A 226,208-nucleotide genomic window follows, 5' to 3' on the forward strand; every position below is an offset into this window, starting at 1 on the left:
CGCGCGCCGTCGAGGCGGATGCGCGCCGCGGCCAACTCCGCCAGCAGCCGCTGCTCGGCGATCGCGACCTGCTCGGCCTCGGCTTCCAAAGCGTCGGGGTCGGTGTCGCCGGCCGCCACCGGCTCCACGTCGAGGTGCTGGGCCCGCTCGCTGGCGATGCGCACCGTGGCGGCCACCCGTTCGGCCAGCGCGGACAGCGCGAACCAGGTGTGCTGCACCGATTCGGCGCGCCCGGAGAGCTCGCCGACGGCGGTCTCGTGCGCGGTGAGCTCCTCGGACGCGACGGCCAGCCGCGCGGAGGCCTCGTCGTGCTCGCGCCGCATGGCGGCCTCGGCCTCGAAGATGGCCTCGCGCTCGCCCTTGCGGTTGACCAGGTCGTCGGCGGCCAGCCGCAGCCGCGCGTCACGCAGGTCGGCCTGGATCGTCTGGGCGCGGCGGGCCACCTCGGCCTGGCGGCCCAACGGTTTGAGCTGGCGGCGCAGCTCGGTGGTCAGGTCGGTGAGCCGGGCGAGGTTCGCCGACATCGCGTCGAGCTTGCGGAGGGCCTTCTCCTTGCGCTTGCGGTGCTTGAGCACGCCCGCGGCTTCTTCGATGAACGCGCGACGGTCCTCGGGCCGCGACTGCAGGATCTCGTCGAGCTTGCCCTGCCCGACGATGACGTGCATCTCCCGGCCGATCCCGGAGTCGCTCAGCAGTTCCTGAACGTCCATCAAACGGCAACTGCTGCCGTTGATTTCGTATTCGCTGGCACCGTCGCGGAACATCCGCCGGGTGATCGAGACCTCGGAGTACTCGATGGGCAGCGCGTTGTCGGAGTTGTCGATGGTCACGGTGACCTCGGCGCGGCCCAGCGGGGCGCGCGACGAGGTCCCGGCGAAGATGACGTCCTCCATCTTCCCGCCGCGCAGCGTCTTGGCGCCCTGCTCGCCCATGACCCAGGCCAGCGCGTCGACGACGTTGGACTTGCCCGAACCGTTGGGCCCGACCACCGCGGTGATGCCCGGCTCGAAACGCAGAGTCGTCGGCGAGGCAAAGGACTTGAAGCCCTTCAGCGTCAGACTCTTGAGGTACACGGCGAGCCAGACTACCGCTCAAACCATCCCGGGCAGGCTCACCGAGGGGTGTCGGCCGGCCCGAAATCTGCCGGCGGCGTCGCGGCGCGACGCACTGGTCACAGTGGTCACATCAGCCACGAGAAGCAGGCGCCGTCACCGCTCGACGAACCCCTCGAAACGCTCCTGGGGCTGCGACCAGTCGGCGACGACCTTGTCGACGCGTCCGGGCTGGGCGGGCCAGGACGCGCCGCCCCGCAGCAGCTCCAGCAGCTTCTCGCCGGCCTCCCGCGGCCCCTGGGCGACCACCAGCACGCGGCCGTCGGCCTGGTTGGCGGCGTAGCCGGTGAGGCCCAGCTCCAGCGCCCGGCACCGCGTCCACCACCGGAAACCCACCCCCTGGACGTTCCCGTGCACCCAGGCGGTGAGCCGGGCGTCAGGATCCGACATCGCTCACCTCGAAGTTGACGGTGGTGCCGGACTGCAAGGTGCGCCCGACCGTGCAGACCTGGTCGATGGCCCGGTTGACCACGACGCGCAGGCGCTCCTTCTCGTCCTCGGCCAACCCCGACAGATCCAGCTCCAGCGTCTCCTCGAGCAGCGGATAGCGTTCCCGCTCGCGGTCGGCCGCGCCGGAGACCCTGATGACCGCCTTGTAGTCGTCGCCCAGCCGGCGGGCCAGCGGCATATCGCTGGACATCCCGCTGCAGGCCGCGAGCGCGATCTTGAGCAGCTCGCCGGGAGTGAACACGCCGTCGACGTCCTCGGAGCCGACGAGCACCTGCGCTCCCCGCGAGCTGTATCCCGTGTAGCGGCGAGTTCCGGTGCGTTCCACCCATAGTTCGGCCATGGCTCATTTCTACCGGGCGGCCCCGCCGTGACGCGCGGGCATACTGTTTGGCATGGCCACCGTCGTCGCGTTCCACGCGCACCCCGACGACGAGGTGGTCCTCACCGGCGGCACGCTTGCGCGCGCGTCCGCGGCCGGGCATCGCGTCGTCGTGGTCACGGCGACCGACGGGCGGGTGCACAACGAGGACGGCAACCGGCTGGGCGAATTGCGGTCGAGCGCAAGCATTCTCGGGGCCCAGCGGGTGGAGTGCCTCGGCTACGCCGACAGCGGCTACGGCCCGCTGTTCTACCCGGATCCGCCCGGGCGCACCCGATTCGGGCGGGCGGACCTCGACGAGGCGGCGGGGCGGCTGGCCGCCATCCTTCGCGATGAGCACGCCGATCTGCTGCTCAGCTACCAGCCCAACGGCGGCTACGGCCACCGCGATCATGTGCAGGTGCACCACGTCGGCAAGCGAGCCGCCGAGCTCGCCGCGATTCCCCGGGTGCTCGAGGTGACGATGCCCCGCGAAATGCTGCTTCGCGTCAGCGGCGGCTTCCCGGACCGTACGAACGTGACATCGTCCGGGGCGCGTATGCCCCGCGCGCGACCATCACCCACCGGGTCAACGTGTTCCGCTTCGCCCGCCAGAAGCGGGACGCTTTTGCCGCGCACCGTTCCCAGATCGGCAGTTCGGGCCTGGGCGCGCGCCTGTTCGGGCTCCTGATGCGGTTGCCGCCCCAGGTGTTCGGCGCGCTGTTCAGCCACGAGTGGTTTGTGGATCCGGCACTGCCCACGGGGACGCTGCGCCGTGACATCTTCGAGTGATGCACCTATTGCGTCGTCGAGTGTGAACGCGGGGCGTCCGGTGTGAAAGCCGGTCACCCACCCTCGGCGTGTCGCAACCGTGTGGTCACCGTCAAAGCCAAGTCTTCACACTCAAACACGCGGGCGCGGTTGGCATTTCGGGCAATAGAACGACGAGCGGTTCATGAACTTCTCCCTGCGCATCACCGCGCCGCAGCGGCGGCAGCCCTGGCCTTCCCGGCCGTAGGCGTCCAGTGAGCGGTCGAAGTATCCGGATTCGCCATTGACGTTGACGTACAGCGAATCGAACGAGGTCCCGCCCTTGGCCAGCGCGTCACGCATCACGTCGGCGGCCGCGTCGAGCACGGCGGTCAACTGCTTGCGAGTCAGCGCGTCGGCGATCCGCGCCCCGTGCACCTTGGCCCGCCACAGCGCCTCGTCGGCGTAGATGTTGCCGATGCCCGACACCACCTGCTGGTCGAGCAGCTGGCGCTTGATTTCGGAGTGCTTGCGCCGCAAGACTTTTACGACGGCGTCGGCGTCGAACCGGGGGTCCAGCGGGTCGCGCGCCAGGTGCGCGACGGGTTCGGGCACCACGCTGCCGTCCACCTCGACCAGGTCGGCGAGCATCCACCCGCCGAAGGTGCGCTGATCGGCGAAGCTCAGCACGGTCCCGTCGTCGAGCAGGGCGGAGATCCGGACGTGGTCGGCGCGCGGCACCGCGCCGAGCAGCATCTGCCCGCTCATGCCGAGGTGCACGACGAGCGCCGCGTCGCTGTCGAGCAACAGCCACAGGTACTTACCGCGCCGGTCGGTGCCGGTGATCCGGTCGTTGAGGAGCCGGGCGGTCAGGTCCGCGGCCCCCGCCTCGTGGCGTCGGACCGCGCGCGGGTGGTGCACCCGGACGGCCGTGATCGTCTTGCCCACCACATGGGCGTGCAGGCCGCGGCGCACCACCTCGACTTCGGGCAGTTCGGGCATCGATTCAGCTGCCGGGAACGGTGTCCAGCGCTTCCAGCGCTTTCCAGGTCGCCGCCGCGGCCTTCTGTTCGGCTTCCTTCTTGGAGCGGCCCACGCCCGAGCCGTATTCGGTGTCCGCCACCACGACCACGGCGGTGAATTCCTTGTCGTGGTCCGGGCCGGTGGAGGTGACGACGTAGGACGGCGCGCCCATGCTGCGGGCAGCGGTCAGCTCCTGCAGGCTGGTCTTCCAGTCCAGCCCGGCCCCCAGCGTCGGCGCGGCGTCCAGCAGCGGCCCGAACAACCGCAGGATCACTTCGCGCGCCACGCCGATCCCGTGCTCGAGGTAGATCGCACCCAGCAGCGATTCCATGCCGTCGGCCAGGATGCTCGACTTGTCCGCCCCGCCCGTGTTCGCCTCCCCGCGCCCCAGCAGCAGGTGCACCCCGAGGCCCCCCTCGCAGAGCTTTCGCCCGACGTCGGCCAGCGCCTGGGTGTTGACGACGCTGGCCCGCAGCTTGGCCAGGTCCCCCTCGCTGCGATCGGGATGGCGGTGGTAGAGCTCGTCGGTGATGGTCAGGCCCAGCACGGCGTCGCCGAGAAACTCCAGCCGCTCGTTGGTCGGCAGCCCGCCGTGCTCGTAGGCGTAGCTGCGATGCGTCAGCGCCAAGGACAGCAGTTCGTCGGGCAGCTCAACCCCGAGGGCGTCGAGCAGAGCCTGCCGTGAGCTCACCGCTCACCCCGCGATTCGTCCACCTCGGGGTCGAACATGCCCGCCAGCTTGGCCCAGCGCGGGTCGATGCGGTCGTGCTGATGGCCCGGCTCGGCGGCCAGCGGCACCCCGCATTCGGGGCACAGCCCCGGGCAATCCGGCGTGCACACCGGCGAGAACGGGAGTTCGAGCCCCACCGCGTCGACGATGGACTGCTCGAGGTCGATGGTGTCGTCGACGATGTGGCCGACCTCGTCCTCCTCGGTGGTCGCCTCCGTGGTGCTGTCCGGGTAGGCGAACAGTTCGGTCAACCGCACCTGCACAGTCCCGTCGAGCGGGGTCAGGCACCGCGCGCATTCGCCGGCGGTGGGCGCGGTCACCGTCCCGGTCACCAAAACGCCCTCGGACACCGACTGGACCTGCAGGTCCAGTTCCAGGGGGGCGCCGGCCTCGATCGCGATCATGTCCAGCCCGATGCGCGCCGGGCTGGGCACGGTGTTGCGCACGGTCACCATCGCGCCGGGCCGCCGCCCGAGCCGGGTGATGTCGAACGTCATCGGCCCAGATAGCCGAGGCGCACCGCCGCGCGTCGATGAGGTGGTGTGCTGGCGCGTCATATCGGAAATCCTACGGCGCCCGCCGCACAATTCCAGGGCTCGCCCGCCCGCTGGCCGGGCAACGAAACGCTAGCGCACGGCGTAGTCGTGCGTCCCGGCCGCCGTCCGCAGTTGGTGGCGGCCGCGACCCACCGACCGCAGGGTGCCGTTGAGGAATTCCTCGAACTCGGCGAGCTTGTTGTCGACGTAGATGTCGCATTCGCCCCGCAGCCGGTCGGCCTCGGCGTGCGCCGAATCGATGAGCCGGGTGGCCTCGGCGTTGGCCGCCTCGACCACGCTGTTCTGCGACACCAGGCGCTGCTGTTCCTTGATGCCCTCTTGCACGGCCTTCTCGTAGGAGATGTTGCCGTTTTCGAGCAGCCGGTCGGCCTCGGCCTGGGCGCGCCCGACGCTGGCCTCGTAGTCGCGTTTGGCCGCGGTGGCGATGCGCATCGACTCCTCGCGGGCCTCGCCGACCATGCGCTCGCTGTGCTGGCGGGCTTCGCTCACCATCCGGTCGGCCTGCGCCTTCGCGTCCGACAGCAGCCGGTCGGCCTCCGCGCGGGCGTGGTTGAGCATGGACTCCGACTCGGTGGTCGCCGACTCGACCATGGACTCGGAATGCGTCTTGGCGTCGGACAGCATGGAATCGCGCGCGTCCAGCACGTCCTGGGCGTCGTCCAGCTCGCCCGGAATCGCGTCCTTGATGTCGTCGATCAGCTCCAGCACGTCGCCGCGGGGCACCACGCAGCCGGCCGTCATCGGGACGCCGCGGGCTTCCTCGACGATGGCGCTCAATTCATCCAGCGCTTCAAACACTCGATACACGGCCGTACCCTCCTGGCGTCTGCAAAACTGTTGTTACCAGTGTGCCTGGTGTTGTCTCTGTGACAGCGGTGGCGACACCGGTGTGTCGGGTATTTGCCCGTTCCCGGTGTTCTAAACGCCCCGGCGCGCCGGTGCCGGCGTGGGCGTGGTGAGTGAGTTTCATGCGAAAGCGCCCGTTCACGCTGTTTTCGCGGCGGCGACGGCCGCGCGCGGTGGTTCGTCCATATTCATCGCCGGACCGCGCCGCTGCGGCCTTTGCCCCGGTGTGGGTTTTGCGTCGACGCGCCCGGACCCGGCTATTTGCCAGCGATTCTAGGGTCCGGGGAACCGCCGGACGATCGGGCCCTGCGCCCTTATACCCCCAAGGGGTATAGTCCGATGCGTCGGAACAGACTCACCTCGCGCCGGCGGCTCACCGCAGGAGGTTTCAGTGATGACGGTGCTATCGGCGATCGGGCACGCCCTGACGCTCGCGGGTTCGATGACATGGGAAATCCTGTGGGCGCTGATCGTCGGCTTCACCCTCTCGGCGGTGGTGCAGGCCGTCGTGCGGCGCTCGACGATCGTGGCGCTGATGGGCGATGACCGCCCGCGCACCTTGGCGGTGTCCGCCGCGCTGGGGGCGGCCTCGTCGTCGTGCTCGTATGCCGCGGTGGCCCTGGCGCGATCGCTGTTCCGCAAGGGCGCCGACTTCACCGCCGCGATGGCGTTCGAGATCGGTTCGACCAACCTCGTGGCGGAGTTGGGCATCATCCTGGCGCTGCTGATGGGCTGGCAGTTCACCGCCGCCGAATTCGTCGGCGGCCCGCTGATGATCGTGGTGCTCGCCGCCTTGTTCCGGCTGTTCGTGCGCTCGCGGCTCGTCGACGCGGCCCGCGATCAGGCCGCAAAGGGAATCGCCGGATCGATGGAAGGCCATGCCGCCATGGACATGTCGGTCAAAGGAGAAGGCTCGTTCTGGCGGCGCCTGTTCTCCCCGGCCGGCTTCACCTCGGTCTCGCACGTGTTCGTGATGGAGTGGCTGGCGATCCTGCGCGACCTTATCCTGGGCCTGTTGATCGCGGGGGCCGTCGCGGCGTGGGTTCCCGAGAAGTTCTGGCAGAGCTTCTTTTTGGTGGATCACCCTGTCTGGTCGGCGCTGTGGGGTCCGCTCGTGGGCCCCGTCGTGGCGATCGTGTCCTTCGTGTGCTCGATCGGCAACGTCCCGCTGGCCGCGGTGTTGTGGAACGGGGGGATCAGCTTCGGGGGCGTCATCGCGTTCATCTACGCCGACCTGTTGATCCTCCCGATCCTGAACATCTACCGCAAGTACTACGGCACCAAGATGATGCTGACCCTGCTGGGCACCTTCTACGCCGCGATGGTGGCCGCCGGATACCTGGTCGAATTGATCTTCGGCACAACGCATCTCATCCCAGCGCAACGCAACGCGACCGTGCTGGAGGCCTCGATCTCGTGGAACTACACGACCTTGCTCAACATCGCCTTCGGCGTGCTCGCGATCGTCCTCGTCGCCCGGTTCATCACGTCCGGGGGCCTGCCGATGCTGCGTATGATGGGCGGCTCCCCCGACGCCGACCGCTCCGGCCACGCGCATTGATCCGCGTCACGGTTGCGGCAACTGCACATCGAGCACGGTGCACCGGCCCTCGTCGGCCTCGGCGAGCGCCCACCCGATGGCCTCGCGCATCTCCGCCGGCGTGGTCACGCTGCGTCCGCTTCCCCCGCACGCGCGCGCCAGGGCGGCGTAGTCGGTGTCCGGCGTGAGCCGGGTCTCGGGAAAGTCGTTCTCCCGCATCGATATTCCCTGCCGGTAGAGCTCCATCACCGGCAGCTTCGAGGCCAGGTACGAGTGGTTGTTCAAGACCACCGTCACGAACGGCGCGTCATGGCGATGCGCCGACCACAACGCGGCCGTGGGCACCCCGAAGTTGAACGAACCGTCACCGCAGATCGCGACGACGGGCGCCTGCGGCCTGGCCAGTTTGACCCCTAAGGCCCCGCCGAGCGCCCAGCCCAACGCCGGTGCGCCCGTGTCGAAGACCTGCCCCGGCGGCCGCTGGACCTGCCGGGCCACGGCGGGCCGGTTGGTCACCGCCTCCTGGACCACCACGGCGTCGTGCGGCAGCGCGGCGCCCAGCGCGGCCAGCATCGCGTCGGGCGCATCGGCCGGCCGGTCGGACGCGGCCCGCCGCGCCGCCGCCCGGCGGCGTTGCGCGACATCGGATTCGGCCGCCCGCCGCCGCGCGCTCCACTTCTCGCGCAGCTCGTCGGTGGCCAGCCGCAGCAGGGTCTGCTCGAGCAGCACCAGCGTCACCCGCGTGTCGGCGGTCAGCGCGATCTCGACCGGATAGGACCACAGCGGCATGCCGGCCTTGACGGGGTCCGCGTCGATCTGCACCACGCGGGCATCCGCGGGCGGGGCCAGCTGTGCGGGCACCCAGGGCACTTCGGAGTCCAGCAGCAGCACGGTGTCGGCGGTTTCCAGCGGGCCCGCGTCGCCCACCACGTGCAGGGGGTGCCCGAGCGGCAGGTTGGCGCGGTCGCCCTGGTCGATCACCGGCGCACCGAGCAGCTCGGCGATGCGGGCCAACACGACCGCGGCCCCGGGTTCCGCCGCGGTCCGGCAGGCGACGATGACGACCCGCTGCCCGGCGACCAGGATCCCGGCCAGCCGGCCCAGGGCCCCGGGGTCCGGGCCGGGCGGTATGGCCGGCGGCAGCCGGCGTGGCAACGCACGGCTGCCGGGCTCCATCAGGGCTTCTCGCGGCAGCATGACGTAGGCGGGTCCGGACGGGCTGGACTGGGCGACCTGGAATGCCCGCCGGACGATCGGGGCCAGCTCTCGCCCGCGGGGAACCTCCATGTGCCATTTGGCGTAGTTGCGCACGACGGCCGGCTGGTCGAGTTGCTCCTGCTGCCAATGGATGTAGGCGTCGCGGTGGCCGCGGACCTCCGGCGCCCAACTGTAGGGGGTGCGCCCGGCGAACATCACCACCGGAGTCCCGTTGCGCTGGGCGTTGTGCAGCTGACAGCCCAGGTTCAGCGTCCCGGCATCGACGTGCACCATGACGGCCTGCGGACGGCCGCTGGCCATGTGGTGGCCGATGGCCGCCGCCAACGCGACGCTCTCGTGGACACACAGCACCGCCCGCGGGCTCGGCGCGCCGGCCGTGCGCGCCGCCGCCAGCGCTTCCTGGATCGGGGCGGAGTCGGTTCCGGGGTTGATGAAGAAGTGCGCGACTCCCTCGTCGGCGAGCAGGGCGATCAGGTTGGTCGCGGCCTCGGGAACGTCGAAAAGATTGTCTACCGTCATGGCTGCCGTTCTCCTTTGACGTCGGCGACCGCGCGAACCCCCCCTTTTCTCGGATCAGATCTTCAAGATACGTTCCGCCGTGGCGTAATTGACCCGTTCCGCTCGCTGGGCGTGGCGTTGCGCGCTCGGGGCCATCGGGTACCCCCGCAGCGGCTGGATACTCCACACCGTGGTCGGCACGTCAAGGATGTTGCTGCCCAACGACTTCGCGTTGACTGGCGAGACTCAGTGCAGGTGGAAGGCTTTTCGCAGGGTGAATCGCGGGCGGTCGAGCACCGGCGGAGATCGACGGCCGAAACTTGTCGGTGGTAGTTGCGATGATGTCGTCATGTCTTCGATCGCATCTGCTGAGGCCGTGGTGGTGACTGCGAGCGACCGTCTTGAGGTGTTGTTCGAGGAGTTGGCGGAGTTGAGCGGTCAGCGCAATGCGATTGATGGGCGCATCGTGCAGATCGTGGCCGAGATCGATCGCGACCAATTGTGGGGCGTGACCGGGGCGCGCTCGGTGCCGGCGTTGGTGGCCTGGAAGCTGGGCTGTTCGTCGGGCAACGCCCATATGATCGCTGCCATCGCTGGCCGGCTGACCGAGTTTCCCCGGTGTGCTGCGGGTATGCGCGAGGGTCGGCTGTCGGCCGATCAGGTCGGGGTGATCGCCGCCCACGCGGGCCCGGGATCCGATGAGCATTACGCCCAGCTGGCCGCGGTCGCCACGGTCAGGGCTTGTCAAGATAACTGTGTAAGGTGTTGCAGCCGTTTATCTTTGGGTCATAGTGGGAGTCGGTCGGGGAATTGGATGGCGAAGGTGTTCAGTGCTTCGGTCCAGCGGTAGGTGCCTGGTCCGTGTGTTGATCCTCGTTTCTGGTTGATGTTGCGGATGGCCAAATACAGCAGCTTCATTGCTGCGGCGTCTGAGGGGAACGAGCCGCGGGCCTTGGTGACTTTGCGCAGCTGGTAGTTCAGCGATTCGATGGCGTTGGTGGTGTAGATGATCTTGCGGATCTCGACCGGGAATGCCAGGAAAGGCACGAACTCAGCCCAGGCCCGATCCCAGACAGCGATGGCTCCGGGGGATTTGGTGCGCCACTGGGCGCGGAACTCCTCGAGGGCCAGTTTGGCGGCCTCTTCGGTGGGTGCGGTGTAGATCGGACGCAGCGCGGTGGCCATCTTGCGGCGGTCGGCGTAGGAGGCATAACGCATCGAGGAGCGCAGCAGATGCACCACGCAGGTCTGGATCACCGCGGCCGGCCAGACCGCTGCGATCGATTCGGGCAGGCCGGCCAACCCGTCGCAACACACGAACAGCGCATCGCGGCACCCGCGATTGCGCAGTTCGGTGAGCACCCCGTGCCAGAATTTGGCGCCCTCGCTCTGCTGGATCCAGATGCCCAGGACCTGCTTGATTCCCTCGACATCGACGCCGATGACCACGTGGGCGGCCTTGTTGGCCACCACGCCGCCGTCGCGGATCTTGATGCGGATCGCGTCGATATACAAGATCGGATACACCGGATCGACCGGCCGGGATTGCCAGGCGGCGATCTCCTCGGTGACCACGTCGGTGACCCGCGAAATCGTGGCCGCCGACACGCGGGCGCCATAGACCTCGCCGAGGTGCTCGGTGATATCGCGCGTCGACATGCCCCGGGCATACAGCGACAAGATCATGTCCTCAACCTGGCCCAGGCGGCGTTTGCGCTTGGGCACGATCGCCGGGCTAAACGTGGCGTTGCGGTCACGGGGCACTTCCAGCTCGACCGGCCCGGCCGTGGTCAACACGGTTTTGCGGCCATGGCCGTTACGGGAATTGCCCGAGCCATGCCCTGCCGGATCGCCGTGCTCATAGCCCAGGTGATCGGCGATTTCGACGTCCAAAGCGCGTTCGAGCACCGCCTTGGTCATCTGCGCGAGCAACCCCTCGGGGCCATCAATCGGGGTGCCAGACGCTTCAGCGTCGGCCAACAAGGCATCGACTGCCGCCGGCGGCAACAACTCGGCCAACTGGGCGGCAGCATCATCTCTTGACGAATCAGATTGCGGCAATGGAACTCTCCTGTCCGGTGGTCAGCCACCACCATTCAGGCCGAACCCCTTACACAGTCAATAAGACACGCCCCACGGTCAACCAGTTGCGTACCGCGGTCAAGCTCGAACCGCGACCCCAACCAGGACCCCGCCCCGAGCCTGAGCGTGCGCTCACCACGACCACCACCGAGGCGGGCAGCTGTTATCGGATCACCCTGGGCCACCATGATGCGGCGAAATTCGATGCGGCGTTGGCGTCTCATCGTGATGCGCTGATCGCCGAGTGGAAACACGACCACGACAATGGCCAGGGCGCCGGGGATCAGCGGCCCCCGATGCCAACGACTATCGACGCGTTTATGCGCCTGATCGAAGCGGGCTGGGACGCCGAGGCCACCCGCCGCCCCCATGGGCAGCACACCACCGTGGTGGCACACCTTGACATCGAGCGCAGCGTTGCCGCGCTGCATCTGGGTCCACTGCTCTCTGAGGCCGAACGCCAATACCTGACCTGTGATGCCACCTGTGAGGTCTGGTTCGAACGCCACGGCGAACCCATCGGCGCCGCCCGGACCACCCGGGTGATCAGCCGGCGGCTTCGCCGCGCCCTTGAGCACCGCGACCACATGTGCGCGATCCCAGGGTGTGGCGCCACCCGCGGCCTGCACGCCCACCACATCCGGCACTGGGAAGACGGCGGCCCCACCGAGTTGTCCAACCTGGTCCTGGTCTGCCCCTACCACCACCGGCTACATCACCGGGGCGAGATCACCATCAGCGGACCCGCCCACGCACTCGTCGTCACCGACGACGACGGCCAAATCCTGAGCCCAGGATCGCTGGCACGCCCACCAACCCAACCCCCACCCGCTGTCCCACCATGCCCCGGACCTACCGGCGAACGCGCCGACTGGTGGTGGTATGACCCCTTCCAACCCCAACCACCACCGACAACCAATTAGGCTGGGCGGCGCCGGCCGGCCATTCGTCCAAACCCGACGCTCTTGGAATCCGTAGCCGCTGCGCTGCCGCGTACGTATACCCCAGCCGACTGACCAAAACCATTGCAGGCGAACGCTTTACACGATAGATCGACCCGGTTCAGGACCGAGCGGAGCGCTTTTCGCGCAAGCGACGGTTGACCGCTTCGGGCAGCAGCTCCGACACGTCGCCACCGAGCATGGCGACCTCCTTGGCCAACGACGACGACACGAACGAATACCGGGGCGCGGTCGCGACGAAAAAGGTGTCGACACCAGCGACGTGCTTGTTCATCTGTGCCATTTGCAGCTCGTATTCGAAGTCGGTGCCGGTGCGCAGCCCCTTCACGATGGCGGTCATCCCCCGCGACCGCACGAAATCGACCACCAGGCCCTGCCCGGCCTCCACCCGCAGATTGGGCAGGTGCGTCGTCGATTCGTTGATCATCGCGATCCGCTCGTCGAGGTCGAACATGCCCTTCTTGGCGGGATTGGTCAGGATCGCCACCACCACCTCGTCGAACTGAGCCGACGCGCGCTCGAAGACATCGATGTGGCCCAACGTCACCGGGTCAAACGAGCCCGGGCATACCGCGCCGCTCATAGCGCGCGCCGACGACGATGCAGAGCGAAGCGCTGAGCAGGAGCGCCGCTCATGGCACGCGCCGGCGACGATGCAGAGCTAGCGATGAGGAGGAGCGGCGCCATGGCACGCGCCGGCGACGATGCAGAGCAAGCGATGAGGAGGAGCGGCGCCATGGCGCGCGCCGAGACGATGCAGAGCGAAGCGATGAGGAGGAGCGGCGCCATGGCACGCGCCGGCGACGATGCAGAGCTAGCGATGAGGAGGAGCGGCGCCATGGCAATTGACGGTACACGCCCGCTCATACCCGCTCGGCGAGCTCCAAACGGGTGTCGCCGTAAACGCGTTGCGGCCACACCGACCAGCCGGCCGGCCAGCGCAGCGGCGCGCCGCCGGCCGCGCGCTCGACGACCGCGACGGCGCCCTCGCGCACCCACCCGTGCGCGATCAGCGCCGCCAGCACGGCCTCGACCTCGGCGGCGGCGACGTCGTACGGCGGGTCGGCCAGGACGAGGTCGACGGGAGAGGCGGTCCCGGCCGACAGCACGGCCGCCACCGCGCCCCGGCGCAGCGTCGCGCCCGGCAGCCCCAGGGTGTCGATGTTGCGCGCGATGACCGACGCGGTGCGCGGGTCGGACTCCACGAAGAGCGCGCTGGCGGCGCCGCGGGAGAGCGCCTCCAATCCCAGGGCGCCCGAGCCGGCGTAGAGGTCCAAAACCGCCAGGCCGCGCAGCTCGCGGCGCGCGGTCAGGATGTTGAACAGCGACTCGCGGACCCGGTCGGTAGTGGGCCGCGTGCCCCGCGGCGGGACCGCGATGCGCCGGCCCCCGGCCACGCCGCCGATGATCCGGGTCACGTCCAGATTCCTACAGCAGCGTCGACCAATAGTCCCAGAACCGCGCCATGCACAGCAGAAACACCGCGGTGAACCACAGCGCGGCGATCGACCATCGCCATTGGTACACCACCCACGCCGGGCCGGCTTGGCGGGCCTGCAGCGCAGGGCGATACGCGATCGAGGCGACCACCACCAGCAGCGACATGGTGACCGCCCACACCACCATGCAGTACGGGCACAACGCGCCGATGCGATACAGGCTCTGGAAGATCAGCCAGTGCACGAACATCGCACCGGCCAGCACCCCGGCCGTCAGTCCCAGCCAATACCATTGGGGCAGAACAACTTTCGTCAACGCCAGCAGTCCGGTGACGATCACCACGGTGAAGGCCACCAGGCCGAGCAACGGATTGGGGAACCCCAGCAGCGACGCCTGCGGCGTCATCATCACCGAGCCGCACGACAGGATCGGGTTGATGTTGCAGGACGGCACGTACGACGGGTCGAGCAGGATGTCGATCTTCTCGACCGTCAGCGTCATCGACGCCACCAGGCCGATCGCCCCGGCGATCAGCAGCCACCACGCGCTGGGCGCCGGCACCGGGGCCGGGGTGGGATCCGCGCTGGGATCGGCCGATTCGGTCGACACCGCGCCGGTCACATGGCGGCCGGCGCGACCGCGCCGTCGATGCCCGGGATGTTGCCCACGATCTCTTTGATCTTGCTGACCAGCGCGTCGGGCGTCGACGGGTCGTAGTCCTCGCCGTTGATCTTGATCGTCGGCGTGGCCTTGATCTGTGCGGCCGCGGCCTCGCCGGTGACCTTGTCGAGGTACTTGCCGCTGTTGATGCAGTCGGGCACCTTGCCCACGACGCCGGCCTCACGGGCGAGTTCGATCAACCGCGCGTTGTCCGGGAAGCTCTTGCCGGTTTCGCTGGGCTGAATGTCGGTGGTGAACAGCGCGGTATGGAAACGGCGGAAGGCGTCGAGGGATTCGTCGGCGACGCAGCGGGCCGCGTTGGCCGCGCGCGACGAATAGTTGTGGTTCCGCGAGCTGTCCAGGATCGACACCATGGAGTAATCGGCCGCGATGGCCCCGACGTCGATGAGCCGCGACACCGTCGGGCCGAAGGTGCGTTCGAAGTTGCCGCAGGCCGGGCACAGGAAGTCCTCGTAGAACGTCACCACGGCCTTGGGGTTGTTGGTGCCGGGCTGGGTGACCAGCTTGCTCGACGTCACCCGCACCGTGTCGCCCGCGCCGGTGGCGGCGGGCTTCTTGTGGTTCGACGTCACGATGTAGAAGACGAGGACGACCGCGAAGATCACGACGAACGCGGTACCGCCGATCTGGACGAGCCGGCCGGACTTACCGCCGGAGGCCGACTTCATGTCGAATCGTGGGGGGCGTTTGGGTTTGTCGGCCACAGGTTCCCTGATCTTTCGGTAGGCGAGTTGTCGGTCTGCCGACAAAGCGATCGGACAAGGCGCCTCTAGATTACCGGCGCGGGCCGCCGGGCGACTCAGACCCGGCTGAGGTGTGCGCGCAGCGCCGAGATCAGCTCGCTGGTCGCGACCATGCTGTCGCCGCCCAGCTGGAACATGTTGACGAAGCCGTGGGTCAGCGAGCCCAGGTAACGCAGGTCGACGGCCGTCCCGGCGGCCCGCAGCGCCTCGGCGTAGGCCTCGCCCTCGTCGCGCAGCGGGTCGAAGCCCGCAACCGCGATCAGCGCCGGCGCCAGCCCGGCCAGCGATTCGGCCAGGGCCGGCGAGACGCGCGGATCCGTGCGGTCCAGCTCCGAACGGCGCAGGTACTGGGACTCGAACCAGTCGATGTCGCGTTTGGTCAGCAGGAAGCCGCGCGAGAAAAAGCTCAGAGACCGGGTCTTCGCGGTGAAGTCGGTCCGCGGATAGATCAGCCACTGCAACACCGGCGCGGGGCCGCCCTCGTCGCGCGCCAGTTGGCTGACGACGGCGGCGAGGTTGCCCCCGGCACTGTCGCCGCCGACCGCGATACGGCCGGGGGCGGCGCCCAGCTCGCCGGCGTGCTCGTATGCCCACGTGAACGCCGCGTACGCGTCCTCGATCGCGGCCGGCGCCGGGTGCTCGGGGGCCAGCCGGTAGTCGATCGACAACACGTGGACGCCCGCGTCACGGCAGGTCAGCCGGCACAGCGCGTCGTGGGTGTCCAGGTCACCGATCGACCAGCCGCCGCCGTGGTAGAAGACCAGCAACGGGGCCGCCGCGCCGTCGGCCGGACGATAGTGCCGCGCGCCGATGTCCCCGGCCGGGCCGGGCAGCGACAACTCGGTGACCTCGACGTGGATCTGCGGACCGGGGAAGCCCACGGTCGAGTCGTGCATCTGCGCCCGGGACGCCGCCGGGTCGTCGCCGACGACCAGCCCGTCGATGCCGACGGCGCGCAGGCCTGACAACATCAGCTGCAAGGTCGGATCGAGGGTGTTGCCGTCGATGATGACCGATCGGCCGCGAACCAGCCCTCGTCGCACCGCGGTCGGGATCCACGGGATGACCTTGACCCCGGCGCTGGTGACGGCGCCCTGGATGCGACTGGCCAAGGGCACCGACGCGCGCTGCGCTGCGGTGTGCACGTCTGGCGCGGCAGACAGAGGCTTGGTCATGGGCAACCCCCTTTTTCAAACAACGTGGCACCGCTTGACGACGAAAGTGAATTCACCCCTGAGCGGCCGCCGATTCCGGTGTGCCGCGCGACCAACTGTACGTGGTGGCGCACCGGGTACCGGAGACCGCGGATGGACACCTGCCCAGGTGTTGATTAGGTTGCATTTGCTCCCTCGGTAATATCGTGATCCCCAAGCCGATGAAGCCTTCACGGATTGCGAGCAACTTCGACGTGTTCGATTTCGAACGCAGCGCCTCGAACTCGGCGCCGAACGCCGTTGATCTTCTCGCGCGATGGCGGAACCCGGCTCGGTGCACAATCTCGGACCATTAATTTCACAGGCAGGTGAATGAATTGACTGGCGAGTCGGGCTCCGCCGCACCCTCAATTGCTCTCAACGACGAAAACACGATGCCGGCCCTGGGCCTGGGCGTCGCGGAATTGTCGGACGACGAGACCGAACGCGCGGTATCGGCGGCGCTGGAAATCGGTTGCCGGCTCATCGACACCGCCGCGGCCTACGGCAACGAGGCCGCCGTCGGGCGCGCCATCGCCGCCTCCGGGATTCCGCGCGCCGAGCTGTTCGTGACCACCAAGCTGGCCACCTCCGATCAGGGTTTCAAGGGGGCGATGGACGCCTGCACCGCCAGCCTGGAACGGCTGGGCCTGGATTACGTCGACCTGTACCTGATTCACTGGCCGGCCCCGTCGCTGGGCAACTACGTGAACTCCTTCGGCGGAATGATCCAGTCCCGCGGGGACGGGCAGGCCCGCTCGATCGGCGTCTCCAACTTCACCGAGGAACACCTGACGACGGTCATCGACCTCACGTTCGTCACCCCCGCGGTCAACCAGATCGAGCTGCACCCGCTGCTCAACCAGGAGGCGTTGCGCAAGACCAACGCCGAGCACAACGTCGTCACCCAGTCCTACACGCCGCTGGCGCTGGGCAAGCTGATCGACAACCCGACCGTGAGCTCGATCGCCGGCGAATACGGCAAGACCGCCTCGCAGGTGCTGCTGCGGTGGAACCTGCAGCTGGGCAACGCGGTCGTCTTCCGCTCGGCCAAGGAAGAGCACATCGCGACCAACATGGACGTGTTCGATTTCGAGTTGGCCGCCGAGCACATGGATGCGATCAACGGGCTCAACGACGGCACCCGGCTGCGCCCGGACCCCGACACCTACGAGGGTTCATAAGCGACGGCTACCCCGCGGGGCAACTCGCGGCGGCCTGACGCAAAACACCGGTCGACGCCGCATCCACCGGCAGCGCATAGCCGCGCAGCACGGCGATGAATTGCATGGCGTACTGGCAGGCGAACGCCCCGTTGGGCGGCATCCATTGGCCCGGTGGCGAATCGCCCTTGTCCTGATTGGCCGGCCCGTCGACGGCCAGCAGGTTGGCCGGATCGTTGGCGAAGCGCAGCCGCTCGGGCGCCGGCCAGCCGTACGCGCCCATGTCCCAGGCGTACGCGAGCGGCACGATGTGGTCGATCTGCACCGATTCGCCGACCTTGGGGCCGCGCGCAAAGGCGATCGTCTTGTTGGTGTACGGGTCGTGCAGCGTGCCGGTGGCCACGGCGTCCGGGCACCGCTTGATCGACACGTACGTCTTGTCGACGAGATCGCGGTTGAGGATGTCGTCGCGGGTGTCGCACCCGTTGTGCCCCAACGGCGCGTCGTTGTCGTCATCCCAGGCGTCGCCGAACGCCGCCCGCAGGTAGTCGTAGCGGTGCAGCCGCACCGGCACGACCGCGATGCCCGCGAACACGTCGACGCCGGGCAGCACCGTCGGAACATCCGCGCGCGCAGCGTATTCCGCGGAGTGCCGGGAGGCCGAGGTCCCGACCGTCTGGTAGGCCACCACCACCGCGAGCGCGGCCGCCGCGGCCAACCACAACAGCACCTTGCGGTTCAACTCTTGTCCAGGTATTCGATGCGGTCGGTGTCGGTGAATCGCGCCGCCAGCACGGCCAATCCGGGATCGGAGGGGTCCTCGGAATAGGTTCGGACGCAGAATTCCCGCGCCGCCTCGATGTACTCCAGGTGGTCGGCCAGGGACAGCAGCCGCAGCGTGATCGCCCGGCCGGACTGGTTGCGGCCCAAGACATCTCCCTCGCGGCGCTCCTTGAGGTCCAGGTCGGCCAGGGCGAAGCCATCCAGCGTCCCGGCCACCGCGCGCAGCCGCCGGCCGGCCGGCGAGTCGGGCGCGGACCAGCTGGCGAACAGGCACAGGCTCGGGTGCCGGCCGCGGCCGATCCGGCCGCGCAGCTGATGCAACTGGCTGATCCCGAACCGGTCGGCGTCCATCACCAGCATCACGGTGGCGTTGGGGACGTCGACGCCGACCTCGATGACGGTGGTGCACACCAGCACATCGATCTCGCCGGCGCGGAAGGCCGCCATCACCGCGTCCTTCTCGTCGCCGGACAGCCGCCCATGCATCAGCCCCAGCCGCAGGTGCGCCAGCTCGCCGGAACGCAGTCGGGCGTAGAGGCCTTCGGCGGTCTCGGGGGCCTTGGCGTTCTGCTCCTGCGCGCCCGGATCGTCGTCCTCGTCGATGCGGGGCGCCACCACGTAGGCCTGCCGGCCGGCGGCGACCTCTTCGCTGATGCGCTGCCAGGCGCGGCCGAGCCAGGTGGGCTTGTCCTTGACGAAGATGACGTTGCTGGTAATCGGCTGGCGTCCACGCGGAAGTTCGCGCAGCGTCGACGTTTCCAGGTCCCCGTAGACGGTGAGCGCGACGGTGCGCGGGATCGGCGTCGCCGTCATCACCAGCAGGTGCGGGGTGACACCGGGACGGGCCTTGGCCCGCAACTGATCTCGCTGCTCGACCCCGAAGCGGTGCTGCTCGTCGACCACCACCATGCCCAGGTTGTCGAACTCCACCGCGTCCTGCAGCAGCGCGTGGGTGCCGACGACGATGCCCACCTCGCCGCGGGCGATCTCGGACCGGATCTGCTTCTTCTGCGCGGCGGTCATGGAACCGCTGAGCAACGCCACCCGGGTGGCCCGATCGGCACCGCCCAGCTGGCCCGCCATCGCCAGCGGGCCGAGCACGTCGCGGATGGATCGAAGGTGTTGCGCGGCAAGCACTTCCGTCGGGGCTAGCAGCGCGCACTGATAACCGGCGTCCACCATCTGCAGCATCGCCAGCACCGACACGATCGTCTTACCCGAGCCCACCTCCCCCTGCAGCAGGCGGTTCAGCGGGCGGTTGGACGCCAGCCCCTCGGACAGCACGCCGAGCACCTCACGCTGCCCCGCGGTCAGCTCGAAAGGCAACCGCCCCAACAGTTCCGCGGCCAAACCGTCCGAACGCGGCGGCGCCGGGGGCCCCGATTCCGAAAGCTCGCCGTGCCGGCGGGCCACCAGGGCCCACTGCAGCCCGACGGCCTCGTCGAAGGTCAGCCGCTCGCGCGCCCGCTGACGGCGGGGCTCGCTTTCGGCGAGGTGGATGTCGCGCAACGCCTGATCCTCGGAGACCAGGCCGAATTTCGCGCGCAGGTCCTCGGGCAGGGGATCGGGCACCGGGTCGAGGACGTCGAGCACTTGGCGGACGGTGGCGAAGATGGTCCAGCTCTGCAGCTTGGCGCTGGCCGCATAGATCGGGAAGAAGTGGCGCTGATACGCGTCCGCGATGTCTTCGCCGGTGGTGGCGTGCGAGGCGTTGGCGATGCTCTTGAGGGACACGGTGCCGCGGTTCTTCCCGTCCGGCGTGTCGAGGAGGAGAAACGCGGGATGGGTGAGCTGCATGACGTTCCTGAAGAACCCGACCTCGCCGGAGAGCATCACCTTGGTGCCGGTGGTGAGGTCCTTTTTGATGTAGTTCGCGTTGAAGAACGTGGCGGTCACCTTGTTGCGCCCGGAGCCGAGCGTGATGCGGTGGCAGACCTTCTTCGGCGTCTTCTTCATCGGGAACGTCTCGGTGTCGGTGATCGTGTCGACGATGGTGATGTGTTCACCGGCGGGCGGCCGTTCGTCGTCGGCGTCCCAGCGGCTGGCGCCCTCGGTGTAGCTGCGGGGGTAGTGGCGCAGCAGGTCGTTGACGGTCCGGATGCCGAACACCTCGTCGAGGAGCTCCACGACCTTCCCGCCGACGGCGTAGTCCAGCCGGTCGGACAGCGACACCATCGCTACTCGACCCCGATCAGCAGCGCGTCACCGTGGTGGCCGGTGCGGTAGGTGACCAGTTCGGTCCCCGGGTGGTGGTCGTGCATGTGCTCTTCCAGGATGTCGCCGACGGCGCCGACGTCCCCATCGGTCTCGATGCCGGCGCCCAGCAGCACGGTCACCAGGTCGCCGCCGGAGGCCAGCAGGAGGTCGAGCAGGCCGATCGCCGCCCCGACGGCGTCGGCGGCCACGATCAGCACCTCGTCGCCCGCGATGCCCAGGCCGTCGCCGGGATGGCAGCGGCCCGCCCAGGTCAACGCGCTCTCGGTGGCGATGCGCACCGATCCGTGCCGCGCGGCGCCGGCCGCGCGGGCCATGGTGTACCCGTCGTCGACGGCCTGCCTGCCGGTCTCGTGCACGGCCAGCGCGGCCAGCCCCTGCACCATCGACCCGGTCGGGATCGGCACCACGTCGATCCCCCAGCCGATGGCCGCCGTGCACCCGGCGACCAGCTCCTCGGCGGCCACATAGCCGTTGGGCAGCACCATCACCTGCGCGGCGCCGGTGTCGACGACGGCGCGCATCAGCTGGTGCGCGCTGATGTTGGTCGTGGGATCGTGCGCCGCGGGGTCGCGTTGCAGCACGCAGGCGCCTTCCCCGGCGAACAGCTCGGCGGCGCCGTCGCCGTCGACGACGGCCAGCACCGCCCGTTCCCGCGTCCAGCCGCCCGCGGGCAACCCGGGGGCCCCGGAGCTCAGGGCCGAGATGACGATGCGGCTGAGTCGTCCGGCCGTCAGTCCCGCCTCGACGGCGGCGCCGGCGTCGTCGGTGTGCACGTGCACGGAATAGGTGCGTTGCGCGGACGACGGCGCCGACGCGATGCCCACCGAATCGCCCAGGTCCTCCAGCCGGTCCCGCAGCGCGTCCGCCGCCGCGGGCTCGCAGCCGTCCAGCCGGTACATCACCTCGAATTGGGGCGCCGGGCGCGGCGCGGGGGCTTCGGTGCGCTGCGCCCGCGGCGCGAGCTCGTAGACCGCCCGGGCGGGCGCCTGCCCCGTGATGGTGGTCCGCAACGCGTCCAGCAGGACCAGCAGGCCCCGCCCGCCGGCGTCCACGGCTCCGGCGTCGGCGAGCACGTCGAGCTGCTCGGGGGTCTTTTCCAGGGCGACCACCGCCGCGTCCCCGGCGGCGATGACCGCCGGCGCGAGCCCGTCCCCGGCGCGCGCGCACTGCTGCACGGCGGTCGCGGCGGCCCGTAGCACCGAGACGATGGTCCCCGGGACTTCCTCGCCGCCCATCGAGGTGATGACCAGCTCCACGCCGCGCTGCAGCGCATCGCCCAGCACGACGGCGTCGATGTGGGGCAGGTCGCCGCCGGCGTCGCTCGCGGCGGTGGCGGTGACGTCGGCGAGGCCGCGCAGGATCTGCGACAGGATCACCCCGGAGTTGCCACGGGCGCCGTTCAGCGCGCCGGCCGACAGCGCGGCCGCGGCCCGGGCGGCGCACCCCGAGCCGCCCTGCGCGTTCAGTTCCGCCAGGGCCGAACGCATGGTGAACAGCATGTTCGCGCCGGTGTCGGAGTCGGCGACGGGAAAGACGTTGAGTCGATTGATCTCGTCGATGTGGGTGATCAGGTCGCTGACGGCGGTGTGCGCCCAGTCTCGCAGGGTCATCGCGTCCAGGAGACGTAGCTGCGACGTATCAGCAGTGCCCAGTTGACCCACCTCCTCCGCACCTGTCTCCCGGTGGGCGCCAGCGTAGCCCGGCGACGCAGCCGCTGCGCTCAGTTGCTCCGCGCCGTTGAGGAAGATCGAGCGGCCGGCCGGCAGCGGCAGAGCTTAATAGCCCTGCCGGATACCGGGATTGGCCTGCCCCACCAGCGCGCGCTGATTGCTGCCGTCGCGGCTGACGCCGTAGCGGCTCATCTGATAGTTCATCGACGCGCATGCGGCCGCCACCGGATCCCACGCCGAGTTCGACGTCCCGGGCTGGTGGAAGGCCGCGAAGGTATCCGGCATTACCTGCCACGGGCCGCGCGTGGCGTGCAGCGGGCCACCGTCGAGCTGAGAAGGCCCGTAGGCGTTGCTGTCTGACAGGTTGATCGCACCCGAATGAAATTGCGATTCGTGGTCGGCGATGGTCATCATGCCCTCGATCCAGTGACCACGGGCCGACGCCTCGGTGACGCCGATCCGGGTCAGTGCCTCCTCGAGATAGCCGCGGATCGCGTCGGGTCCGTCCGGCCACACTCCCCGACCGTCGAAAGCGACCTGCCGCAGCTGGATTCCGCCGCGCACCGCGGCCGCCTCTTGCACCGCGGGACGGGGCGGACGGGGCTGCCACCACCACGTCGCATCGGCTGGAGCGGGGCCCGATGCTCTCGGGCCCGGTCCGCCCTGCCCGATGCCGTCCTGCCCGCCCACAGCGGTCGGGCAGTTGACCGACGTACTCCCTATGGCGACGCTGCCCAGCGCCGCCACCACCAGATAGGCCGCCGCCACCCGGCGCAACCTCAACACCAACCGTCGTACGCCCGCCGGTGAGCCCCGCCCGCTTTCGACGTCGGCTGGACCGGCGGCGTTTTCGGCGCGCGCAACCACCCCGCGCACTCCCCTCAAGCCTGCCGATATTCGCTTCCCAGCCTCATCCGCAGCTCCGCGCGGGCCGGCACCACCGGGAAGAAGACTTCAGCCAATCAGCGCGCCGTCCGCACCTGATATAGGCAGCGACCGCACCGACCATCGGCGGCGACGCCATCCTAGCGGCGCCGCGTCCGAGCAGCCCGGATTCGCGCCGGTACTGTGATCGACTCGGTGTTTACCGCCCAAGGGGTCGCGGCGCACACCTGACCCCGGCATGGCCCGGGCCGCCCGTCGACGTTTTGGTGGTTACCACGACAATCGGTATTCTGATTGGGCCCGGTGAGGCCGGGCTGTCCCGGCCGGATTGCCGGACCCCCGAGATTTTGAGGAGCTTGAACAATGGCCGCTGTGTGCGACATCTGCGGGAAAGGCCCCGGCTTCGGCAAGTCGGTGTCGCACTCCCACCGCCGCACCAGCCGCCGGTGGGACCCCAACGTCCAGACCGTGCACGTCGCCCGTCCGGGCGGTAACAAGCAGCGCCTCAATGTCTGCACGTCCTGCATCAAGGCCGGCAAGGTCGTCAGGGGCTAGTTCCCCCTACATGACGACGTGGCCGGCGTCGACCGGGATCGACACCCCGGTCACGTAGCGCGACCGCGGCCCGGCCAGCCACAGCACCGCCTCGGTGACGTCCCGCGCCTCGACCAACGGCACGCCGGGCAGCAGCATCTGCGAGACGGCCGGGTTCGGGTTCTCCGTCATCCGGTTCACCACGAAGTCGTTGAGAATCATCGGCGTCGCGACACCGCTGGGGTGCACCGAGTTGACCCGAATCTTGTGCGGCGCATACGCATTGGCCGCCGAGCGCATCAGACCCACGACACCGTGCTTGGACGCCGCGTAGGCGAACATCGCGGCGCTGCCGTCACCGCCACGTCCGGTCAGGCCCTGCGACGAACTGACCAGCACGACCGAGCCGCCGACGCCCTTGCGCACGATCGAGGGGACCGTCGCCAGCATGGTGTGCCACACACCCTTGAGGTTGGTGTCGACGATCGTGTTGAACACCGGTTCGGCGTCGGGCTCGGTGACGCCGATCGCCACCACCCCGGCGTTGGCGATGACGACGTCGACCTCGCCGAGCTCGTCGATGCCCGCCTGCACGCCGGCCCGCAGACCCGCAAGGTCGCGCACGTCGGCGATCACCGGAACCGCTTTGCGGCCCGCCGACCCGACCAGCTGGACCGTTTCGGCCAGCTCTGCCTCGGTGCCCAACGCGTAGGGAATGGCCTCGAGGTCGGCGCAGATGTCGACGGCGATGATGTCGGCGCCCTGCTCAGCCAGCGCGACGGCGTGGCTGCGGCCCTGGCCGCGCGCGGCGCCGGTCACGACGGCGACGACGTTGTCGAATTCACCCATGCTCAGATCTCCAGTTTCGTGCCGGTCTCGCGCTCGGCGAAGGCCACCAGCCGCGCGGCCGTGTCGTAGTCGCACGCCAGTTGCGTGCGGCCGATGAGCACCGGCCCACCGCGCAGCCCGAACCTGCCGCTGACCCCGACGTAGCTGCCGGGCGGAATCGGCTCGCTGATGCAGTACAGCGTCGGCGCCGCGCCCTCGTCGATGTCGTTGGCCAACCGGTCGGCCACCGCCTTGACCCCCTTGTGGGCCAGCGACATCAGCGGCGAGTCGCCCAGGTTGGACAGGTTCGAGGCCACCCAACCGGGGTGGGTGAGCTGCGTGACGAGCGGCGATGCGGCCGCGCGCAGCCTGCGGTCCAGCTCGAGCCCCCACAGCATCACGGCGAGCTTGGACTGCGCGTAGGCGCCCAACCTCGTCCACTTGTGGCGGCGCAGGTGCAGGTCGTCGAGGTGCAGCGTCGCCGACCGGTGGGCGTCGGAGCCGACGTTGATGATCTGCGAACGCACCTTGGGCAGCAGCAGGTTCGTCAGCGCGAACGGCCCGAGCAGGTTGGTGCCCAGCGTCATCTCGAATCCGTCGACCGTCTCGGTGCGGCGGTCGGTGAGCGCGCCGGCGTTGTTGATCAGGATGTCCACCGGCTCGTCGATCAGGCCGGCGAAGGCCCGCACCGACGACAGGTCGGCGAGGTCGAGCTTGAGCACCGACGTCGCACCGCCGCCGTTCGCGGAGATTTCGGCAGCGCGTTGCTCGCCGAGTTCGGTGTTGCGCACGGCCAGGATCACGTGCGCGCCGGCGTGGGCGAGCGCGCGCGAGGTGCCCAGCCCCACCCCGTTGGTCGCTCCGGTCACGATCACGCGCTTGCCGGTCAGGTTGCCGAGCCTGCTCGGCGTCCACGGTAAGGTCACGGCGACTAAGAGTAATCGTCGGTTCTATGTAAGTTGGACCGGACGGACTTTCCCGAGGCGGTTCGACATGAGTGACAGCGCCACCGAGATCACCAATCTCATCTACACCTATGCGCAGCTGCTCGACGGCGGCGACCTGGACGGGGTGGCCCGCCTCTTCGAGCACGGCCGCATCTGCGGCGTCGAGGACGGCCCGCCGGAAACGGTGTTCGCCGGCTCGGCGCGGGTCCGCGAGATGTACGAAATGGCCACGCGCATCTACGAAGACGGCACCCCGAAGACCAAACACAACACCACCAACGTCCAGCTGTACATCGACGAGGCTCAGGGCACCGCGACGAGCACGTCCTACTACTGCGTCACCCAGGCCACCCCCGACCTGCCGCTGCAGGTCATCGTGACCGGGCACTACAAGGACACCTTTCACCGGGTGGACGGCGCCTGGTGTTTCGACAGCCGCACCATGTTCGTCGACCAGGTCGGCGACGTCAGCCACCACCTGAAGTTCTGAGCCTCGTGCCATCCCCCAGCGTCTTCGAGCCGGCCGCCGTCCTGGCCGACGCGCAACGCAAGGAAGGGCTCACCGACTGGGGCCCGGGCGAATTCGAAGAGCCGCTGACCGTCCTGCTGCGCGACTATGCGCGCGCCGACCTCAACGCGATCGGCGCCCACATCCTGCGCTCGGGCATCGTGCACAGCCTGCGGATGCGGCTGCGCACCCAGGAGTGGATCCGCCGCCATCCGGAGATTCTCGACGAGCGGGTGGCCGCGCCGATCGTCGTCGTCGGGATGATGCGCAGCGGGACCACGCTGTTGCAGCGCCTGCTGGCGGCCGATCCGCGCTTCGTCTGCGCGTACGGGTGGGAGGTCGTCGAGGTCGCGCCGCGGTTGAACCGTCCGTTCACCGGGGTGGATCCGCGCATCGCCATCAGCCAAGCGCGCGAGGCGAAATCGCGCGAACTGGCGCCGGAGTTGTTCTCCATCCACCCGATGTACGCCACCGAAGCCGAGGAGGAGATCGTCTTTTTGGCGGACGCCTTCTTGTCACACGTCCCCGAGTCGGGCGCCCACCTGCCCCACTACCGAACCTGGCTCGACGACCAGGACTTCTCCCCCGCCTATGGCTACCTGCACCGCATGCTGCAGTTCCTGCAATGGCAAAAAAGCCAACGCGGGCTGGCCGGTCAACGGTGGGTGCTCAAATCGCCGGCGCACCTGGGGTATTTGGGCCTGCTGCGCGCCCAGTTCCCCGACCTGCACGTCGTGCACATGCACCGCCATCCTCGCACCACGATCGCGTCGGGGGCCAGTCTGAACGCCACGCTGCACGCGATGCACGCCGACGTCGTCGACGCCCACCGGGTCGGCGCGCAATGGCTGGCACGGATGGGCTGGACCAACGACCGTGCGATGACGACCCGCGACGGCTGGTCCGACGACGGTGAGCGCGTCACCGACATCGGGTTCGACGATGCGGTGGCCGACCCGATCGGGCAGGTGGCCCGCGTCTAGGACGCGATCGGGCTGCCGCTGACGGCCGAGGCCGAGGACGCGATGCGGCGCTGGCTGCGTGAGCGCCCGCGCGAGGCGGCGCGCCCGCCCTACGGCCTGGAGAACTACGGTCTGCTTCCCGAGCAGGTCGACGAGCGATTCACGTTGTACAACAAGCGATTTGCACGATATATCGGAGGAACAGCGCATGCCTGAAGACCCGGTCGCGACGGCATCCCAGCACGAACAGGAACTGGCGGCGCTCGAGCTGATCGAGCATCCCACCGTCAAGGCCGCGTACCGGACCGTTGCCGAAACCTGGCTGGGCCGCGCCAAGGCGTCCGACGCGATGCGCGAGCGGTTCGACGGCGCGTTCGCCGAGGTGATGTTCTCGGCGGCGATGTGGTCGTCCAACCAGGACAAGCTGCGCCCCAAGGTCAGCTGCATCACCCGGCTGGCCCACCCCGTAAACGGCCGCCGGATCCCCGGATCGCGGTGGGGCATCGACAATCCCGACAGCGTGTACCGGGTGATCCCCATCTCCGGGGACGAGCGCTACGAGATCCACGGCCGGGTCGGCGAACACCGGATGACCGAGAACTACTTCACCCTCTGGGATGCGAACATGGGCACCGTCGACGTGCTCAACGGCCGCACCATGCGGGTCGATTCCGACGGCAGCTTCACCATCACCGTCGACTCCGAACCCGCCAACGGCCGGCCCAATCACGTGCGGAGCACCCCGGCGGCACACGAGTTCTACATTCGAGACGTACTGCTGGACTGGGGCCGCGACGACCCCAATCACCTTGAGGTGCAACGGCTTGGCGCCCCGGCGTCAACACCGGCACGCACCCTTGACGAGCAGGCCGAGGCCACCGCCGCCATGATGGATTACTTCGCGAACTTCACCGGCAAGCTCAGCCACGGCGTGTACAAGATGCCGGCCAACCAGTTCAACCTGGCCTGGTCGGCCGACAAGATCGGCGCCATGCGCAACCAGGTGTACGTGATGGGCCGCTTCGATCTCGGCCCCGACGAGGCGTTCGTCGTCGACCTGAATGACGGTGGCGCCGAATACTTCACCGTCCCGCTCAGCAACGTTTGGGGCACCACGCTCGAGCTCGTCGACCGCACCGGCAGCCTCAACAAGGCGCAGTCGGTCCCCAACCAGGACGGCGCCTACACCTACGTGATCTCCCCCGTCGACCCCGGCGTGGCCAACTGGATCGACTCCGACGGCCTGCGCGAGGCCATCCTGACCCTGCGCATGGCGGAGTTCGGCGAAAACGGTCCCCGCGAAGACCTCGGGGCCCGCGGTCGCGTCGTCAAGCTGGACCGGCTCGACGCCGAGGTGCCACACCTGGCGCGGGTGAGCCCGCAGCAGCGGGCCGCCCAGCTCGCCGAGCGCCGCAAGGGATATCTGCGCCGCCTACCGGAAGGGACGATTTAGCGATGGCTCGCTGGCTGATCACGGGATGCTCCACCGGCTTCGGACGCGAAATCGCCCGCGCCGCACTGGAAGCCGGCCACAGCGTGGTGGTGACGGCGCGGCGCGCCGAGGCGGTGCAGGACCTCGCCGACGAGTTCGGCGACCGGGCGCTGGCCGTCGCGCTCGACGTGACCGACACCGGCCAGGTCGCGGCCGCGGTGGCGGCGGCCGACGAGGCCTTCGGCGGAATCGATGTGCTGGTCAACAACGCCGGACACGGCTACCTGTCCGCGGTGGAAGAGGGTGAGGACGCCGAGGTCCGAAAGCTGTTCGACGTGAACTACTTCGGCGCCGTCGACATGATCAAGGCGGTGCTGCCGGCCATGCGCGCCCGCGGATCGGGCCACATCATCAACATCTCCTCGATGACCGGCCTGGTGGCCAACCCGCCCAACGCCTACTATTCGTCGACCAAGTTCGCGCTGGAGGCGGTCACCGAGGCGCTCGCCACCGAGGTCCGCCCCCTGGGCATCAAGGTGACCGCCGTCGAACCCGGCGCGTTCCGCACCGATTGGGCGACAAGGTCGATGAAGGAATCCGGGGCGCCGATCACCGATTACGCCGACGTGGCGGCGCGCAAGGACCTGATCAAGCAGTTCGCCGATCACCTGCCCGGCGACCCGCGCAAGGTGGCCGAGGCGGTGCTGATGCTCGCCAAGCTCGACGACCCGCCGCTGCGGTTGCTGCTGGGCCGCGACGTGCTCAAGGCCATGCGGGACAAGATCGCCGCGTTGTCGGCGTCGATCGACGAATGGGAAGCCGTCACCAAGGACGTCAACTTCCCGGCGTCGTGACGCCGAGCCGTCAATCCCGCACGACCAGGACCGTCTTGCCGGCGCGGCCGCCCCGCTCCCGGCTTTCGAACGCCTCCCGGCCCTCGTCGAGCGGGAACGTCTGGGCGATCGCGACGTGCAACCGGTCGCTGTCGACGAGCGCGGCGAGCTCGGCGAGCTGATCCCGATTCGGTGTGACGATGAAGAAGGTTGCGCTGACGCCGAATTCGTCGGCCCGGCCGTCCGGCGGCGGTGCCGACAACGTCACCAGCCGGCCGCCGCGGCGCAGCACGCCGTAGGACCTTTCCAGCGTCTGCCCGCCGACGGTGTCGACGACGACGTCGTAGGCGGCGCCGGCCTCGTCAAATGCCTCGGTGCGTGTGTCGATCACCCGCTGCGCGCCGCAGCCGCGAAGAAGATTCGCGGTGTCGCTGCGCACGGTCGCGGTCACCCGCGCACCCAGCAGGGCGGCCAACTGAACGGTCAACAGGCCCACCCCGCCGGCGCCTCCGTGCACCAGCACGCTCTCCTTTGGCTGCACCGCGGCGTGATCGACCAGTGCCTGCAGCGCGGTCAGGCCGGCCAGCGGGAGCGCGGCGGCGACGACGTGGGAGACCGTCGACGGTTTGGCGGCCAGATCGGCCGCGGGCACGGCGACGAAATCGGCGGCCGCGCCGTCGCGGTCGAACGCGATCAGTCCGTAGACCTCGTCGCCGGGCACGAAATCCGTGACGTCGTCGGCCACCGCGGACACCACACCGGAGACCTCGTGGGACGGGATGACGGGGGTTCGGCTGACGCCGTCGCGGGTCCACGTCTCCTCCCATGTCAGCTCGTCGAAGGTGATGGCGGCCGCGTGCACGGCCACCAAGGCTTCCCCGGCGGCCGCCACCGGCACGGGCGCCCGCTCGATCACCAGCTGCTCCGGTCCGCCGCGCCGGTTCGCCCGTAGCGCGGTCATCTCCTTCAGGGCAGCCGCCAATCGATCGCGTCCGCGCCCATTCCGGCCAGCAGTTCGTTGGCACGGCTGAACGGGCGGGAGCCGAAGAACCCCCGCGACGCCGACAGCGGCGAGGGATGCGGTGACTCGATGGCCACGCAATTGCCCTGGGCGAGAATCGGTTTGAGCGTCGAGGCGTCGCGGCCCCACAGGATCGCCACCAGCGGCAGCGAGCGCGCGGTCAGCGCCCGGATGGCGCATTCGGTCACCGCTTCCCAGCCCTTGCCCCGATGCGACGCCGGATTGCTGGGTCGCACGGTGAGCACCCTGTTCAACAGCAGCACACCGCGCTGCGCCCAGGGCGTCAGGTCACCGCACGAGGGCGGGGGGTGGCCCAGGTCGGTCGTGTACTCCTGAAAGATGTTGGCCAGGCTGCGCGGCAGCGGCCGCACCTCGGGGGCCACCGAAAAGCTCAGCCCCACAGCGTGTCCGGGCGTCGGGTAGGGGTCCTGCCCCACGATCAGCACCCGGACCTGGTCGAACGGATAGGTGAAGGCGCGCAACACATTCGGGCCGGCGGGCAGATACCTGCGCCCGGCCGCGATCTCGTCCCGCAGGAACTGCCCCATCTGGGCGACCTGCCCGGCCACGGGTTGCAGCGCGTTCGCCCAGCCCGGCTCGACCAATTCGCTCAGCGGGCGCGCCGTCATCGTCGGCCCTTCGCGATCGGGTAAACGGTCACCGCGTCACCCTAGTACGACTGCCAGCCGGCGTGGCTGCTCCACTCCTGATCGTCGACGAGCACCCGGGCCGGCCCGTCGAGAACCCGCCCGATGATGCGCCATCCGGCCGGCGCGGGTCCGGCGAAACATGCCGCCAGGGCGTGGTCTTCGCCGCCCCCCAGCACCCACGGCCAGGGATCGGCGCCTGCGGCGGCGGCCGCCGCGGCGAGCGCGTCGCGGTCGGCGGCCAGCGCCGCCGTGGACAGGTCGATGCCCACCCCCGACGCGTCGGCCACATGCCGCAGGTCGGCGATCAGGCCGTCGGAGACGTCGATCATCGCCTGCGCCCCCCCGGCGGCGGCGACCGCACCCTGACCGTACGGCGGCTCGGGCACCACATGCCGGCGCCGCAGCTCCTCGAAGCCGCCGATACCGGTGTGCCACAAGGCGAATCCCGCGGCCGAACGGCCCAGGTCGCCGGCGACGGCGACCAGCGAACCCGGCGTTGCGCCCGATCGCCGCACCGGCTCGCGGCCGCCGAGATCGCCGAGCACCGTCACCGAGATCACCCACTGCGGGCAGCTGACCAGGTCGCCGCCGGCGATGCCGGCCCCGACCCGTTGCGCCTCGTCCCACATCCCGTCGACGAGCGCGTCCACCGCGGCCGCCGGCGTCTCACCGGGCGCGCCGAAGGCGACGACGAACGCCGTGGGCCGCGCGCCCATCGCCTCGATGTCCGCGGCGTTCTGGGCGATCGCCTTGCGGCCGATGTCGTGCGGCGTCGACCAGTCCAGCCGGAAATGCCGGTCCTGCACCAGCATGTCGGTCGACACCACGACGCGGCCATCGCCGGCCGCCACCAGCGCCGCGTCGTCACCCGGCCCGAGCACCACAGCGGCGGGCTGGCGGCGACCGGCCACCAGGCGGTCGATCACGGCGAATTCGCCGAGTTGCCGCAGCGTCGATTCGTCCCGCACGCCACCCACGATAATTGGCCATCGGGGTGAGCTGAGGCGATAGTGATGTGGGGACAGGAGGTGGCCGCGGTGGCAACCGAATCGGACGCCGACGGCGGGCCGCCGCGCGCGGTGATCATCGTCGCGGTAGCGCTGGCCGTCACGACCATCGGGGTGATCCTGGCGATCGCGGCCACCCGTGAGGCGCCCCCGCAGCCGGTCGCCGTCGCGGGCGTCCCGGCGCCGCAGGCCGACAGCCCCGCGTGCCGGGCGCTGATGGACGCGCTGCCGCAGCGCCTGGGTGACTACCAGCGGGCGGCGCTCGAGCAGCCGGCGCCGGTAGGCGCGGCGGCATGGCGCTCCGGGCGGGGCGCCGACCCCGTCGTGCTGCGCTGCGGCCTGGACCGCCCGGGCGAGTTCGTCGTCGGCTCCCCGATCCAGGTGGTCGACCGGGTGCAGTGGTTCCAGGTGCGCTCCGACCAGCAATCCGCCGGTGACGCCGGCAGATCCACCTGGTACGCGGTGGATCGCGGTGTCTACGTGGCGCTCACGCTGCCCACCGGGTCGGGCCCGGCGCCGATCCAGCGCCTGTCGGAGGTGATCGCGCAGCGCATCCCGGCCGGGCCCATCAGCCCCGGGCCGGCGCGCTAGCTAGCGCTCGTCGGGCCAGGCTGATCGCCGCTCGCTGCGTCCGATACTCCCGTAACAACGCTTCGGTCGGTGCCGAAGACGGCACAGCAGCGTCAGGCGTTACTGGTCCAGATCAGAACGTCGTTTACTCCATCGTTGTAGACGACACCGTTGGGCGGTGCGCCTGTCACGTCGAAGTAGAGCTTGCCGTTCGATTGGTCGCCCTGGACGAGGGTATCCGGGCTCAGACCATCCGGGACCGGCACCGTGTTGACTAGCCGGTACGTCGTGCCGTCGGCCGCACGAGCGTTGAAGTCGGCAACCACAGGTGTGGAATCGCCTTTAAGTGACTTCGCAGTGACGCTCGCCTGGTACAGCTTGCCCTGCGGCGCGTAACCCGGAATCACCGTGTTGGTGGGCTTGAGGTTGCTTACCGTGTAGGCAATGAGCGTTTGATCATTGCCGAGTTGCTCTGTGGCACCGAACGGTTGGATGTTCGGCCCTGCTGCCGATGCTGTTGCTGCAGGGAAGACGGTCGCGGCCGCAACTACGGCGCCACCAACAGCTGTCTTCACAATTGTCGAGGAGAACCTCATGTCTGCTAGCTCCTTTCTGCTCTCAGATGTCCAGGCGACGACTGTTTCCTTCACAGAGCACCGCCAAAATCTGGGTCTACCCGTGCATTACGGGCCCAAACTGCTTTTAAGCTGCGAGGCGGTGTTGGTTGTTCGCCCGTGCCGAGGGCCCAATTGATGAGAGTCCACCGAGACGGTCGATTCCAGCTCACCATTGACAGCGGCGGTCGCTAACGAGCTCTTCAGCATTCGCTCCCGAGTGCCATCTGTGGCGTACGGCCACGCCGTTTCGACACCGTCTGCGCGCTGGGACCGCGGCAGATCACGCCACGTCTTGTCGGAGGGCGAACCCATTGAAAGCGATTGCTCTACGCATCATTCAACAGAACAGTGAAAATCTGCCGTCACCCCGACAGCATCGCCTCAAATCCGCCACCCATATTGGAGGCACACCATAGCCTCATGGTGGCGACAGGGCCGCACTTGCGGCCGCTAGCTAGCGCAGGCCCACCCCGCGGGCCAGCGCCGTCTCGACCATCGTCGCCAGCAGGGTCGGGTAGTCCACGCCGCTGGCCGCCCACATCCGCGGGTACATCGAGATCGTGGTGAACCCCGGCATCGTGTTGATCTCGTTGAGCACCGGCCCGTCCTCGGTGAGGAAGAAATCCACCCGCGCCAGCCCCTGACAGTCGATGGCCTTGAAGGCGCGGATCGCCAATTGGCGTACCGTGTCGGCGATTTCGTCGTCGACCTTTGCGGGCACGTCCAATTCGGCCGCGTCGTCAAGGTATTTGGTGGCGAAGTCGTAGAACGAATCCTCGCGGCCCCGCACACCGGCCACCCGGATCTCGCCCAGCGCGCTGGCTTCGACTGTGCCGTCCGGCATTTCGAGCACACCGCACTCCAGCTCACGGCCGACGATCGCGGCCTCGACGATGACTTTGGGATCGTGGCGGCGCGCCGCGGCGACGGCGGCGTCCAGCTGGTCCCAGCTCGCTACCCGGCTCACACCGATCGAGGAACCTCCCCGGGCGGGTTTGACGAACACCGGCAGCCCCAGCCGTTGGCACTCCTCGGGCCGCAGCCGCGCGCGCGAGGGGCGCAGCACCGCGTAGTCGCCGACCGGCAATCCCTCGGCGGCGAACAGCTTCTTGGTGAACTCCTTGTCCATGCCGGCGGCGCTGGCCAGCACACCGGCCCCCACATACGGCACGCCGGCGAGTTCGAGCAGACCCTGGATGGTGCCGTCCTCGCCGTAGGGGCCGTGCAGCACGGGGAACACCACGTCAACCGACGCCAACACCTCACCGGCGCCGGGCGGCAGGGAGACCAATTGGCCGCCGCGCCGCGGATCGGCCGGCAGCGCCAGTTCGGTCCCCGACTCGGCGGTGACTTCGGGCAGCCGCCGGTCGGTGATCGCCAACGCGGCCGGGTCGCCGTCGGTGAGCACCCAGGAACCTTCCGGGGTGATGCCGATCGCGACCACCTCGAAACGCTCGGGGTCGAGGTTGCGCAGAATGCTGCCCGCCGAGACGCACGAGATGGCGTGCTCGTTGCTGCGCCCCCCGAAGACGACGGCCACGCGCGCCCGCTCGCCGCCCCCCGAGCCGGGGTGCGGCGTCGACCGATCGCTGGCATTCACAATCTCAAGAGGCTACCGGGTAGGTGGGGTCTCACTCGGGCTTGGTGCGGCGGCCCAGCAGCAGCGCCATCGCCTCGTCGACCGACAGCCCCTTGTGGCAGACCCGGTGCACGGCGTCGGTGAGCGGCATTTCGACGTCGTAACTGGCCGCCAGCGCCAGCACCGACTCGCAGGACGTCACACCCTCGACGACGTGCCCGTCGCCGCCGCCGGGCGTGCCGGAAAGAATCGACTCGACGGTTGCTCCGCGGCCGAGCCGTTCACCGAACGACCGGTTGCGCGAATGCGGGGAGCTGCACGTGGCCACCAGGTCGCCCACGCCGGCGAGCCCGGCCAGCGTCGCGCCCTTGGCGCCCAGCGCGATCCCCAGCCGCATGATCTCGGCCAGGCCCCGGGTGATGATCGCCGCCGCGGTGTTTTCGCCGAGCCCCACGCCGGCGGCCATCCCGCAGGCGAGCGCGATCACGTTCTTGCACGCCCCGCCGATCTCGGTGCCCACCACATCACTGTTGGTGTAAGGGCGAAAGTATCCGCTGTTCAGCATGCGCTGCAGGGCGACGGCCCGGCCCGAGTCGCCGCAGGCGACCACGGTCGCGGCCGGCTGGCATCCGGCGATCTCGCTGGCCAGGTTCGGCCCCGAGATCACCGCGACGTGAGCGGGGTCGACGCCGGTCACCGCGACGATCACCTGGCTCATCCGCATCAGGGTGCCCAGCTCGATGCCCTTGGCCAGGCTGACCAGGGTCGCGCCGTCGCGCAGCAGCGGCGTCCAGCGCTCGAGGTTGCTCCGCATCGTCTGCGCCGGCACGCCGAGCAGCACCGTGGACGCATTTTGGAGCGCCTCGGCGGCGTCGGCGGTGGCGCGGATGCCCGGCGGCAGCGACGTGCCGGGCAGATAGTCCGGGTTCGATCGGGTGGCGTTGATCCGCTCGGCGAGCTCGGGCCTGCGGGCCCACAACGTGACCTGTGTTTCCGGCCCGCCCGCCTCGACGAGCACCTTCGCCAGCGCCGTGCCCCACGCCCCGGCGCCCATGACCGTGACGGCGCCGGTCGAACCGGCATGCGTGCTGGTCATGTGTCACCCCCTGTCGTGGTCGGCGTTGCTCATGCGGCACGTGTAGCCGCTACACCCTAGATCAGCGCCGGACCGGGCGTCACGCGCGCCAGCGTGTCCCGCGCGCCGGGGCCATGACGCCGGCGCGCGGGGCCGCGCTGGCAGGATGACATCTCATGAGCGGCATACGAGCCGACGGCGCGGGCGATGTCGCGTTGATCATCGCCGTCAAGAGGCTGGCCGCGGCCAAGACCAGACTGGCGCCGGTTTTCTCGGCGCGCACCCGCGAGAGCGTGGTGCTGGCGATGTTGATGGACACCCTGACCGCCGCGGGACGCGTGGAATCGCTGGGCTCGATCACCGTCATCACCCCCGACGACGCGGCGGCCGCGGCGGCCGCCGAGCTGGGTGCCGACGTGCTGGTCGACCCGACGCCCGAGGGCCACCCCGATCCCCTGAACAACGCGATCGCCACCGCGGCGCGCGCGGTGGCAACTTCGTTCTCCAATGTCGTTGCGCTGCAAGGCGATTTGCCGGCGCTGCAGACCCAGGAGCTGGCCGAGGCCGTCGCCGCAGCGCGCCAGCACCGGCGCAGCTTCGTCGCCGACCGGCTGGCCACCGGAACGGCGGCGCTCTTCGCGTTCGGGGGTCCGCTCGATCCCCGGTTCGGTTCCGATTCCTCGGCGCGGCACCGCAGTTCGGGTGCGATCGAGCTGACCGGCGCGTGGCCCGGCCTGCGCTGTGACGTCGACACTCCGACCGACCTCGCTGCCGCCCGCCGCCTGGGGGTGGGCGCCGCGACCGCCCGCGCCATCGCCGCGCACTGATTTGCCTCACGAGCGGTCGATGTCCGGAAAGCGAACGTCGGCCTAACGGCGAATGGATTCCGTGCGCGCTGGCCCCGATGAGTGACGCCCTCGCGATCACCACTGGTGTCGATGAGTGGTGACCCGCTTCGCCCGGCCACGGCCGCGCTCGCGATCACCACTGGCAGCACCCGCGCGTGATGAGCGATGATCGCAGGGTGACTGAAATCGAAGCTGAGGCGCGACCCGACGAGAATTTGTGGCATTCAGGCGACTCGGCCGTGGCGGCGCCCCCGGCTGCGACGCCCACCGCGATGACCGATCTGCCCGACGAGCGTTACCTCAACCGGGAACTGAGCTGGCTGGACTTCAACGCCCGCGTGCTGGCGCTGGCCGACGACAATTCGTTGCCGCTGCTGGAACGGGCGAAATTCCTGGCGATCTTCGCCTCCAACCTCGACGAGTTCTACATGGTGCGGGTCGCCGGCCTCAAGCGCCGCGACGAGATGGGCCTGTCGGTGCGCTCCGCCGACGGTCTGACGCCGCGCAAGCAGCTCGCCCTCATCGGGGAGCAGACCCAGCGGATCGCCACCCGGCACGCGCGGGTGTTCCTCGATTCGGTGCGGCCGGCGCTGGCGGAGGAAGGCATCCACATCGTCACGTGGGCCGACCTCGATCAGGCCGAACGCGACGAACTCTCGGCCTATTTCACCGAACAAGTCTTTCCCGTCCTGACGCCGCTGGCCGTCGACCCCGCGCACCCGTTCCCCTTCGTCAGCGGGCTGAGCCTGAATCTGGCGGTCATGGTCCGCCAGCCCGAGGATGGCGGCCAGCACTTCGCGCGAGTCAAGGTGCCCAACAACGTCGATCGCTTCGTCGAACTCGCCGCCCCCGCCTCAGGCCGGGACAGCGCCGCGGGCGAAGCCCGCTCCATCGTGCGCTATCTGCCGCTGGAGGAACTGATCGCGGCCTTCCTTCCTCTTCTCTTCCCCGGCATGGAAATCGTGGAGCACCACGCCTTCCGCATCACACGCAACGCCGACATGGAGGTCGAAGAAGACCGCGACGAAGACCTGCTGCAGGCCCTCGAACGCGAACTGGCGCGCCGGCGGTTCGGCCCGCCGGTGCGACTCGAGATCGCCGACGACATGACCGAGGGCATGCTGGAATTGCTGCTGCGCGAACTCGATGTGCATCCCGGCGACGTCATCGAAGTCCCCGGCCTTTTGGATCTTTCGTCGCTGTGGCAGATCTACGACCTGGACCGCCCGGCGCTCAAGGACCCCGCGTTCGTCCCCGACACGCATCCGGCCTTCGCCGATCGCGAATCCCCCAAGAGCATCTTCGCGACGCTGCGCGAGGGCGACGTGCTGGTGCATCACCCGTATGACTCGTTCTCCACCAGCGTGCAGCGATTCATCCAGCAGGCCGCCGCCGACCCCAATGTGCTGGCGATCAAACAGACGTTGTACCGCACCTCCGGTGATTCGCCGATCGTTCGCGCGCTGATCGAAGCGGCCGAGGCCGGAAAGCAGGCGGTGGCACTGGTCGAGATCAAAGCGCGCTTCGACGAACAGGCCAACATTCGCTGGGCGCGCGCACTCGAACAGGCGGGCGTGCACGTGGTTTACGGACTCGTCGGGCTCAAGACGCACTGCAAGACCTGCTTGGTGGTGCGTCGCGAAGGCTCGGCGATCCGGCGGTATTGCCACATCGGAACGGGCAACTACAACAGCAAGACCGCCCGTCTCTATGAGGATGTCGGCCTGCTGACCGCGGCCCCCGACATCGGCGCCGACCTCACCGACTTGTTCAATTCGCTTACCGGCTATTCGCGTAAGGTCTCCTACCGCAATCTGCTGGTGGCGCCGCACGGAATTCGCACCGGGATCATCGAGCGCGTCGAGCGTGAGATCGCGGCGCACCGCGAACGCGGGGACGGGCGAATCCGTCTCAAGATGAATGCGCTGGTGGACGAACAGGTCATCGATGCGCTGTACCGGGCGTCGCAGGCCGGCGTGCGGGTCGAGGTGGTGGTGCGTGGCATCTGCGCGCTGCGCCCGGGTGCACAGGGCTACTCCGAAAACATCGTTGTGCGCTCCATTCTCGGGCGTTTCCTCGAGCACTCGCGGATCATCCATTTCCGCAACATCAACGAATTCTGGATCGGCAGCGCCGATATGATGCACCGCAACCTCGATCGCCGGGTGGAGGTGCTGGCTCATGTCAAGGACCCCAAGCTCACCGCGCAGCTGGATGAATTGTTCGAGTCCGCACTGGATCCGTCCACGCGCTGCTGGGAACTCGGGTCCGACGGGCAGTGGACCGCGTCGCCGCAAGAGGGCCATACGGTGCGCGACCACCAAGTATCGTTGATGGAGCGGCATCGCAGTCCCTAGACCTGTGCGGTGATTTCGGAGTTGTTCCCGGGCCGCAGCGTGATTGAACGTGCGACTCTGACCGAATTGACCTGCAGGAGTTGAGGTGCCGCCTTCGAGCTCGTCTAGCGACCGGCGCTCTGGAAGCCGAATCGTCCAAGCCGCCGGCGCGGTCCTGTGGCGGCCGGGCGATGCCGACACCGCCGACCACGATGTCGAGATCGCCGTCATCCACCGCCCCCGCTATGACGATTGGTCACTGCCCAAAGGCAAAGTGGACCCCGGCGAGACCGCGCCCGTGGCGGCGGTGCGGGAGGTGTACGAGGAGACCGGCCAACACGCCGTCCTGGGCAGGCGGCTCAACGCGGTGAGCTATCCGATCGACGCGGGCGTCAAAAAAGTCTCCTACTGGTCGGCGCGCGCCGTGGGCGGCGAGTTCGTTCCCAGCGACGAGGTCGACCGGTTGCTCTGGTTGCCGGCGGCCGAAGCCATGCGGAAACTCGACTACGCCCAGGACCGAAAAGTGTTGCGCCACTTCAACAAAAAGCCGGCGGACACCCACACCGTGCTGGTGGTCCGGCACGCGACCGCGGGACGCAAGTCACGCTTCTCCGGCGATGACACCAAGCGGCCGCTGGACAAACGGGGGCGCGCGCAGGCCAAGGCGCTGGTTCCCCAGCTGCTCGCCTTCGGTGCGTCGCGGGTGTATGCGGCCGACCGGGTCCGCTGTCATCAGACCGTGGAACCACTCGCCGAGGAGCTCGGCTCGACCGTGCACAACGAGCCCGCCCTCACCGAAGAGGCCTACGCCAAGAACGCCAAACGCGGCCGCCACCGGATGCTGGACATCGCCGGCGAGCACGGCACACCGGTTGTCTGCACGCAGGGCAAGGTGATTCCGGACCTGATCGCGTGGTGGTGTGCCCGCGATGGGGTGCGGCCGGACAAATCGCGCAATCACAAGGGCAGCACCTGGGTGCTGTCGTTGTCGGGCGGCCGGCTGGTCGCCGCCGATCACCTCGGCGGTGCGCTGGCCGCCAACGTGCGCGCCTAGCGACAGAGCGACGGCCAACCGCAGCTCGATGGCGGCGGCCCGCGGCGCCCGGCTGCGCCGCGCTTGCGGCCGCCGCTAGCACACGAATACCCTCCGGGGCACCGCTGCCGCCGAAGGGTATTCGTGTCTAGAACGTGCTCTGCCTACCGGCGGCCGCGACGCGCGGTCGTCTTCTTGGCGGGAGCCTTGCGGGCGGTCGACTTGCTCGCGGCCTTCTTGGCCGGAGCCTTGGTCGCGGCCTTGCGGGCCGGCGCCTTCTTGGCCGCAGTCTTCTTGGCCGGAGCCTTGGTCGCGGCCTTGCGGGCCGGAGCCTTCTTCACTGCGGCCTTTTTGGCCGGAGCCTTCTTCACTGCGGCCTTCTTGGCGGGAGCCTTCTTGGCCGCGGCCTTCTTGGCGGGAGCCTTCTTGGCCGCAGCCTTCTTGGCGGGAGCCTTCTTGGCCGCGGTCTTCTTGGCCGCGCCCGTGCCACCTACCACACCGCGCTTGACGGCCGGGCCGTCCGACGGGAGACGCTGTGCGCCAGACACAACCGCTTTGAATTGGGCACCGGGACGGAACGCGGGGACGGAAGTCGGCTTCACCTTCACCGTCTCACCGGTACGCGGGTTGCGAGCCACGCGCGCTGCGCGGCGCCGCTGTTCGAACACACCGAACCCGGTAATGGTGACGCTGTCGCCCTTGTGTACCGCACGCACAATGGTGTCGACAACGTTCTCGACCGCTGCGGTCGCCTGCCGACGGTCCGTGTTCAATTTCTGTGTGAGCACATCAATGAGCTCTGCCTTATTCATCAATCCCTCCGACACTAGTGGTCCTCGATTTTGAACCGACTAGTGGACACGGTAAACCCTCACCCAGCAAATTTCCAAGAGCCACGCGCAATTTCACGGCAAGGCGTACGGCGTTTTCGCAATCCGGTTGCCGCCCTTGACCGGTGGGAGATCGTAAAATCGGCCCGGTTTAGTTAGCCGATCGAGCAGAAATTCGGCTCCGTCCGACCGTTCAGAAGGTGGACAGAGTGCGAGGTTTCCAGTCCGGATAGGCCGCCTCGAAAGACTTGATTTCATCGAGTTTCCGCAGCGTAAGGGCTATATCGTCGAGACCTTCGAGTAGCCGCCACGCGGTGTGGTCGTCAATCTTGAACGGCAGCACCGTCGTTCCCGCGGTGATATTTCGATCTTGAAGATTGGCAGTGATTTCCAAGCCGGGGCTCTGCTCGATCAGCTTCCAGAGCAGCTCCACCCCGTCTTGAGAAACTTCGGCCGCCAGCAGCCCCGCCTTGCCGGCGTTGCCCCGGAAAATGTCACCGAATCGAGACGAGATGACCACTCGGAACCCGTAGTCCATCAGCGCCCACACCGCGTGCTCGCGCGACGAGCCCGTCCCGAAATCGGGTCCTGCGACCAGGACCGACCCCCGATCAAAGGGGCTGAGGTTGAGCACGAATGACGGATCCGACCTCCAGCTCGCGAACAAGCCGTCCTCGAAACCGGTTCTGGTTACACGCTTCAAATACACCGCCGGAATGATCTGATCGGTGTCGACGTTGGAGCGCCGCAGCGGCACACCGATACCGGTGTGGGTGTGAAAAGCTTCCATGCTCATCCCTTCAGACGTCGGATACGTCAGCTCAAATCGGCCGGAGCGGACAATGTGCCCCGAACTGCTGTCGCCGCGGCAACGGCCGGAGACACCAAATGCGTGCGGCCGCCTTTACCCTGGCGCCCTTCGAAGTTGCGGTTGGACGTCGCCGCGCACCGCTCGCCCGGCGCCAACTGGTCCGGATTCATCCCCAGGCACATCGAGCAGCCCGCCTGCCGCCATTCGGCACCGGCGGCGGTGAAAACCTCGCCCAGCCCTTCGTCTTCGGCCTGCGCGCGCACCCGCATCGACCCCGGCACGACGAGCATCCGCACCCCCGGGGCGATTTTGCGCCCGCGCAAAATGTCGGCCACGGCCCGCAGATCTTCGATACGACCGTTGGTACAAGAGCCCACGAACACCGCGTCGACGGCGATGTCACGCATCGGGGTACCCGGTCGAAGGTCCATGTATGCCAACGCTTTCTCAGCGGCCTGGCGATCGCCGTCGTCGGCCATCAGTTCGGGGTCGGGCACGGCGGCGGCCAGCGGCACGCCCTGGCCGGGGTTTGTGCCCCACGTCACGAACGGGCTCAGCGACTCCGCATCGAGGTAGACCTCGGTGTCGAATTCGGCGCCCGGGTCGGTGTGCAGCTGCTGCCAATAACGCATGGCCGCATCCCATTGCGCGCCTTTCGGGGCGTGCGGGCGGTCACGCAGGAATTCGTAGGTGGTGGCGTCGGGAGCCACCATTCCCGCCCGGGCGCCGGCTTCGATGCTCATGTTGCAGACGGTCATCCGGCCTTCCATCGACAGGGATTCGATGGCGCTGCCGCGGTATTCGATGACATGCCCCTGCCCGCCGCCGGTGCCGATCTTGGCGATCAGGGCGAGGATGATGTCCTTGGCCGTCACGCCGGGGGGCAATTTCCCGTCGACATTGACCGCCATCGTCTTGAACGGCCGCAGCGGCAACGTCTGGGTCGCCAGCACGTGCTCGACCTCCGAGGTGCCAATTCCCATGGCCAGCGCGCCGAATGCGCCGTGGGTCGAGGTGTGACTGTCCCCACAGGCGATCGTCATGCCCGGCTGGGTGAGGCCCAGTTGTGGCCCCACGACATGCACGATGCCCTGCTCGAGGTTGCCCATCGGATATAGCCGCACACCGAATTCGGCACAATTTCGCCGTAATGTCTCGACCTGCGTGCGGGACACCGGGTCGGCGATCGGCTTGTCGATGTCGATGGTCGGCACGTTGTGATCCTCGGTGGCCAGCGTCAAATCGGGGCGGCGCACCGGCCGGCCGGCCAGGCGCAGGCCGTCGAAAGCCTGCGGGCTGGTGACCTCGTGCACCAGGTGCAGATCGATGTAGATCAGGTCGGGGGCCCCCTGCCCCGAGGCGCCCCCCGAGACCACAACATGGTCGTCCCAGACCTTTTCGGCCAGCGTGCGCGGCTTGGCGGCCGCCCCTGCGTCGCTCCCCATATCGAACTCGCCTCAATTCACGTCATCCGCGGCTCGCCGATCAGTCGGGCTGTGATCTCAGAATGCGAGACGCTAGTATCTTCTTGTGAGACAGCATAGCGGTATCGGCGTCCTGGACAAAGCCGTGGGTGTCCTGCACACCGTCGCCCAATCCCCCTGCGGATTGGCCGAACTGTGTGAGCGGACCGGGCTGCCCCGGGCCACGGCCTATCGGTTGGCGGCGGCCCTGGAAGTCCATCGCCTGTTGGCGCGCGACGACGAAGGGCGCTGGCGGCTGGGCCCGGCCGTCACCGAACTCGCCGCGCACGTCAACGATCCGCTGCTGGCCGCCAGCAGCGCGGTGCTGCCCCTGTTGCGCGAGACCACCGGCGAAAGCGTGCAGCTGTACCGGCGTGAGGGCACCGACCGGGTCTGTGTGGCCGCCCTGGAACCCGCTGCGGGCCTTCGCGATACGGTTCCGGTCGGGGCGCGACTGCCCATGACGGCGGGGTCGGGCGCCAAAGTGCTGCTGGCGCATAGCGACGCGGCCACCCAGAAGGCGGTGCTGACGACGGCCAAATTCACCGAACGAACGCTGGCCGAGGTGCGCCGGCGTGGCTGGGCCCAGAGCGTGGCCGAGCGCGAGCCCGGGGTGGCCAGCGTGTCCGCCCCGGTGCGCGACGGCCGCGGCACCGTCGTCGCCGCCATCTCGGTGTCGGGCCCCATCGATCGGATCGGCCGGCGTCCGGGCGCGCGTTGGGCCGCCGATCTGCTGTCCGCCGCCGATGCGATGGCCCGCCGGCTCTAGTTGTCAGGTCCTTCCGCGAGCGCCGCGGCGGGCCTGACAGACTGACCGGCATGGGAACCAATCAGCGCGCGAGCATCGTCATGTCGGAAGACGAGATCGCCGATTTCGTCGTCAAGAGCCGCACCGGAACGCTGGCCACCGTCGGCCCCGACGGCCAGCCTCACCTGACCGCCATGTGGTACGCCGTGGTCGACGGCGAGATCTGGCTGGAGACCAAGGCGAAGTCGCAGAAGGCCGTCAACCTCAAGCGGGACCCGCGGGTGAGCTTTTTGATCGAGGACGGCCACACCTACGACACGCTTCGCGGGGTGTCCTTCGAGGGCGTCGCGGAGATCGTGGACGACCCCGACGTCTCACACCGGGTGGGGGTCAGCGTCTGGGAGCGCTACACCGGCCCTTACACCGACGACATGAAGCCGTTCGTCGAGCAGATGATGAACAAGCGGGTCTGTGTTCGCATCGTGGCCCGCCGGGCTCGCTCGTGGGATCACCGCAAACTGGGCCTGGCGCCGATGCCGGTGGGTGGATCGACCGCGCCGGCCGTCCTGGGGAACGACCAGTAACTGCGGTTTTAGTTTGTAGCCCCGATGGGATTCGAACCCACGCTACCGCCGTGAGAGGGCGGCGTCCTAGGCCGCTAGACGACGGGGCCAGAAACGATCCGAGCAGTCAGCATAGCTCACCGCGCTAAGCCCACCTAATCGCTTGACACGGTGCGGATTTTGCTGGGGTACCAGGACTCGAACCTAGAATGGCTGAACCAGAATCAGCTGTGTTGCCAATTACACCATACCCCATTGGCTGCCTAAAACTGCTGGTCAGCGCCGATTGCGGGCCTTTACAAGCTCTTTGGGGACCGCCGCTGCCAGTCGTTGTCGGCTTTGGTAAACCGCAGTGCAGACTACCAAAGTCTCGCGGGGCAGTCCGCACGCGTGGTCTGGGTCTCTCCTAACCGATCGTCGCGCGCGCCGCGCGCAGCCGCCGCACGCTGCGGTCGCGGCCCAGCAGCTCGAGCGACTCGAACAGCGGCGGGCTGACCGTCGTCCCGGTGGCGCCCACCCGGATCGGGCCAAACGCCTTGCGCGGTTTGAGGCCCAGCTCGTCGATGAGCGCCGCCTTGAGCGCGGCCTCGATCTGGGGCGTCGTCCAGTCCGCGACGCCGTCCAGCGCGCCCAGCGCCGCATCGAGCACGGCGGCCGAGTCCGGCCCCAGCTCCTTGGCGGCGGCCTTGGGATCGATCGCGTACTCGTCGTCGTTGAGGAACTTCAACAGGTCCCAGGCGTCACCGAGCACCACGATCCGGGTCTGCACCAGGTCGGCGGCCGCGGCGAAGCCGGCGTCGTCGAGCTCGAGGCGATGACCGTGGACGCCGAAGTAATCACGCAGCCTGGCGGTGAAGTCTTCGACAGTGAGCATCCGGATGTGCTCGGCGTTGAGCGCGTCGGCCTTTTTCTGGTCGAAGCGGGCCGGATTGGAGTTGACGTCGACGACGTCGAACGCGGCCACCATCTCATCGAGACTGAACACGTCGTGGTCGTCGGCGATGGCCCAGCCCAGCAACGCCAGGTAATTGAGCAGCCCTTCGGGGATGAAGCCGCGGTCGCGGTGCGCGAACAGGTTCGACTGCGGGTCGCGCTTGGACAGCTTTTTGGTGCCCTCCCCCAATACCGTTGGCAGGTGCGCGAACTGCGGGGTGCGCTCGGCGACGCCGATGCGGATCAGCGCCTGATACAGCGCGAGCTGGCGCGGTGTCGACGGCAGCAGGTCCTCGCCGCGCAGCACGTGGGTGATCTTCATCAGCGCGTCGTCACACGGATTGACCAAGGTGTACAACGGATCTCCGTTGGCGCGGGTCAGCGCGAAGTCGGGCACCGACCCGGCCGCGAAGGTGGTGGTTCCGCGCACCAGGTCGTCCCAGGCGAGGTCGCCGTCGGGCATCCGCAGCCGCACCACCGGCTGACGGCCCTCGGCGAGGAATGCCGCGCGCTGCGAGTCGGTCAGCTGCCGGTCGAAATTGTCGTAGCCCAGCTTGGGATTACGGCCCGCGGCGAGGTGACGCGCCTCGACCTCCTCCGGCGTCGAAAAGGCGTAGTAGGCCTCTCCCGCCTCGACCAGCTTGGCCACCACGTCGCGGTAGATTTCGCCGCGCAGCGATTGGCGGTATGGGCCGTAGGGGCCGCCCACTTCGGGCCCCTCGTCCCAGTCCAGGCCGAGCCAGCGCAGCGCGTCCAGCAGCGCCAGATAGCTTTCCTCACTGTCGCGTTGGGCGTCGGTGTCCTCGATGCGAAAGACGAAGGTGCCCCCGGTGTGTCGGGCGTAGGCCCAGTTGAACAGCGCCGTGCGGACCATGCCGACGTGCGGGGTGCCGGTGGGCGACGGGCAGAATCGGACGCGTACGTTCGCGGGTGCAGTCACGATTTTCCTTTGCGGAGCACGGGATTGGTCAGGGTGCCGATGCCCTCGATGGTGATGGAGACGGTGTCGCCGTCCTCGATGGGGCCGACGCCCGCCGGGGTTCCGGTGAGGATGATGTCGCCGGGCAGCAAGGTCATCACCGCCGAGATCCACTCGACGATGGAGCCGATGTCGTGGATCAGCAGCGACGTGCGGCTGTGTTGCTTGACCTCGCCGTTGACCTCGGTGCGCAATTCGAGATCGCCCGGGTCCAGCGGCTTGAGGTCGGTGACGATCCACGGCCCGACCGGGCAGAAGGTGTCGTGGCCTTTGGCCCTCGTCCATTGGCCGTCGGCTTTTTGTTGATCGCGCGCCGACACGTCGTTGCCGATGGTGTAGCCGAGGATGTTGTCCGAGGCCTGGGCGGCCGAGACGTCCTTGCAGGGCCGGCCGATGACCACGGCCAGCTCGCCCTCAAAGTGCACCGGTGATGCGTTGGCCGGCAGGCGAATCGGTACGTTGGGCCCGATGATGGCGGTGTTCGGCTTGAGGAATATCACCGGCTCGGCCGGCGCGGGGCCGGTCATGTCCTTCATCTCGGCGATGTGATCGGTGTAGTTCTTGCCGACACAGACCACCTTGCTGGCGAGTATCGGGGCGAGCAGCCGGACGTCGGCGAGCGGCCATGACCGGCCGGTGAAGTTCGGCGTGCCGAATGGATGCTCGGCGATCTCGCGGGCGATCATCTCGGCGGGGTCGTCGAGTTCGCCTTCGATGCTGACGAAGGCGACACCGTCGGGGCTGGCGATTCGACCAAGGCGCATTCGGTTGAGCCTAGTGAGGGTCGCGAGCGCGGCGAAGCCGGGCGTGGCGGGCCGTCACCATCCGGCCCAGTGAGGGTCGCGAGCGCGGCGTAGCCGGGCGTGGCGGGCCGTCACCATCCGACCTAGTCTGGCGACGATTCGGGCCGGGACGGCCCGAGGAGGAGCCGGACGATCCCGCCTAGCCAGGGTCGCGAGCGCGGCGAAGCCGGGCGTGGCGGGCCAGGCGATGACCAGCAACGGCACACGTCCTGCGGCCAAATTTCCCGGTGGTATGCAAGCATGGGGAATGCAGACCGACTCGACCGATACGCCCGAAATCGGCGCGGGCGCGCGCTGGTCGATCATGGTCGTTTCGCTGCTGGCGACGGCGAGTTCGTTCCTCTTCATCAACGGCGTCGCATTTTTAATCCCGTCGCTGCGAGTGCGCGGAGTCCGGCTGGACGAAGCCGCCCTCCTTGCCTCGATGCCGAGCTGGGGCATGGTGGTGACGCTGGTGTTGTGGGGCTATGTGCTCGACCGGGTGGGCGAACGGGTGGTGATGGCCACGGGCTCGGCGCTGACCGCGGCGGCGGCCTACGCCGCGGCGTCCGCGCATTCGTTGGTGCTGATGTCGGTGTATCTGTTTCTCGGCGGCATGGCCGCCGCCAGTTGCAACACGGCGGGCGGGCGGCTGGTGTCCGCCTGGTTCCCGCCGCAGCAACGCGGCCTGGCCATGGGCATCCGCCAGACCGCGCAACCCCTGGGAATCGCCTTGGGCGCGATGGTAATTCCCGAGCTCGCCGAACACGGACCGCAGCACGGCCTCAGGTTCGCCGCCCTGGCATGCGCGGTCGGGGCGATAGCGAGCGTGATCGGAATCGTCGACCCGCCCCGGAAACCGCGCGCGAGCGCGAGCCATCAGGAACTCGCCAGTCCCTATCGAAAGTCGTTGACGCTGTGGCGGATTCACGCTGTGGCGGGCCTGATGATGATGCCGCAAACGGTGACGGTGACGTTCATGCTGGTGTGGCTGATCAGGAACCTGCACTGGTCGGTTACGGCCGCGGGCGGGTTGGTCACCCTCTCGCAGCTCTTGGGCGCGCTCGGCCGGGTTGCCGTGGGCCGCCTGTCCGATCGGGTCGGGTCGCGGATGCGTCCCGTGCGCTACATCGCGGCGGTCGCGGTGTTGGCGCTCCTCTTGCTGGCGTGGGCCGACTACATGAATTCGCGGTGGCAGGCGGGGCTCATGGTGGTCATCGCGGTGATCTCCGTGCTCGACAACGGGCTGGAGGCCACTGCCATCACCGAATTCGCCGGCCCGTATTGGAGCGGCCGCGCCCTGGGCATTCAAAACACCACCCAGCGCATGATGGCGGCGGCCGGACCCCCGCTGTTCGGTGCCTTGATCTCGGCCGCGAAATATCCACCGGCGTGGCTCTTGTGCGCCTTGTTCCCGTTGGCGGCGGTGCCGCTGGTGCCGACGCGGTTGCTGCCGCCCGGTTTGGAGACCAGGGCCCGGCGGCAAACCGTCCGTCGCGTTCGTTGGTGGCGGGCCATCCGTTCCCACGCAATGCCGAATAGACCGGAGCGACGTTTGCCGCAACGATCCGGTGAGAACTATTAATAGGTGCAGACGACACCGACGCGCCGATGGGTGATGCTGGGGACCGGACTGATCGCGACGTTGAGCGCGACGGTCTTCATCAACGGCATCGCCTTTCTGATCCCCGCCCTCAACGACGTACGCGGCATCAATCTGGCCGAGGCGGCGCTGCTCTCGGCGATGCCCAGCTTCGGCATGGTGGTCACGCTGATCGCCTGGGGCTACATACTCGACATCGTCGGCGAGCGGATCGTGCTCACGGCGGGCTTGGCGCTCACCGCGGCGGCGGCGCTCATCGCTGCGGCGGTGCCGGAATCCATGCTGACGGAAGGGATCGCCCTGTTCGGTGGCGGCATGGCCGCGGCGAGCGCCAACACCGCCAGCGGCCGCCTGGTTACGGGGTGGTTCCCGCCGCAGCAGCGGGGCCTGGCGATGGGGATTCGACAGACCGCGCAACCGTTGGGAATCGCGTTGGCCGCCTTGGTACTTCCCGAGCTCGGCGAACGCAACATCTCGGTCGCGCTGTTGTTCCCCGCGGCGGTGTGCGCGGTGTCCGCGGTGCTGTGCGCCGTGTGGGTGCGCGATCCCGCACGCCCCGAACGGTCGACGGCCGACAAGGCCGAATTGGCCAGCCCGTACCGCGGCACGACGGTGCTGTGGCGCATTCACTTCGCGTCGGCGCTGCTCATGGTGCCCCAAACCGTGGTCTTGACGTTCATGCTCGTCTGGTTGATGAAAAACCAGCATTGGTCGATCGCGACGGCCGGCGTCTTGGTGAGCTTCTCGCAGCTGTTGAGCGCGCTGGGTCGCATCGCCGTCGGCAGATGGTCCGACCGCCTGGGATCGCGAATGCGCCCGATCCGCATCATCGCGATGGCGGCCGCCGTGGTGATGGTCTTGCTGGCGATCGCCGATCATGCACACTCGGCGATGGCGGTGACGCTGATGGTCGCCGCGTCGGTGATCACCGTGCTCGACAACGGTTTGGCGTTCACCGCCATTCCGGAAGTGGCCGGCCGATTTTGGAGCGGGCGCGCCATGGGCGCGCAGAACACCACCCAGCGACTCACCGCGGCGGTCGGGCCGCCGGTTTTCGGCGAGATGATCGACGCGACCGGATATCCGCTGGCCTTCGCGGTGTGCGCGCTGTTTCCGTTGCTGGCCCTGCCGGTGGTGCCGTCGGAGGCGCGCTCGCGCGCGGCCGCCCGCGGCTAGAGCCCGGCGGCGATCCGTTCGCCGACTTCGCGGGTGGCGAAGCGTTCGCTCCCGCGCGTTGCCAGGTGGCGCTCGACGGCGCGGTCCACCCGGGCGGCGGCGTCGTCCTCGCCGAGATGGGCGAGCAGCAACGCCACCGACATGATCGCCGCCGTCGGATCGGCGATGCCCTGACCGGCGATATCCGGTGCGCTGCCGTGAACGGGCTCGAACATCGAGGGGTTGGTCCGCGTGGCGTCGATGTTTCCGCTGGCGGCCAAGCCAATTCCGCCACACACCGCCGCCGACAAGTCGGTGATGATGTCGCCGAACAGGTTGTCGGTGACGATCACGTCGAAGCGACCGGGATCGGTCACCATGAAGATGGTGGCCGCGTCGATGTGCTGATACGCCACCTCGACGTCGGGATAGTCCCGGCCGACCTCGGCCACGATGCGCGACCACAACCTTCCGGCGAAGGTCAGCACGTTGGTTTTGTGCACCAGGGTCAAGTGCTTTCGGCGTCGCTGAGCCCGCTCGAACGCGTCGGCCACCACGCGTCGCACGCCGAAAGCCGTGTTCTGGCTGACCTCGGTGGCGACCTCGTTGGGCGTTCCGACGCGGATGGCGCCGCCGGTGCCGGTGTAGGGACCTTCCGTCCCCTCGCGCACCACCACGAAGTCGATGTCGGGATTGCCGGCCAGCGGGCTGTTCACACCCGGGTACAGCCGCCCGGGCCGCAAGTTGATGTGATGGTCCAGCTCGAAACGCAAGCGCAGCAACAAACCTCGCTCCAGCACGCCGCTGGGCACCGACGGGTCACCGATGGCGCCGAGCAGGATGGCGTCATGCGCGCGCAGCTCGTCGACCGCCGAGTCCGGCAGTAGCTCACCCGTGGCGTGGTAACGCCGCGCCCCCAGGTCGTAGCTGGTCTTCTCCACGCCGGGCAGCACCGCGTCCAGGACCTTGACGGCCTCGGCCACAACTTCGGGCCCGATACCGTCGCCCTCGATCACCGCGAGCTTCATCGGCGCCGCTCCTCCTCATTGGCGCCGCCCATGCGGCGCGTGGTCGGGTCGCCAGCGCGCTTCATGAAAGATCAACCACCTCAAGCTTGTTCGCGCCGACGGCCGCACCGATCTCCGACCGCACGTCGCCCGGCACGTCCCGATCCAGGCGCAACAGGATCGTCGCTCCCGGACCCTCGGCGTCCTCGGACAGTTGCGCGGCCTGGATGTTCACCCCGGCCGAGCCCAGCAGGGTGCCGATCTTGCCCAGCGCGCCGGGCTGGTCGACGTAGTTGATCACCAGGTTGATGCCGCGGGCGCGCAGGTCGAAGTTGCGGCCGTTGATCTGCACGATCTTCTCCACCAGCTGCGGCCCGGACAGGGTGCCGGCGACGTTGACCGCGCTGCCGTCGTGCGCGACCGCGCGCACGTCGACCACGCTGCGGTGGTTCGGGCTCTCCGACGCCGTGCCGATTTCGGCGGTGATGCCGCGTTCCTCGGCCAGCGCCGGAGCGTTGACGAACGTCACCGGACCCTCGACGACGGCCGAGAACAACCCCCGCAGAGCCGAAAGTTTCAGCACCTCAACGTCTTCGGATGCGAGCTCGCCGCGCACCTGCACCGACAACGACACCGGCGGACCGTCGGAAAGGGTGGCCGCCAGCACGCCGAGTTTGCGCACCAGGTCCAACCACGGCGCCACCTCTTCGTTGACCACCCCGCCGCCGACGTTGACGGCGTCGGGAACGAATTCCCCGGCCAGCGCGAGCTTCACGCTCGCCGCGACGTCGGTGCCGGCCCGATCCTGGGCCTCCTCGGTCGAGGCCCCCAGATGGGGTGTGACCACCACCTGCGGCAGCTCGAACAGCGGGCTGTCGGTGCACGGCTCCTTGGAGAACACGTCGAGCCCGGCCGCGCGCACGTGGCCACTGCGGACCGCGTCGGCCAGCGCCGCCTCGTCGACCAGGCCGCCGCGGGCGGCGTTGACGATGACGACGCCCGGCTTGGTTTTCGCCAGCGCGTCCTTGCCGATCAGTCCGGCCGTTTCGGGCGTCTTGGGCAGGTGCACCGAGATGAAGTCGGCGCGGGCCAGCAGTTCGTCGAGCGTCAACAGCTCGATGCCCAGCTGCGCGGCGCGGGCCGGCGACACGTAGGGGTCATACGCGACCAGGTGGGTACCGAAGGCGCTGAGCCGCTGGGCGACCAGCTGCCCGATGCGACCCAACCCGACGACGCCCACCGTCTTGCCGAAAATCTCGGTGCCCGAGAACGACGACCGCTTCCAGGTGTGCTCGCGCAGCGAGGCGTCGGCCGCCGGGATCTGGCGGGCCGCGGAGAGCAGCAGCGCCAGCGCGTGCTCGGCGGCGCTGTGAATGTTCGACGTCGGCGCGTTGACCACCAGGACACCGCGCTCGGTGGCCGCGTCCACGTCGACGTTGTCCAGGCCGACCCCGGCGCGCGCGACGATCTTCAGCTTGGGGGCCGCCGCGAGCACCTCGGCGTCGACGGTGGTGGCCGAGCGCACCAGCAGCGCGTCGGCCTCCGGCACGGCCGCCAGCAGCTTCTCGCGATCGGGCCCGTCTACCCAGCGCACCTCGACCTGGTCGCCCAGGGCCGCGACGGTTGATTCAGCGAGCTTGTCGGCAATGAGTACAACAGGCAAATTCACCCGGCCAGCCTATCGGCTGTAATTGACGGGTGGACGTCACCATCGTCGGCAGCGGACCCAACGGGTTGACCGCCGCCGTAATCTGCGCCCGGGCCGGCCTGAAAGTGCAGGTCGTCGAAGCTCAACCGACCTTTGGCGGGGGTGCGCGCACCGCTGCCGACCCCGATTCCGCGGGCGTCTTGCACGACATCTGCTCGGCGGTGCACCCGTTGGCGCTGGCATCGCCGTTCTTCAAGGAGTTCGACCTGCCCGCGCGCGGCGTGCAATTGGCGGTCCCCGAGATTTCGTACGCCAACCCGTTGCCGGGCCGCCCGGCCGCCATCGCGTACCGCGACCTGGACCGCACCTGCGCCGAATTGGAGGGCGGCGCCTCATTCCGGCGCCTGCTGGGCCCGCTGGTCGAGCGCTCCGACGACGTGGTGGCCCTGCTGCTGGGCGACAAGCGGTCGGTGCCGAACTCCGTGCCGTCGGCGTGGCGGCTCGGGGTGCGGATGCTGGCCCAGGGCACCCCGGCGTGGGGTTCGCTGACCGGCGAGGACGCCCGCGCCCTGTTCACCGGTGTTGCCGCCCATATCATTTCGCGGATGCCGTCGTTGACGGCGGCCGGTGCCGGGATGATGCTGGCCACCCTCGCGCATTCGGTGGGCTGGCCGATTCCGGTGGGCGGCAGCCAGGCGATCACCGACGCGCTGATCGCCGACCTGCGCGCCCACGGCGGCGAGCTTACGGCGGGCACGGAGGTCACTTCGCCGCCTGGCGGGGTCGTCGCCTTCGACACGGCGCCGACCGCGCTGCTGCGGATCTACGGCGACTCCCTCCCGAGGCGCTACGCCAAAGCATTGCGGCGCTACACGTTTGGCCCGGGGGTGGCCAAGGTCGACTTCGTCCTGGCCGACGAGATCCCCTGGGCGGACCCGCGACTACGAAAGGCCCCCACCCTGCATCTCGGCGGCACCCGGGCGCAGATGGCCCGCGCCGAGGCCGAGATCGCCGCCGGCCGGCACGCGCAGTGGCCGATGGTGCTGGCCGCCTCTCCGCACGTCGCCGACCCGGGCCGCATCGACTCGAACGGACGCCGCCCGTTCTGGAGCTATGCCCACGTGCCGTCGGGGTCCACCGTCGATCCGACGGAGGCCGTGACCGCGGTGGTCGAGCGCTTCGCGCCCGGCTTCCGCGACGTCGTGGTGGCCGCACGCGCGGTGCCCGCCGCGCGGCTGTGCGACCACAACGCCAACTATGTGGGCGGCGACATCGGGATGGGCGGCAATTCGGCCTGGCGAGCGATCGCGGGCCCGACTCCGCGGCTAAACCCTTGGCGCACACCCATTCCCAAGGTGTACCTGTGTTCGGCGGCCACGCCACCGGGCGGCGGTGTCCACGGCATGGCCGGCTACTACGCCGCGCGCACGCTGTTGCGCCGCGAATTCGGGATCGGCATGCCTAAGCTGGCCCCGTGACCAAACTCGCGATCATCTATTACTCGGCCACCGGACACGGCACCACGATGGCGCAGCGCGTCGCCGCGGCGGCCGAGTCGGCGGGGGCCGAAGTCCGCCTGCGCCACGTCGCCGAAACCCAGGATCCCGCCTCGTTCGCCCACAACCCGGCCTGGACGGCGAATTACGAGGCCACCAAGGACCTTCCGGTGGCAACCGGCGACGACATCGTCTGGGCCGACGCGGTGATCTTCGGTTCACCGACGCGGTTCGGCTCTCCCGCAGCGCAATTGCGCGCGTTCCTCGACTCGCTGGGCGGGCTGTGGGCCCAGGGCAAGCTCGCCGACAAGGTGTATGCGGGCTTCACGTCGTCCAACACCGTGCACGGCGGTCAGGAAACCACCCTGCTCTCCCTGTACATCACGCTGATGCATTTCGGCGGCATCATCGTGCCGCCGGGCTACACGGATCCGTGCAAGTTCGTCGACGGCAACCCGTACGGGGTCAGCCTGGTCACCACCCACGACAACATCACCGAATTCGACGAGCCCACCGACAAGGCCCTCGAGCACCTGGCCCGCCGGGTGGTCGAGACGGCGGACCGGTTGGCCGCCTCCTAACCGAGCGCCCGGCCAGCCGGGCGGGCAAGGCCGAGCGCCCGGCTGGCCGGGCGCTCGGGCGAAGACAGCTAAGCCGTCTCGGTGATCGGCCGGTCGACCCAGCTCATCAGGTCGCGCAGCTTCTTGCCGGTGACCTCGATGGGGTGCTCGGCGTTCTCCTTGCGCAGCTGCTCGAGCTGCTTGTTGCCGCCCTCGACGTTGGCGACCAGCTTCTTGACGAAGTCGCCGTTCTGAATGTCGCGCAGGATCTCCCGCATCCGGTCCTTGGTGCCTGCGTCGATGACGCGGGGCCCCGACAGGTACCCGCCGAACTCCGCGGTGTCGGACACCGAGTAGTTCATCCGGGCGATGCCGCCCTCATACATCAGGTCGACGATCAGCTTGAGCTCGTGCAGCACCTCGAAGTACGCCATCTCCGGCGGGTAGCCGGCCTCGACCATCACGTCGAAACCGGTCTTCACCAATTCCTCTGTGCCACCGCACAAGACGGCCTGCTCACCGAAGAGGTCGGTCTCGGTCTCGTCCTTGAAGGTGGTCTTGATGACGCCGGCGCGGGTACCGCCGATGGCCTTGGCGTAGGACAAGGCGAGCGCCTCACCCTTGCCGGACGGGTCCTGGTCGACCGCGATCAGGCAGGGCACACCCTTGCCGTCGACGAACTGCCGGCGCACCAAATGACCGGGCCCCTTGGGCGCGACCATGGCGATGGTGACGTCGGCGGGCGGCTTGATCAGGTCGAAGTGGATGTTGAGGCCGTGACCGAAAAACAACGCGTCACCGGGCTTCAGGTTCGGCTCGATGTCGTTTTTGAAGATGTCGGCCTGCGCGGTGTCGGGCGCCAGCAGCATGATCACGTCGGCCCACTTGGCGACCTCGGCGGGGGTGTCGACGTCCAGGCCCTGCTCAGAAACCTTGGGCCGCGACTTCGAACCCTCCTTCAGGCCCACCTTCACCTGCACGCCGGAGTCGCGCAGGCTCAGCGAGTGCGCGTGCCCTTGGCTGCCGTATCCGATGACCCCGACCTTGCGGCCCTGGATGATGGTCAGGTCCGCATCGTCGTCGTAGAACATTTCTAGTGCCACTGTTGAATATCTCCTTGTGTGTTACTTGGCCGTGCCGATTCCGCGTGGACCGCGAGACAACGACACCACTCCCGATTGCACGATTTCACGGATGCCGAACGGTTCCAGGATCCGCAGCAGCGCCTCGATCTTGCCGCGGTCGCCCGTCGCCTCGATCGTCAGCGCCTCCGTGGAAACGTCAATCACCTTGGCGCGGAACAGGTTCACCGCTTCGATCACCTGACTGCGGGTGCCGGCGTCGGCGCGCACCTTGATCATCGCCAATTCCCGCGACACCGAGTTGTCGTCGTCGAGCTCGACAATCTTGATGACGTTGATCAGCTTGTTGAGCTGCTTGGTGATCTGTTCGAGCGGGGTCTCCTCGGCGGAGACCACGATCGTCATCCGGGACATGTCCTTCTGCTCGGTCGCGCCGACCGCCAGGGACTCGATGTTGAAGCCGCGCCGCGAGAACAGCGCGGCCACGCGGGCGAGGACACCGGGTTTGTCTTCGACCAGCACCGACAGAGTGTGGGTTTGCGGACTCATCAGGCGTGCCCTTCACTCTCGTCGTCGAACAGCGGGCGGATCCCGCGGGCCGCCTGGATCTCGTCATTGCTGGTGCCGGCGGCGACCATCGGCCACACCTGCGCGTCCGCGCCGACGATGAAGTCGATCACGACCGGTCGGTCGTTGATCGCCCGCGCCTGCTCGATCACGTCGGCGACGTCTTCCTCACGCTCGCAACGCAACCCGACGCAGCCCAGCGCCTCCGCCAGCTTCACGAAGTCCGGGATGCGGTGCGAATGCGTGGCCAGATCCGTTTGCGAGTAACGCTCTTCGTAGAACAGCGTCTGCCACTGGCGGACCATGCCCAGGTTGCCGTTGTTGATCAGCGCCACCTTGATCGGCACGCCTTCGATCGCGCAGGTGGCCAGCTCCTGGTTGGTCATCTGGAAACAGCCGTCGCCGTCGATCGCCCAGACCTCGGCGTCCGGGCGGGCCATCTTGGCGCCCATGGCGGCCGGAATGGCGAACCCCATGGTGCCCAGGCCGCCGGAGTTGAGCCAGGTGCGCGGCTTCTCATAGGAGATGAATTGGGCCGCCCACATCTGGTGCTGGCCGACGCCGGCGACGTAAATGGCGTCCGGGCCGGCGATCTGGCCGAGCTTCTCGATGACGTATTCCGGGCCCAGGCTGCCGTCGCTCTGCGGTCCGTAACTCAGCGGATACGTGGACCGAACCCCGTCGAGGTAGGCCCACCACTCGGTCATGTCGATCTTGCCGGGCACCCCGTCGTGGCGGAGCTGCTCGACCAGCTCGGCGATGACGGCCTTGACGTCACCGACGATCGGCACGTCGGCGTGGCGGTTCTTGCCGATCTCGGCCGGGTCGATGTCGGCGTGGATGACCTTGGCTTCGGGCGCGAAGGTGTCCAGCTTCCCGGTCACCCGGTCGTCGAAGCGGGTGCCCAGCGCGATCAGGAGGTCGCTGCGCTGCAGGGCCGCCACCGCGGCGACGGTGCCGTGCATGCCGGGCATGCCCATGTGCTGACGATGGCTGTCCGGGAACGCGCCGCGCGCCATCAGCGTGGTCACCACCGGGATGCCGGTCAGCTCGGCCAGCTCGGCCAGCTGCTCGGTCGCGTCCCCGCGGATGACACCCCCGCCCACGTACAGCACCGGTTTGCGGGCCGCGGCGATCAGCTTGGCGGCCTCGCGGATCTGCCGGTTGTGCGGCTTGACGGTCGGCTTGTATCCGGGCAGATCGATGCGCGGCGGCCAGCTGAACGTGCACTGGCCCTGCAGCACGTCCTTGGGGATGTCGACGAGCACCGCGCCGGGGCGGCCCGAGGAGGCGATGTGGAAGGCCTCGGCGAGCACCTGCGGGATCTCGTTACCGGAGCGGACCAGGAAGTTGTGCTTGGTGATCGGCATCGTGATGCCCGAGATGTCGGCTTCCTGGAAGGCGTCGGTGCCGATCAGCGTGCGCCCCACCTGGCCGGTGACCGCGACGACGGGGATCGAGTCCATCTGGGCGTCGGCCAGCGCGGTGACCAGGTTGGTGGCCCCGGGGCCGGAAGTCGCCATGCAGACACCGACCTTGCCGGTGGCGTGCGCGTAGCCGCTGGCGGCGTGACCCGCGCCCTGTTCGTGGCGGACCAGCACGTGGCGCAGCTTCTTTGAGTCGAACAGCGGGTCATAGACCGGCAGCACCGCGCCGCCGGGGATGCCGAAGATGACGTCGACGTCGAGTTCCTCCAGCGACCGGATCACCGACTGCGCGCCGGTAAGTTGCTCGGGCCCAATGCGTTTCGGCTTGCCGTTGGCAGACTTCGCGGCCGGCTTCACCGCGTCGGTGGCGATGTCGGCGGCGCCCGGTGTGTCGGGGGCGGGCCGCCTGGTGGGAGCGCTCACTGTCGTTCAGTCCTTATTCACTCTGGGAATCTCGCGGGGGCAACAAAAAACCCCCGACAGCTCATCTGCTGCACGAGGGTTGCGCGTTGGTGCTGGATTGCTTCAAATGCTCAAAGGCAAGTCAGGCACCAACGCGCCTAATTACTACGAGCATCCCGGGCTTTCCGGCGGTATCCATAGCGCTCGACGGTAGTCTTCGCACAGCTCAGCAGTCAAATCCGTCACCGTCACCAGCCGGGTTGGGCGCGCGCCGCCGCCTGGCCGCTCGCGGGATCCGCCGGGCGCCCCGGGTGAAATGATGGTCGGGTGGCTACCGGTTCGTCTTCCCGAACACCTCTCGTGATCAAGCTGTCCCCCATCGCGCACCTCGCGGTCGGATTCCTGGCCCTGGGCTTGCTGATCCCGGTGATGCTGTGGCCGCCGTCCGCGCCGCTGTTGATCATTCCGGTGGTGCTGTCGGCGATGATCGTCCGGTTACGCACCGTCGCCGACGACCGCGGTGTCACCGTCCGCACGCTGCTGGGCAGCCAGACGGTGCGCTGGGACGACATCGACGGGCTGCGTTTCCATCGCGGTTCCTGGGCACGGGCGCGCCTCAAGAGCGGCGCCGAGCTGCGATTGCCGGCGGTCAGCTTCTCGACGCTGCCGGAGCTCACCGCGGCCAGCGCGGGGCGGGTTCCCAACCCCTATCAGTGACGGCGGCCCAGCTCAGCCGATCGGGTTCACGCCGTTGAGCGCCACCCACACGCCGATGCCGGCGGCGATGCCGGCCAGCAGGGCGACGAACGACCCGATGAACGGCCGGTGGGCCCAGCCGCGGCGCGCGTCGAGGCCGTAGCGGCCGGGTCCGCACAGGATGACCGCGGCGGCCACGGCGATGAGGGTGATCTGGTATTCGTGCCCCTCGGGCAGGAAGTACGAGAAGGTGTGCGTGTGCGGCCGCGCCGAGACGGTGGCCAGCAGGCCGTTGATCAAAAACGCAAGAGCGCCGGCCGCGGCCAGCGGCGTGAACAGGCCCAGCACCAGCAGCACACCGGCCACGAGCTCGCCGCCGGCGCTCACGTAGGCGAGGATGTCGGCGTGCTGGTAGCCGACGTCGGACAGCGAGTTCCTGAACCCGGTCACTCCCGAACCGCCCCACCAGCCGAACAACTTCTGCAGCCCGTGGGCGCCGAGCACCACGCCAAGCCCGACCCGCAACACCAGCAAACCCAGATGCTGGGTTCCGCGCCGCCCGACGTCGTGCAACCGGTCGTCGTGCTCGTCGTCGTCGATGTCGGTGGACTCCGGCGCCGCGTGCCGGGCCGCCGAATGCGGCTGGACGTACGGCAGCGGCTCCTGGTGTTCGAGCAGGTTGTAACCCGAGGCCCCGGAGCCGGCCATCGCCGCGGCGGCGCCGTAGGGGATGACGGTGGTGGTTCCCGTGGACGGGTTGAAGTCACCGGGGTAGCCGACTGGGGTCAGATCGTCTTCGGGGTCGACCAGGCGCGCCGAGGCGGGGCGTCCCGGGGTCGACTCCGGGGATTCGCCCGGCCGCTGCCAATCTGCGTCATTCGGTTGACTGGTCACGGGTGTCAGGGTAAGGGCAGTTGGCCCCGAATTGGGGATTTGAGCGGCGCTTTCGCCAGGCAATCGACGGTTTGCCCGCCAAAAACGCCCGGATCGGTCCGAAATCGGCCTGCGAGCCCGTCTGGAGGGGCCGGAAGGCACGATTCGGGGCCCGTCGGCACCCGGTGGAAAGCGGGATCCGATCGCGGGTCCGGCGGCGGGCGAGCGGGACGCGTGTGGCGGCGGCGGCGGCGGTGTCCGTAGCCTGACGGTCATGCGACTAGGGCGATCGGGGCGGTCGGTGCGGCGCGGGTTCGCCGCGCTGTGTGCCCTCGTGCTGGTGACGAGCGGGTGCGCGCGCTTCAACGACGCGCAATCACAACCGTTCACGACCGCCCCGGAATTGAAGCCGCAGCCGAGCTCGACGCCGCCCCCGCCGCCGCCGCTGCCGCCCACCCCGTTCCCGAAGGCCTGCCCGGCGCCGGGGGTCATGCAGGGCTGCCTGGAGAGCACCAGCGGGCTGATTATGGGGCCCGACAGCAAAACCGCGCTGGTCGCCGAGCGCACCACCGGAGCGGTCAAGGAGATCTCGGTCAGCGCCGAGCCGAAGGTGAAGATGGTCATCCCGGTCGACCCGTCCGGGGATGGCGGGTTGATGGACATCGTGTTGTCGCCCACCTACACCCAAGACCGCCTGATGTACGCCTACGTCAGCACCCCGACCGACAACCGGGTCATTCGCATCGCCGACGGCGACATCCCCAAGGACATCCTGACCGGGATCCCCAAGGGCGCCACCGGCAACACCGGGGCGTTGATCTTCACCAGCCCCACCACGCTGGTCGTGCTGACCGGCGACGCCGGTAACCCGGCGATGGCCGCGGACCCCAATTCGCTGGCCGGCAAGGTGCTGCGCATCGAGCAGCCGACCACCGTCGGTCAGGCCCCGCCCACCACGGCGCTGTCCGGCGTGGGTTCGGGCGGCGGCTTGTGCACCGACCCGGTCGACGGCTCGCTGTATGTCGCCGACCGCACCCCGACCGCGGATCGGTTGCAGCGCATCACCAAAACGTCGGACGTCTCCACGGTGTGGACCTGGCCGGACAAACCCGGCGTGGCCGGTTGCGCGGCGATGGACGGCACCGTGCTGGTGAACCTGATCAACACCAAGCTGACGGTGGCGGTCCGGCTGGCTCCGACGACGGGCGCGGTCACCGGTGAACCCGACGTCGTGCGCAAGGACACGCACGCGCACGCGTGGGCGCTGCGCATGTCACCGGATGGAAACGTCTGGGGCGCAACCGTAAACAAGACGGCGGGCGACGCCGAGAAACTGGACGACGTGGTGTTCCCGCTCTTCCCGCAGGGCGGCGGCTTCCCGCGCAACAACGACGACAAGACGTAGCGCGCGCCGGGTTTGCGCGAAAGTGCAACTGGCGATGCATCTGCCGAGACGCGCCGTCGACAACTGCACTCTCGCGACTTTGGGGTGGGGCTAGCCCTGGCCGCAGGCCGCCAGGACCAGTTCGCGCACCCGGGCGGCGTCGGCCTGCCCGCGGGTGGCCTTCATCACCGCTCCGACGATCGCGCCCGCCGCGGCCACCTTGCCGCCCCGGATCTTTTCCGCCACATCGGGATTGGCGGCCAGCGCCTCGTCGACGGCCGCCTGGGTGACCGAGTCGTCGCGCACCAGCGCCAGGCCGCGCGCGGACATGACCTCTTCGGGTTCGCCCTCCCCGGCCAGCACGCCCTCGACGACCTGGCGCGCCAGTTTGGTGGACAGCTTGCCCTCGTCGACCAGCGCCACCACCGCGGCGACCTGGGCCGGCGTGATGGCCAGTTCGTCGAGCGCGACGTTGGCTTCGTTGGCCTTCTGCATCAAGAAGTTCCCCCACCAGGCCCGCGCCTGTTCGCTGGACGCGCCGTGTTCGATGGTGGCGGTGACCAGTTCGATCGCGCCGGCGTTGACCAGGTCGCGCATCACCTCGTCGGAGATCCCCCACTCTTCCTGAATTCGCTTGCGGCTCAACCACGGTAGCTCGGGGATGGTCTGGCGCAGCCGCTCGACGAGCTCGCGGCTGGGCGCCACGGGCTCCAGGTCGGGCTCGGGGAAGTAGCGGTAGTCCTCGGCGGTCTCCTTGACGCGGCCCGGGCTGGTGTAGCCCGCCTCGTGAAAGTGCCGGGTTTCCTGGGTGATCTGGCCGCCGGAGGCCAGGACGCTGGCCTGGCGCTGCATTTCGTAACGCACGGCCACCTCGACGCTTTTCAGCGAGTTGACGTTCTTGGTTTCGGTGCGGGTGCCGAATTCGGCCTGGCCGGTCGGCTTCAGCGACACGTTGGCGTCGCAGCGCATGGAGCCCTGATCCATCCGGACGTCGGATACGTCCAAGGCGCGCAACAGGTCCCGCAACGCGGTCACGTAGGCCCGGGCGATCTGCGGTGCCCGGTCCCCGGCCCCGACGATGGGCTTGGTGACGATCTCGATCAGTGGTACCCCGGCGCGGTTGTAGTCGATCAGCGACGTCGTCGCGCCGTGAATGCGGCCGGTCTCGCTGCCGATGTGGGTGAGCTTGCCGGTGTCTTCCTCCATGTGCGCGCGCTCGATCTCCACCCGCCAGGTGCTGCCGTCTTCCAGCGGGGCCTCGAGGTAGCCGTTGATGGCGATGGGCTCGTCGTACTGCGAAATCTGGTAGTTCTTCGGCATGTCCGGGTAGAAGTAGTTCTTCCTGGCGAAGCGGCACCAGGGCACGATCTCGCAGTTGAGCGCCAGCCCGATTCGGATGGCCGACTCCACCGCGGTCTGGTTGAGCACCGGCAGCGAGCCGGGCAGCCCGAGGCACACCGGGCACACCTGGGTGTTGGGCTCGGCGCCGAATGCGGTCGTGCAGCCGCAGAACATCTTGGTGACGGTGGACAGCTCGACGTGCACCTCGAGGCCGAGCACCGGATCGAAACGCGCGATGACGTCGTCGTACTCCATCAGGTCGGCGCTGGCGGCAACACTCATGCGCTCGATCCTAACTGCGGTCGCGCTCTCCTCCCCTGCCCGGGAACATCCCGGCCAGCACGGCGGCCATCTCGAGGTAGCTGCGCCGGCTCTCCTTGCTCATTCGGTCCAGCGCGATCTTCCTGCCCTCGTGCACGTGCCGGTCGAACGGCAGCACCACGGTGGCGGCGACGCGTGCGGACAGCCGGTCAAGTTCCGTCACGGCCACACCCTCCACCTTGGCCGGCTCGACGTGATTGACCGCGAGCACGGTCGACGCCATCAATCGTTGATACCCGTTGTGGCACAGCCACTCCAGGGTGGTGTGGGTCTTGCGTATCGCGTCGATCGAGGTGCTCGTGACCACCACGAGGGCCCGCGACTCCGGCAGAACAGCCTCCATCACACTGGAATTGAGCGCTTTGACGCAATCGACCAGCACCACCGAATACTGGTTTCTCAGCATCGAGAACGCCCGCAGAACGTCACGGCGCTCCAGGCGCCAGTCGGTGCTTGCGTAGTCCGGCAGCCCGAGCACCTCCAGCCCGAAGCCGTTCATATAGGTCAGCGCCCGGATGTCCTCGTAGCTCGTTGCCGGGCCGCCGCGGAGCAGGTCGGCCATGCTGTGCGGGTTGTGACGGCCGTGGCGCTCGGCCAGGTCCCCCGCGTCGATGTCGAGTGCGAGCACCCGGTCGTTGCGCACCGCGGCGAAAGTCGACCCGAGGGTCTCGACCACCGCGGTCTTGCCCACCCCGCCTTTGAGGTTGAGGACGGCGATCGGAAAAGCACTACCCACAGTCGCGCGGATGCGCTCCCGCAACTCCGTCTCGTAGGCGGCGTTTTTGCCCGGGCCGAGATCGATCCCGGTGACGCGGTGGATCAACCCTCGCCAGTTGAGCCTGGCGTCGGTCTCGGGGTGGTCGAAGCGATCCAGCGCCGTCTCGCCCAGCACCGGCCCGGGGCGCGGCGGGACCGGCGGACGGCGGCCGGGCCCGCGAGGCTGGGGCACCGTGGTCGCCGACGGGCGGGCGTCGGCGCGCCAGCTGGGCGGGCGCGGGTGGTGGGGTGCCGGGCCCGGTGGGCCCGCCGATCCGACGGAATGCTGAACGACTCCGCGACTCTCACCACGGTTGCTCATACCCCGGTATAGCCGTTATGCACGGGTCCGGAAACCACCGGTTATCTGCCCGGCGGGCCTAGCCGAAGAAGGCCGCGGCGTCGTCGTAGCGGCTGTCGGGCACCAGCTTGAGCTGGCGGACGGCATCGGCCAGCGGCACCCGGCCGATGTCCTGGCCGCGCAGCGACACCATCTGGCCGTATTCGCCGGCATGCGCCGCGTCGGCCGCATTCACGCCGAACCGGGTGGCCAGCACCCGGTCATATGCCGTCGGGGTGCCGCCGCGCTGGACGTGACCCAAGACGGTCACCCGGACGTCCTTGTTGATGCGCTTTTCCACCTCGGCGCCCAGCTGCGCGGCCACACCGGTGAATTTCTCGTGGCCGAACTCGTCAATCCCGCCTTCCCGCAACGCAATCGAGCCGGGTATGGGTTTGGCGCCCTCGGCGACCACGCAGATGAAGTGCGAATCTCCGCGCTGGAAGCGACGTTTGACGAGCCGGCAGACCTCTTCGACGTCGAATGGCTGCTCGGGGATCAGCGTCATGTGCGCGCCGGAAGCCAGGCCCGCGTTCAGCGCAATCCAACCCGCGTGCCGGCCCATCACCTCGACCAGCATCACGCGCTGGTGGGACTCGGCGGTGCTGTGCAACCGGTCGATCGCCTCGGTGGCGACGGTCAACGCGGTGTCGTGGCCGAAAGTCACGTCCGTGCAATCGATGTCGTTGTCGATGGTCTTCGGCACGCCGACCACGGGAACGTTTTCCTCGGAGAGCCAGTGCGCGGCCGTCAGCGTGCCTTCCCCCCCGATCGGGATGAGGACGTCGATCCCGTTGTCGTCGAGGGTCTGCTTGACCTGGTTCAGCCCGGCCCGAAGTTTGTCGGGATTCACGCGCGCGGTCCCCAGCATCGTTCCGCCCTTGGCCAGCAGGCGGTCGTTGCGGTCGTCGTTGTGCAGCTGGACGCGCCGGTTCTCCAGCAACCCGCGCCATCCGTCCTGAAATCCGACCACCGACGAGCCGTACCGGGAGTCGCACGTACGCACCACCGCCCGGATGACGGCGTTGAGCCCGGGGCAGTCGCCGCCTCCGGTGAGCACTCCGATCCGCATAGCCCTATCTTGCCGGGCGGCGGGCTACCGGCGCGAGCAGACGTCAGATCGCGGCCGGCAGCGGCCCGCGCGCCGCTTCGTAGGCGGCCCCGACGCGGTACAGGCGGTCGTCGGCCAGCGCGGGCGCCATGATCTGCAATCCGACGGGCAGGTCGTCGTCCGGCGACAGGCCCGACGGCACCGACATGCCGCAGTGACCGGCCAGGTTCAGTGGCAGCGTGCACAGGTCGAACAGGTACATCGCCAACGGATCGTCGACCTTCTCACCGAGCCCGAACGCGGTGGTCGGCGTCGCCGGTGACACCACGACATCGACCGACCGGTACGCCTCGTCCAGATCGCGGGCGATCAGGGTGCGCACCTTCTGAGCCTGGTTGTAGTAGGCATCGTAGTAGCCGGCCGAGAGCGCGTAGGTGCCGATCATGATGCGCCGCTTGACCTCCGGGCCGAAGCCCGCGGCGCGGGTCAGCGCCATCACCTCCTCGGCGCTGTGGCTGCCGTCGTCGCCGATCCGCAGCCCGTAGCGCATCGCGTCGAAGCGCGCCAGGTTGCTCGACACCTCCGAGGGCAGGATCAGGTAGTAGGCGGACAGCGCGTACTCGAAGTGCGGGCAGTCGACCTCGCTCACCTCGGCGCCCAGCGCGGTCAGCTGCTCGACGGCGGCCTCGAACGAGGTCAGCACCCCGGGCTGATACCCCTCGCCGCGCAGCTGCTTGACCACGCCGACGCGCACGCCCTTGAGGTCACCGGCCGCCCCGGCCCTCGCCGCGCCGACGACGTCGGGCACCGCCGCGTCGACGGATGTCGAGTCGCGGGTGTCGTGCCCCGCGATCACCTGATGCAGCAGCGCCGTGTCCAGCACGGTGCGCGCGCACGGGCCGCCCTGATCCAGCGACGACGCGCACGCCACCAGGCCGTAGCGCGACACCGTGCCGTAGGTCGGCTTGACGCCGACGGTCGCGGTCAGCGCGGCGGGCTGCCGGATGGAGCCGCCGGTATCGGTCCCGATGGCCAGCGGCGCCTGGAACGCGGCAAGCGCCGCCGCGCTGCCGCCACCGGAGCCGCCGGGCACCCGGTCGACGTTCCAGGGGTTGCGGGTGGGCCCGTACGCGGAGTTCTCGGTCGAGCTGCCCATCGCGAACTCGTCCATGTTGGTCTTGCCGAGGATCGGGATGCCGGCGGCGCGCAGCCGCGAGGTGACGGTGGCGTCGTAGGGGGCGCGCCAGCCCTCGAGGATCTTGGATCCGCAGGTGGTGGGCATGTCGACCGTGGTGAAGACGTCCTTGAGCGCCAGCGGCACCCCGGCCAGCGGCGACGGCAGCCGTTCCCCCGCGGCCACCGCCTCGTCGACCTGCTTGTCAACGGCGGCTGCCGCCGCAAGCGCCTCGTCGGCCGCCACGTGCAGGAAGGCGTGGTAGCGATCGTCGGTGGCCTCGATCTGGTCCAGGCACGCCTGGGTGACCTCGACCGACGAGAGCTCCTTGGCGGCGATCCGGGCTGCCAGCGTGGCGGCGTCGGACCGGATGATCTCGTTCACTGGCTGTCCCCCAGGATCTGCGGGACCGCGAAGCGGCCGTCGACGGCCGACGGCGCCTCGGCCAGCGCTTCGGCCTGGGTCAGGCAGGGCGCCGGCTCGTCCGGGCGGGTGACGTTGACGTCCTTCAGCGGGTTGTCCGTCGCTTCGACACCGGTGACGTCGACAGCCTGTACCTGGCTGACGTGCGTCAGGATGGCGTCGAGTTGGCCGGCGAAGCTGTCGAGCTCGCTGTCGGTCAACGCCAGCCGGGACAGCCGGGCCAGGTGCGCTACCTCGTCGCGGGAGATCTGGGACACGATCCGAAAGCCTAGCGGCGGGCCCGCTGCCGGCGGAGGGGGCCCGAGCCGGCTCGAGCCGAAATGCCGCCAACACATCGCTGTGCAACAGTGTTGGCCGTGCCCTCCTATCTGTTGCGCATCGAGCTGGTCGACCGTCCGGGAAGCCTGGGGTCGCTGGCGGTCGCGCTCGGTTCGGTCGGCGCCGACATCTTGTCGCTCGACGTCGTGGAGCGAAGCTCGGGGTACGCGATCGACGACCTGGTCATCGAGCTGCCGCCGGGGGCGATGCCGGACTCGCTGATCACCGCCGCCGAATCCCTGTCGGGGGTCCGGGTGGACAGCGTGCGTCCGCACACCGGTCTGCTGGAGGCGCACCGCGAGCTCGAGCTGCTCGACCACATCGCCGCGGCCGGCGACACGGCGTCCAGGCTGCAGGTGCTGGCCAACGAGGCGCCCAGGGTGTTGCGCGTCAGCTGGTGCACGGTGTTGCGCAGTGCCGGCGGCGAGCTGCAGCGCTTGGCCGGCAGTCGCGGCGCCCCCGAAACCAAGGCGGACTCGGCCCCGTGGCTGCCGCTCGAGCGGGCCGTGGCGCTGGACAGCAGCGCCGACTGGGTGCCCAAGGCATGGCGCGACATGGACATGACGATGGTCGCGGCCCCGCTGGGAGACCCGCACACCGCCGTGGTGCTCGGCCGGCCGGGCCCCGAATTCCGGCCGTCGGAGGTCGCCCGGTTGGGCTACCTCGCCGGGATCGTCGCCACCATGCTGCGCTGAGTTCTGAACAGCCGTCCTCCGCGCAGCTTCATGCGCTGATCCGCCCCCGAGTGCTGATAACCGCGCCGTCTGGGCCGCCCGGCGCGGCTCCTCGATCAAAAGGGCGCCATCGGTAGGATGATCGGTAGGATTTTCATATGGCCAAAGAGAAGATTTCTGTCACCGTCGACGCCGCCGTGCTCGCCGACGCCGACTCCGACGCCAAAGCGGCCGGACTGAATCGCTCCGAGATGATCGAGCGGGCACTGCGCAATGAGCATCTACGTCGCGCGCTTCATACCTATACGACGCGGACCGCACCAGCGCTCAACATCGACTCCTACGCCGGGCAAGTGTATGAAGCCAACCGGGCCGCGGACCTATGATCGCGCCGGGCGACATCGCGCCGCGGCGAGACACCCGCCGCGACCTCTACGTCGCGGTGCTCTCCAACGCGATCCACCTCGCGGCCAACACTGGTCGCGTCATCGTCTGCCCGTTCATCCCTGGGAAAATCCCCGACGACACGATGGCCATGGTCGTTCCGCTCACGCAGCCCGAAGGCACTCTTCTCCCCGAACTGGTGCAGTGGCTGCCGACTTCGGCGCTCGGTGAACCGATCGGGGCCGTGTCGGCGGCCGCGCTTAGCGAGGCGATGTCGATCGTGACCGCGCTGATCACGTAACAGCTTGTCGCAAAAGCGCTTTCCCGGTGAGTCGATCGAGATCGGACCATCCAATTTTGACGCTGCGACGACAGGCGTGCCCACCGCCCATCCGGGCTGTCCACCGTCCCGCCGATCACTTCGGGCGTCGCGGCGAAACCCTTTCCCACCAGTTGATGGTTTCGCCATTAGTGGTCATCTGATCGATGATGTGAGCGATCATTTCGCTGTGCGTTCCCCCGCCACCGGACCAACAGAACTTCCATAGCTCACGAGCCGCCCGGTGATAGTGGTGGATCGTCTCGTCGACGGCATAGGCATCGATCTCGCCGGCACGGTGGCGGTCGATCGCGGCCGCGACGATCCCGATGAGTTCACCCAGCCGCGCCTCGTGATAGCCCGCCACAGCTTCCCGTGCGGCCCGGCGTTCGGCCTTCGTTCCCACAACTGGACGGTACCGACCATCGCCTGCGTCCGGCAAGGGGTCGGCTCGTCGGCGCGGGTCAAACGCGGGATTGACTTGCGGCTGATGGTGATTGGGGTGTCACCACCGGGTCGTCGTCCTCCCACAGCAGCAGCTGACGAACCGCGGGGCGCGGGCCATAGGGCCGCAGCATGGTGCTGGCGGGCCGGGGTCGCACCCGCTGCGGCCACCAGAACCAGCGTCCGAGAAGCCTTGCGACGGAAGGCGTCATGAACGACCGCACGATCAGCGTGTCGAACAGCAGGCCGAGTCCGATGGTCGTGCCGATCTGGCCGAGGACCTGAAAACCGCTGAACACGAACGCACACATGGTGACGGCGAACACGACGCCGGCCGAGGTGACCACCGAGCCCGAGCCGGCCATCGCCCGGATGATGCCGGTATTGATGCCCGCATGGATCTCTTCCTTGAATCGCGAGATCAACAGCAGGTTGTAGTCGGATCCGACGGCGAGCAGCAGGATCACGGCCAGCGCCAGCACCACCCAATAGAGCTGGACGCCGAAGATGTACTGCCACACCAGAACCGACAGCCCGAACGAGGCGCCCAGCGACAGGGCCACGGTACCCACGATGACGAGCGCGGCGATCAGGCTGCGCGTGATGATCATCATGATCAGCAGGATGAGGCTCAGCGCCGCGAAGGCCACGATCATCAGGTCGTACTTGGCACCGTCCTGGATGTCCTTGTACGTCGCTGCGGTGCCGCCGAGATAGATCTGCGCGCCGGCCATCGGCGTGCCCTTCAGGGCCTCGTGCGCGGCCTTGGCCATCGGATCGATGTGCGAAATGCCTTCCGGCGTAGCGGGATCGCCCTCATGCGTGACGATCATGCGGGCGGCTTTGCCGTCCGGTGACAGGAACAGCTTCAGCCCGCGTTTGAAGTCGGGATTGTTGAACACCTCGGGCGGCAGGTAGAAGGTGTCGTCGTTCTTGGCCGCGTCGAAGGCTCGCCCCAGCGCCGTCGCGTTGTCGATCGCCGCGGCGGTCTGCGCGTAAATGCCCGACAGCGTCGCGTAATTGGCCAACGTCAGATCGCGATTGGTCTGCTGGCTCTCGATCTGCGGCGGGATCAGCGCCGTCAGTTTCGGTTGCAACGCGTCAAGCTTGTCGAGGGAAGCGGTGAGGTTTTCGAACTTCTCGGTGAGCTGGTCGATGCCGTCGATCGCATCGAAGAGAGAGCGGAACGCGAAGCAGGCGGGAATGTCGTAACAATGCTTTTCCCAATAGAAATAGCTGCGCACCGGCCGGAAGAAATCGTCGAAATTCGCGATCTTGTCGCGCAGGTCCCGGATCGTGCCGAGGGTGTCGCGGAAACTTTCGGTTTCCTCGTGGGTGGTGCCGGCGAGCTGCTGCTGCAATACGTACTGCTGCTTCAAGATGTTGATGGTCTTGGTCAGCTCATTGGCCTGCTTGAGGGCGTCGTCGGCCCGATCGCGTTGGTAGGTCAGGTTTTGCTGTTGCGCCGCACTTTGATTGCTGACCACGAAGGCAAGCGAGCTGTGGACCAGCGGGGTTCCCAACGGCCTGGTGATGGACTGCACCTGGGCGATGCCCGGAACGTGGAACACCGCCTTGGCCACCTTGTCCAGGATGAGCATGCTCTCCGGATTACGCATGTCGTGATCCGTTTCGACCATCAGCAATTCGGGCTCGAGCCGGGCCCGCGAGAAGTGCTTCTCGGCGGCCGTGTAACCGATGTTGGCCGGTGCGCTCGCCGGCATGTACGGCCGCGTGTCGTAACTCGTCTTGTATCCGGGTAGGGCGAGCAGACCCACGAGGGCCAGCGCACACGCCGACGCCAAAACCGCGCCGGGCCAACGGACGATGGCGGTGCCGATGCGCCGCCAACCTCGCGTCCGGATCGCCCGCTTGGGGTCGAAGATCCCCACCTTGGCGCCCAAAGTGAGGATCGCCGGCCCCAGGGTGAGCGCGGCGAACAGCGCGACGAGAATGCCCAATGCGGCCGGCACACCCAGACTTTGGAAGTAGGGCAGCCGGGTGAAGCTCAGGCAGGCCACCGCACCCGCAACGGTGAGACCCGACCCCAGAACGATGTGCGTGGTGCCGTGATACATCGTGTAGAACGCGGTTTCGCGATCCTCACCGGATCCGCGCGCTTCTTGATAGCGGCCGACGAAAAATATCGCGTAGTCGGTTCCCGCGGCGATCACCAAGAGCGTCAGCAGATTCGTCGCATAGGTCGACAGCCCGATGACTCCCGCGTTGCCGAGGAACGCGACAAGGCCTCGGGCGGCTGACATTTCGATCAGGACCGTGGCGAGCACCAGCAACGTGGTGAGCACCGAGCGGTAGACGAAGAACAACATCACCGCGATCACCCCCACCGTGATCCCGGTGACCTTGGCGGTCCCCTTGCTCCCGACGTCGAACTGATCGGAGATCAGCGGCGCCGCGCCGGTCACATAGGTCTTGACGCCGGGGGGCGGCTTCATGTGTTCGACGATGTCGCGGATGGCGCCGACGCCCTCGTTGGCCAGCGCCGAGCCCTGATTGCCGGCGAGGTTGACCTGGACGTAGGCGGCCTTGCCGTCGCTGCTCTGCGATCCCGCCGCGGTGAGCGTGTCGCCCCAGTAATCCTGGACGTGCTGGACGTGTTTCTTGTCCCGCTCGATCTTGCGGATCATCTCGTCGTAAAAGCGGTGGGCGTCCGCGCCGAGCGGCTTGTCACCTTCCAGCACGATCATGGCCGAGCTGTCGGTGTCGAACTCGTGGAATTTCTCACCGATGCGCTTGATCGCCTTGAGCGACGGGGCGTCGGGCGAGTTCAGCGCCACATTATGGGTTTTCCCAACGTCTTCCAGTTGCGGCACCGCGATGTTGGTGAGGGCGGCGAGCCCGACCCAGAACAGCAGGATCGGCAGCGCGAGCCGGCGAATGGTGCGCGGCGCGAAGGACCGCGGCTGTTGTTCGTTGCTCATCCAGATTTGTCCAGACAGAAGGTGTAGGCGTCGACTTTGTGAACCGTGCGTTGGTCTTTCACTTCACCGTTGACGGTGATGCGGCAGCCGAGGGTGTCCCCGTTGCCCTGCGCGACGACGTTGCCGATGACCGCGGGCTCCGTGGTGGTGATGGTGAACGACCATGGCAGGGGCGCGTCCTTGACTTGCTGCGGCTGGGCGTTGACGTCCAGGTAGTTGATGGTGGCCACCGCGCCGGGGGCGCCGAAAACCTCGAGGACCACCTGCTTTGGATTGAACGGGACGATCTCGGCCGCCAGGCCGCTGTTGGCCGTCGTGTTGTCGTGGGAGCCGAAGATGCCGTGCAGCCGGTAGATCCCGAACCCCGCGAGCGCGACGACGAGCACGCTGACGATCACCATCCACCCCCGCCTCACCAGGGGTGCTAACGAAAAGCCTTTCACCCGTTAGCCTTTCGAAAATCGGGTGACAGGGACGCGCCCGATGCGAGCGCGGCTGCCAACGTCGTCAGCGTGATCGACAGCTATGACAGTACGGTACGGGACCGTACTCTACAAGGGGAAATTTTTCCCCTGGTCATGTCGGGCGATGAATTCCGGGGCCGTCACCGGTCAGTCTCCATACGAGCAATCCTGCGAGGAGTAACCATGCTGCCCGACCCGATTTCGGCAACCGACCTGAACATCTACGGCGACGCCGAGCTGCCGTGGGCCAGGGCCCTTGACGCGATGAAGGCCCTGCCGTCCGCGGAGACGCCACAGTTTCTGGGGACGGTCCGGGCGGACGGCAGCCCGCACTCGGCGGGTATCGGCTCGATCGAACACGGCGGCCACATCTATTTCACCAGCGGCCCCGCGACGCTGAAATCCCGCAACCTGGCCGCCAATCCGGCCTGCACCCTGTCGTTCCGCCTTCCTGGAGTCGACCTGATCCTCGACGGCGTAGCCCACCGGACCACGGACGGGCGCGAACTCGACGAGGTCACGGCGCGCTATCGCGACTCCGGCTGGCCCTGCGAACGCGACGGCGACGCCGTCATCGCCCCGTACAGCGCCCAGAGCGCGGGGCCGCCGCCGTGGTATTTGTACCGATTCGTGGCCCGGGGCGCTGTCGGTGTCGCGACCGCCGAGCCCCACGGGGCGACGCGTTGGCGGTTCGCGCCCTAGGCGCGGGGCCCCGCGGTCAGGCCCGGGATGAGGAACCCGTCGACGAACGCCTGCACGGTGCGTCGGGTGGGCGGACGTCCGGGGATGATCGACCGGAAGATGAGGTAGCCGGGCAGCAGGTCCCAGAGTTCGTCGGTGATGACGTCCTCGGTGATCTCGCCGCGGTCGACGGCCTGGTGCAGCACGTGCTGAATCATCGCCTTGCGCTGGTCGAGGAATTGATGCTGCAGGGCTTCGTTGAGAGCGGGGTGCCGCGACACCTCGACCATCACCGCGCGGATGGTGCTGGCGTGCTGCCCGCATTCCACGGCGATGGTCTCCCCCAGGCTCAGCAGGTCGCCGCGCAACGTGCCCGTATTCGGCGGGACGGCCACCTGGCGGACGCCTTCGATGAAGGCGGCCAACACCAGTTCGGCCTTGGACGGCCAGCGCCGGTACACCGTGGCCTTGCTGGCGCGGGCGGCATTGGCCACCGCGTCCACCGCCAGCTGGTCATAGCCGTGTTCCTGCAGCAGCCGCAGGGTCACCGCCAGGATCTCGGCCTCGCGCGGCGACCACGGCGATGCCTGCGCGCACCCCTCGGCCGTCTGGGTCATAGAACCCACGATAGAGCCGCCCGGGCGGTGCGGCATGTATATGTCGTTATCGGGAGGTCATGAGCGCGCGTTCGATGTCGGCGACAAGGTCGTCGGTGTCCTCGATGCCCAGCGAGATGCGCGCGAACCCGTCGGCGACCGGGTCGCCCCAGCGGGCCCGCCGATCCACCGACGTGTGCAGGCCCCCGAAGCTGGTGGCGGCGATCAGCAGCTCGCTGGCCTCGACGAGGGCGTGCACCGCCGCGGCGTCGGCCAGTTCGACCGAGAGCAGGCCGCCGAATCGGCGCATCTGCGCCATGGCGACGGGATGCGCCGGATCCTGCGCCAACCCCGGGTAGCGCACGGCCCGCACCGCCGGGTGGCCGGCCAGCATCGTCGCCACCGCCCGGGCGTTCTGGCATTGGCGCTCGAATCGCAGTCCGGCAGTTTCCAGGCTGCGCAACAGAAGCCACGCCTCGAACCCGCCCAGGACCGCGCCGGCGAGCAGGCGTTGGCGCTCGGCGGCGGCGAGTAACTCGGGCTGACTGGTTGCGACATAGCCGGCCAGCAGGTCGCTGTGACCGGACAGGGCCTTGGTGGCGCTGGCCACCACCGCGTCGGCGCCCAGCGACAGCGGCTGCTGACCCAGCGGCGTGGCGGCGGTGTTGTCGACGACCAGGCGTGCGCCGCGGCCGTGGCAGATGGTGGCCAGCCGGTGCAGGTCGACCACGTCGAGCGCCGGATTGGTGGGGGTCTCGGCGAGCACCACGTCGGCTTGCGCGGCGGCGTCATAGATCTGCGAGCTCGACGCCGCGACGACCGTGACCCCGGCGAGCGCCAGGTCCTCGGTGGCGTGACGGCGCACCTGGTAGTAGCCGTCGGCCGGCACCACCACCGTCGACCCGGGCGGCGCCCAGGCCCGCAACACCGCGCTGACGGCCGCCATCCCCGAGCCGAACACCACCGCACCCGCCGCCCCCTCCAGCTCGGCGAGCGCCGATTCCAGTTGCCGCCACGTCGGGTTGGAGCCGCGGCCGTAGCTGTCCAGGGTTTCGTCGGCCGAAAGGTGATACGTGGCGGCGAGCACCGGCTGCGGCGCGACGGGCTGGCCCGAAACCGCTTGGGAATTCACGGCTTTGAGGCTGCGGGTGGAATCGCCGTACCGGCCGCTCATCGGTTATTCCGCCGGTGTTTTTTGCGGACCGTCGGCCAGCAGCCGCCGGAAGCCGTCCTCGTCGAGGACGGGCACCCCCAGCTCGACGGCCTTGTCGTATTTCGACCCCGGCGAATCCCCGGCCACGACGTAGTCTGTCTTCTTCGACACCGACCCGGCGGCCTTGCCCCCGCGCGCCAGGATCGCCTCCTTGGCGTCGTCGCGCGAAAAGCCGGCGAGGGACCCGGTGACCACCACCGTCAGGCCCTCCAGGGTGCGCGGCACGCTGGTGTCGCGCTCGTCGGCCATCCGCACGCCGGCGGCGCGCCACTTGTCGACGATCGCGCGGTGCCAGTCGACGGTGAACCATTCGGTGAGCGCGGCGGCGATCGTCGGGCCCACGCCCTCGACCGCCGCGAGCCGCTCGGTCGAGGCCGACATGATGGCGTCCAGGTCGCCGAACTCGGTCGCCAGGGCGCGCGCCGCCGTCGGCCCGACGTGGCGGATGGACAACGCCACCAAAACCCGCCACAGCGCAACCTTTTTGGCCTTGTCCAGGTTGTCGAGCAGCCGTCTGCCGTTGGCGGACAAGGTGCCCGCCTTGGTCCGGAAGAGCTCGGTGCGCAACAGGTCGTCCTCGGTCAGCGTGAACAGGTCGCCCTCGTCGGCGATCACGTCGGCCTTGAGCAGCGCGATGGCGGCCTCGTAGCCGAGCCCCTCGATGTCGAACGCCCCGCGACCGGCGACGTGGAACACCCGCTCCCGCAGTTGCGCCGGGCAGGACCGGGCATTGGGGCAGCGGATGTCGGCGTCGCCCTCCTTGGCCGGTGCCAGCGGGGTGTCGCACTCGGGACACGTTGTGGGCATGACGAATTCGCGTTCGGAGCCGTCGCGCAGGTCGACGACGGGGCCCAGCACCTCCGGGATGACGTCGCCGGCTTTGCGGATCATCACGGTGTCGCCGATCAGCACGCCCTTGCGCTTGACCTCGGCGGCGTTGTGCAGGGTGGCCAGCCCGACGGTGGACCCGGCCACCTTCACCGGCGTCATGAAGGCAAAGGGCGTGACGCGCCCGGTGCGCCCGACGTTGACGCGGATGTCGAGCAGCTTGGTCTGCGCCTCCTGGGGCGGATACTTGTAGGCGACGGCCCAGCGCGGCGCGCGCGACGTGGTGCCGAGCCGGCGCTGCAACGCGACGTCGTCGACTTTGACCACCACGCCGTCGATCTCGTGCTCGAGGTCGTAGCGGTGCTCTCCCCAGTAGCCGATCCGCTCCTCGACCGCGGCGAGGCCGCGCACGCGTGCCGTCTGTTCGGCCACCGGCAGCCCCCAGGCCTTCAGCGCGGCGTAGGCCTCGTGCTGGGTCTTCGGGGCGAACCCTTCGGTGCGGCCGATGCCGTGGCAGATCATCCGCAGCTTGCGCCGGGCGGTGACGGCCGGGTTCTTCTGGCGCAGCGACCCGGCGGCGCTGTTGCGCGGGTTGGCGAACGGGGCCTTGCCGTCCTCGACCAGGCTGGCGTTGAGCGCCTCGAAATCGGCGAGCAGGAAGAACACCTCGCCGCGCACCTCCAGCAGGGACGGCGTCGGGAAGTCCTTGCCGGCGGACAGCCGCTCGGGAACGTCGTCGATGGTGCGCGCGTTGAGCGTCACGTCCTCACCGACGCGCCCGTCGCCGCGGGTCGCGGCGCGTTCCAGCCGGCCGTCGCGGTACACCAGTGACAGCGCCACCCCGTCGATCTTGAGTTCGCACAGGTAATGCGGTTCCTTGCCGACCTCGTTCTCGACGCGGTTGCTCCAGGCCACCAGCTCGTCGCGGTCGAAGACGTCGTCGAGGCTCAGCATGCGTTCCAGGTGCTGCGCCTCGGCGAAGTCGGTGGCGAAGCCCGCGCCGCCGACCAGCTGGGTCGGCGAATCGGCGACCCGCAGCTCCGGGTGGCGCTCCTCCAGCGCGAGGAGCTCGGTGAACATCGAGTCGAATTCGGCGTCCGAGATGATCGGCGCGTCCTTGATGTAGTAGCGGAACTGGTGTTCCCGGACCGCTTCGGCAAGGTCCTGCCACTGCCGCCGGACCTCGGGCGCTACCGAATCAGCTTCTGCTGAGCTCACCTTGGCAGGCTATCCGAGGACACCGACGCAAAACCCGGCGCGCTCGACTCAATCCTCCACTCCGTCTTCCACGAAGGACCGCAACCGATCCAGGGCCGCATCCCACCGGCGGGACAACTGGTCGAGGTAGTCGCTGGCCGACGCCAGCGGCCCGGTCTGCACCGTCCAGACGCGCTCGCGCCCCCGCCGGCTGCTGGTGACCAGCCCGACCGACTCCAACAGCTGCAGGTGCTTGCTCGCCGCCTGCCGGGTGACCGGGACGACGCTGGTGACCTGCGACGTCGAGCTCGGGCCCTGATCGCAGAGCCGCACGATGATGCGCAGCCGGTTCGGGTCACCGAGCGCACCGAAGATCGGGGCGCCGACGGCGACTCGTCCGCTCATACCCGGACGCCCTCGATGTACTTGCGCACCAGCGTGGTCTGGATCGCCCAGCCTTCGCCGTTCGCCTCGAACGACGCGCCGCGGCGGGCCTCCGGAATGGCCTCGAAACCGGATTCGGTGATCGTCAGCAGCACGCCGTCGGACCGCTCGGCGAGGGTGAACTCGACCAGCGTGGTCGGCTCGCCCTCATAGTCGACCTCCGGGTCGATGGCGAAGGGATGCCAGCGGTAGGCGAACCGCCGCCGCGGCTCGACGGCGACGATCTGCCAGGTGCTCGTCACGCCCGCGTGCGACTGTTGGCGCTTGGCGACCTCGCCGTCGACGGTGGTCGGGCTGATCGCCGCGGTCACCGATGTCCCGGCGACGAACGACCCGTCGAAGCGCACCCCGAACCAGCGGCCGAACTCCTCGGCGTCGCTGATGGCCCGCCACACCCGCTCCAGCGGCGCGCGCAGCACCACCTGCTTCTCAATCTTCATATGCAACCTCCTGGTTGCCTATTAGTTCAGCACGGCGCGGTATGAAACGCAACCCCTCGGTTGCCTATTTGATGGCGTCGGGATCCTCGGCGAACATCTGGGCGGCCTTGCGGGCGAGCTCGATCGCGGTGCGGGCCCACGCGGGGGTGGCGCCGGCCAGACCACAGGCCGGGGTGACGCCGATGCGTTCGCGCAACGCCGAGCGGGCGAAGCCGAGGCGATCGGTCACCGCGACCACACCACCGGCGACCTCCTCCGCCGACAGCCGCCGCGCCGGGGCGCTAGCGGGAACGACGCCCAGCACGACGGCGCGGTCGGACTCGACGAACGCGGCGATGCCGTCGAGATCCGACGCGCTCAAGGCGCCCGGATCGACCGAGACCGCGCTGAATGCGCTGCGCTGCAACAGGTCCCAGGGCACGCCGGGTGCACAGCAGTGCAGCGCCACCTCGCCGCCCACGGTCTCGGCGCAGGCGTCGAGCAGGCCGCCGGCCACCGCCTCGTCGAGCGGCGCGACCGGGTTGAGCGCCGTCACCCCGCTCAGCGCGCCCCCCAACGCTTTTGGCAGCGACGGCTCGTCGAACTGGACGACCACCGGCGTCTCGAGGCGCCGCGACAGCTGAGCACGATGCGCGGCGACGCCTTCGGCCAGCGACGACGTGAGGTCGCGCAGCGCGCCGGGGTCGGTGATCGCCCGGTGCCCGTTGGCCAGCTCGATTTCGGCGGCCAGCGTGATGGGGCCCGGCGCCTGCACCTTGACCACGCGGCCGTCATTGCGCAGGCCGGCGGCCTCCCAGGCCTCTTCCAGCGCGTCCATGTCCTCGTCGAGGAGGCTGATGGCGCGGCGAGTGACCGCGCCCGGACGGGCGACGAGGCGGTACCCGCGCGGCACCGTGTCGATGGCGACGTCGACCAGAAGCGCCCCGGCCCGGCCCAGCAGGTCGGCGCCCACCCCGCGGGCGGGCAGTTCGACGATGTGCGGCAGCGCCCCCGCCAATTCGCCGACGATCACGGCGGCGGCCTCCCGCGCCGCGATGCCCGGCCAGGAACCGACGCCACTGGGCCCCGCGAAAACACTCACCGGCCAACCGTATTCGACGTCGCCCGGGCCGCCGGTCGGCAGGGGCTGTGTGCCGAGGGTCCCCGCGGGTAGGTTCAACCGCAGAGGGGTGCAAAACGGTGTCGCAGAGGACGAAGTGGGCGAGGCTACCGCTGTGGTGCGGGGCGGTGCTGATGGCGGTGTCGTGCACCCGGGTGACCGACGGCGCGGCGCTCGCGGGTCCCGACACCAACCGCAGGATGGTGCGGGGCGTCAACGTCGACACGATCCTGCTGGACCAGTCGCGGATGCGTGCGATCACCGGCGCCGGTGAGCACCTGACCATCATTCCCTCGATGGACGGCACCAGCCCGGTGAACATCGATGCCCTGGCCCAGACCGCGCCGCGGGAGTGCCGGTTCATCTACGACGAGACCGCGACCTTCGGGACCGACCTCGAGGCGTTTCACAAGACGACCTTTCAGGACCCGCCCGACGGCGCGTTGATCTCGGAGGGCGCGGCGGCCTATCGCGACGCCGACGCTGCGCGGACCGCCTTCAACGCCCTGGTGGGCACCGTCGGGGACTGCGCGAACGGCTCGGGCGGCCAGCTCTACGTCGGCGACTGGAACGCCGACGGCACCTCGCTGCACCTGCGGCCCGGTGGCTGCGGCCGCGACTACCGGGTCCTGTCGGTGGCCATGCTGGAGGTCACGTTCTGCGGCTTCGCGCAATCGGTGTCCGACATCGTGATGACGAACATCGCCGCGAACGTGCCGCGCTAGTTCGCGATCAGCGCGACGTCGCGGCGATGACGGCGCTGCCGAGCACCTCGTCCCCGTCGGGGTCGGGCCGGTACAGCACCAGCGTCTGGCCCGGCGCGACACCGCGCAGCGGGACGCGCAACCGCACGACGAGTTCGCCACCGACGAGTTCGGCCACGGCGTCGGCCGTCTCACCGTGCGCGCGCACCTGAACCGCGCACTCGATCGGCCCCGACGGCGTCACACCCGAGGTGAATACCGGTGCCCGCCCGGTCAATTCGCGCACTTCCAGATCGGCCGCGTCCCCCACCCGCACCGTCGCGGTCTCGGCGTCGATCGCGGTCACATAGCGCGGGCGACCGTCGGGGCCGGGCCCGGCGATGCCGAGACCCTTGCGTTGCCCGATGGTGAAGCCGTGCACGCCGTCGTGCTCGGCGAGCACCGTCCCGTCCGCATTGACCACGGCGCCGCGGCGAACCCCGATGCGTGAGCCCAAAAAGGCTCGGGTGTCGCCCGACGGGATGAAGCAGATGTCGTGACTGTCCGGCTTTTCGGCGACGGCCAGGCCGCGGCGGGCGGCTTCGGCGCGGATCTGTGACTTGGGGGTGTCCCCGATCGGGAACGCGGCGTGGCGTAGCTGCTCGGCGCTCAGCACGGCCAGCACATAGGACTGGTCCTTGTCGTGGTCCACGGCGCGGCGCAGCCGCCCACCGGAAAGCCGGGCGTAGTGGCCGGTGGCCACCGTGTCGAACCCGAGCGCAACGGCTCGCGCCGACAGGGCCGAGAACTTGATCTTCTGATTGCACACCACGCACGGGTTGGGCGTCTCGCCGCGGGCATAGGACGACACGAATTCGTCGATGACGTCCGCCTGGAATTTTTCCGCGAAATCCCAGACGTAGAACGGTATTCCGAGCACGTCGGCGACCCGGCGCGCGTCCGAGGCGTCCTCTTTCGAGCAGCAGCCGCGCGAGCCGCTGCGCAGCGTGCCGGGCGAGGACGACAGCGCCAGGTGCACGCCCACCACGTCGTGCCCGGCGTCGACCATCCGGGCCGCGGCGACCGACGAGTCGACGCCACCGCTCATGGCTGCAAGCACCTTCACTTAGGACGCCCCCGCCGCGGCCAGGGCCGCCCGACGCGCCCGCTCCACCGCCCCGGGCAGCACCCGCAGCACCGCGTCGACGTCGGCGTCAACACTGGTGTGCCCCAATGAGAGTCGCAGCGACCCGCGGGCGCTGGTCGGGTCGGCGCCCATGGCCATCAGCACGTGCGAGGGCTGCGCGACACCGGCGGTGCACGCCGAACCGGTCGAGCACTCGATTCCGTTGGCGTCCAGGAGCATCAACAGCGCATCGCCCTCGCAACCGCGGAACGTGAAGTGCGCGTTGCCGGGAAGGCGCGCCGCGTCGCGGGCACCGTTGAGGCTGACGTCCTCGATGCCGCCGAGCACCCCGTCGACCAGCCGGTCCCGCAGCGCCCGCAGCCGGGCGCTGTTGACCTCGAGCCCGTCGATCGAGATCCGGGCCGCCGCGGCCATTCCGACCGCACCGGCCACATCGGCAGTCCCCGAACGGATGTCGCGCTCCTGGCCGCCGCCGTGTGCGAGCGGCACGCACGCGACGTCGCGGCGCAACAGCAGCGCGCCCACGGCCGCGGGGCCCCCGAACTTGTGCGCGGTCACGCTCATCGCCGACAGCCCGCTGGCGGCGAAGTTCACGGGCAACTGCCCCACCGCCTGAATGGCGTCGCTGTGCATCGGCACCCCGAATTCGGCTGCGACGGCGGCGAGTTCGGCGACGGGCAGCACGGTGCCGACCTCGTTGTTGGCCCACATGACCGACACGAGAGCGACGTCATCGACGTCGCTGTGGTGGGTGAGCACCTCGCGCAGCGCCGCCGCCGACACCGAGCCGTCGGGCGCGGTCGGCAGCCACGTCACCTCGGCTCCCTCGTGCTCGACGAGCCAATTGACCGAGTCCAGCACGGCGTGGTGTTCGACCTCGCTGGTGACGATGCGCCTGTGCCGCGGCTCGGCGTCGCGCCGGGCCCAGTAGATGCCCTTGACCGCCAGGTTGTCGCTCTCGGTGCCGCCGGCGGTGAAGATCACCTCCGAGGGACGCGCCCCCAGCTTGTCGGCGATCAGTTCACGGGATTCCTCGATGCGCCGCCGCGCCGCCCGGCCGCTGGTGTGCAGCGAGGAGGCGTTGCCCACCGTGCCCAGCACAGCCGTCATCGCCTCGACGGCGGCGGGGTGCATCGGGGTGGTGGCGGCGTGATCCAAATAGACCATGACGCGACCCACGATACCGGCCCACCGGTGGGCTCAGGCCACCAGCACGCGCCCGTGACCAGCGCCCCGGGCCGTTCCGGCGCCCACCGCCGACTGGCAGCGGCCGGCCAGGACGCGCCGATCGGTCCCCGGGAGCTGCAGCGACTCGACGTGCACCCGCGCCAGCGTGCGGCGCTGCGCGAGCAGCCGGCGGATCGAACCCAGCAGGGTCTCGTCGCCGACGAAGGCCGGCACCGTCGAGAGGCCGCCGTCGATGTGGTGGTAGGTCAGCCGCAGGGGCTGCACCGGCCGTCCGGCATCGATCGCGGCCTGGAACATGGCCGGATAGAACGCCCCACAGTCGCGACCACACCACGTGGTGCCCTCCGGAAACGCCACCACCGTCTGCCCGGCGCGCAGCCGGTGGGCGACGGCGTCCACCACGCCGGGCAGCCGCCGCAAACTGGACCGCTCGATCGGGATGACCTTGCAGATGCGGGCCACGATCGCGGTCGCCGGCCCGGTGAACATGTCGGCACGGGCGACGAACGACCCGGGCAACACCGAGCCGATCGCGAAGACGTCGAGCCACGACATGTGCGGGCTCACCACCAGCACACCGCGCAGGTTGCGAATCGGGTTGCCCGACACCGCAATCCGGACACCGAAACAGCGCAGCACCAGCCGGCAATAGAGGCGCTGCACGCGGGTGCGGCCCGGCAGCGGCAGGGCCAGCAGCGGCAGCCCCGGCGCGAGCAGCAGCGCCAGCAGCAGGCGAAGCGTGACCCGCAGCGCCACTACCGGCGGCGGGCAGGCGACCGCGTCGCCGGCGCGCACGCAGCCGGCGCCGCACGAGGCGCGCGGCAGCCAGGAGTGCGCAATGCCGGTCATTTCCCCGCCATCTCCGCGGCGGCCGACACCGATCGGAGGCGTTTCAGGTATCGGGTGTCGGCGTGCTGTTTGCCCAGCAGCACGCAGAAGTCACCGACGCCGAAATCCGGGTCGTGCGCGGGTTCCCCGCACACCCGCGCGCCCAGCCGCAGGTAGCCGCGCAGCAGCGCCGGAACCGAGGGCCGCGCGGGCGCCGGGATGTCGTCGAGCGCGGTCCCGTCGACGACGACGGGGCGGTGTGGCCGCACCCGGTAGTCCGCGGGCGCGCCGTGACGGGCCAGGATGACGTCGCGGACGCCGCGCAGCCGGCTGCCCGGCGGTTGATCGTCGGCCCCGCCGCCGATGGGCACCGACACGCATCCGGTGACGTGGTCGTAGCCGTAGCGGTCCAGGTAGGCCAGGATCCCCGCCCACATCAGCAGCACCACGCCGCCGTTGCGGTGCCCGTCGCGCACCACGGCGCGCCCCATCTCGACCAGGGACGGCCGCAGCGGGTCGAACGCGCGGATGTCGAATTCCGTGGCGGTGTACAGCCCGCCGGCGGCGATGGCGCCCGCCGGTGCCAGCATGCGGTAGCAGCCCACCAGCTCACCGGTGTTGTCGTCGCGGACCAGCAGATGGTCGCAGAACTCGTCGAAGCGGTCCTCGTCGCGCCGGTCCGATCCGTGCCCGCCGTCCGGCGGCAGGGCGAAGCCCGGGGTGCTGGTGAAGACGTCATACCGGAGTCGCTGCGCCGCTTCGATCAGGCCGGGGTCGGTGGACAGCAACAGGGAGTAGCGCGGCGTGGTCGACGTGCCGCTGGGCTTGTCGGCGGGGATGAGGACAGAAGCGATGCTCATGAGACACAACGTGGCGTAGCCGGTGAGCGGGTCGGCATCGCCGCTGTGACGTGTCGGTGCACGTCAGATGACGAAATGAGACCGAGCCAACCGACGAGGCAGTAATTCGGCCAGCCCGGCTGGGCGCCGTCGACGGCCTCGCCGTTTTCCAACGGCTGGGGGCGCCGTCGTCCCATCCGTCACTCGAATCACTGGAAGGCGGGAGGAGCTTTGTGCCCACCTCCGAGCGACAACGACGGCTGCCGTTGCGGTTGTCGCTCGGAGGTGGGCACACGGCATATCCCCCTGGGCCGGGGACTGGTGGGGCCGGTGTGACGCACCGGGCTGGCGTGATCGCAGAAGAAAGCCCCCGGCGCCGCGGCGCCGGGGGCTCTTCGAGGCCGAGAAACTCAGCCCTTGCGTGCCTTGATCGCGTCGGTCAGCTGCGGGGCGACCTTGAACAGGTCGCCCACCACGCCGTAGTCGGCGATCTCGAAGATGGGTGCCTCTTCGTCCTTGTTGACCGCGACGATGGTCTTGGACGTCTGCATCCCGGCGCGGTGCTGGATCGCACCGGAGATGCCCAGCGCGATGTAGAGCTGCGGCGAGACCGTCTTACCCGTCTGGCCCACCTGGAACTGGCCCGGGTAGTAGCCGGAGTCGACGGCGGCACGAGACGCGCCGACGGCCGCACCGAGCGAGTCGGCCAGGGCCTCGACCACGCTGAAGTTCTCCGCGCTGCCCACGCCGCGACCGCCGGAGACCACGATGGTGGCCTCGGACAGCTCGGGGCGGTCACCGGCGACCGCGGGCTCGCGGGCGGTGATCTTGGTGGCGTTCTCGGCGGGGGCCGGGACCTCGACGGTGACCTGCTCGCCCGCTCCGGCGGACGGCTCGGCGTCGACGGCGCCGGCGCGCAGGGTGATCACCGGGGTGTCGCCGTTGGCCTGGGCCTCGACGGTGAACGCGCCACCGAAGATCGAGTGGACGGCCTTGGGGCCCTCCTTGACCTCGACCACGTCGACCAGCAGACCGGAACCGATCCGGGCCGCGAGCCGGCCGGCGATTTCCTTGCCGTCGGCGTTGGCGGCCAGCAGCACGGCCGCGGGCGCGTTCGACTCGGCCAGCGCGGCGAGCACGTCGACCACCGGGGTGATCAGGTACTTGTCGACGTCGTCGGACTCGGCGACGTAGATCTTGGCGGCGCCGGCCTCCTTCAGCCCGTCGGCCAGCGGGGCGGCCGTCCCCGGCGCCCCGACCACGACGGCGGAGGGCTCGCCCAGCGCGCGGGCGGCGGTGATCAATTCGGAGGTGACCTTCTTCAGCGCACCTTCGGCGTGCTCCACGAGCACCAATACTTCAGCCATGGTTATATCGCTCTTCTCGTCTCAGGAATGGTCTTCGATGGGGTGCTCGACTAGATGATCTTCTGGGCGACCAGGTACTGGGCGACCTGGTTGCCGCCCTCGCCCTCGTCGGTGACCTTCTCACCCGCGGTCTTCGGCGGCTTCGGCGTCGACGAGAGCACGGTGGATCCGGCGTTGGCCAGCCCGACCTCGTCGCTCTCGACCCCGATCTCGGCCAGGGTCAGCACCGTGACCTCTTTCTTCTTGGCGGCCATGATGCCCTTGAACGACGGGAAACGGGGCTCGTTGATCTTCTCGGTGACGCTGACCACGGCGGGCAGCGTGGCCTCGAGGTTGAAGACGCCGTCGTCGGTCTCGCGCTCGCCGGTGACCTTGCCACCCTCCAGGGACAGCTTGCGCAGGTGCGTGAGCTGCGGCAGGCCCAGGTATTCGGCGATGATGGCCGGCACCGCGCCGCCCACGCCGTCGGTGGCCTCGTTACCGGCGATCACCAGCTCGGTTCCTTCGATGGTGCCCAGCGCACGGGCCAGGGCCCACCCGGTCTGCACCACGTCGGAGCCGTGCATGCCGTCGTCCTTGAGGTGGACGGCCTTGTCGGCGCCCATCGACAGGGCCTTGCGGATCGCCTCGGTGGCGCGCTCGGGTCCGGCGGTCAGCACGGTCACCGACCCGTCGACGCCGTCGGCGGCTTCCTTCTCCCGGATCTGCAGGGCCTCTTCTACCGCGCGCTCGTTGATCTCATCCAGCACCGCGTCGGCGGCCTCGCGGTCCAGCGTGTAATCGCCGTCTGTCAGCTTGCGCTCCGACCAAGTGTCTGGGACCTGCTTAATCAGGACCACGATGTTCGTCATGAGTGTGGTTCGTCCTCCTCGAAGGGGTCCGCAGCGATCGACTGCGAGACCTCGGTACGCGTTTTTCGCAACGCACAGCCGTGTTACTACCCGGTAACTTTGTGCGGTATGCCTTCACACCATAGCGGGTGGTACTGCACGTTCTTGCGGCGCGCCTCCCCCGCGCACGCGGGGCCACCCACCTTCGTGGTTCGCGAATCCGACACTTCGCGTTAGCCTGCCTATGCAATGAGCGCACCGGTCCCTGACGTCCCCCCGCACGCCCCCGGCGATACCGCGTCGGGGGGTGACACCGTGTTGATGCTGACGGGTGAGCGCACCATCCCGGGGCTGGACATCGAAAACTACTGGTTTCGCCGCCACGAGGTCGTTTACCAGCGGCTTGCCGAGCGCTGTGTCGGCCGCGAGGTGCTCGAGGCGGGCTGCGGCGAGGGATACGGCGCCGATCTGATCGCCGACGTCGCGCGCCGCGTCATCGCGGTGGACTACGACGAGTCCGCCGTGGCCCACGTCCGCGCCCGCTACCCCCGGGTGGACGTGATGCAGGCGAACCTCGCGCAGCTGCCGTTGCCCGATTCGTCGGTGGATATTGTGGTCAACTTCCAGGTGATCGAGCATCTGTGGGACCAAACACAATTCGTCGTCGAGTGCGCGCGGGTGCTGCGGCCGTCGGGCCTGTTGATGATGTCCACACCCAACCGGATCACGTTCTCCCCCGGGCGTGACACCCCGATCAACCCGTTCCACACTCGCGAGCTCAACGCCGGCGAGCTGGCCGAGCTGCTCGTCGGCGGGGGTTTCTCCGATGTGTCGATCAGCGGTTTGTTCCACGGCCCGCGGCTTCGGCAGATGGACGCCCGGCACGGCGGCTCGATCATCGACGCGCAGATCGCGCGCGCGGTGGCAGATGCGCCGTGGCCGCCCGACCTGGCGGCGGACGTCGCCGCGGTCAGCACCGACGACTTCGAACTCGTAGCGAGCGGATCCGGCGCGGCCACCGGCCAGCACATCGATGACAGCCTCGATCTGATCGCGATCGCGGTAGCGCCGTGAACTCACGGCAAGACCCGGTTCCCGGCCTGTTCACCCTGGTTTTGCACACCCATCTCCCGTGGCTTGCCCACCACGGCCGCTGGCCGGTCGGTGAGGAATGGCTCTACCAATCCTGGGCGGCCGCTTACCTGCCGCTGATGCGCGTGCTCAACACGCTGGCCGGCGAAAACCGCCGAGGGCTGATCACCCTGGGCGTCACACCGGTGGTGAACGCGCAGCTCGACGACCCGTATTGCCTTGAGGGCATGCATCATTGGCTGGCGAACTGGCGGCTGCGCGCAGCCGAGGCGGCCAGCGTGCGGTCGATTCCCCGATCGAAGTCGGCCGGTTATCAGTCGTGCACACCGGAGGCGTTGCGCGCCTTGGGGATTCGCGAGGAGGCGGAGGCCGATAACGCCCTTGAGGACTTCGCCACCCTGTGGCGGCACGGCGGCAGCCCGCCGCTGCGCGGGCTGCTCGACGCCGGCACGGTGGAGCTGCTCGGTGGGCCGCTGGCCCACCCGTTCCAACCGCTGCTGGCCCCCCGGCTGCGCGAATTCGCCCTGCGCGAGGGGCTGGCCGACGCCGGGCAGCGGCTGGCGCACACCCCCACCGGCATCTGGGCGCCCGAATGCGCGTACGCGCCCGGGCTCGAACACGACTACGCCGGCGCCGGGGTCACGCACTTCATGGTCGACGGCCCGTCGCTGCACGGCGACACCGCGCTGGGCCGGCCCGTCGGCGACACCGACGTGGTGGCGTTCGGGCGCGACCTGCAGGTCAGCTACCGGGTGTGGTCGCCGAAGTCCGGCTACCCCGGGCACGCCGCCTATCGCGATTTCCACACCTATGACCACCTCACCGGCCTCAAGCCGGCCAGGGTCACCGGCCGCAACGTGCCCTCGGAAGGCAAGGCGCCCTACGACCCCGAGCGGGCCGACCACGCCGTCGACATTCACGTCGCCGACTTCGTCGAGACGGTCCGCAACCGCCTGACGAGCGAGTCCGCGCGCATCGGGCGGCCCGCGCATGTGATCGCCGCCTTCGACACCGAGCTGTTCGGCCACTGGTGGTACGAGGGCCCGACCTGGTTGGAGCGGGTGCTGCGCGCCCTGCCCGAGGCCGGCGTGCGGGTGGGCACCCTGACCGACGCGATCGCCGACGGCTTCGTCGGTAACCCGGTCGCCCTGCCGCCCAGCTCGTGGGGTTCGGGCAAGGACTGGCAGGTTTGGGCCGGCGACCAGGTCGCCGACCTGGTGCAGCTCAACAACGAAGTCGTCGACACCGCGCTGAGCACCGTCGACAAGGCGCTGTCGGAAACCGCGACGCTGGACGGGCCCATCCCCCGCGACCACGTCGCCGACCAGATCCTGCGCGAAACGCTGCTGACGGTCTCCAGCGACTGGCCGTTCATGGTGAGCAAGGATTCGGCCGCCGACTACGCCCGCTACCGCGCCCACCTGCACGCGCACGCCACCCGGGAGATCGCGGGGGCGCTGGCGTCCGGGCGGCGCGACACCGCGCAGCGCCTGGCGGAGGGGTGGAACCGCGCCGACGGACTCTTCGGCGCCCTCGACGCCCGCAGGTTGCCCCGATGAGGTGGACCACAACGTGAAGATCCTGATGGTGTCGTGGGAGTACCCGCCGGTGGTCGTCGGCGGGCTCGGCCGGCACGTCCATCACCTGTCCACCGCGCTGGCGGCCGCAGGTCACGACGTCGTGGTGCTGTCACGCCGACCCACCGGGACCGATCCCCGCAGCCATCCGTCGTCCGACCAGATCAGCGAGGGTGTTCGGGTGATCGCGGCCGCGCAGGATCCGCACGAGTTCACCTTCGGCACCGACATGATGGCCTGGACGCTTGCGATGGGGCATTCCATGGTCCGCGCCGGGCTGAGCCTGAAGAAACCGGGCAGCAGCCACGCGTGGCGGCCCGACGTCGTGCACGCCCACGACTGGCTGGTGGCCCATCCGGCGATCGCGCTGGCCCAATTCTATGACGTGCCAATGGTTTCCACGATCCATGCGACCGAGGCCGGTCGGCATTCCGGCTGGGTCAGCGGCGCGCTCAGCCGTCAGGTGCACGCGGTCGAGTCCTGGCTGGTGCGCGAATCCGATTCGCTGATCACGTGTTCGGGGTCGATGGCCGACGAGATCACCGAACTGTTCGGTCCGGGGCTGGCGGAGATCACCGTGATCTGCAACGGCATCGAGACGGCGCGGTGGCCGTTCGCGGCGCGGCGGCCGCGCACGGGTCCGGCCGAACTGCTCTACCTGGGGCGGCTGGAGTACGAGAAGGGGGTGCACGACGTCATCGCCGCGCTCCCGCGGGTCAGGCGCACCCACGCGGGCACCACGCTGACCATCGCCGGCGAGGGCACCCAGCAGGGCTGGCTCATCGAGCAAGCCCGTAAACACCGGGTGCTCAAGGCGATTCGGTTCGTCGGGCACCTCGAGCACGCGGAGCTGTTGGCCGTACTGCATCGCGCCGACGCCGCGGTGTTGCCCAGCCACTACGAGCCGTTCGGCATCGTGGCGCTCGAGGCGGCCGCGGCCGGCACTCCCCTGGTGACGTCGAACATCGGCGGTCTGGGTGAGGCGGTGATCGACGGTCGGACCGGCGTATCGTGCCCGCCCCGCGACGTGACCCGGCTGGCCGCGGCGATTCGCACCGTCCTCGACGATCCGCGCGCCGCGCAACAACGCGCCCGGGCCGCCCGCGAACGCCTCACGTCCGACTTCGATTGGCGTACGGTGGCCGACAAGACCGCGCAGGTCTATCTGTCGGCCAAGCGCGGCGAGCGGCAGCCGCAGGCGCGGCTCCCCATCGTCGAACACGCCTTGCCGGACCGGTAGCGAGCTTTCTAACGTTTCAGGCATGGGCCTGGACTATTCGAGCGTGGTGCACGCGCCGATCACGGACGTCTTCGATTGGCATGCCAGGCCGGGTGCCTTCCACCGCCTCTCGCCGCCGTGGCAGCCGATGCGCCTCATCGCCGAGGCATCCTCGCTCGAGGACGGGCGGGCGACGCTGGCGCTGCCCGGCGGCCTGCGCTGGGTCGCCGTGCATCAGCCGGACGGCTACGATCCCCCGCGCCGGTTCGTCGACGCCCTCGGTGGTGACGGCCTGGCCACGCTTCCGGCGCGAATGGCGTTGCGCTGGCGCCACACCCACGAGTTCATAGACATCGGCGATGACCGTACCCGGGTGATCGACCGGGTCGAGACCGCGGTGCCGGGATCGCTGTTGCGGCCCATGTTCGACTACCGGCACCGCCAGCTGGCCGACGACTTGGCCGCCCACCGGTTGGCCGCCGAGAACGGCCTGAAGCGGTCGACGATCGCCGTCACCGGATCGTCGGGGCTGGTCGGTTCGGCGCTGACGGCGTTTCTGCGCACCGGCGGGCACCGGGTCATCCGGCTGGTCAGGCGCGACGCACGCGGCACCGACGAACGGCCTTGGGACCCCGAGGATCCCGACCCGCAGCTGTTGGCCGGCGTCGACGCGGTCATCCATCTGGCGGGCGCCTCCATCGCCGGACGGTTCACCGACAAGCACCGGGATGCCATCCGGGACAGCAGGATTGGGCCCACCCGGCGCCTCGCCGAACTTTTGGCCCGCACCGATCCCCGGCCCGCCGCGCTGATCTCGGCGTCAGCGATTGGCTATTACGGATACGACCGCGGCGACGACACGCTGGCCGAGGACAGCGACCGCGGGGAGGGATTCCTGGCCGACGTGGTGGCCGACTGGGAGGAGGCGACCGCAGCCGCGCAGGAGGCGGGGCTGCGGGTGGTGCGGGTGCGCACCGGCATCGTCCAGTCACCGCGCGGCGGCACGCTGAGGCTGATGCGTCCGCTGTTCGCCGCCGGGCTCGGGGGGCGGCTGGGCGACGGCAGGCAATGGCTGTCCTGGATCGGAATCGACGACCTGGTCGATGTGTATCACCGCGCGCTGTGGGACACGGCGCTGTCGGGGCCCGTGAATGCCGTTGCGCCGCAACCCGTCCGCAACGCCGAGTACACGTCGACCCTGGCGGCGGTGCTGCATCGGCCGGCCGTGTTGCCGGTGCCGTCGCTGGGGCCCCGCCTCCTGCTCGGGGGGCAGGGCGCCCGCGAACTGGCCTGCGCGAGCCAGCGGGTGGCACCCCGCAAGCTCGTCGCGGCCGGGCACCGGTTCCGTCAACCCGACCTGACCCAGGCGCTGCGTCACCTGTTGGGACGCGAGCAGTGAACGGTTAGGGCACCCGGCGGACGGTGAGCGGGCCTTCGTGCAGGTCGCGGCTGATGGCCTCGGCGCACGAACGCGCGCGAAGGACGGGGCTCTGGGTTCCCCAGGTATGCAAGAACCCGTCGACCAGGTCGGCCAGCGCAGCCTCGGAACTCCACCGCGGCGACCATCCGAGAACATTACGCGCGCGGTCGGTGTCCAGCAGCGGCAACGAAAACGCCATGTCCAGCCAGCCACGATCGAGGGGTTGCAACCTGGCCCGCCACGACGCCGCCACCAGCAGCCCCAGTAGCGGCGAGGGCACGTGAATCGGGCGTGCCCGCAACGCCTTTGCGATGTCATCGCGGCCGACCGGCGGTTCGGCGGCCAGGTTGAAGGGCCCGAGTGCGCGGCGCTCGATCGCCTTGACGCACGCGTCGGCGACGTCGTCGGCGTGCACGATGGACACGCTCAGCGAGCGGTCCAGCGGTAGCAGCGGCAACCAGCGCACCCAACGCGGGCCCACGTAGGCGGGCAGGGTGTAGCGCCGCAGGCCCAACGCGGCGTCGCGCTGCAGGATGAAACCGGGCCTCATCCGGGTGATTCCGACCCCGTCGGGGTTGTGCCCCTCGTAGCCGTCGAGCATGCGCTCCACCGCGGATTTCGCCCTGCTGTACGCGGAGGATGGTATGCCCGCGGTCGAGAAGGTCTCGTCGACCTTCTGCCCGTATCGCCCGGCGGCGTAGGTCCCCACCGACGACATGTGCAGCAGGTGCGGCACTTTCGCGTTGTGTGCCGCGCTCAATACCGCCGCGCTGCCGTTGACCCCGACCGCGTCCAAATAACGCCTGTTGCGGGTGGGCTGGAAACCCCACGCCAGATGGACCACGCACGCGGCCCCGCGAAAGACCTTGAGCAGCTCGAGCTCCACGCCCGGGTCGGCCAGGTCCAGCTCGTGCCAGTGGGCGTACCGGTACAGGTCGTCCGAAGGCGGTCGCCTCCGGCTGATTCCGACGATCTCATAGTCCGAGTCGTCGGCGGTGAGCCGGCGCAGTAAGGCGGTGCCGACGTTGCCGCTCGCCCCGGTGATCACGATGCGCTTGGGCACCGGCTACCCCCTTTCCTATGCCCGGCTACTCATCGGCATCCCTGCCGTCACGGCTCTGCCGATACGCGCGGGCGCGCAGGTCGGCGAGCCACCGCGGGTGCAGGCTCAGGCCCGGCGCGGTGTTGACGACGGGATCGAACGACACGTCGCGATGCTGTTCGTCGTCGACGACCGCGATCAGCGTCACGTGGCCCACCGGGGTGAAATGCCCTCTGCCGCAGGCTTGGTCGAGCGCGATCTCGATATTGCCGCGTTCGAGACGGTTGCGGACGTTGGCCAGCGACAAGCCGAGGCCGTCGATGTCGCTCGGGGTGCGGGCCCGCAGCCACCAATTGTGGTTCTGGTAGTGCAACGGCATCAGGGTGGTCAGTGTCTGTCCGTTCCACGACGCGGTCGGCCGCAGCGCCACCGCCCGGGACAGCACCCCCGACCCGGCGGACACGAGCAAGATGTCCCACGGCTTTCCCGCCGGCTCCGGGGGCGTCAACCGGAAAGCCAGGCCGACGAAGTCGGGCAGCGCGCCGGGTGTGCCGCTGGCCTTGGATACCCGGGCAACGATCTCCGACGAGGGGATCGGCAAGCCCTGACCCGCCGGGGCGATGCGTTCGATGAAGCCCCTCGCCAGCACCCCGCTGGGATGAAAGATCCGTTTGCCCCGGATCGCGGAGCCCCACTGGAAGGGCAGCGCCACAAGATCGAAAACGTTCACCGGCGGCGGATTCCCGTTCTGTGTCGGGGGAAACACGCCGCGCGGCGTCCCTGGGTGACGACGGGACGGCTACGGCGCCGCCACAGCGCGAGCGGCGGTGCGCCAGTTGATCATGCGCAGAGCGGGCAGCTGTTGTTGCCCGCTGTAGGAGTGGCTGTCGATGTAGACCTGCGCCATGACCGCCTGCCACGACTCGAACTGGGGTGAGGCCCTCCACATGCCCTCGTAGAGCCCCACGATGACGGCCTTGTTGTCGTCGGTCAGCGCGTAGACCGGGCCGCCGAAGTCGCGACCGTCCACGACCATGTCGGGGATGGCGAAACGGCCGTTGGTGACGGTGCCGACCGGCCCGCAGCGCTGCCCGGTCGAGCGGCGCAGCTGACACACGGGCAGGCCCGGCTGTGCGCGCAGCCCGGGCGTCGACCGCAATTGCCGGCCCGTGGGCAACACGTCCGAGGCCGTGACATTGCCTGCAAGAGCGATGACTTCGTATTCGACCGGCAGCATCGACGTGTCCGCAGCCGAGTCCGTGTCGACCTGCCGACGGCCGAGGACCACATCGCCGATCGGCTTGCGGTCACGGTCGGTCACCATCGGCTGCCCACCGTCGCATTGCCCGCTGGTCAGGGCGACCCGCAGCCGCGGCTCGACCATTCCGAGCATGCATACCGTGTTGCCCTGACGAATCTCCATTCCCGGAAACACCGTGATCCCCGGGTCGGCGCCGGCCCATCCCGGTGCGCCGATCAGCATCATGATGGCAGCGGGCGCAAGCGCTAACCGGCACCAGCGGCGGCCGAGCTTTTCCATTGGGCCGCACCACCCCTCGCGTCCGTCCGTCAAGGGATTCGTCGCGTTTGTTACGTGGCCGCCGTATACCCCGCGATTACGGCGCCAAACACGCATTCACCACCGGGTACATCGGCGCCGTTGCGCACCGTCCAGAAAACGAAACTTTGCTACCGCGCGACGGCGGCGACGCTAGGCTGCTGTCAGGTTGAGTTCACAGCTGCGTCTTTAGCGGGAGCGGTGTGCAAACACTGGTCACTCCCTTCTCACCACAATCGATAGGCGCTTCAATGGCTGCTCTTCACTCCGCGGATTCGGCGGACCAACAACATCCCACACGCGGCCGCCACATGGCCCAATTCGCCAGGGCACACGTGTTCGTCTATGCGCGCTGCCTCGCCACGGTGGTGCGCGTCGACGGCGAGATCGATGCCGCGAATGCGAGAGACCTCACCGAAGCCATCCGCGGCTTCGCCCGGCTCAAGACTCCGGTGGTCCTCGATTTGAGCCGACTGCGCTTCCTCAGCGTCGAGGGCTTTCGGGCGCTGCTGTTCGTCAACGACGAGCTCCGCAAAGCCCGCGTGCACTGCAGCGTGGTCACCGGCACGGCGATCCGGCCACTGCTGCGGATCGTGCACGACAACGGGTTGGCGACCACCGACTCGGTACCGGAGGCATTTCAAACCATCGAAGACATCCTTGCGGCGCGGCGGCGTTTCGTGTGCGAGTTGGCCCGGCCGCGACAGCCGCGTAGCCGGGTCCCCCGCAGCGCCGCGTCGTGACCCCAATGGGGGTTAAAACACCGTACGGGTTGGCGTTTCGGCTCCGTGCTCGGTTTCGGGCCCAGCGTGACTCGGCAAACACGGATCACCTTCATCAAGTGAATGTTTAAGTTATTGAACAACGTGGTATCTCCCACCGGGCGGCGCGGGGCGGGGCCTGGCGGCTCGCGCCGTGGTTTGCCCGCCTCGTCGGCGGGTATGACCGCGTGTGCCGGGCCAGCGCAGGCCCGGCCATTCCCAGCCGTCCGGGAGGGAGCGCTTGGGCACCATGGGAGCTTTGTCGTTTTCGCCCGCGGGCGCATCACCGCCCGTGACGGGCTCCTGGGGCGGTGACGACTTCGGCGAGTGGCGGTCGGAGGTCCGGCGGAGGGTTTTGGTCGAGGTCGCCGAGTTCGTCGCGCAGCGACGCGCCGCCGACCTGGACGGGGCGGGCATCGAAGCGGTCGGCGACATCCTGGCCGACTTCGTCTCCGGCGGTAAATGCCTGCGGTCGACGTTTGTGTACCTGGGGTGGCTGTGCGGCGCGCCGGCCGACCCCGCGGCGTTGCGGGCCGCGGCGAGCTTTGAGTTGGTGCACGCCTTCGCGCTGCTGCAAGACGACGTCATGGACGGCTCCGACGTGCGGCGCGGCCGCCCGTCGGCGCACCGGCAATTCGGGCGGTGGCACCGGGAACGCGGATTGCCCGGCCCCTCACGGCGATTCGGCGAGTCCGCGGCCATCCTGCTCGGAGACCTGTGCCTGATCTGGGCCGAACAAATGCTGCGGGACAGCGGAATCGATCCCCGGCGGCTGCAATTGGCGTGGCCGCGCTACGACGCGATGCGCACCGAGCTTGCCGTGGGACAATTCGCCGACCTGATCAACGACGCGCGGCAGGCGCCCGGGCTGGAATTCGTTCTCGATGTGGCACGGCGCAAATCGGGCAACTACACCGTGCGCCGACCCCTGGAGATCGGGGCGGCCATGGCCGGCTGCGGCGCTCACACGCTGTGCCAACTGGGCCGCTACGGCCGCGCCGTCGGCGAGGCGTTTCAGCTCCGCGACGACGTGCTCGGCGTCTTCGGTTCACCCGCGGTAACGGGTAAACCTGGCGCGATAGACCTGCTCGAGCGCAAGGCAACCAGCGTCGTGGTGGCCGCCCACCAGCTGGCCGATCCCTCGACCCGCCGTGAACTCACCGAGCTGGCGAATCGTGAAGCCCTCGGGCGTGACGCGATCGACAGGTGGAAGGCGCTGATCATCGGGACCGGGGCCGTGGGGCTGATCGAAGAGATGATCGGCGACCGCGTCGCGTCCGCGCGCGCCCACCTCGGGGACCTGCCGATCGAGGAGCCCGTTCGCATCGCGCTGGCCGAAATGGCGGCGGCTTGTACGGATCGCGCCGTATGACCGGTACCGAGTCGGGAGCGCGTTGACCATGCGGACCATCGAAGGACGCACCGATCACGTCGTGGTGGTCGGCGCCGGCCTGGCCGGCCTGTCCGCGGCGCTGCACCTGGCCGGGCGGGGGCGCGCGGTCACCCTGGTGGAACGTGAGCCGTGGCCGGGCGGGCGGGCCGGGCGCCTCGACATCGACGGGTACCGGATCGACACCGGGCCAACGGTGCTCACGATGCCGGACATCATCGACGAGACCTTCGCGGCCGTCGGCGAGACAACGTCCGACCGGCTGGAGCTGTCGCCGGTTGATCCCGCTTACCGCGCCGTGTTCGCCGACGGCAGCGCGCTCGAAGTGCACAGTGACGCAGACCGGATGGCCGACGCGATCGCCGGCTTCGCCGGTTCCGGGCAGGCGGCGGGCTACCGGCGGCTGCGCACCTGGCTGACCAGGTTGTACCGCACCGAATTCGACGGGTTCATCGGTGCCAATTTCGATTCCCCGCTCTCGCTGCTCACGCCGCGGCTGGCGCAGCTGACGGCGATCGGCGGCTTCCGCAGGTGGGATCGCATGGTCAAGCGGCACATCAGCGATGAGCGGCTGCAGCGGATCTTCACCTTCCAGTCGCTGTACGCCGGGGTGGCGCCGCGCGATGCCCTGGCGGTCTACGCGGTCATCGCCTACATGGACACCATCGCGGGCGTGGTGTTCCCGCGGGGCGGCGTGCGCGCGCTGCCCGACGCGCTGGCCGCGGCGGCCACCGACGCCGGCGTCGAATTCCGTTACGGCGCAACCGTTACCGCCCTCGAACAATCCGGCGGCCGGGTCAGGGCCGTACTTACCGAACAGGCCGGGCGCATCTCGTGCGACGCGGTCGTGCTGACCACCGAACTACCCCAGACCTACGCGCTGCTGGGCCGCACACCCCGCCGCGCCGTGCGGTTGCGGGCCTCCCCGTCGGCGGTGGTGGCGCACCTGGGTTGCCCCGCGGTCGCTCGCGACACGGCCCACCACACCATCCTGTTCGGCGAGGCATGGGATCAGACGTTCACCGACATCATCCGCGACGGCCGGCTGATGACCGATCCGTCGTTGCTGGTGACCCGCCCGACGGCCGGCGACCCGGCGCTGGCTCCCGAGGGCCGCGATCTGCTCTACGTCCTGGCCCCCGCGCCGAACCTGGAGCGCGGCACCATCGATTGGTCGCGGGCCGGCGCCGCCTACGCCGAGGGCCTCGTCGCACACGTCGCGGACCGGTTGCTCCCCGGATTGCGGGAGGACGCAACGGTTCTCGACGTCGTCACACCCGCCGACTGGGCCCGTCAGGGCATGGCGGCCGGCAGCCCCTTCGCGCTGGCCCACACGTTCGGTCAGACCGGGCCGTTCCGGCCGGCCAACATGGTGCGCGGCATCGACAACGCGGTGCTCGCCGGTTCCTCCACGGTGCCCGGCGTCGGCGTGCCGACCACCCTGATTTCCGGGCGGCTCGCCGCGGACCGCATCACCGGAGCCGCCACGAGGGCCATCGCCGTCCTCGACACGAAGGCCGGTTTGCCATGATGCGCAGCGAATTGGCCGCGGCCGGAATCGACGATCCTCGGCTGCGCGAGGGATACCGCCGGTGCCGGGAACTCAATGCCGCCCATGGCCGCACCTTCTTCCTGGCGACCCGGCTGCTCGCGCCCGACCAACGGCCGCCCGTGCACGCGCTGTACGGCTTCGCCCGCTACGCCGACGACATCCTCGACGATCTCGATCCGGGGCTGGACCCTTGCAGTCGTGGCAGGCGGCTGCAGCAACTGTCCGAGCGCTTCTTCTCCGACGGCGCCCACCTCGACGATCCGTTGGTGGCGGCGGTGACTCACACCGCACGGCGCTACCGGATCAGCGCCGGGCTCTTCGAGGACTTCCTGAACTCGATGCGGATGGATCTCACGGTCACCGACTATCCCGACCGCGCAGCGCTCAACCTCTACATGCGGGGCTCCGCGGAAGCCATTGGGCTGCAGGTACTCCCGATCCTGGGAACCGTGACGCCGATGGAGGAGGCCGCGCCGTATGCCGCGGCGCTGGGCCGGGCCTTCCAGCTCACCAACTTCCTGCGCGATGTCGACGAAGATCTGGTGCGCGGCCGGGTCTACCTGCCGACCGACGAACTCGCGGCCGACGGCGTGGATCGGGAGCTGTTGACGTGGTGTCATGCGCATCGCTGCACCGACCCCCGGGTGCGCCGCGCCCTGGCCGCGCAGCACGAAATCGCGCGTCAGACTTACCGATTCGCCGCGGCGGGGATCGCCACGCTGGCGCGTCGCTCACGGCCGTGCGTGGCAACCGCGGCCGCCCTGTACGCCGAGATCCTGGACTGCATCGAAAGAAGCGAGTTCGCGGTGTTCGACCACCGGGCCACCGTGGGCCGGGCTCGACGGCTTCGGGTCGCCGGTGCGGGACTGATACGGTCGTGGCGGGCGCGAAATGGCGAGCGGGACGATCTCAACTCGGGGGCCGCATGAGCGATCGGTGGCAATACCTTGTGGTCCTGGCCGCATGCCTGCTGATCACGGCGCCGCTGGAGGCGTTGGGCCCCGGCGTCTACCGACAGTGGCGACGCTTCCTCAAGGCGGTGCTGCCGGTCGCCGCGGTGTTCCTGATCTGGGATGAGATCGCCGTCGCCGCGCGCGTGTGGACCTACGACGCCGCGTACCTCAGCGGCCTGAGCATCCCGTTTCGGGTGCCGATCGAAGAGGTGCTGTTCTTTCTCGTCATTCCGGCATGCGCGCTGCTGACCTACAACGCCGTGGGCGCCATCCTGGCAAGGGTGCACCGGCGGTGAGCGGTCTCGGCTACACCCTGCCCGCGGTGCTGGCGGTATTGGCCGTCTGCGCACTGGAATTGGCGGTGCTGCGCACCGGGCTGTTTCGCCGGCCGGCCTACTGGCTGTCGATGGTGATCGTCCTGGGATTCCAGATCCCGGTCGACGGATGGCTGACGAAGCTCAGCTCGCCCATCGTCAGCTACGACGATCGGCAGCTGAGCGGGCTGCGCTTCCCGTTCGACATTCCGGTCGAAGACTTTCTGTTCGGCTTCGCGTTGGTCACCGCGGTGCTGCTGCTGTGGGAACGGCAACATGCGCGTCGGTGATGCGGGGCCCGCCCCCGCCGACCTGGCAGCCGCGTTCGACGCGGGTGCCGCGGCCTACGACCGGCTGGTCGGCGCCAGCCCGGGCTACCACGCGCAACTGCTGCTGTCGGCGCGCCGGATGCGGATTCCGGCCCGCGGCAAGGGCTTACGGTTGCTCGACGCCGGCTGCGGGACGGGCGCCTCGACGGCCGCACTGCTCGCCGTCGCGCCGCACGCCGACATCGTCGCCGTGGACGCGTCGCGCGGAATGCTCGACGCGGCGCGCGCGAAGGACTGGCCCGCCACGGTGCGCTTCGTCCACACCCCCGTCGAACAATTGGCGGAGCACGGGATCACCGGGCCCTTCGACGCCATCCTGGCCGCGTACCTGATCCGCAACGTCGCCGACCGCGACGACCAACTGCGCAAGTTCCGCACGCTGTTGCGCCCCGGCGGCACCCTGGCCGTGCACGAGTATTCGGTTCGCGACTCCTGGGCCGCCACCCGCATCTGGCACGCGGTCTGCTGGGGCATCATCATCCCGTCCGGGTGGTGGCGCACCCGCGACACCGCGCTCTATCGCTACCTGTGGCGCAGCGTGCTCGCGTTCGACGGCGCCGCGCGGTTCCGGATCCGCCTCGCCGACGCCGGCTTCACCGCCGTGCACAGCGAGACGATGCCCGGCTGGGAAGCCAACATCGTGCACACCTTCCTGGCGGACGCGCCGTCATGACCGCGCACGCCGCCGACCGTCGCCGCCGAACATTGCCCGCACCAACGGGATTGCCGGACGCCGGCGCGCTGCCGTCGCGGCCCCGGGTCGCCGTCGTCGGCGGCGGGATCGCCGGACTGGCCGCCGCCACCGGACTCGCCGAGCGCGGCGTCGCGGTCGAGGTCATCGAACGCGAACCCTACCTCGGCGGTCGGGTCGGCGGCTGGACCGAGCGCGACGGCGGCGTCGACCTCGCGATGAACCGCGGCTTCCACGCGTTCTTCCGGCAGTACTACAACCTGCGCGCCCTGCTGACCCGGATCGACCCGCGATTGCGGATGCTGACTCCCGTCGAGGATTACCCGCTCATCGACGGCGCGGGGCGGCGCGACAGCTTCCGCGGGCTGCCGCGCACCCCGCCGTGGAACGCCGTCGCCTTCGCCGCGCGCAGCCCGACCTTTCGCCTTCGCGACTTCACCCGCATCGATGCCCGCGCCGCCGCGCCGCTGGCCGGCGTGTCGGTGCCGGGCACCTACGAGCGCCTCGACCACATCGACGCCGCGGCGTTGCTCGAAAACATCCGATTCCCCGAGGCCGCACGGCATCTGGCGTTCGAGGTGTTCTCCCGCAGCTTCTTCGCCGACCCCGCCAAGCTGTCCGCGGCCGAGTTGGCGACCATGTTCCACATCTACTTCCTGGGATCGGCCGAGGGCCTGATCTTCGACGTCCCGTGCGCGAACTACGACGGCGCGCTGTGGCAGCCGTTGTGCGGCTACCTCGAGGGGCGCGGGGCGCGGTTTCGGCTCGGCACCGCCGCCCTGGGCATCGAGGGGGATCCGGCGGGGCGCTTTCGCGTGCACACCGATTCCGACGAGCCGCTCGACGTCGACGCGGTGGTGCTGGCCACCGACGTCGCGGGCCTGCAGCGGATCGTGGCGGGATCGAGTGGCCTTGGCACCGATGACTGGCGGGCCCGGATCTCGCGGCTGCGCACCGCGCCGCCGTTCGCGGTGCATCGGTTCTGGCTCGATCGCCCCGTCTCGGCGCGGCGCCCGGCGTTTCTGGGCACGGCCGGGCACAAGCCGCTGGACAACATCAGCGTGCTGGAACGCTACGAACGCGAGGCCCGCGCGTGGGCGTGCGCGCATCGGGGTTCGGTGGTCGAATTGCATTCCTACGCATTGGATTCGGCGCCATCGCGCGCCGCCGCGCTGCGCCGGCTGCACGCGGTGTACCCGGAAACGGCGGCGGCACAGATCGTTCACGAGAGGCTGCTGCACCGCAGCGACTGCCCGCTCTTCGCGCCGGGCACCTATACGGACCGCCCCGCGGTGATCACCCCCACACCGGGCCTGGTGTTGGCCGGCGACGCCATCCGGATCGACCTGCCGGTGGCGCTGATGGAGCGCGCCGCCACCACCGGGTGGTGCGCCGCGAACCAACTGCTGAAACGCTGGGGACTGGCCGGGCACCCGTTGTCCACGGTGCCCACCCGGGGCCGTTCAGCACTGCTGCGATGGCTTGCCACCCGCGAGGGAGCCGCCCGGCGATGAAGATCCGCGACCAGCTGCAAAGCCTGCGGACGTGGCCCAAAGATTGGCCCCTGCAGGTGATCCCGCGTGTGTCGTGGGCCGATCAGCGCCCGACCTATCGCGACGCACAACCCGCCATCATCGACGCCGCGCTGCGCCGCTCACAAAATCGCCCCACCGGCAACTGGTACGCGTTCGCCGCCAGCCGGCAGGTGGTCGGCGGGCGGCCGTTCGGCGCGCTCGTCGCCGGCGTCGAGGTCGTCGCCTGGCGCGACGAGCAGCACCGCCTGTGCGTGGGACCGCGCAGTTGCCCGCACCTGGGGGCCGACCTCGCCACCGGCACGGTGCACCGCGGCACGCTGGTGTGCCGGTGGCACGGGCTGACCCTGGACGGGCGCGCCCGCGAATTCGGTTGGAGCCCATTGCCCGGTCACGACGACGGCATCCTGGTCTGGGTGCGGCTCGATGCGGTGGGACGGGAGGCGCCACTGGAGCTGCCGGTGATTCCGGACCGGCCGACCGGCGACACCCTGGCCGCCGTCGCGCGCATGGAGGGCGTCTGCGAGCCGATCGACGTCATCGCCAACCGGCTCGATCCGTGGCATGGCGCCTGGTTTCACCCGTACTCGTTCACCCGCCTCGAGGTGCTCACCACACCGACCGAACACGCCGACCGCTTCTTGGTGGCCGTGACGTTCCGGATGGGACGCCTGGGGGTGCCCGTCGTCGCGGAGTTCAGCTGCCCGGAGGCCCGCACGATCGTGATGCGCATTGTGGACGGGGAGGGGGCGGGCAGCGTCGTCGAAACCCATGCCACCCCAATCGGTTTGGGCCCCGATGGCCGCCCCCGCACTGCCGTCCTGGAAGCCACCATCGCGCACTCGGGGCGGCCCGGGTTCAAGCGGGCATCTCGGGTGGCGCCGCTGATCACGCCGCTCATGCGCTTCGCGTCGAGCAGGCTCTGGCGCGACGACCTCGCCTACGCCGAGCGTCGTTACCAGGTACGCGCCGCACGCGGATGACCCACAGCGGTGCGCATGCAAGAATCGTCGGATCAGTTCCGCACCCGAGTCCGCCTCGGCCGTCACGAGGCACTACGCAGTCGCGGTCGCAGTGACCGTCGGCGCGCACCTTGCGTACCTGCTCTACGTGCCCAGCGGCGGCTTTCTCGCATTGCGCTGGCCGCGCACCATGGCGCTGCACGTGCCGGCGGTGGGTTGGGGTATCGCCGTCGTCACGCTCAGGCTCCCCTGCCCGTTGACCATCCTGGAATCGTGGGCCCGCCGCAGCGCGGGGATGAATCCGCTGCCGACCGCGGGCTTCATCGAGCGTTATGTCGCAGGTCATTTCGTGCCGACCGGGCGCATTGGTGCCGCACAGGCGTTGGCGTTCAGCGCGGCCGGCGTCTCATGGTGCGTCCTGGCGCGGCGGATCCTTCATCCCCGGAGGCGGCCCGTCGGCGTGAACGGCTGAGCGCCGCCACAGCAGCCATACGGTGCCCAGCACCAGCGCCGCGAACACGATCGCGGCCGGCCACAGGGCCAGTTCGGCAAGCCACACACGCCGTTGCAGGCGCAGCACTTTGCGCTGGGCGCCCCGCAGGCGTTGCGACGTCTCGTGCACGGTCATCGGCCATCACATACCCGAGGAGCACCTGTTCAAACCGCAGGACGCCGCGGTCTGTAGCCACAAGCATTTGACTATTGAATACATGAAACGTCTCCGCGATTCGGCGCCCTGCTCAGCGGGAATGCCATAGCGGAATACGGGGAAGGAACACCATGAGCTTCGACAACACCGGCGAGGGCGCCACGCAGGCGGTGGGAAAAGTCACCGAGGCGCTGGAAACCATCGAGCGCGCCCGGGGACACCTGTACTCCTTCCACCAACTCACCGGCCATGCCGACCTCCAACTCGACGAGGCGGTGTCGCGGTTGCACGAACTCGGGCACGCCGGTCTGGCCCAACACATCAGCCGCGAGCTGATCGGGCGCAACGTCCTCCCGGGGCGCTGGAGCTTTCAGGTGGTCGAAGACTACGACGACGGCTACTACCGCTGCTTCAAGGAGATCGAACAGCTGGTGCGAATGCGACTCGCCGGCGGACAGCGCCACCGCTACGAGATGGCGATGAAAGAGGAGCGGCGCACCGCGGGTCACCCCGCCCACACCGCGTCGCCCAACGACGAATCGACGAATGGTGAAAACCTATGAGCAACAGAGAATTCGACAAGGGCGACGCGGTCGAGTGGCAAAGCCACGGCACGACGGTCCGCGGTACCGTCGAGGGCGAGATCACCTCGGATACCGAGGCCGCCGGGCGCACGGTGCGCGCCTCCGCGGACCAGCCGCAGTACAAGGTGCGCAGCGACAAGACGGGCGCGGATGCGGTGCACAAGCCGGACGCGCTGCGCCGCGCGGACTGATTCGTGTCGAGGGTCATCCGATGACAGAGGACAAGGACACCACCTGGGCCCGCTTCCACGACGCGGTGAACATGACCGCCGGTGAGCTGGAAAAGTGGCTCGCCACAGAAGAGTCGAACGCCGTGGGACAAAAGCAGGGCGAGAGCGAGTCGACCGGTCATGCCAGCGGGCGCCGCATCGTCGAGATACTCACGGCGAAGCGACAAGACCTCACCGAGGCCGACTACGCGCACATGCGCAAGGTTGTCGGGTACGCCAAGCGCCATCTGGCGCAACGTCCACAGGGCAACATCGACGAGAGCCCCTGGCGCTACTCGTTGATGAACTGGGGTCACGACCCCGCGAAGTCGTGACACCGCCTCGACCCACCGGCTAAGCCACGGTGATCCGGTAGGGGTGCCGTAGGCTGATGGCCACCGACCGGACCGGGGGCCGCGCGCAGCGGTCCCGAAACGCTGGTCGGCCTATCTTGCAAGAGGATGCGGGTAAGTGACCAAGCGCGGCGCCGCTGACCGGCGAATGGACCGAGCCGAACTCGAGAAGTTGATGTCGGCGGACATGCGCGCGATCACGGCGCAGTCCGACCGCATCGGCCGGCACTTCGCGCGGCAAAACGAGGTCAGCGGCACCGACTTCCACGCCCTGCTGCACATCATGGTCGCCGAGACTGCCGGAACGCCTTTGACGGCGGCGCAATTGCGGAGGCGCATGGACGTATCGCCCGCCGCCATCACCTATCTCGTGGACCGCATGATCGACGCAGGGCACCTCCGGCGCGAACCGGACCCGCAGGACCGCCGCAAGACGCTGCTGCGCTACGAGAAACCTGGAATGGCGCTGGCGCGCTCATTTTTCACGCCGTTGGGCGCCGAACTGCATACCGCCCTCGCCGAGCTTCCCGACCGCGACTTGGCGGCCGCTCATCGGGTTTTCACGGCGATGATCGAGGCGATGTCCGCCTTCGAATCCACGCTCACCGCACCGGCTCCCAAACGGCCCGCCACCCCCGAGGGGAAGCGCACCCCGGCGAAAGGCCGCGGCGGCGCCGTGCGCTGAGACGCACCGGGCCGGTTAGTGCACCGGGCGCTCGACGGTGCATCCCAACAGCCGCTGCTCGATGAGATCCGCTCCGCGGGCCACACCTCCGGTGGCCGCGAACCCGGCGGCCACCCGTCGCGCACCGTCCGCCATCGTCATTGCCTGACGCACCTTCGCTCTCAGCCGCGCCGGTGTGAGTTTTTTCGCCCTCAGCCGGGTGCCGCAGTGAGCGACCTCCACCCGCCGGGCGACTTCGGCCTGATCGCGGGCGAAGGGAACGACGCAGACCGGTACACCCCGGTCGAGAGCCTTCAGTGTGGTCCCCATTCCGCCATGCGTGATCGCGCAGGCGGCCTTCTCCAGGACGGCGGTGTGCGGCACGAAACGGCATACCGTCGCGTTGTCGGGGCGCGGCAAATCGGTGGGTATGCCCGCCGGAAACGTCGCCACGACGTGCACGTCCTCATCGGCCAGCGCGTGCAAGGCGATTCGCCCCAGCGGTTCGTCGGCCTGCCGCAACGACGACGTGTTCACCAGCACGACGGGCCGGTCGAGGTCATCGATCCAACCCGCTGTCACGGTTTCGGTCGGCTCGAATACGCACGCGCCGATGTGGTGCAACACATCGGGCCATCCCGGATGCCGATACTCGAAAGGCTCGCCTCCGACGGCCAGCAGCAGCGGCGCGCGGCGCATGAAGCCGTCCACCGACGTTACCGGTGGCACCGCCAGCTGCACGCGAATTGCGTTGACGCGCGGCAGCATTGGCCGGTCGAACAGGTACCTCACGATCGGGCGTACCGTGGCGTCCCGCAGGTCACCGACGACGCCCGGCAGGGGCCGCAGCCCGGGACCGAACGGCGGCACGCCCCGGGAGCGCAGGTACGGGGTGAACGGCGAAAACAGCGACCACGGAATCTCCCCGGCGTCTGCGGCCGACAAGGCGCCCCAACAATTCGCGTCCACGATGACCGCATCCGGCCGAACCTCGGCCACGGCCCGACGCAGGTCGTCGACCTCGAACACCGCTCGCCGGCACAGCACGTCGACCGACGAGGTCAAGACCTCCAAGGCGTTTCGCGCCCGCCAGTCCTTCCCGGCAATCGCCTCGATTCGCGGATCGACGGGCGCGGCGTGCACGCCAACCGAGCGCATCGTCGAGACGCCGCCCGCCATGGTGCGCACATGAACGTCGTGACCCCGCCGGGCGAGTTCGGCCAGCAGGGCGCCGACCGGCAGCAGATGTCCGAGTGCCGGCGAGCCGTACGCGAGGATGACAGCCACGTCGCGCGAAGCTACGTAACGCGGACGAGGTCGACGTCGCGCAGCGCCGCGAGGTTTGCCGCACCGCAGCCGTGCAGGCAAACCCGAAGCTCATCGATGAACGGCTGCAGCCAATCCACCACCGCCGCAGTGGATTCGATCGCGGCCGGCAGCAGCGGCCGGGCCACCGCCACGACGTCGGCCCCCAGGGCGATCGCCTTGGCCGCGTCCATCCCGGTTCGAATGCCACCGGACGCCACCAGCGGGATCTCCGGCAGCGCCTCGCGCACCTCCACGACCGCACGCGCGGTGGGGATTCCCCAGTCGGCCAACTCCGGATGGCGCAGTTCGCCGTAACGCACGAACTGTTCGACCCGCGACCACGACGTGCCGCCGGCGCCCGCCACGTCGATTCCGGCAACCGGAAGCGTGCCGTCGGCCCCAAGGAGTTCGACCACCGCGGCGCCGCCGATCCCGTGGCCGACCTCCTTGAGCAACACGGGGTAGCCGAGGGCGTCGGCCGCTTCGCGCAGCCGGTCCACCGAGCCGGAGAAGTCGGTGTCGCCGTTGTGTTGCATCGCTTCCTGCAACGGATTGGTATGCACGGCAAGCGCGTCGGCGCCCACCCGATCGAGGGCCTTGGCCAGGTCCGGCACGGCCGCCTTCGCCAGCTGGGATAGCCCAATGTTGCCGAACAGCAACGCATCTGGGGCGACGTCGCGAACCGTGAAGCTGTCCGCGGCGCGCTCCCCCAGCGCGCTGTCGAGCATGATGCGCTGCGAGCCGAGCATCATGCCGACGCCGAGCTGTTGGGCGGCGGCCGCCAGATTGCGGTTGATCGTCCCGGACAACTCTGCGCCCCCGGTCATCGCGCCGATGAGGATCGGAGAGCGCAGGTTGGCACCGAAAAACGTGGTGGACAGGTCGATGTCGCCCAGGCTGGTCTGCGTGAGCGCGTTGTAGGGCAGGTGATACCGGTCCAGGCCGGTGCTGACCCCGGCATAACCGACCGGCTCGCTCAGGCACACGTCGATGTGCCGCCGCTTGCGATTCTTCATCGCGCCACGGTCAGCGGTCATCGCCGGCAAGCCTCGCGTCCATCAATGTCTCCGCATCGCGTCCATAATGTTCATAGTGCCCCCTTTCGCGCAGCGCCATGCCGACTTCGTGGCGCTGCGTCGTTTCAGTTGATTAATGTTTAACTAACTGAAAGGGTTGTGTTCGTGGTATGGGAGCCCTTGGCCACCGCTGTGACGGGTCGACGTTCGTGGCTGCTCGCGCTGGTCGCGGCCCTGCTGGGGGTCGGTTTCATGGTTCTCATCGGCGAGAACGCGGCGGCGGGCCAGTCACCGAAATCGCTGCCCGACGACTCCGCGTCGGCCGAGGTGGACGCGCTGTCGCGGCAGTTCACCGGCGGCGACCGCGCCCCGGTGATTGTCGTGGTCAGCCGGACCGACGGCGCGGTGCTCAGCCCCTCGGACGTTTCGGCCGCACGCGCGGCCCGCGATCGGGCCCAGGCCGCCGCGCCGCCCGGCGGGGATGGCGCGGCGCCCGCGCTGCCGTCGACCGACGGGAAGGCCGTCCTGGGCATCGTGCCGATCAGCGGCGGCCTGTCGGGGCTTGACCTCGACCGCACGGTCACGGCGCTGCGCACGGCCGCGGCGAGCGGCCTGCCCACGGATCTGCAGGTGCACGTCACGGGCGGGCCGGCGTTCGGCGCCGACATCGCCAGCGCCTTCACCAACGCCAACATCACCTTGCTCGCCGTGACGACGTCGGTGGTGGCGCTGCTGCTGATCGCCACGTACCGGTCCCCGGTGCTGTGGCTGGTCCCCTTGCTCGTCGTCGGATTCGCCGACCGGGTCGCCGCCGCGGTCGGTACGGCGGTGGCGTCGCTGACCGGGCTGAGCTTCGACGGCGCCACCTCGGGCATCACCAGCGTGCTGGTGTTCGGGGCGGGCACCAATTACGCGCTGTTGTTGATCTCCCGGTATCGCCAAGAGCTACGGCGCCATTCCGGGCACCGCGTCGCGCTGCGGCACGCCGTGCGCCGGGCGGGGCCGGCCATCGTTGCCAGCAATGCCACCGTGGTGCTGGCGCTGCTCACGCTGCTGTTCGCGGCCACTCCGAGCACACGCAGTCTGGGCGCGCTGGCGGCGTGCGGCCTCGTGGTCGCCGCGGTGTCGGTGCTGGTCATCCTGCCGCCGATGCTGGCCGTGTGCGGCCGCCGATTGTTCTGGCCGTTCATCCCGCACGCCGACGACGCCGAGGACCGGGATTCCGGTGCCTGGCGGCGCATCGCGGAATCGGTCGCCCGTCGTCCCGCGCTGGTTGCGGTGGTCGCGATCGCGGTGCTGGCCGCCCTGGGCACGGGCTTGTGGGGGACCCGGATCGGGCTGTCGCAGACCGAGCAGTTCCGCGTGCGCGCGGATTCGGTGTCCGGTTACGCCGTGGTGGCCGAACACTTCCCGGCCGGCCTGGCCAACCCGACACTGGTTGTCGCGCCCACCGCCCACGCGTCGCCCGTGCGGCAGGCGATCGGGGCCACGCCCGGCGTCGTCTCGGTGACCGAGTCCGGCCGCGCGGAAACGGGGCTGACGAAGTGGTCGGTGGTGATCGACGCACCGCCGTCGTCCGACCGGGCGTTCGGCATCGTTGCCGCACTGCGGGATTCGACCCGGGCCGCCGACCCCGGCGCGCTGGTGGGCGGCGCCGACGCGCAGGCCCTCGACGTCCGGGACGCGGCCGCGCATGACCGCGTGCTGCTGATCCCGGCGATCCTGGCCGTCATCCTGGTCGTCCTGTATGCGTTGCTGCGATCCGCCCTCGCGCCGCCGACCCTGCTGGCCGCGACGATTCTGGGTGCCCTGGCCGCGTTGGGCATGGGCGGCTGGGCGAGCATCCATATCTTCGGTTTTCCGGCACTGGACAACACCACCCCGCTGTTCGCCTTCCTGTTCTTGGCCGCCCTCGGCGTGGACTACACCATCTTTCTGGTCACCCGCGCCCGCGAAGAGGCCGCACGGCACGGCGCGCGCGACGGGATGGTGCGCGCGGTGTCGGCGACCGGAGGCGTAATCACCAGCGCGGGAATCGTTTTGGCCGCCGTGTTCTGCGTGCTCGGGGTGCTGCCGTTGATCGTCCTGACGCAGTTGGGGATCATCGTCGGCCTGGGCATCCTGCTCGACACCTTCGTGGTGCGCACCCTGGTCATCCCGGCGTTGTTCGCCCTCATCGGCGACCGAATCTGGTGGCCCACCAGCCCCGCCAATGCCGAACCCGTTGAACAACAAGCGGATCGGGCCCAACGCGAACGGAGCACGCCGTGAACAAATCGATCTTAGGTGCGACGGCCCTGGGCGTCGCCGCGGCCGCCGGCGCCGGCAGCGTCGCCAGCGCCAACGCCGCCTCGCCGTGGTACGCGCGGCTTCGCAAGCCCGCGTACCAGCCGCCGCGCGCCGCCTTCCCCGTCGCGTGGACCACGCTCTACGCGGACATCGCGGTCACGTCGGCGGTGGCCATCGACCGGTTTCGCGCCACCGGGCGCCATGACCAGGCGCGCAGCTACGCCGCTGCCCTGGTGGTCAATCTGCTCCTCAACGCCGGGTGGAGTTGGCTCTTCTTTCGGTACCACAAGCTCGGTGCGGCCGCGGTCGGTGCCGCGGCGCTGACGGCCAGCAGCGCCGACCTGGTGAGGCGCACCGCGCAAGCCGGCCCGCGGGGCGGGCCGGCGCTACTGCCCTACCCCATGTGGTGCGGCTTCGCGACCGTCCTGTCCACCCACATCTGGCGGCTCAACCGTTAAGGGGCCGAATCATGCCCGCCCTGTTGTGGTTTCGCCGCGATCTGCGGCTGCGTGACCATCCGGCGCTGCTCGCCGCGGCCGAGGCCCACGAGGTGCTCGCCTGCTTTGTGCTCGATCCGCGGCTGGAAAGCTCGTCGGGACAGCGCCGGCTGCAGTTCCTGGGTGACTCGCTGCGGCGGCTGCGCGCGGACCTCGACGGGCGGCTGCTCGTCACCCGCGGGCGGCCCGACACCCAGATTCCCCACATCGCCAAGGAGATCGGCGCGACGTCGGTGCACATCTCCGAGGACTTCGCGCCGTTCGGCACGCGCCGCGACGAACGGGTGCGCGCCGCACTGGGCGCGGTCCCGCTGGTGGCGACCGGCTCGCCGTACCTCGTCTCGCCCGGACGCGTCACCAAGCCGGACGGCTCCCCGTACCAGGTGTTCACACCGTTTCTGCGGCAGTGGCACAAAGTCGGCTGGCGGGCCCCGGCCACATCGGGCGCCGCCTCCGCGCGCTGGCTCGATCCGGCGCGCCTGCAAGTCGAGCACTGCGAAATCCCCGACCCCGGTGTCTCGCTCGATGTCGCCGCCGGCGAGGCCGCGGCGCGCGCCCAGTGGAAGTCCTTCCTCGACAACGGATTGAGAAGCTACGCCGACGACCGCAACAGGCCCGACCTGCGCGGCACCAGCCGGATGTCGGCGCACCTGAAATTCGGCACCGTCCACCCCCGCACCCTGGCCGCCGACCTGGACCTGCGCGGCGGCGGGGCGCAGGCGTACCTGCGGGAGTTGGCTTTCCGCGATTTCTACGCCGACGTGCTGCACCACTGGCCCGCGAGCGCGTGGCGCAACTGGAACAAAGATTTCGACGGCATCCCGACCGACTCCGGCGCCGAGGCCGAGCGCCGCTTCGCGGCGTGGAAGGCCGGTGAGACCGGTTTTCCCTTCGTCGACGCCGGGATGCGGCAGCTGCGCGAAACCGGGTTCATGCACAACCGGGTGCGGATGAGCGTCGCGTCGTTTCTGGTCAAGGACCTTCATCTGCCGTGGCAGTGGGGCGCCGAATGGTTTCTGGACCAGCTCGTGGACGGGGACATGGCGAACAACCAGCACGGCTGGCAGTGGTGTGCGGGCTGCGGCACCGATGCCGCGCCCTACTTCCGGGTGTTCAACCCGACGACACAGGGCGAAAAGTTCGACCCCACAGGCGATTACATCCGCCGCTGGGTGCCCGAGCTGCGCTCGGCCGATGACGTGCACCTGCGCAGGGGCCGGCGGCCGGACAACTATCCGCAGCCCATCGTCGACCACGCCGCCGAACGGGCCGAAGCGCTGCGGCGCTATCAGAGCATCTGATCTCGGCGCTCGTTTGCCCAATCGTGCACCCGTAGCCGATGGGCATGCCATGATCGGCCGATTCACGGGTCAAGCCATTCGGGAGGCGACAATGACCGTCATCCGCGCGCTGCCGGTTTCGTGCGCTGCCGCCGGCCTCATCACCGCCGTCGCGGGCTGTTCCTGCTCGATCGGTTCGTCGCACGCGGTGAGCAGGAGCGAGGTCGCCGGCCAGATCTCCGCGAAGATGACCGACGCCGCGGGCAACAAGCCCGAGTCGGTGAACTGCCCGAACGACCTGCCCGCAACCCTCGGCGCGCAGGTGACCTGCGAAATGAAGGTCAAGAACCGGCCGTTCGGCGTCAACGTCACGGTCACCAGCGTCGAGGGCGGCGACGTCAAGTTCGACATGGTGGAGATGGTCGGCAAGGAGCAGGTCGCCGCCGCGATCAGCACCCAGCTCGGCCAGCGGGTGGGCAGAAAGCCGGACTCGGTGACCTGCCCCGACAATCTGAGAGGCGTTGCGGGCGCGACACTTCGGTGTCAGCTCACCGACCACGGCCAGAAATACGGTGTGCTGGTGACCGTCACGAACGTCGCCGCGGGCGACGTCAACTTCCATTTCAAGGTCGACGACCGGCCGCAACCGGACAGCTAGCGGGAGGCCTTTTTCCGTTCGATGTCGGCCAGGGCGGCGGCGAGTTCGGCACGCTGCGCGGCCGAGCTCTCCCAGGCGAGCTGGCGGTTCTTGACCACCTTGGCCGGCGCGCCCACCGCGATCGAGTAGTCCGGAATCACCCCGCGCACCACCGCATGCGATCCCAGCACGCAACCGCGCCCGACCGACGTGCCCCGCAGCACCGACACCTTGACCCCCACCCAGGTGTCCGGGCCGATCCGCACCGGGGACTTGACGATGCCCTGGTCCTTGATGGGCATGTCGATGTTGTCCATGCGGTGGTCGAAATCGCAGACGTAGCACCAGTCGGCCATCAGGACCGAATCGCCGAGCTCGATGTCGAGGTAGGCGTTGATGACGTTGTCGCGGCCCAGCACCACCTTGTCGCCGAACCGCAGCGAACCCTCGTGCGCGCGGATGGTGTTCTTGTCACCGATGTGGACCCAGCGCCCGATCTCGAGCTGCGCGAGCTCGGGCGTGGCATGGATTTCCACACCCTTGCCGAGAAAGACCATGCCGCGGGTGATGATGTGCGGGTTGGCCAGCTTGAACTTCAGTAACCGCCAGTAGCGCACCAGGTACCACGGGGTGTATGCGCGGTTGCGCAGCACCCACTTCAGCGAGGCCAGCGTGAGGAACCTGGCCTGGCGCGGGTCGCGCAGGTTCGATCCACGCCAGCGGCGATGGACCGGGGCGCCCCACATGCTCGTCATGGCCGGAAAGCCTAGTCGAGAGCCCAAGCGATACCCTCACGTGTACTCGACCGCCGCACCTGCGCACGCCCTGGGGAAGGACTTGGAAACCGACGTGCTTGCCCGACACCTCGTCAGTGGGCTTCGGCGTTGCTCATCCGCGCTGCTGGCGGCGGCGCTCGTGGCCGGGGTCGGCGGCTGCGGCACCACCGACTCGTGGGTGGACGCATCGGCCGCACAAGGCTGGCCGGCGCAATACGCCGACGCCGCCAACAGCAGCTACACCCCCACCGGCGGGGCCACCAAGCTGTCGTTGCAGTGGACCCGGTCGGTCAAGGGGAGCCTGGCCGCCGGACCGGCGCTGAGCGCGCGGGGCTATCTGGCACTGAACGCCCAGACCTCCGCGGGTTGTTCGCTGATGGAGTGGGAGAACAACCACAACGGACGCCAGCGCTGGTGTGTGCGGTTGTTCCAGGGCGGCGGCTTCGGCGGGCCGCTGCTCGACGGCTTCGACAACCTCTACGTCGGCCAGCCCGGCGCCTTCCTGTCGTTCCCGGTGACGCAGTGGACGCGCTGGCGCCAGCCGGTCATCGGCATGCCCACGACGCCGCGGTTCCTCGGTAGCGGCGAGTTACTCGTCGCCACGCACCTGGGGCAGGTGCTGGTTTTCGACTCACATCGCGGCCAGGTGGTGAGCAGCCCGCTCGATCTGGTGGACGGCATCGATCCCACCGATGCGACGCGCGGGCTCGCCGACTGCGCGCCGGCGCGCCAGGGCTGCCCGGTGGCGGCGGCCCCCGCCTTCTCGGCCGCCAACGGGATGGCGGTGCTCGGCGTCTGGCAGCCGGGGGCACCGGCCGCTGTGCTGGTGGGCCTGAAGTACCACCCCGGGCAGACGCCGCTGCTGACCAAGGAGTGGACCAGCGACGCCGTGGGCGCCGGCGCCATCGCCAGCCCGGTGCTCTCGGCCGACGGGTCGACCGTCTACGTCAACGGCCGCGACGAACGCCTGTGGGCGCTGCGCACAGCGGACGCGAAGGTGAAGTGGTCGGCGCCGCTGGGATTTCTGGCGCAGACTCCCCCGGCGATCACCCCGCAGGGGCTGATCGTGTCCGGTGGCGGGCCCGACACGCGGCTCGTCGCGTTCAAGGACGCCGGCGATCACGCCGACCAGGTGTGGCGCCGCGACGACGCCGTCCCCCTGTCGTCGTCGAGCCTCGCAGGCGCCGGGGTCGGCTACACGGTGGTCGGCGGACCGCCCGCCAACGGCGCCCCCGGGATGTCGGTGCTGGTCTTCGATCCCGGTGACGGCCACACGCTGAACAGTTATCCGCTGCCGGCGGCCACCGGGTATCCGCTCGGGGTTGCGGTCGGCACCGACCGGCGGGTGGTGGCCGCCACCAGCGACGGCCAGGTCTACGGTTTCGCGCCGGCCTGACCGGGACATACTCCTTAAGTGCCGATCGACGACCCCACAGCGCAGGACGCCGCGACCACCACGGCGGAGGGCCGGCGCGCAAGCACCGCCGACATCGTGGCGACGCTCGTCCTGCTGGTCATCCATGGCGGCCTCTACGGGGCGACCTTTGTGGCCCTGGGCCTGCTGGTGATGAGCACCGACCCGTGCAGCTATCAGAAGTGCGGCGATCCCGCCTGGATCGACCGGGCCATGAACCTGGGCACCTGGGGCGGGGCCGCCCTCTTGGTCGCCGACGTCGTGGTCGCCGTGTACCTGCTGGTGCGCGGGAGGAGGGCCTTCTTCGTCCCGATCATCGGTTGCCTCGCCCAGGTGGCGCTGGCGGCGCTGGCCGTGGCGATGGAATTGCGGGCCGGGCCGGTCTGAGCCGTGGTCAGATTGCCAGCGGCGGGATCGCGTTGCGCGGCACCTGGGCCTGGGCGGGCCCCCCGAACGCCGGCAGCATCTCGCCCGGGGCGAAGTAGAAGATCAGCTGATCGTCGGTGATGGCGAAATTCTGATAGTGCGACGGATCATGGCCCGTCGACGGCAAAATCGCGGCGCCCAAAGGGGTTTGACGTTCCAGGTCGCGCTGCACGATCGGGAAGATGGCGTCCAGCGGCGTCGTCCCCGGCGGGAACAGGGTGTCGAAGGTGATGGGCTGCTTCGTCCCGAGGTTGTAGTTGAACGCCTTGTACCAGATCGACGACCGCGTTCCCCCGACGTCCTGGAAGAACTTGAGCACCACGCTGCGGGTGTTGTGCGGCGGCTGACCGGCGCTGTGCTGGTCGGTGGTGGCCTCCAGCTGGTACGGCTGGTCGCGCCCCCCGGAACTCTGCGCGACGTTGACGAAGCCGTCCCGGTTTTGGGTGATGTAGTCGGTCAGCGCCTGTTGATCCGGGTAGTCGGTGGGAAACGTCATGGTGAGCATGTAGTTGGGGCCGGTGGCGTGCACGCGGCACATCTGGCCGGCCTCGACGCTGCCGCCGAGGCTCGCGCACGACGGCGGCTCGGCGGCGGCCGGCCAGCCCAACAACACCGCCGTTGCGAGCAGCGCAGTGGCTATCAGATAACGCATCGTGGAATTGTCCTCGCAAACTAGCCAGGGCGGGGGTGCGACCGGAAAAGTAACCGCCGCCAGCGTACCCGGCGCTACCGGGACGCCCGGCAAACGAACGCCGTCGCGCGCCCCGAGGTTCCCGACCCGATCCGGGTGATGACCGTCGACAGCGGCCGGCGGCCCCGCAGCCGCATCCGTTTGCGCAGCGCGTCGGGGTCGACCCGCACCCCGCGGACCAATACCTCCAGCGACCCGCAGTCCAGCGCCGAGAGCGCCTGCCGCAGCCGTCGTTCGTCGAAGACCAGCCGCTCGATCACCTCGAAGCCCCGCACCCCGGCCGGCAGCCGATCACCCGAGAGGTAGGCGATGTCGGGATCGAGCTGCCACAGCCCGTGCCGCGCGCCGTAGTGGCGCACCAGCCCGGCCCGGACCACGGCGCCGTCCGGGTCGACGATCCACCGCCCGACTGGGCGCACGCCGCAGTCGTCGGGGTCGGCGTCGGTGACCTGTTCGCCGCGGTCGAGGACGCTCGCCCGCCGGGTGACGCCGGGCCGCGCCAATCCCGACGACCACAGGCAGGCTTCCCGAACCGAGCCGCGATAGGACGTCACCTCGATCTCTCCGTCGAAGCCCAGCCGCCGCACCTCGTCGAAATCGATTCCCGGAGCGCACTTTACGACAAAATCCCGGCCTCGATACGCCTCCAGCAACGCGGCCAGGCCGGGCTGATAGTCGTCGATGCGCAGGCGCCGCCGACCCTCGGCGCGGCGCGCCGGATCGACGACGAGCACGGCATCGCGGGTCACCGGGTGCAGCGCGTCGGCGCGGCAGAGCCCCGCCGCCCCCACGTTGTGGCGGGCCATGGCCAGCCGCACGGCGTCGACGTCGCTGCCCACCGTCGTGATCCCGCGGCCGCGCAGCGCGGCCAGCTCGGTGCCGATCGAACACGTCGCGTCGTGCACGACGGCGTCCGGGGCGGCCTCGGCCAGCCGCCCGGCCCGGTGCACCGCCACCGGCGCGGCGGTGGCTTGCTGCAGCGCCTCGTCGGTGAACAGCCAGTCCGACACGGCGCACCCCAGCCCGCTCAGTTTCTCCGCGGCGCGGCGGCGCAACAGGACCGTCTCCACCAGCACCGCCGCCCGCTCACCGAAGCGGGCGCGGGTCGCGGCGACGTCGGCGACCCGGGTGGCGTCCGTCAGCTCGAGTTCGGCGACGGCCGCCAGCGCCGCGGCGCCGGCTTGCGACCGCAGGTAGCCGACGTCGTCGGCGCTGAACCGCAGCCCACCGCTCAGGAGGGTTTGACCCCGGTCACCATCACGTTGTAGAACCAGCCCTTCGGCACCACGCGCCGCCACACATTGGCATCCGCCCAGCTCAGGGCCTTCCAGCCGTTGAACGCGAATTTCGCCCAGCCCCAGCCGAGCCGCCCGGCCGGCACCGACGCCTCGAAGGTGCGCACCGGCCAGCCGAACATCGCGGCGGTGAACTCCTCGCTGACGGTCCGCACCTCGGTGGCGCCGGCGTTGGCGGCCATCCGCTCGAGGTCACCGGGGGTGAAGGTGTGCAGGTCGACGATGGCCTCCAGCGCCGCGGCGCGGGAGGATTCGTCGAGCTCGGCCTGCGGGCGCCGCCAGCTGCCCAGGCCCGGCAGCTTGGTGACGTTGGTGGCGATCCGCCAGGTCAGCGTGGACAGCTCGCGGGCGTAGACGTCGCCGGCGCTGGTCGGTTCGCCGGCGAAGACGAACCGCCCGCCCGGGCGCAGCACCCGGATCACCTCGCGCAGCGAAAGCTCGACATCGGGAATGTGGTGCAGCACGGCGTGCCCGACGACCAAATCGAAGGTGTTGTCCTCATACGGGATGCCCTCGGCGTCGGCCACGCGGCCGTCGATGTCCAGGCCCAGGGACTGCCCGTTGCGGGTGGCGACCTTGACCATGCCCGGCGACAGGTCGGTCACCGACCCGCGGCGAGCGACCCCGGACTGGATCAGATTCAGCAGGAAAAACCCTGTGCCGCAGCCCAATTCGAGGGCCCGGTCGTAGGGCAACTCCCGCAGCACCGCGTCGGGCACGATGGCGTCGAAACGGCCCCGCGCGTAGTCGATGCAGCGCTGGTCATAGGAGATCGACCACTTCTCGTCGTAGGTTTCGGCCTCCCAGTCGTGATAGAGCACCTGGGCCAGCTTGCTGTCGTGCCGGGCGGCCTCCACCTGCTCGGCGGTGGCGTGGGGCGTCGGAACGGCGTCGGTCGAACTCGTCATGCAGGGCAGCCTAACGGCCGCCGGGATCCGCCCGATCGCCACCGCCCTGACCAGCGGAAAACACCTCCGCGTAGCGGCGGCGTTCGGCGGCGAGCCGCTCGGCGCGCTCCAGGTCGAACACGTCGTTGATCCCGGCCTTGGCGGCGGCCAGCGCGTGCCGGGGGCCGTCGAGGAAACGGCGCGCCCATCGTGCGGCGGCGTCGTAGACGTCGTCGGGCGCCACCATCTCGTCGATGAGGCCCAGCGCCAGGGCTTCCTCGGCGTCGAAGAACCGCCCGCTGAACACCAGCTCCTTGGCCTTGCTCGCCCCCGCAGCCCGGGTCAGGCGGGCCATCGCGTCGCCGCCGGGCACCAGGCCGGCCAGGATTTCGGTCGCGCCGAACTTCACGTTGTCCCCGCTGATGCGCCAATCGGCGGCCAGCGCCAGCGTGAGCCCCGCGCCCAGCGCGTATCCGGTGATCGCGGCCACGGTCGGCTTGGGGATGGCCGCCACCGCGTCGATGGCCTCCTGCCGGACCCGGGCGGCGGTCTCGGCTTCGGCGCCCCGCAGCGTCCGCAGTTCGGGCATGTCGTCGCCGGCCGAGAAGATCTCGTGGCCGCCGAACAGGATCACGACGGCGACGTCGTCCCGGCGCCCCAGTTCCTCGGCCGCGGCGATGACCTCCCGGTAGACCTGGCGGGTCATCGCGTTCGTCGGTGGCCGCGACAGCAGCAGCATGGCCAGGCCGGCGTCCTGCGAGCCGTCGCTGACCACGACGCTGACGAACTCGCTCAATGCCGCCACCCCAGCCCGCCCGCTTCCCGCGCCTGGTGGTAGCGGTCGGAATCGAAGAACTCGAAAACCCAGTTGTCGCCCTGGATTTCGAGGTGCGGCTGCACCGCCACGATCTGGCGCTCCACGGCCAGCACCTCGGCGACGGTCCGCCCGGCCAGCGAGTCCAGCTGCGTCCACGTCGGCGGCAGCAAAAAGCTACGTCCGGCCGCGAAGTCCTCGATCGCCGCCTCCGGCGTCGTCCAGCCCGCCCGGTCGGATTCGGTGTTCTCGCCGTCGGCGCGCTGCCCCTTCGGCAGGGCGCCCACGAAGAAATAGGTGTCGTAGCGCCGCGTGCGCTCGGCCTCCGGGGTGACCCAGTTGGCCCACGGCCGCAACAGGTCCGAGCGCAGCTCCAGGTTCTCCCGCCGCAGGAAATCCGCGAACGACAACGTCCCATCGGCCAGCGCCCGGCGGGCGTCGCCGTACACCGACGCGTCGCCAACGATACTGTCCGGCGCCGAACGGCCCCGGCCCGCCGGCCCCGCGAACAGCACCCCCGATTCCTCGAACGTCTCGCGGGCCGCGGCGCAGACCAGCGCCTCGGCCAGGTCGGGTTCGATGCCGAAGCGCTGCGCCCACCACTCCGGCGGCGGTCCGGCCCAGGCGATGTCGGCGTTGCGGTCGCGGTCGTCGACGCCGCCTCCGGGGAACACCATCGTCCCGGCCGCGAACTCCATCTTGGCGTGCCGCCGCATCAGGAAGACGCCCAGTCCCGGACCCGTGTCTCGGACCAGCATCACGGTCGCCGCCGGCCTGGGGACCAGCGGGGCTTCCTCGGGTGACGTCATAGTTGCCTCCGGTGGGCTGCGCGGGTGCGGACTCGCCGCGCGAAGTAGCGCCCGTCGACGACGTCGAGGGCGATCGCTTGGCCGAACGCGGTGGACAGATTCTCCGCGGTCAGCACGTCGGTGAGCAATCCCGCGGCCACCACCCGACCTTCCGCGAGCAGCATGCAGTGACTGAACCCGGGCGGGATCTCCTCGACGTGGTGCGTGACCAGCACCAGGGCGGGGGCGTCGGGGTCGGCGGCCAGGTCGGCCAGCCGCGCCACCAGCTCCTCGCGGCCGCCCAGGTCCAGGCCGGCGGCCGGTTCGTCGAGCAGCAGCAGTTCGGGGTCGGTCATCAGCGCGCGGGCGATCAGCACCCGCTTGCGCTCGCCCTCCGACAGTGTGCCGTAGGTGCGGTCCGCCAGATGCTCCGCGCCCAGGCTCTCCAGCATGTCGATCGCCCGGCGGTAGTCGACGTCTTCGTAGCGCTCGCGCCAGCGGCCCAGGACCGCGTAGCCGGCCGAGACCACGAGATCGCGCACCACCTCGTCGCCGGGGACGCGCTGCGCCAACGCCGAGGAACTGAGGCCGATGCGGGAACGCAACTCCGTCACGTCGATCCGGCCCAGCCGCTCACCGAGCACGAAAGCCACGCCGGACGAGGGATGTTCGGCGGCCGCGGCGATCCGCAGCAGCGAGGTTTTGCCCGCCCCGTTGGGCCCGACGATGACCCAGCGCTCGTCGAGTTCGACCGCCCAATCCAACGGCCCGACCAGGACGTTGCCGCCGCGCTGCAGCGCCACCTCGCGCAATTCGATCAGCAGATCGGGGTCGGCTGCCTCGCTTCCGTTTTCGGGCACCCGACCATGGTGCCGTATGCCCATCGGATCGACACAAGCAACCTACTCGGGCGGGATTTCCACCCGGCGGACCTCGCCGTCGATCGCGTCGGCCGCCTCGATCTCGCCGCGGGTGATGCCCAGCAGGAACAGCACCGTGTCCAGATACGGGTGGCTCAGCGACGCGTCGGCGACCTCGCGCAGCGCGGGCTTGGCGTTGAACGCGATCCCCAGCCCGGCGGCGGCCAGCATGTCGATGTCGTTGGCGCCGTCGCCCACGGCGACGGTCTGCGCCATCGGAACACCGGCGTGCTGCGCGAATTCCCTTAGCGCCGTTGCTTTTCCGGCCCGGTCAACGATGGGGCCGATCACGCGCCCGGTGAGGGTGCCGTCGACGATCTCGAGCTCGTTGGCCGCGACGTAGTCCAGCATCAGCTCCTCGGCCAGCGGCTCGATGATCCGGCGGAAGCCCCCGGAGACCACGCCGCACGCGTAACCCAGCCGCCGCAGGGTCCGCAGCGTGGTCCGCGCGCCCGGCATCAGCTCCAGCTGATCGGCGACCTCGTCGATCACCGTGGCGGGCAGGCCGGCCAGCGTCGCGACCCGCTGCTCGAGCGACTGCGCGAAGTCCAGCTCGCCGCGCATCGCGGCGTCGGTGATCGCGGCGACCTTGCCCTCGGCGCCCGCCTTGGCCGCCAGCATCTCGATGACCTCACCCTGCACCAGGGTGGAGTCCACGTCGAACACGATGAGCCGCTTGGCCCGCCGCTCCAGCGTGTAGTCCTCGACCGCGACGTCGACGTGCTCCTCGCTGGACACCCGGTTCAGGGCGGTCCGCAGCCGGCCGTCGGTCCCGGGCGGCACCGAGACACGCAACTCCAGCCCCGTCACCGGATAGTCGGAGACCCCGCGGATCAGGTCGATGTTGACGCCCAGCGCGGCCACCTCGCGGGCCACCGCGCCGAACGCGCCGGCGGTGATGGGCCGGCCCAGGACGAAGATGGTGTGCGTCGAGGGTTCCCGGATGATCGGCACGTCGTCGCTGCGCTCGATGCTGACGTCCAGGCCCACCTTGCGGATGGCCGACTCGACGTCGTGGCGAAGCTCGTCGCCGTCGGCGACGGCCGCCGGGCAGCACACCAGCACGCCGAGCGTCAGCCGGTGCCGGATCACCACCTGTTCGACGTTGAGCAGCTCGACCCCGTGCCGTGACAACGCCTCGAAAAGGGTCGCGGTCACACCCGGTTGGTCCACGCCGGTGACGGTGATCAGCACCGACACCTTGGGTGGTGAGTTCACTCGCGACAGCCGCCCGTCAGGCCATCAGCTGCGAACCTGGACGTCGTCCAGCCTGGTGACGTCCTTGTCCGCGGGCCCGTGCGCCCGGCCCACATGCGCCTCGGCGCGCAGCCGTTCCACCATGTGCGGGTAGTGCAACTCGAATGCCGGCCGCTCCGAACGGATTCGGGGCAGCTCGGTGAAGTTGTGCCGCGGCGGCGGGCAGCTGGTCGCCCACTCCAGGGAGTTGCCGTAGCCCCACGGGTCGTCGACCGTGACGACCTCGCCGTAGCGCCAGCTCTTGAAGACGTTCCAGACGAACGGGAACATCGACGCGCCCAGGATGAAGGCGCCCACGGTCGACGCGATGTTGTAGGGCTGGAAGCCGTCGCTGGGCAGGTAGTCGGCGTAGCGCCGCGGCATGCCGAGGTCGCCCAGCCAGTGCTGCACCAGGAAGGTGGTGTGGAACCCGATGAACGTCAACCAGAAGTGCAGCTTGCCCAGCCGCTCGTCGAGCAGGCGGCCGGTCATCTTCGGGAACCAGAAGTAGATGCCCGCATACGTCGCGAACACGATGGTGCCGAACAGCACGTAGTGGAAGTGGGCGACGACGAAGTAGCTGTCGGTGACGTGGAAGTCCAGCGGCGGGCTGGCCAGCATCACGCCGGTCAGGCCACCGAGCAGGAAGGTGAGCAGGAAGCCGACCGAGAACAGCATCGGTGTCTCAAAGGTCAACTGCCCCTTCCACATTGTGCCGATCCAGTTGAAGAACTTGATCCCGGTGGGCACCGCGATCAGGTACGTCATGAACGAGAAGAACGGCAGCAGAACGGCTCCGGTGGCGAACATGTGGTGCGCCCACACAGCTACCGACAAGGCCGCGATCGACAGCGTCGCGTACACCAGCGTGGTGTAGCCGAAGACCGGCTTGCGCGAGAACACCGGGATGATCTCGGTGACGATGCCGAAGAACGGCAGCGCGATGATGTAGACCTCGGGGTGGCCGAAGAACCAGAACAGGTGCTGCCACAACAGGACTCCGCCGTTGGACGCGTCGTAGATGTGGGCGCCCAGATGGCGGTCGGCGGCCAGTCCGAACAGCGCGGCGGTCAGGATCGGGAACGCGATCAGGATCAGGATCGAAGTCACCAGGATGTTCCAGGTGAAGATCGGCATCCGGAACATCGTCATCCCGGGCGCGCGCATGCACACCACGGTGGTGATCATGTTGACCGCCCCGAGGATGGTCCCCAGACCGGCGAGGATCAGCCCGGTGATCCACAGGTCTCCCCCGGCGCCGGGCGAGTGGACGGCGTCAGACAGCGGTGTGTAGGCGGTCCAGCCGAAGTCGGCGGCCCCACCCGGGACGATGAAGCCGGACGCGGCGATCAGCCCGCCGAACAAGAACAGCCAGTACGAGAAGGCGTTCAGCCGCGGGAACGCCACGTCGGGCGCCCCGATCTGCAGCGGCAGCACCAGGTTGGCGAAACCGAACACCACCGGGGTGGCGTAGAGCAGCAGCATGATCGTGCCGTGCATGGTGAACAGCTGATTGAACTGCTCGTTGGACAGGAACTGCAGCCCGGGAGCGGCCAACTCGGTGCGCATCAGCAACGCCATCAGCCCGCCTATGAAGAAGAAGGCGAAGCAGGTGACGGTGTACATCACGCCGATCAGCTTGTGATCGGTGGTCGTGATCAGTTTGTAGACGAGGTTCCCTTTGGGGCCCATGCGGTCCGGGTACGGACGAACGGCCTCGAGTTCTCCCAAGGGGGGCGCTTCGGCTGTCAACAGCTTCTCCAAACATCCGGATCGGACACTGGCCCAACATCACTATTGAGTCGAATCTTAGCCGTCGATGATGGCGACGTCAGGGCTGGTCCTACAAACTGTCGTAAATGGGTCTGCGGGGCGCCGCGTCCTTCGTCGCGGCGCCGGGAGGGGTCGATGGTGGCGACCCGCTTCGCCCGGCTCCGCCGCGCTCGCGATCGCCACGGGTCGATGGTGGCGACCCGCTTCGCCCGGCTCCGCCGCGCTCGCGATCGCCATGGGGGTCGGCGATGTTAGCGTCTGACGTGTGTCGTTCGGCGTGATCAGACCCCCCCCGGCTGGCCCCCGGGTTCGCCGTCGCCGGCGCCGTGGCGGCCGCGGTCGTGCTGGCATGCGGCGGCTGCGGATCCCACCGGCCCGCCGCCACGCCCCCGGCCCGTTCGCTGGTCACCCCCACCACGCAAATCGCGGGGGCCGGGGTGCTCGGAAACGACCGCCGGCCCGACGATTCGTGCGCCCGCGAGGCCGCCGAGGCCGACGCGGGGGCCGCGAAGCGGCGCGTCCACAACGCCGCCGGCGTCGAGCCGGACGTGGTGCAGGTGCCCGCCGACCCGCAGCGCATCGTGGTGCTCTCCGGCGATCAGCTCGACGCGTTGTGCGCGCTGGGCCTGCAATCGCGGGTGGTCGCCGCCGCGCTGCCGGACGGCTCGCCGACCCAGCCCGCGTATCTCGGTGGCGCGGTGCACGGTGTGCCCGGCGCCGGCACGCGCTCCCACCCGGACGTGAAGGCGATCGAGGCGGCCCACCCCGATCTCATCCTGGGCTCCCAGGGGTTGACGCCCACCCTGTATCCGCAGCTGGCGGCGATCGCCCCGACGGTGTTCACCGGCGCGCCGGGCGCGGGGTGGGAGGACAACCTGCGCGCCGTCGGCGCCGCCACCGCGCGCGGCACCGAGATGGACGGGTTGCTCGGCGGGTTCGCGAAACGGGCGACCGACGTAGGCGCGCGCCACGACGCCTCCCACTTTCAGGCGTCGATCGTGCGACTGACCACCGAGGCGATCCGGGTCTACGGCGCCAACAACTTCCCGGCCAGCGTGCTCGGCTCGGTCGGCGTCGACCGGCCGGCGACGCAGCGGTTCACCGACAAGCCCTACGTCGAGATCGGCGCCACCGACGCCGACCTCGCGAAGGATCCCGACCTGTCCATCGCCGACGCCGACGTGGTGTACCTGTCGTGCGCCACCCCGGCCGCCGCCGACCGTGCCGCCACGGTGCTCGACAGCGGCCCGTGGCGCAAGCTGTCGGCCAACCGCGACAACCGGGTCTATGTCGTCAACGACGAGATCTGGCAAACCGGCGAGGGGCTGATCGCGGCCCGCGGCATCGTCGACGACCTGCGCCTGGTGAACGCCCCCATCAACTGAGGCCGGGCCAGTCGAACGTGATGTTCGCCCCGATAGTTGGCGGAAGAACGTTACCCTAGCTAAAATTTTGGTCGAAGCCATCGGACCGAAGAGGAATATTCATGCGCACTGTTTCGGCATACGCCGCCACGTCGGCGACCGAACCGCTGACCAAGACCACCATCGAGCGGCGCGACCCGGGCCCGCGCGACGTGGCGATCGACATCAAATTCGCCGGCATCTGCCACTCCGACATCCACACCGCCAAGGGCGAATGGGGCACGCCGAATTACCCCGTGGTCGTGGGCCACGAGATCGCCGGCGTCGTGACCGAGGTCGGCGCCGAGGTCACCAAGTTCAAGGTGGGCGACCACGTCGGCGTGGGTTGCATGGTGAATTCCTGCGGCCGGTGCAGCAGCTGCGACGCCGGGCTCGAGCAGTACTGCAAGAACGGCGCGACCTTCACCTACAACTCGATCGATAAGGACGGCACGTCGACGCAGGGCGGGTACAGCCAGGCGGTCGTCGTCGACGAGAACTTCGTCTTGCGCATCCCCGACTCGCTGCCGCTGGACAAGGCGGCGCCGCTGCTGTGCGCGGGCATCACGCTGTTCTCGCCGCTGCGGCACTGGAAGGCCGGGCCGGGCACCCGGCTGGCGATCATCGGCCTGGGCGGCCTGGGGCACATGGGCGTCAAGCTGGGCGCGGCGATGGGCGCCGAGGTCACCGTGCTCTCGCAGTCGCTGAAGAAGATGGAAGACGGGCTGCGGTTGGGCGCCAAGCATTACTACGCCACCGCCGACCGCGAGACCTTCAAGAAGTTGCGCAGCAGCTTCGACCTGATGCTCAACACCGTCTCGGCGAACCTGAATCTCAACGACTACCTGAGCCTGCTCGACGTCGACGGCACCCTCGTCGAATTGGGCATCCCCGAGCACCCCATGGAGGTGGGCGCGTTCCCGCTGGCGCTGGCGCGCCGCAGCCTGTCCGGGTCGAACATCGGCGGGATCGCCGAGACCCAGGAAATGCTGGACTTCTGCGCCGAACACAACGTGACGCCCGAAATCGAGGTCATCGACCCCGACTACATCAACGAGGCGTACGAGCGCGTCCTGGCCAGCGACGTCCGCTACCGCTTCGTCATCGACATCTCGAAGCTGTAGCGGCTCAGGACGCCGTGTGGGGGGCCGGCTCGGCCTTGCCGTTGGCCGCGCCGGGATTTTCGGCCGCCTCGGGCGGGTGTGTGATGCCCGCCAGCGGCCAGCCCGCCGCGGCCAGCCGGGCGGCCACCCGCGCGATGTTCTCCGGGCCGGCGTCGTAGTGGGTCATGTCGGAGATGAAATCGGCGATCACGTCGCGGTTGATCTCCTCGCCCGGCCTGGTTTCCTCGTCTATCGCGTCGACGACTTCCTTGATCTGGTCCTCGGTCAGCGGGGTGCTGCGCAGCAGCTCCAACAGCGGTACACGGTCGGGTCCGGGAACGCCGTCGGGGTAGCCGCATTGCAGCCACTGGATCACTGAACGGAAGAAAGCGGCCGTAGAAGATGGGGTAATCGCCACGCCCACCAGTCTCCCGGCAACCCGGCCGGCGGCGCCACCGGGCCGCCGCGGGGTCGCCACAATTCACGCGGCGTTCACACACCGCTTGGCTGAATGCCCTGCTAGAAGTCCCAGTCCTCGTCCTCGGTGACGACGGCCTTGCCGATCACGTACGACGAGCCCGAGCCGGAGAAGAAGTCGTGGTTCTCGTCGGCGTTCGGTGAGAGCGCCGACAGTATCGCCGGGTTCACGTCAGTCTCGTCGCGCGGGAACAGCGCCTCGTAGCCGAGGTTCATCAGCGCCTTGTTGGCGTTGTAGCGCAGGAACTTCTTGACGTCCTCGGTGAGCCCGACCTCGTCGTAGAGGTCCTGGGTGTACTCCACCTCGTTGTCGTAGAGCTCGAAGAGCAACTCGTAGGTGTAGTCCTTGAGCTCCTGCTTGCGTGCGTCGTCGACCAGCGCCAGGCCGCGCTGGAATTTGTAGCCGATGTAGTAGCCGTGGACGGCCTCGTCGCGGATGATCAGCCGGATCATGTCGGCGGTGTTGGTCAGCTTGGCCCGGCTCGACCAGTACATCGGCAGGTAGAAGCCGGAGTAGAAGAGGAAGCTTTCCAGCAGCGTGGAGGCGACCTTGCGCTTGAGCGGCTCGTCGCCCTTGTAGTACTGCATGACGATCTCGGCCTTGCGCTGCAGGTTGGGGTTCTCCTCCGACCAGCGGAACGCGTCGTCGATCTCGGCCGTCGAGCACAGCGTGGAGAAGATGTTGCTGTAGCTGCGCGCGTGCACCGACTCCATGAAGGCGATGTTGGTGTAGACGGCCTCCTCGTGCGGGGTCAGCGCGTCGGGAATGAGGCTGACCGCCCCGACCGTGCCCTGGATGGTGTCCAGCAGCGTCAGGCCGGTGAACACCCGCATGGTCATCTGCTTTTCGTGGGCGGTCAGGGTGCCCCACGACGGCAGGTCGTTGGACACCGGCACCTTCTCGGGCAACCAGAAGTTGCCGGTGAGCCGGTCCCACACCTCCGCGTCTTTTTCGTCCTGCAGCCGGTTCCAGTTGATCGCCGAAACGCGGTCAATCAGCTTCATGTTTTCGGTCACCAGAACCCCGCTTCACACGCCGTTTTGCCTGAGGGACGTCAGGCTCCAGACACTACCCCTGGGGTACGACAACCGAGCGCAACACAAGAAGTTGTGTTTTGCGTGTCGCGGACGCCCGCGGGCCGCCGGATTTGCCTCTTCACTCCAGTATGCGCGCGGGGGCCGGCGTTTCGTGGGCATAACCGGGGACGGGATGTACCATTTGGTACATGATTACCGAAGACAGCGTCGAGATCGACGCGCCGGCGCACGTGGTGTGGAAGGTGTTCAGCGATGTCGAGCGCTGGCCCGAGTGGACGGCCTCGGTGACGTCGCTGGCCGCGGTGGACGGGCCCGGGCTCGCGGTCGGCAAGCGGTTCGCGATCAAGCAGCCACGCATGTCGAAGCTGGTCTGGAAGATCACCGAGCTCGAGCCGGGGACGTCCTGGACCTGGGAGCAACGCGCCCCCGGCGCGCGGGCCAGCGCCCGCCATGATGTGATCGCCCAGCCGGGCGGCGGCACCCTGGTGCGCCAGCGCATCGACCAGAACGGCATGCTCGGCGCGCTGGTCGGGCGGCTCATGCGATCGATGACCCGGCGATACCTCAAACTCGAGGCCCAGGGCCTCAAGGCCCGCTCCGAGCAGCTCAGCCGCGCCGATGGCGCGCACCCCTGACACCGAGCGGCGCCGCCAACTCCTCGATGCCCTCGTCACCGAGTTCGCCACCGGCGGCGTCGGCGACCGGTCGCTGCGCGCGGTGGCCGACGCGGTCGGCACCAGTCACCGAATGTTGTTGCACCACTTCGGGTCTCGGGAAGGACTGCTGGTAGCGATCGTCGAGGAGGTCGAGCGCCGCCAGATGGGGCTGCTGGCCGAGTTGCCCGACGACCCGGTCGAGGGCTTCGCCGCCATGTGGGCCGATGTCCGCCGGCCCGAACTGCGACAGTTCGAGCGCCTCTTCTTCGAGTGTTACGCCCGCGCCGCGCAGGGCGAAAAGCCTTTCGCGCGAATGGTTCCCGGCGCCGTCGACGGCTGGCTGGGCGAGGTCAAGGAGGCCGCCGACGGCCCGGTCGACCCCGCCCTGGCGAGGCTCGGGCTGGCCGTAATCCGTGGCCTGCTACTGGATCTCGTGGCCACCGACGATGACGCCGGCGTGGACGCGGCCGCGCGCGCCTTCGCGGAACTGCTCCGCTGATTCGTACCGGTGCCTCAGTTGGCGGTGTGCACGATCAGGACATCGGTCTTGACCCGGCGGGAGACCTCGGACGGCACCGATCCCAGCAGCCGCCCGGCGACGCTGTTGAGCCCGACGTTGCCCACGACCATCAGGTCGGCACGGACCTCCTCGGCGACCTGCACCAGCACGTTGATGGGCGCGCCGACGATCGACCGTTCCTCCACGTTATTGGCCCCCGCTTGGTGCGCCCGTTCCGTGGCGTCGCGAAGGATCCTGTAGTACGGGGCCTCCCCAACCGTCCGATAGTCCTGGCCGTGGTCGCTCCCAGGCGGGATGGCGTAGCGGCCGCGTTCCTTGGGGACGGGGAGATGCGCCGTCACCACGATCAATCGCGCGCCGTGGTCCGCGGCGATTGCCGCCGCGCGCTCCACCGCGAGCAGCGACGAGTCCGAGCCATCGGTGCCGACCACGACGGTCTGATAGGCGCTCATTTCCCTATCACTGTAACGCCCGGCGGCGGCCAAATCTCCAAACGAATTGGCTCAACTTTGCACGGCGGCCGCGTGCCTGCCCGTGCCGACCCCGAAGAACTGATACTCCGCGGGCCTGACCGAGCGCGTGGCCCGCCAGTACTCCCAGGTGTAGCCGCCCCACAGCACGGTGTTCTTGCCGTGCTCGTCCAGATACCAGCTGCTGCAGCCGCCGCTGTTCCACACCGACGGGCCCAGCCGGCGCTGCAGCTCGTCGTTGAACTCGTCCTGGGCGGCCCGGGTCGGGGCGAGCGCCTGCGCGCCCAGCTTGTCGCAGGTGGCGATCGCGTCGGCGACGTAACGGATTTGGGACTCGATCATGAACACCACCGAGTTGTGTCCCAGCCCGGTGTTGGGGCCCAGCAGGAAGAACAGGTTGGGCACGTCGGCCACGGTGATCCCGCGGTGGGCGCCGATGCCCTCGCGGTTCCAGCGGTCCACCAGATCCTCGCCGTGCAGGCCCTTGATCTGGACGTAGGTGTAGGAGTCGGTGACGTGAAAGCCGGTGGCGTACACGATCACGTCGGCCTGGCGGTGCGTGCCGTCGACGGTGTCGATGCCGTCGGCGGTGATCCGGGCGATGTGGTCGGTGACCAGTTCGGTCTTCGGGTCGGCGACCGCACCGTAATAGGTGGAGGAGTTCAGGATGCGCTTGCACCCGACGCGGTAGTTGGGAATCAGCTTGCGGCGCAACTCCCGATCCTTGACCGATCGGCGAATGTTGTACTTGCAGTACGCCTCGATGAACTTGAGCAGGTTGGGCCGCTTGGTCATGCCGAAGGCCAAAGCCTCCTGGCCCCAGTAGATGACAAGTCGCACGAGCGCGCGCAGGCCGGGCACGTTCTCCATGGCCCGGCGCACCGCCAACGGGATCTCGGGGTTCGAGCGCGGCACCACCCACGGCGGGGTGCGTTGGTAGAGCTGAAGTTCGGCGACCTGCCCGACGATCTCCGGCACGATCTGGATCGCGCTGGCGCCGGTACCGATCACCGCCACCCGCTTGCCGGTCAGGTCGACGCTGTGGTCCCACTCCGCGGAATGGAAAGCGGGACCGGCGAATTCGTCGCGACCCTCGATGTCGGGCATGGACGGGATGTGCAGCGCGCCGGCGCCCGAGATCAGGAACTGCGCGACGTATTCGCGCCCGTCGGCGGTGAACACGTGCCAGCGGTGCTCGTCGTCGTCCCAGTGGGCCCGATCCACCAGCGAGTTGAACTCGATGTAGCGGCGCAGCCCGTACTTCTCTGTGACGCCCTGGAGATAGTCCCAGATCTCGGGCTGATACGAGAACGGGTTCTTCCAGTCCGGCTTGGGCTCGAACGAAAACGAATACAGGTGCGACGGGATGTCGCAGGCGCACCCGGGGTAGCTGTTGTCGCGCCAGGTGCCGCCGATGTCGTCGGCCTTTTCCAGGATGACGAAGCCCACACCCTGCTTCTGCAGCGCGATGGCCATCCCCAGGCCGGAGAACCCGGTCCCGATGATGACGGCGCGGGTGTGGACGGGTTTGGAGGCCTTGGCCGCCGGAACCGGGGCGGTCTCGGTGTGTGTCACGACGTCGGTCACGGTCGATCGGTCTTTCTAGTCGGGCCAGTCTCGGGTCGGCGCTCGCCGGCATCCTCGGCCGTAGCCGCCCGGCTGGCGCAGATACCCAGTACCCAGGGTATCGGTTGGGACGAGTGTTGACGATCGCCAGGGCGATGTCAACGTGCCGAAGGTTCTCAGCCCGCGGCGCGGTTGGCCGGGACCACGCTGTGGATCGGCTCGTCAGGGTCCATGCGGATGCCGAGCGCCTCGGCGGTGCCGACGATGACCCCCATCATGATGGTCGTGAGGTGGGCGACGAATTGCTCGCGCGGCATGCGAAGCGGGCTGTCGGGGTCGGGGCCCAGCCACCACTCGGTGGCCGAGGCGGCGCAGCCGAACGCCGCGTTCCCGGCCAGCTCGACGGCCGCGTGGTCCAGCTCCATCTCGCGCAACTCGTTGTCGAACATGTCGGCCACCGCCAGGGTGATGCCGCGTCCCTCGTTGAGGATCTGGGGGCTCGCCGCCGAGCGGCCCTGAATGAAGACCCGCAGCACGTTGGGGTGCTTGTCGACCAGGTTGACGTACTCCTCGACGGCGCGCCGGATCACCTCGCGGGACGAGTCCGTTTTCAGGTCGATGGACGGGAAGATCGCCGCCCACAACATGTCGCGCAGCCGCTCCCCGATCGCCTGGAACAGGTCGGACTTGTCGTGAAAATGCCGGTAGATCTTCGGTTTGGCGGTGCCCGCCTCCTCGGCGATCTCCCGCACGGACAGCTCGGGTCCCAGGCGGTCGATGGCGCGGAACGCCGCGTCGACGATCTCGCCGCGCACCTTCTTGCGGTGCTCGCGCCAGCGTTCGCTGCGCGCGTCGACCTTGGCCCCCGGCTTGGCGGCCGGGTGGGGCCTGGGAGGTCGAGGCATTCTCACCACCTCACGCACTTTACCCCGTCGTCGCTTCTGACCTGGGCAGACTGGCCCAGACGAAGACACCGCGGTTAACGGTGCCGCTGGGCGTACTCCCCCGGGCTGCAGCCGAGCATCGACCGGAACTCGTTGGTGAAATGCGCCTGGTCATACCAGCCGAGCCGGACGGCCAGGTCGGCGAAGTCGACGCGTCGATCGCTCTCGATCGCCAACGCAGCTTGCTGCAGGCGGTAACGGCACAGCACCCACTTGACCGGCACACCGACATAGCGCCGGAACACGCGCTGAGTGGTTCGCGCGCTCCAGGGCGAGCACGCCATCACCTGCTCCACGCGGTGCAAAGCCTCGTCGTCGTGCATCCGGCGGAGCAGCGCCGTGAGGGCGTCGTAGGTCGGGTCGCAGATGGTCGCAGCGCCGATCGCCATGTCCAGTTGTGCGGCGGCGAGCTCGATGTCGTCGTCGAAAAGCGTTGGACCGCTGAACAAGTCGTCGTCGACTCGAACGATTCGGCCGGTCAGCGCAGCCGCATCGCGTCCGAATCGGGCGGTGAACCCGCCGGCGCGGAAGCGCGCACCGACAACCGCACCACGCCCCGACAACGTGATGGTGAAGACCCTCTCGACGACGCCGTGTACCAACGTGGCGGGCAAAGCGAATCCATGGCGCGGGGAGTCGGTGCCCCATTCATGGCTCAGGTTGATCGACGGGAAAGTGATCACCTGACTTTCACGCGGCGGCTGTCCCGTCAGATCCCAGCACACCGACCAAAAATGCTCGACGAACTTGGCTGCGGCCTGCGACGGCGCTTGGCGACGGAGGTCGAACGTCGATGCGCTGCCCGCGCGTCCGACCACGCCCGGCTGTGGACCGATCGCCTGTGGCGCGTTTTTCCAAGCCTCCACATGACGAATCTAGCCAACCTGGATTGCATGAATGTGCAACCGATTCCCGAGGGCTACACGAGTTTGACCCCGTTCTTGGTCGTCGATGGCGCCGAAGCCGCCATCAGCTTTTACATCGACGTCTTCGGCGCGACACTCGTCGAGAAGATGGCCGGACCGAATGACACGATCGCGCACGCGGAACTGGACTTCGGCCACGGCAGGTTGCAGCTGTCCGATCCCAACCCCGGCTACCACCTCGAAGCCCCCGGCCGGACAGAATCGGTGACCCATTCGGTGGTGTTTTACTGCACCGACGTCGACGCCGTGCTGGCGCGGGCCCAGCGAGCGGGCGCGACGGTACGCGAAGAGGCCCAGACCTTCGTCACGGGCGACCGGTTCGGCTCAATCGTCGACCCTTTCGGGCAACGCTGGTCGATCATGACAAGGGTCGAAGACATGGATCCCGCCGAGCGCGAACACCGGCTTGCCAGCTGGGGCGCCGACAACCTGTAAAGCACTCCCGGAGAGTGAATCCGTGTCCTACAGCATGCAGGACACGCAGCCCTCGACCTCGGTGCCCTCCAATGCCAGTTGGCGAAGACGGATGTAGTACAGCGTCTTGATTCCCTTGCGCCAGGCGTAGATCTGCGCCTTGTTCACGTCGCGGGTGGTGGCCGTGTCCTTGAAGAACAGCGTCAGCGACAGCCCCTGATCCACGTGCTGGGTGGCCGCGGCGTAGGTGTCGATGATCTTCTCGTAGCCGATCTCGTAGGCGTCCTGGTAGTACTCCAGGTTGTCGTTGGTCAGATACGGCGCCGGGTAGTAGACGCGGCCGATCTTGCCTTCCTTGCGGATCTCGATCTTGCTCGCCACCGGGTGGATCGAGCTGGTCGAGTGGTTGATGTAGCTGATCGACCCCGTCGGCGGGACGGCCTGCAGGTTCTGGTTGTAGATGCCGTGCTCCTGCACCGACTCCTTTAGCCGCCGCCAATCGTCTTGCGTCGGAATGCGAATGCCCGCCTCGGCGAAGATCTCGCGGACCCGCGGGGTGGCCGGCTCCCACACCTGCTCGGTGTACTTGTCGAAGAACTCACCCGAGGCGTATTTCGACCTCTCGAAGCCACCGAACTTGCTTCCCCGTTCGATCGCAATACGATTCGACGCGCGCAGCGCGTGGTAGAGCACGGTGTAGAAGTAGATGTTGGTGAAGTCGACGCCCTCTTCGGAGCCGTAGTGGATGCGCTCGCGGGCCAAATAGCCGTGCAGGTTCATCTGTCCGAGCCCGATCGCGTGGGACTCGTTGTTGCCCTGCTCGATTGAGGGCACCGAGGTGATGTGCGTCTGATCGCTCACCGCCGTCAGCGCGCGGATCGCCACCTCGATGGTCTGGGCGAAGTCGGGCGAGTCCATCGTCTTGGCGATGTTCAGCGACCCCAGGTTGCACGAAATGTCCTTGCCCACTTTGGCATACGACAGGTCATCATTGAACACCGACGGCGTGGAGACCTGCAGGATCTCCGAGCACAGGTTCGAGTGGGTGATCTTGCCGTCGATCGGGTTGGCCCGGTTCACCGTGTCCTCGAACATGATGTAGGGGTAGCCGGATTCGAACTGCAGCTCGGCCAGCGTCTGGAAGAACTCGCGCGCCTTGATCTTGGTCTTGCGAATGCGGGCGTCGTCGACCATCTCGTAGTACTTCTCGGTGACCGAGATGTCGGCGAACGGCAGGCCGTACACCCGCTCGACGTCATAGGGCGAGAACAGGTACATGTCCTCGTTCTTCTTGGCCAGCTCGAAGGTGATGTCGGGAATCACCACGCCCAGGCTCAGCGTCTTGATGCGGATCTTCTCGTCGGCGTTCTCGCGCTTGGTGTCCAGGAATCGGTAGATGTCGGGGTGGTGCGCGTGCAGGTACACCGCGCCCGCGCCCTGGCGCGCCCCGAGCTGGTTGGCGTAGGAGAACGAGTCCTCGAGCAGCTTCATGATCGGGATGACGCCCGAGGACTGGTTCTCGATGTTCTTGATCGGGGCGCCGTGCTCGCGGATGTTGCTCAGCAGCAACGCAACTCCCCCGCCCCGCTTGGACAGCTGCAGCGCGGAGTTGATCGATCGCCCGATGGACTCCATGTTGTCTTCGATGCGCAGCAGAAAGCAGCTCACCGGCTCGCCGCGCTGCTTTTTGCCCGAGTTCAAAAACGTCGGGGTGGCCGGCTGGAACCGTCCGTCGATGATCTCGTCGACGAGCTTCTCGGCGAGGATGGTGTCACCAGCGGCCAGCGTCAGCGCCACCATGACCACGCGGTCCTCGAAGCGCTCCAGGTAGCGCTTCCCGTCGAACGTCTTCAGCGTGTAGGAGGTGTAGTACTTGAACGCGCCCAGGAACGTCGGGAACCGGAACTTCTTGGCGTAGGCCCGATCCAGCAGCGTCTTGACGAAGTTGCGGCTGTACTGGTCGAGAACCTCGCGCTCGTAATAGTTCTCCTTGATCAGGTAGTCGAGCTTCTCGTCCTGATTGTGGAAGAACACCGTGTTCTGGTTGACGTGCTGCAGGAAGTACTGATGCGCGGCCTCGCGGTCCTTGTCGAACTGAATCTTGCCGTCCGCGTCGTACAGATTCAGCATCGCGTTGAGCGCGTGGTAATCCGTCTCCCCCGGCAACGCGTGGGCTCCGGTGGTTACAGGCTCTGCAGCGACGGTTGTTGACACGTCTGTTCCTTCCAGAAATCGGCTAAGCCCGCGCGGACGGCATCCACGTCGTCCTGGGTTCCCATGAGTTCGAAGCGATAGAGGTACGGGACGCCGCACTTGCGTGAGATCACGTCGCCCGCGTAGGCGAATTCGGCGCCGAAGTTGTTGTTGCCCGCGGCGATGACGCCGCGGATCAACGAACGGTTGTGCTCATTGTTCAAAAAGGCGATGACCTGTTTGGGGACATAGCCGCCGGCGTTGAGGTCAGGAGTGGCCCGCCCGCCGCCGTAGGTGGGCAGCACCAGGACGTACGGCTGGTCCACCTCGATACGGCCGTGCAGCGGTATCCGCGTGGCGGGAATCCCCAGCTTCTCCACGAAGCGGTGGGTGTTCTCCGACACGGAGGAGAAATAGACCAGGTTGCGCCCCGTGGTGTCCATGGTGCGGCAACTCCTTACCTAACGTCTTGCCTTACGCGCTGAGTTCCACCGCGGCGAGCGCCTTGATGCGATCGGGCCGGAAACCCGACCAGTGGTCGTTGCCGGCCACCACGACGGGAGCCTGCAGATAGCCCAGCGCCATCACGTAATCACGCGCCTCGGAGTCCAACGTGATGTCGACCGTGTCGTAGACGATGCCCTGCTTGTCCAGCGCCTTGTAGGTGGCGCTGCACTGCACGCATGCCGGCTTGGTGTACACGGTGATGCTCATAGAATGCCGCTCCTTTGCGGAAGAGGGGGACCCAATGGACTGGCAACTACTTTTGGACTGCGTCTTTGCTAGGTTCAGCGATCCGGCAGGCGCCCAGATTCCCGTCCTGCGGCGACCAGTGCCGAAGACCTGTCTTCGACCACTTCGCGCCGATTTCGGGGGGTTCACCGAGCCTGGCTGGCTTGGCGATCCTGGGATCCGCCGGTGCATCGAAACACTACACCTAGTGGCTGACAAGATGTCGAGATACAAGATGTTCTGAATAACATTTCTGAAATTCCCTGGTCGTGAGGCCTGTGTCGAACAAATTCGGGAACCCGCCCCGGCGTGTCGCAGATCACACGCCGACGCCAAGTCGCCTCCGGGTATCGGTATAGCAGCGGCCACCGACAACCCCGGTTTCGAACCGCTGGCCACGACGGGCCTACCGACAGCTAGCAAAGCCGCCAGACGGTGCTGGCGGCTTTGGCTATTCGTCGGCGGCAACCCCGCTGGTCACCTCCCGGACGGCTTGTCGACTTCTGCCAATCAGCCGGCTTCGGCGGCGAGCTTGCCCACCACGTCGCGCACGTTCGCCGACAGCTCGGCATGCTCGGCGGGCGGCCTGCCTTCCAGCGTCTTGAACGGCACGGACAGTTTGATCGAATCGACGACCCGCGCGCCGGCGATGCCGAAGGACTTGCGGGTCTCGTCGTGCGCCCACACCCCGCCGTACTGGCCGAAGGAGCCCCCGATGACGGCCAGCGGCTTGCCCTTCAGCGCGCCGTCGCCAAACGGGCGCGACAGCCAGTCGATCGCGTTCTTGACCACCGCCGGGATGCTGCCGTTGTACTCGGGTGTGACCACCAGGGCGGCGTCGGCGTCGGCCGCCGCGGCCCGCAGCGCGGCCACCGGGGCCAGCGGCGGGGCGTCGGCGTTCATCGCGTCGTCGATCTCCTCGTTGTAGAACGGCAGGTCGGCGAGCCCCTCGAAGAGCGTGACGCTGACACCGTCGGAGGCGACCGCCGCCGCCAATTCGGCGATCTGGCGGTTGATCGACGCCGCGCGCAGGCTTCCCACTAACGCCAAGATTTTGATTGCCACTCTCGCAGTTCCCTTCGGTCGTTGGTATACATCCTCGCACGACCTAAACGGACTGTGGTCCGATTTATTCCTCCGGCGTTAAAGTGCAAGGGTGAGCGGCGTCGAACGGTCGGGCGAGTTGCCGATGTGCGTGCCGCAGCTGCCGGCGCAGGAACGGGGCGACGCCCTGCGCAACCGCGCGCTGTTGCTGGATGCGGCGCGTCGCCTGGTCGCCGAGCGCGGGGCCGACGCCGTCACCATGGACGACGTCGCCGCGGCCGCCGGCGTCGGCAAGGGCACCCTATTCCGCCGGTTCGGCAGCCGGGCCGGCCTGATGATGGTGCTGCTCGACGAGGACGAACGCGCCAGCCAGGAGGCGTTTCTGTTCGGTCCCCCGCCGCTGGGGCCCGACGCCCCGCCGTGGGATCGGCTGGTGGCCTTCGGCCGGGAACGGATGCGCTTCGCCCACACCCATCACGCGCTGCTGTCGGCGGCCAACCGCGACCCGCGGACCCGTTACGGGCCGCCGGCCGCCGTCCTGCGCAGGCACGTGCGCGTGCTGCTGGCCTCGGCGGAGACGTCCGGCGACCTCGTGGTCCAGGCCGACGCCCTGCTCGCCCTCCTCGACACCGACTACGTGGAGCATCAGCTGAACGACGGCGGTCACACCCTGCAGACATTGGGCGACGCGTGGGAAAGCTTGGCGCGCAAGCTTTGTGGGAGGTGAACGTCGGCATGTCCGCGGCGGCGCGCGACTGGGTCCTGCACGTGGACCTCGACCAATTCCTGGCATCGGTCGAGTTGCGCCGTCGCCCCGAATTGGCCGGGCTGCCCGTCATCGTCGGCGGCAGCGGTGATCCCAGCGAACCGCGCAAGGTCGTCACCTGCGCGTCCTATGAGGCCCGGGAATTCGGTGTGCGGGCGGGCATGCCACTGCGCGCGGCGGCCCGCCGCTGCCCGGATGCGACCTTCCTCCCCTCCGACCCGGCCGCCTACGACGCGGCGTCCGGTGAAGTCATGGGCCTGCTAAGGGATCTGGGCCATCCGGTGGAGGTGTGGGGATGGGACGAGGCCTACGTCGCCGTCCACGCCGAGGACCCCGGCGAGGTGGCACAACAGATCCGCAGCGTCATCTCCACCGAAACCGGACTGTCCTGCTCGGTCGGCATCAGCGACAACAAGCAACGCGCCAAGGTCGCCACCGGATTCGCCAAGCCCGACGGCGTTTTCGTGCTCACCGATGCGAATTGGATGGCGCTGATGGCCGACCGTCCGGTCGACGCGCTGTGGGGCGTGGGGCCCAAGACCGCGAAAAAACTTGCGGATCTTGAGATTACGACGGTGTGGCAACTGGCCCACAGCGACGCCGAGTTGTTGACGGCCACGTTCGGGGCGCGCACCGGGCTGTGGCTCCTGCTGTTGGCCAAGGGTGGGGGTGACAGCCACGTCAGCGCCGAGCCGTGGGTGCCGCGCTCGCGCAGCCACGTCGTCACCTTTCCCCGCGACCTCACCGATCGCGCCGAGATGAACGCGGCCGTTACGGGTTTGGCCGAACAAGCGCTGGACGACGTGCTGGCCGAAGCGCGGGTCGTGACGCGGGTGGCGGTCACCGTGCGAACCTCAACCTTCTACACCCGCACCAAGATTCGCAAACTCGACGCGCCCACCACCGATCGCGACACGATCGTCGCTGCCGCCTTGCGCGTCCTGGATTTATTCTCCCTCGACCGCCCGGTCCGCCTGCTCGGGGTGCGGCTGGAGTTGCTCATGCCGGACTAGCGGCGCCGGGTTGGGTGGGCCCGGCCGCAGCGCGCGGGTGAAGATCACGTTCACCTGGCGCATGGCGACGCTATAGGGCCACCACGCAAGCCTTTTGAACGCGTAGAGCGCCCGAATGTCGGCCGAGGTGTAGATCAGGTATCGGTTCTTGGCCACGCCGGCAAGGATCTTTTCGGCCGCCTTCTCAGGCGACACGGCGTGGCCGGCGAATCGCCGTATCCACCGGGCGACGTTGGGATCCTCGCGGTCCACACCGGCGATCTCCACGGTCCCCACCAGCGGGGTGTTCACCGCGCCGGGCACCACCAGCGACACCCCGATGCGGTGGCGGGCCAAATCGAAACGCAGCACCTCCGAGACGCCGCGCAGTCCGTACTTGCTGGCGCTGTAGGCGGCGTGCCAGGGCAGGGCGACCAACCCGGCCGCCGAGGACACGTTGACCAGATGGCCGCCCCGCTTGGCCGCCACCATCGGCGGCACGAACGTCTCGATGACGTGGATCGGGCCCATCAGGTTGATGGCGACCATCTTGCTCCACTGCTCGTGGGTCAGCCGGTCGACGGTGCCCCAGGCGGATACGCCGGCGATGTTGAGCACCACGTCCATGGCCGGATGCGCGGCGTGGATGTCGGCGGCGAACGCGGCCACCTGGTCGTAGTCGGCGATATCGAGCGCCCGATGCTCCCGGACCTGCGCGCCCAGCGCGCGCGCGTCGGCCACCGTCAGTGCCAGACCGTCGGAGTCGCGGTCGGTCAGGTAGAGCTCGGCCCCCTGGGCGGCGAGCCGCAATGCCGTCGCGCGGCCGATGCCGCTGGCCGCGCCGGTGACAAAGCACCGCTTTCCCGCGAAATACCGCCCGGACGCCTTGTTCGCCATGGCGGCGACGATACCGCCGGTATCACCCAGACCGGCGCTAGGGACGGCCGGACCACAGGGCGTGCAGCCACAACTGCTCGAGCACGCGCACCCGTCGGTCACGGTCGCTGTCGGATCCGGTCAGAACCGGGTCGCCGGTCAACACCAGCGCGGTGGTACCCGTCAGGGTGCGGATCAGCGTCGGAAGATCGTCGCTGATCGGCCTGGCGGTCCCGGCCTTCATCTCGGCCTCGACGATGGCGACGATCTGCGCCAGCACCACCTCGAACTGCTGGTCGAGCAGGTCGCGGATCTCCACGTCGGTGTGGCGGGCCTCGTTGCAGGCGGTCACCACCGGATCGTTGTGCTCGTAGACGGCGGCGGCGCTGCCGACCATCCGCTTGGCGAACTCCTCGGGTGACTCGCCCGCCTGGCGTGGCGCGAAGTACTGGGTGAGTTCCTCGAGCTCTTCGGTGGCCTCCGCCATCAGCTGTGCCAGCACGGCGTATTTGGAGTCGAAATAGAAGTAGAAGCCCGAACGGGCGACCCCGGCGCGCAGGCTGATGGTGCTGACGGACAACTCGGCGAACGGTTTTTCCTGCAGCAGTTCGCGCACGGCCTCCACGATCGCCTGGCGTTGCTTGTCGCCACGCCGACGCGCGCCCGGCTCCGGATTGGCGGGGTGGCTGCTCACTCCCTGACCTTGCACCACGCCGCGCAAAAAGCAAACTTGACAGCCGTCAAGTTTTTCAGCGAAGGTAATAATCAGTGACCGCTGTCACCCCGAGGGCACGCAAAGGAGCGTCTATGACCACCATCAGCACTCCGCACTACCTGCTGGATCAGGCGCGGCGCCGATTCACCCCGACGCTGAACACCATCCCCGGCATGGGGGCGATCGAGAAGCGTCTGCTCGCCCACGAGTGGGACACGAAAGTCCTGGCGGAACCGCCCGCCGGCAGCGACCTGAAGCCCGTGATGGGTGACGCCGGGCTCCCGATCCTCGGCCACATCATCGAATTGTTTCGCGGCGGCCCGGACTACGCGTTGTACCTCTACAGGAACAAGGGCCCGCTGATCTACCTCGATTCGCCGATCATGCCGGCGGTCACGGCGCTGGGGCCCGACGCCACCCAGGCCGTGTTCTCCAACCGCAACAAGGACTTCTCGCAGAAGGGCTGGCACCCGGTGATCGGGCCGTTCTTCAACCGCGGGCTGATGATGCTGGACTTCGACGAGCACATGTATCACCGGCGCATCATGCAGGAGGCGTTCACCCGCAGCCGCCTGACCGGGTACGTCGAGCACATCGACCGCGTGGCGACCGACATCGTCGCCGGCTGGCCGACCAACGACGCCCGATTCCTGTTCCACCCGGCGATGAAGGAACTCACCCTCGACATCGCGTCCTTGGTGTTCATGGGGCACGAGCCAGGGTCCGACCACGACCTCGTCACCAAGGTCAACCAGGCGTTCACCACCACGACCCGCGCCGGTGGGGCGATCATCCGGCAGCCGGTTCCGCCGTTCAAGTGGTGGCGTGGCCTGCGCGCCCGCCAGCTGCTCGAGGACTACTTCAACGAGCGGGTCAAGGAGCGCCGCAACGCCACGGGCAACGACATGCTCACGGTGCTGTGCCACACCGAGGACGACGACGGCAACAGCTTCACCGACGAAGACATCGTCAACCACATGATCTTCTTGATGATGGCCGCCCACGACACCTCCACGTCGACGACCACCACGATGGTCTACAACATGGCCGCCAACCCGGAATGGCAGGAGCGGGCGCGCGAGGAGTCGGCCAGGCTCGGCGACGGTCCGCTGGACATCGAGTCGCTGGAGAAGCTGGAAACGCTCGAACTGATCATGAACGAATCGCTGCGGATGGTGACGCCGTTGCCGTTCAACATGCGGATGGCGGTGCGCGACACCGAGCTGCTGGGCCATTACATCCCGGCCGGCACCAACATCACCATCTGGCCCGGCATGAACCACCGACTGCCCGAATTGTGGACGGAGCCAGACAAATTCGACCCCGAGCGGTTCGCCGAACCGCGCTCGGAGCACAAGAATCACCGCTACGCCTTCGCACCCTTCGGCGGCGGCGCGCACAAGTGCATCGGCATGGTGTTCGGTCAGCTGGAGGTCAAGACCGTGGTGCACCGGCTGCTGCGCCGCTACCGCATCGAGTTGGCCCGGCCGGGCTATCAGCCGCGCTGGGATTACGGCGGCATGCCGATTCCGATGGACGGCATGCCGATCGTGCTGCGCCCGCTCTGAACTTCCGCGACGGCGTGTCACCGTCTCCGCCGGCGCGGTAGAGCCCGAGTTTCATTTGCGCTACCACCGGCGCTAGCGCAAATGAAACTCCCCTAGTTGGTTGCACGGGGTGCGCGGCATCAGTCGACCGCGAGCAACCGGTTGGCGCAGGCGATGACCGCGCGCAGCGCCGACTGCGTCGGATCGTCCGAGAGGCCCATCGCCCACTCGGCGCGGGCACCGTCGCTGCCGCGGATGAAAGTGGCTGTGCCGGTGGGCGACTGCATCTGATGGAAGTTCACGATTTCGACGGTGATCCCGCGCTGATGCAGCATCGCGGTCAGGGCCGCGATCGGGCCGCTGGCGGCCACGGTCGCGGTGCCGATGCGGTCGCTCAGGGCGATCACGGCCTGGAAGTTGCGGGCCTGCGGGCCGGGTCGCACCGCGCCCGTGCACTCCCATTGGCCTAGCCGCAGGGGTCCCGTGCTGCGCCCGTAGGTCGCGAGGAAGGTCTCCCAGGACATGGCGTCGGCCTGCTCCCGCAGCCCGCGGGGCAACGAGACGCCGAAACGATCGCCAAACCACACGGTGGCGGCGTCGAGATGTTGGAGCGGGTTGCGCTCGGGAAAAGTCATGGTGCCGGTCTTCTCTAGTCAGCTGGTGCGACCGACGGCAGTAGCTTCCGACCCACAGCGGGGGGTCGGTCAGAATCAGACCCCGCTGCGGGTGCTAGCTACTACGAAACGCGCGAGAAGACGCATGAGCGTTGACATTAGCCCCCTTCGCTCCGCGCCTTCAACCCCCATACGCCGTACAAAAAAATATAGGAAATAATACGAATAGTTTGGTTTGGGCGGGGTTGACAGGGGGTAAGAAGCCGGGTAACAGTCAATTAGACGGCTGTTGAACTATCCCCTCACCTGAAAGGCACGATCATGAAGTCAACGCCCACTCGGAACACCCTCAAAGCTGTCGCCGCGGCCGTCGGGCTGGCCGCAGCTTTGCTTGGACTGACGGGATGCGCGCCGACCACCAGCACGACTGGCTGCGATGGAGTCGTTGGCTGCTTGCTCTAAAGGGTCACGATGGGTAGCCCGCTGGGGAGGACCGAGCGGACGTCGTCCTCAGCGGAGACAACCTATGACGCTTGATCGATCGCAGTCGGCACCCGACGCCGTCATCATCTAACGATGTCGCACGAGCGCCGCCTCGGTCGAAACATGTTTCCAATGCCATTGCGCAGCGGGCGATTCAGCCTGCTCGTGACATATCCAGCCACTTCTCACTTAACACTGGTGAGACGTAACAGGTGTCCATAAGTCCTTAACGCATCTGAAAGGGACGATTATGACCTCATTGAAGACGAAAGCCTTTAAAACTGCCGCGGCGGCTACGGGGCTTGCCGCGGTATTGCTGCTGCCCACGGGATGCACGATGACCCCGGCCGACGCACCCGCCAGCGGCGGCACCCTTGGTGGCACCGTCGGCGGTGTGGTGGGTGGCGTGATCGGCGACGTCGGCGGAATTGTAGGCGGGTTGCTCCCCTAGCCGTTCACCACAAACGACCCGCCGGATCCCCTTGCCGGCGGGTCGTTTGTTACCCAGCCGGCTCGGGTGCGGGCTCAAACCGCAGGTACGCCTGAATTGTCGTTCCCGTCCTGGCGGTATGCGTGCGCACCAAATCCGAAATGGCGTTGACCAAGTACAGGCCGCGGCTGGCGGGGCCGCACGGACCCGGGTCGAGGCGGCCCACCAGCGGATCGTCGAGCTGTCCGGTGTCGCGGGCCTCGCACACCAGATATCCGTCGTCTTTCCAGAACGCCAACCGGCAGGCGCCCCCGGTGTACATCAGGCTATTGGTGGCCAACTCGGTGGCGACCAGCTGCAGATCCTCGATGCACTCCTGGGAAAGCCCCATCCACCCCGCATAGTCGACGGCGAACGAGCGGGCGGGCCGAAGATCCGCTGACTTCCTCACCATGTAGGTGACGGCGCCGGGATTCGCGGCCAACGGCTGGTTGCAACGCTGCAGCACTTCGTTCGGCGCGTAGTCCGGGCTGCGGTGCAGCGCACCGCTTTTCCACAACAACGGGTGCGTCGCTCGGGCATCCATCAGGACTTCGTCGCCGATCGCGCTCGCGTCGTAGAGGCACAGGCTTGTCGCCGGGTATGCGTCCATCGCCGTGTTGACCAGCGCTTCGTGCTCGATGCAGGCGACGAACTCCTCCTCGGTGCGGCCCGGCCACGCGAGCTGGCTGACGATCCGCACCCGCCGATCCGGGTGCTCGTCGATGAACGCGCCCTCCATCGCCATGAACCGGCTCGGGTTCCGGGCGGCCTCGGTGACGTCGGTCATGTACACGTCGACCGGCAACGCCTCGCCGTCGTACAACTCGCCCTGCAGCAGGGCCAGGGTCTCGGGAGGCACGGCGAGCAGCACCGCCTCGCCTGACGCCAAACCGTCGCCGACGAAGCGGCCCACCAAGTCCAAAAACTCCTGCTGAGAGTGATAAATCAGTGCGGAGTGGACGAAACCGTATTGTCTGGTTTCGGTATCCGCCGTCACTTCAGCGCTCTCGCTTTCGATCACTTGCGCCAACCCCCTGCTGGATCGGCTGTCGCCCATCCCCCCTTCCAGTACCCAAGACGGGCCTTCGCTATGCCGCGCAACAGATCACATTTGCGCGCACACCCGGGGGGGCGACATCGGGCGGCGCGATCACAGCCACCAGGAGGCGGCGGCATCGAGGTGACGGCGGAGGCGATAGCAGGCGACGCTCTCGTCGGCGGCCTCCACCGCCTCGACAATGCGCAAGTGAGCGTGGTGCACGGCCAGCACGTCCGACCAGGTGGGCAGCGCCTGCCCGGTGCTCGACCAATGCCGGCGGAACAACTCGACGATGATCCGGAGGAACAGGTCGAGCAGCGCGTTGCCGGCCAGCTGCGCCAACCCGACGTGGAAATTGAATTCCTCCGCGATCGCCCGCCGGACGTCGTCGGGCGTCGGCTGCGCGGCGTCCGGCAGCCGTGACCGATGCGCAACGAGGAATGCCGCCACCTCGGGCTCGTCGAGCCGCTTGACGACCTTGGCGACGTTGTCGATCTCGATGGCGTCGCGGACGCACCGTAGGTCTTCGCGGCTCGGGTCGCGGTACTGCAGGTACAACGCGATCGTGTCGATGCTGGCCTGGGCAGCGGGTTCGGCGATGACGAGTCCGCCGCCGGGTCCGCGGCGCATGTGGGCGATCGAGTGGTATTCGAGCAGGCGCACCGCCTCGCGGAACACCGCGCGGCTCACCCGGTAGCGCGCCAGCAGGGCCGCCTCGGTGCCGAAGACCGACCCGACGTGCCAGCCGCTGGCGGCGATGTCGTCGCCGATGGTGACGGCCAGCATCTCGGCCAGCTTGCCGCGGGGCATCTCGGAATCGAGACGCCGCCGCCGCGTGCGCCCGCGGACCCTGTCGCCGGGATGGTGCCGTTGCAGCCAGCCCGTCACCGCCTCGACGTGTCGCTCGGACAGCGTCTTGGCGCGCGCGGAATCACCGGCCGTGACGGCGGCGACGATCTTGGAGTGGTGGGCGTGCAGGTGTTCGACGGCCTCGATGGCCTCGGTCGCCGAGTCCGTTCGCGACGCCAGCGCGTAGCGCGTGGTGAGCCGCATCAGGACGTCGATAAACAGTTGCAGCACGGGATTTTTCGATTGCTCGGCCAGCGCGATGTGGAACTCGTCGCGCGGCGCCGGCAAGCCCGGCTGCCACTTTTCCTCGGCGTCTAAAACGGCCCGCAGCCGCGCGATGCCGGCTTCGTCGATGCGCTCGGCGGCGAGCGAGGCCGCCAACGGCTCGAGCACCAGACGCGCGTTGAGCAGATCGCCCAGCGTCGTGCCCAGATATTCGAGATAGATGACGACGGCGCGGGTGGCGGGCCCGGCGTCGGGCTCACAAATGTACAGCCCGCCGTTGGGGCCGCGCCGCATCCTTGCGACCTGGTGGTGCTCGACCAGGCGAACGGCCTCGCGCAGCACCGATCGGCTCACGCCGAAGCGTTGTTGCAGGGCGAGTTCGGATCCCAGCGATTCGCCGACGGCCCAGCCGCGGCGGACGATGTCCGCCTCGATGTCGCGGGCGAGGATCGACGCCAGTTTGTCCGCGTGGCCGGCCTTCAGGTCCTCACTCATCTGAGCTCAATCACACGCTCAACAGGTGAGCAGCATGCACCCCGCGACGGGCCCACCGCCGACGGAAACGACGCCGACCTCCGGGCGGCGGGCGACCTGCCGCTCCCCCGCGTCGCCGCGCAGTTGCAGGCACCCCTCGTGCAACGCCCAGTAGCCGTGCATGCGCCCCGCCGAGAGTTGGCCGCCGTAGGTGTTCAGCGGCAGCAGGCCGTCGCGGGCGATCCGCGCGCCGCCTTCGACGAAGGGCCCGGCCTCGCCGTCCCCACACACACCGAGGGCTTCCAGCCACGCCAGCGTGAGATAGGTGAATCCGTCGTACAACTGGGCGATGTCGAGATCGGCGGGCCGCAGCTGCGTCCGCGACCACATCTGCGCCGTGGCGTCCGACATCGCCATCTTCGGGTAGTCGTCGCGGTGAAACCAGCCACCGGCGCCGTCGGATCCGCCGATCGCCTCCACCCGCACCGCGCGATGCGGACAGTCGGCGGCGTACTCCGCGTGGGACACCACCACCGCGATCGAGCCGTCGATCGGGACGTCGCAGTCCAGCAGTCCCAGCGGGGTGGAGACCGGCCGCGCCCCCAGGTAGTCGGCCATCGTCATCGGATCCCGGTACACCGCACGGGGATTCAGCGCCGCGTTGCGCCTGCCGTTGAGCGCTATCCACCCCAACTGCTCTTTGGTGGTCCCGTACAGCTCCATGTGGCGACGGCAGTTCAGCGCCAGCCAGTTGGCGGCCGAATAGGCCTGCGCCGCAACCAGATCGTTGACGTCGTCCATCGCCCCGACGGCGGGCTTCGGCTCGCCCTCGGGTGTCTCGAACATCCGCGCCAAGGGAGGGGCGGGAGCGTTCTCTTCCTGCTTGACCGGGACGGTGCCGCCGAGCATCTGGATCGTCCGGTACACCACCACGTGCCGGGCTCGGCGTTCGGCGACCGCGCGGCAGGCCGACATCACCGGCGACAGCAGGCCGCCGGTGCCGAACCCGGATCCGCAGTCCGCGGCGTCGATGCGCAGTTGCGCGTTGACGTCTTCGGCGGGTGTGTCGCCGAGCGTGGCGATCCCGTCGATGTCGGTCGCGGCCAATCCGGCGTCCTCGATGGCCCCGCGCACCGCCTCCATCGTCAGCTCCAGGCCCGGAATGCCGGTGCGACGGCCGATCCGCGAGATCCCGATGCCGGACAAGATCGCGTCTTTTTCGAAATGCGTCATGTACACCGCCCGTCAGACCACACCGTCGCCGCGTCGAATCAATTGAGTGTACTGTATTCGTCGTGTCAGACGGGGCGCTGCTCATCGAGTACTGCGACGGCTGCGCGCGCTGGGTGCATCCGGCGAGCGGCGAATGCCGCGAGTGCGGGGGCTCGCTGGTGGCGCGCGAGGTGTCGGGGCGCGGCACGGTGTTCACCTACACGGTCAACCACCACCCGTACAACCCGGAGATCCCCACCCCCTACGTCATCGCCATCGTCGAACTCGCCGAGCAGCGTGGCCTGCGGGTGGCGGCCAATATCGTTGACTGCGAACCCGATTCGGTGACCTGCGGGATGCCGGTCACGCTCCGCCCGGAGCGGGGCGCCGCCGGTGCGCCGCAGTTCGCGCCGGCGTGAGCCGCGGAATCAGTTGATCAGCGGGTCGCGCGGCATGCCGAGGATTCGCTCGGCGATCTGATTGCGGGTCACCTCGGAGGTGCCGCCGGCGATCGCCATGCCGCGCGCTCCCATCATCAGCCGGCCGGCCAGGGCGCCGGCGCCGTCGAGCAGCGCGACCTCGGGACCCAGCAGCGCCGCCATGATCGCGGCGCCTTCCACCATGTGCTCGGCCAGCTTCAGCTTGGTCACGTTGCCCTCGGGGCCCGGGCCCGCGCCTTCGACGCTGCGCGCGGCGCGCCGCAGGTTCAGCAGGCGCAGTGCGGTCTCCCCGGCCAGATAGTTCCCGACCCGAACGTGCCCGCCCGCCAACCGATCCGGGCGTTCCTGGGTCAGCTGCACCAGTTGCGAGGCCAGGCCCTCGTAGAACGACCCGCTGCCCCCGATGCTGACCCGCTCGTTGCCCAGCGTGGCGCGGGCGACCGTCCAGCCGGAGTTGGGCTCCCCGACGACGTCCTCGTCGGGCACGAACAGGTCGTTGAAGAAGACCTCGTTGAAGTCCGAGCCGCCGGTGATCTGCCGCAGGGGCCGCACCTCGACCTCGGGCGCTTTCATGTCGACGATCACCGTGGTGATGCCGGCGTGCTTGGGGGCGTCGGGGTCGGTGCGCACGGTGGCCAGCCCACGCGCGCAGTAGTGCGCCCCGCTGGTCCACACCTTCTGGCCGTTGATCTTCCAGCCACCGTCGACGCGGGTGGCCCGCGTCTTGATGGACGCGGCGTCCGAGCCGGCGTCGGGTTCGGAGAACAGCTGGCACCAGATCTCGTCCTTGCGCAGCGCCTTCTCCACGAATCGTTCGATCTGCCAAGGCGTTCCGTGCTGGATGAGGGTCAGGATCACCCACCCGGTGATCCCGTAGTCGGGCCGCTTGATACCGGCCGCGCGGAACTCCTCCTCGATGACCAGCTGCTCGACGGCGTCGGCCGCGCGTCCCCACGGCTTGGGCCAATGGGGCATCACGTAGCCCGTCTCGATCAGCTTGTCGCGCTGGGCGTCCTTGTCCAGTGCGGCGATCTCGGCGACGTCGGCGCGGACGCCGGCGCGGAGTTCTTCGGCCTCGGGCGGCAGGTCGAGGCTGTTTTCGCGGACGGCGCCGGCGGCGGTGCGCTCGAAGACGTCGGCGGCCGGGGCGTCACCACCGAACAGCGCCGTGGTCACCACGGCACGCCGCAGGTGCAGGTGCGCGTCGTGTTCCCAAGTGAAGCCGATGCCGCCATGCACCTGGATGTTGAGTTCGGCGTTGCGGACGTAGGCCGGGAACGCCAGCGCCGCGGCCGTCGCGGCGATCAGGCGGAATTGCGCCTCGTCCTCCGAGGCGTCCTCGCCCGCCGCGCGGGCGGCGTCCCAGACGGCGGCGATCCCGGACTCCGCGCCCACCAGCATGTTCGCGCAGTGATGCTTGACCGCTTGGAAGGTGGCGATGGTGCGCCCGAACTGCTGGCGCACCTTGGCGTAGTCGACGGCCGCCTCGACGCAGTCCGACGCCCCGCCGACCGCCTCGGCGGCCAGCAGGGTGCGCGCCCGGGCCAGCGCCGACTGCCGCGCCCCCGCCAGGATGTCGTCGTCGAACACCCGCACGTCCTGCAGGCGCACCCGGCCGGATCGCCGTGTCGGATCGAAGTTTTCCGGCACCTCGACCGAAACGCCGGCGCGGTCGCACTCGAGCACGAGCACGTCGTCGCCGGCGGCGATCAGCAGCAGCTCGGCAAGGCCGGCGCCCAACACGATTCCGGCCTCGCCGTTCGCGACGCCGTTGGCGACCTGCACCTGGCCGTCGAATCCGACGCCCGCGGTGACCGTTCCGTCGATCAGGCCGGGCAGCATCCGCGACTTCTGTTCGGCCGCACCGTCTTTGGCGATCACCGCCGACGCGATCACCGTCGGCACGAAGGGCCCCGGCGCCACCGCGCGGCCGAGCTCTTCGATCACCACCACCAGTTCGGGCAGCCCGAAGCCGGAGCCGCCGTACTCTTCGTCGACGTGCAGGCCGAGCCAGCCCAACTCGACCAGGTTCTGCCAGAATCCGGGCCGGGGCTCGTCGGCGGCATCGAGCAGCGATCGCGCCGCCCAGCGCGCCTTTTGCGCGGTCAGGAACCCGCGAGCCACCTCGGCGAGTTCACGATGGTCGTCGGTTAATGCGATTCCCATGAGGGGCCCTCCTCGCGCGCCGCATGCCAGCCGGGTGTGATTGCTGGGTGCCTGCCCCGCTTCGAGGGGAAGCGGGGCGGCTGGCTAAAGAGTGTACTTAATGCGGGGAGGGCCCCAACGGGCGGCGCCTACTTGGGCGCGAACCGCTGCCCGGCGTCCAGGCGCAGGCATTGGCCGTTGAGCATCGGGTTGTCCACGATGGCGGCCACCAGCTTGGCGTACTCCTCGGGACGGCCCAGCCGCTTGGGGAAGGCCGCGTCTTTGGTCAGCGCCGCCGCGAATTCGTCGGGAATGCCCTGGGTGAGGCCCGTCGCGAAGAGGCTCGGGGCGATCCCCAGCACCCTGATGCCCACCGAGCCCAGGTCACGCGCCATGGTCAGGCACATACCGGCGATGCCCGCCTTGGCGGCGGTGTAGGCGACCTGCCCGATCTGGCCCTCGAAGGCCGCGATCGACGCGGTGTTGATGATGACGCCGCGCTCGCCGGTGTCGGGGTCTTCGGGCTCGTTCTTCGCCATGTGCGCGGCGGCGAGCCGGCTGATGTTGAAGGTGGCGATGAGATTGAGGTCGATCACCGACTGGAAGGATTCGAGGTCGTGCGGCCCGGACTTGGTCAGGGTCCGCTTGGCGATCCCGCCACCGGCGGTGGTGATCACGACGTGCAGCCCGCCGAGCTTGTCGACCGCGGCCTGCAGTGTCTCCTCGGTGCCGGTGAAGTCGGTGACGTCGACGGGATAGAAGGTACCGCCGATGCCTTCGGCCACCGTCTTACCGTCGGAGCCTTCGCGGTCGAGCACCGCGACGTCCGCGCCGCGATCGTGCAGCAGCTCGGCGCTGGCGCGACCCATCCCCGAGGCGCCGCCGATGACGACGACCTTCTTTCCTTTGATCTCCATCCGGACCTCCCATTTGTTGCTTGTCAGAATCGAAGCAATCTGTAACGTTACGTAGGCACGCTAGCGTGTCCGCTCCGGACGCTTGTCACCGAGCCATGCCAAGCTGGCAACCGTGCTCCTCCTCGACGTGGCAAAGGCGTCCACCGACGTCGGAAGCACGTCGTCGCGGCTGAGAAAAGTCGCCCACATCGCCGACCTACTGGCGCGGGCCGCACCCGATCCCGCCCTCGTCATGATCGTCGTGTCCTGGCTGTCCGGCGAGTTGCGCCAGCGCCAGATCGGGGTCGGCTGGGCGGCGTTGCGCTCGCGCCCGCCGCCGGCCTCCCACGCCACGCTGACCGTGGGCGCCGTCGACGCCACCTTCTCCGAGATCGGCGCCGTGTCCGGCAAAGGCGCACAGGCGCGCCGCGCCGCGCTCCTTACCACCCTGTTCGCCGCCGCCACCGAAGCCGAGCAGACGTTCCTGCTGCGACTGCTCGGCGGCGAACTGCGCCAGGGCGCGCTGGCCGGAATCATGGCCGACGCCGTGGCCAAGGCCGCCGGGATCCCGGCGGCCGCTGTGCAGCGGGCCGCGATGCTGGGCGGGGACCTGCCCGCGGTCGCGGCGGCGGCCCTGTCCGGCGAACCCGCCGCCCTGCAGGCCTTCACCCTGCGCGTCGGCCGCCCGGTCGGCCCGATGCTGGCGCAGACGGCGCCCAGTGTGGCCGACGCGATCGAACGCCACGGCGGGCGGGCGATTTTCGAGGCCAAGCTGGACGGGGCGCGAGTGCAGATCCACCGCTCCGGCGACCAGGTCACCGTCTACACCCGAAGCCTCGACGATGTCACCGCCCGGGTGCCCGAGGTGGTGGAGGCGACGCTGGCGCTGCCGGTGAACGACCTGATCGCCGACGGCGAGGCGATCGCGCTGCGGCCCGACAACCGGCCGCAGCGCTTCCAGGTCACCGCCTCCCGGTTCGGCCGCTCGGTCGATGTCGCCGCGGCCGTTGCCGCGCAACCACTTTCGGTGTTCTTCTTCGACATCCTGCACCGCGACGGCGTCGACCTGCTCGACGCGCCGACCACCGACCGGCTGGCCGCCCTGGACGCGTTGGTGCCGCCCGCGCAGCGGGTCGATCGGCTGCTCACCTCCGACCCCGTGGAGGCCGGCGCCTTCCTGGACGCGACGCTGGCCGTCGGCCACGAGGGTGTGATGGCCAAGGCGCCGGACGCGCAGTATCAGGCCGGCCGCCGCGGGGCGGGCTGGCTGAAGGTCAAGCCGGTGCACACCCTGGACCTGGTGGTGCTGGCCGTGGAATGGGGGTCGGGGCGCCGCCGCGGCAAGCTTTCCAACATCCATCTGGGCGCCCGCGACCCGGACAGCGGCGAATTCGTCATGGTAGGAAAGACTTTCAAGGGCATGACCGACGCCATGCTGGACTGGCAGACCGCCCGGTTCACCGACCTGGCGATCGGCGGGACGGACGGCTACGTCGTGCACGTAAGACCCGAGCAGGTGGTCGAGGTGGCCCTGGACGGCGTGCAGAAATCGTCGCGCTACCCCGGCGGGCTGGCGCTGCGGTTCGCCCGCGTGGTGCGGTATCGCGACGACAAGGGCCCCGCCGAGGCCGACACCATCGACGCCGTGCGCGCGCTGTACTAGGCGAGGCCTTTCTTACAGGCGACCGGACGCGCCGAACGAAAAGGTTGTGCCCAAGCCCGAGGCGCGGTCCTAAACTTGCGCGATGAGAGTCGGCATCGACTTTGGCACCACCCACACCGTCGTCGCGGCCGTCGATCGAGGCAACTATCCCGTCGTCTCCTTCGACGGCGTCGACGCGTGGCCGTCGATCATCGCCGCCAATGCCGCCGGCGAGTTGCGCTTCGGCGCCGACGCCGCGGCCGTCCGGCACGATCCGGGGTGGTCGGTGCTGCGCTCGTTCAAGCGTCTGCTCAACGACGCCGGCCCGCAGACCCAGGTCAACCTGGCCGGGCGTGACTACCGCCTGGCCGATCTGCTCACCGGGTTCCTGGCGCAGCTCAAAACCGACCTGCAGCGTCACTCCAACGCCGACCTGGCCTCCGGCGAACCGATCGAAGCCGCGATCAGCGTGCCGGCCAACGCCTCGAGCGCCCAGCGCCTCCTCACGCTGGACGCCTACGTGGCCGCGGGATTCCGCGTCGTCGCCCTGCTCAACGAGCCGTCGGCGGCCAGCCTGGAATACGCCCACCGGTACCGCTCCACCATCACCACCAAACGCGAACACGTCCTCATCTACGACCTGGGCGGCGGCACGTTCGACGCCTCACTGCTGAAGATGACCGGGCACGCGAACGAGGTCGTCGTCAGCGAGGGCATCCAGCGGCTGGGCGGTGACGACTTCGACGAGGCCATCGTCGAGCTGGTGCTGGCCGGCGCCGGCCGGCCCGTCGTCGACGCCGCCACGCGCGACCTGCTCGCCGAGGAATGCGCCACCCGCAAGGAGGCGGTCGGGCCGCAGACGCGACGCTTCCTGGTCGACCTCTCCCCCGTCGATCGTCCCCCGTTCTCCTGCCCCATCGACGACGTCTACGCGGTGTGTGCGCCGCTGGTCGACCGCACGATGGAGCTGCTCGACCGGGTCCTGCGCGACCCGGCGCGCGGCCGCAAGGACGTGGACCTCTCGGAGGTGGCGGGCATCTACGTCGTCGGGGGCGCGGGCGGTTTCCCGCTGGTGTCCCGGATGCTGCGCAGCACCTTCGGCGACAAGCGGGTCAAGCGCTCGCCGCACCCCTTCGCCGCCACGGCCATCGGCCTTGCCGTCTTCCTCGACAAGGAATCGGGTTTCGCGCTGTCCGAACGCTTTTCGAGAAACTTCGGCGTCTTCCGGGAGGCGGAGGCCGGCGCCGGGGTCGTGTTCGACCCGATCGTGTGCAAGGACGTCTCGCTTCCCGACGACGGCCGATCCCCGCTGGTGGTGAAGCGCAGATATCGGGCGGCGCACAACATCGGGCACTTCCGGTTCGTGGAGTGCAGCCGCCTGGTCAACGGGCGGCCGGACGGCGACGTCACGCCGTACGACCCGGTGCTGTTTCCGTTCGACCCTGCCCTGCGCGACCGGGACGACCTCGGGCGTCAGCCGGTCGGCCGCTGGGCGGAGGGGCGGGACGGCCCCGATGTCGAGGAGCGTTACGTCATCGCGCCCAGCGGGGCGGTGGAAGTGACCCTGACGACGCACCCGGCCGGGTTCGAGCGCACCTTCCGCCTGGAGCGGTGCGGGTCGGCGAGTTGATGAGCCACCCCGGCACGCAGCTCTACGACGTGATGCGAACGGCGTTCGCCGCAAGGGAATTCACCGATGATCCGCTGCCCGACGAGGTGCTGGGGCGCATCTTCGACAACGCTCGCTTCGCGCCCAGCGGCGGCAACCGGCAGGGCGCCCACGTCACCGTGGTGCGCGACGCGGCGGTGCGGCGCAGGCTGGCCGAACTCGGGATGCCCGCCGCGCGCCGGTACTTCGCGCAGCTGCAGGCGGGTGAAAACCCCTGGAATTCGATCCATCCCAGCGCGGTCCCGCAGAAGGCCATCGAGGAGACGGAGATCCCCGACACGTTCGTCGCGCCGATCGCGAAAGCGCCTGTGGTTCTGGTGGTTTCGGTGGATCTGACCGTCGTCGCCGCCCTCGATCAGCATCTGGACCGCGTCGGCATCGCCGGCGGGGCGTCGGTCTATCCGCTGATTTGGAACATCCTGCTCGCCGCGCGCAGCGAGGGCTACGGCGGCACCATCACGACGATGGCCATCGCCGCCGAAGGGGACGTCCGCGGGCTGCTGGGCATCCCCGATCGGCATGCGGTCGCCGCGGTGGTGCCGCTCGGCAAACCGGTGCGGCAGCTGAGCAAACTGCGCCGCCGGCCGGTCGCGGAGTTCGTCACCCGGGATCGGTTCGACGGCCCGCCGTTCGGCTGAGGTTCAGCGGGTTTCGCCGCGCAACTCGGGCAACACGGCTTGGCGCCACGCCGCGAAGAAACCGTCCATGTCGGGACCGATCTGCTGCACGTAGATCTCGTCGATGTCGGCGTCGATGTACTGGCGCACCTGCGCGACGTGCTTCTCGGGGTCCGAGCCGCAGGCGACGCTCTCGGCGACGGTCTCCGGTGGCACCAGCGACATGAGTGCGGCGAAATCCTTGGGCCGCGGCAGGATCTGGGAGGTCTGGCCGGGCAACCCCTCATTGGCCCACAACCGATGCGCCGTCTTGAGCGCGGCGTCGGCGTCTCGATCCCAGCAGACCTTGGTTCCCGCCTGTACCGGTTTGTCGCCGCCGCCGGCCTCGCGGAATTGCTTGACCAGATCGCCGTCGGGCATGGCGATGCTGTACCCGTCGCCGATGCGGGCGGCCACCTCCACGGCCTGGGGTCCGAACGCGGACACGTAGATCGGCACCGGCTGCTCCGGCCGCGTGTAGACCCGCGCTTCCTGCACCTCGTAATGCTTTCCGTGGTGGCTCACCTCGCCACCCTGGTGCAGCTTGCGGATGACCTCGACCGCCTCCTCCAGCATTTCGAGGCGCACACCGGCGGACGGCCATGGGTCGCCGAGAATGTGCTCGTTGAGCGCCTCGCCGCTGCCCACCCCCAGCACGAAGCGCCCGTCGAGTTGCACCGCCGCTGTCGCCGACGCCTGCGCGATGACCGCCGGATGGATCCGGATGGTCGGGCAGGTCACCGCGGTGCTGACGGGCAGCGACGTCGCCTCCGAGAGGGCACCGATCACTCCCCACACGAACGGGCTTTGGCCCTGCTCGTCGTTCCAGGGGTGGTAGTGGTCGGAGATCCACAGCGCGTCGAAGCCGGCGGCCTCGGCGCGCTTGGCCTGGTCGATGAGCTCCTTGGGGCCGAATTGCTCGCAGGTGAGAAAGTATCCGATCTTGGTCATGGCGCCCGGCTACCCGCTCAGCGCCCGGTTATGCGCGGCCGATGGGGGTGGCGTGAACGGGGCTGCGGCGCAGCGTGTTTGCGCCCAACCGCGCGGCACGCAACATCGGCCTCATTGGTCGCGTCCCGGAAGGGCAGTAGCGAATGCCCACCTCCCAGCGACAACGGCACCGCGCCGGGCCCCCCGCACGACGGCACCGCGCCGGGCCCCCGCACGACGGCACCCCGCCGGGCCCCCGCACGACGTTGTCGCTAGGAGGCGGGCAAACAGCTTGCGCCCCCCGCCGGGCCGGTGTGGCAGATGTGACTGGGGCCCCCGCAGCGGCCCGCCGGCGCCACAGGCGGCGCTGGCCCCCGCACGCACCGCCCGCACAGCCCCGCGTCCCGCGAGAATCGCATCGCCAATTCGGAGAAGGTGGTTCTCCGCGGCCGAGAGACGATTTACGATCGCTGGTGACCTGAGCCCACCACGACGATCGGAGTCCGCCATCGACGCCTGGATTCTCGACGCGGTACGCACGCCGCGCGGGCGAGGCCGCCCCGACGGCGGACTGCACGCGGTGCACCCGCAGGCCTTGCTCGCGCGCTGCCTCACCGCGCTGGCCGAGCGGACCGACTTCGATCCGGTCGACGTCGATGACGTGATCGCCGGCAACGGCATCCTCAGCGGGGACCACGGCGACGACATCGCCCGAATGTCCGTTCTGTTGGCGGGGTGGCCGGAGACCGTGCCGGGGATGACGTTGAGCCGGTTCTGCGGCTCGGGCCAGCAGGCCGTCACCGTTGCGGCGGCGGGCATCGCCGCCGGCAGTGAGGATTTGGCGATCGCCGGCGGTGTCGAGTCGATGTCGCGGTGGGGGGTAACGGCCGGGGTCCCGACGATCGACGGCAACAATCCCGATCTTCGCGCAGTGTACCCGACTGTGCCACAAGGCATTTCGGCAGATCTGATCGCGACACTGGAGGGATTCGGCCGCGAGGTCGTCGACGCCTACGCCGCGCAGAGCCAGAGCCGCGCCGCCGTGGCCATCGAGGAGCGGCGCTTCGATCGTTCCCTGGTCGACGTGGCCGCACCCGCCGGCCGCTTGGAACACGACGAGCATCCGCGCCCGGGCACCACCACTGAGACGCTGTCACGCCTCACACCGGCCTTCGAGGCGATGGGGGCCGCGCGCGCCGACGGCGAGCAACGCACGTTCGACGAGATTTGCCTCGAGCGCTATCCCGGCGTCGACCGCATCGATCACGTGCACCACGCGGGCAACTCGTCCGGCGTGGTCGACGGCGCCGCCGCCGTGCTGCTCGCCTCCTCCAACTGGATGCACACCCACCGCGTGACCCCGCGGGCGCAGATCCGGGCGACCGCGGCCATCGGCAGCGAACCGATCATCATGCTCACCGCGCCCGGCCCCGCGGCGCAGCGGTGCCTGGAACGCGCCGGCATGACGGTGGCCGACATCGATCTGTGGGAGATCAACGAGGCCTTCGCCGCGGTCCCGCTCAAGACGATGCGCGATCTGGACATCGATCCCGACGTGGTCAACGTCAACGGCGGCGCGATCGCCCTCGGGCACCCGATCGGCGCCACCGGCGCCATGCTGATCGGCACCGTTCTCGACGAACTCGAACGTCGTGACCTGACAACGGGACTGGTGACCATGTGCACGGGCGGCGGGATGGGCACGGCGACGATCATCGAGCGGGTGTGAGGGTGCCGACCACGCTGGAGCTCGACCGGCCCGGTGACGGTGTCGCCGTCCTGCGTCTGAATCGCCCGCAGCGCCTCAACGCCATCAACGAGACGATGCAAACCGAATTGCGCGGCCTGCTCGGCGATTTGGCCGTCGACGCCACGGTGCGCGCCGTGGTGCTGACCGGCGCCGGACGCGGGTTTTGCGCGGGCATCGACGTGCGCGACTTCGGGCCGTCGATGCTCGAAGCCAGCGCGCCGGCGCTGGAGCGGATGCGCTTCCAGGAGAGGATGGCCGCCCTCGCCGAAGCGGTGCGCGCCCTGCCGCAGCCCGTCATCGCCGCCGTCAACGGCCCCTGTGTCGGCGCGGGCCTCGCGCTGTGCCTGGCCGCGGACATCCGAATCTGCTCGGCCGCCGCCACTTTCGGCAACGCCGCCATCCTGCTGGGGCTCTCCGGCGCCGAGATGGGCATGAGCTATCACCTGCCGCGCATCGTCGGCACCAGCGTGGCCGCCGATTGGATGCTCACCGGCCGCACGGTGTCGGCGACCGAAGCCGATCGGCGCGGGCTGGTCAGCGAAGTCGTCGCGGCGGATGGGTTGGCCGGCCGAGCGGTGGAGTTGGCCACGTTGATCGCGGGCCATGCCCCGCTCGGAGCGCAACTGACCAAGCGCGCCCTGCAGGTCAACACCGACGCCGCGAGCTTCGAGTCGGCGCTGGAACTGGAGAACCGCAACCAGGTGATCACGCACGCGACGGACGAGGCGGCCGAACGCTGCAAGAAGTGGTCTTCATGACCGGACCCCTGCGCGGCGTCCGCATCGTCATCATGGGCGGGCTGGGGCCCGCGCCGTTTTGCGGAATGTTGTTGGGCGACTTGGGCGCCGACATCGTGCGCATCGACGCCGTCGCGGGGGTCGACGCGCCATTGCCGATCGACTACACGGTCCGGCGCGGCCAGCGCTCGCTGGCCGCCGACGTGAAAGACCCCCGTGGGCGGGACCTGGTGCACCGGCTGGCCGCCGGCGCCGACGCCTTCGTCGACGTGTACCGCCCGGGGGTGGCCGAACGGCTGGGCATCGGGCCGGACGCGCTGACCGAGCGCAACCCGCGCCTGGTCTACGCCCGCATGACCGGGTACGGGCAGGACGGGCCGCTGGCCGGTCACGCCGGTCACGACATCAACTACCTGGCCCTCACGGGCGCGTTGCACGCCATCGGCACCGCCGAATCCCCGGTGCCGCCGCTGAATCTGATCGGCGACTACGGCGGCGGCGGAATGCTTTTGGCGGTCGGCCTGCTCAGCGCGATCCTCGAGGCGCGCGAGTCCGGGGTGGGTCAGGTGCTCGACGTCGCGATGGTCGACGGCGTGGCGACGCTGTTGGCGCCCTACTTCGGGATGCTGCCGGCCGGCACCTGGCGCGACGAACGCGAAGCCAATCTGCTCGACGGCGGCGCGCACTTCTACGGCGTCTACGCCACGGCCGACGGTGGTCACGTCGCCGTCGGCGCCATGGAGTCGAAGTTCTACGCCGAACTGTGCGATCGCCTCGGCGTCACCGTGCCCCAGGACGACGACGCCCCGGCCGCGTGGGCCGCGCACCGCGCCGCCCTGGCCGCCCGTTTCGCCGAGAAGCCCCGCGATGAATGGGAACGCATCCTCGACACGCCGGGATGCTGTGCCACACCGGTGCTTTCGCTGACCGAGGCGCCGCGGCATCCGCACCACGTCGCGCGGCGGACCTTCGTCGAACTCGACGGCATCACCCAGCCCGCGCCGGCGCCGCGCTTCTCCCGCACGCGACCGGCTACGCCGTCGGCCCCCGCGCTGCCGGGCGACCACACGCAAGCGCTGCTGCGCGAGGCGGGATTGGACGCGCAAACCATCGCCGAACTCGTCGACTCCGGCGTGGTGGCACAGAGCAAGAGGAGACGCTGAATGTCGTGGGACTTTTCCACCGACCCGGAATGGGCCGAGCAACTGGAATGGGTCGAAGGCTTCGTCCGCGAGGAATGTGAGCCGATCGACCTGATCGTCAAGGAGTCTCACGACCTGGGCGATCCGGTGCGCCAGGCGCTGATCCCGCCGCTGCAGGAGATCGTCAAGGAGCGCGGGCTGTGGGCCACGCACCTCGGTCCGCACCTGGGCGGCCCGGGCTACGGGCAGGTGAAGCTGGCGCTGCTCAACGAGATTCTCGGTCGCTCGGAGTGCGCTCCGATCGTCTTCGGCTCACAGGCGCCCGACTCCGGCAACAGCGAGATCCTGGCGCACTACGGCACACCCGAGCTCAAGGCGCGCTACCTCGAGCCGCTGCTGGACAACCGCATCATCTCCTGTTTCTCGATGACCGAGCCGCAGGGCGGCGCCGACCCGAAGGTGTTTCGCACCACCGCGGTGCAAGACGGCGATCACTGGGTCATCAACGGGGAGAAGTGGTTCTCGTCGTTCGCCTCCTTGGCGTCCTTCATCATCGTGATGGCGATGACCGACCCCGAGGCGCCGCCGTACGAGCGCTACTCGATGTTCGTCGTTCCCGGCGACACCCCCGGCATCAACGTGCTGCGCGACGTGGGGCTGGGCTACCAGCCCACAGGCGGCGGGCGCGAGGGCTATGTCCGCTACGAAAACGTCCGCGTGCCGGCCGATCACATGCTGGGGCCGCGCGGCGGGGCGTTCGTCGTCGCGCAGACCCGGCTGGGCGGTGGGCGCATTCACCACGCGATGCGCACGGTCGGGCTGGTCCGCCGGATCTTCGACATGATCTGCGAGCGGGCGGCGTCGCGCTACACCCAGGGCGAGGTCCTGGCCAACAAACAACTCGTGCAGCAGATGGTCGCCGACTCATGGATGGAGATCGAGGCCTTCCGGCTGCTGACGCTGCAAACCGCTTGGAAGATCGACCAATTCAACGACTACCACGCCGTGCGGGCCGACATCTCGGCGGTCAAGGCGATGATGCAAAAGGTACTGCACGACGTCTCCTCGCGGGCGCTTCAGCTGCACGGGTCGCTGGGCACCACCCACGAGATGCCCTTCGTGCAGTACCTGGTGGAGTCGTTCGTGCTCGGGCTGGCCGACGGCCCGACGGAGGTGCACAAGGTGACGCTGGCGCGGCTGTTGCTGAAAGACCGCGAGCCCGCACCCGACCTGTTTCCCTCCGAGCATTTGCTGCGGCTGCGCGCGGCGGCGGAGGCGAAGTTCGCCGACAAGCTGGCGGGCATCCCCCGCGGCTAAACCGCTTTCGTGACGCCCACGTAAGACAGCACCACGTCGGAGAGGTCGGTCTGGCGGGTCAGCACCGCATAGGAGCGGATGAACGACTGGCCCACGCAGCCGTCGATCTTGACGTGGAAGTTGCTGATCATCACCCAGGGATTCGCGCCCTTGAACTGCTTCTTGATCACCGGCACCACGATCACCAGGCCCGGCTTGAGTCCGACGCTCATCACGCCGTTGATGGGTGCCGACACGAACGGCAGCAGGGGCGGCAGCGTGCCGGTGGCGTCGAATGTCGGGCTGACACCCGGGATGATCCCGGCGCCGCCCTCCATGATCACACCGTTGGAGGTGCTCATGTCGATCCCACAGCCGATCTGGTAGCCGACTTCCAGGACGCCGTGGGCCTCTTCGGGTCCGCGGAGCGAGCCGACGAAGATGCCGCTGGACATGTATTCGCGCGACGAGATCGCGGTGGTCAGCGGCGCTACCGGAACCTGCATCTCGTCCTTGGCGCCCAATCCCAGCGTCCAGCCGTCGGGGGTGTTCAGGATCGCGGGGGGATTCGAGGGCACCGCCGCGCCGGCCGGTGGCGCCGCATCGGGCGGGGCTGGACCGAGCTGGGGTTCGGAGTCGGCCGAGGGCGCCGCGATCACCGACATGGCGAGGCACACGGCGATAGCCATGGCACGACGGACGACGATGGCTACCGGCCTCACGGGCGAAACCGTACGCAGGGTCGCATTTGGTGCGCGAAATTTGCTGGCCGGCAATCCACATTTGTTGTTCGTTCGTGACTGTTATGCAATGTAGAATCGGCAGTAGCGTTTCGACAATCTCCAGCATCCGGCGGATCACGGAGAGGGTGGCGATGATTTCTCGCAGGTGCGCTTGCCTACTGGTCGCGGGTTCGACGGTCCTCGCGGCGCTGACCGGTGGCACCGGGACGGCCCTTGCGAATCCGGATGCCGGCCAGCAGCCCGACATCCCGGCGATCGACGAATGGCCGATACAGTTCCCGACCACAATGACGAATCCGATCGACGATGATGAAAACGAACTGTCGACCACCGGCGGCGGTGTCGGAATGGTTTGTCAAAATCTCGGGGCCCACTGCGGCTGAGTACCGTCAGGCCAGCATCGACAGGGCGCGCGCCAGCAGCCGCGGCAGACTGGCTGCCATCGCTTCCAATTCGTCCCGCGGCGACCGCCTTCGGCGGTTGTGCTTGACGATCAGCGACCACGTCGCCACCGATTTGTAGCACGCCAACGCGGTGAACCAGCCCAAATCGGTTGTCTCGCAACCCAACTCGCACCGATAGAGCTCGGCGAGTTCGGTGGTCGGCGGTGCCATCCCGTCCGGGGCCCGAATTCTGCGGTAGGTGTCCGGGTCGCAGTTGATCAGGAACCAGCCCACATCGATGCGCGGATCGCCGATCGACCAGATCTCCCAGTCGATGACCGCGTTGATCCGCGCCCCGGAGGCGAGCAGGTTGCCCAGCCGAAAGTCACCGTGCACCACGCCCGGCGCCATCGCGCTTGGCACGCAGGCCAATAGGGCGTCGCGGACGTTCGGCCAGCCGGGTGCCAGCGCCGGATCGACGGTGTTCAGCGTGTCGGACCAGCGGTGGACTTCGGCGACCGGGTCGACGACGGGTTCATCGCCCAGCCCGAGCTCCGTCGGCGAAAGCCGGTGCAGCGCGGCCATGGCCCGGCACGCGTTCCGGTACCGGTCGGTCACGTCCGCAAAGGGCGCGCATCCGTCGAAGAGCGGTTCGACACAGTCGCCGTCGACCCGGGACATGACATACAGCGGCGGTGCGTCCGGGGGATGTCCCGGGTCCTCCCGCAGCACGTCGGGAACCGGAACACTGGTCGCGGCAAGGGCTTTGAGGATACGCGCCTGGCGCAGCACGTCGCGATGAGCGACCGGTTCGACGCCCGGTGGGGCGACCTTGATCACCACACGCCGGCCACCCAGATCACCCCCGAAGGTCAGGCTGGAGGCGCCCCCGGACAGTGGAGCGACGTCCGTGACCCCCGCAGCGGCGAGGCGCGCGCGCAGTTCGCCCAGGTCGAGCTCGGCTCTGCTCATTCAGCCAGCGTGCCGGTTCTCGTCCAGCCGACCTCGGCGAGGAACGGCTGGGTGTGGGCGATGCGCCCGGTCAACGACTTGGGATCGCCCGTGCACAACCGGAACGCGGTTTCGGTGATCAGGGCGATGTCTTCGGTGTCGGTCTTGGCCAGGTCGAGGGTGCCGGCGCCGGGCGTGGCGACGGGGTTGGACGGTGCGGCGGCGTTCACGGCGATGCCGTCGTCGTACAGTTCTGCCGCAAGGCTTTTCGTCAACCGATTGAGCGCGGCCTTGGCAGTCCCGTAGATGCCGAAGCCCGCGGTCCGGTCGAACTCGGAGAAGGGCGGGCCGGGCGGCAGGTCGCCGCCCACCGAGGTGAGGTTCAGGATCCAGCCGCGCCCGCGCTCGCGCATCGCGGGGATCGCCAGCTGGCACAGGTGCAGCGGGCCGAGGACGTGCATTTCCATCATCAGCCGGGCGCGCCGCTCGGGGAACCCGTCCAGGGGCCGCAGGAAGGTGACGGCGGCGTTGTTCACCAGGATGTCCGGTGCGCCGACGGCGCCGGTCACCTCGGCGAAGAGCCGTTCGCGGTCTTCGGCTTGGGACAGATCCGCTTGGACCGCAATGGCTTTCCCGCCGGCGGCGACGATCTCGTCGCGCGTCTGGCTCAGCGAGCCCTGGTACTTGGGATCGGGATCCATCGTGCGTGCGGTCAGCGCCACGGTGGCTCCGCTCTCGGCCAGGCGCGCGGCAATCGCCTTGCCCAGGCCGCGGCTGCTCCCGGTGACGAGAGCCACCATCCCGTCGCACCGCTGCACGCTCATTGGTCGTCCTCCTCCGGAACCGCCGTCATCGGAAATGGCTTCTCCGCATCAGAGAATGCCATTATCGCCGGTTGAGGGGAAGCCTCCTGCCGCGCGCCGCGTCGAGCGAGTAGGGGCCGCCGCCGATGAAGACCAGCAGGAAGAACGCGAAGCAGAAGAGGATGGACAGCGCGCCGCCGTTGCCCCCGGGCGGGTCGGCGACGGGCCAGAGGGCCATGGGCTGATGGATCCAGAAGTAGGCGACCGCCATCTCGCCCGACGCGATGAATGCGGCGGTGCGCGTGAACAACCCGGCGGCGACGAGCAGGCCGGCGACGATCTCGATCAGGCCGGCATACCAGCCGGGCCAGGATCCGAACTCGACGACAACCGGCGAGCGTACGGGCCAATCGAACAGGCTCCTCGACCCGTACGCGGCGAAGAGCAGGCCGTAGACGAGGCGAAACGCGGACAACACGGCCGGGGCATGGCGGGCCAGGCGGCGGTCGAGACCCTTCGTCACGATCCACACGTTACGGTCGCGGTCCAGTCCAGCAGTCGCCGCCACAGCCGGTGCCGGCTCGACGCCATGTTGTGGCAGTGCGCGCTGTCCGCCAACACCACCGTTGTGATGTCGGGGCAACTCCGGTACAGCGCCGCCTCGGCGCGGGGATCCGGTGAGACGTCGACGGCGCCGAAACCGACCAGCACCGGGACGTCGATGCGCGCCGCATGATCGGCCACGATGCCGGGGATCATCGCCGTGCCGAACACCCGCGGCACCACCGACTTGGCGGTGACGGAGTCGGCGGCGACGACGGCCGCGGGAACGTCGGCGAGGTGAAACCAGCTCTGCAGATGCTCGCGCGGGCCCTCGAAATACGGCTGCGGCAAGGCCGAAAGGATTTCCTGGGCGAGCTCGGCGCGCCCCTGCGGGGATCCGGCGCGAGCGATGAGCGCGGCATCGAGGTTCAGCGGCGCGACGTGCTGATTGGTGCACCCGAGGAGCGCCATGCCGCAGTAACTGGGGAACAGCGCTTGCTGGGTGAGGGCAAGGTAGCCGCCCAGCGAATGCGCCACGGCCACCGGCGGCGCGTGGACGCCGATGGTGTCCGGCAGAGCCGCCACGGCGCAGGCCAGCGTGGCGGCGATGTCGGCGAAGTCGAAGTCGCGGGCCGGTTGCGAGCTTTCGCCGGTGCCCAACGGATCGATCGTCACGACCGCGTAGCCGTCGCCGGTGGCGAATTCGGCGAAGCTGTACCCGTCGTGGCCGGGAATCTCGAGATCCCAGTACTCGCGGCTGTAGGTGCCGCCCGGCAGGCAGACGAGGACGGCGGCCGCGGCGTTGCCCGCGCGCGCCGGGTAATAGGTCGCCGCCAGCGATGCCCGCTCGCCGATCGCGCCGCTGACGTCGAGGCTCAACACGTGAGCGGGAAACGCCATCGCACGCAACTCCTTTCCGAACGGACGCCGCGCCAGGGTGATCAGTGTGTCAGGTTCGCCGTACCCGCGGCTAGCGTTGTCGGGCATGTTGACCTACCTGTACCTGCTCGGCGCGATCTTCGCGGAAGTGGTGGCGACCAGCCTGCTCAAGAGCACCGAAGGTTTCTCCCGACTCTGGCCGACCGTGGTTTGCCTGATCGGTTACGCCATCTCGTTCGCGCTGCTGGCGGTCTCGATTTCGCGCGGCATGCAGACCGACGTCGCCTACGCGTTGTGGTCGGCCATCGGCACGGCCCTCATCGTGTTGATCGCCGTGCTGTTCCTGGGCTCGTCGATATCGTTGACCAAGGTCGTCGGCGTCGGCCTGATCATCGCGGGTGTCGTCACGCTCAATTTGAGTGGCGCCCACTGAGGGCAACAGCCAGGATCGACGCAACGACTCGTGGCAGGAGAAAAGTGACCTTTCGATTCCGTGGCCTCGCCCTCGTTGCGTTGACCATGGCGCTGGCATTGCTGCTCGCTCCGCGCGCCTCGGCCGACGCCTACACCGACGAGCTGGTGGCCCACTTCAACGCCGAGACGCATGTGGTGACCGACCCCGGGGCCAGGCCGCCGCTGCGCAATGTCGGCGAACTGAATCGGCAGATCCTCGCCGGTCCGTGGACGTGGAGCCCCCAGCCACCGGTCTGGGTGGCAGCGGTGGCGCCCGGCAACAGCGGTGTGACCACGGCGGATGCCATCCACGGCGCGATGTCGGCGCGGGAGCCGAAGTTCAGCGGCGTCATCGTCGTCATCGACTCGCACGGCTACCACGTCCGTGCCTACAAGGTGCCCAAAGTCATTGCGGACCGCGTCGATGAATTGATGAATCAGTCGGCCACCGAGCACGGACCCGACCCGTACGCGACCACCAGTGCGTTCGTCAGCGGGCTGGCCGGCGTCAACGTCCCCGCCAACGCGCCGGTGGCCACCTCTTCGGTCGCCCACGAGAAGCACGACGAGTGGGCCTGGCTGAAGGTGACGCTGGTCATTTCCGGCATCGCCCTGGCGATGGGCGCACTGCTCTGGATCGTCGTGCGCCGAAATCGCAAGCACCGCAAGCCAATCGACAAGTGAGGTCTTCCCGATGAGTACGGACAAGATCAATCGCGGCATCCTGCTCGCCATGGTGCTGATCGGAGCGATCGCCTACGGCTTGCTGTACAGCCACGCGTCGACCGTGTTCAAGCTGCTCGTTCCGCTCGCCCTGCTGTTCCTGCTGGGGCTGGTCATCCGCGACGTGCTCAAGGACCGGGACTCCGGAAAGCCCTGACGTCACGCCGCGACGATTGGGGTAGCGTTCCCGGGAAAGTTTCGCCTCGTGCGGCGGCGGAGAGCAGGGACTGAGAATGAGTGCGAGTCTGTATGGCCTTCTGACCGCGATCAGCCTCGCGCTGGCAGTGGTATTGGCGGCCGTCGCCGGCTTCTACGTCAATCGCCTGGAGCGCCGGCCGACCGTACCGATCAGCGAGGAAATCGGCAGCGCTAAAGCGGTTTTGCACAAGGTGCGCAAACGCGAACCGATGTCGCAGGACGAGGTGGACTACGCCAGGCAGGTCGTCGCCGATCGTCGGTCGGTGATGGCCCTGTGCATCCCCGGCGCCCTGTTCATGTTGAGCTGCTTTTTCGTCTTCGGCAGCCTGTACCACCTGCATGGAGCGACGCCTTCCGAGCGGACGTTCCTCGGCGTGATCCCCATGCTGACCTCGACGAACCTGGCCATTCAGCTGCGCCGCAGCGCGAGCCTGAAGCGCCGGCTGCAGAAACTGCCTTGACTCTGTCCGTTGAGTACATGACCGTCTACTATCCGTATGGGCTCCGAGGCCGGGGCCGCGGCAGGACACGATGTGCAAAACGGATTCTTCAGAGGTGATCGAGTGGGCCCTCGTTCAGTCGGGCGGGCTGTCCTGGCGCGAATCTGGATGCCGTTGGTCGCCGTCGTCGCGGTCGGTGTGGGCCTGCTGTGCATGTACAAGGTGCACCAGTTCTCCGAGCCGGAGCCGGTCATCACCGTCAACGGTCCGCAGGCCCCCGAGCAGTTCAACCCCAAACGGATCACCTATGAGGTGTTCGGCTCCCCCGGGCAGGGCGGCAAGCTCGTCTACATCGACATCGAGGGCCACCCGCATCAGGTTGATTTCACGACCCTGCCGTGGACCCACACGGAGACCACCACACTCACGGTGGCGTCCGGCAGCATTTCGGTGCACGTTCATGGCGGCCAGGTCGGCTGCCGGATGCTGGTCAATGGCGTAGTCCGCGACGAACAGTCGGATGACCATCAGGACGCCGACGTCCAGTGCAGGGTGAAATCGGCATGAGCGAGCATCGCTCCGATGAGCCCAGGGTCAAGCGCCCGTTCATCCCCAGGATGGTCCGCGCTTTCGCGATACCGATCATCTTCTTCTGGGGCCTGCTCGCGGTCACGACGAATACCTTTATGCCCCAAGTGGAACGGGTCGCAGAAGAACTCGCCGGGCCCATGGTCCCGCACTACGCCCCCTCCCAGCGGGCACTGCTGCACATCGGCGAAAAGTTTCAGGAATCGAACTCGACCAACCTGACCATGGTGGTCTTCGAGGCGAACCGGCAACTGGGAGACCAGGATCACCGGTACTACGACGACCTGATGCGCCGCCTCCAAAACGACACCAAACACGTGCAATACGTGATGGATTTGTGGGGCAAGCCGTTCACGGCGGCGGGGGCGCAAAGCGTCGACGGCAAGTGCACCTACGTGCTGCTGCGTCTCGCCGGCGATATCGGCCAGATTCAGGCGAACCAGTCGGTGGACGCCGTCCGCGACATCATCAAGGAGGACACCCCGCCACCCGGGCTCAAGGTCTATGTCAGCGGCGCGGCCCCGCTGGCCTCCGACACCCTCGCCATCGCCAACGCCAGCCTGAACAACGTCACCATCGTCACGATCATCCTCATCGTCGTGATGCTGCTGCTCGTGTACCGCACGCCCTCAACCCTGTTGGTGCCCTTGCTCGGTGTCCTCATCGAGATGCTCGTCGCCAAGGGCGTCGTCTCGACCCTGGGGCATTACGGGTACATCGAACTCTCGTCGTTCGCGGTGAACATCGTCATCGCGCTGACCCTGGGAGCGGGCACGGATTACGGCATATTCCTGATGGGCCGATATCACGAGGCGCGCCAGGCCGGCGAAAGCCGGGAGGACAGTTTCTACATCGCCTACAAGGGCGTGGCGCCCATCATCATCGGGTCCGGCCTGACGATCGCCGGCGCGTGTTACTGCTTGACGTTTGCGCGCCTGAACTACTTCCACACGATGGGGCCGGCCGTCGCGATCACCATGCTGTTCACCATCGCCGCGGCGATGACGCTGGGCCCGGCGGTCCTGACCGTGGGCAGCCTCTTCGGGATGTTCGACCCGAGGACCAGCACCAAGGGACTGTTGTACCGGCGCATCGGGGCGAGCGTGGTGCGCTGGCCGGTGCCCATCCTGGCGGCCAGCTCCGCCGTCGTCATGATCGGGGCGATCTTCGTCCCCACCTACCGGCAGAACTACGACGACCGGCAGTACCAGCCGGCCGGCGCGCCCGCCAACCTGGGTTTCCAGGCGGCGGATCGGCACTTCCCCAAGAGCAAGCTGTTCTCCGAGATGCTGATGGTCGAAACCGACCACGACATGCGCAATTCGGCCGACTTCATCTCGCTGGACCGGGTCGCCAAGGCCCTGATCCGGCTGCACGGCGTGGCGATGGTGCAGGGCATGACCAGGCCCCTGGGCCGGGCGCTCGAGCACGCCAGCATCCCGTACCTGTTCACCACGCAGGGCAGCGGCAACGGCCAACAACTCCCGTTCAACAGGGAGCAGAACTCAAACACCGACGCGCAGGCCGAGATCCAGGCGCACTCCGTCGCGGTGCTGCGAAAGGAGATCGGCTTTTTCCAAAAGGTGTCCGACGAATTGCACCAGACGGTGCTCACCGTGGAGGACCTGCAACGGGTCAGCGAAGAGATGAACGAGGAAGTCTCAAATCTCGACGACTTCTTCCGCCCGATCAAGAGCTACTTCTATTGGGAGAAGCACTGTTTCGACATCCCCATCTGCTGGGCGTTCCGATCCCTGTGGGACACCATCGACCACATCGACCACCTGGCCGAGGACATCAACCACGCCAGAATCTCGCTCACGGAGGTGGACAAGGCGTTCCCGCAGATCATCGCCCAACTGAAAGCCACCGCCGACGACACCGAGGCGCTGCAGTTGAAGTTGGTCAACAGTTACGGGTCGGCGGATCTACAGTCCATCCAGACGGACCAGACGTTCGACGACCTGATCAACGTGGGCAACGACTTCGACCGGTCCCGCAGCGACGACTACTTCTATATCCCGCACGAGGGTTTCGACAACGAGGACGTCAAGACGGGCATGAAGTTGATGATGTCGCCCGACGGCAAGGCGGCCCGCTTCATCGTCACCCACGAGGGCGACGCGATGGGACCCGAAGGGGTGGAGCACGTCGAACAGTTCCCCGACGCTATCAAGACGATCCTCAAGGAGACCTCGCTTGCCGGCGCCCGGGTCTATATCGGCGGTTCGGGGTCCAACGACAAGGACATCAAGCAATACGCGATGTCGGACCTGCTGATCGCGGCGATCGCGGCGTTTGTGCTGATTTTCTTGATCATGATGTTCATCACGCGAAGTCTGGTGGCGGCGTTGGTGATTCCCGGAACGGTGGCCTTCTCCTACGCCGGCGCGTTCGGCCTGTCCATACTTTTCTGGCAGCACCTCGTGGGCCTGCATTTGCACTGGCTGGTCCTGCCGCTGACGTTCATCATCCTGGTGGCCGTCGGGTCGGACTACAACCTGCTGCTGATCAACAGGGTCAAAGAGGAGTTGCACGGCGGCATCCACACCGGTCTCATCCGCGCGCTCGGCAGCACCGGGGGCGTGGTCACATCCGCGGGCCTGGTATTCGCGTTCACCATGCTGGCCATGCTCACCAGCGATCTGCGGACCATCGGTCAGGTGGGCTCCACCGTGTGCATCGGCCTGCTGCTCGACACCCTGATCGTGCGTTCGTTCGTCGTGCCGTGCATCCTGCGCATCCTCGGGCCGTGGTTCTGGTGGCCGACGCTGGTGCGTTCCCGCCCGCTGCCGCAGCGCTGATCGTCCAATCCCACTGCCACCCCGACACGGAAGGCCCGAATCGCATGAGCGCCAACGACACTCCCCTGGCCGGCCGAGTCGCCTTCGTCACCGGCGCCGCGCGTGGGCAGGGCCGCTCCCATTGCGTCCGGTTGGCGCGGGCCGGCGCCGACATCGTCGCCATCGACGCGTGCGCCCCGGTGGCGGCGCACAACGGCTATCCCGCCTCGACGCCCGAAGACCTGGCCGAGACGACGCGCCTGGTGGAAAGCGAAGGCCGCAAGATGCTGGCCGAGCAGGTCGATGTCCGGGACGCCGCGGGGCAACAGCGGGTGGTCGACGAGGCGATCACCCAATTCGGCCGCCTCGACATCGTCGTCGCGAACGCGGGGGTGTTGAACTGGGGGCGACTCTGGGAGATCTCGGCGCAACAATGGCAGGACGTCCTCGACGTGAACCTGACCGGTGTGTGGAACACCATCAAAGCCACTGTGCCCGCGATGATTCAGGCCGGCAATGGGGGCTCGATCATCACCATCAGCTCGGCCGCGGGCGTGAAGGCCGTACCGGGGTGCGGTCATTACTGCGCTAGCAAGTTCGGTGTGGTCGGCATGACCAACTCCCTGGCGGTCGAGCTCGGCGGGTACGGCATCCGGGTGAACTCGGTGCACCCGTATGGCACCGACACCCCGATGGGCAACGACCCCTCGATGTGGCAACTCTTCGCCGACCACCAGACCTACATTCACAGCTTCTCCCCCGGCGCGCTGCCCACCGATTCACTCGCCGACCCGGACCTGGTCTCCGACATCGTGCTGTGGCTCGCCAGCGACGCGTCCTCGCTCGTCACCGCCGCGCAGATCCCCGCCGACAAGGGTTACCTGAAAATCTGATCTCAGTGGTGCGCCTCGTCTTGGACGCCGAAAGTGTTGACGGCCAAGGCCAGCAGCAGGTAGCCACCGATGGTGAAGATCAGATCCAGGCATTGCTGCTCGGTGAACAAGCGGCACAGGTCATCCCAGGTCGTCTCGGCGACCGTGCTGTCGGCCGTGAGATCGTCGACGGCGGCGATCACGGCCCGGTCGGTCTCATCGGCGCAGCGGCCGGTCCGAATGTCGTCGATCTCGGATTCGGACAGCCCCGCTCGCGCGGCGATGGGGAGGTGGTGCGACCACAGATAGCCGCACTTGCTCTGATGCACCACGCGAAGCAGCGCGACTTCTCGCACCCGCGGCGACAGCGTCGAGCGGGTCAGCAGGTACGCGTTGAACGGCAGGTAGGCCGCGGTCAGGTCGGGATGGCGGACCAGGGTGGACAAAACATTGCCCGCGCCAACGGGATTCGCCCGCTCGGTGGGGATCAGGGATGCCAGCGATTCCCGGGCGCGCTCGTCCCATTCCCCGGCGGGCAGCGGTGTCAGGCGCAGCGGGTGATGACCGTCCGTGGTCATTCGATCGGCTCGTCGCCGAGCACGGTGGTGCGCAGCATTTCGCGTTGGGAGTGCGGGTCGTACGGGGCCGCACGGTGCAGCACCCCGCGGTTGTCCCAGATGACGGTGTCCCCGACCGACCAGCTGTGGCTGTAGACCTTCTCGGGCGTCGTCGCGCGCGCCAGGAGCTCGTCCAAAAGGGCGCGGCCCTCATCGAGCTCCATGCCGACGACGTAGTCCGCGGAGGCGCCCAACACGAGTGATTTGCGGCCGCTGCGGTGCGTCCACACCAGGGGATGCTCATGCGTGCGCCGAGATCGCCAGCGCTGCACCTGTTCCGGGGAGGGATCGGGATACACGCGGCGCTGGGAGGCTTCCAGCGAGTGCACCACGCGCAACGTGCCGAACCGCTGCTTCTCCTCATCGGTCAGGTCGTCGTAGGCGGCGTAGCTGTTGGCGAACTCGGTTTCCCCGCCCCATTCGGCCACCCGCACCGCCGAGAGCACCGTGGCCTTCTGGGGGCATTCGCCGCCCAGCGGCGTGCAGCCGTCGATGTGCCAGTCGAAGGTGGCCTTCAGGTAGGCGGCCGAGGCGTTCTTGGACTTGTCCAGCGTGATCGGGTAGATGCCGGGCACCGGGTGATGGCCGTCGGAGGAGTGATCGACCTCGCCGAGGAGGCGGCAGAAGCCGACCTGGGCCGCAGGATCGAGGTGCAGGCCGCGGAAGACCAGAACTCCGTTGTCTTCCAACGCATCCAACACCGCCGCGCCGACCGAGTCGTCGGCCAGCTCGGTGGGCCCCAGGCCCGCGACCTCGGCGCCGACGGACTCGGTGAGTTTGGTGATGGTGAGCAGACCCATGGTCGCTCCTTTCCGGAGAGGGATGAATCAGGGCACCGGCCAGCCGGTCCGGGTCATGACCGCGTCGGCGGCGTCGACCGGGGCCGGTTGATGCATGATCTCCACCGCCATGGCGACCATGACCAGCGAATAGATCATGTGCAACAGGTTGAGCGCATCGTCGGGCAGGTTGTCGAGCGGAAACTTGTCGCAGTAGTCGATGGCCTCTTCGAGGCGGGGGAAAAACGCGTTGTAGAAGTCGAGTAGCTGCGGCATCGACGCGCCGACCCGGGCGTTCCAGCGCTCGGTTTCGGTTGCCAGGCACCAGGTTTGGGCGTAGTCCTCCAGCTCGGCGAATGCGCTGGGCAACATGGGATACATGGTCACACCCCCACCGGATCCTGTTCGCGGCGATAGGCTTCGACCCAATCGACGACGACCTTGTGCAGGTGGCGTACCAAGATCTCTTGGTCGTTGAGGGGAAAGTCGTCGACGATGCCGTATTCCAGCGCCGCCTGGGTCCCGCCGAGCATTCCGGCGTCTTGTAGCGCAAACTCTTTGAGCACCACCGCGGCGACCTCGTGCTCGATGCGCTCGCGCACGGTGCTCGCCGGGTGGAAGTAGGTGTACGCCTCGAACCGGTGCGTGTTGTGCGAGGTGGGCCAGTACCGGTACAGCAGATACCATCCGCCGTAGATCAAAATCTCGATGTTCGGGAAGATCTGGAAATTGCTGATCCCCCAGGGCTCGATCCCACCCGGGTTGAGCCCGGCCGGCAGCTCGCCGATGTCCGGGGTCTGCCACGGCCCCACCAGCCCGCTGCGGGTGGCGCGCTCGATCGGGTACATGTATTCCGGCGGCAACAGCCAGCGGCGCCGCCCAGCGGTGGAGACCAGCCGGTGCGGGCCGTCGAGTTGGAAGTGCCCGCAGGTGAATCCGGCGTTGGGGTCGCGCACCTCCGCCGGCACCTGCTGCGAGTGCAGCGACGGCACGTGGTAGTACTCCTGGAAGGCGTCGGCGAAGATCTTCCAGTTGCTGTTGTTGTGGGCCACCCAGTCGTAGCGTTCGGTCAGCTTCCCGAACGGATAGTCGTCCAGCCCGGTGATCATCGGGCCGAGGAACTCGCGCAGGCTCTGGCGCGGCTCGGTGTCGAAGTTGATGAAGACGAAGCCGTTCCACACGTCGCAGTGCACCGGACGCAGCCCATACTTCGCGGGGTCGAGGTCGAAGAACTCCGATTCCTGCTGCACGAACTTCAGCGCGCCCTGCAGGTCGTAGCGCCAGCCGTGGTACTTGCAGGTGAACTGCCGGCACGTCCCGCGGGTCTCCTCGCCGGGAAAGTCGTTCCACACCAACTTGTTTCCGCGATGCCGACACACGTTGTAGAACGCCCGGATTCGCTCGTCCTTGCCCTTGACCACGATCACCGACGCGCCGACGACTTCGATCTCTTTGGTCAGGTAGCTGCCGACGCGGGGCAATTCCTCCACCCGGGCGACGTTGAGCCACGCCCGCTTGAAGATCGCCTCCCGCTCGAGTGCGTAGAACTCGCGGGACGTCGAATCCCTGAAAGAGACGGGGCCCGTGCCCAATTCGGGGTAGTGCTCGGTCCAGGAGCCTTCCGGCGGCCGGCCTGATCTCGTCATCGCATCCTCACTATCACATCACCGATCCGCCATTGACGCCCAAGACCTGACCGGTGATGTACCTCGCTTCTTCCGAACACAAAAAGCCCACCGCGGCCGCGATGTCGGCCCCGGTGCCCAAGTAGCCCACCGGGATATTGCTGGCGATCTGCTCGTTGGAGGGCAGGTACCCGGCGGCCTGGCCCTGGTGCTGCATCGGGGTCTCGATGCCCGAGGGCGGAATGTTGTTGACGGTGATCCCGTTCGCGGCGTATTCGCGGGCCAGCGACTTGGTCAACGTGATCACCGCGCCTTTGGAGGCCGCGTAGTGGGCTGCGAACGGGGATCCGCGCTGGGCGCTCGACGACGAGATCATCACGATTCTCCCCCAGTTCGCCTCCACCATGTCCGGGAGCGCGACCTGGCAGCAATGAAACGTGCCGGTCAGGTTGACATCGATGATCCGCGACCAGGATTCGGCGGTGATGTCCAAGAAGGGCGAAAACCCGAACATCCCGGCGCTGGTCACCAGGACCGTCACCGGTCCCAGTTCGCTGCGCACCTTCGCGAACGCCTGCTCGACGGCGGACCGATCGGTGACGTCGGCGCCCACCGCGAGCGCGGTCGCGCCTTCGGCGCGCAGGCCGTCGGTGACGCGTTGCGCCGCATGCTCGTTGACATCGAGGACGGCCACCTTGAGGCCGCGCCGGCCCAATTCGTGACATGTCGCCTCGCCCATGCCTGAGGCGCCGCCGGTCACCACCGCCACCTTGGTCATCGCATCCGCCGCCCTATCGCTCATTCGTAGACCACCCGCACCGTGGGACTGGTCGGCACGGCCTGACACGTCAGCACCCAGCCGCCGTCGACCTCATCCTGGTCGAGCGCATCGTTGTTGATCATCCGGGCGCTACCCTGCGTCAGGCGCCCCATACACGTTCCACACGAACCGATTTCACACGAGGACGGCGCCCGCAGCCCAGCCATGCGGGCTGTCTGCAACAGCGTGTTGCCCGCGTAGTACGGCGCGGTGGTCGTCGATCCGTCCAGCACGATGGTGACCTCGTCGGTGACCGGCTCGGTCTCGGGCGGCGCCGCCGCGGCCACGTCGGCCACGTCGAAATGCTCGATGTGCAGTCGGCTGGTGGGCACGCCCGCCGCGCCCAGGGCGGTTCGCACCGTGTCCATGAACTCGTTCGGCCCGCAGACGTAGAAGTCGGCGCCGTCGGTGTTCTCGACGAACGCGGCGATGTCCGCCTGGGTGGCGAAGCCGCGTTGGTCGTCGAGATGGTGGTGCAGGACGAAGCGGTCCGCGTGGCGCTTTTCCAGCGTTTTGAGGGCCTCGTCGAAGATCACCGCGTCCCGGTTTCGGTTGGCGTAGAACAACCGCGCGCCGCGCGTGCCGCACACCAGCGCGGTGCGCAACAGCGAAAACACCGGCGTGATGCCGCTTCCCCCGGCGAACGCGACCAGGTTCCGGCCGGTGTCGTTCAAGACGAAGCGTCCCTGCGGCGGCAGGGCGTGGAGCAGGTCGCCGGGTGCCGCGGTGTCGTTGAGCCAGTTGGACACCGCGCCGCCGCGGTCGCGCTTGACCGTGATGCGCAGGTCCTCGCCGACCGCGGGAGATGACGACATCGAGTAGCAGCGCCGGTACTCGCGCCCGTCGACGCGGACCAGCAGCGTCAGGAATTGCCCGGCTTGGTAGCCGAACCGTGCCGCGCTGCCCCGGGGAACATCGAGAACGATCGACACGGCGTCGCGGGTTTCGGGTATCACCTGCTTGACCCGAAGCGGCACAAAGCCGTCCGGGGCCTCGGCCATGTCGACAGCGCCCGCTGCGCCGCCGGTCACGGTCGCCGGACCGGCGTTCGCTGTGCTGTGGTGATCGCCCATCTCCGTCAGAGTATCAACTACTTGCGATTAGTCTCAAGTACTAGATATTGGTCACGTCATCCGTCGACGTGATCGTCGAACAGCTCATGGCCGGTGCCCTTTTCGACCACGCGGCCCAGCAATTCGCGCAGGGTGCGCTGCTCTTCCTCGGTCAGCACGCCGAACACCTCCTGGTGTGCGGCGATCGCGTCACTGACCACCGTTTCGGCGACTTTGCGGCCCTCGCCGGTCAGGTAGGCCCGCAGGATGCGCGCGTGCTGGGGGTCCTGCTTCCTTTCCACCAGGGCGCGGCGTTCCAACGCGGTGAGCGCGAGCTGGACGCCTTGCGGGCTGATCAGCAGCCGCCGCGCCAATTCGGCGCCGGACAACCCGGGTTCGTTGGCCAATTGGCGCAGCACACCGATCTGAGCGGTGCTCACGCCGTGTTCGCGCATCGCCTCGTTGATCGTGGTCAGGGAGTAATAGAAGGCCTGCTTGAGCAGCCACAGGATGTTGTCGGTGAGTTCCATACCTGCCTCCGTCAGGCCGCGGGGCTTTTGTAGATCTGTCCGTTCTTCATGACAAAGCGGACGTCGAGCGTCTTGGCGATGTCGTCGAACGGGTCTCCCGGCACAGCGATGATGTCCGCGAGATAGCCGGGCGCCAGCCTGCCCAACTCGTCGTCGGCGTCGATCAGCTCGGCGGCCACCACCGTGGCCGCCCGGATTGCCTGCGCGGGAGTCATGCCCCGCTGCACCAGCGCGCCCAGTTCTTTGGCGTTTTGGCCGTGCGGGATGGCCGGCGCGTCGGTGCCGCACGCAATCCGGACGCCCGCGTCGATCGCCTTGGGCAGCATGGCCTTTGCGCGCGGAAACACCTCCAGCGCCTTCTTGCGCAGCTCCGGCGCGATGCGGTCGATGGCCATGGCCTCCGTCAGGTAGGTGGTCGAGACCAGGAAGGTGCCGTGGTCGACCATCATCTGGATCGTTTCGTCACTGGCCAAAAAGCCGTGTTCGATGCAGTCGATGCCGGCGCGGATGCAGGCCTGGACCGCGGTGTCCCCGACGGCGTGCGCGGCCACGCGGACTCCGGCCCGGTGGGCTTCGTCGGCGATCGCGGCGAACTCGGCGTCGGAGTACTGCTGCGCGCCGGGCGCGGTGCTGTGCGACATCACCCCGCCCGACGCCGACACCTTGATCAGCTTGGCGCCGTGCCGGATTTGGTAACGCACGCAGGCGATCACGTCGGGTACGCCGTTGGCGATGCCCTCGGCCACCGAGAGCGGCATGACCCCGGGCGCCAACCGCTGAAAGACCGTCGGGTCCAGGTGCCCGCCGTACGGGGTGACGGCATGGCCGGCGGGATAGATGCGCGGCCCGACGTGCCAGCCCTGGTCGATGGCGCGCTGCAGCGCCACGTCGAGCAGATACCCGCCGGTCTTGACCATCAGCCCGAGATTGCGCACCGTGGTGAACCCGGCCTCCAGGGTGGTACGCGCGTTGACCGCCCCGCGCAACGTGCGATAGGCGGGGTCGTCCTGCACTCCATGCATGGGCGACGGCAGGCCCTCCGGCCCGCCGGGCCCCCCGATGAGCAGGTTGAGCTCCATGTCCATCAGGCCCGGCAGCAGCGTCACGTCGCCGAGATCGACGATGGTGGCCGAATCCGGCAGCGGCCCTTCGGGATTGATCGCCGAGATGCGTTCGCCGTCGACCACGATCACCGCCGGCGCGTGGATCCGGCCCGTGACGACATCGGCCCACCGCGCCGCCCGCAGGACGGTCGACTCGGTCATGGAACCGGCTCGGACACGCAGTCCAGGGTCGAAGCACCCGAGTCGGGGACGCGGGGTTGCTTCCAGCACTCCACCGGGAACGACACCATGATCATGGAGTAGAGCAGGTGCATCAGATTCAGAACGTCGTCCGGCAGGTCGTCGAGAGAGAACTTGTCGCAGAACGACAATGCCTCCTCGGCCCGCGGGGTGATCGCGTCGTAGAAGGCCTTCATTTCGACCATCGAACTGGCCAGCCTCTTGGCGTAGCGTTCGGGTTCGCTCGCCAGGCACCAATCGGCGAACGGTTCGAGGTCGGCGAACTCGGCGGGCAGCATCGGCATCTCGTTCACACCCCCGCGCTCGTCGTCCGGCGATAGTCATCGATCCAGGCGGCGGTCTCCTTGTGGAGGTGACGGATCAGGACCTCCTGGTCGCACAGCAGGAACTCGTCGATCACCTGGGATTCGAGCATCGTCTGGGTCGCCTCCAGCGTGTTGGCGTCCTGCAGCCCATATTCCTTGAACGACACCGCCGCCAGTTCCTGAGCGACGCGCTCACGCGGGGTGCGCGGCGCCGGGAAGTACAGCGTGCCCTCGAAGAGGTGACTGTTATACGACGTCGGCCAGTAGTGGTAGGTCAGATACCAGCCCTGGCCCCAGAACAGGATGACGAAGTTGGGGAACAGCTGGAACGAATCCAGCCCCCACGGATCACATTTCGCCGGGTTGAGCCCCTCGGGCATCGGGCCCAGATCGGGCTTGTCCCATGGCCCGAACAGCCCGCTCTGGCAGATGTCCTCCATCGGCTTGCGCATCTCGTCGGCCATTTCCCAGGCGCGCACCCCCGAGGTGCTGACCAGCCGGTGCGGCCCGTCCAGCCGGTAGTGCGGGGCCTCAAAACCCGCCTCGGCGGCCGCCTTCGAGTACGCGGTCGGTGACTGGTTCGCGTGCAACACGGGCGCGTGATAGAACTCCTGGAACGCGTCCATGTACAGCTTCCAGTTCGCCTTGACCTCGGAGCGATAGCACCAGCGCGAGACCATCTTGTCGAAGGGATAACCTTCCAGCCCGGTGATCATGGGTCCGAGGAACTCTCGCAGCGACTGCTCGGGCTTCTTGGCGAAGTTGACGAAGATGAACCCTTCCCACACGTCGCAGTGCACCGGCACCAGCCCGTAGCGGCCCTTGTCGAGGTCGAAGAACTCCTCCTCCTGCTGCACGAAGGTCAGGTTGCCGTCCAGGTCGTAGCGCCAGCCGTGGTACTTGCAGGTGAACTGCCGGCACACCCCGGCCGTTTCTTCCTGCGGCATGTCGTTCCACACCAGCTTGTTGCCGCGATGCCGGCACACGTTGTGATAAGCCTTGATGTCGCCAGACGTGGTGCGCACCAAGATGATTGAGGTGTTGACAACCTTCAGCTCGCGGGTGAGGTAACTGCCTTTGCGCGGAAGCTGTTCAACGCGACCGACATTGAGCCAGGCACGCTTGAAGATGGCGTCACGTTCCAACTCATAGATCTCGGGGCTGATCGAGTCCCGGTAGGACACCGGCTCGGTGCCCAATTCCGGGTAATGCTGGGTCCAGCTCCCCTCCGGCGGTTTAGGAAATCGAGCCATGATCGCTCCTTAGCAGTCCAATCTCAGCGAAACTGCAGCAATGCCTGCGCGAAAACAACCACCCGCGCACCGGTTTCACCGATCCCTGAGGGCTCCGTCACGGCCGACGGTATATCCTCGTGTCACCAATAGCAAGTAGTTGATACTGGCCCCGGGAGGCGCGGATGGACCATCACCCCGCAGTGCAGATCGCCGGAAGCGATGGGGCGCGGCCGCAGGCCGGCGTCTTGCACGTCATCTCTCCGCACACCGAGGAACCGATCGCCGAGGTCAATGCGGCGGGATCCGACGACGTCGACGCGGCGGTGGCGGCGGCGCGCGCGGCCTTCGGGCCGTGGGGCCGCAGCGAGCCGGCGGAACGGGTCGCCGCGATCCGGCGCCTGGCCGACATCTACGACGGACGCCGCGCGGAGATGGCCACCACGATCACGGCGGAGATCGGCGCCCCGATCAGCTTCGCCCAGCGGGCCCAGGTCGGCCTGCCGGCATTCATGATGCGCGCGTTCTGCGACCTGGCCGAACGGCACCCGTGGCAGGAGACCAGGCCCGGGTTCTTCGGAAGCGACGTGCACGTCCGCAAGGAACCCGTCGGCGTCGTCGCGGCGATCGTGCCCTGGAACATGCCCCAGTTCCTCATCGTCACCAAACTGGTGCCCGCGCTGTTGGCCGGCTGCGCCGTCGTGCTCAAACCCGCCCCCGAAAGCCCGTTAGACGCGCTGCTTTTAGGCGAGATGATCGCCGAAGCCGGCCTGCCGCCGGGCGTGGTCAGCATCCTGCCGGGCGACGGTGCGCTGGGCGCCTACCTCGTCGCCCACCCGGGCGTCGACAAAGTGTCGTTCACCGGCTCCACCGCGGCGGGACAGGCAGTGGCCTCATCGTGTGCGGCCAACCTCACCAAAGTCAGCCTGGAACTCGGCGGCAAGTCCGCCGCCCTGGTCCTCGACGACGCATCGCCGGACAAGGTGGCCGCCGGAGTGCGATCCGCGAGCCTGTCCAACAGCGGCCAGATCTGCAACGCGCTCACCCGGGTGCTGGTGCCGCAGGGGCGCCACGACGAGTACGTCGACGCGCTCGCGGCCGAGATGGCCGGCCTTCGCGTCGGCGATCCCAACGATCCCGACACCCAGCTCGGTCCGTTGGTGTCCCGGCGCCAGCAGCGACGCGTTCGCGACTACATCGAGATCGGCCAGAACGAGGGGGCGCGCGTCGTCATCGGCGGCACCGACATGCCCGACGGACTCGACCGCGGCTGGTATGTCCGGCCCACCCTGTTCGCGGCGGCCGACAATTCGATGCGCATCGCCCGGGAGGAGATCTTTGGGCCCGTCATCACCGTCATCCCCTACCGCGATGACGAGGAGGCGCTGGCGATCGCCAACGATTCCGATTACGGCCTGGCCGGCTCGGTGTGGAGCAACGACAGCGACCGTGCGCTGGCGATGGCCACCCGCATCCACACCGGGACCGTCGGCGTCAACCAGGGCTACACGATGGATCCGTTCGCGCCCTTCGGGGGCGTCAAGGCCAGCGGCTACGGCCGCGAACTCGGGCCCGAAGGCCTCGACGGTTACCTGGACACGAAGTCGATCGCGATCGCCGCGGAATCCTAGATCCGTTGGCGCCCTTGGCGTTTGGCACGAATCTACGGCATCGTCATGCCGCTTTGGCGTATCTGCGAACCACGTCGTCCTCGCCGAACGTGCTGGTGCGCTGTTGGCCGTTGTCGTCGCGGCTGAAGAATGTCCATTGCCGCGGACCGCTCTGCGGACCACTGATCATCTTGACGGTCAGGCGCAGTTCTGTGGGGCGGCGCGTGCCGATGACGTCGCCGACCCGGATCTGCGACGGGTGAATCTCGGGTGCGTCGCACCAATTCTGTGTGGACATGACGTCCATCCTCCCTTGTTCCCAACAGCCTATCCGTAGTTCGGCGTTTCTCGCGGACGGATCAGCCTGCTACGCCGTCAGCCTGGCCCGGACAAGCGGCGCGCCCTCCGGGGAGACGCGCCCGAGGTCAGTAGCATGTCCTCGGCACCTCATACGTCCCGAGATGACCAAAACAGGCCTGTAGCTGGCCTGACACAGGGGAGGTGGCGGTGAGCAGATTCGTTGACGCGATGCTCTGCGCTGCGGAGTCCAGTACCCATGGCCTGGTGACCGGCGAGCCTGGTTCGCCAGGTCGGTCTAGCTGGGCCGAAGTACATCAGAGCGCCCGACGGGTAGCCGGCGGGTTGGCCGCCCGCCGGGTCGGCGCGGGCGATCGGGTCGGTGTGCTGGCCGGCGCCCCGGCGGAAGTCGCGCCGATCGCGCAGGGTGTGTGGCTGCGCGGCGCGTGTTTGACGATGCTGCACCAACCGACGCCACGCACCGATCTGCAGGCGTGGGTGCGCGACACCTTGGCGGTCATCACCATGATCGAGGCAACCGTCGTGATCGTGTCGGAGCCGTTCATGGCCGCGGTGGACGTGTTAGCCGAGCACGATGTCGCGGTGGTGACGATGGCCGAGCTATTGAGCGCCGCACCGACCACCGTCGTCGACAGCGATGAGAACGATCTGGCGCTTCTGCAGTTGACGTCTGGCTCGACGGATTGCCCTAAAGCAGTGATGATCACCCATGCGAACGTGTTCGCCAACGCCGAGGCGATGTTCGTCGGTGCCCAGTACGACTTGGACACCGATGTGATCGTGAGCTGGTTACCGCTATTCCACGACATGGGAATGACCGGATTCTTAACGGTGCCAATGCTATTCGGTGCCGAGCTGGTCAAGATCACGCCACTCGACTTCTTGTCCGATATCTTGTTGTGGCCCAAGTTGATCGACAAGTACCGAGCGACCATGACCGCGGCACCGAATTTTGCCTACGCGATGCTCGCCAAGCGGTTACGGCGGCACGCAAAACCCGGTGATTTTGATCTGTCGTCGTTGCGGTGGGCGTTATCAGGTTCCGAGCAGGTCGAACCGGCCGACGTGGAGGAACTGTGTTTGGCCGGCGCGCCGTTCGGACTGCGTCCAGAAGCGATCTTGCCCGCTTATGGAATGGCCGAAACAACTGTGGCGGTGTCATTTTCGGAGTGTGGCCGTGGACTCGTCGTTGACGAGGTGGACGGCGATATGCTGGCGGTGCTGCGGCGCGCAGTGCCCACCGCCGCCGGCCGCACTCGTCGACTCGCATCGCTGGGGCCGCTGCTGAAGGGTATACAGGCACGCGTCGTCGATGAGGACGGCGCCGTTCAGGCGCCCCGCGGTGTGGGAGTCATCGAGTTGCGGGGAGATCCGGTCACGTCCGGGTATCTCACGACGGCCGGTTTCATGGCCGCTCAAGACGACCAGGGGTGGTTGAACACCGGCGATCTGGGTTATCTCACCGAGCAGGGCCACGTGGTCGTATGCGGTCGGGCCAAAGACGTCATCATCATGGCCGGACGCAACATCTACCCCGCTGATGTCGAACGTGCTGCCGGGCGCGTCGTCGGGGTGCGCGGAGGGTGTGTGGCCGCTGTGCGGCTCGATGCCGGCCGTTCGCGGGAATCGTTTGCCGTTGCGGTGGAGTCGAACGACGTCGACGATCCCGCGCAGGTGCGGCGCATCAAGCATGAGGTCGCTCACGAAGTCGTCACCGAAGTCGCGGCGCGGCCACGCAGCGTGGTGGTGCTGGCCCCGGGGGCGATTCCCAAGACGCCGTCCGGCAAGCTGCGTCGCGGTTACGCGCTGCCCCTGGTCACCTGACCGCGCTCCTATAGCGAGCAAATCTCGGTGGTGGGGTAGCGTCGGGCGTGAGCCGTTTCGTTGTCAGCGGTTTTCCACCGCAATGGGCGCAGAGGACACCCAAGGGCAATGCGATTCCTCCGCTCGCCACGCGACCGCGGACGAGCGATGCCGAAACGTAGGGAACAACTGTGTATCGCACGGCGAGCCGACGGGCGGCCGTCCCCGTCCGCGTCTCGGTAGCCCGCCAGTTGGGCGGCGACATCGACGGAGCGTGGTGGCCACGCGCGGACCGCATCACCAACGAATTGCCCGGCCTTGTCGCGGCACTGACCCCCCTGCTCGGCGACATCTGCTCCGTCAATGTCAACTGGCCGGCCTACAACGTCCGCCCGACTTCAACTGGCACGGATGGGAGCACAAGCGCCAGCACGTGATGACGTTCATCGGCGGCGAGGAGCGGGTGAACCTATTGATCGTTCCTTACGCGACGTACAGCGGGCTTGCGCTGATGGTGCTGCGCCGCGCGGCCGGACTGCCCGTCTGACGCCAAGGACCGCGACAAACCCGCGTTTCTCACCGCCGGCTCGATCCTGCAGGCGGCCCGACAACGATGCGCCGCCGACCGTTAAGCGATTTCGCTCACGACATAGACGGCGACATAGCCGATCGGGATGCCGGTCCAGGTTGAAATGCATTCGCGCGCGGCCAGTTCCACTGCGGCCCGACTTGTCGTGCGCGTGGACCTGCCGATCTCGGGGACGTTGATCGCCCATCCGTCGGCGTCGCGGGTGACCTCGATGTCGAAGCACTGACCGACCATCGGACACTTCACACGGGGGACGACCCGCTGTCGACGAACGCCGCGCGACGCTTGTCGGCGCAGCAACGTGGGCTGAACAGGCATGGCTGCTTTCCTGAGTCGCAATCGAACCGCGGGCTAGATTAATGCGCCCCGAGGCGAAAACCTAATTGGCGGATCGCCGCCGCATGACGGCGTGCCCGAAGCCGGCGTGGTTCGTAGCGGTCACGGGTGGCTCCAGCCGCGCAGTTGTGCCGCAATGTCGTCGAGACCGGCCATCGCACCGGTGGCCACCCGGATCACCAAATCGAAGCGATCGTCCTCGGGCGCACTGATCCACTGGGCGTTGATTGCCAGGAACGTCCGGCAGGCCGCCCACCCGAGTCGCTTGTTCCCGTCCACCAGCGCGTGATTCCGTGTCAGCGAATGCAGCAGTGCGGCGGCCTTGACGTGGGGATCCGGGTAGGCGTCCTGGCCGAAGATGGAGGCTCGAGGACGCGCCAGAGCGGATTCAAGCAAGCCGTAATCCCGGACAATGACGTCCACTCCGACGGCTTTTCGGGCAATTTCCAGAAGATCCTCGAGGTCCAGATAGTCCGTCATGCGTCCTTGAGGCGCTCCAGAACACCTGCCTCCTCGCGAAGCACGCGCTGCAGCGCATCGGCGACCTTGGCCTTGTGCGCCCGCCGGGCGATGTACTCGTCGATGGCCGACAGCGCGACGGCCTGCATCGATCGGCCTTCCGCACTGGCCTGCCTGCGCAGCGCTTCCGCCTGCTGTTCACTGGGCCGAAGAGTCATTCCCATAGCCGAATGATACCGGACTGATACCACGGCGCGCCTAGTGATGTGTGATGCAGGCCACATCTGCGCGTTATATGTTGCGGGCGTCACAACCAAGGAGATTTCATGGTGGGCGTGAATCGTACGAACAAGGCCATGGTCACGCCTCGTTCCGGCGCAGCGGTCAATTCGCACCGGCTGTTCATGGCGTTTCTGGCCGTCACGATATTCATCAGCGCGGTCGCCGGCGTCGTCGCCGCGGCGTCGACGGGACACGAGACCGCCGCGCTCGTCATCGCGCTCGTGGCCGGCGGGAGTTTCATGACCGCCGCATTCTGCTAAATCCGCGACGTCGATTGGCGCGATGCGCCCAGTTATTTCGGTGGAGCTAAGGGGACTCGAACCCCTGACCCCCACACTGCCAGTGTGGTGCGCTACCAGCTGCGCCATAGCCCCAAGTCGTGCTCATCGAAGCTACACCACCGGTAACCGTCCTTCAAAGTTGCTGCTCAGGAAGATTCAGCGTGTGCGGAGACGGCAAGGGGTCGGGCTCCGGAACGGGCACCGTCCGGGTCTCCGGCGCCACCACCCAGCCCACCGCGGCGATCAGCAAAACGATGCCGCTGATGATGAAACCCCAGCCGTAGCTCAGCCGCTCGGCGACCCAACCGAGCGTCATGGATCCGACGATCGCGCCCAGGTCGGACATCATCTGCACGGCCGCCACCGGACTGCCCGCGCGCGCCTCACTGCCCAGGATGTCGGCGACGGCGGCCTGCATCGGCGACATGTAGATGCCCGTCACCGCCCCCACCACCACCGCGGCGACCAGAAACCTCGGCAATGACGACGCCGCGCCCAAGAAGATGGTCGCCGCGCCGGACAACGCCAGGCCCACGATCATCAACGTGCGCCGTCCCATCCGGTCGGACAGGTAGCCACTGGGGATCATGGCCAGCGCGTTGCCCCCGGCGAATGCCGCGAGCGCAATGCCGATGACGCCGACGCCGCGGCCCATGACGTCGGTGATGAACAAGGGGACCAGGGCGACACGAAGGCCGAACGCCGACCAACCGGTCGCGAAATTGGCCCCGAGCGAGGACCAATAGGCGCGCACGCGCAACGCCTCTCGCATCGTCACCGTCGACCGCGTCGGCGGCCCCGGGGCCGCCAGGGCCGAATTCCGCAAGCCGAAAAACAGCACCACCGCCACACCGAGCAAAGCGACGCCGTACACGATGAACGGCGCGGTGAGCCCCCAACCGGCCGCCAGGGCGCCGACGGCCGGGCCGCCCACGGCCCCGACCATGAACGACGTGGTGAAAAGGCCCGCGACCCGTCCGCGGGCGTCGGGCGGGCTGATATGGATCATCAGTCCCAGCGCCGAAACATAAAACATTGTCGATCCGATTCCGCTGATGACGCGGAAAGCCATCAATTGCCAGTAAGCCTGGGAAAACGCACACGCGCCGGTGGAGACCGCGACGATCACCATCCCGCCGATGTAGATCCGCCGCTCCCCCAACCGCTGGACCAGCTGCCCGCTGACCGGCGCAAAACACAGGCGGGCCAACGAAAAGACGGTGACTAAGAAAGTCACCGCCTTGATGCTGACGCCGAAACTGCGGGCGAAAGACGGCAGCGCCGGTGAAATGACTCCGTAACCAAGCGCGACCATGATATTTGCCCAGCTAAGGATCCAAACTTCGCGCGGCAGACGGGTCGAACGCGACGCGCGTCCCCCCGGACGGGTAAGGCGGAGGGAAAGGGTCACCCAATGACTTTATTAACTACCTCGCGCGCAGTTTCTTGCACCTCGGCTAAATGCTCTTCTCCGTTGAAAGATTCCGCATAAATCTTGTACACGTCTTCGGTTCCCGACGGTCGCGCGGCAAACCACGCGTTGGCTGTCGTCACCTTCAATCCGCCCAATGCGGCCCCATTCCCGGGTGCCGCGGTCAGCTTGGCGGTGATGGGCTCCCCCGCCAGTTCCGTCGCGGTCACCTCGTCGGCGGACAGCTTGGCGAGCCGGGCCTTTTGGTCGCGGTCGGCGGGCGCGTCGACCCGCGCGTAGAACGGCGTGCCGTATTCGGCGGTCAACTGTTGATAGCGCTGGGAGGGACTCGTCCCCGTGACGGCCAGCATTTCCGAGGCCAGGAGGGCCAGGATGATGCCGTCCTTGTCGGTGGTCCACACGGACCCGTCGCGCCGCAGGAACGACGCACCGGCCGATTCCTCGCCGCCGAAGCCGATGCCGCCCTCGATCAGGCCGTCGACGAACCACTTGAAGCCGACCGGCACCTCGATGAGCTTGCGGCCGATGCCGGCGACCACCCGGTCGATCATTGACGAACTGACCGCGGTCTTGCCGACCGCGATGCCGCCCGGCCACGACGGCCGCTGCGTGTACAGGTATTCGATGGCCACCGCCAGGTAGTGGTTCGGGTTGAGCAGCCCCGCGTCGGGCGTGACGATGCCGTGGCGGTCCGAGTCGGCATCGTTGCCCGTGGCGATCTGGTAGCGGCCGGGGTTGTCGGACATCCCGCGGATGAGTCCCGCCATCGCGTCCGGTGAGCTGCAGTCCATCCGGATCTTGCCGTCGTGGTCGAGCGTCATAAACCGCCATGTCGCGTCGACCAGCGGATTGACCACGGTCAGATCCAGGCGGTGACGGGTGGCGATCTCGCCCCAGTAGTCCACGCTCGCCCCGCCCAGCGGGTCGGCGCCGATCCGCACCCCGGCCGCGCGGATGGCATCGATGTCGACCACGTTGGGCAGGTCGTCGACATAGTTACCGAGGTAGTCGTGGCGCTGCGCGGTCTGTAGCGCGCGGGCCAGCGGGATGCGCTTGACGCCCGAGCCGTCGCGCAGAATCTCGTTGGCGCGCTTGGCGATTGCGTTGGTGGCGTCGGTGTCGGCCGGGCCACCGTTGGGCGGGTTGTATTTGAAGCCTCCGTCCGAGGGCGGGTTGTGCGACGGCGTCACGACGATCCCGTCGGCCGGCGCGTCGGTGCGACCGCGGTTGTAAGTGAGGATGGCGTGGCTGACCGCCGGGGTCGGCGTGTACCGGTCGCGGGAATCGATCATGGCGACGACGTCGTTGGCGGCCAGCACCTCCAGCGCGGAGACCCAGGCCGGCTCGGAGAGGCCGTGCGTGTCCCGGCCGATGAACAACGGGCCTGTAATGCCGTGGGCGGTGCGGTACTCGACGATGGCCTGGGTGATCGCCAGGATGTGCGCCTCGTTGAACGCCCCATTGAGCGCCGACCCGCGGTGGCCCGACGTGCCGAATGCCACCTGCTGGGCGACGTCGCCGGGATCGGGCTGAATCGAGTAATAGGCCGTCAGCAGGTGGGGCAGATCGACAAGGTCTTCGGGTTGGGCCGGCTGACCGGCGCGAGGGTTGGCCACCATGGTTACCAATTCTGCCCGTCTCCCGCCGCCCCCGGCCTGCGCCGGTCTGGACTCCCGCCATACGCTGCGTAGCGCACCGGCAAACGAAGGGAATCGACGCCAGTGGCGCAACGGGACTATCGCGAATTGGCCGCGGTGTTTGCCGGTGGGGCGCTGGGTTCCCTGGCCCGGGCCGCCCTGAGCGACCTCGCCGGTGGCCACCCAGAGAGCTGGCCGTGGCCGACGTTCACGGTCAACATCGTCGGGGCGTTTCTGGTGGGCTACTTCACCACCCGGCTGCTGGAGCGGTTGCCGACGTCGAGCTATCGGCGCCCGCTGCTGGGCACCGGATTGTGCGGCGGTTTAACGACTTTCTCCACGATGCAGGTCGAGACGGTGAGGATGATCGAGCACGGTCATTGGGGGCTGGCCGTCGGCTACACCGTCGCCAGCATCGTGCTCGGGCTGCTGGCGGTGCACCTGGCCACCAAGTTGGTGCGCCGGGTGCGGGTGCGCCGATGACCACCGCGACGACTGCCGTGGTGTGGCTGGGCGTCGCGTTCATCGGCGGCGTCGGATCGGTGCTGCGCTTTGTGATCGACCGTGCGGTCGCGCGCCGGGTGTCCCGGCCGTTCCCGTTCGGCACGCTCGTCGTAAACATCAGTGGCGCAGCGCTTCTCGGATTTCTCGGGGGTTTGGCGCTCAACAAGGAGGCCGCCCTGCTGGCCGGCACGGCGTTCGTCGGCGCCTACACCACGTTTTCGACCTGGATGCTGGAAACGCAGCGACTCGGCGAGGAGCGCCAGCTGCGCTCCTCGCTCGCCAACGTCGTCGTCAGCGTGGTGTTGGGCGTAGCGGCGGCGTTCATCGGGCAGCGCCTCGCCGAGCTGTTCTGAGTCAGGCGCGCGGGACGTCGTCGGGGGTGCGGGGCAGCACGTACAGGGCCATGCGCCGATTCGCCATGTCGTGTTCGCCGAGGAATGCGCAGCCGCCGCGCTCACAGAACTTGCGCGCCAACGCATTGCGGTGGTCGGGGTCGAACATGATTCGGCGACACCGGGGATCGAGCGTGAAGATGCTGCCCACCAAGTGCGGCAGCAGGTAACCGACGTGTCCACGCTGGATGTAATCCAAATCGGCGACCGCGACGTGCAAGCCCAGATCGTAGGGATCGTGGTCGTAGCGGGTGGCGATGGAATCCTTTGCTGCCCTGTACATCTCTATATAGGCGCGGTCCACCCCGTCGTGCAGCGCCAGGAACGGACGAGAAAAGCCCCCGTCGAGCTGCGCCCGCAGGTATCGATGCCACCGCGCCACCGGCCAGTGGGACTCCCAGGCTTCGACCAGGTGCGGGCGGCCCATCCACTCGGCGATCATCTCGGCGTCGGCGTCCGGCTCGGCAAGACGCAAACCGTACGGCTCGGGCAGGTCCGGGATCGGCGGCGGCGGGACGCTGCGGATCTCCTCGGGAAGATCAGTCAATTCCCGGGGGAGGACGCGTTCCGCGTCGCTCATGTCAGTGGGCTCCGAGGAGCTTCGCCAGGACGACCGCCTGGCTGATGTCCACCTCGCGGGTGGCCGTGACCAACGTGACCGGAACCCGCTTGGCAAGCTTGCGCAACTCCGCCAGCGCGGCGCTGTCGCGCAGTTCCGCCTCGTAACGCGAGGTGAACTCGTCGAATCGTTCGGCCCGGTGTTGGTACCACTCGCGGAGGTCCTTCGAGGGTGCGACCTCCTTGCACCAGATGCCCACCCGCGGGTCGTCTTTGCGCATGCCGCGCGGCCAGACCCGATCGACCAGCACGCGCTGGCCCTCGTCAGCGCTGACGTCGTCGTAGACCCGCACGACTCGGATCCGCCCTCTGGGGCTCACATGCCCAGAGTAGCCACGGGCCCGCTTGTCAGCTTGTTGCCTCATGTCAAGATGCGCGCGAAGGGTGGTTCGTTGCCTCACGTGAGCGTGCGCGCTTGGTGATGGGAGCGGGGGTGCCGGCTGGGGCTTTGCTGGTGGCCAGGGTGAAGAGCTGGGCGGTCAACGCCTGAATCTGGCGTTGGGTGGCGGCCGGATTGATCAGCGAGTGGGTCCGCTTGAGCGCGACAATGCGTTCCACAGCCATGCTCGGGTGATTGATCGCGCGGTGAAACGGGGTCTGGGCCTTGTCGTGTTTGCGGGACACCTTGGCTCCTGTGCGGACTTTGGAGATCAGTTTCTGCTGGGGGTGGAAGTAGTTGGTCAGCTTCGTCTGCAGATGCCAGATTTCGTTGAGTAGCAACAGTTCTGATGCGGTGTCGTAGCGGTAGTAGCCGACCACTGTGCGTACCACTGCCCAGTTTTTCTGCTCGACGTGGCAGCCGTCGTTCTTGTTGCCCGGTCGTGACCGGGTGAAAGTGATGCAGCGGTTTTTGACACCATGTCAGCAGGTCGTCGTTGATGAATTCCGAGCCGTTGTCGCAGTCCACGCCGACGATCGGGAACGGCATCGCGGCGGCGATGTGATTGAGGGCGGCCAGTACGTGTTTGGCCGCCCTGTCGGGCAGTGAGCGGCTCTCGGTCCAGCCGGTGGCGATGTCGGTGACCGTCAGTGTGAAGGCATGGCCTCCACCGCGGTTGCCGCCGTCGTGGAAGACCGTGTCGATCTCGACGAAGCCGGGCACAGCGTCGTCCCATTCGGCCCAGGTGCGCACCGGGATCTGGCTTTTGAGCAGCGATCCCGGCTTGGTGCCCACACGTCCTTTGATCGTGTATTTGGCTCGCTCATCGGCCAGGCGGCGATCGATGGTGGCCGCCGACATCGAGACCAACAACGCCGCGGTCTCATCACTGATGACCAGCTCCCGGAAGTGACGCAACACGGCCACCAGCTCTGCGAGCATGGGGGCGAGCCGTTTGCCGGCGGGCATTCCGAGTACGGTCCAGCAGACCGTCAATGCGGCGATGACCTCAGGTCCATACGTCACCGGCCGGACAGGACGCGCGGCGACGATCGTGGGCACCAGCGCGGCTTTAAGCGCCTTACGGGCATGGTTGCGATGCCAGCCGGTGTTGGCACACAACTCATCGAGAATCCGGCTCTTCCCGCGCTTACCGGCCTGCTGGTAACGGATCGCCGCTGCCTGCGTCACTGCTCTGCGCTCGCCCAATGTCAGCCCCATCACCTGGGCCTACCGAAGTCATTGCTGACCGATCAGGCAGGCGCGCCGTCCACGCGCGCATTTCTGATGAGTCAACGAAGCACCCATTCGCGCGCATTTCTGATGAGTCAACGCGGTCAGTGGGCACAATTACTATCGAAAGTATGTTCGAGGAATTGACGGCCGTCGATCCGGCAGCCGATGAATCGTCGCTGGTAGAGCGCATCGCCGAGTTGGAGACGCTCAAGTCCGCGGCGGCCGCCGGCCAGGCCCGGGCGGCGGCCGCCCTGGACGCGGCGCGTCGAGCCACCGAAGCGGCCAGCGGGGTGCCCGCGGCGCGCCGCGGACGCGGCGTGGCAAGCGAGGTTGCCCTGGCGCGACGGGACTCCCCCGCGCGGGGCGGCCGGCATCTGGGTTTCGCCAAAGCCCTGGTGCACGAGATGCCGCACACGCTGGCCGCCCTGGAATGCGGGGCCCTGTCGGAGTGGCGGGCGACGCTGATCGTGCGCGAGAGCGCATGCCTGGACGTCGAGGACCGTCGCGCCTTGGACGCGGAGATGTGTGCCGACCCGTCGAGCCTGAGCGGCATGGGCGACGCGCGAGTGGCCGCGGCCGCGAAGGCGATCGCCTACCGGCTCGATCCGCACGCCATCGTCGAGCGGGCGGCCAAGGCCGAGGAAGACCGCACCGTCACCATTCGCCCGGCGCCCGACACCATGAGCTATGTCACCGCGTTATTGCCGGTGGCTCAGGGGGTTTCGGTGTATGCCACGCTGCGCCGCGAGGCAGACACCTGCGGCGACGGGCGAACGCGCGGGCAGGTGATGGCCGACACGCTGGTGGAAAGGGTCACCGGCCGCAGCGCAACGGTCCCCACCCCGGTCGCGGTCAACCTCGCGCTGACCGACGAGACGCTGCTCGGCGGTGACGATGCGCCGGCCGACGTCGCCGGCTACGGCCCCATCCCCGCGTCGGTCGCGCGCAGCATGGTCGCCGAGGCCGCCGCCGATCGACGTTCGCGAGCGACCCTGCGCAGGCTCTACACGCATCCCCAATCCGGGGCGCTGGTGGCCATGGAGTCACGAGCGCGACTCTTCCCGCAGGGCCTGGCCGTGTTCATCGGGCTCCGCGATCAACACTGCCGCACTCCCTACTGCGACGCGCCGATCAGGCACCGCGACCACGCGCAGCCGTGGGCCGACGGCGGCCCGACCACCGCGGACAACGGCCTCGGATTGTGCGAACACTGCAACTACGTCAAGGAAAATGCGGGGTGGCGGGTGAGCACGAGCGTCGACGAAAACCACACCCATACGGCGCTTTTCACGACGCCCACAGGCACAACCTACCGTTCGATGGCGCCGCCGCGCGGCCCCACCATCACGATGAGCAAGCTCGAAGTCCGCGTCGGCGTCGCGCTCGCGCGACATGCGGCCTGACACTCAGTAGTGATAGGTGTCCGACGGCGCGGGTGAGTGATCGCGCTCTTCCTCGTCGATGTCCAACGCCTCGATACCGTACGCGCGAGCCAACTCGAGGATCTTGGTCGCCCGCGCGATGCGGGGCAGATCGGAGCCGTTGCGGATCTCTCCCCCGTCACGTTCGAACTCGGCGAAAAACTCTTTCGCCCAAGAAATTTCGTCCTGCGACGGCGACAGACCCTCATTGACGACGGCGCACTGGTCGGGTGTCAAGCAGATCTTGCCGGTCATCCCGAACTGGGTGGAGACCGCCGTGGCCTCGATCAGTTTCAGCGGATTGGAGCCGATGGTCGGGCCGTCGATCGCGCTGGGCAGGTCGGCGGCCTTGGAGGCGATGGTGAAGCGAGATCGCGTGTAGGCCAGCGTCGCCGGGTCGTCCCCGAAGCCGGTGTCGCGGCGGAAGTCCCCGATACCGAACGCCAGCCGGAAGGTTCCCTTGGTCGCGGCGATCTCGGTGATGCGCTCGAGGCCTCGGGCCGTTTCGACCAGGGCGACGATCGGCACATCGGGCAGCCGCTTCGCGGTCTCGGTGACGTGGTCGACCGATTCGACCATCGCCAGCATCACCCCGCCGACCGGGGTGGTGGCCAGGGCGGCCAGGTCGTCCGCCCACCAGGGGGTGCCGAAGCCGTTGATGCGGACCCAGTCCACGTTGCCGGCGCCCAGCCAACTCACCACGTTGTCACGCGCGGCGTGCTTGTCCTTGGGCGCGACCGCGTCCTCGATGTCGAAAACGACGATGTCGGCGCGCGAGTCCACCGCGGACTGGAACCGGTCGGGATGCGTGCCGTTGACCAGCAGCCAGCTTCGAGCCAGTACTGGGTCGATGCGAGAGCCGATGTCTTCGGGTGCGGCGGCGCTGCTGTTGACCTGTTCGTACATTTCGCTGATCTGTCGTCTTCTCGTGGTTTCGAATGGCGGGCGTGTGCCCCTTAACCGTAGCGATGTCCCGAACAACCGGTCGGGCAATCCCCCGCGGACGTGCTGACGACTCGGCCGCGCCGCCCGCGGAGCTCCTGAGCGGAGCGGCGATCGCCGGACCGTCCAGCAAACGAAACGGACCCGCCGCCGAGTTTCGCCGTGGCCGCCCGGGGTAGCCACCTTCCTGGACGTCGCGGCCGCCGGCCGGACGCCGTTTCCTGCGGAGACTAGAGCACCCTGGTCCACAGAAGCCTCTCGATCAGCCGCCTGGCCGCGACCGAGAAAACCCACGAGGAGTAAACATGCGTAGGGCCATTGCAATCGTTTCAACCACCGGGGCGCTGTTGTTCGGTGGAGCAGGTGTCGCCAATGCCGCCGTTCCGAGCGCCCCGGCGCCGTCGCCGACCACAACGACGTTGGCGGACAACGACAATAGTCAGCACAGCGACAACAGCGGACTGTGGGGCCTTCTCGGCCTCCTCGGCTTGGGCGGGCTTGCCGGGCTGATGCGCCGCAAGGACGCCGCCGCGCGCCCCGGCGTCGCACCGACCACCCCTCGCGACCGCGGCGTCTAACCCTTCGCCGACCTGTGGGCACCGGGTTTGGCGACGAAATATATTGTTCCCCAACGTATCCCGGTTTCAGTTAGCCCGGCCGAACGGCGTCCCGCACCGCGGGGCGCCGTTTGGCCGTATCTGCAGCGGGTATACCTTGCCAAGCCGCACACAGCCCAGCGTGCGTTTCACAACTCCCGATCACTGGAGGTATCGGCGATGGCCGACATGATTATCCAGTCACCCGACGAGGTCGTCGCGTTCCTGAAAGCACAGCACAACCTCATCGAGGACATGTTTGACCAGGTGCTGCACGCTACGGATCCCAAAGCGCGGGAAGAGCCGTTCGCGGCGCTGCGCCAACTGCTGGCGGTCCATGAAACCGCCGAGGAAATGATCGTGCACCCGCGCGCACGCAAGGAGGCCGACGACGGCGACGCGATCGTCGACGCCCGCCTGAATGAAGAACATGGGGCCAAGGAGCTGCTGTCGCAGATCGAGCAGCTCGACGTCACCTCGCAGCGGTTCATCGACGAACTCACCAAACTGCGCGAGGCCGTGCTCGAGCACGCCAAGCAGGAGGAGACCGAGGAATTCCCGGTCCTCACACGCCAGCTCGACGACGACGATCTCAAGCGGATGGGCACGGCGGTGCGCGCCGCCGAAGCCATCGCGCCGACCCACCCCCACCCCGGCGTCGAGTCGGCAAAGCTGAACTTCGCACTCGGCCCGTTTGCCTCCATGCTCGATCGGGCCCGCGACCTCATCGGACATGCCGTCGGCTGAGTTTCCGTAGGCTCGATCAAATGAGCGTTGCCCCGGACACCACCGTTGCCCTGCAAGACCGGTTCTTCCGCGAATTGCCGGAAATGGCGGTCCGCTGGCAAGCCGAGACATTTCCCGAGTTGCGGTTGCTCGTGCTCAACGACCGGCTCGCCGAGAGTCTCGGGCTCGACGCAGCCTGGCTGCGCGACGACGGGCTGCGCTTCCTGACGGGCAACCTGGTGCCCAGCGGGGCTGCCCCCGTCGCCCAGGCCTATGCGGGGCATCAGTTCGGCGGCTTCGTCCCTCGATTGGGCGACGGGCGCGCGCTGCTCCTCGGCGAGCTCGTCGACACCGACGGGCGGCTGCGCGACATCCACCTGAAAGGCTCCGGAGCCACACCGTTCGCCCGGGGCGGGGACGGCCTGGCGGCCGTCGGACCGATGCTGCGCGAATACATCGTCAGCGAGGCGATGCACGCGTTGGGCGTCCCGACGACACGGTCGTTGGCCGTGGTCGGCACCGGCCGCCCGGTGTATCGCGAAACCACACTGCCGGGCGCCGTGCTGACCCGGGTGGCCAGCAGCCACCTGCGGGTGGGCAGCTTCCAATACGCCGCGGCCACCGGCAACAAGGACCTGCTGCGCCGCCTCGCCGACCATGCAATCGCCCGCCACCATCCCGCCGCGGCCGAGGCCGAGCGCCCCTATCTCGCGTTGTTCGAAGCGGTCGTCGCGGTCCAGGCCGCGCTGATCGCCCAGTGGATGTTGGTCGGGTTCGTTCACGGGGTGATGAACACCGACAACATGACGATCTCCGGGGAAACGATCGACTATGGTCCCTGCGCGTTCATGGAGGCCTACGACCCGGACACGGTCTACAGTTCGATCGATTTCTGGGGCCGCTACGCCTACGGCAACCAGCCGGTCATCGCCGGTTGGAACCTCGCGCGCTTCGCCGAGACACTCCTTCCGTTGCTGTCGGACAGCAGCGAGGAGTCCATCGCACTGGCGGAGCAGTCGTTCGGGGTGTTCCAAGCCCGCTACGACGCGGTGTGGACCTCGGGCATGCGGGCCAAACTCGGCCTCTCCGCCGACGTGGATGCCGAATTCGCCACGGCCTTGGTCGAGGAGCTACTCCTTCTGCTCAAGCAAAACCACGTCGACTACACGTCGTTCTTCCGACAGCTCAGCCATGTGGCGCGAGGCGATGCCGAGCCCGCGCGCGGACTGTTCATGGACCTGGCCGGCTTTGACGAGTGGTCGGCGCGTTGGCAAGCATTGGGCCCCGACGCCGACGCGATGGATCGCACCAACCCGATCTATATCCCGCGCAACCATCTGGTCGAGGAGGCCCTCACCGCGGCGACGGACGGCGATCTCGCGCCCGTCGAGCGGCTCCTGGCGGCGGTGACCGAGCCGTACGCGGAACGGCCCGGTTGGGAGCGCTACGCCAGTCCCGCCCCCGAGGACTTCGGGAAGTACCAAACCTTCTGCGGCACTTAGCCTTACGTTAGCTTAGCGAACTCGCCCTGCAACTCATCGAGGCGTTGCAGCGTCTGATCGTGCGGTTCCGTCGGGAGGTTCACCAAGAGGTGTTGCAATCCCAAATCTCGGTAGCCCTCGAGCTGGGCCGCCGTGGCCTCCCCGCCGTGGAAGTGGATCACCGGCACGTCCCGTCCGACCAGCTCGCGCAGTTGGTCCAGCTGCGGTGCTAGCTCTCCCGCCGAGCCTGTCATCGAGAGCCAGCCCGCGTTGAGCCGGGCGATGCGTTTGAAGCCCGCGGGTCCGCAGCCCAGATACAGCGGCGGATACGGTTGCTGCACGGGCTTGGGCCAGCTGTAGATGGGATCGAAGTCCACGAATTCACCATGGAATTCGGCCTTTTCGTTCGTCCAGATCTGGATCATCGCGTCGAGGCGCTCGTCGACCACGCGTCCCCGCACCGCGGGATCGACGCCGTGGTTCGCGATCTCTTCGCGAAGCCACCCCACGCCCACGCCGAAGCGGAATCGACCCTGCGACACCAGGTCCAGCGACGCAACCTCTTTGGCGACGTGGATCGGATCGCGCTGCGGCACCAATGCGATGCCGGTGCCGACGACGAGCCTCTCGGTGACGGCCGCCGCCGCCGTCAGCGCGACAAACGGATCGAGTGTGCGGTAGTACTTTCGGGGAATCGGTCCCCCGCTGGGGTACGGAGTTTTCGCGTCGACCGGAATGTGTGAGTGCTCGGCGACAAAGAGCGATTCAAAACCGCGCTGCTCGAGCGCCTTTCCCAGGTCCGCTGGGGCGATGCCCTCGTCGGTAACAAACGTCAGCACACCGAAACCCATGCCGCTCAGTCAACAGCATCTCCGCTCGGCTGTCAGCGCTCAGGCAGGCTCTGGCGCTTCGCCCGTCCACCTGGCCGGACGTACCGCGCCCCACAGCCCAGTGGCGATCCCGACGACGGCGCCGCCCAGGCCGATCAGTTGCTGCGAGGGCTTCAACTCGCTGTGCACGCTCAACCCGCCGACCAGGTCGGCCACGTCGGCCCCGGCGGAGGCCAGGAACCAGCCGCGGGTGTTCTTGCCGCGCAGCGCCGCGCCCGCCAGCAGTGCACCGATCAGCGCGTCGCGATAACCCATCGATCGGAGCAACAGTCGCGCCGTCGGCGTCGGCTCCTCGGGGTCGCCCCACAACTTGTTTGCGCGCAGGGGATCAACGAGAAACGAAACGCCAGAGGCGAGCCGAATGGTGCCCGCGGAGAGGCCGAACCGGTCGATTGACATGGTCCCTGAGCCTAGGAGCAAACGCCCGTCTCGCGCACGCATTCGCTCCGAACGGCGGTCATGGCGCCGGGCACGCGTCGGCGATCTGCAGCGCGGCCGGCCACAGCACCGTGGCCACACCGAAGGCGAAGGCGTCGGCGGCGGCGGGTGACACCACCTCTATCCTTGCCTGGATTCGCTGGGTCTGCTCGGGGTGAAAAACGGTCCACGCGAAACCAATACAGAGGTAGGGAATCGCGAGCCACACGGCCAGCTCGATCAGCCCGCCGATGCTGACCTTGTGCCCGAGGACGCGCCTTACCGGGTCCATCGCATGTTCGATTTGGCCCATCACCGCACTCCCCGCTACCGCAACACCAGCTTCAAAGCGTAATCGACGACCGCGTCGAGATCATTGCCCAAATGACCGGCGAGCCACTGCTGGGCAAGCTCGGCCATCGCGCCGGTGTACATCGCCGCGGCGACCTCGGCGGCCACCGGATCGGAACCCGGGTTGAGACGCCAGCCCTCGGTCAGTACCCCCTGGCGCAACATGTCCTGGGTGGCGCGGCGGCGGGCGGCCAGCACCGGGTTGGTGCGCGCATCGGTGAACAACACGCGGCCGCGCCGCGGATCGGCCGAGGAGAAGCCCAGCACGGCCGCGATGCCGGCGCGGGTGCGGGCGCCGAGCGAATCGCCCGCCTCCTCGATAGCGGCCGCGATCACCTCGGCGAGCTGCTCACTCACCCGGTCGTAAACCGCGCCGAGCAGATCGTCGGTGTCGCCGAAGCTCTCGTAGAAATACCGGGTGTTCAACCCGCACTCCCGGCAGACCGAGCGCACCGAGATGGCGGCCTCGCCGCCGCTGCCGAACAGGCGATACGCGGCCTCGACGAGCAGCGCACGACGCTCGGCGCGGCGGTCCTTGAGCGGTACACCGGCCCACCGGGTGGGACTCGACATCCCTACAGCGTAGGTCGACACGGCGCGGGTCTTGTCACACCCGTAACCAAAACATATTCTGGTTACAGTCGTGACCAGAAGTCCCGAGGGAGTGATTCGTGTTCCTGCCACACCAGATAGTCGGGCAGATGATCAACAAGCGGTTGGACGACACCATGCGGCGGCGCTTCTTCCGCGGCATGGAATTCGCCGCGCCCGTCGGCGATCCGGGCTGGTTCGGTCCCGACAGCGCCGTGTGGCGCGTGCATTCGCACCTGCCCGCGTTGATCTTCGGCCTGTATTGCGCCGCCTTCATGGAATCCCTGGACCCGTCGATCTACTGGATGGGCATGCACCATTCGCGCCTGATCAAGCGCGACAGCAACGGAAACCCGATATCGCGCGTGCCGCAGATCGACCCCGAGGGCGCCGCGACGCGGCTGGGCCACTCGGTCGCCTTCTTCATCGGCACGGCGTACGGGTCGACGGAAACCGCCGAGCGCCTGGCGACGTCCGTGCGCGCGATGCATCACACCATCAAGGGCACCCGTCCCGACGGAGCCCGCTACGACGCCGACGATCCCGAGTGGCTGCGATGGAACTACGCGACGGTCGTCTGGGGGCTGGCCACCGCGCACGAGCTTTATCACCCAATGCCGTTGCGCGGCAAGAACCTCGACCGCTATTACGGCGAGTTCGTGCGGGTCGGACACGCCCTGGGCGGCACCGATCTGCCGACCACCAAGGCCGAGACGCTCGAGTGCCTGGAGTCGTACTTGCCGAAATTGGCTGTGACTCATGGGAAAGCGATGGGCACCGGCCCCAACGTTCCCATGCCGCAGGCGGCCGTCGACTGGGCCATTCGCGACACGATGCCGAAATGGGCCAAGCAGCTGCTGCAGCACCGTGACCCCAACATCATCGAACGCACCGCCCGTCGTACCGCGGTGTGGTCGATCATCAACGGGATCAACGCCGCGGCGGGCCCGACGCCGGAGTTTCGGCAGGCCCAGGCCCGGGTCAAAGGAGGCACCACCGTCCCCCACACCGTGCCGACCTACGTGCCCGGCACCGATCAGGTCCGCACCCGCTCCGAGGTGGAGCTCAGCTTCCAGTCGGTGTAACCGGCTGCCCTAGGTGCTGGGGGCAGTAAGCGCTCGCGGCGATCATGGTGAACTGTGCGGCGCCGTCCACGGTGAACCCCGGATTGCTCGACGACACGTTGTGGATGACGTCGACCTGGGGATGGCCCTGGTCCATCAGCTCGCACGCCCTTTTGCCGACCCCGACCGCGGTGGCGGGGCTCTCATAGGTGATGCCGGCCTTGTTGAGCGCGGTCAGGAAGCTCACATCCGCGGCTGAATTGCCGGCCGGATCGGCGTGCGCCGGCGTGGCCACACCGATGAAGACGACGAAGCCCGCAAGCACTACAGGGATGCGCATGGCTTCATCTTGGTACAGAGCCGCGGTCCTGGCGCCGGCAGCCCGGGCCACCTGGGCGAAGGACCTAGGTGTGGTACACAGTGGCTATGTCCGCGCTGATCCATCAACCCTGTTGAGAGCCCCAGCGTGCACGACGATCGACTGCTGAGTCCCGGCCGGACGTGCTGGCGTACGGCGCGTGCCGACAAGTTCGCCCCCATCGTCGATGCGGCGGACTACTTCAAACACGTCAAGGCAGCGATGCTGCGCGCCCGCCACCGAATCATGCTGATCGGCTGGGATTTCGACTCCCGAGTGACGTTCGAGCGCGGCCGCAAGACGCTGCCCGGCCCGAACCAGCTCGGCACCTTCCTTTATTGGATGCTGTGGAAGCGCCCGGGTCTGGACATCTACCTGCTGAAGTCCAATTTGCGTCTGCTCCCGGCCTTCGATGGCCTCTGGTACGGGCTTGCCCCGGTATCGCTGGTGAACCAGATCAGCAGTAAGCGAATGCACTTCGCCATCGACGGCGCCCATCCGCTCGGCTCGGTGCATCATCAGAAGATCGTCGTCGTCGACGACGCGGTGGCCTTCTGCGGCGGCATCGACCTCACCCTTGACCGCTGGGACACCCGCGCCCATGAGCATGTCAACCGCCACCGCCGCACGGCACGCCGCAGCTACGGGCCACGGCACGACGTCGGGGCCGCGGTCGACGGTGCGGCGGCGCGGGCTCTTGGCGAGCAAGCGTTGGCGCGGTGGCAGACGGCGACGCAACAAGCGTTGGCGCCCGTGGAGGCACGGCACAGCGCGTGGCCCGGCAAGCTGGAACCGACGCTGCGCAACGTGGACATCGGGATCGCGCTCACCCTGCCCGAACTGGACGATCGCCCCGAGGTCCGCGAGGTCGAGGCGCTCAACCTTGCCGCCATAGCGGCGGCCCGCGACACCATCTACGTGGAGAACCAATACCTGGCGTCGCGCACCATCGCCGACGCCCTGGCGGCGCGGCTGCGGGAAGCCGACGGCCCGGAGATCGTCATCGTGCTTGCGCGCAAAGGCAATAACCCGCTCGAACGGGGAACGATGGACAGCGCACGCCACCTCCTGCTTCACCAGCTGTGGGAAGCCGACGAGCATGACCGGTTGGGCATCTACTGGCCGGTGACCGACCGCGGCGCGCCGATCTACATCCACTCCAAGGTGCTGGCGGTCGACGATCGGCTGCTGCGGATCGGGTCGTCGAATTTCAACAACCGGTCATTGGGATTCGACAGCGAATGCGATGTGGCCATCGAGGCGCCGCCGGCGAGTTCCGACGATGACGTGCGCCGTGAAATCGCCTCCGTGCGAAACGGTTTGGTGGCCGAGCACTTAGGAGTGTCGCCCGGCGAGCTCGACAGAGCGATCGCCGAACACCGGTCGGTGCACAAGGCCGTCGAGGCGCTTCGGGGCGACGGCAAGACGTTGCAGCCCTTCACCGAGCGCACCGTGGCCGATGAGGCGGGCCCGCTGGCCGAGAACGAGCTGATGGACCCCGACCATGTGCCGCGGTCGCTGAGCCGAAGCGTGCAACGCTTCATCACCGGCCTCCGGGGTTAACGCGCCGGCGATTGGGGTGTGAGTCGAACCGGACTCGGCCTAGTCTGGGCAGAAGTGCCAGTGGACTAAGGACGAGCACCCATGAGCATCGACGACGAATCCGTCACCACGTTGGAGGACCTTCGGGGCGACCTGGCGCAGCGGTACAAGAGGACGCCGACGGGCGGAAGTTCGATCGACAGCGCGATCGCCGAAGCCGACATGGCGGCCCTGGACCGCGACGGCTACGTCATCTGGGAGAACCTGCTGAGCGCCGAAGAATGCGCGCACATTCGCCAGACCGTGCGGCCGTGGCTCGGGCATACCGGACGCAACTCGTTCGAGGGCCGGCGTACGCAGCGGATCTACAGCGTGCTGAGCAGGACACGGGCGTGCGATCGGCTTGTCGACCATCCCCGGGTGCTCGCCGCTCTCGACCGGTTGCTGATGCCCAACTATCTGCTTTCGGCGTTGCAGGCCATCAACATTCAGCCCGGCGAGGCCGCACAGCTGGCACACCATGACGACGGCTTTTACCCGATTCCACGCCCTCGCGCGCCGCTGGCGGCCGCCACGATCTGGGCGATCGACGACTTCACCGCCGACAACGGCGCCACGGTCCTGTACCCGGGGAGCCACCGGTGGGGCAAGCGCCGGCCGGACTCCGACGACGAGGCGTTGCCGGTGGTCATGCCCGCCGGCTCCTGCGTCTTCTTCGTCGGCACCCTCTGGCATGGCGGGGGTGCCAACAACACCGCCCACGAGCGGCTGGCCATCACCGCTCAATACTGTGAGCCGTGGCTGCGGCCGATGGAGGCCTATACGTTGTCGGTGTCGCGCGACATCGCGCGCACGGTCTCCGACGACATCCGCCGCATGCTCGGCTACAGCATCCACCCGCCGTTCGTCGGCAACGTCGATGGCTTGCATCCGTTGCGGCTGTTGGGATCTGGTCCCGACGCATAGATGCGGGGCGGCTTCACCGCCTCGGACGATCCGCCTCTGCAAGAATGGTCCGATATGTCGCGATCATTCGACGTCCTGACCGAGTCGCCCGCCAGCGTTGAGCAGATTCACGCCGCGTTCGGCCGAGAGGACTATTGGCTGGCCCGCATCGCGGCCGGCGCCGCCGACACCACCTTGGATTCACTGGTGGCCGACGCCGACGGCACGGTGACGGTGCGCACGACTCAACGCCTCGGTCGTCAGCTCCTGCCCGGGCTGGTCGCCAAATTCGTTACCGGCGAGGTGAAGATCGTGCAGACCGAGACGTGGCGTCCGGACAGCGATCGCCAGGTGCGTGGGCGGGTCACCGTGTCCGCTTCGGGCGGATTGGGATCAGGCCATGCGGATACGTGGCTGGCGCCGACGGATGACAGCGGTTCGCAACTGCGCGCCGCCCTTCAGGTGAACGTCAAAATCCCTTTGGTGGGCGGCAAACTCGAAAAGTCCATCGGGGCAGGTTTGGCGGAGGGAATCCCCGAGATGCTGCGCTTCACCACTACGTGGATCGCCGAAAACACATAAAACTGCGCTTCGCAGCATTTACGCTCCCTGTCCATGGACCCGAGAGTGTCGGCCGGCATCGGCCACGGCAAGGCCTTGTCTCCGTCGGCACTGATTGCCGCATCGCTGACCGGGCTGGTGTGGCTCGCGCCCACAGCCCACGCCGACCCCGATCCCATCTCCGTCGGCGCTTATCTGCACACACTGAACGTGTTGCATGTGCCGTACGACAATCCGGGCAGGATTGTCGACATCGGGAACAACGTCTGCCAGCAAGCGCGTGGCGGCACCGACTTCGACACCATCTACCCGACGGTGGCGAGCAACGGCTACACATCCGCGCAAGCGGGTCAGATCATGGGCGCTGCCGTCGGGACATTCTGTCCCGACATGGAGGCTGCTTTCGATCGCTGGACCAACAGCTAGGCGGGGCCTGCTGGTGTCATAACGGTTCGCCGATGTCAGGGAGTAGGGCGATGTCCTCTGGCTGGCCGTACCGGCGAAACAATGCCGCAGTTTCCCGAATATTTCTGATAGCCCAATCAGTATTGAACTGGCATAGCACCTGGTACTCGTATTTGAAGCGTTGTGCCCTGTCTCCGTCTCGTTTAGCCGCTTGGCTCGTAACCACGCCTTGCATGTACCAGTAGAGAAGGTCATCGAGGCTGCCCGCCCGGTCGAAGCCGAGTTTTCCGCGCTCGTAGAAGGTGTAGTGGTAGGAACCGTCCTCGGCAACGAAAATGTTCAAACCATCGGTCGTCCGGAAGCCAACCGGCATGGGACGCACGCCGAGCCTTTCCGACAAACGATCGATTTCACTTTGAAGCGCCGCAGATTTATCGTCCAAGGCGCGGTCCGTGATCATCATGGAAAGCAGTACCTAATAGCGCCCCGTTTACGCCATCTTCGCATGCGGTCGCTGCCCACTACTTTTGACTCCGGGTTCAAACTCAACGCATCTGAAAGGTGTAAAAGTTGCCGATAGCCGTGAGTGACTGTTTCGTGAGAGTCGGATGCCTTTCGTGCATCACAGCTTCGACATAGTCCCCAGCCTCATTGAGGCTCATGCGATTCCAGTCAGGTTCCACCCTCATCGCTTCGTTAAGAATCGCATGCACCCTCTCATTTGCAACCGTAGCCCTTGATCCGAAATGCTCCTCGAACTCAACTCCATTGCTACCGGGGTAACGGCGCAAATATAGAACAATCGCTTCATTGATGTCGATACCGTCATTCTCCAAGGTCCACCTCACCCATGCCTCTCAAAAATCGTTACTGCTTCCCCTGTGTCTGGATCGATCTGCACAATGCGGCTTATATTAAGGTTTTCCATCAGTCGAGGTATCTCAATATTTTGCCAGACGTTGCCTGGGCGCAAGTTGGAACCAATGATTGCGGTAACTTCTCCTTGCGCGTTTTCCGCGTATGCCGTCGAAGCATCGTCCCAGAACTGTACCGATACCGGATCATGGCGATTCCAGACTGGGAGCGGATCAATCCCGTTGTCCGCAAGCGTCATTTCTAACGTCCTGCCCCCAGTTCCATGAGCGATCAGTTCCGCTACCCCTGAGCCATCGGGACCAACTCCGATCCCGTCGGCAGTTCTGCCCGACCAGTAATATGCGGTATTTGGCTGTGTGGTCGTGATTTCTAGAAGCTGTTCGTACGACGGCAGACTTCCGGGCAGATAGTGACCCGCACTGTCCATTGGGTAAGGGCCATCACCATGGTTACCGTCCAGGATGGAATGGTCGGCCACAAAGGGATCGTGGTGCTCACCAATTGCGGCGGGAAGGTGATCGCCAGCACCTATCGGCGGATGGCTGCCGACGAAGTCGTGTGGGACAGTGGCGGCGGCGTCGAGGTCGGCCAATTCCCCCGCACGTACGACGGCCGCTCCTTCGCCACCGAAGAGCATCGTGGGCAGCGTGGTGGCGGCGTCGGAGGTCTTGCCGCCCAAATAGTAAGCGAGGCTTGGGGAGTCTATTGCGCTCTTGATTTCCGTGAGTCCAGTGCCCACGGGGTTCAGGGCCGTTTCGGCGGTGCCTTTGAGCATCTGCTCCCATGACTTGAGCACACTTGGAGCTCCGGGGCCTCCCTGCCCGAAAAGGTTTTTGATCCCCTGCTCGGTAGCGAACCAACGGTCACTAAATCCTTCGGAGAATCCCGGTGGCGGCGGGGCCTTCGGCTCGGGTGGAACGTAGTTGGGCATCCCGTTGTCGATCCACTGCTGTGTCTGGCTCACAACGTCATTCAGCCGCGCCTCGATCTGATTCGGCGGCACACCGTCGCGAGTCATGGTCTGGCGCGCCATCGACTTGAAGCTCTCGACATCTGCTGGGTTCAGCCGCGGCGGCGGGACACCGCCGCGCCCGGGTCCGGCAGGTCCAGCCGGCAACAGCATGTCTTGCAGCGACAGGGGCTTGCCAACGGCGCCGGCGGGAACAGGCGGGCCCTTCGGCGAGGCACCGTCCGGCCCAGCGTCTGCCGGGCCATCGGGCAACAACATGTCTTGCCACGTCCGTGGCTTGCGCCCTGCTGCCGGATTGGGCGGACCTTGCGGCGGTGCGCCACCACTTGGTGCATGACCGCCGGTATCCAGCGGGACTTCGCCCACGGCAAAGCGGACGGCGGTGGCAAGCTCGTGGTCGGCGCTGTGGGCATGCACGTTCAACGCAATGAGCTGATCCTGCAGCAGCTGCTGCTGGGCGGCAAATTCTATGGGATCGCGCCCAATCCACGTGTCGCCAACGTCAATTCGCCAGTCCGGCGTGATGGTCCAGCCATTGGCCTCAGCGGCCCGCTCGATGTCCTCGAGGTCGCGCTTGCATGCGCGCACATCGCCCTCGGCGCGTGCCACCGCCGCGGCTACCTGCCGGGACTCCTGACCGTCGGCCTCGATGTCACGTCGAGCCTTACCGAGGTCAGCGCGAAACGCCTCTCCGGCTTCTCCCTGCCAGCCGCTGAGAACGTTATGCACCTGCTGGAGGTTCTCCCCCAACTGCTGCAAGGTGTTGGCGCGTCCGTTCGCGGTCTCGAACACCTTCTGGATCGCGCCGAGATCCCAACGCTTGACGTCATTGGGGGTCAGCTGCCCCACCCGTGACCCCTACTCCCGCACCGACCGAAAAGCTCGCGCCGACTCGTCCTCGTTGGTGAGGTAGCCGAGCATCGCCTCGGCGACGTGCGACCCCAGGCCGTCCACCTGCAGCTGGTGGTGGTCGTGGCGGGCCTGCCAGCGCGCCGCGAGCTCACCCAGCGCCAGCTCCGAGGATCCGATCCAGCCGGGCGCGGCCGCCGCCAGGCCGTCCTCATGACTGAAGAAATCCAACGCGGCCTCGCCGATCGCGTTGAACATGTCGTTGCTGCCGACGTGCAGTGCGGCGGGATCGACCTTCAATCCATTTGCCACGAATGTCTCCTACGGCTCGCCGGGATTGCGCTCCGAATCTTAATTTGCTGCGTAGGACCGCGCACTTCACCTCTTGCGGGTCAAGGCGCTGACCAGCTGCTTTCTTCCAGCGTGAAGACCTGCACCGCTGCGGATTTGCCCTTGAGGGCATGGGGCCCCCGATCGACGAGGCCGACAGGTCGAGAAGCCAGCGCATCGACGCACGACTCGGTGAGCAGGATCGCGTCGCCCGTCGTCTTGGTTAGCTGCTCGACGCGCGCGGCTACGTTGACGGTGTCACCGATCAGCGTGAATTCGAGCTTGCCTCCCCCGCCGATGGTGCCGGCAATTACCACCCCGGTGTTGATCCCGATGCCGATCCGCAGTGCTCCGTCGAAGCGCTCCGAAACGAGCCGCTGGATCCCGACAGCGACATGCACCGCGGCATTGGCATGTGCCGCAAGGTCGTTCGGTGCGCCGAAGACGGCGAGGGCTCCGTCGCCAAGGAACTTGTTGACGTGCCCACCGGCCTGAACGACGGCGGGCACGACGATCGCGAACAGCGAGTTGAGCCGGGCGACGGTATCCTCGGCGGTATTGGCTTCGGCGAACGGGGTGAAATCGCGAATGTCGATGAACATCACGGTCACCTCGCGGCGCTCACCGGTAAACACGTCGTCACCCTGTTCGAGCAGCCGCGCCGCCAGCGCCGGGTCGACGTAGGTGCCGAAAGCGCCCTGAAGTCGTTGCCGCTCAGCCAAACCCGCCTGCATGCGGTTGAACGACGCGGCCGGGGCGCCGAGGTCGTCGTCCTGGACGACGGGTAGGCGCTGGCTATAGTCGCCTGCCGCAACGCGTTCGGCGCCCTCGGCGAGGTCGCGGATGGGTTGCAAAGACCTCGAGAATCCAAGGCCGACGGAGACCGGTATGGCGAATACAAGGGCTAACGCGCCGCCGATCACGAGGGAAACGATGGGAGCATCACTGATTCGATTCGACGCTGCGGCAAGCAACGCGCCGCCGACAGCATAGGCAAACGCGACAGCGACCATGGACACGTTCGATCGCGCGGCGAAAGTCGGGCGAGAGCGCGGCAGTGAGTCACCGACCCCAGTGTCATTGGCGAGGGCGACCCTGGCGGGCCGCCATGCCGCCTCGATGCTGTTGTGAAGCGCGACCAACTGGACCGCTAATGCAATGGTCGCAGCCACGCTCCCGTATTGGAGTAGCCGCAACCAACTCGCTCCGGCGATCACACCGACGACGACCGACAACGCGGCAGCCCAGACAGCGGCGGCCCACATCGTGCGGGAAGTCGCCCTGCGGGAAAAGATATAGGTGCCCTCCAGGGCGGCCGCTCGATCGACCTCGCGACGACCCGCTGCCCACTGCTCCGCGAGCCGTGCCCATCGGTGATCCGGTAGAACCATGATGCATGCGAGCAGAAGCGCGGCCACCACGGTGGCTGCCGTCGCTGCAACGTAGCGATCGGACCTTTCGAACACGACGATCGGATACGAGACAAGGGTGAGGTAGATCGGCACCGAGATGACGAATGCGATCACGCCGCCCGCCCAGGTGTACCTCGCCCCGTACCGATCCCACGCCCACTGCCAGATGCGGTCCATGCGAGGAGATTAGACTCCCGCGATCTGCGGTGCGGCCGTTCTGATGCTGCCCGGTCAGAACGTTTTGCCGTGCAACTCTGCCAGCGCGTGAATCTGTTCGAGGTAGTGCTCGAGCGAATGGTGGATGAACCTGGCCGACAACGTGGTGGTCCCGGCGGCGGCGATGGTGTGCAGCGCGTCTTCGGTTTTCGCCGGTTCACCCACCGGGTCCAGTGGCTGGTCGGCGGGCAAGACGACCTCGAAGCCGTCCGGCAGCTCTCGCGCCCGCAGCCACTCGGCGGCGGTGGCGATGGACACGTAGTACGGACACCAGCCGTCGGCGAGCGTGAGCGCACGGCGCAACGACCGCTTGGTGCGCCCGCCGACCCAGATCGGCATATGTGGCTGCAGCGCACAGGGATCGATGGTGAGCCCACCGAACGAGTAGTACTCGCCGTCATACACCGGCTCGTTGGTGGGCAAGGCCGCCCGCAGCGCCTTCAGGGCGTCGTCGGCACGAGCACCGCGGTCGTCGAACGGCGCGCCCAGCAGGTCGAATTCCTCCCTGAGGCTCCCGACGCCGACGCCCAGGATCACCCGGCCGCCGCTGACGTGATCCAATGTGCCATAACGCTTTACGATCGCGAGCGGGTGGTGATAGCCAAGCACCAGGGTCATCGTGACGAGCCGAATCCGGCTGGTGCGCGCCGACACGTAGCCGAGCGTGGCCAGCGGGTCCCAGTACCGGGAGCCGCGGCGGGCGGCCTCGGTCGACGGAATGCCGATGTGCTCGCTGCAGGTGAGGTGGTGATAGCCAAGACCGTCCGCCGTCTCGGCGACGCGACCGATGTCTCCGATGGTGGCCGTCTTCTCCCACGTCAACGCCGCGCCGGCGACGTTCGTGACGACGGGTGTCGCGATGCCGAGTTTCAATCCAGCGGCTCTTCACCGGCAAGGACCGTGCGGTGCATGAGCCGGCCGCTGTCAGCGGCATACGGCAGCGCCCGGTGCATGGTCCCGGTGTTGTCCCATATGAGCAGGTCGCCCAGCTGCCACTCGTGGCGGTAGACGTAGCGCGGTTGAGTCGCCCAGTCACGAAGGCGCGCAAGCAATGCGCGGCTTTCTTCCACCGGCAGGTCGACCACGTAATCCGCCGTCGCACCGAGCAACAACGACTTGCGCCCCGATCGGTGAGTCCACACCATGGGACACGATTTCGTAGGCGATTTCTGCCAGAACGCGATCTCCTCGTAGCTCATCTCGGGTCGCACGTAGTACTGCGAGCGCTCCGCGCTGTGCACCACCCGAAGGCCGGCGATCGCCGCCTTGTCGGCCTCCGGCAGCTCCTCGTAGGCCGCGTAGGTGTTGCAGAACTCGGTCTGACCGCCGGAGTCGGACAATTTCATGGCGCGCAACAGCGTGGCCAGATTCGGATAGGGCTGCAGCGAGCCGTCGAAATGCCAGAACAGCGAGCCTTTCAGGTACTCGGCGCGCTGATTGACGTTCGTGTCGAGCGAGATCTTGTAGATCCCGCCCTCACCCTCGTTCTGCACAATGCTGCCAAGGGTTTTCGCGATGGTGACCTGCTGTTCGTCGCTGATCTGCAGTCCGCGAAAGAAGACCACCCCGCGCTGCTCGAGGATCGCGCGGATCGCCTCGGCTTCGCGACCACTGAGCAGCGTGTCGAAATCGGTCTTGATCTCGCTGCCGATCAACGGCGTGCAGTCGATGACGTCGAGTCGTGTGGTGGACAGTCCCATGCGTCAGCTCAATCTCGTGAGAATGGTCTTCGCCGAATGCTTTACCCGCGGCTGTCTCCACAACTCCACCGCCAACGAGACCGTGATCAGCGAGTAGAGCAGATTGCGCAGGTTCGCGACGTCCTCGGGCAGCGGCTCGGAATAGTCGAACTTGTCGATGTAGGCGACCGCCTCCTCGGCGTGCGGAAAAACCTCGTCGTAGAACGCCTGGATCTCGGCCATGGAGCTGTTCACACGCTTCACGTAGCGCTCGTGCCCATCCTCGATGGCCCATTCGGGCACCAGGTGCTCAAGTTGCGAGAACTCGTGCGGCAAAAGGGCATTCATCGGCCGGCCTTCGCCTTCTCGCCGGCCGCCACATAATCGCCCACCACCTTGTGCAGGTGACGCAGCAGGATCTCCTCGTCATTCATCGTGAAATGCGTGAGCGCACCGCTGTTCAGCATCGCCTGCAACCCTTCCGACGGGCTCGCGTCTTCCAGGATGATGTCGTTGAGGAAGGTAACGGTGAGCTCTTGGCCCAGCCGTTCTTTGTGCGTCTTGGGCGGCTGGTAGAACATCTCGACTTCGAAGATGTGCGAGTGCGGGCCCGTCGGCCAGTGCGTGTGCGTACTGAAACCGGACGAACCGAAGATCAGCACGAAGTTGGGGAAGAACTGGAACGAATCGAAGCCGTACTTCTCAGAACGAGTCGGATTGAGCCCAGGCGGCATCGGGCCGCGATCGGTCCGCTTGTTCCACGGCCCGGCCGCGCTCGCCTCCATCACGCATTCAATGGGCTTGGAGTACGGCGTCTTCTGCGACGGCTCGCCGGCGAAGGAAAACATCCGGTGCGGACCCTTGAGCCGGTAGGCCAGCGCGTCGGTGAACGGGTTCGGCTGGTCGAAGGCGTCTCGCGCCTCCGCGGTGAGGGCGCCGAACGAGGACGCGTGCAGATACGGCCCGTGGTAACTTTCGGCGAATCCGTCGACGAAAATCTTCCAGTTGCACTGCAATTCGACTTTGAACCGATACACCTGGTGTGGCCCCGCAAACGGATACCCTTCGATGCCGTGGGCCAGCTCGCCGAGGTAGGACCGCAGCGGCTCGGTGTTGTGCGGGTCGAGGTTGACGAAGATGAACCCCTCCCACACCTCGCATTGGATCGCCGGCACCCGACAGCTCTCGGCGTCGAAGTCGAGCAGCAGATCCTTGCGGGTGGCCGCGTGCAGCGAACCGTCGAGCTTGTAGCGCCAGCCGTGGAATCGGCAGTACAGCACCGGGGCGCGACCTTGCACCTCTTCGAACGGGTCGTCTTCCCACAGCATCTTGTTGCCGCGGTGCGGACAGATGTTGTGGAAGGCGCGGATCACGTCGTCCTTGCCGCGAACGATGATGATCGACGTGTCGAGGAATCTCAGCTCGCGGGTGAAGTAGCTTCCCGACTTCGGCACCCGCTCAACCCGTCCGACGTAGAGCCAGGTTTTTTTGAAGACGTGCTCGCGTTCCTTCTCGTAGAACTCTTCTGAGACACAGTCCTCGAGTGACACTGGGCCACGGCCCAATTCGGGATAGGCATCCGTCCAGTGCCCGCTCGACGGCTTCGTCACCAAGACGTCCTGACTCATCGGGCCCTCCTCCGCCTCTCGGCCGAAGGTAGCACTTGACCAAATGCGCAAATAGGCCTTCAATTGCAACACCCTGTTGCAATTTTGGAACACCACGTGGAGCAGAACCTGCCGTTCGACCTCGATGCCTTGCTCGTATTTGGCAAGGTGGTCGAGTGCCGCAGCCTGTCGAAGGCGGCCGCGCTGCTGGGCATGCCCAAGTCCACCGTCAGCCGCAAGCTCAGCAAGCTCGAGGCGGACCTCGGGATCAAGCTGCTGCGCAAGAACACGCACCAGCTCACCGTCACCGACCTTGGCGAGAAGATCTACAGCCACGGCGTGAACATCTTGGCCGAGGCCAACGGGGTGCGGGCGCTGGTGGAAGGCAGCAAGCTCGAGCCGCAGGGTGAGTTGCGCGTTGCCATCCCGGTCTTTGTCGGCATCGACTACGCATCGCGAGTCGGCGCCAAATTCCTGAAGCAATATCCCCAGTCGCGGCTGGATATCCGCTTGGTGGACAACGTCGTTCATCCCGTCCACGACGGGTTCGACGTGGTTTTCGGGACGGGGCCGCTGCAGGACTCGACGCTGATCGCGCGCAAGGTCTTCAGCCTCGAACTGTTCCTTTGTGCATCACCGGAGTTCATACGGGAACTACCCGAACCCATCACCGCTCCCACCCAATTGGATACCGTGCCGTTCATCGACTGCGGAGTCAGCGAGGGACCGCGCAGGCTCACCGTCGCCAAGAACAAGCGGCGCCATGAGCTCTCGCCGATGGTTCGGGCGCGAGCCAACAATTTTCAGGTGTGCAAGCAGTACATCCTCAACGGGCTCGGTGTCGGTGCGATGCCGAGCCAGATCATCGTCACCTCCGAGTTGCGGGACGGCAGCATCGTGCCGGTGCTGCCCGAATGGCGCCTCGAGCAGCTTGACGTCTACATGATCCATCCCTTCCAGCTCTCGTTCTCCACGTTGATCAGCGCGTTCTACGAGACGGCGTGCGACATCATCACCGAGAACACCGCGCGAAGCGCAGGCGGCAAAACCGGCCGTCTGCACCTATAAAGCGAAAAAGTGAGCGTTTGCTGGCGGCGAGTCCAATACTTAGGTGATGAGTAGGCCTGCACCGCCCGTGCTGACGGTTCAATCGGAGTGGTCACAGCGCAGTTTCGCGCCGGGCCACGACATCGTGGTCGGGAGTGACCTCCGCGCCGACATGCGCGTCGCCCATCCGCTGATCGCCCGCGCCCACCTCCTGCTGCGCTTCGACGGGGCCAAATGGATCGCGATCGACAACGGTTCGCCCTCCGGCGTTTTCGTCAATGGTCACCGGGTACGGGCCGTCGACATCCACGATCGCCAGAGCCTCAACCTCGCCCGGCCCGACGGGCCGCGTCTGAGCTTTGGGATCGGCCGGCACGACGGGGCGGTGGGCCAACTACCGCCCACCCTGGAGGCGGTGCCGGTGATCGCGCCGCCGGGCGCCCCGAAGACCGCCCGTCCGGAACCGCCACGGCGGCCCGGCGTCCCGCCGCCCCGCATCGCGCGACCGCAACCCGCCCCGCCGCGCTACCCGCCCGCCGGCCAGCCCCCGCGCGCTCCCCACCCGGCGCCGCAGCCGGCGGGGCTCCAGCCGCTCACCGAGATCGGGGCACAGACCCTTGAAGCCTCGGGCTTCGACAGCGCCAACCTGCGGCGCGCCGTGCAGCGGTCACGTTCGAGGCTCGGCGCGCCCCCCGCGGGGGCGGCGGTCATCGGCCGCGCGGAAGACAGCGACATCGTCATCTCGGACGTCTTGGCGTCGCGCCATCATGCCTACTTGGTGCCGGGCCCCACCGGCATGGAGATCCACGACGCGCAAAGCATCAACGGGACTTTCGTCAACGGCACCCGCATCTTGTCGGCACCGCTCACCGACGGTGACGTGGTCACGATCGGCAACGTCGACCTGGTTTTCAACGGTGAAATCCTGCTGCGCCGCGCCGAAGCCGCCACCCGCACCGGCGGGCTGGAAGTGCGGGAGGTCGACTTTCACGTCGACAACAAGCGCCTGATCCAAAAGGTGTCCCTGACGGCGCGGCCCGGGACGCTGACCGCGCTCATCGGTGGGTCGGGAGCGGGCAAGAGCACGTTGTCCCGGCTGATCGCCGGCGCCACCTGTCCGACCTCGGGCTCGATCACCTTCGAGGGCCACGACATCCACGCCCAGTTCGCGTCGTTGCGCAGCCGGATCGGGATGGTGCCCCAGGACGACGTCGTGCACCGCCAGCTCACGGTGACCCAGGCGCTGAACTACGCGGCCGAGTTGCGGCTGCCGACCGACACCAGCAAGTCCGACCGCGCGCAGGTCGTCGCGCAGGTCATCGAGGAACTCGGCTTGACCAAGCACGCCGACACGCGAGTCGACAAGCTGTCCGGCGGGCAGCGCAAGCGCGCCTCGGTGGCCCTGGAACTGCTCACCGGGCCGTCGCTGCTGATCCTCGACGAGCCCACGTCGGGCCTGGACCCCGCATTGGACCTGCAGGTCATGACGATGCTTCGGCAGCTGGCCGACGCCGGCCGCGTCGTGCTGGTGGTGACGCACTCGCTGAGCTACCTCGATCTGTGCGACCAGGTGTTGCTGATGGCGCCGGGCGGCAAGACCGCCTACTGCGGCCCACCCGGCGACATCGAAGCGACCATGGGAACCACCAACTGGGCCAAGATCTTTGGAATGGTGGGCGCGGACCCCGACGAAGCCAACCGTCGATTCCTGGCCCAAGCCAAACCGCCGCCTCCTGTATCCGACGCGGACAAGCCGGCCGATCTCGGCGCTCCGGCGCGCTCCAGCACCTGGCGTCAATTCTCGACGATCGCCCGCCGCCAGGTCCGGCTGATCGTCGCCGATCGCGCCTACTTCATCTTCCTGGCGCTGTTGCCGTTCGTGATGGGCGCGCTGGCGCTGACCGTTCCCGGCTCGACGGGATTCCGCGTGGCCGATCCGAACGGCGACGGGTCCGACGAGCCCGGATCGGTGTTGATGTTGCTGACTATGGCCGCCGTCTTCATGGGCACCGCGCTGACGATCCGCGATCTCATCGGCGAGCGCCCGATCTTTCGCCGCGAACAGGCGGTCGGCCTGTCGACCAAGGCCTATCTGCTCGCGAAGATGGCGGTCTTCTTCGTGTTCGCCATCGTCCAGTCGACGATCGCGACCACCATCACCATTCTGGGGAAAGGCGCGCCGACCCGGCCGGCCCTGCTCCTTGGCAGCGCCACACTCGAGCTGTACGTCGCCACCGCCGCCATGTGCGTGGCCGCGGCGATGATCGGCCTGGTCCTGTCCTCGCTGGCGCGCTCGAACGAGCAGATCATGCCGCTCCTGGTGGTGTCGCTCATGTTGCAGCTGGTGCTCTGCGGTGGGATGGTCCCGGTCACCGACCGGATCGGGCTGGATCAGATGTCCTGGGCGGTCCCCTCCCGTTGGGGGTATGCGGCGCAGGCTTCGACGGTCGACTTGTGGACGATCGAGCCCGGGCCGCTCGCCCCGAAAGACCGCCACTTCAAACACACGGCGGGGACATGGCTGTTCGACGTCGGCATGCTGGTGTTGCTGACGGTCGTGTACGCGGGAATCGTGGGGTGGCGCAGCCGGCTCAAGCGCCATTGATCCGTCGCTAGACGAAGTCCAAAGCCTCGACCGTCGCGACGGGGCCCTCATGGGTGGGCCGGTTTGCACCGCCAATGCAGTACACGGTGTTGCCCAGCGCCGCGACCGCCTCAGCGTGACGCGGCGTCGGCAGCGGGGGCAGCGTGGACCACTTCGCATTGGCGATGTCGTACATTTCCGCCACTCCCAACACCTGGGTTGGTTCCTCACCACCGACCGCCACGATTCGGCCATCGATGAACGCGGCGCCGTAACTTCCACGCGGAGTTGGCATGTCGACCAACTTGGTCCAGGTCCCTGCTTGGGGATCGAACCGTTCGAACGCCGCGGAGTTCTTGTCGGCGGACAAGAACCTCCCGCCGACCGCGTACATGTAGGTGCCGTCGGACGCCGCGGCCAAGTGCTCGCGCGGGGTGGGCATGTTGGCCGCGTCGCGCCACGAGCTGCCGTCGAAGACCTCGGTCTGGCCGACGAGCTGCTTGGCGTTCTGTCCGCCGGCGACGACGAGCTTGTCACCGACCACCGCGGCCGCCGGTGCCGCCCGCGCGTGGCTGAGGCCGGCCAGCTCCACCCAATTGCCGCCGCGCAACGCGAACACCTTGGTGGACGCCTGCGTGAGGTCGCCGCTGGCGCCGCCGAGGACCACCACCTCGTTGCGATACGTGGCCGCGGCGGCGTGGTGGAGCGGGACGGGCAGCGGGGGTTGGGCTTGCCAGGCGCCGGTGCGCGGGTCGTAACTCTCGACCGTCTGGAGTGCGACTCCGTCGCGCAGTCCGCCCATGATCCAGATCTTGTCGCCCAGCACGGTCCACGCCGTCATCAGCCGGGGTGTCGGCGCGTCCGGTAGCGAACGCCACTGCGCTTCCGGCTGGGCCAGGCGTGGCGGCAGTTGCAACGCCTCGGCCGTCGCGGTCACCTGGTCGTCACCGACGGCCGTCGACCCCCCGACGGCGTAGATGGACTTCCCCACCGCATCGACCGCCATGCCGTGGCGCGCAGTCCCCATGTCCGGCAAGCCATCCCACGTCTTCGTCGACAGATCGAACACCGCCACGCTCTTGAGGACTTGCCCCGCCGACTGACCCCCGGCGGCGACCAGGCGCCGGTCCGCGATCGCCACGCCAAGGTCACTGCGAGGGTGGGGAAGGTCGGGCAATTTCATCCAGGTTTTCGCGGCCGGGTCGTACGCCTCGACCGCTACCAGGTCGGCGTTCCCGTTGGTCCCGCCGACCGTGTACACCAGTTTCCCGTCCGAGGCCGCAGCCAGCATCTGTCGCGGGGTCGGGATGGGGGTGCCGAGGGTCCAGGCGTTGCCGTCGAAGATCTCGGTGGAGTTCAGCAGCGCTCCGTTGGCGTCGACGCCGCCGGTGACGATGATGCGGTCGCCCACCACGGCCGCCGCCGCTGCCGCGCGGGGCTGCAACAGGTGGGGCAGCTCCACCCAGTGGCTGTTGACCACGCGCCAAACCTGGTCGCTGGCAACCTTTTGCGCGCCCGCGGCGCGCCAGCCGCCGAGCACGATCGGGTTTCCCTGCCACGTCACGGCCATGGCCTGTTGAACCGGGACCGGGAGATCGTCGCCGCTCTTCCAGCTGTCGATGACGGGGTCATACCCCTCGTGGTTTGCGACGACGGCGTGGTTGCTGCCGATTCCGCCGAATATCCAGATCGTGCCATCGGCCTGGGTGGTTGCCGCCGCGTCGCGTGCGATGCGCGCGTTCGTGATCGGCTGCCACTTCACCGACGCCTGGCTCGGCTGGCTCGCGGCGGCCTGGGGGTGCCGCTTGCCGTGCGTCAGCAGCACGTAGACGCCGCTGCCCAGCACCAACACGGCCACCACGATCGCGACGGCGATCAGCGCCGCGGTGGCGCGGCTTCGCTTCGCTTTCGACGGTTTCGGCCACGCCACCGCGCCGGTCGCCAATCCGCGCGGCGTATCCGGAACACGGTCGGCAGAACTCGTCGGCGCGATCGCGTCGGTGACACTTGTCTGTTCGGGGATCACCTGGGTGGGCTCGGACGTGTTTGAGCCGCGCGAGATGGCGGCTGCGCGGCCCGGCTGTTGGCGACCGGGCGGCCGTGACGGCGGATGCGGTGGCGTCGAGGCGGGGCGATCTCCCAGCGCATTCATCAGCGAGGTGGCGCTTTCCGGGCCGGCGATCCGTGGGCCCGGTTTGGCGATCCTCGGCGGTCTCGGCACCGGCCGCGCGATGCGCCCCGAACCCGCACCCGCGGCGGTAATCGCCATGGAATCGGGCTTTAATCCGTTGCGGCGCAGGCTCTCCTGCAATTCGCGGCCGAACTCCGCCGCTGACGCCGGCCGTTCGGCGGGATCGAACCGCATCGCTTTTTCGATCGCCGAACAGACCGCGTCGGGGATCCCATTGGGGCGCAGGTCCGGGACCCGCGTGCTTTTGATCCGGGTGTACTGCGCGAGGAGGTCTTCGCCGCTGCGGCGCTCGTATGCGGCGTTGCCGGCGATGAGCGCATAGAGTGTGGCACCGAGCGAATAAACATCCGTCTCGACCGTCGCCGGATCGCCGGTCATGACCTCGGGCGCGAGGAAATCGACTGTGCCGGAAAACAACCCGGACGCCGTTTCATAGCCTCCAGCGACGTGCGCCGTCCCGAAATCGGTGAGCTGCGGTTCGCCGTAATCGTTGACGAGAACGTTCGCGGGCTTGATATCGCGGTGCAAAGTTCCTGTCAGGTGAGCGGTTTCGAGCGCCCCGCACAATTTCACACCGATCCGCATCGCTTCGGGCCAGGCGATCGGCCCCTCTCGCTGCACCCGCAGGCCCAGGGAACCGGCGGCGCAGTACGACATCACGATGTAAGGCCGGCCGCCCGCGGTGACGCCGACGCGCAGAATGTTGACGATGTTCGGATGGCCCGACAGGCCGCCCATGGCGTAGCCCTCGCGGAGAAATCGTTCGCGACTCTCGTCGTCGCCGAAGGTCGGCAACACCTTGATGGCGACGTTGCGACCCAGCGCAGTCTCGCGACAGCGATACACCACTCCGGCGGCGCCTCGAGCGATCTGGCGCGCGTTGTCGAATCCGGCGGCAGCCAACTCCGCGACGATGTCGCTCGGTCCCGGCGCCCGGGGGCGAGCCTTGGGTCTTTCAGCCATTTCGTGGCCTCAACTTCCCAGGCAACTGATGATCGAGTTAAGGGTAGCGAACATGAGCGCACCGGCTGAACGGTTCCGGTGAGGATCGTCGCAAAGCTCAGCCGGGGAGCAGCGCGCGATCGGCCAGCGCGCCCATCACCGGCGCCAGTTCCCGGGCGTATTCGAACGTCAGATGATTGGCGTCGTGGAACACCACGGTGTTGCCGACGATGACCGGGCATCGGTCCAAGGTGCAGAACAGCTCGGTGAGGTCGGCGTACTGTCCGCCGCCCGCTTTGGTGGCCGCCGCCTCGGCGGCGATGCCCGGATCGTTCACCGCCGTCGATCTCGGCGGCGCGCAGGCCGTCGCGTCATCGAGGTGACCGGACAGGCAGGTCGGCACCAATGCGTGCGGATCCGGGGCCGGCCCGAGCACCAGCACCTTGGCACCGGTACCGCGCAGCTGCTGGACGAGTCGGGTCAGGCTGCCGAGCCAGGCCGAGTCGTATGACGTGACACCGGCCGGAAAGTCGTAACGGTCACCGTATTTGCGCCACAGGCTCAACACGACCAACTGTGGATGCTGGTTGCGCAGGCGGGCGACGACCAGATCGCGCCACTTGTCGCACTCGGTGAATTCCCGGCGCAGGAACGGGTTGATGATGGGCAGGTCCAGCATCGGGCAGCCGCCCTTGGTCAGGGCTTCCAGCCGCCAGTGCCGCCGCCCGGTGACCTGCTGGAATGCAGGGATCCACATCGCTGCGGTCGAGTCACCGACCAGGGCGACGCCGGTCTTCGACGCCCTGTCGCCGCTGATGCACTCGGGCTGATCGGCCTCCAAAAAATTGCGCAAGCAACCCTTGAAGTAGGCGATCGGGTTTTCGGCTGAAGCAGCGCCGATCGATGGGTCGAGATTCGACGGAACCGCCTTGAGGTCGGCGGACACCGCGACCATCGTCTGCACTTGCGCAAACGCGTACTGCACCGCCGCGTCGTACGCGTCGAGGCTGTCACCCGCCGGTGGTATCGGCCCGGTGACTTTCAGCGCCGCCGCCGGGGCACCGTGACCGACGGGGGCGGGGATCGCCACCAGCAACGCCGCGCCCACGCATACCGCCACCGCGGTCGCACCACCACCGAGCAACAGGCTGCGGAACGCGGACCGGCGCACGAAAGGGGCGAAGCGGAGCGGGTTTTCGATGAAGCGCAGGGTGAGCACGGCCAGGCCGCCGGATATCGCGACCGTCGCCAGCCTGCCCACCAGTCCCAGCGGATGGCCCAGCAACGGCGGCGCGAGCAACAACACGGGCCAGTGCCAGAGATACCACGAATACGAAATTCGGCCGATGGCTCCGATCGGCGACCACGCCAAAAGGTGCCCACACCCTCGAGTGGGGTGGAGGCAGCCAGCGCCGATCACGAGTGCGGTGCCGAGCACGGGCAGCAGGGCGGCCGTGCCCGGGTAGGGCGTGGTCACGCTCAAGACCGTGCAACCCAGCAGGATCAGTGCCAGGCCTGCCCATCCGGCGATCGCCGCAGGCAGCGCCGCGAGCCGGCGCCACTGGGTGGTCGTCAGGGCCACCAGGCCGCCCACGGCCAACTCCCACGCCCGGGTGGGCAGTGAAAAGAACGCGACGGAAGGCACGATCGGAGTGGCCAGCAGCGACGCGGCAAACGACAGGACCGCGACCAGCGCAAGGGCCAGGACATAAGGACGCTCGGACGACACGCCCGTGGCGCGCCGACGCCGCCGCCGGATGGCCCAGGCCGTACCGATGATGACGGCCGGCCACACCAGGTAGAACTGCTCCTCTACGCCCAGTGACCAGTAGTGCTGGAACGGCGACGGCGGCGTGTAGGCAAGTTGGTAGTCGATCCCGTGGAAGACGAACCAGTAGTTGCCGATGTACAGCGCGCTGGCGATGCCGTCACCGATGACGCCCTCGGCTTGCAACGGGGGTAACAGGATCGCCGAGGCGATCGCGGTGACAACGCCCACCGCAGCCGATGCCGGCAGCAGCCGGCGGGCTCGCGCCCCGTAGAAGCGGCCCAGCCGGACGGTGCCCGCAGTGCTTACCTCGCGGTAAAGCATTCCGGTGATGAGGAATCCCGAGATGACGAAGAACACGTCCACGCCGGTGAACCCACCGCCCACACCGGGCACGCCGGCATGAAAGAGCACGACGGCCAACACCGCGACGGCACGCAGGCCTTCGAGGTCTTGGCGAAATGCCGGCTTCGGCGGACGTAGGCCCCGCGCTTGCGTGACGGGGCTGACGCTCTCAACGTCTGCCATCGTCACCAACTGGGTGAAGGGCAACTCTCGAGAATGGTAGATACATGCGAAATCGCGACGGGGGCAGCTATGTCAATATTTGCGCCAATTACCGTCTGACCCCCCTTGACCCCAACCGCCCCTTCAGTCCGAGGTGACTATAGCTATCTCCGAGGCCATGTGCGGATATACGTCCGAATTGCCTCCCGCTTCGAGGAACCCCCTGGTAAATACCGGCGCCGCCGAGCGAGACTGACAGCTATGAGTTTCGTGGAGGAAAAGGTGCTTCCGCAGCTGCTGCGAGTGCACGACGCGGTGTATCAAAAGACGAACGGCTGGATCGGTCACCGCGCGCTGTGGATACCGAGCCTGCTACTGCATACCGTCGGCGCGAAGACCGGTAAACGACGCACGACGTCGCTGACCTATGCCCGCGACGGTGACAAATATCTGGTCGTCGCCTCCAAGGGCGGCGCGCCCGAAGCCCCCGGCTGGTACCACAACCTGAAAGCCAACCCCGACGTCGAGATCAACGTCGGCCCAAGGCGTTTCGCTGTCACCGCGCGACCGGTGCTGCCCGAGGACCCCGACTACCCGCGGCTATGGCAGATCGTCAACAAGAACAACCAAAACCGCTACGTGGAGTATCAGAAGCGAACGTCACGACCCATCCCGGTGGTCGTCCTGAGTCCGAAAGGCTAGAACGATTCACCCTCTGACCTCGCCCGAGCAGGTTTGAAACCGGCGAGTCTGGATACCTCCCGGGATGTCGAGCAAGCGGCTAGCGCTTCTTGACCGCAGGGACCTAGGGAAGGGGTTTTGCCATGATGCTCTCCAAGGTTGCCATGAAGACGACGGCGGCCGCCGCCGGCATCGCGACGGCGGGGATTCTGATGGCGTCGCCGGCGCTGGCGGATCCGCAAGTCGTAGCGTTTGGCCAATCCGCAGAGATTCCGAGTGCAAACGGCGCAGAAGCCATCAATTACACCGTGAACAACTTGCAGCCCAGCGGCCACAACGACGGCATCTGGTACTCCGACGTCACGGCCACAGGTGTGCGCGGTAACGCGACTCCGGTCATTGCCGACTTCAACGCACGTGCCGTCAACAGCTCGACCTACGCGGTCATGAAAGGGCATGAAGTAGACGGCCTCCCGAACCAGCCGATCGCGCCGGGCGCCCAGGCGACCGGGCGTCTCTACTTCGACGTTCGAGGCGGCACGGCGCCGGACAGCGTCGTCTACCGGGACGCCGCCGGCGTCGACAAGGTCGTCTGGAAGAGCTAACGGCGCAGACGGGCTGTTGACCGCTCGTCAGCCATTCGGCTGCGGCGCCGAGGCACGGTGTCCCTGATGGTCGCCGTCTACCGCGCGCCGATGCGATCCCGCAACGATGCCGTCGAGCACCAGGCCACGATCGATCGGGCTCGACGGCTCGCGCTGTGCGGCTTCGGGCAATACGTGGATCGCTCGGGCGAACAGGAGCGGCTTGTCCGTCGGGTCGGCCGATTCGCCGAGGTTGACGAGGGCTCGTTTGTGTGGACCCGCGACACCGACGGGTGGTTCTGGTTGGGCCGTATCTCGGGTTCTTACTTCTACGACGCCGACGAAACCGCTGCAGCGGTCGACCTAGTGCACACAAGACCCTGCGAGTGGGCGCCCATGCCAGTGCTGGAGCAGGATGTCCCGACCGCGGTCGTCGCCACATTCCGTCGGGGTGGACGGAACTTCCAGGAAATCCACCATCGGTCGATAAGTGAAGAGACACAGAGGATTTGGGATGCGCGGACAACTCAGCCCGATGACCGTGATCGAAAAAGAACTGGACAGACATTGTGAGCTCTGGCCAGTTCGCTTTCAGTGGAGCTGCCGGGAATCGAACCCGGGTCCTACGGCATTCCCTCAAGACTTCTCCGTGCGCAGTTCGCTATGCCTCTACTCGGATCTCCCGGTCACGCGAACAAGCCGAGATGACGATCCCAGTCGCTGTTGGTGTCCCGATAAGTCCCGCGACCGGACTCATCGGTGGATCCCTCTAGCTGACGCCAGGCTCCGGGTCGAGGGCGTTCCCGGTCTGACGGACTAGCTGTCGCTTAGGCAGCGAGAGCGTAGTCGCGCTGATGTGAATCGGCGCTTATCTGTTTGCAACGACGCTTACGGTGGTCGGTTGCCTGCACCGGCACGCTTCCCTTGATTCGATGCGCGAAGTCGAAACCTTTCAGCCCCTCGCACCCCACCGACTTTCGGCAGGAATATCAATGGTACCTGGCTATCAACCAGCAGCAACGAGATTATCTTCCCCGGCCGGGCTGCGAGCGTCGACTCGTTGCGCGAAAAACCCCCAGATCAACGCATCAACCCGACGTTCGTCGCGAAAGGCGACGAAAAGCGATCAGATCACAAAGTTGAGGTGCTCGACGATCTGGCCGGCCACGTCTTTGTCGCCACCGAGTTCGACGTCCTGGGCGCGCGCGGGGCACATCGGCCGGCCGCCGGCGAGCCTGGTGAACTGCAGCCCGTCCAGCCGGATCGTCGCCGTCGGCTCTTGTCCCGCGAAGCTGTCGACGACGGCGGCCCGACCGTCGACCCTGACCCGGATGGTGCGGGCCAGCGGGCCGGTGAGCTCGAATTGGACGCGCGAACCCTCGGGGGCCTTGGCCAGCCTGCCCACGACGTAGCCCATCGTGGCGGCGATCTCGTCGACGGCAAGCGAGGCCGCCGGGCCGGCGAGCTCGTCGTCGGAGGGCGGCCGCTCCAATGCGACGCGGATGTCTTGCTCGTGCATCCAGCAATCGAACACCCGGATCCGCATGAACCGGCCGTAGGTGTCCGGGCCCGTGGGAGTGGCCGTCACCGCGTTCCACTCCTCGTCGGACAGGGCCGTCAGGGCCGCGCGCCGGTCGTCGGTGATCGCCCGGAAGCTTTCCAGCACATCGGCATCCGCGTGGGCGCCCAGATGGCGAACCCAACACTCGTTCATCGCTCCGATGTCGTTTCGCACGTGCTCCAGCGCGGAGACGTCGATGTCGGGCTGGGGCGCGGCGATGCCGGCGAGGAAGGACTCGGTGCCGATCATGTGCGACACCAAGGCCTTGACGTCCCAGCCCGGCAGCGGACTCGCGGCCCGCCATTGCGCCTCGGACAGGCCCGCCAACAGCGCGTCGAGGTCGTCCCAAACGGCGAACAGACCGGTGAGGACGGTGGACTTGTCGAGTTTGGTGACGGGGCGATCGGCCATGGTCAGGATCGTAGGCCGGTCAGGCTGACGCGATCATCGCCACGGACCCCATGGCGAGCACCATGCCGATCCCCTGCCAGCGGGTCACCCGCTCCCGCAGCACGACCATCGCCAGAACGACCGTCGCCGCCGGATACAGCGAGATCAGGATGCTGGCCAGCGACAGCAGCCAGGTGTGCAGAGCCGCCAGCATGGTGATGTTGGCGAAGATGTCCAGGACGGCAACGGCGACCGCCAACCGCAACGGCTTGCCGCGCGGCATCTTCAGGTTCTGGCTGGTTGCGGCCATCGCGAAGATCACCAGGCTGGCCGCCACCCGGGCGAAGACCAGCGGCCAGAGCTTGCAGACGTGGGGCGCCTGGTGCAGAAACACCAGGTTCAGTCCCATCGCCGAGCCCGCAACGACCGTGAGCCAGGCCACTTTTGGGGTGAACCGATACGGGGTCCCCTCGACGGGGGCCTCGCGGCTGACCAGCATCACCGCCCCCAGGGCCAGCACGACACCCACCAGGGCCGCCTGCCCCGGCCGCTCCCCCAGAGCCATACCCACCGCGACGGGTACCGCGGCGTTCAGCACGGCCGCCAGCGGTGAGACGACGGAGATCGGTCCCGAACCCAGCGCCGCGAAGAACGCCCACATGCCGAAGGCCATGCCGATTCCGTAGAGGGTCCCCCACAGAACGGCCCCGACATGAATAGGGCCACCGACGAAGATGGCCATCACACCGAGGAGAACTGTCTCGATCGGATAGGCGACCAGCATGACGCGCAGCGCGGCCACCCGCCGAGCTGCGACACCGCCCACAAAATCGCTGACACCGTACGTAACGGCTGACAGCTGGGCGTACGCGGCCCCGATCAGGTCATGCCCTTTGCTCGGCGCCCCAGTTCACGGACCACTTCGCGCTGTGCGTCGCGCTGGGCCATGTCCTGGCGTTTGTCGTAAGCCCTTTTGCCGCGCGCAAGAGCCAGTTCGACCTTGACCTTGCCCTCGGAGAAATACAGAGACAGCGGCATCAAGGCGAGGTTACCATCTCGAATCTTGCCGACCAGCCTGTCGATTTGTTGCCGATGTAACAACAACTTTCGGTTGCGCCGGGGGTCATGATTGGTCCAGCTACCGTGCTGGTACTCCGCAATGTACAAGTTGCGCAACCACACTTCGCCGTCGTCGATCGTTGCGAAGGCGTCAGCTAACGAAGCTTGGCCTTCGCGCAGGCTTTTGACCTCGGTGCCTTGCAGCGCGACCCCGGCCTCGAACGATTCGATGATCGAATAGTTATGCCGCGCTTTGCGATTGGTGGCCACAACTTGTTTGCTGCCACCTTTGCCGCCCGCCGCCTTGGCCCGGCCGGATCCCTTGGCCACAGCTACCGCCGGATATAGAGGCGCAAGGTCGCGTACGCCGTCAGGGCCGCCATCGACACGCCGAGCAGAAACAGCCACGGCGAGATATAGAGGATGTCGGCGTAGTCGACCTTGGCGATCAGGTGAGCTTGGTAGAACTGGCTCAGCGCATTGTCCAGGAACAAGGCCCGCACCAACATCAGGCCGATGACCGCGATCGCGACACCGATGGACGCGGCCAGCATCGCCTCCACCAGGAAGGGCAGCTGGGTGTACCACCGGCTGGCGCCCACCAGCCGCATGATCCCGATCTCCGTGCGTCGCGTGTAGGCCGCGACCTGCACCATGTTGGCAATCAACAGGATCGCCCCGACCGCCTGCACCAGCGCGACGGCGAACGCGGCATCCCGCAACCCGTCCAGCACCGCGAACAGCCGGTCGATCAGGTCCTTCTCGTTGAGGATGCTGCGCACCCCCGGCTGCCCCTGCATTGCTGCGTCGAATTCCGCGTGCTGTTCGGGATTGTTGAGTTTGACGATGAACGACGCGGGGAACGAGTCCTTGCCCGCGACGTCCTTGAACTCCGGGAACTTCTTGATGGCGTCGTTGTAGGCGTCCTGCCGGTTGACGAACCGCACCGACTTGACGTCCTGTCGCGCATCGACCTTCTCGCGCAGCGCCTTACACGGAGCTGAGGCGCACGTCGCGTCGTTGGCGGAGATGTCGTCGGTGAGGAAGACCTGCGTCTCGACGCGGTCGAGATAGATCTCCCGGGAGTTGTCGGCCAGCCGTACCACCAGCAGGCCGCCGCCGAACAGCCCGATCGAGATGGCGGTCGTCAGGATCATCGCGGCCGTCATCGTGACGTTGCGGCGAAGGCCGGTCAGGACCTCGTTGAGCAGGAAGCCGAAGCGCACTTAGCGGTCCATCCCGTAGATGCCACGCTGCTCGTCGCGCACCAGCCTGCCCAACGACAGCTCGACGACGCGCTGGCGCATCGAGTCGACGATGTGATGGTCGTGCGTCGCCATCAACACCGTCGTCCCGGTGCGGTTGATCCGCTCCAACAAATCCATGATGTCCTTACTGGTATCTGGGTCGAGGTTGCCCGTCGGCTCGTCCGCCAGCAGCACCAGCGGCCGGTTGACGTAGGCCCGCGCGATCGCCACGCGTTGCTGCTCGCCGCCGGACAGCTCGTGGGGCAGCCGGTTTGCCTTCCCCGACAGGCCGACGGTTTCCAGCACGTCGGGCACCACGCGGTTGATCGCGTCGCTGCGTTTGCCGATCACTTCCAGCGCGAAGGCGACGTTCTCGTACACGGTCTTCTGCTGCAGCAGGCGAAAGTCCTGAAAGACCGTTCCGATCACCTGGCGCAGCTTCGGTACGTGACGACCGCGCAGCTTGTTGACGTGGAACTTCGACACCCGGATGTCGCCGGAGGTCGGGTTCTCCTCGCCGAGCAGCAGCCGCATGAACGTCGACTTGCCCGACCCCGACGGGCCGATCAGGAAGACGAATTCACCCTTGTCGATCTTGACGTTGACGTCCTCCAATGCGGGACGGGCCGCGCTTTTGTACTTCTTGCTGACGTGGTCCAGGGTGATCATCACGGCACGCCAGTGTAGCGGTGATTTTCGCTGGCAGGCGAAGTCAACGGGCCGGGGGCGACGTCGTGGGGGTCGGACCGGGGCCCGGCTGCGGTTGCTCGGGCGTCGGCGTGGGCGGGCTCGTGCTCGGCGGGCAGAACGGCGCCGGGAGTATGCACGGCAGCTGCGGCATCTGGAACGGCGGCGTGGTGGTGGTGGTGGTCGTGGTCACCGGGGATGGCGGCGGTGGAGGCGGCGTGGTCGTCGGGGTCGGCGTATAGGTGACGGTGGCCGGCGGCTGCTGCACGCGGCTGCGCGGCACCCACGTGTAGTTGGGATCGGGCACGAACCCCGGCGGCACCACTTGTTGGGCCGGGGGCTTGGGCGCCGGTGCCGGGCGGTAGGTGTCGTAGGTCCACCACACCAGGAAAAAGGCGAGGATCAGCACGAGGGTCGACGTGCGCATCCGCCCGCCGAAGACGTAATTAGGCCAGCGATGTTCGGCATCCGTGTCGTCGCCGCGCTTCTCGAGGATGTTCAGCGTGAATTTCACCGCTTTTGCCCCGCACCTTGGACGTCATCGTCGGTTTGCCGTTCGGTGGCCGGGACGGACGCGTCGTCGACCAGCTCGACCCGCGCGTCCGCCGCCGTCACGATCCCGACGCGGGCCAGCGCGCGGATGACCAGGACACGCAGCTGCCGGCCGACCTCGAACTGCTTGCCGGGCAGGGTGCGGGCCACCATGCGCAAGGTGACGGTGTCCACTTCGATGCTCTCCACCCCCATCACGGTGGGCGCGTCCAGCAGCAATGCCCCCAGCACGGGGTTGTCCATCGCGCGGTCGCATTCCTGGTGCAGGACCTCGTTGACCCGGTTCAGGTCGGCGCTGGTCGACACGGGGATGTCCACCACCGCGCGCGCCCAATCCTTGGACAGGTTGACCACCTTGACGATCTGCCCGTTCGGGATGGTCAGCACCTCGCCATCCGGCGAGCGCAGCCGGGTCACCCGCAACGTCACGTTCTCGACGGTGCCGCTGGCTTCCGTGGCGGCAACGACGGTGAGGGTGACCAGATCCCCGAAGCCGTACTGCCGCTCCACCAGGATGAAAAAGCCGGACAGCAGGTCTCTCACCAACTGCTGGGCGCCGAAACCCAGGGCGGCGCCGACCACGGTGGCCGGGGCGACCAGTCCCCCCACCGAGAACTGCAGCACGTCGGCGATCTGCAGCATGACCCAGATGCCGATGATGACGACCGATACCCAGGAGATCACCGAGGCCACGGCCTGGCGGTGCTT

Annotated in this window: 229 protein-coding genes, 3 tRNA genes, 1 other RNA gene and 6 pseudogenes (2 of these 239 cut by a window edge); 96 read left to right on the plus strand and 143 right to left on the minus strand. The window is 68.1% G+C overall.

The window, feature by feature from the left end:
* From smc to W7S_RS18030, 3 genes are all read right to left on the minus strand, one after another.
* A protein-coding gene (smc, locus tag W7S_RS18020; RefSeq protein ID WP_014712083.1) for a chromosome segregation protein SMC crosses the window boundary here: on the minus strand, positions 1-1,073 show its start. Its footprint begins 2,518 nt before the window's first position; only the first 1,073 of its 3,591 coding nucleotides appear in the window; it begins with the start codon at positions 1,071-1,073; its stop codon lies off the left edge, out of view.
* Between the two features lie 135 nt (positions 1,074-1,208).
* A complete protein-coding gene (locus tag W7S_RS18025; RefSeq protein WP_008258938.1) occupies positions 1,209-1,502 on the minus strand; it encodes an acylphosphatase in 294 nt (97 codons plus the stop codon).
* Entirely contained in the window at positions 1,489-1,902 is a 414-nt protein-coding gene (locus W7S_RS18030; RefSeq protein WP_014712084.1) for an OsmC family protein, read from the minus strand. The genes W7S_RS18025 and W7S_RS18030 overlap by 14 nt, the downstream gene beginning before the upstream one ends.
* A gap of 52 nt (positions 1,903-1,954) precedes the next feature.
* On the opposite strand from W7S_RS18030, the pseudogene W7S_RS18035 reads away from it, so the two are divergent.
* Positions 1,955-2,712, plus strand: a pseudogene (locus tag W7S_RS18035) (PIG-L deacetylase family protein).
* 111 nt (positions 2,713-2,823) lie between these two features.
* On the opposite strand, the gene mutM reads toward W7S_RS18035, so the two are convergent.
* The 4 genes from mutM to sepIVA all read right to left on the minus strand — a co-directional run bounded on the left by mutM (position 2,824) and on the right by sepIVA (position 5,787).
* A complete protein-coding gene (gene mutM / locus W7S_RS18040) occupies positions 2,824-3,672 on the minus strand; it encodes a DNA-formamidopyrimidine glycosylase (RefSeq protein ID WP_009956339.1) in 849 nt (282 codons plus the stop codon).
* Positions 3,673-3,676: 4 nt separating this feature from the next.
* Positions 3,677-4,384, minus strand: a complete 708-nt coding sequence (gene rnc, locus W7S_RS18045) for a ribonuclease III (protein WP_008258944.1) — start codon at positions 4,382-4,384, stop codon at positions 3,677-3,679.
* Complete coding sequence (locus W7S_RS18050; RefSeq protein WP_193375008.1) at positions 4,381-4,980, minus strand: DUF177 domain-containing protein; 600 nt, start codon at positions 4,978-4,980, stop codon at positions 4,381-4,383. Before W7S_RS18050 ends, rnc begins: the two co-directional genes overlap by 4 nt.
* Positions 4,981-5,049: 69 nt before the next feature.
* A complete protein-coding gene (gene sepIVA, locus W7S_RS18055) occupies positions 5,050-5,787 on the minus strand; it encodes a cell division protein SepIVA (RefSeq protein ID WP_008258949.1) in 738 nt (245 codons plus the stop codon).
* A 433-nt stretch (positions 5,788-6,220) separates the two neighbouring features.
* Here sepIVA and W7S_RS18060 point away from each other — a divergent pair, with 433 nt between their 5' ends.
* A complete protein-coding gene (locus W7S_RS18060; RefSeq protein WP_014712085.1) occupies positions 6,221-7,387 on the plus strand; it encodes a permease in 1,167 nt (388 codons plus the stop codon).
* A gap of 6 nt (positions 7,388-7,393) precedes the next feature.
* Here the strand turns inward: W7S_RS18060 and W7S_RS18065 are convergent, their stop codons facing one another.
* A complete protein-coding gene (locus W7S_RS18065) occupies positions 7,394-9,103 on the minus strand; it encodes a thiamine pyrophosphate-requiring protein (protein WP_014712086.1) in 1,710 nt (569 codons plus the stop codon).
* Positions 9,104-9,431: 328 nt separating this feature from the next.
* Between W7S_RS18065 and W7S_RS18070 the strand changes: the two are divergent.
* Positions 9,432-9,818: pseudogene (locus W7S_RS18070) on the plus strand (DUF222 domain-containing protein); the annotation flags it as partial.
* Positions 9,819-9,868: 50 nt separating this feature from the next.
* Here W7S_RS18070 and W7S_RS18075 read toward each other — a convergent pair.
* Entirely contained in the window at positions 9,869-11,101 is a 1,233-nt protein-coding gene (locus W7S_RS18075) for an IS256-like element ISMysp7 family transposase (RefSeq protein ID WP_008258297.1), read from the minus strand.
* A gap of 116 nt (positions 11,102-11,217) precedes the next feature.
* Here W7S_RS18075 and W7S_RS18080 point away from each other — a divergent pair.
* Positions 11,218-12,087: pseudogene (locus W7S_RS18080) on the plus strand (DUF222 domain-containing protein); the annotation flags it as partial.
* 139 nt (positions 12,088-12,226) lie between these two features.
* Here the strand turns inward: W7S_RS18080 and coaD are convergent.
* The 5 genes from coaD to W7S_RS18105 all read right to left on the minus strand — a co-directional run bounded on the left by coaD (position 12,227) and on the right by W7S_RS18105 (position 16,165).
* Complete coding sequence (coaD, locus tag W7S_RS18085; protein WP_008258960.1) at positions 12,227-12,709, minus strand: pantetheine-phosphate adenylyltransferase; 483 nt, start codon at positions 12,707-12,709, stop codon at positions 12,227-12,229.
* Positions 12,710-12,989: 280 nt separating this feature from the next.
* Positions 12,990-13,544, minus strand: a complete 555-nt coding sequence (gene rsmD / locus W7S_RS18090) for a 16S rRNA (guanine(966)-N(2))-methyltransferase RsmD (protein ID WP_008258961.1) — start codon at positions 13,542-13,544, stop codon at positions 12,990-12,992.
* Between the two features lie 10 nt (positions 13,545-13,554).
* Positions 13,555-14,187, minus strand: coding sequence for a vitamin K epoxide reductase family protein (locus W7S_RS18095; RefSeq protein WP_008258963.1), 633 nt, complete (start codon positions 14,185-14,187; stop codon positions 13,555-13,557).
* Positions 14,184-14,951, minus strand: coding sequence for a DsbA family protein (locus W7S_RS18100; protein ID WP_008258965.1), 768 nt, complete (start codon positions 14,949-14,951; stop codon positions 14,184-14,186). The genes W7S_RS18095 and W7S_RS18100 overlap by 4 nt, the downstream gene beginning before the upstream one ends.
* 95 nt (positions 14,952-15,046) lie before the next feature.
* Positions 15,047-16,165 (minus strand): alpha/beta hydrolase, encoded by a 1,119-nt coding sequence (locus tag W7S_RS18105; RefSeq protein WP_008258966.1) that lies wholly within the window; start codon positions 16,163-16,165, stop codon positions 15,047-15,049.
* 356 nt (positions 16,166-16,521) lie between these two features.
* Here W7S_RS18105 and W7S_RS18110 point away from each other — a divergent pair, with 356 nt between their 5' ends.
* Complete coding sequence (locus tag W7S_RS18110) at positions 16,522-17,367, plus strand: aldo/keto reductase (protein WP_161807802.1); 846 nt, start codon at positions 16,522-16,524, stop codon at positions 17,365-17,367.
* Between the two features lie 7 nt (positions 17,368-17,374).
* Here the strand turns inward: W7S_RS18110 and W7S_RS18115 are convergent, their stop codons facing one another.
* The 4 genes from W7S_RS18115 to W7S_RS18130 form a co-directional block, all read right to left on the minus strand.
* The gene (locus W7S_RS18115) at positions 17,375-18,088 is read right to left on the minus strand and encodes an HNH endonuclease family protein (protein WP_008258968.1); all 714 of its coding nucleotides are present in this window, start codon (positions 18,086-18,088) and stop codon (positions 17,375-17,377) included.
* Entirely contained in the window at positions 18,085-20,304 is a 2,220-nt protein-coding gene (recG, locus tag W7S_RS18120) for an ATP-dependent DNA helicase RecG (RefSeq protein ID WP_008258969.1), read from the minus strand. The genes W7S_RS18115 and recG overlap by 4 nt, the downstream gene beginning before the upstream one ends.
* A 2-nt stretch (positions 20,305-20,306) precedes the next feature.
* A complete protein-coding gene (locus W7S_RS18125; RefSeq protein ID WP_008258970.1) occupies positions 20,307-21,956 on the minus strand; it encodes a DAK2 domain-containing protein in 1,650 nt (549 codons plus the stop codon).
* Between the two features lie 165 nt (positions 21,957-22,121).
* On the minus strand, positions 22,122-22,805 hold the full coding sequence (locus tag W7S_RS18130) for a transglycosylase SLT domain-containing protein (protein WP_306454285.1): 684 nt from the start codon (positions 22,803-22,805) through the stop codon (positions 22,122-22,124).
* 459 nt (positions 22,806-23,264) lie between these two features.
* Here W7S_RS18130 and rpmB point away from each other — a divergent pair, with 459 nt between their 5' ends.
* The gene (gene rpmB / locus W7S_RS18135; protein WP_008258973.1) at positions 23,265-23,456 is read left to right on the plus strand and encodes a 50S ribosomal protein L28; all 192 of its coding nucleotides are present in this window, start codon (positions 23,265-23,267) and stop codon (positions 23,454-23,456) included.
* Positions 23,457-23,462: 6 nt separating this feature from the next.
* On the opposite strand, the gene W7S_RS18140 is transcribed toward rpmB, so the two are convergent.
* Both W7S_RS18140 and W7S_RS18145 read right to left on the minus strand, forming a co-directional pair.
* Positions 23,463-24,284 (minus strand): mycofactocin-coupled SDR family oxidoreductase, encoded by an 822-nt coding sequence (locus W7S_RS18140; RefSeq protein WP_008258974.1) that lies wholly within the window; start codon positions 24,282-24,284, stop codon positions 23,463-23,465.
* 2 nt (positions 24,285-24,286) lie between these two features.
* Complete coding sequence (locus tag W7S_RS18145) at positions 24,287-25,189, minus strand: SDR family NAD(P)-dependent oxidoreductase (RefSeq protein ID WP_008258976.1); 903 nt, start codon at positions 25,187-25,189, stop codon at positions 24,287-24,289.
* A gap of 67 nt (positions 25,190-25,256) precedes the next feature.
* Between W7S_RS18145 and W7S_RS18150 the strand changes: the two genes are divergently transcribed.
* From W7S_RS18150 to W7S_RS18165, 4 genes and pseudogenes are all read left to right on the plus strand, one after another.
* Positions 25,257-25,700, plus strand: a complete 444-nt coding sequence (locus W7S_RS18150; RefSeq protein WP_008258978.1) for a nuclear transport factor 2 family protein — start codon at positions 25,257-25,259, stop codon at positions 25,698-25,700.
* Between the two features lie 5 nt (positions 25,701-25,705).
* Positions 25,706-26,896 (plus strand): annotated as a pseudogene (locus W7S_RS18155) (sulfotransferase).
* Entirely contained in the window at positions 26,889-28,133 is a 1,245-nt protein-coding gene (locus W7S_RS18160) for a hypothetical protein (protein WP_008258980.1), read from the plus strand. The pseudogene W7S_RS18155 and the gene W7S_RS18160 overlap by 8 nt, the downstream one beginning before the upstream one ends.
* A 2-nt stretch (positions 28,134-28,135) precedes the next feature.
* Positions 28,136-28,966: an oxidoreductase gene (locus tag W7S_RS18165; protein ID WP_008258981.1), complete on the plus strand. Its 831-nt coding sequence runs from the start codon at positions 28,136-28,138 to the stop codon at positions 28,964-28,966.
* Between the two features lie 10 nt (positions 28,967-28,976).
* Here the strand turns inward: W7S_RS18165 and W7S_RS18170 are convergent, their stop codons facing one another.
* From W7S_RS18170 to W7S_RS18180, 3 genes are read right to left on the minus strand one after another with little or no spacing between them, the layout of a single operon-like run.
* Complete coding sequence (locus W7S_RS18170) at positions 28,977-29,906, minus strand: NADP-dependent oxidoreductase (protein WP_008258982.1); 930 nt, start codon at positions 29,904-29,906, stop codon at positions 28,977-28,979.
* 5 nt (positions 29,907-29,911) lie between these two features.
* Entirely contained in the window at positions 29,912-30,595 is a 684-nt protein-coding gene (locus W7S_RS18175) for a uracil-DNA glycosylase (protein WP_008258983.1), read from the minus strand.
* A 41-nt stretch (positions 30,596-30,636) separates the two neighbouring features.
* A complete protein-coding gene (locus W7S_RS18180) occupies positions 30,637-31,584 on the minus strand; it encodes a thiamine-phosphate kinase (RefSeq protein ID WP_176476850.1) in 948 nt (315 codons plus the stop codon).
* Between the two features lie 45 nt (positions 31,585-31,629).
* On the opposite strand from W7S_RS18180, the gene W7S_RS18185 reads away from it, so the two are divergent.
* The gene (locus tag W7S_RS18185; RefSeq protein ID WP_008258986.1) at positions 31,630-32,214 is read left to right on the plus strand and encodes a DUF3515 domain-containing protein; all 585 of its coding nucleotides are present in this window, start codon (positions 31,630-31,632) and stop codon (positions 32,212-32,214) included.
* A gap of 92 nt (positions 32,215-32,306) precedes the next feature.
* On the opposite strand, the gene W7S_RS18190 is transcribed toward W7S_RS18185, so the two are convergent.
* From W7S_RS18190 to W7S_RS18200, 3 genes are all read right to left on the minus strand, one after another.
* Entirely contained in the window at positions 32,307-32,789 is a 483-nt protein-coding gene (locus tag W7S_RS18190) for an MPT63 family protein (protein WP_041297954.1), read from the minus strand.
* A gap of 475 nt (positions 32,790-33,264) precedes the next feature.
* Entirely contained in the window at positions 33,265-34,410 is a 1,146-nt protein-coding gene (locus W7S_RS18195) for a D-alanine--D-alanine ligase family protein (RefSeq protein WP_014712092.1), read from the minus strand.
* Positions 34,411-34,441: 31 nt separating this feature from the next.
* Positions 34,442-35,485: an NAD(P)H-dependent glycerol-3-phosphate dehydrogenase gene (locus W7S_RS18200; protein ID WP_014712093.1), complete on the minus strand. Its 1,044-nt coding sequence runs from the start codon at positions 35,483-35,485 to the stop codon at positions 34,442-34,444.
* Between the two features lie 155 nt (positions 35,486-35,640).
* Here W7S_RS18200 and cofC point away from each other — a divergent pair, with 155 nt between their 5' ends.
* The 3 genes from cofC (at position 35,641) to W7S_RS18215 (ending at position 39,702) form a co-directional block, all read left to right on the plus strand.
* Complete coding sequence (gene cofC / locus W7S_RS18205) at positions 35,641-36,291, plus strand: 2-phospho-L-lactate guanylyltransferase (protein WP_009952777.1); 651 nt, start codon at positions 35,641-35,643, stop codon at positions 36,289-36,291.
* Positions 36,292-36,467: 176 nt separating this feature from the next.
* Positions 36,468-38,669, plus strand: a complete 2,202-nt coding sequence (locus W7S_RS18210) for an RNA degradosome polyphosphate kinase (RefSeq protein ID WP_014712094.1) — start codon at positions 36,468-36,470, stop codon at positions 38,667-38,669.
* Positions 38,670-38,754: 85 nt separating this feature from the next.
* A complete protein-coding gene (locus W7S_RS18215) occupies positions 38,755-39,702 on the plus strand; it encodes an NUDIX hydrolase (RefSeq protein ID WP_014712095.1) in 948 nt (315 codons plus the stop codon).
* Positions 39,703-39,845: 143 nt separating this feature from the next.
* Here the strand turns inward: W7S_RS18215 and W7S_RS18220 are convergent, their stop codons facing one another.
* The 3 genes from W7S_RS18220 to leuC form a co-directional block, all read right to left on the minus strand.
* Positions 39,846-40,493, minus strand: a complete 648-nt coding sequence (locus W7S_RS18220) for an HU family DNA-binding protein (protein ID WP_008259006.1) — start codon at positions 40,491-40,493, stop codon at positions 39,846-39,848.
* A gap of 211 nt (positions 40,494-40,704) precedes the next feature.
* A complete protein-coding gene (gene leuD, locus W7S_RS18225) occupies positions 40,705-41,301 on the minus strand; it encodes a 3-isopropylmalate dehydratase small subunit (RefSeq protein ID WP_014712096.1) in 597 nt (198 codons plus the stop codon).
* Between the two features lie 26 nt (positions 41,302-41,327).
* Positions 41,328-42,767 (minus strand): 3-isopropylmalate dehydratase large subunit, encoded by a 1,440-nt coding sequence (gene leuC / locus W7S_RS18230; RefSeq protein WP_014712097.1) that lies wholly within the window; start codon positions 42,765-42,767, stop codon positions 41,328-41,330.
* 85 nt (positions 42,768-42,852) lie between these two features.
* Between leuC and W7S_RS18235 the strand changes: the two genes are divergently transcribed.
* Positions 42,853-43,554 carry an IclR family transcriptional regulator gene (locus W7S_RS18235; protein ID WP_014712098.1) on the plus strand — a complete coding sequence of 234 codons (702 nt, stop codon included), beginning with the start codon at positions 42,853-42,855 and terminating at the stop codon, positions 43,552-43,554.
* A 50-nt stretch (positions 43,555-43,604) separates the two neighbouring features.
* Positions 43,605-44,117 carry a pyridoxamine 5'-phosphate oxidase family protein gene (locus tag W7S_RS18240; RefSeq protein WP_014712099.1) on the plus strand — a complete coding sequence of 171 codons (513 nt, stop codon included), beginning with the start codon at positions 43,605-43,607 and terminating at the stop codon, positions 44,115-44,117.
* A gap of 16 nt (positions 44,118-44,133) precedes the next feature.
* On the opposite strand, the gene W7S_RS18245 is transcribed toward W7S_RS18240, so the two are convergent.
* The 4 genes from W7S_RS18245 to W7S_RS18260 all read right to left on the minus strand — a co-directional run bounded on the left by W7S_RS18245 (position 44,134) and on the right by W7S_RS18260 (position 46,772).
* Positions 44,134-44,206: transfer RNA gene (locus W7S_RS18245), tRNA-Glu, on the minus strand.
* Positions 44,207-44,279: 73 nt separating this feature from the next.
* A tRNA-Gln gene (locus W7S_RS18250) sits at positions 44,280-44,351 on the minus strand.
* 151 nt (positions 44,352-44,502) lie between these two features.
* The gene (gltX, locus tag W7S_RS18255) at positions 44,503-45,969 is read right to left on the minus strand and encodes a glutamate--tRNA ligase (protein ID WP_014712100.1); all 1,467 of its coding nucleotides are present in this window, start codon (positions 45,967-45,969) and stop codon (positions 44,503-44,505) included.
* Entirely contained in the window at positions 45,966-46,772 is an 807-nt protein-coding gene (locus W7S_RS18260; RefSeq protein ID WP_008259018.1) for a fumarylacetoacetate hydrolase family protein, read from the minus strand. Before W7S_RS18260 ends, gltX begins: the two co-directional genes overlap by 4 nt.
* A 286-nt stretch (positions 46,773-47,058) precedes the next feature.
* Between W7S_RS18260 and W7S_RS18265 the strand changes: the two genes are divergently transcribed.
* Together W7S_RS18265 and W7S_RS18270 are read left to right on the plus strand one after the other, a co-directional pair.
* Complete coding sequence (locus W7S_RS18265; protein ID WP_008259020.1) at positions 47,059-48,375, plus strand: MFS transporter; 1,317 nt, start codon at positions 47,059-47,061, stop codon at positions 48,373-48,375.
* A gap of 3 nt (positions 48,376-48,378) precedes the next feature.
* Positions 48,379-49,569: an MFS transporter gene (locus tag W7S_RS18270; protein WP_193375009.1), complete on the plus strand. Its 1,191-nt coding sequence runs from the start codon at positions 48,379-48,381 to the stop codon at positions 49,567-49,569.
* On the opposite strand, the gene W7S_RS18275 is transcribed toward W7S_RS18270, so the two are convergent.
* A complete protein-coding gene (locus W7S_RS18275) occupies positions 49,566-50,576 on the minus strand; it encodes a 3-isopropylmalate dehydrogenase (protein WP_008259024.1) in 1,011 nt (336 codons plus the stop codon). The genes W7S_RS18270 and W7S_RS18275 overlap by 4 nt on opposite strands.
* Positions 50,577-50,637: 61 nt before the next feature.
* Positions 50,638-52,224 (minus strand): phosphoglycerate dehydrogenase, encoded by a 1,587-nt coding sequence (gene serA / locus W7S_RS18280; protein ID WP_008259026.1) that lies wholly within the window; start codon positions 52,222-52,224, stop codon positions 50,638-50,640.
* Positions 52,225-52,253: 29 nt separating this feature from the next.
* Between serA and W7S_RS18285 the strand changes: the two genes are divergently transcribed.
* Together W7S_RS18285 and wrbA are read left to right on the plus strand one after the other, a co-directional pair.
* The gene (locus tag W7S_RS18285; protein WP_008259028.1) at positions 52,254-53,681 is read left to right on the plus strand and encodes an NAD(P)/FAD-dependent oxidoreductase; all 1,428 of its coding nucleotides are present in this window, start codon (positions 52,254-52,256) and stop codon (positions 53,679-53,681) included.
* Entirely contained in the window at positions 53,678-54,280 is a 603-nt protein-coding gene (gene wrbA / locus W7S_RS18290) for an NAD(P)H:quinone oxidoreductase (RefSeq protein WP_008259031.1), read from the plus strand. The genes W7S_RS18285 and wrbA overlap by 4 nt, the downstream gene beginning before the upstream one ends.
* A 68-nt stretch (positions 54,281-54,348) precedes the next feature.
* Here wrbA and ilvC read toward each other — a convergent pair whose 3' ends face one another.
* The 3 genes from ilvC to W7S_RS18305 are packed head-to-tail and all read right to left on the minus strand — an operon-like array spanning position 54,349 to position 57,692.
* Positions 54,349-55,350, minus strand: a complete 1,002-nt coding sequence (gene ilvC / locus W7S_RS18295; protein WP_009952794.1) for a ketol-acid reductoisomerase — start codon at positions 55,348-55,350, stop codon at positions 54,349-54,351.
* A gap of 33 nt (positions 55,351-55,383) precedes the next feature.
* Entirely contained in the window at positions 55,384-55,890 is a 507-nt protein-coding gene (ilvN, locus tag W7S_RS18300; protein ID WP_008259035.1) for an acetolactate synthase small subunit, read from the minus strand.
* Entirely contained in the window at positions 55,890-57,692 is a 1,803-nt protein-coding gene (locus W7S_RS18305; protein ID WP_225324875.1) for an acetolactate synthase large subunit, read from the minus strand. The genes ilvN and W7S_RS18305 overlap by 1 nt, the downstream gene beginning before the upstream one ends.
* Before the next feature lie 405 nt (positions 57,693-58,097).
* On the opposite strand from W7S_RS18305, the gene W7S_RS18310 reads away from it, so the two are divergent.
* Complete coding sequence (locus tag W7S_RS18310; RefSeq protein WP_008259037.1) at positions 58,098-58,454, plus strand: PH domain-containing protein; 357 nt, start codon at positions 58,098-58,100, stop codon at positions 58,452-58,454.
* Between the two features lie 12 nt (positions 58,455-58,466).
* On the opposite strand, the gene W7S_RS18315 is transcribed toward W7S_RS18310, so the two are convergent.
* On the minus strand, positions 58,467-59,327 hold the full coding sequence (locus tag W7S_RS18315) for a DoxX family protein (RefSeq protein WP_008259038.1): 861 nt from the start codon (positions 59,325-59,327) through the stop codon (positions 58,467-58,469).
* A gap of 253 nt (positions 59,328-59,580) precedes the next feature.
* Here W7S_RS18315 and W7S_RS18320 point away from each other — a divergent pair, with 253 nt between their 5' ends.
* Positions 59,581-60,711 (plus strand): sorbosone dehydrogenase family protein, encoded by a 1,131-nt coding sequence (locus W7S_RS18320; protein WP_080552487.1) that lies wholly within the window; start codon positions 59,581-59,583, stop codon positions 60,709-60,711.
* 90 nt (positions 60,712-60,801) lie between these two features.
* On the opposite strand, the gene gatB is transcribed toward W7S_RS18320, so the two are convergent.
* Genes gatB through gatC form a run of 5 tightly spaced genes read right to left on the minus strand, consistent with a single transcriptional unit; the run spans position 60,802 to position 66,353 of the window.
* Entirely contained in the window at positions 60,802-62,313 is a 1,512-nt protein-coding gene (gatB, locus tag W7S_RS18325) for an Asp-tRNA(Asn)/Glu-tRNA(Gln) amidotransferase subunit GatB (RefSeq protein WP_008259040.1), read from the minus strand.
* Positions 62,314-62,323: 10 nt separating this feature from the next.
* Positions 62,324-63,430: a MinD/ParA family protein gene (locus W7S_RS18330; RefSeq protein ID WP_231504795.1), complete on the minus strand. Its 1,107-nt coding sequence runs from the start codon at positions 63,428-63,430 to the stop codon at positions 62,324-62,326.
* Between the two features lie 58 nt (positions 63,431-63,488).
* Positions 63,489-64,520 carry an ATP-dependent 6-phosphofructokinase gene (locus tag W7S_RS18335; protein ID WP_008259042.1) on the minus strand — a complete coding sequence of 344 codons (1,032 nt, stop codon included), beginning with the start codon at positions 64,518-64,520 and terminating at the stop codon, positions 63,489-63,491.
* Between the two features lie 43 nt (positions 64,521-64,563).
* Entirely contained in the window at positions 64,564-66,057 is a 1,494-nt protein-coding gene (gene gatA / locus W7S_RS18340) for an Asp-tRNA(Asn)/Glu-tRNA(Gln) amidotransferase subunit GatA (protein ID WP_008259043.1), read from the minus strand.
* Positions 66,054-66,353 (minus strand): Asp-tRNA(Asn)/Glu-tRNA(Gln) amidotransferase subunit GatC, encoded by a 300-nt coding sequence (gene gatC, locus W7S_RS18345; RefSeq protein WP_008259044.1) that lies wholly within the window; start codon positions 66,351-66,353, stop codon positions 66,054-66,056. The genes gatA and gatC overlap by 4 nt, the downstream gene beginning before the upstream one ends.
* Positions 66,354-66,452: 99 nt before the next feature.
* Here gatC and W7S_RS18350 point away from each other — a divergent pair, with 99 nt between their 5' ends.
* The 3 genes from W7S_RS18350 to W7S_RS18360 all read left to right on the plus strand — a co-directional run bounded on the left by W7S_RS18350 (position 66,453) and on the right by W7S_RS18360 (position 67,773).
* On the plus strand, positions 66,453-67,109 hold the full coding sequence (locus tag W7S_RS18350) for an amino acid-binding protein (RefSeq protein ID WP_085976512.1): 657 nt from the start codon (positions 66,453-66,455) through the stop codon (positions 67,107-67,109).
* Positions 67,110-67,246: 137 nt separating this feature from the next.
* Positions 67,247-67,474, plus strand: coding sequence for a ribbon-helix-helix protein, CopG family (locus W7S_RS18355; protein WP_008259047.1), 228 nt, complete (start codon positions 67,247-67,249; stop codon positions 67,472-67,474).
* The gene (locus W7S_RS18360; RefSeq protein ID WP_008259048.1) at positions 67,471-67,773 is read left to right on the plus strand and encodes a hypothetical protein; all 303 of its coding nucleotides are present in this window, start codon (positions 67,471-67,473) and stop codon (positions 67,771-67,773) included. Before W7S_RS18355 ends, W7S_RS18360 begins: the two co-directional genes overlap by 4 nt.
* Before the next feature lie 115 nt (positions 67,774-67,888).
* Here the strand turns inward: W7S_RS18360 and W7S_RS18365 are convergent, their stop codons facing one another.
* The 3 genes from W7S_RS18365 to W7S_RS18375 are packed head-to-tail and all read right to left on the minus strand — an operon-like array spanning position 67,889 to position 71,578.
* Positions 67,889-68,197, minus strand: coding sequence for a hypothetical protein (locus W7S_RS18365; RefSeq protein ID WP_008259049.1), 309 nt, complete (start codon positions 68,195-68,197; stop codon positions 67,889-67,891).
* Between the two features lie 58 nt (positions 68,198-68,255).
* Entirely contained in the window at positions 68,256-71,177 is a 2,922-nt protein-coding gene (locus W7S_RS18370; protein ID WP_014712101.1) for an RND family transporter, read from the minus strand.
* On the minus strand, positions 71,174-71,578 hold the full coding sequence (locus W7S_RS18375) for an MmpS family transport accessory protein (protein WP_009954349.1): 405 nt from the start codon (positions 71,576-71,578) through the stop codon (positions 71,174-71,176). The genes W7S_RS18370 and W7S_RS18375 overlap by 4 nt, the downstream gene beginning before the upstream one ends.
* A 246-nt stretch (positions 71,579-71,824) precedes the next feature.
* On the opposite strand from W7S_RS18375, the gene W7S_RS18380 reads away from it, so the two are divergent.
* Complete coding sequence (locus W7S_RS18380; RefSeq protein ID WP_014712102.1) at positions 71,825-72,343, plus strand: pyridoxamine 5'-phosphate oxidase family protein; 519 nt, start codon at positions 71,825-71,827, stop codon at positions 72,341-72,343.
* On the opposite strand, the gene W7S_RS18385 is transcribed toward W7S_RS18380, so the two are convergent.
* From W7S_RS18385 to W7S_RS18410, 6 genes are all read right to left on the minus strand, one after another.
* Entirely contained in the window at positions 72,340-72,951 is a 612-nt protein-coding gene (locus W7S_RS18385; RefSeq protein WP_085976513.1) for a TetR/AcrR family transcriptional regulator, read from the minus strand. The two genes, W7S_RS18380 and W7S_RS18385, sit on opposite strands and share 4 nt — an antisense overlap.
* Positions 72,952-72,985: 34 nt before the next feature.
* On the minus strand, positions 72,986-74,092 hold the full coding sequence (locus W7S_RS18390) for a cystathionine gamma-lyase (protein ID WP_014712103.1): 1,107 nt from the start codon (positions 74,090-74,092) through the stop codon (positions 72,986-72,988).
* A 3-nt stretch (positions 74,093-74,095) separates the two neighbouring features.
* Positions 74,096-76,177: an NAD-dependent DNA ligase LigA gene (gene ligA / locus W7S_RS18395; RefSeq protein ID WP_014712104.1), complete on the minus strand. Its 2,082-nt coding sequence runs from the start codon at positions 76,175-76,177 to the stop codon at positions 74,096-74,098.
* Positions 76,178-76,225: 48 nt separating this feature from the next.
* Positions 76,226-76,561, minus strand: a complete 336-nt coding sequence (locus tag W7S_RS18400; RefSeq protein WP_008259061.1) for a helix-turn-helix transcriptional regulator — start codon at positions 76,559-76,561, stop codon at positions 76,226-76,228.
* The gene (locus tag W7S_RS18405; RefSeq protein WP_014712105.1) at positions 76,558-77,040 is read right to left on the minus strand and encodes an SRPBCC family protein; all 483 of its coding nucleotides are present in this window, start codon (positions 77,038-77,040) and stop codon (positions 76,558-76,560) included. Before W7S_RS18405 ends, W7S_RS18400 begins: the two co-directional genes overlap by 4 nt.
* A 64-nt stretch (positions 77,041-77,104) precedes the next feature.
* Positions 77,105-78,121 carry a methionine synthase gene (locus tag W7S_RS18410; RefSeq protein ID WP_014712106.1) on the minus strand — a complete coding sequence of 339 codons (1,017 nt, stop codon included), beginning with the start codon at positions 78,119-78,121 and terminating at the stop codon, positions 77,105-77,107.
* Between the two features lie 152 nt (positions 78,122-78,273).
* On the opposite strand from W7S_RS18410, the gene W7S_RS18415 reads away from it, so the two are divergent.
* A complete protein-coding gene (locus tag W7S_RS18415) occupies positions 78,274-78,864 on the plus strand; it encodes a sensor domain-containing protein (RefSeq protein WP_176476860.1) in 591 nt (196 codons plus the stop codon).
* Positions 78,865-78,871: 7 nt separating this feature from the next.
* Here the strand turns inward: W7S_RS18415 and mnmA are convergent, their stop codons facing one another.
* The 6 genes from mnmA to W7S_RS18445 form a co-directional block, all read right to left on the minus strand.
* Entirely contained in the window at positions 78,872-79,948 is a 1,077-nt protein-coding gene (gene mnmA, locus W7S_RS18420) for a tRNA 2-thiouridine(34) synthase MnmA (RefSeq protein WP_014712108.1), read from the minus strand.
* The gene (locus W7S_RS18425; RefSeq protein ID WP_014712109.1) at positions 79,949-81,136 is read right to left on the minus strand and encodes a cysteine desulfurase family protein; all 1,188 of its coding nucleotides are present in this window, start codon (positions 81,134-81,136) and stop codon (positions 79,949-79,951) included.
* Positions 81,137-81,169: 33 nt separating this feature from the next.
* Complete coding sequence (locus W7S_RS18430; protein ID WP_014712110.1) at positions 81,170-82,006, minus strand: 1-acyl-sn-glycerol-3-phosphate acyltransferase; 837 nt, start codon at positions 82,004-82,006, stop codon at positions 81,170-81,172.
* Positions 82,003-82,845, minus strand: a complete 843-nt coding sequence (locus W7S_RS18435) for a GNAT family N-acetyltransferase (protein WP_014712111.1) — start codon at positions 82,843-82,845, stop codon at positions 82,003-82,005. The genes W7S_RS18430 and W7S_RS18435 overlap by 4 nt, the downstream gene beginning before the upstream one ends.
* Before the next feature lie 389 nt (positions 82,846-83,234).
* Positions 83,235-84,191, minus strand: a complete 957-nt coding sequence (locus tag W7S_RS18440) for an electron transfer flavoprotein subunit alpha/FixB family protein (protein WP_008259086.1) — start codon at positions 84,189-84,191, stop codon at positions 83,235-83,237.
* 50 nt (positions 84,192-84,241) lie between these two features.
* Complete coding sequence (locus W7S_RS18445) at positions 84,242-85,042, minus strand: electron transfer flavoprotein subunit beta/FixA family protein (protein WP_014712112.1); 801 nt, start codon at positions 85,040-85,042, stop codon at positions 84,242-84,244.
* A gap of 228 nt (positions 85,043-85,270) precedes the next feature.
* Here W7S_RS18445 and W7S_RS18450 point away from each other — a divergent pair, with 228 nt between their 5' ends.
* From W7S_RS18450 to W7S_RS18465, 4 genes are read left to right on the plus strand one after another with little or no spacing between them, the layout of a single operon-like run.
* Complete coding sequence (locus W7S_RS18450) at positions 85,271-86,095, plus strand: bifunctional 2-polyprenyl-6-hydroxyphenol methylase/3-demethylubiquinol 3-O-methyltransferase UbiG (RefSeq protein ID WP_014712113.1); 825 nt, start codon at positions 85,271-85,273, stop codon at positions 86,093-86,095.
* Positions 86,092-87,672, plus strand: a complete 1,581-nt coding sequence (locus tag W7S_RS18455; RefSeq protein ID WP_014712114.1) for a glycoside hydrolase family 57 protein — start codon at positions 86,092-86,094, stop codon at positions 87,670-87,672. Before W7S_RS18450 ends, W7S_RS18455 begins: the two co-directional genes overlap by 4 nt.
* A 13-nt stretch (positions 87,673-87,685) precedes the next feature.
* Positions 87,686-88,930 (plus strand): glycosyltransferase family 4 protein, encoded by a 1,245-nt coding sequence (locus tag W7S_RS18460; RefSeq protein ID WP_014712115.1) that lies wholly within the window; start codon positions 87,686-87,688, stop codon positions 88,928-88,930.
* Positions 88,931-88,952: 22 nt separating this feature from the next.
* A complete protein-coding gene (locus tag W7S_RS18465; protein WP_014712116.1) occupies positions 88,953-90,308 on the plus strand; it encodes a TIGR01777 family oxidoreductase in 1,356 nt (451 codons plus the stop codon).
* A gap of 4 nt (positions 90,309-90,312) precedes the next feature.
* Here W7S_RS18465 and W7S_RS18470 read toward each other — a convergent pair whose 3' ends face one another.
* From W7S_RS18470 to W7S_RS18480, 3 genes are all read right to left on the minus strand, one after another.
* Positions 90,313-91,392, minus strand: a complete 1,080-nt coding sequence (locus W7S_RS18470; RefSeq protein WP_014712117.1) for an NAD-dependent epimerase/dehydratase family protein — start codon at positions 91,390-91,392, stop codon at positions 90,313-90,315.
* 25 nt (positions 91,393-91,417) lie between these two features.
* A complete protein-coding gene (locus tag W7S_RS18475) occupies positions 91,418-92,101 on the minus strand; it encodes a hypothetical protein (protein WP_014712118.1) in 684 nt (227 codons plus the stop codon).
* A gap of 69 nt (positions 92,102-92,170) precedes the next feature.
* On the minus strand, positions 92,171-92,911 hold the full coding sequence (locus W7S_RS18480) for a hypothetical protein (protein ID WP_014712119.1): 741 nt from the start codon (positions 92,909-92,911) through the stop codon (positions 92,171-92,173).
* Positions 92,912-93,240: 329 nt separating this feature from the next.
* On the opposite strand from W7S_RS18480, the gene W7S_RS18485 reads away from it, so the two are divergent.
* From W7S_RS18485 to W7S_RS26400, 10 genes are all read left to right on the plus strand, one after another.
* Complete coding sequence (locus W7S_RS18485) at positions 93,241-93,672, plus strand: STAS domain-containing protein (protein ID WP_014712120.1); 432 nt, start codon at positions 93,241-93,243, stop codon at positions 93,670-93,672.
* A 268-nt stretch (positions 93,673-93,940) separates the two neighbouring features.
* Entirely contained in the window at positions 93,941-95,062 is a 1,122-nt protein-coding gene (locus tag W7S_RS18490; RefSeq protein ID WP_176476851.1) for a polyprenyl synthetase family protein, read from the plus strand.
* 28 nt (positions 95,063-95,090) lie between these two features.
* A complete protein-coding gene (crtI, locus tag W7S_RS18495; RefSeq protein WP_041297965.1) occupies positions 95,091-96,611 on the plus strand; it encodes a phytoene desaturase family protein in 1,521 nt (506 codons plus the stop codon).
* Positions 96,608-97,561 carry a phytoene/squalene synthase family protein gene (locus W7S_RS18500; protein ID WP_014712123.1) on the plus strand — a complete coding sequence of 318 codons (954 nt, stop codon included), beginning with the start codon at positions 96,608-96,610 and terminating at the stop codon, positions 97,559-97,561. Before crtI ends, W7S_RS18500 begins: the two co-directional genes overlap by 4 nt.
* On the plus strand, positions 97,558-97,881 hold the full coding sequence (locus W7S_RS18505) for a lycopene cyclase domain-containing protein (protein ID WP_014712124.1): 324 nt from the start codon (positions 97,558-97,560) through the stop codon (positions 97,879-97,881). Before W7S_RS18500 ends, W7S_RS18505 begins: the two co-directional genes overlap by 4 nt.
* Positions 97,878-98,189, plus strand: a complete 312-nt coding sequence (locus tag W7S_RS18510; RefSeq protein ID WP_008259111.1) for a lycopene cyclase domain-containing protein — start codon at positions 97,878-97,880, stop codon at positions 98,187-98,189. Before W7S_RS18505 ends, W7S_RS18510 begins: the two co-directional genes overlap by 4 nt.
* Positions 98,176-98,901: a class I SAM-dependent methyltransferase gene (locus W7S_RS18515; RefSeq protein ID WP_014712125.1), complete on the plus strand. Its 726-nt coding sequence runs from the start codon at positions 98,176-98,178 to the stop codon at positions 98,899-98,901. The genes W7S_RS18510 and W7S_RS18515 overlap by 14 nt, the downstream gene beginning before the upstream one ends.
* Complete coding sequence (locus W7S_RS18520) at positions 98,898-100,433, plus strand: FAD-dependent oxidoreductase (RefSeq protein ID WP_014712126.1); 1,536 nt, start codon at positions 98,898-98,900, stop codon at positions 100,431-100,433. Before W7S_RS18515 ends, W7S_RS18520 begins: the two co-directional genes overlap by 4 nt.
* Positions 100,430-101,434 (plus strand): DUF5914 domain-containing protein, encoded by a 1,005-nt coding sequence (locus tag W7S_RS18525; protein WP_008259114.1) that lies wholly within the window; start codon positions 100,430-100,432, stop codon positions 101,432-101,434. The genes W7S_RS18520 and W7S_RS18525 overlap by 4 nt, the downstream gene beginning before the upstream one ends.
* A gap of 127 nt (positions 101,435-101,561) precedes the next feature.
* A complete protein-coding gene (locus W7S_RS26400) occupies positions 101,562-101,885 on the plus strand; it encodes a DUF2784 domain-containing protein (RefSeq protein WP_369751753.1) in 324 nt (107 codons plus the stop codon).
* On the opposite strand, the gene W7S_RS18535 is transcribed toward W7S_RS26400, so the two are convergent.
* Positions 101,820-102,041 (minus strand): hypothetical protein, encoded by a 222-nt coding sequence (locus W7S_RS18535; RefSeq protein ID WP_008259116.1) that lies wholly within the window; start codon positions 102,039-102,041, stop codon positions 101,820-101,822. The two genes, W7S_RS26400 and W7S_RS18535, sit on opposite strands and share 66 nt — an antisense overlap.
* A gap of 152 nt (positions 102,042-102,193) precedes the next feature.
* Here W7S_RS18535 and W7S_RS18540 point away from each other — a divergent pair, with 152 nt between their 5' ends.
* From W7S_RS18540 to W7S_RS18555, 4 genes are all read left to right on the plus strand, one after another.
* Positions 102,194-102,625 (plus strand): hypothetical protein, encoded by a 432-nt coding sequence (locus W7S_RS18540; protein WP_008259117.1) that lies wholly within the window; start codon positions 102,194-102,196, stop codon positions 102,623-102,625.
* Entirely contained in the window at positions 102,622-102,837 is a 216-nt protein-coding gene (locus W7S_RS18545) for a DUF2945 domain-containing protein (protein WP_008259118.1), read from the plus strand. The genes W7S_RS18540 and W7S_RS18545 overlap by 4 nt, the downstream gene beginning before the upstream one ends.
* A 20-nt stretch (positions 102,838-102,857) precedes the next feature.
* On the plus strand, positions 102,858-103,190 hold the full coding sequence (locus W7S_RS18550; RefSeq protein ID WP_008259119.1) for a DUF3140 domain-containing protein: 333 nt from the start codon (positions 102,858-102,860) through the stop codon (positions 103,188-103,190).
* Between the two features lie 136 nt (positions 103,191-103,326).
* Positions 103,327-103,893: a MarR family winged helix-turn-helix transcriptional regulator gene (locus tag W7S_RS18555; RefSeq protein ID WP_008259120.1), complete on the plus strand. Its 567-nt coding sequence runs from the start codon at positions 103,327-103,329 to the stop codon at positions 103,891-103,893.
* Positions 103,894-103,908: 15 nt separating this feature from the next.
* Here the strand turns inward: W7S_RS18555 and W7S_RS18560 are convergent, their stop codons facing one another.
* Positions 103,909-105,159, minus strand: a complete 1,251-nt coding sequence (locus W7S_RS18560; protein WP_008259121.1) for a glycosyltransferase — start codon at positions 105,157-105,159, stop codon at positions 103,909-103,911.
* A gap of 11 nt (positions 105,160-105,170) precedes the next feature.
* Positions 105,171-106,217, minus strand: coding sequence for a type 2 isopentenyl-diphosphate Delta-isomerase (gene fni, locus W7S_RS18565; RefSeq protein WP_014712127.1), 1,047 nt, complete (start codon positions 106,215-106,217; stop codon positions 105,171-105,173).
* A 144-nt stretch (positions 106,218-106,361) separates the two neighbouring features.
* Here fni and W7S_RS18570 point away from each other — a divergent pair, with 144 nt between their 5' ends.
* From W7S_RS18570 to W7S_RS18585, 4 genes are all read left to right on the plus strand, one after another.
* Positions 106,362-108,467 carry an MMPL family transporter gene (locus tag W7S_RS18570; protein WP_369751693.1) on the plus strand — a complete coding sequence of 702 codons (2,106 nt, stop codon included), beginning with the start codon at positions 106,362-106,364 and terminating at the stop codon, positions 108,465-108,467.
* Complete coding sequence (locus W7S_RS18575; RefSeq protein WP_008259124.1) at positions 108,464-108,943, plus strand: TspO/MBR family protein; 480 nt, start codon at positions 108,464-108,466, stop codon at positions 108,941-108,943. Before W7S_RS18570 ends, W7S_RS18575 begins: the two co-directional genes overlap by 4 nt.
* A gap of 11 nt (positions 108,944-108,954) precedes the next feature.
* Positions 108,955-110,283: a deoxyribodipyrimidine photo-lyase gene (locus W7S_RS18580; protein ID WP_008259125.1), complete on the plus strand. Its 1,329-nt coding sequence runs from the start codon at positions 108,955-108,957 to the stop codon at positions 110,281-110,283.
* A gap of 91 nt (positions 110,284-110,374) precedes the next feature.
* A complete protein-coding gene (locus W7S_RS18585) occupies positions 110,375-110,920 on the plus strand; it encodes a DUF4333 domain-containing protein (RefSeq protein WP_036429584.1) in 546 nt (181 codons plus the stop codon).
* Here W7S_RS18585 and W7S_RS18590 read toward each other — a convergent pair.
* The gene (locus W7S_RS18590) at positions 110,917-111,654 is read right to left on the minus strand and encodes an acyltransferase (RefSeq protein ID WP_008259129.1); all 738 of its coding nucleotides are present in this window, start codon (positions 111,652-111,654) and stop codon (positions 110,917-110,919) included. The genes W7S_RS18585 and W7S_RS18590 overlap by 4 nt on opposite strands.
* A gap of 82 nt (positions 111,655-111,736) precedes the next feature.
* Here W7S_RS18590 and W7S_RS18595 point away from each other — a divergent pair, with 82 nt between their 5' ends.
* Together W7S_RS18595 and W7S_RS18600 are read left to right on the plus strand one after the other, a co-directional pair.
* Positions 111,737-113,071, plus strand: a complete 1,335-nt coding sequence (locus W7S_RS18595; RefSeq protein WP_008259132.1) for a PQQ-binding-like beta-propeller repeat protein — start codon at positions 111,737-111,739, stop codon at positions 113,069-113,071.
* 18 nt (positions 113,072-113,089) lie between these two features.
* A complete protein-coding gene (locus W7S_RS18600; RefSeq protein WP_008259134.1) occupies positions 113,090-113,476 on the plus strand; it encodes a DUF6264 family protein in 387 nt (128 codons plus the stop codon).
* Positions 113,477-113,483: 7 nt separating this feature from the next.
* Here the strand turns inward: W7S_RS18600 and W7S_RS18605 are convergent, their stop codons facing one another.
* The 8 genes from W7S_RS18605 to ctaD all read right to left on the minus strand — a co-directional run bounded on the left by W7S_RS18605 (position 113,484) and on the right by ctaD (position 121,898).
* On the minus strand, positions 113,484-114,167 hold the full coding sequence (locus W7S_RS18605; protein WP_008259136.1) for an esterase: 684 nt from the start codon (positions 114,165-114,167) through the stop codon (positions 113,484-113,486).
* A 74-nt stretch (positions 114,168-114,241) separates the two neighbouring features.
* Positions 114,242-115,480: a class I SAM-dependent methyltransferase gene (locus W7S_RS18610; protein WP_179960106.1), complete on the minus strand. Its 1,239-nt coding sequence runs from the start codon at positions 115,478-115,480 to the stop codon at positions 114,242-114,244.
* Entirely contained in the window at positions 115,438-116,409 is a 972-nt protein-coding gene (locus tag W7S_RS18615) for a class I SAM-dependent methyltransferase (RefSeq protein ID WP_008259148.1), read from the minus strand. The genes W7S_RS18610 and W7S_RS18615 overlap by 43 nt, the downstream gene beginning before the upstream one ends.
* A 10-nt stretch (positions 116,410-116,419) precedes the next feature.
* Positions 116,420-117,184 carry an enoyl-CoA hydratase gene (locus tag W7S_RS18620; RefSeq protein WP_050989422.1) on the minus strand — a complete coding sequence of 255 codons (765 nt, stop codon included), beginning with the start codon at positions 117,182-117,184 and terminating at the stop codon, positions 116,420-116,422.
* Positions 117,181-118,011: an NUDIX hydrolase gene (locus W7S_RS18625; RefSeq protein ID WP_008259152.1), complete on the minus strand. Its 831-nt coding sequence runs from the start codon at positions 118,009-118,011 to the stop codon at positions 117,181-117,183. Before W7S_RS18625 ends, W7S_RS18620 begins: the two co-directional genes overlap by 4 nt.
* Positions 118,008-118,868 (minus strand): ABC transporter ATP-binding protein, encoded by an 861-nt coding sequence (locus W7S_RS18630; protein ID WP_029385157.1) that lies wholly within the window; start codon positions 118,866-118,868, stop codon positions 118,008-118,010. Before W7S_RS18630 ends, W7S_RS18625 begins: the two co-directional genes overlap by 4 nt.
* Before the next feature lie 24 nt (positions 118,869-118,892).
* Positions 118,893-120,128, minus strand: a complete 1,236-nt coding sequence (serB, locus tag W7S_RS18635) for a phosphoserine phosphatase SerB (RefSeq protein ID WP_008259156.1) — start codon at positions 120,126-120,128, stop codon at positions 118,893-118,895.
* Between the two features lie 24 nt (positions 120,129-120,152).
* On the minus strand, positions 120,153-121,898 hold the full coding sequence (gene ctaD / locus W7S_RS18640) for a cytochrome c oxidase subunit I (RefSeq protein WP_008259158.1): 1,746 nt from the start codon (positions 121,896-121,898) through the stop codon (positions 120,153-120,155).
* A 317-nt stretch (positions 121,899-122,215) separates the two neighbouring features.
* On the opposite strand from ctaD, the gene W7S_RS18645 reads away from it, so the two are divergent.
* Together W7S_RS18645 and W7S_RS18650 are read left to right on the plus strand one after the other, a co-directional pair.
* Positions 122,216-123,304 (plus strand): iron-siderophore ABC transporter substrate-binding protein, encoded by a 1,089-nt coding sequence (locus W7S_RS18645; protein ID WP_041297969.1) that lies wholly within the window; start codon positions 122,216-122,218, stop codon positions 123,302-123,304.
* A 101-nt stretch (positions 123,305-123,405) separates the two neighbouring features.
* A complete protein-coding gene (locus tag W7S_RS18650) occupies positions 123,406-124,446 on the plus strand; it encodes an NAD(P)-dependent alcohol dehydrogenase (RefSeq protein WP_008259160.1) in 1,041 nt (346 codons plus the stop codon).
* 4 nt (positions 124,447-124,450) lie between these two features.
* Here the strand turns inward: W7S_RS18650 and W7S_RS18655 are convergent, their stop codons facing one another.
* The gene (locus W7S_RS18655) at positions 124,451-124,801 is read right to left on the minus strand and encodes a DUF3349 domain-containing protein (protein ID WP_008259162.1); all 351 of its coding nucleotides are present in this window, start codon (positions 124,799-124,801) and stop codon (positions 124,451-124,453) included.
* A gap of 143 nt (positions 124,802-124,944) precedes the next feature.
* Positions 124,945-125,919: a class 1b ribonucleoside-diphosphate reductase subunit beta gene (nrdF, locus tag W7S_RS18660; protein WP_009954743.1), complete on the minus strand. Its 975-nt coding sequence runs from the start codon at positions 125,917-125,919 to the stop codon at positions 124,945-124,947.
* Positions 125,920-126,128: 209 nt separating this feature from the next.
* Between nrdF and W7S_RS18665 the strand changes: the two genes are divergently transcribed.
* Both W7S_RS18665 and W7S_RS18670 read left to right on the plus strand, forming a co-directional pair.
* Complete coding sequence (locus W7S_RS18665) at positions 126,129-126,575, plus strand: SRPBCC family protein (RefSeq protein WP_008259170.1); 447 nt, start codon at positions 126,129-126,131, stop codon at positions 126,573-126,575.
* A complete protein-coding gene (locus tag W7S_RS18670; RefSeq protein ID WP_008259171.1) occupies positions 126,559-127,095 on the plus strand; it encodes a TetR/AcrR family transcriptional regulator in 537 nt (178 codons plus the stop codon). The genes W7S_RS18665 and W7S_RS18670 overlap by 17 nt, the downstream gene beginning before the upstream one ends.
* 14 nt (positions 127,096-127,109) lie before the next feature.
* On the opposite strand, the gene W7S_RS18675 is transcribed toward W7S_RS18670, so the two are convergent.
* The 4 genes from W7S_RS18675 to W7S_RS18690 form a co-directional block, all read right to left on the minus strand.
* Complete coding sequence (locus tag W7S_RS18675) at positions 127,110-127,568, minus strand: universal stress protein (RefSeq protein WP_008259174.1); 459 nt, start codon at positions 127,566-127,568, stop codon at positions 127,110-127,112.
* 51 nt (positions 127,569-127,619) lie between these two features.
* Positions 127,620-129,173: an NAD(P)/FAD-dependent oxidoreductase gene (locus tag W7S_RS18680; RefSeq protein ID WP_008259176.1), complete on the minus strand. Its 1,554-nt coding sequence runs from the start codon at positions 129,171-129,173 to the stop codon at positions 127,620-127,622.
* A 155-nt stretch (positions 129,174-129,328) separates the two neighbouring features.
* Positions 129,329-130,057: a TetR/AcrR family transcriptional regulator gene (locus W7S_RS18685; protein ID WP_008259177.1), complete on the minus strand. Its 729-nt coding sequence runs from the start codon at positions 130,055-130,057 to the stop codon at positions 129,329-129,331.
* Between the two features lie 74 nt (positions 130,058-130,131).
* Complete coding sequence (locus tag W7S_RS18690) at positions 130,132-130,962, minus strand: helix-turn-helix domain-containing protein (protein WP_008259179.1); 831 nt, start codon at positions 130,960-130,962, stop codon at positions 130,132-130,134.
* 27 nt (positions 130,963-130,989) lie between these two features.
* Here W7S_RS18690 and W7S_RS18695 point away from each other — a divergent pair, with 27 nt between their 5' ends.
* A complete protein-coding gene (locus W7S_RS18695; RefSeq protein ID WP_008259180.1) occupies positions 130,990-131,457 on the plus strand; it encodes a glyoxalase/bleomycin resistance/extradiol dioxygenase family protein in 468 nt (155 codons plus the stop codon).
* Between the two features lie 27 nt (positions 131,458-131,484).
* Here the strand turns inward: W7S_RS18695 and nrdE are convergent, their stop codons facing one another.
* The 4 genes from nrdE to W7S_RS18715 all read right to left on the minus strand — a co-directional run bounded on the left by nrdE (position 131,485) and on the right by W7S_RS18715 (position 135,426).
* Positions 131,485-133,602: a class 1b ribonucleoside-diphosphate reductase subunit alpha gene (nrdE, locus tag W7S_RS18700; RefSeq protein WP_014942701.1), complete on the minus strand. Its 2,118-nt coding sequence runs from the start codon at positions 133,600-133,602 to the stop codon at positions 131,485-131,487.
* A gap of 17 nt (positions 133,603-133,619) precedes the next feature.
* Positions 133,620-134,072, minus strand: coding sequence for a class Ib ribonucleoside-diphosphate reductase assembly flavoprotein NrdI (nrdI, locus tag W7S_RS18705; RefSeq protein WP_008259183.1), 453 nt, complete (start codon positions 134,070-134,072; stop codon positions 133,620-133,622).
* A gap of 31 nt (positions 134,073-134,103) precedes the next feature.
* Entirely contained in the window at positions 134,104-134,343 is a 240-nt protein-coding gene (locus W7S_RS18710) for a redoxin NrdH (protein WP_008259184.1), read from the minus strand.
* Between the two features lie 528 nt (positions 134,344-134,871).
* On the minus strand, positions 134,872-135,426 hold the full coding sequence (locus W7S_RS18715) for an NAD(P)H-dependent oxidoreductase (RefSeq protein WP_008259185.1): 555 nt from the start codon (positions 135,424-135,426) through the stop codon (positions 134,872-134,874).
* A gap of 91 nt (positions 135,427-135,517) precedes the next feature.
* Here W7S_RS18715 and W7S_RS18720 point away from each other — a divergent pair, with 91 nt between their 5' ends.
* Positions 135,518-136,132, plus strand: coding sequence for a TetR/AcrR family transcriptional regulator (locus W7S_RS18720; protein WP_008259186.1), 615 nt, complete (start codon positions 135,518-135,520; stop codon positions 136,130-136,132).
* A gap of 8 nt (positions 136,133-136,140) precedes the next feature.
* Positions 136,141-137,184 carry a DNA polymerase IV gene (locus tag W7S_RS18725; protein ID WP_008259187.1) on the plus strand — a complete coding sequence of 348 codons (1,044 nt, stop codon included), beginning with the start codon at positions 136,141-136,143 and terminating at the stop codon, positions 137,182-137,184.
* On the opposite strand, the gene W7S_RS18730 is transcribed toward W7S_RS18725, so the two are convergent.
* Both W7S_RS18730 and W7S_RS18735 read right to left on the minus strand, forming a co-directional pair.
* Positions 137,119-138,060: an SDR family oxidoreductase gene (locus tag W7S_RS18730; RefSeq protein WP_008259188.1), complete on the minus strand. Its 942-nt coding sequence runs from the start codon at positions 138,058-138,060 to the stop codon at positions 137,119-137,121. The two genes, W7S_RS18725 and W7S_RS18730, sit on opposite strands and share 66 nt — an antisense overlap.
* 37 nt (positions 138,061-138,097) lie before the next feature.
* On the minus strand, positions 138,098-138,733 hold the full coding sequence (locus W7S_RS18735) for a TetR/AcrR family transcriptional regulator (RefSeq protein WP_008259189.1): 636 nt from the start codon (positions 138,731-138,733) through the stop codon (positions 138,098-138,100).
* A gap of 113 nt (positions 138,734-138,846) precedes the next feature.
* On the opposite strand from W7S_RS18735, the gene W7S_RS18740 reads away from it, so the two are divergent.
* Positions 138,847-140,322: a cytochrome P450 gene (locus tag W7S_RS18740; protein ID WP_008259190.1), complete on the plus strand. Its 1,476-nt coding sequence runs from the start codon at positions 138,847-138,849 to the stop codon at positions 140,320-140,322.
* A 119-nt stretch (positions 140,323-140,441) separates the two neighbouring features.
* Here W7S_RS18740 and W7S_RS18745 read toward each other — a convergent pair whose 3' ends face one another.
* Positions 140,442-140,936: a hypothetical protein gene (locus W7S_RS18745; protein ID WP_008259194.1), complete on the minus strand. Its 495-nt coding sequence runs from the start codon at positions 140,934-140,936 to the stop codon at positions 140,442-140,444.
* Positions 140,937-141,648: 712 nt separating this feature from the next.
* Between W7S_RS18745 and W7S_RS26415 the strand changes: the two genes are divergently transcribed.
* Positions 141,649-141,849, plus strand: a complete 201-nt coding sequence (locus tag W7S_RS26415; protein ID WP_008259198.1) for a hypothetical protein — start codon at positions 141,649-141,651, stop codon at positions 141,847-141,849.
* Between the two features lie 49 nt (positions 141,850-141,898).
* On the opposite strand, the gene W7S_RS18750 is transcribed toward W7S_RS26415, so the two are convergent.
* From W7S_RS18750 to W7S_RS18760, 3 genes are all read right to left on the minus strand, one after another.
* Positions 141,899-142,891, minus strand: a complete 993-nt coding sequence (locus tag W7S_RS18750; protein WP_014385519.1) for a sensor histidine kinase — start codon at positions 142,889-142,891, stop codon at positions 141,899-141,901.
* 129 nt (positions 142,892-143,020) lie between these two features.
* Positions 143,021-144,478 (minus strand): FadR/GntR family transcriptional regulator, encoded by a 1,458-nt coding sequence (locus tag W7S_RS18755; RefSeq protein ID WP_008259202.1) that lies wholly within the window; start codon positions 144,476-144,478, stop codon positions 143,021-143,023.
* 18 nt (positions 144,479-144,496) lie between these two features.
* Entirely contained in the window at positions 144,497-145,690 is a 1,194-nt protein-coding gene (locus W7S_RS18760) for a thiolase family protein (RefSeq protein WP_008259203.1), read from the minus strand.
* A gap of 62 nt (positions 145,691-145,752) precedes the next feature.
* Between W7S_RS18760 and W7S_RS18765 the strand changes: the two genes are divergently transcribed.
* Positions 145,753-146,088 carry a Zn-ribbon domain-containing OB-fold protein gene (locus W7S_RS18765; RefSeq protein ID WP_008259204.1) on the plus strand — a complete coding sequence of 112 codons (336 nt, stop codon included), beginning with the start codon at positions 145,753-145,755 and terminating at the stop codon, positions 146,086-146,088.
* Positions 146,089-146,097: 9 nt separating this feature from the next.
* On the opposite strand, the gene W7S_RS18770 is transcribed toward W7S_RS18765, so the two are convergent.
* Positions 146,098-148,275, minus strand: a complete 2,178-nt coding sequence (locus W7S_RS18770; protein ID WP_008259205.1) for an acyl-CoA dehydrogenase — start codon at positions 148,273-148,275, stop codon at positions 146,098-146,100.
* A gap of 128 nt (positions 148,276-148,403) precedes the next feature.
* On the minus strand, positions 148,404-149,171 hold the full coding sequence (locus W7S_RS18775) for an SDR family NAD(P)-dependent oxidoreductase (protein WP_008259206.1): 768 nt from the start codon (positions 149,169-149,171) through the stop codon (positions 148,404-148,406).
* Positions 149,172-149,283: 112 nt separating this feature from the next.
* Here W7S_RS18775 and W7S_RS18780 point away from each other — a divergent pair, with 112 nt between their 5' ends.
* The 3 genes from W7S_RS18780 (at position 149,284) to W7S_RS18790 (ending at position 153,099) form a co-directional block, all read left to right on the plus strand.
* On the plus strand, positions 149,284-150,813 hold the full coding sequence (locus W7S_RS18780) for an ATP-dependent DNA ligase (protein WP_008259207.1): 1,530 nt from the start codon (positions 149,284-149,286) through the stop codon (positions 150,811-150,813).
* A gap of 82 nt (positions 150,814-150,895) precedes the next feature.
* Positions 150,896-152,422: an Hsp70 family protein gene (locus W7S_RS18785; RefSeq protein WP_008259210.1), complete on the plus strand. Its 1,527-nt coding sequence runs from the start codon at positions 150,896-150,898 to the stop codon at positions 152,420-152,422.
* Positions 152,422-153,099 (plus strand): nitroreductase family protein, encoded by a 678-nt coding sequence (locus W7S_RS18790; RefSeq protein WP_029384716.1) that lies wholly within the window; start codon positions 152,422-152,424, stop codon positions 153,097-153,099. The genes W7S_RS18785 and W7S_RS18790 overlap by 1 nt, the downstream gene beginning before the upstream one ends.
* Positions 153,100-153,102: 3 nt before the next feature.
* Here W7S_RS18790 and W7S_RS18795 read toward each other — a convergent pair whose 3' ends face one another.
* A complete protein-coding gene (locus W7S_RS18795; protein ID WP_008259214.1) occupies positions 153,103-154,068 on the minus strand; it encodes an LLM class F420-dependent oxidoreductase in 966 nt (321 codons plus the stop codon).
* Between the two features lie 499 nt (positions 154,069-154,567).
* Between W7S_RS18795 and W7S_RS18800 the strand changes: the two genes are divergently transcribed.
* The 4 genes from W7S_RS18800 to W7S_RS18815 are packed head-to-tail and all read left to right on the plus strand — an operon-like array spanning position 154,568 to position 158,993.
* On the plus strand, positions 154,568-155,776 hold the full coding sequence (locus W7S_RS18800) for an acetyl-CoA C-acetyltransferase (protein ID WP_225336798.1): 1,209 nt from the start codon (positions 154,568-154,570) through the stop codon (positions 155,774-155,776).
* Positions 155,773-156,555 (plus strand): enoyl-CoA hydratase/isomerase family protein, encoded by a 783-nt coding sequence (locus W7S_RS18805; protein WP_008259218.1) that lies wholly within the window; start codon positions 155,773-155,775, stop codon positions 156,553-156,555. Before W7S_RS18800 ends, W7S_RS18805 begins: the two co-directional genes overlap by 4 nt.
* Positions 156,552-157,697 (plus strand): CaiB/BaiF CoA-transferase family protein, encoded by a 1,146-nt coding sequence (locus W7S_RS18810; protein ID WP_014712132.1) that lies wholly within the window; start codon positions 156,552-156,554, stop codon positions 157,695-157,697. The genes W7S_RS18805 and W7S_RS18810 overlap by 4 nt, the downstream gene beginning before the upstream one ends.
* Positions 157,698-158,993, plus strand: coding sequence for an acyl-CoA dehydrogenase family protein (locus tag W7S_RS18815; protein ID WP_008259226.1), 1,296 nt, complete (start codon positions 157,698-157,700; stop codon positions 158,991-158,993).
* Here the strand turns inward: W7S_RS18815 and W7S_RS18820 are convergent.
* Positions 158,990-159,661 (minus strand): MspA family porin, encoded by a 672-nt coding sequence (locus W7S_RS18820; protein WP_008259228.1) that lies wholly within the window; start codon positions 159,659-159,661, stop codon positions 158,990-158,992. The two genes, W7S_RS18815 and W7S_RS18820, sit on opposite strands and share 4 nt — an antisense overlap.
* Positions 159,662-159,768: 107 nt before the next feature.
* On the opposite strand from W7S_RS18820, the gene W7S_RS18825 reads away from it, so the two are divergent.
* Positions 159,769-160,098, plus strand: coding sequence for a hypothetical protein (locus W7S_RS18825; protein WP_225331023.1), 330 nt, complete (start codon positions 159,769-159,771; stop codon positions 160,096-160,098).
* Between the two features lie 6 nt (positions 160,099-160,104).
* Here the strand turns inward: W7S_RS18825 and W7S_RS18830 are convergent, their stop codons facing one another.
* From W7S_RS18830 to W7S_RS18845, 4 genes are all read right to left on the minus strand, one after another.
* On the minus strand, positions 160,105-161,070 hold the full coding sequence (locus W7S_RS18830) for a phosphotransferase family protein (RefSeq protein ID WP_008259232.1): 966 nt from the start codon (positions 161,068-161,070) through the stop codon (positions 160,105-160,107).
* On the minus strand, positions 161,067-161,873 hold the full coding sequence (locus tag W7S_RS18835) for an SDR family NAD(P)-dependent oxidoreductase (protein ID WP_008259234.1): 807 nt from the start codon (positions 161,871-161,873) through the stop codon (positions 161,067-161,069). The genes W7S_RS18830 and W7S_RS18835 overlap by 4 nt, the downstream gene beginning before the upstream one ends.
* Positions 161,874-161,934: 61 nt before the next feature.
* Positions 161,935-162,375: a DoxX family protein gene (locus W7S_RS18840; protein WP_014712133.1), complete on the minus strand. Its 441-nt coding sequence runs from the start codon at positions 162,373-162,375 to the stop codon at positions 161,935-161,937.
* On the minus strand, positions 162,372-163,382 hold the full coding sequence (locus tag W7S_RS18845; protein ID WP_008259238.1) for an alpha/beta fold hydrolase: 1,011 nt from the start codon (positions 163,380-163,382) through the stop codon (positions 162,372-162,374). Before W7S_RS18845 ends, W7S_RS18840 begins: the two co-directional genes overlap by 4 nt.
* A gap of 1 nt (position 163,383) precedes the next feature.
* On the opposite strand from W7S_RS18845, the gene W7S_RS18850 reads away from it, so the two are divergent.
* The 7 genes from W7S_RS18850 to W7S_RS18880 all read left to right on the plus strand — a co-directional run bounded on the left by W7S_RS18850 (position 163,384) and on the right by W7S_RS18880 (position 169,352).
* Entirely contained in the window at positions 163,384-163,707 is a 324-nt protein-coding gene (locus tag W7S_RS18850; RefSeq protein WP_008259239.1) for a multidrug efflux SMR transporter, read from the plus strand.
* Between the two features lie 44 nt (positions 163,708-163,751).
* Positions 163,752-164,411: a hypothetical protein gene (locus W7S_RS18855; protein WP_008259240.1), complete on the plus strand. Its 660-nt coding sequence runs from the start codon at positions 163,752-163,754 to the stop codon at positions 164,409-164,411.
* Between the two features lie 10 nt (positions 164,412-164,421).
* Entirely contained in the window at positions 164,422-164,607 is a 186-nt protein-coding gene (locus W7S_RS18860; protein WP_008259242.1) for a hypothetical protein, read from the plus strand.
* A gap of 76 nt (positions 164,608-164,683) precedes the next feature.
* Entirely contained in the window at positions 164,684-165,109 is a 426-nt protein-coding gene (locus W7S_RS18865) for a hypothetical protein (protein ID WP_008259244.1), read from the plus strand.
* Between the two features lie 147 nt (positions 165,110-165,256).
* Positions 165,257-165,655 carry an MmpS family transport accessory protein gene (locus W7S_RS18870; protein ID WP_014380803.1) on the plus strand — a complete coding sequence of 133 codons (399 nt, stop codon included), beginning with the start codon at positions 165,257-165,259 and terminating at the stop codon, positions 165,653-165,655.
* Positions 165,652-168,480 carry an RND family transporter gene (locus W7S_RS18875; protein ID WP_041297973.1) on the plus strand — a complete coding sequence of 943 codons (2,829 nt, stop codon included), beginning with the start codon at positions 165,652-165,654 and terminating at the stop codon, positions 168,478-168,480. The genes W7S_RS18870 and W7S_RS18875 overlap by 4 nt, the downstream gene beginning before the upstream one ends.
* A 44-nt stretch (positions 168,481-168,524) precedes the next feature.
* Complete coding sequence (locus W7S_RS18880; RefSeq protein WP_020823293.1) at positions 168,525-169,352, plus strand: mycofactocin-coupled SDR family oxidoreductase; 828 nt, start codon at positions 168,525-168,527, stop codon at positions 169,350-169,352.
* 2 nt (positions 169,353-169,354) lie between these two features.
* On the opposite strand, the gene W7S_RS18885 is transcribed toward W7S_RS18880, so the two are convergent.
* From W7S_RS18885 to W7S_RS18930, 10 genes are read right to left on the minus strand one after another with little or no spacing between them, the layout of a single operon-like run.
* Positions 169,355-169,909 carry a carboxymuconolactone decarboxylase family protein gene (locus tag W7S_RS18885; protein WP_008259255.1) on the minus strand — a complete coding sequence of 185 codons (555 nt, stop codon included), beginning with the start codon at positions 169,907-169,909 and terminating at the stop codon, positions 169,355-169,357.
* A complete protein-coding gene (locus tag W7S_RS18890) occupies positions 169,906-170,748 on the minus strand; it encodes a TauD/TfdA family dioxygenase (RefSeq protein ID WP_008259256.1) in 843 nt (280 codons plus the stop codon). Before W7S_RS18890 ends, W7S_RS18885 begins: the two co-directional genes overlap by 4 nt.
* Before the next feature lie 27 nt (positions 170,749-170,775).
* Complete coding sequence (locus W7S_RS18895; RefSeq protein ID WP_008259258.1) at positions 170,776-171,114, minus strand: hypothetical protein; 339 nt, start codon at positions 171,112-171,114, stop codon at positions 170,776-170,778.
* Entirely contained in the window at positions 171,111-172,373 is a 1,263-nt protein-coding gene (locus tag W7S_RS18900; protein WP_008259260.1) for an aromatic ring-hydroxylating dioxygenase subunit alpha, read from the minus strand. Before W7S_RS18900 ends, W7S_RS18895 begins: the two co-directional genes overlap by 4 nt.
* Before the next feature lie 13 nt (positions 172,374-172,386).
* Positions 172,387-173,130: an SDR family NAD(P)-dependent oxidoreductase gene (locus W7S_RS18905; protein WP_008259262.1), complete on the minus strand. Its 744-nt coding sequence runs from the start codon at positions 173,128-173,130 to the stop codon at positions 172,387-172,389.
* Positions 173,131-173,150: 20 nt separating this feature from the next.
* Positions 173,151-174,245: a ferredoxin--NADP reductase gene (locus W7S_RS18910; RefSeq protein ID WP_008259264.1), complete on the minus strand. Its 1,095-nt coding sequence runs from the start codon at positions 174,243-174,245 to the stop codon at positions 173,151-173,153.
* A gap of 56 nt (positions 174,246-174,301) precedes the next feature.
* A complete protein-coding gene (locus tag W7S_RS18915; protein WP_008259268.1) occupies positions 174,302-174,754 on the minus strand; it encodes a MarR family winged helix-turn-helix transcriptional regulator in 453 nt (150 codons plus the stop codon).
* Between the two features lie 11 nt (positions 174,755-174,765).
* Positions 174,766-176,019 (minus strand): amidohydrolase family protein, encoded by a 1,254-nt coding sequence (locus W7S_RS18920; protein WP_008259270.1) that lies wholly within the window; start codon positions 176,017-176,019, stop codon positions 174,766-174,768.
* Positions 176,016-176,351: a hypothetical protein gene (locus tag W7S_RS18925; RefSeq protein ID WP_008259272.1), complete on the minus strand. Its 336-nt coding sequence runs from the start codon at positions 176,349-176,351 to the stop codon at positions 176,016-176,018. The genes W7S_RS18920 and W7S_RS18925 overlap by 4 nt, the downstream gene beginning before the upstream one ends.
* The gene (locus tag W7S_RS18930) at positions 176,348-177,616 is read right to left on the minus strand and encodes an aromatic ring-hydroxylating dioxygenase subunit alpha (RefSeq protein ID WP_008259274.1); all 1,269 of its coding nucleotides are present in this window, start codon (positions 177,614-177,616) and stop codon (positions 176,348-176,350) included. Before W7S_RS18930 ends, W7S_RS18925 begins: the two co-directional genes overlap by 4 nt.
* A gap of 164 nt (positions 177,617-177,780) precedes the next feature.
* Between W7S_RS18930 and W7S_RS18935 the strand changes: the two genes are divergently transcribed.
* Positions 177,781-179,226, plus strand: coding sequence for an aldehyde dehydrogenase (locus W7S_RS18935; protein ID WP_014712135.1), 1,446 nt, complete (start codon positions 177,781-177,783; stop codon positions 179,224-179,226).
* Positions 179,227-179,269: 43 nt separating this feature from the next.
* Here the strand turns inward: W7S_RS18935 and W7S_RS18940 are convergent, their stop codons facing one another.
* Entirely contained in the window at positions 179,270-179,503 is a 234-nt protein-coding gene (locus W7S_RS18940) for a hypothetical protein (protein WP_026071254.1), read from the minus strand.
* A gap of 209 nt (positions 179,504-179,712) precedes the next feature.
* Here W7S_RS18940 and W7S_RS18945 point away from each other — a divergent pair, with 209 nt between their 5' ends.
* Both W7S_RS18945 and W7S_RS18950 read left to right on the plus strand, forming a co-directional pair.
* Positions 179,713-181,347 carry a fatty acyl-AMP ligase gene (locus W7S_RS18945; protein WP_041298257.1) on the plus strand — a complete coding sequence of 545 codons (1,635 nt, stop codon included), beginning with the start codon at positions 179,713-179,715 and terminating at the stop codon, positions 181,345-181,347.
* Between the two features lie 170 nt (positions 181,348-181,517).
* Positions 181,518-181,958, plus strand: a pseudogene (locus tag W7S_RS18950) (DUF5994 family protein).
* Here W7S_RS18950 and W7S_RS18955 read toward each other — a convergent pair.
* The 3 genes from W7S_RS18955 to W7S_RS18965 all read right to left on the minus strand — a co-directional run bounded on the left by W7S_RS18955 (position 181,955) and on the right by W7S_RS18965 (position 182,934).
* Positions 181,955-182,149, minus strand: coding sequence for a hypothetical protein (locus tag W7S_RS18955; protein ID WP_014712137.1), 195 nt, complete (start codon positions 182,147-182,149; stop codon positions 181,955-181,957). The pseudogene W7S_RS18950 and the gene W7S_RS18955 overlap by 4 nt on opposite strands.
* Before the next feature lie 204 nt (positions 182,150-182,353).
* Positions 182,354-182,731 (minus strand): type II toxin-antitoxin system death-on-curing family toxin, encoded by a 378-nt coding sequence (locus W7S_RS18960; protein WP_009954685.1) that lies wholly within the window; start codon positions 182,729-182,731, stop codon positions 182,354-182,356.
* Positions 182,728-182,934, minus strand: coding sequence for a hypothetical protein (locus tag W7S_RS18965; protein WP_026071253.1), 207 nt, complete (start codon positions 182,932-182,934; stop codon positions 182,728-182,730). The genes W7S_RS18960 and W7S_RS18965 overlap by 4 nt, the downstream gene beginning before the upstream one ends.
* Before the next feature lie 102 nt (positions 182,935-183,036).
* Here W7S_RS18965 and W7S_RS18970 point away from each other — a divergent pair, with 102 nt between their 5' ends.
* Positions 183,037-183,252, plus strand: coding sequence for a hypothetical protein (locus W7S_RS18970; RefSeq protein WP_009954684.1), 216 nt, complete (start codon positions 183,037-183,039; stop codon positions 183,250-183,252).
* 41 nt (positions 183,253-183,293) lie between these two features.
* On the opposite strand, the gene W7S_RS18975 is transcribed toward W7S_RS18970, so the two are convergent.
* The 3 genes from W7S_RS18975 to pgm form a co-directional block, all read right to left on the minus strand.
* Positions 183,294-183,366, minus strand: a tRNA-Ala gene (locus W7S_RS18975).
* Between the two features lie 40 nt (positions 183,367-183,406).
* Positions 183,407-184,609 carry an MFS transporter gene (locus W7S_RS18980; RefSeq protein WP_255348951.1) on the minus strand — a complete coding sequence of 401 codons (1,203 nt, stop codon included), beginning with the start codon at positions 184,607-184,609 and terminating at the stop codon, positions 183,407-183,409.
* 71 nt (positions 184,610-184,680) lie between these two features.
* The gene (gene pgm / locus W7S_RS18985; RefSeq protein WP_014385538.1) at positions 184,681-186,324 is read right to left on the minus strand and encodes a phosphoglucomutase (alpha-D-glucose-1,6-bisphosphate-dependent); all 1,644 of its coding nucleotides are present in this window, start codon (positions 186,322-186,324) and stop codon (positions 184,681-184,683) included.
* Positions 186,325-186,426: 102 nt separating this feature from the next.
* Between pgm and crcB (W7S_RS18990) the strand changes: the two genes are divergently transcribed.
* The gene (gene crcB, locus W7S_RS18990) at positions 186,427-186,825 is read left to right on the plus strand and encodes a fluoride efflux transporter CrcB (protein ID WP_008259297.1); all 399 of its coding nucleotides are present in this window, start codon (positions 186,427-186,429) and stop codon (positions 186,823-186,825) included.
* Positions 186,822-187,199, plus strand: coding sequence for a fluoride efflux transporter CrcB (crcB, locus tag W7S_RS18995; protein ID WP_014385539.1), 378 nt, complete (start codon positions 186,822-186,824; stop codon positions 187,197-187,199). Before crcB (W7S_RS18990) ends, crcB (W7S_RS18995) begins: the two co-directional genes overlap by 4 nt.
* A gap of 1 nt (position 187,200) precedes the next feature.
* Here the strand turns inward: crcB (W7S_RS18995) and W7S_RS19000 are convergent, their stop codons facing one another.
* The 3 genes and pseudogenes from W7S_RS19000 to W7S_RS19010 form a co-directional block, all read right to left on the minus strand.
* Positions 187,201-187,818: a GNAT family N-acetyltransferase gene (locus tag W7S_RS19000; protein ID WP_014385540.1), complete on the minus strand. Its 618-nt coding sequence runs from the start codon at positions 187,816-187,818 to the stop codon at positions 187,201-187,203.
* A gap of 1 nt (position 187,819) precedes the next feature.
* On the minus strand, positions 187,820-188,176 hold the full coding sequence (locus W7S_RS19005) for a DUF488 domain-containing protein (RefSeq protein WP_041297978.1): 357 nt from the start codon (positions 188,174-188,176) through the stop codon (positions 187,820-187,822).
* Positions 188,177-188,222: 46 nt separating this feature from the next.
* Positions 188,223-189,456, minus strand: a pseudogene (locus W7S_RS19010) (transposase family protein).
* Positions 189,457-189,599: 143 nt separating this feature from the next.
* On the opposite strand from W7S_RS19010, the gene W7S_RS19015 reads away from it, so the two are divergent.
* On the plus strand, positions 189,600-190,874 hold the full coding sequence (locus tag W7S_RS19015) for an HNH endonuclease signature motif containing protein (RefSeq protein WP_014712140.1): 1,275 nt from the start codon (positions 189,600-189,602) through the stop codon (positions 190,872-190,874).
* A gap of 3 nt (positions 190,875-190,877) precedes the next feature.
* Here the strand turns inward: W7S_RS19015 and W7S_RS19020 are convergent, their stop codons facing one another.
* Positions 190,878-191,807, minus strand: coding sequence for a CoA ester lyase (locus W7S_RS19020; protein WP_170320621.1), 930 nt, complete (start codon positions 191,805-191,807; stop codon positions 190,878-190,880).
* Positions 191,808-192,139: 332 nt separating this feature from the next.
* On the opposite strand from W7S_RS19020, the gene W7S_RS19025 reads away from it, so the two are divergent.
* The 3 genes from W7S_RS19025 to W7S_RS19035 all read left to right on the plus strand — a co-directional run bounded on the left by W7S_RS19025 (position 192,140) and on the right by W7S_RS19035 (position 194,658).
* A complete protein-coding gene (locus W7S_RS19025) occupies positions 192,140-192,412 on the plus strand; it encodes a WGxxGxxG family protein (protein ID WP_014380816.1) in 273 nt (90 codons plus the stop codon).
* Between the two features lie 198 nt (positions 192,413-192,610).
* Positions 192,611-193,177 carry a hemerythrin domain-containing protein gene (locus W7S_RS19030; protein ID WP_008259311.1) on the plus strand — a complete coding sequence of 189 codons (567 nt, stop codon included), beginning with the start codon at positions 192,611-192,613 and terminating at the stop codon, positions 193,175-193,177.
* 20 nt (positions 193,178-193,197) lie between these two features.
* Positions 193,198-194,658, plus strand: a complete 1,461-nt coding sequence (locus W7S_RS19035; protein WP_014712141.1) for a YdiU family protein — start codon at positions 193,198-193,200, stop codon at positions 194,656-194,658.
* A gap of 2 nt (positions 194,659-194,660) precedes the next feature.
* Here W7S_RS19035 and W7S_RS19040 read toward each other — a convergent pair whose 3' ends face one another.
* From W7S_RS19040 to W7S_RS19055, 4 genes are read right to left on the minus strand one after another with little or no spacing between them, the layout of a single operon-like run.
* Positions 194,661-195,488: an LLM class F420-dependent oxidoreductase gene (locus W7S_RS19040; protein ID WP_014712142.1), complete on the minus strand. Its 828-nt coding sequence runs from the start codon at positions 195,486-195,488 to the stop codon at positions 194,661-194,663.
* 39 nt (positions 195,489-195,527) lie between these two features.
* The gene (locus W7S_RS19045) at positions 195,528-195,926 is read right to left on the minus strand and encodes a DUF4267 domain-containing protein (protein WP_014712143.1); all 399 of its coding nucleotides are present in this window, start codon (positions 195,924-195,926) and stop codon (positions 195,528-195,530) included.
* Positions 195,927-195,984: 58 nt separating this feature from the next.
* The gene (locus W7S_RS19050) at positions 195,985-196,257 is read right to left on the minus strand and encodes a hypothetical protein (RefSeq protein ID WP_014712144.1); all 273 of its coding nucleotides are present in this window, start codon (positions 196,255-196,257) and stop codon (positions 195,985-195,987) included.
* Between the two features lie 14 nt (positions 196,258-196,271).
* Entirely contained in the window at positions 196,272-196,868 is a 597-nt protein-coding gene (locus W7S_RS19055; RefSeq protein WP_014712145.1) for a TetR/AcrR family transcriptional regulator, read from the minus strand.
* 98 nt (positions 196,869-196,966) lie between these two features.
* On the opposite strand from W7S_RS19055, the gene W7S_RS19060 reads away from it, so the two are divergent.
* Positions 196,967-197,971 carry an oxygenase MpaB family protein gene (locus W7S_RS19060; RefSeq protein WP_014942720.1) on the plus strand — a complete coding sequence of 335 codons (1,005 nt, stop codon included), beginning with the start codon at positions 196,967-196,969 and terminating at the stop codon, positions 197,969-197,971.
* Here the strand turns inward: W7S_RS19060 and W7S_RS19065 are convergent.
* Positions 197,952-198,290: a DUF732 domain-containing protein gene (locus W7S_RS19065; protein ID WP_014942721.1), complete on the minus strand. Its 339-nt coding sequence runs from the start codon at positions 198,288-198,290 to the stop codon at positions 197,952-197,954. The genes W7S_RS19060 and W7S_RS19065 overlap by 20 nt on opposite strands.
* Positions 198,291-198,416: 126 nt before the next feature.
* On the opposite strand from W7S_RS19065, the gene W7S_RS19070 reads away from it, so the two are divergent.
* The 4 genes from W7S_RS19070 (at position 198,417) to W7S_RS19085 (ending at position 201,782) form a co-directional block, all read left to right on the plus strand.
* A complete protein-coding gene (locus W7S_RS19070) occupies positions 198,417-199,871 on the plus strand; it encodes a phospholipase D-like domain-containing protein (protein ID WP_008259327.1) in 1,455 nt (484 codons plus the stop codon).
* Positions 199,872-199,952: 81 nt separating this feature from the next.
* Complete coding sequence (locus tag W7S_RS19075; protein WP_008259328.1) at positions 199,953-200,816, plus strand: phytanoyl-CoA dioxygenase family protein; 864 nt, start codon at positions 199,953-199,955, stop codon at positions 200,814-200,816.
* Positions 200,817-200,870: 54 nt separating this feature from the next.
* Positions 200,871-201,377 carry a DUF2505 domain-containing protein gene (locus W7S_RS19080; protein WP_014385546.1) on the plus strand — a complete coding sequence of 169 codons (507 nt, stop codon included), beginning with the start codon at positions 200,871-200,873 and terminating at the stop codon, positions 201,375-201,377.
* A gap of 33 nt (positions 201,378-201,410) precedes the next feature.
* On the plus strand, positions 201,411-201,782 hold the full coding sequence (locus W7S_RS19085; protein ID WP_232518833.1) for a DUF732 domain-containing protein: 372 nt from the start codon (positions 201,411-201,413) through the stop codon (positions 201,780-201,782).
* A 16-nt stretch (positions 201,783-201,798) separates the two neighbouring features.
* Here the strand turns inward: W7S_RS19085 and W7S_RS19090 are convergent, their stop codons facing one another.
* From W7S_RS19090 to W7S_RS19130, 9 genes are all read right to left on the minus strand, one after another.
* Entirely contained in the window at positions 201,799-202,134 is a 336-nt protein-coding gene (locus W7S_RS19090) for a hypothetical protein (protein WP_020823297.1), read from the minus strand.
* A 172-nt stretch (positions 202,135-202,306) separates the two neighbouring features.
* Positions 202,307-202,597 (minus strand): hypothetical protein, encoded by a 291-nt coding sequence (locus W7S_RS26420; RefSeq protein ID WP_083212179.1) that lies wholly within the window; start codon positions 202,595-202,597, stop codon positions 202,307-202,309.
* Positions 202,598-202,605: 8 nt separating this feature from the next.
* Complete coding sequence (locus W7S_RS27205; protein WP_020823298.1) at positions 202,606-204,456, minus strand: hypothetical protein; 1,851 nt, start codon at positions 204,454-204,456, stop codon at positions 202,606-202,608.
* A 9-nt stretch (positions 204,457-204,465) separates the two neighbouring features.
* Entirely contained in the window at positions 204,466-204,768 is a 303-nt protein-coding gene (locus tag W7S_RS19105) for a hypothetical protein (protein WP_020823299.1), read from the minus strand.
* A gap of 80 nt (positions 204,769-204,848) precedes the next feature.
* A complete protein-coding gene (locus tag W7S_RS19110) occupies positions 204,849-206,375 on the minus strand; it encodes an adenylate/guanylate cyclase domain-containing protein (protein ID WP_008259336.1) in 1,527 nt (508 codons plus the stop codon).
* Positions 206,376-206,429: 54 nt separating this feature from the next.
* On the minus strand, positions 206,430-207,287 hold the full coding sequence (locus W7S_RS19115) for a TIGR03619 family F420-dependent LLM class oxidoreductase (protein ID WP_008259337.1): 858 nt from the start codon (positions 207,285-207,287) through the stop codon (positions 206,430-206,432).
* Positions 207,284-208,114, minus strand: coding sequence for a TauD/TfdA family dioxygenase (locus W7S_RS19120; RefSeq protein WP_008259338.1), 831 nt, complete (start codon positions 208,112-208,114; stop codon positions 207,284-207,286). The genes W7S_RS19115 and W7S_RS19120 overlap by 4 nt, the downstream gene beginning before the upstream one ends.
* Before the next feature lie 3 nt (positions 208,115-208,117).
* Positions 208,118-208,441 carry a hypothetical protein gene (locus W7S_RS19125; RefSeq protein ID WP_008259339.1) on the minus strand — a complete coding sequence of 108 codons (324 nt, stop codon included), beginning with the start codon at positions 208,439-208,441 and terminating at the stop codon, positions 208,118-208,120.
* On the minus strand, positions 208,438-209,721 hold the full coding sequence (locus W7S_RS19130) for an SRPBCC family protein (RefSeq protein ID WP_008259341.1): 1,284 nt from the start codon (positions 209,719-209,721) through the stop codon (positions 208,438-208,440). Before W7S_RS19130 ends, W7S_RS19125 begins: the two co-directional genes overlap by 4 nt.
* Before the next feature lie 96 nt (positions 209,722-209,817).
* Between W7S_RS19130 and W7S_RS19135 the strand changes: the two genes are divergently transcribed.
* Positions 209,818-210,768, plus strand: a complete 951-nt coding sequence (locus tag W7S_RS19135; RefSeq protein WP_008259343.1) for a LysR family transcriptional regulator — start codon at positions 209,818-209,820, stop codon at positions 210,766-210,768.
* A gap of 46 nt (positions 210,769-210,814) precedes the next feature.
* Positions 210,815-213,352, plus strand: a complete 2,538-nt coding sequence (locus W7S_RS19140; protein WP_036429415.1) for an ATP-binding cassette domain-containing protein — start codon at positions 210,815-210,817, stop codon at positions 213,350-213,352.
* Positions 213,353-213,359: 7 nt separating this feature from the next.
* On the opposite strand, the gene W7S_RS19145 is transcribed toward W7S_RS19140, so the two are convergent.
* Positions 213,360-216,485 (minus strand): kelch repeat-containing protein, encoded by a 3,126-nt coding sequence (locus W7S_RS19145; RefSeq protein ID WP_014712147.1) that lies wholly within the window; start codon positions 216,483-216,485, stop codon positions 213,360-213,362.
* Positions 216,486-216,582: 97 nt separating this feature from the next.
* Positions 216,583-218,784, minus strand: coding sequence for an acyltransferase family protein (locus W7S_RS19150; protein ID WP_008259350.1), 2,202 nt, complete (start codon positions 218,782-218,784; stop codon positions 216,583-216,585).
* Between the two features lie 216 nt (positions 218,785-219,000).
* Here W7S_RS19150 and W7S_RS19155 point away from each other — a divergent pair, with 216 nt between their 5' ends.
* The 3 genes from W7S_RS19155 to W7S_RS19165 all read left to right on the plus strand — a co-directional run bounded on the left by W7S_RS19155 (position 219,001) and on the right by W7S_RS19165 (position 220,577).
* Complete coding sequence (locus W7S_RS19155) at positions 219,001-219,441, plus strand: nitroreductase family deazaflavin-dependent oxidoreductase (RefSeq protein ID WP_008259352.1); 441 nt, start codon at positions 219,001-219,003, stop codon at positions 219,439-219,441.
* 122 nt (positions 219,442-219,563) lie between these two features.
* Positions 219,564-220,025 (plus strand): DUF1942 domain-containing protein, encoded by a 462-nt coding sequence (locus W7S_RS19160; RefSeq protein WP_008259353.1) that lies wholly within the window; start codon positions 219,564-219,566, stop codon positions 220,023-220,025.
* Between the two features lie 66 nt (positions 220,026-220,091).
* Positions 220,092-220,577, plus strand: a complete 486-nt coding sequence (locus W7S_RS19165) for a hypothetical protein (RefSeq protein WP_008259355.1) — start codon at positions 220,092-220,094, stop codon at positions 220,575-220,577.
* 19 nt (positions 220,578-220,596) lie between these two features.
* Here the strand turns inward: W7S_RS19165 and ssrA are convergent.
* The 8 genes from ssrA to W7S_RS19200 form a co-directional block, all read right to left on the minus strand.
* Positions 220,597-220,964, minus strand: a transfer-messenger RNA (tmRNA) gene (gene ssrA, locus W7S_RS26425).
* A gap of 166 nt (positions 220,965-221,130) precedes the next feature.
* Positions 221,131-221,976 carry a maleylpyruvate isomerase family mycothiol-dependent enzyme gene (locus W7S_RS19170; RefSeq protein ID WP_008259357.1) on the minus strand — a complete coding sequence of 282 codons (846 nt, stop codon included), beginning with the start codon at positions 221,974-221,976 and terminating at the stop codon, positions 221,131-221,133.
* A 19-nt stretch (positions 221,977-221,995) separates the two neighbouring features.
* Positions 221,996-222,838 (minus strand): DMT family transporter, encoded by an 843-nt coding sequence (locus W7S_RS19175; RefSeq protein ID WP_072501403.1) that lies wholly within the window; start codon positions 222,836-222,838, stop codon positions 221,996-221,998.
* Entirely contained in the window at positions 222,835-223,344 is a 510-nt protein-coding gene (gene smpB, locus W7S_RS19180; RefSeq protein ID WP_009954261.1) for an SsrA-binding protein SmpB, read from the minus strand. Before smpB ends, W7S_RS19175 begins: the two co-directional genes overlap by 4 nt.
* 2 nt (positions 223,345-223,346) lie before the next feature.
* Complete coding sequence (ftsX, locus tag W7S_RS19185; RefSeq protein WP_014712148.1) at positions 223,347-224,240, minus strand: permease-like cell division protein FtsX; 894 nt, start codon at positions 224,238-224,240, stop codon at positions 223,347-223,349.
* Positions 224,241-224,930 carry a cell division ATP-binding protein FtsE gene (gene ftsE / locus W7S_RS19190; RefSeq protein ID WP_008259365.1) on the minus strand — a complete coding sequence of 230 codons (690 nt, stop codon included), beginning with the start codon at positions 224,928-224,930 and terminating at the stop codon, positions 224,241-224,243.
* A 43-nt stretch (positions 224,931-224,973) separates the two neighbouring features.
* On the minus strand, positions 224,974-225,462 hold the full coding sequence (locus W7S_RS19195) for a hypothetical protein (protein ID WP_014712149.1): 489 nt from the start codon (positions 225,460-225,462) through the stop codon (positions 224,974-224,976).
* Positions 225,459-226,208, minus strand: partial view of a mechanosensitive ion channel family protein gene (locus W7S_RS19200; protein WP_050989392.1) — the 3' portion only. The gene runs 228 nt beyond the window's last position; the window shows 750 of its 978 coding nt (coding positions 229-978); its start codon lies beyond the right edge, outside the window; its stop codon occupies positions 225,459-225,461. The genes W7S_RS19195 and W7S_RS19200 overlap by 4 nt, the downstream gene beginning before the upstream one ends.

It is taken from the genome of Mycobacterium sp. MOTT36Y (assembly GCF_000262165.1).
Lineage (GTDB): Bacteria > Actinomycetota > Actinomycetes > Mycobacteriales > Mycobacteriaceae > Mycobacterium > Mycobacterium intracellulare.

Bases quoted from the DNA above. Each gene is read 5' to 3' on its own strand.
- ftsE (WP_008259365.1), bottom strand. From the start codon at position 224,930: ATGATCACCCTGGACCACGTCAGCAAGAAGTACAAAAGCGCGGCCCGT.
- W7S_RS19000 (WP_014385540.1), bottom strand. From the start codon at position 187,818: ATGAGCGACGCGGAACGCGTCCTCCCCCGGGAATTGACTGATCTTCCC.
- W7S_RS18435 (WP_014712111.1), bottom strand. From the start codon at position 82,845: ATGAGCATCGCTTCTGTCCTCATCCCCGCCGACAAGCCCAGCGGCACG.
- W7S_RS18025 (WP_008258938.1), bottom strand. From the start codon at position 1,502: ATGTCGGATCCTGACGCCCGGCTCACCGCCTGGGTGCACGGGAACGTC.
- W7S_RS18725 (WP_008259187.1), top strand. From the start codon at position 136,141: ATGTCCGCGGCGGCGCGCGACTGGGTCCTGCACGTGGACCTCGACCAA.
- recG (WP_008258969.1), bottom strand. From the start codon at position 20,304: ATGGTGTCGCTGTCCGACCGGCTGGACTACGCCGTCGGCGGGAAGGTC.
- W7S_RS18440 (WP_008259086.1), bottom strand. From the start codon at position 84,191: ATGGCTGAAGTATTGGTGCTCGTGGAGCACGCCGAAGGTGCGCTGAAG.
- W7S_RS18445 (WP_014712112.1), bottom strand. From the start codon at position 85,042: ATGACGAACATCGTGGTCCTGATTAAGCAGGTCCCAGACACTTGGTCG.
- W7S_RS18150 (WP_008258978.1), top strand. From the start codon at position 25,257: ATGAGTGACAGCGCCACCGAGATCACCAATCTCATCTACACCTATGCG.
- W7S_RS18710 (WP_008259184.1), bottom strand. From the start codon at position 134,343: ATGAGCATCACCGTGTACACCAAGCCGGCATGCGTGCAGTGCAGCGCC.
- W7S_RS19030 (WP_008259311.1), top strand. From the start codon at position 192,611: ATGGCCGACATGATTATCCAGTCACCCGACGAGGTCGTCGCGTTCCTG.
- W7S_RS18590 (WP_008259129.1), bottom strand. From the start codon at position 111,654: ATGACGAGCATGTGGGGCGCCCCGGTCCATCGCCGCTGGCGTGGATCG.
- W7S_RS18670 (WP_008259171.1), top strand. From the start codon at position 126,559: ATGGCGCGCACCCCTGACACCGAGCGGCGCCGCCAACTCCTCGATGCC.
- W7S_RS19110 (WP_008259336.1), bottom strand. From the start codon at position 206,375: ATGGACCGCATCTGGCAGTGGGCGTGGGATCGGTACGGGGCGAGGTAC.
- W7S_RS19125 (WP_008259339.1), bottom strand. From the start codon at position 208,441: ATGAATGCCCTTTTGCCGCACGAGTTCTCGCAACTTGAGCACCTGGTG.
- W7S_RS18920 (WP_008259270.1), bottom strand. From the start codon at position 176,019: ATGACCGAGTCGACCGTCCTGCGGGCGGCGCGGTGGGCCGATGTCGTC.
- W7S_RS18490 (WP_176476851.1), top strand. From the start codon at position 93,941: ATGGGAGCTTTGTCGTTTTCGCCCGCGGGCGCATCACCGCCCGTGACG.
- W7S_RS18200 (WP_014712093.1), bottom strand. From the start codon at position 35,485: ATGACCAGCACGCATGCCGGTTCGACCGGCGCCGTCACGGTCATGGGC.
- W7S_RS19040 (WP_014712142.1), bottom strand. From the start codon at position 195,488: ATGGGTTTCGGTGTGCTGACGTTTGTTACCGACGAGGGCATCGCCCCA.
- W7S_RS18240 (WP_014712099.1), top strand. From the start codon at position 43,605: ATGGGAACCAATCAGCGCGCGAGCATCGTCATGTCGGAAGACGAGATC.
- W7S_RS19120 (WP_008259338.1), bottom strand. From the start codon at position 208,114: ATGGGACTGTCCACCACACGACTCGACGTCATCGACTGCACGCCGTTG.
- W7S_RS19165 (WP_008259355.1), top strand. From the start codon at position 220,092: ATGGTCGCCGTCTACCGCGCGCCGATGCGATCCCGCAACGATGCCGTC.
- W7S_RS18745 (WP_008259194.1), bottom strand. From the start codon at position 140,936: ATGACTTTTCCCGAGCGCAACCCGCTCCAACATCTCGACGCCGCCACC.
- W7S_RS18165 (WP_008258981.1), top strand. From the start codon at position 28,136: ATGGCTCGCTGGCTGATCACGGGATGCTCCACCGGCTTCGGACGCGAA.
- crtI (WP_041297965.1), top strand. From the start codon at position 95,091: ATGCGGACCATCGAAGGACGCACCGATCACGTCGTGGTGGTCGGCGCC.
- W7S_RS18515 (WP_014712125.1), top strand. From the start codon at position 98,176: ATGCGCGTCGGTGATGCGGGGCCCGCCCCCGCCGACCTGGCAGCCGCG.
- W7S_RS18930 (WP_008259274.1), bottom strand. From the start codon at position 177,616: ATGGCTCGATTTCCTAAACCGCCGGAGGGGAGCTGGACCCAGCATTAC.
- W7S_RS18125 (WP_008258970.1), bottom strand. From the start codon at position 21,956: ATGACCCTGCGAGACTGGGCGCACACCGCCGTCAGCGACCTGATCACC.
- W7S_RS18650 (WP_008259160.1), top strand. From the start codon at position 123,406: ATGCGCACTGTTTCGGCATACGCCGCCACGTCGGCGACCGAACCGCTG.
- W7S_RS18540 (WP_008259117.1), top strand. From the start codon at position 102,194: ATGAGCTTCGACAACACCGGCGAGGGCGCCACGCAGGCGGTGGGAAAA.
- leuD (WP_014712096.1), bottom strand. From the start codon at position 41,301: ATGGAAGCTTTTCACACCCACACCGGTATCGGTGTGCCGCTGCGGCGC.
- W7S_RS18400 (WP_008259061.1), bottom strand. From the start codon at position 76,561: ATGAGCGGACGAGTCGCCGTCGGCGCCCCGATCTTCGGTGCGCTCGGT.
- W7S_RS18940 (WP_026071254.1), bottom strand. From the start codon at position 179,503: ATGTCCACACAGAATTGGTGCGACGCACCCGAGATTCACCCGTCGCAG.
- W7S_RS19075 (WP_008259328.1), top strand. From the start codon at position 199,953: ATGAGCATCGACGACGAATCCGTCACCACGTTGGAGGACCTTCGGGGC.
- W7S_RS18960 (WP_009954685.1), bottom strand. From the start codon at position 182,731: ATGACGGACTATCTGGACCTCGAGGATCTTCTGGAAATTGCCCGAAAA.
- W7S_RS18190 (WP_041297954.1), bottom strand. From the start codon at position 32,789: ATGAGGTTCTCCTCGACAATTGTGAAGACAGCTGTTGGTGGCGCCGTA.
- cofC (WP_009952777.1), top strand. From the start codon at position 35,641: ATGAGCGGCATACGAGCCGACGGCGCGGGCGATGTCGCGTTGATCATC.
- W7S_RS19155 (WP_008259352.1), top strand. From the start codon at position 219,001: ATGAGTTTCGTGGAGGAAAAGGTGCTTCCGCAGCTGCTGCGAGTGCAC.
- W7S_RS18220 (WP_008259006.1), bottom strand. From the start codon at position 40,493: ATGAATAAGGCAGAGCTCATTGATGTGCTCACACAGAAATTGAACACG.
- W7S_RS18890 (WP_008259256.1), bottom strand. From the start codon at position 170,748: ATGGGTCTGCTCACCATCACCAAACTCACCGAGTCCGTCGGCGCCGAG.
- W7S_RS18625 (WP_008259152.1), bottom strand. From the start codon at position 118,011: ATGACGTCACCCGAGGAAGCCCCGCTGGTCCCCAGGCCGGCGGCGACC.
- W7S_RS18105 (WP_008258966.1), bottom strand. From the start codon at position 16,165: ATGACCAAGCCTCTGTCTGCCGCGCCAGACGTGCACACCGCAGCGCAG.
- W7S_RS18810 (WP_014712132.1), top strand. From the start codon at position 156,552: ATGACCGGACCCCTGCGCGGCGTCCGCATCGTCATCATGGGCGGGCTG.
- W7S_RS18815 (WP_008259226.1), top strand. From the start codon at position 157,698: ATGTCGTGGGACTTTTCCACCGACCCGGAATGGGCCGAGCAACTGGAA.
- W7S_RS18050 (WP_193375008.1), bottom strand. From the start codon at position 4,980: ATGACGCGCCAGCACACCACCTCATCGACGCGCGGCGGTGCGCCTCGG.
- ilvN (WP_008259035.1), bottom strand. From the start codon at position 55,890: ATGAGTCCGCAAACCCACACTCTGTCGGTGCTGGTCGAAGACAAACCC.
- mutM (WP_009956339.1), bottom strand. From the start codon at position 3,672: ATGCCCGAACTGCCCGAAGTCGAGGTGGTGCGCCGCGGCCTGCACGCC.
- W7S_RS18360 (WP_008259048.1), top strand. From the start codon at position 67,471: ATGATCGCGCCGGGCGACATCGCGCCGCGGCGAGACACCCGCCGCGAC.
- W7S_RS18185 (WP_008258986.1), top strand. From the start codon at position 31,630: ATGTGGGGACAGGAGGTGGCCGCGGTGGCAACCGAATCGGACGCCGAC.
- W7S_RS18775 (WP_008259206.1), bottom strand. From the start codon at position 149,171: ATGGAGATCAAAGGAAAGAAGGTCGTCGTCATCGGCGGCGCCTCGGGG.
- W7S_RS18965 (WP_026071253.1), bottom strand. From the start codon at position 182,934: ATGGGAATGACTCTTCGGCCCAGTGAACAGCAGGCGGAAGCGCTGCGC.
- W7S_RS18835 (WP_008259234.1), bottom strand. From the start codon at position 161,873: ATGAGCGTGCAGCGGTGCGACGGGATGGTGGCTCTCGTCACCGGGAGC.
- W7S_RS18390 (WP_014712103.1), bottom strand. From the start codon at position 74,092: ATGAGCGGCCGGTACGGCGATTCCACCCGCAGCCTCAAAGCCGTGAAT.
- W7S_RS19140 (WP_036429415.1), top strand. From the start codon at position 210,815: ATGAGTAGGCCTGCACCGCCCGTGCTGACGGTTCAATCGGAGTGGTCA.
- W7S_RS18375 (WP_009954349.1), bottom strand. From the start codon at position 71,578: ATGGTGATCGTCAGCGTGCTCGTCGTCGCGCTCGCGGGGTTCGGGATC.
- W7S_RS18260 (WP_008259018.1), bottom strand. From the start codon at position 46,772: ATGCGCCTTGGTCGAATCGCCAGCCCCGACGGTGTCGCCTTCGTCAGC.
- W7S_RS18065 (WP_014712086.1), bottom strand. From the start codon at position 9,103: ATGACGGTAGACAATCTTTTCGACGTTCCCGAGGCCGCGACCAACCTG.
- gatB (WP_008259040.1), bottom strand. From the start codon at position 62,313: ATGAGTGTTGCCGCCAGCGCCGACCTGATGGAGTACGACGACGTCATC.
- W7S_RS18335 (WP_008259042.1), bottom strand. From the start codon at position 64,520: ATGCGGATCGGAGTGCTCACCGGAGGCGGCGACTGCCCCGGGCTCAAC.
- W7S_RS19035 (WP_014712141.1), top strand. From the start codon at position 193,198: ATGAGCGTTGCCCCGGACACCACCGTTGCCCTGCAAGACCGGTTCTTC.
- W7S_RS18875 (WP_041297973.1), top strand. From the start codon at position 165,652: ATGAGCGAGCATCGCTCCGATGAGCCCAGGGTCAAGCGCCCGTTCATC.
- W7S_RS18535 (WP_008259116.1), bottom strand. From the start codon at position 102,041: ATGACCGTGCACGAGACGTCGCAACGCCTGCGGGGCGCCCAGCGCAAA.
- W7S_RS18030 (WP_014712084.1), bottom strand. From the start codon at position 1,902: ATGGCCGAACTATGGGTGGAACGCACCGGAACTCGCCGCTACACGGGA.
- W7S_RS18320 (WP_080552487.1), top strand. From the start codon at position 59,581: ATGCGACTAGGGCGATCGGGGCGGTCGGTGCGGCGCGGGTTCGCCGCG.
- W7S_RS18695 (WP_008259180.1), top strand. From the start codon at position 130,990: ATGAATGTGCAACCGATTCCCGAGGGCTACACGAGTTTGACCCCGTTC.
- W7S_RS18845 (WP_008259238.1), bottom strand. From the start codon at position 163,382: ATGCCCGACAACGCTAGCCGCGGGTACGGCGAACCTGACACACTGATC.
- W7S_RS18140 (WP_008258974.1), bottom strand. From the start codon at position 24,284: ATGGGTGAATTCGACAACGTCGTCGCCGTCGTGACCGGCGCCGCGCGC.
- W7S_RS19090 (WP_020823297.1), bottom strand. From the start codon at position 202,134: ATGCCGGTTGGCTTCCGGACGACCGATGGTTTGAACATTTTCGTTGCC.
- W7S_RS18275 (WP_008259024.1), bottom strand. From the start codon at position 50,576: ATGAAGCTCGCGGTGATCGAGGGCGACGGTATCGGGCCCGAAGTTGTG.
- W7S_RS19170 (WP_008259357.1), bottom strand. From the start codon at position 221,976: ATGGCCGATCGCCCCGTCACCAAACTCGACAAGTCCACCGTCCTCACC.
- W7S_RS18730 (WP_008259188.1), bottom strand. From the start codon at position 138,060: ATGGCGAACAAGGCGTCCGGGCGGTATTTCGCGGGAAAGCGGTGCTTT.
- W7S_RS19145 (WP_014712147.1), bottom strand. From the start codon at position 216,485: ATGGCTGAAAGACCCAAGGCTCGCCCCCGGGCGCCGGGACCGAGCGAC.
- W7S_RS18580 (WP_008259125.1), top strand. From the start codon at position 108,955: ATGCCCGCCCTGTTGTGGTTTCGCCGCGATCTGCGGCTGCGTGACCAT.
- W7S_RS18545 (WP_008259118.1), top strand. From the start codon at position 102,622: ATGAGCAACAGAGAATTCGACAAGGGCGACGCGGTCGAGTGGCAAAGC.
- W7S_RS18265 (WP_008259020.1), top strand. From the start codon at position 47,059: ATGCAGACCGACTCGACCGATACGCCCGAAATCGGCGCGGGCGCGCGC.
- W7S_RS18770 (WP_008259205.1), bottom strand. From the start codon at position 148,275: ATGGGAATCGCATTAACCGACGACCATCGTGAACTCGCCGAGGTGGCT.
- W7S_RS18885 (WP_008259255.1), bottom strand. From the start codon at position 169,909: ATGACCACGGACGGTCATCACCCGCTGCGCCTGACACCGCTGCCCGCC.
- W7S_RS18405 (WP_014712105.1), bottom strand. From the start codon at position 77,040: ATGAAGATTGAGAAGCAGGTGGTGCTGCGCGCGCCGCTGGAGCGGGTG.
- W7S_RS18060 (WP_014712085.1), top strand. From the start codon at position 6,221: ATGACGGTGCTATCGGCGATCGGGCACGCCCTGACGCTCGCGGGTTCG.
- W7S_RS19025 (WP_014380816.1), top strand. From the start codon at position 192,140: ATGCGTAGGGCCATTGCAATCGTTTCAACCACCGGGGCGCTGTTGTTC.
- W7S_RS18860 (WP_008259242.1), top strand. From the start codon at position 164,422: ATGAGTACGGACAAGATCAATCGCGGCATCCTGCTCGCCATGGTGCTG.
- W7S_RS18865 (WP_008259244.1), top strand. From the start codon at position 164,684: ATGAGTGCGAGTCTGTATGGCCTTCTGACCGCGATCAGCCTCGCGCTG.
- W7S_RS19065 (WP_014942721.1), bottom strand. From the start codon at position 198,290: ATGCGCATCCCTGTAGTGCTTGCGGGCTTCGTCGTCTTCATCGGTGTG.
- W7S_RS18170 (WP_008258982.1), bottom strand. From the start codon at position 29,906: ATGACCGCGCTACGGGCGAACCGGCGCGGCGGACCGGAGCAGCTGGTG.
- W7S_RS18430 (WP_014712110.1), bottom strand. From the start codon at position 82,006: ATGACCGGCATTGCGCACTCCTGGCTGCCGCGCGCCTCGTGCGGCGCC.
- W7S_RS18915 (WP_008259268.1), bottom strand. From the start codon at position 174,754: ATGGAACTCACCGACAACATCCTGTGGCTGCTCAAGCAGGCCTTCTAT.
- W7S_RS26415 (WP_008259198.1), top strand. From the start codon at position 141,649: ATGACCTCATTGAAGACGAAAGCCTTTAAAACTGCCGCGGCGGCTACG.
- W7S_RS18480 (WP_014712119.1), bottom strand. From the start codon at position 92,911: ATGGAAAAGCTCGGCCGCCGCTGGTGCCGGTTAGCGCTTGCGCCCGCT.
- W7S_RS18485 (WP_014712120.1), top strand. From the start codon at position 93,241: ATGGCCCAATTCGCCAGGGCACACGTGTTCGTCTATGCGCGCTGCCTC.
- W7S_RS18465 (WP_014712116.1), top strand. From the start codon at position 88,953: ATGGGCCTGGACTATTCGAGCGTGGTGCACGCGCCGATCACGGACGTC.
- nrdI (WP_008259183.1), bottom strand. From the start codon at position 134,072: ATGGACACCACGGGGCGCAACCTGGTCTATTTCTCCTCCGTGTCGGAG.
- W7S_RS18585 (WP_036429584.1), top strand. From the start codon at position 110,375: ATGACCGTCATCCGCGCGCTGCCGGTTTCGTGCGCTGCCGCCGGCCTC.
- W7S_RS18160 (WP_008258980.1), top strand. From the start codon at position 26,889: ATGCCTGAAGACCCGGTCGCGACGGCATCCCAGCACGAACAGGAACTG.
- ilvC (WP_009952794.1), bottom strand. From the start codon at position 55,350: ATGTTCTACGACGACGATGCGGACCTGACCATCATCCAGGGCCGCAAG.
- W7S_RS18665 (WP_008259170.1), top strand. From the start codon at position 126,129: ATGATTACCGAAGACAGCGTCGAGATCGACGCGCCGGCGCACGTGGTG.
- W7S_RS18740 (WP_008259190.1), top strand. From the start codon at position 138,847: ATGACCACCATCAGCACTCCGCACTACCTGCTGGATCAGGCGCGGCGC.
- W7S_RS18905 (WP_008259262.1), bottom strand. From the start codon at position 173,130: ATGACCAAGGTGGCGGTGGTGACCGGCGGCGCCTCAGGCATGGGCGAG.
- W7S_RS19045 (WP_014712143.1), bottom strand. From the start codon at position 195,926: ATGTCAATCGACCGGTTCGGCCTCTCCGCGGGCACCATTCGGCTCGCC.
- fni (WP_014712127.1), bottom strand. From the start codon at position 106,217: ATGACCGCTGACCGTGGCGCGATGAAGAATCGCAAGCGGCGGCACATC.
- W7S_RS18870 (WP_014380803.1), top strand. From the start codon at position 165,257: ATGCCGTTGGTCGCCGTCGTCGCGGTCGGTGTGGGCCTGCTGTGCATG.
- W7S_RS18425 (WP_014712109.1), bottom strand. From the start codon at position 81,136: ATGGTCTATTTGGATCACGCCGCCACCACCCCGATGCACCCCGCCGCC.
- W7S_RS18910 (WP_008259264.1), bottom strand. From the start codon at position 174,245: ATGGGCGATCACCACAGCACAGCGAACGCCGGTCCGGCGACCGTGACC.
- W7S_RS19055 (WP_014712145.1), bottom strand. From the start codon at position 196,868: ATGTCGAGTCCCACCCGGTGGGCCGGTGTACCGCTCAAGGACCGCCGC.
- rpmB (WP_008258973.1), top strand. From the start codon at position 23,265: ATGGCCGCTGTGTGCGACATCTGCGGGAAAGGCCCCGGCTTCGGCAAG.
- W7S_RS18820 (WP_008259228.1), bottom strand. From the start codon at position 159,661: ATGGCTATCGCCGTGTGCCTCGCCATGTCGGTGATCGCGGCGCCCTCG.
- W7S_RS19130 (WP_008259341.1), bottom strand. From the start codon at position 209,721: ATGAGTCAGGACGTCTTGGTGACGAAGCCGTCGAGCGGGCACTGGACG.
- W7S_RS18830 (WP_008259232.1), bottom strand. From the start codon at position 161,070: ATGAGCAGAGCCGAGCTCGACCTGGGCGAACTGCGCGCGCGCCTCGCC.
- W7S_RS19080 (WP_014385546.1), top strand. From the start codon at position 200,871: ATGTCGCGATCATTCGACGTCCTGACCGAGTCGCCCGCCAGCGTTGAG.
- W7S_RS18970 (WP_009954684.1), top strand. From the start codon at position 183,037: ATGGTGGGCGTGAATCGTACGAACAAGGCCATGGTCACGCCTCGTTCC.
- W7S_RS19015 (WP_014712140.1), top strand. From the start codon at position 189,600: ATGTTCGAGGAATTGACGGCCGTCGATCCGGCAGCCGATGAATCGTCG.
- W7S_RS19160 (WP_008259353.1), top strand. From the start codon at position 219,564: ATGATGCTCTCCAAGGTTGCCATGAAGACGACGGCGGCCGCCGCCGGC.
- W7S_RS19050 (WP_014712144.1), bottom strand. From the start codon at position 196,257: ATGGGCCAAATCGAACATGCGATGGACCCGGTAAGGCGCGTCCTCGGG.
- W7S_RS18790 (WP_029384716.1), top strand. From the start codon at position 152,422: ATGAGCCACCCCGGCACGCAGCTCTACGACGTGATGCGAACGGCGTTC.
- W7S_RS18175 (WP_008258983.1), bottom strand. From the start codon at position 30,595: ATGACGGCGCGCCCGCTGAGCGAATTGGTCGAGCCGGGCTGGGCGAAC.
- W7S_RS18330 (WP_231504795.1), bottom strand. From the start codon at position 63,430: ATGAGCAACCGTGGTGAGAGTCGCGGAGTCGTTCAGCATTCCGTCGGA.
- W7S_RS18500 (WP_014712123.1), top strand. From the start codon at position 96,608: ATGATGCGCAGCGAATTGGCCGCGGCCGGAATCGACGATCCTCGGCTG.
- pgm (WP_014385538.1), bottom strand. From the start codon at position 186,324: ATGGTGGCCAACCCTCGCGCCGGTCAGCCGGCCCAACCCGAAGACCTT.
- W7S_RS18505 (WP_014712124.1), top strand. From the start codon at position 97,558: ATGAGCGATCGGTGGCAATACCTTGTGGTCCTGGCCGCATGCCTGCTG.
- W7S_RS18785 (WP_008259210.1), top strand. From the start codon at position 150,896: ATGAGAGTCGGCATCGACTTTGGCACCACCCACACCGTCGTCGCGGCC.
- W7S_RS18605 (WP_008259136.1), bottom strand. From the start codon at position 114,167: ATGCGTTATCTGATAGCCACTGCGCTGCTCGCAACGGCGGTGTTGTTG.
- W7S_RS18760 (WP_008259203.1), bottom strand. From the start codon at position 145,690: ATGACGCATTTCGAAAAAGACGCGATCTTGTCCGGCATCGGGATCTCG.
- W7S_RS18755 (WP_008259202.1), bottom strand. From the start codon at position 144,478: ATGAGTGAGGACCTGAAGGCCGGCCACGCGGACAAACTGGCGTCGATC.
- W7S_RS18795 (WP_008259214.1), bottom strand. From the start codon at position 154,068: ATGACCAAGATCGGATACTTTCTCACCTGCGAGCAATTCGGCCCCAAG.
- W7S_RS18955 (WP_014712137.1), bottom strand. From the start codon at position 182,149: ATGGTCGGTCAGTGCTTCGACATCGAGGTCACCCGCGACGCCGACGGA.
- W7S_RS18525 (WP_008259114.1), top strand. From the start codon at position 100,430: ATGAAGATCCGCGACCAGCTGCAAAGCCTGCGGACGTGGCCCAAAGAT.
- coaD (WP_008258960.1), bottom strand. From the start codon at position 12,709: ATGAGCGGCGCGGTATGCCCGGGCTCGTTTGACCCGGTGACGTTGGGC.
- W7S_RS19085 (WP_232518833.1), top strand. From the start codon at position 201,411: ATGGACCCGAGAGTGTCGGCCGGCATCGGCCACGGCAAGGCCTTGTCT.
- W7S_RS18685 (WP_008259177.1), bottom strand. From the start codon at position 130,057: ATGCCTCGACCTCCCAGGCCCCACCCGGCCGCCAAGCCGGGGGCCAAG.
- crcB (WP_014385539.1), top strand. From the start codon at position 186,822: ATGACCACCGCGACGACTGCCGTGGTGTGGCTGGGCGTCGCGTTCATC.
- W7S_RS18935 (WP_014712135.1), top strand. From the start codon at position 177,781: ATGGACCATCACCCCGCAGTGCAGATCGCCGGAAGCGATGGGGCGCGG.
- W7S_RS18675 (WP_008259174.1), bottom strand. From the start codon at position 127,568: ATGAGCGCCTATCAGACCGTCGTGGTCGGCACCGATGGCTCGGACTCG.
- W7S_RS18900 (WP_008259260.1), bottom strand. From the start codon at position 172,373: ATGACGAGATCAGGCCGGCCGCCGGAAGGCTCCTGGACCGAGCACTAC.
- W7S_RS18615 (WP_008259148.1), bottom strand. From the start codon at position 116,409: ATGACGAGTTCGACCGACGCCGTTCCGACGCCCCACGCCACCGCCGAG.
- W7S_RS18450 (WP_014712113.1), top strand. From the start codon at position 85,271: ATGAGCGCACCGGTCCCTGACGTCCCCCCGCACGCCCCCGGCGATACC.
- W7S_RS18415 (WP_176476860.1), top strand. From the start codon at position 78,274: ATGGCGGTGTCGTGCACCCGGGTGACCGACGGCGCGGCGCTCGCGGGT.
- W7S_RS18355 (WP_008259047.1), top strand. From the start codon at position 67,247: ATGGCCAAAGAGAAGATTTCTGTCACCGTCGACGCCGCCGTGCTCGCC.
- W7S_RS18550 (WP_008259119.1), top strand. From the start codon at position 102,858: ATGACAGAGGACAAGGACACCACCTGGGCCCGCTTCCACGACGCGGTG.
- W7S_RS18520 (WP_014712126.1), top strand. From the start codon at position 98,898: ATGACCGCGCACGCCGCCGACCGTCGCCGCCGAACATTGCCCGCACCA.
- W7S_RS18880 (WP_020823293.1), top strand. From the start codon at position 168,525: ATGAGCGCCAACGACACTCCCCTGGCCGGCCGAGTCGCCTTCGTCACC.
- W7S_RS18380 (WP_014712102.1), top strand. From the start codon at position 71,825: ATGCTGCCCGACCCGATTTCGGCAACCGACCTGAACATCTACGGCGAC.
- W7S_RS18370 (WP_014712101.1), bottom strand. From the start codon at position 71,177: ATGAGCAACGAACAACAGCCGCGGTCCTTCGCGCCGCGCACCATTCGC.
- leuC (WP_014712097.1), bottom strand. From the start codon at position 42,767: ATGGGGAGCGACGCAGGGGCGGCCGCCAAGCCGCGCACGCTGGCCGAA.